Source organism: Hydrogenophaga defluvii (assembly GCF_042665235.1).
Taxonomy (GTDB): domain Bacteria; phylum Pseudomonadota; class Gammaproteobacteria; order Burkholderiales; family Burkholderiaceae_C; genus Hydrogenophaga; species Hydrogenophaga defluvii_A.
Window position 1 is genome coordinate 1 of sequence record NZ_JBHTBZ010000004.1, and the last position, 221629, is coordinate 221629.

Annotated in this window: 213 protein-coding genes, 1 tRNA gene and 7 pseudogenes (1 of these 221 cut by a window edge); 111 read left to right on the forward strand and 110 right to left on the reverse strand. The window is 65.5% G+C overall.

Features of this window, described 5'->3' with window-relative positions; translation table 11 throughout:
• The 5 genes and pseudogenes from ACFQU0_RS00580 to fdxA all read right to left on the reverse strand — a co-directional run.
• A pseudogene (locus ACFQU0_RS00580) lies at positions 1-82 on the reverse strand (electron transfer flavoprotein subunit beta/FixA family protein); the annotation flags it as partial.
• Positions 83-244: 162 nt separating this feature from the next.
• Entirely contained in the window at positions 245-1432 is a 1188-nt protein-coding gene (locus tag ACFQU0_RS00585) for an amidohydrolase family protein (protein WP_382197841.1), read from the reverse strand.
• Between the two features lie 29 nt (positions 1433-1461).
• On the reverse strand, positions 1462-2142 hold the full coding sequence (locus ACFQU0_RS00590) for a TetR/AcrR family transcriptional regulator (protein ID WP_382197844.1): 681 nt from the start codon (positions 2140-2142) through the stop codon (positions 1462-1464).
• Positions 2143-2173: 31 nt separating this feature from the next.
• Positions 2174-2947, reverse strand: a complete 774-nt coding sequence (locus ACFQU0_RS00595) for a ferredoxin--NADP reductase (protein WP_382197846.1) — start codon at positions 2945-2947, stop codon at positions 2174-2176.
• A gap of 21 nt (positions 2948-2968) precedes the next feature.
• A complete protein-coding gene (gene fdxA / locus ACFQU0_RS00600; protein WP_382197849.1) occupies positions 2969-3292 on the reverse strand; it encodes a ferredoxin FdxA in 324 nt (107 codons plus the stop codon).
• Positions 3293-3509: 217 nt separating this feature from the next.
• Between fdxA and ACFQU0_RS00605 the strand changes: the two genes are divergently transcribed.
• From ACFQU0_RS00605 to ACFQU0_RS00745, 29 genes are all read left to right on the forward strand, one after another.
• The gene (locus ACFQU0_RS00605; protein ID WP_382197852.1) at positions 3510-5123 is read left to right on the forward strand and encodes a 6-hydroxynicotinate reductase; all 1614 of its coding nucleotides are present in this window, start codon (positions 3510-3512) and stop codon (positions 5121-5123) included.
• A gap of 2 nt (positions 5124-5125) precedes the next feature.
• Positions 5126-6058 carry a UPF0280 family protein gene (locus tag ACFQU0_RS00610; protein ID WP_382197855.1) on the forward strand — a complete coding sequence of 311 codons (933 nt, stop codon included), beginning with the start codon at positions 5126-5128 and terminating at the stop codon, positions 6056-6058.
• A complete protein-coding gene (locus ACFQU0_RS00615; RefSeq protein ID WP_382197858.1) occupies positions 6055-6696 on the forward strand; it encodes an amino acid synthesis family protein in 642 nt (213 codons plus the stop codon). Before ACFQU0_RS00610 ends, ACFQU0_RS00615 begins: the two co-directional genes overlap by 4 nt.
• Positions 6697-6729: 33 nt before the next feature.
• The gene (locus ACFQU0_RS00620; protein WP_382197861.1) at positions 6730-7314 is read left to right on the forward strand and encodes an amino acid synthesis family protein; all 585 of its coding nucleotides are present in this window, start codon (positions 6730-6732) and stop codon (positions 7312-7314) included.
• Between the two features lie 56 nt (positions 7315-7370).
• Entirely contained in the window at positions 7371-8585 is a 1215-nt protein-coding gene (locus tag ACFQU0_RS00625) for an ABC transporter substrate-binding protein (protein ID WP_382197864.1), read from the forward strand.
• A gap of 61 nt (positions 8586-8646) precedes the next feature.
• Complete coding sequence (locus ACFQU0_RS00630; RefSeq protein WP_382197867.1) at positions 8647-10542, forward strand: ABC transporter permease; 1896 nt, start codon at positions 8647-8649, stop codon at positions 10540-10542.
• The gene (locus ACFQU0_RS00635; protein WP_382197870.1) at positions 10539-11333 is read left to right on the forward strand and encodes an ABC transporter ATP-binding protein; all 795 of its coding nucleotides are present in this window, start codon (positions 10539-10541) and stop codon (positions 11331-11333) included. Before ACFQU0_RS00630 ends, ACFQU0_RS00635 begins: the two co-directional genes overlap by 4 nt.
• Positions 11330-12079 (forward strand): ABC transporter ATP-binding protein, encoded by a 750-nt coding sequence (locus ACFQU0_RS00640; protein WP_382197873.1) that lies wholly within the window; start codon positions 11330-11332, stop codon positions 12077-12079. The genes ACFQU0_RS00635 and ACFQU0_RS00640 overlap by 4 nt, the downstream gene beginning before the upstream one ends.
• A gap of 33 nt (positions 12080-12112) precedes the next feature.
• Entirely contained in the window at positions 12113-12556 is a 444-nt protein-coding gene (locus tag ACFQU0_RS00645; protein ID WP_382197875.1) for a MarR family winged helix-turn-helix transcriptional regulator, read from the forward strand.
• 9 nt (positions 12557-12565) lie between these two features.
• A complete protein-coding gene (locus tag ACFQU0_RS00650; RefSeq protein ID WP_382197877.1) occupies positions 12566-13081 on the forward strand; it encodes a (2Fe-2S)-binding protein in 516 nt (171 codons plus the stop codon).
• Positions 13078-16734: a molybdopterin cofactor-binding domain-containing protein gene (locus tag ACFQU0_RS00655; RefSeq protein ID WP_382197879.1), complete on the forward strand. Its 3657-nt coding sequence runs from the start codon at positions 13078-13080 to the stop codon at positions 16732-16734. The genes ACFQU0_RS00650 and ACFQU0_RS00655 overlap by 4 nt, the downstream gene beginning before the upstream one ends.
• Before the next feature lie 22 nt (positions 16735-16756).
• Positions 16757-18187, forward strand: coding sequence for an aldehyde dehydrogenase family protein (locus ACFQU0_RS00660; protein ID WP_382197881.1), 1431 nt, complete (start codon positions 16757-16759; stop codon positions 18185-18187).
• 255 nt (positions 18188-18442) lie between these two features.
• Entirely contained in the window at positions 18443-18871 is a 429-nt protein-coding gene (mraZ, locus tag ACFQU0_RS00665) for a division/cell wall cluster transcriptional repressor MraZ (RefSeq protein WP_382197882.1), read from the forward strand.
• 9 nt (positions 18872-18880) lie between these two features.
• Entirely contained in the window at positions 18881-19804 is a 924-nt protein-coding gene (gene rsmH / locus ACFQU0_RS00670) for a 16S rRNA (cytosine(1402)-N(4))-methyltransferase RsmH (RefSeq protein WP_382197884.1), read from the forward strand.
• A gap of 37 nt (positions 19805-19841) precedes the next feature.
• On the forward strand, positions 19842-20147 hold the full coding sequence (ftsL, locus tag ACFQU0_RS00675) for a cell division protein FtsL (RefSeq protein ID WP_382197886.1): 306 nt from the start codon (positions 19842-19844) through the stop codon (positions 20145-20147).
• Positions 20144-21880 carry a peptidoglycan D,D-transpeptidase FtsI family protein gene (locus tag ACFQU0_RS00680; RefSeq protein WP_382197888.1) on the forward strand — a complete coding sequence of 579 codons (1737 nt, stop codon included), beginning with the start codon at positions 20144-20146 and terminating at the stop codon, positions 21878-21880. Before ftsL ends, ACFQU0_RS00680 begins: the two co-directional genes overlap by 4 nt.
• Positions 21880-23379 carry a UDP-N-acetylmuramoyl-L-alanyl-D-glutamate--2,6-diaminopimelate ligase gene (locus tag ACFQU0_RS00685; RefSeq protein ID WP_382197890.1) on the forward strand — a complete coding sequence of 500 codons (1500 nt, stop codon included), beginning with the start codon at positions 21880-21882 and terminating at the stop codon, positions 23377-23379. The genes ACFQU0_RS00680 and ACFQU0_RS00685 overlap by 1 nt, the downstream gene beginning before the upstream one ends.
• Entirely contained in the window at positions 23376-24779 is a 1404-nt protein-coding gene (locus tag ACFQU0_RS00690) for a UDP-N-acetylmuramoyl-tripeptide--D-alanyl-D-alanine ligase (RefSeq protein WP_382197892.1), read from the forward strand. Before ACFQU0_RS00685 ends, ACFQU0_RS00690 begins: the two co-directional genes overlap by 4 nt.
• Positions 24773-25951, forward strand: a complete 1179-nt coding sequence (mraY, locus tag ACFQU0_RS00695; RefSeq protein WP_382197894.1) for a phospho-N-acetylmuramoyl-pentapeptide-transferase — start codon at positions 24773-24775, stop codon at positions 25949-25951. The genes ACFQU0_RS00690 and mraY overlap by 7 nt, the downstream gene beginning before the upstream one ends.
• The gene (murD, locus tag ACFQU0_RS00700; RefSeq protein WP_382197896.1) at positions 25951-27540 is read left to right on the forward strand and encodes a UDP-N-acetylmuramoyl-L-alanine--D-glutamate ligase; all 1590 of its coding nucleotides are present in this window, start codon (positions 25951-25953) and stop codon (positions 27538-27540) included. The genes mraY and murD overlap by 1 nt, the downstream gene beginning before the upstream one ends.
• A gap of 5 nt (positions 27541-27545) precedes the next feature.
• Complete coding sequence (gene ftsW, locus ACFQU0_RS00705; RefSeq protein ID WP_382197898.1) at positions 27546-28796, forward strand: putative lipid II flippase FtsW; 1251 nt, start codon at positions 27546-27548, stop codon at positions 28794-28796.
• Positions 28793-29863 carry an undecaprenyldiphospho-muramoylpentapeptide beta-N-acetylglucosaminyltransferase gene (gene murG, locus ACFQU0_RS00710; protein WP_382197900.1) on the forward strand — a complete coding sequence of 357 codons (1071 nt, stop codon included), beginning with the start codon at positions 28793-28795 and terminating at the stop codon, positions 29861-29863. Before ftsW ends, murG begins: the two co-directional genes overlap by 4 nt.
• Positions 29860-31281, forward strand: a complete 1422-nt coding sequence (murC, locus tag ACFQU0_RS00715) for a UDP-N-acetylmuramate--L-alanine ligase (protein WP_382197902.1) — start codon at positions 29860-29862, stop codon at positions 31279-31281. The genes murG and murC overlap by 4 nt, the downstream gene beginning before the upstream one ends.
• The gene (locus ACFQU0_RS00720) at positions 31278-32219 is read left to right on the forward strand and encodes a D-alanine--D-alanine ligase (RefSeq protein WP_382197904.1); all 942 of its coding nucleotides are present in this window, start codon (positions 31278-31280) and stop codon (positions 32217-32219) included. The genes murC and ACFQU0_RS00720 overlap by 4 nt, the downstream gene beginning before the upstream one ends.
• A gap of 12 nt (positions 32220-32231) precedes the next feature.
• Complete coding sequence (locus ACFQU0_RS00725) at positions 32232-33083, forward strand: cell division protein FtsQ/DivIB (RefSeq protein WP_382197906.1); 852 nt, start codon at positions 32232-32234, stop codon at positions 33081-33083.
• A 14-nt stretch (positions 33084-33097) separates the two neighbouring features.
• A complete protein-coding gene (gene ftsA, locus ACFQU0_RS00730) occupies positions 33098-34327 on the forward strand; it encodes a cell division protein FtsA (protein ID WP_382197907.1) in 1230 nt (409 codons plus the stop codon).
• 146 nt (positions 34328-34473) lie between these two features.
• A complete protein-coding gene (gene ftsZ, locus ACFQU0_RS00735) occupies positions 34474-35700 on the forward strand; it encodes a cell division protein FtsZ (protein ID WP_382197909.1) in 1227 nt (408 codons plus the stop codon).
• Between the two features lie 436 nt (positions 35701-36136).
• Positions 36137-36601 (forward strand): type II toxin-antitoxin system Phd/YefM family antitoxin, encoded by a 465-nt coding sequence (locus tag ACFQU0_RS00740; protein WP_382197911.1) that lies wholly within the window; start codon positions 36137-36139, stop codon positions 36599-36601.
• On the forward strand, positions 36598-37176 hold the full coding sequence (locus ACFQU0_RS00745) for a DUF6036 family nucleotidyltransferase (protein WP_382197913.1): 579 nt from the start codon (positions 36598-36600) through the stop codon (positions 37174-37176). Before ACFQU0_RS00740 ends, ACFQU0_RS00745 begins: the two co-directional genes overlap by 4 nt.
• 10 nt (positions 37177-37186) lie before the next feature.
• Here ACFQU0_RS00745 and miaB read toward each other — a convergent pair whose 3' ends face one another.
• From miaB to ACFQU0_RS00775, 6 genes are all read right to left on the reverse strand, one after another.
• A complete protein-coding gene (gene miaB / locus ACFQU0_RS00750; protein ID WP_382197914.1) occupies positions 37187-38527 on the reverse strand; it encodes a tRNA (N6-isopentenyl adenosine(37)-C2)-methylthiotransferase MiaB in 1341 nt (446 codons plus the stop codon).
• A gap of 10 nt (positions 38528-38537) precedes the next feature.
• Complete coding sequence (locus tag ACFQU0_RS00755; protein ID WP_382197915.1) at positions 38538-38957, reverse strand: hypothetical protein; 420 nt, start codon at positions 38955-38957, stop codon at positions 38538-38540.
• 35 nt (positions 38958-38992) lie between these two features.
• Positions 38993-40543: a cryptochrome/photolyase family protein gene (locus ACFQU0_RS00760; RefSeq protein WP_382197917.1), complete on the reverse strand. Its 1551-nt coding sequence runs from the start codon at positions 40541-40543 to the stop codon at positions 38993-38995.
• A complete protein-coding gene (locus ACFQU0_RS00765; RefSeq protein WP_382197918.1) occupies positions 40540-40716 on the reverse strand; it encodes a DUF2256 domain-containing protein in 177 nt (58 codons plus the stop codon). The genes ACFQU0_RS00760 and ACFQU0_RS00765 overlap by 4 nt, the downstream gene beginning before the upstream one ends.
• Positions 40709-42280, reverse strand: a complete 1572-nt coding sequence (locus ACFQU0_RS00770; RefSeq protein WP_382197920.1) for a cryptochrome/deoxyribodipyrimidine photo-lyase family protein — start codon at positions 42278-42280, stop codon at positions 40709-40711. The genes ACFQU0_RS00765 and ACFQU0_RS00770 overlap by 8 nt, the downstream gene beginning before the upstream one ends.
• A 65-nt stretch (positions 42281-42345) precedes the next feature.
• Positions 42346-42612, reverse strand: coding sequence for a hypothetical protein (locus ACFQU0_RS00775; RefSeq protein WP_382197921.1), 267 nt, complete (start codon positions 42610-42612; stop codon positions 42346-42348).
• A gap of 100 nt (positions 42613-42712) precedes the next feature.
• Here ACFQU0_RS00775 and kefF point away from each other — a divergent pair, with 100 nt between their 5' ends.
• The 3 genes from kefF to rocF are packed head-to-tail and all read left to right on the forward strand — an operon-like array spanning position 42713 to position 46186.
• Positions 42713-43345, forward strand: a complete 633-nt coding sequence (gene kefF / locus ACFQU0_RS00780) for a glutathione-regulated potassium-efflux system oxidoreductase KefF (RefSeq protein WP_382197923.1) — start codon at positions 42713-42715, stop codon at positions 43343-43345.
• Positions 43342-45201 (forward strand): glutathione-regulated potassium-efflux system protein KefC, encoded by a 1860-nt coding sequence (gene kefC, locus ACFQU0_RS00785; protein WP_382197925.1) that lies wholly within the window; start codon positions 43342-43344, stop codon positions 45199-45201. The genes kefF and kefC overlap by 4 nt, the downstream gene beginning before the upstream one ends.
• Positions 45202-45244: 43 nt before the next feature.
• The gene (rocF, locus tag ACFQU0_RS00790; protein WP_382197926.1) at positions 45245-46186 is read left to right on the forward strand and encodes an arginase; all 942 of its coding nucleotides are present in this window, start codon (positions 45245-45247) and stop codon (positions 46184-46186) included.
• A gap of 79 nt (positions 46187-46265) precedes the next feature.
• Here rocF and ACFQU0_RS00795 read toward each other — a convergent pair whose 3' ends face one another.
• Positions 46266-46406: a hypothetical protein gene (locus ACFQU0_RS00795; protein ID WP_382197928.1), complete on the reverse strand. Its 141-nt coding sequence runs from the start codon at positions 46404-46406 to the stop codon at positions 46266-46268.
• Positions 46407-46490: 84 nt separating this feature from the next.
• On the opposite strand from ACFQU0_RS00795, the gene ACFQU0_RS00800 reads away from it, so the two are divergent.
• Together ACFQU0_RS00800 and ACFQU0_RS00805 are read left to right on the forward strand one after the other, a co-directional pair.
• Positions 46491-47735 carry a tetratricopeptide repeat protein gene (locus ACFQU0_RS00800; protein WP_382197929.1) on the forward strand — a complete coding sequence of 415 codons (1245 nt, stop codon included), beginning with the start codon at positions 46491-46493 and terminating at the stop codon, positions 47733-47735.
• Between the two features lie 13 nt (positions 47736-47748).
• Entirely contained in the window at positions 47749-48891 is a 1143-nt protein-coding gene (locus ACFQU0_RS00805; RefSeq protein WP_382197931.1) for a HupE/UreJ family protein, read from the forward strand.
• A gap of 13 nt (positions 48892-48904) precedes the next feature.
• Here the strand turns inward: ACFQU0_RS00805 and aliB are convergent, their stop codons facing one another.
• The 3 genes from aliB to badH all read right to left on the reverse strand — a co-directional run bounded on the left by aliB (position 48905) and on the right by badH (position 51775).
• Positions 48905-50059: a cyclohexanecarboxyl-CoA dehydrogenase gene (gene aliB, locus ACFQU0_RS00810; RefSeq protein ID WP_382197933.1), complete on the reverse strand. Its 1155-nt coding sequence runs from the start codon at positions 50057-50059 to the stop codon at positions 48905-48907.
• A gap of 11 nt (positions 50060-50070) precedes the next feature.
• Positions 50071-50853 (reverse strand): 2-ketocyclohexanecarboxyl-CoA hydrolase, encoded by a 783-nt coding sequence (gene badI / locus ACFQU0_RS00815; RefSeq protein WP_382197935.1) that lies wholly within the window; start codon positions 50851-50853, stop codon positions 50071-50073.
• 151 nt (positions 50854-51004) lie between these two features.
• On the reverse strand, positions 51005-51775 hold the full coding sequence (gene badH, locus ACFQU0_RS00820) for a 2-hydroxycyclohexanecarboxyl-CoA dehydrogenase (RefSeq protein ID WP_382197937.1): 771 nt from the start codon (positions 51773-51775) through the stop codon (positions 51005-51007).
• Positions 51776-51944: 169 nt separating this feature from the next.
• Here badH and ACFQU0_RS00825 point away from each other — a divergent pair, with 169 nt between their 5' ends.
• Positions 51945-52427, forward strand: coding sequence for a MarR family winged helix-turn-helix transcriptional regulator (locus ACFQU0_RS00825; protein ID WP_382198264.1), 483 nt, complete (start codon positions 51945-51947; stop codon positions 52425-52427).
• A gap of 38 nt (positions 52428-52465) precedes the next feature.
• Here ACFQU0_RS00825 and ACFQU0_RS00830 read toward each other — a convergent pair whose 3' ends face one another.
• From ACFQU0_RS00830 to ACFQU0_RS00865, 8 genes are all read right to left on the reverse strand, one after another.
• Positions 52466-53713, reverse strand: coding sequence for an ABC transporter substrate-binding protein (locus ACFQU0_RS00830; RefSeq protein ID WP_382197939.1), 1248 nt, complete (start codon positions 53711-53713; stop codon positions 52466-52468).
• A 76-nt stretch (positions 53714-53789) separates the two neighbouring features.
• Positions 53790-54596 carry an ABC transporter ATP-binding protein gene (locus tag ACFQU0_RS00835; protein WP_382197941.1) on the reverse strand — a complete coding sequence of 269 codons (807 nt, stop codon included), beginning with the start codon at positions 54594-54596 and terminating at the stop codon, positions 53790-53792.
• Between the two features lie 10 nt (positions 54597-54606).
• Positions 54607-55680 carry a branched-chain amino acid ABC transporter permease gene (locus tag ACFQU0_RS00840; RefSeq protein WP_382197943.1) on the reverse strand — a complete coding sequence of 358 codons (1074 nt, stop codon included), beginning with the start codon at positions 55678-55680 and terminating at the stop codon, positions 54607-54609.
• Positions 55681-55683: 3 nt separating this feature from the next.
• Positions 55684-56571 (reverse strand): branched-chain amino acid ABC transporter permease, encoded by an 888-nt coding sequence (locus tag ACFQU0_RS00845; RefSeq protein ID WP_382197945.1) that lies wholly within the window; start codon positions 56569-56571, stop codon positions 55684-55686.
• A gap of 3 nt (positions 56572-56574) precedes the next feature.
• A complete protein-coding gene (locus ACFQU0_RS00850) occupies positions 56575-58521 on the reverse strand; it encodes an AMP-dependent synthetase/ligase (RefSeq protein WP_382197946.1) in 1947 nt (648 codons plus the stop codon).
• Positions 58508-59308, reverse strand: a complete 801-nt coding sequence (locus tag ACFQU0_RS00855; protein ID WP_382197948.1) for an ABC transporter ATP-binding protein — start codon at positions 59306-59308, stop codon at positions 58508-58510. The genes ACFQU0_RS00850 and ACFQU0_RS00855 overlap by 14 nt, the downstream gene beginning before the upstream one ends.
• A 224-nt stretch (positions 59309-59532) precedes the next feature.
• Positions 59533-60063 (reverse strand): FlgO family outer membrane protein, encoded by a 531-nt coding sequence (locus ACFQU0_RS00860; protein ID WP_382197950.1) that lies wholly within the window; start codon positions 60061-60063, stop codon positions 59533-59535.
• The gene (locus tag ACFQU0_RS00865; protein WP_382197952.1) at positions 60060-60842 is read right to left on the reverse strand and encodes a hypothetical protein; all 783 of its coding nucleotides are present in this window, start codon (positions 60840-60842) and stop codon (positions 60060-60062) included. Before ACFQU0_RS00865 ends, ACFQU0_RS00860 begins: the two co-directional genes overlap by 4 nt.
• A 159-nt stretch (positions 60843-61001) precedes the next feature.
• Here ACFQU0_RS00865 and ACFQU0_RS00870 point away from each other — a divergent pair.
• Positions 61002-61949 (forward strand): annotated as a pseudogene (locus tag ACFQU0_RS00870) (IS5 family transposase).
• Between the two features lie 62 nt (positions 61950-62011).
• On the opposite strand, the gene ACFQU0_RS00875 reads toward ACFQU0_RS00870, so the two are convergent.
• Positions 62012-62335, reverse strand: a complete 324-nt coding sequence (locus tag ACFQU0_RS00875) for a thioesterase family protein (protein ID WP_382197954.1) — start codon at positions 62333-62335, stop codon at positions 62012-62014.
• Positions 62336-62621: 286 nt separating this feature from the next.
• Positions 62622-63143 carry a RadC family protein gene (gene radC / locus ACFQU0_RS00880; RefSeq protein ID WP_382197956.1) on the reverse strand — a complete coding sequence of 174 codons (522 nt, stop codon included), beginning with the start codon at positions 63141-63143 and terminating at the stop codon, positions 62622-62624.
• A 437-nt stretch (positions 63144-63580) separates the two neighbouring features.
• Here radC and ACFQU0_RS00885 point away from each other — a divergent pair, with 437 nt between their 5' ends.
• The 4 genes from ACFQU0_RS00885 to ACFQU0_RS00900 are packed head-to-tail and all read left to right on the forward strand — an operon-like array spanning position 63581 to position 66650.
• A complete protein-coding gene (locus ACFQU0_RS00885; protein ID WP_382197957.1) occupies positions 63581-64660 on the forward strand; it encodes a hypothetical protein in 1080 nt (359 codons plus the stop codon).
• Positions 64660-65562: an antitoxin gene (locus tag ACFQU0_RS00890; RefSeq protein ID WP_382197959.1), complete on the forward strand. Its 903-nt coding sequence runs from the start codon at positions 64660-64662 to the stop codon at positions 65560-65562. Before ACFQU0_RS00885 ends, ACFQU0_RS00890 begins: the two co-directional genes overlap by 1 nt.
• 54 nt (positions 65563-65616) lie before the next feature.
• Entirely contained in the window at positions 65617-66096 is a 480-nt protein-coding gene (locus ACFQU0_RS00895) for a hypothetical protein (RefSeq protein WP_382197961.1), read from the forward strand.
• Between the two features lie 17 nt (positions 66097-66113).
• Complete coding sequence (locus ACFQU0_RS00900) at positions 66114-66650, forward strand: hypothetical protein (RefSeq protein WP_382197963.1); 537 nt, start codon at positions 66114-66116, stop codon at positions 66648-66650.
• Between the two features lie 336 nt (positions 66651-66986).
• Here ACFQU0_RS00900 and gloA read toward each other — a convergent pair whose 3' ends face one another.
• The 3 genes from gloA to ACFQU0_RS00915 all read right to left on the reverse strand — a co-directional run bounded on the left by gloA (position 66987) and on the right by ACFQU0_RS00915 (position 68531).
• On the reverse strand, positions 66987-67442 hold the full coding sequence (gloA, locus tag ACFQU0_RS00905; RefSeq protein ID WP_382197964.1) for a lactoylglutathione lyase: 456 nt from the start codon (positions 67440-67442) through the stop codon (positions 66987-66989).
• A gap of 120 nt (positions 67443-67562) precedes the next feature.
• The gene (locus ACFQU0_RS00910) at positions 67563-68105 is read right to left on the reverse strand and encodes a PaaI family thioesterase (protein WP_382197966.1); all 543 of its coding nucleotides are present in this window, start codon (positions 68103-68105) and stop codon (positions 67563-67565) included.
• Between the two features lie 15 nt (positions 68106-68120).
• Entirely contained in the window at positions 68121-68531 is a 411-nt protein-coding gene (locus ACFQU0_RS00915) for a PaaI family thioesterase (protein ID WP_382197968.1), read from the reverse strand.
• Between the two features lie 66 nt (positions 68532-68597).
• On the opposite strand from ACFQU0_RS00915, the gene ACFQU0_RS00920 reads away from it, so the two are divergent.
• Entirely contained in the window at positions 68598-69044 is a 447-nt protein-coding gene (locus ACFQU0_RS00920; RefSeq protein ID WP_382197969.1) for a MarR family winged helix-turn-helix transcriptional regulator, read from the forward strand.
• Positions 69037-70251, forward strand: a complete 1215-nt coding sequence (locus tag ACFQU0_RS00925) for an MFS transporter (protein WP_382197971.1) — start codon at positions 69037-69039, stop codon at positions 70249-70251. The genes ACFQU0_RS00920 and ACFQU0_RS00925 overlap by 8 nt, the downstream gene beginning before the upstream one ends.
• Here the strand turns inward: ACFQU0_RS00925 and ACFQU0_RS00930 are convergent.
• The 3 genes from ACFQU0_RS00930 to ACFQU0_RS00940 form a co-directional block, all read right to left on the reverse strand.
• Positions 70239-71006 (reverse strand): SDR family NAD(P)-dependent oxidoreductase, encoded by a 768-nt coding sequence (locus ACFQU0_RS00930; RefSeq protein ID WP_382197973.1) that lies wholly within the window; start codon positions 71004-71006, stop codon positions 70239-70241. The two genes, ACFQU0_RS00925 and ACFQU0_RS00930, sit on opposite strands and share 13 nt — an antisense overlap.
• A 10-nt stretch (positions 71007-71016) precedes the next feature.
• Complete coding sequence (locus ACFQU0_RS00935) at positions 71017-72063, reverse strand: endonuclease/exonuclease/phosphatase family protein (protein WP_382197975.1); 1047 nt, start codon at positions 72061-72063, stop codon at positions 71017-71019.
• Between the two features lie 89 nt (positions 72064-72152).
• The gene (locus ACFQU0_RS00940; protein ID WP_382197977.1) at positions 72153-73859 is read right to left on the reverse strand and encodes a DEAD/DEAH box helicase; all 1707 of its coding nucleotides are present in this window, start codon (positions 73857-73859) and stop codon (positions 72153-72155) included.
• Positions 73860-74077: 218 nt separating this feature from the next.
• Between ACFQU0_RS00940 and ACFQU0_RS00945 the strand changes: the two genes are divergently transcribed.
• The 4 genes from ACFQU0_RS00945 (at position 74078) to ACFQU0_RS00960 (ending at position 77878) form a co-directional block, all read left to right on the forward strand.
• Positions 74078-74626, forward strand: a complete 549-nt coding sequence (locus tag ACFQU0_RS00945; protein ID WP_382197979.1) for a hypothetical protein — start codon at positions 74078-74080, stop codon at positions 74624-74626.
• A gap of 79 nt (positions 74627-74705) precedes the next feature.
• The gene (gene ettA, locus ACFQU0_RS00950; RefSeq protein WP_382197981.1) at positions 74706-76367 is read left to right on the forward strand and encodes an energy-dependent translational throttle protein EttA; all 1662 of its coding nucleotides are present in this window, start codon (positions 74706-74708) and stop codon (positions 76365-76367) included.
• Between the two features lie 117 nt (positions 76368-76484).
• Positions 76485-77039, forward strand: a complete 555-nt coding sequence (locus ACFQU0_RS00955; RefSeq protein WP_382197982.1) for a DUF1415 domain-containing protein — start codon at positions 76485-76487, stop codon at positions 77037-77039.
• A 131-nt stretch (positions 77040-77170) separates the two neighbouring features.
• Positions 77171-77878 carry a response regulator gene (locus ACFQU0_RS00960; protein ID WP_382197984.1) on the forward strand — a complete coding sequence of 236 codons (708 nt, stop codon included), beginning with the start codon at positions 77171-77173 and terminating at the stop codon, positions 77876-77878.
• A gap of 1 nt (position 77879) precedes the next feature.
• On the opposite strand, the gene ACFQU0_RS00965 is transcribed toward ACFQU0_RS00960, so the two are convergent.
• Complete coding sequence (locus ACFQU0_RS00965; RefSeq protein WP_382197985.1) at positions 77880-78362, reverse strand: YqaA family protein; 483 nt, start codon at positions 78360-78362, stop codon at positions 77880-77882.
• A gap of 128 nt (positions 78363-78490) precedes the next feature.
• Here ACFQU0_RS00965 and dusB point away from each other — a divergent pair, with 128 nt between their 5' ends.
• From dusB to purH, 3 genes are read left to right on the forward strand one after another with little or no spacing between them, the layout of a single operon-like run.
• Positions 78491-79495, forward strand: a complete 1005-nt coding sequence (gene dusB / locus ACFQU0_RS00970) for a tRNA dihydrouridine synthase DusB (protein WP_382197987.1) — start codon at positions 78491-78493, stop codon at positions 79493-79495.
• Positions 79492-79740, forward strand: coding sequence for a helix-turn-helix domain-containing protein (locus tag ACFQU0_RS00975; protein WP_382197989.1), 249 nt, complete (start codon positions 79492-79494; stop codon positions 79738-79740). The genes dusB and ACFQU0_RS00975 overlap by 4 nt, the downstream gene beginning before the upstream one ends.
• Positions 79741-79764: 24 nt before the next feature.
• Positions 79765-81342 (forward strand): bifunctional phosphoribosylaminoimidazolecarboxamide formyltransferase/IMP cyclohydrolase, encoded by a 1578-nt coding sequence (purH, locus tag ACFQU0_RS00980; protein WP_382197991.1) that lies wholly within the window; start codon positions 79765-79767, stop codon positions 81340-81342.
• Between the two features lie 289 nt (positions 81343-81631).
• Here purH and ACFQU0_RS00985 read toward each other — a convergent pair whose 3' ends face one another.
• Genes ACFQU0_RS00985 through ACFQU0_RS01000 form a run of 4 tightly spaced genes read right to left on the reverse strand, consistent with a single transcriptional unit; the run spans position 81632 to position 84314 of the window.
• Entirely contained in the window at positions 81632-82342 is a 711-nt protein-coding gene (locus ACFQU0_RS00985; RefSeq protein ID WP_382198266.1) for an SAM-dependent methyltransferase, read from the reverse strand.
• 41 nt (positions 82343-82383) lie between these two features.
• On the reverse strand, positions 82384-82965 hold the full coding sequence (locus ACFQU0_RS00990; protein ID WP_382197993.1) for a Maf family protein: 582 nt from the start codon (positions 82963-82965) through the stop codon (positions 82384-82386).
• Positions 82962-83750: an SDR family NAD(P)-dependent oxidoreductase gene (locus ACFQU0_RS00995; protein ID WP_382197995.1), complete on the reverse strand. Its 789-nt coding sequence runs from the start codon at positions 83748-83750 to the stop codon at positions 82962-82964. Before ACFQU0_RS00995 ends, ACFQU0_RS00990 begins: the two co-directional genes overlap by 4 nt.
• A 30-nt stretch (positions 83751-83780) precedes the next feature.
• The gene (locus ACFQU0_RS01000; RefSeq protein WP_382197997.1) at positions 83781-84314 is read right to left on the reverse strand and encodes a hypothetical protein; all 534 of its coding nucleotides are present in this window, start codon (positions 84312-84314) and stop codon (positions 83781-83783) included.
• A 152-nt stretch (positions 84315-84466) separates the two neighbouring features.
• Between ACFQU0_RS01000 and ACFQU0_RS01005 the strand changes: the two genes are divergently transcribed.
• Genes ACFQU0_RS01005 through ACFQU0_RS01025 form a run of 5 tightly spaced genes read left to right on the forward strand, consistent with a single transcriptional unit; the run spans position 84467 to position 88368 of the window.
• On the forward strand, positions 84467-85306 hold the full coding sequence (locus ACFQU0_RS01005; protein ID WP_382197999.1) for a TatD family hydrolase: 840 nt from the start codon (positions 84467-84469) through the stop codon (positions 85304-85306).
• A gap of 1 nt (position 85307) precedes the next feature.
• Entirely contained in the window at positions 85308-85799 is a 492-nt protein-coding gene (locus ACFQU0_RS01010) for a DNA-deoxyinosine glycosylase (protein WP_382198000.1), read from the forward strand.
• On the forward strand, positions 85799-86545 hold the full coding sequence (locus ACFQU0_RS01015) for a class I SAM-dependent methyltransferase (RefSeq protein ID WP_382198002.1): 747 nt from the start codon (positions 85799-85801) through the stop codon (positions 86543-86545). The genes ACFQU0_RS01010 and ACFQU0_RS01015 overlap by 1 nt, the downstream gene beginning before the upstream one ends.
• Positions 86546-86567: 22 nt before the next feature.
• The gene (locus ACFQU0_RS01020) at positions 86568-86870 is read left to right on the forward strand and encodes a tripartite tricarboxylate transporter TctB family protein (protein WP_382198004.1); all 303 of its coding nucleotides are present in this window, start codon (positions 86568-86570) and stop codon (positions 86868-86870) included.
• 10 nt (positions 86871-86880) lie between these two features.
• Positions 86881-88368, forward strand: a complete 1488-nt coding sequence (locus ACFQU0_RS01025; protein ID WP_382198006.1) for a tripartite tricarboxylate transporter permease — start codon at positions 86881-86883, stop codon at positions 88366-88368.
• An 8-nt stretch (positions 88369-88376) separates the two neighbouring features.
• Here ACFQU0_RS01025 and coq7 read toward each other — a convergent pair whose 3' ends face one another.
• Both coq7 and ACFQU0_RS01035 read right to left on the reverse strand, forming a co-directional pair.
• On the reverse strand, positions 88377-89030 hold the full coding sequence (gene coq7 / locus ACFQU0_RS01030; RefSeq protein ID WP_382198008.1) for a 2-polyprenyl-3-methyl-6-methoxy-1,4-benzoquinone monooxygenase: 654 nt from the start codon (positions 89028-89030) through the stop codon (positions 88377-88379).
• The gene (locus ACFQU0_RS01035; protein WP_382198010.1) at positions 89017-90369 is read right to left on the reverse strand and encodes a TAXI family TRAP transporter solute-binding subunit; all 1353 of its coding nucleotides are present in this window, start codon (positions 90367-90369) and stop codon (positions 89017-89019) included. Before ACFQU0_RS01035 ends, coq7 begins: the two co-directional genes overlap by 14 nt.
• Positions 90370-90409: 40 nt before the next feature.
• Between ACFQU0_RS01035 and ACFQU0_RS01040 the strand changes: the two genes are divergently transcribed.
• Together ACFQU0_RS01040 and ACFQU0_RS01045 are read left to right on the forward strand one after the other, a co-directional pair.
• The gene (locus ACFQU0_RS01040; protein WP_382198012.1) at positions 90410-91057 is read left to right on the forward strand and encodes a hypothetical protein; all 648 of its coding nucleotides are present in this window, start codon (positions 90410-90412) and stop codon (positions 91055-91057) included.
• Entirely contained in the window at positions 91058-91741 is a 684-nt protein-coding gene (locus ACFQU0_RS01045) for a lysozyme inhibitor LprI family protein (protein WP_382198014.1), read from the forward strand.
• Positions 91742-91770: 29 nt separating this feature from the next.
• On the opposite strand, the gene ACFQU0_RS01050 is transcribed toward ACFQU0_RS01045, so the two are convergent.
• From ACFQU0_RS01050 to ACFQU0_RS01075, 6 genes are all read right to left on the reverse strand, one after another.
• Complete coding sequence (locus ACFQU0_RS01050; RefSeq protein ID WP_382198016.1) at positions 91771-92082, reverse strand: copper-binding protein; 312 nt, start codon at positions 92080-92082, stop codon at positions 91771-91773.
• 17 nt (positions 92083-92099) lie between these two features.
• On the reverse strand, positions 92100-92567 hold the full coding sequence (locus ACFQU0_RS01055) for a DUF411 domain-containing protein (RefSeq protein ID WP_382198017.1): 468 nt from the start codon (positions 92565-92567) through the stop codon (positions 92100-92102).
• A gap of 2 nt (positions 92568-92569) precedes the next feature.
• A complete protein-coding gene (locus tag ACFQU0_RS01060; RefSeq protein WP_382198019.1) occupies positions 92570-93079 on the reverse strand; it encodes a cupredoxin domain-containing protein in 510 nt (169 codons plus the stop codon).
• A gap of 17 nt (positions 93080-93096) precedes the next feature.
• Positions 93097-94488, reverse strand: coding sequence for a multicopper oxidase family protein (locus ACFQU0_RS01065; protein WP_382198021.1), 1392 nt, complete (start codon positions 94486-94488; stop codon positions 93097-93099).
• Positions 94489-94490: 2 nt separating this feature from the next.
• Positions 94491-95756, reverse strand: a complete 1266-nt coding sequence (locus ACFQU0_RS01070; RefSeq protein WP_382198023.1) for a TolC family protein — start codon at positions 95754-95756, stop codon at positions 94491-94493.
• A 70-nt stretch (positions 95757-95826) separates the two neighbouring features.
• Positions 95827-96180 carry a hypothetical protein gene (locus ACFQU0_RS01075; protein WP_382198025.1) on the reverse strand — a complete coding sequence of 118 codons (354 nt, stop codon included), beginning with the start codon at positions 96178-96180 and terminating at the stop codon, positions 95827-95829.
• Between the two features lie 295 nt (positions 96181-96475).
• On the opposite strand from ACFQU0_RS01075, the gene ACFQU0_RS01080 reads away from it, so the two are divergent.
• A complete protein-coding gene (locus ACFQU0_RS01080; protein ID WP_382198027.1) occupies positions 96476-97036 on the forward strand; it encodes a GNAT family N-acetyltransferase in 561 nt (186 codons plus the stop codon).
• Between the two features lie 106 nt (positions 97037-97142).
• Here the strand turns inward: ACFQU0_RS01080 and ACFQU0_RS01085 are convergent, their stop codons facing one another.
• Positions 97143-97820, reverse strand: coding sequence for a cation efflux transmembrane domain-containing protein (locus ACFQU0_RS01085; protein ID WP_382198029.1), 678 nt, complete (start codon positions 97818-97820; stop codon positions 97143-97145).
• A 63-nt stretch (positions 97821-97883) separates the two neighbouring features.
• Here ACFQU0_RS01085 and ACFQU0_RS01090 point away from each other — a divergent pair, with 63 nt between their 5' ends.
• A complete protein-coding gene (locus ACFQU0_RS01090) occupies positions 97884-98357 on the forward strand; it encodes a Cd(II)/Pb(II)-responsive transcriptional regulator (protein WP_382198031.1) in 474 nt (157 codons plus the stop codon).
• A 3-nt stretch (positions 98358-98360) separates the two neighbouring features.
• On the opposite strand, the gene ACFQU0_RS01095 is transcribed toward ACFQU0_RS01090, so the two are convergent.
• From ACFQU0_RS01095 to ACFQU0_RS01120, 6 genes are all read right to left on the reverse strand, one after another.
• Positions 98361-98639 carry a hypothetical protein gene (locus ACFQU0_RS01095; RefSeq protein ID WP_382198033.1) on the reverse strand — a complete coding sequence of 93 codons (279 nt, stop codon included), beginning with the start codon at positions 98637-98639 and terminating at the stop codon, positions 98361-98363.
• On the reverse strand, positions 98636-99826 hold the full coding sequence (locus ACFQU0_RS01100) for an MFS transporter (protein WP_382198035.1): 1191 nt from the start codon (positions 99824-99826) through the stop codon (positions 98636-98638). The genes ACFQU0_RS01095 and ACFQU0_RS01100 overlap by 4 nt, the downstream gene beginning before the upstream one ends.
• A gap of 70 nt (positions 99827-99896) precedes the next feature.
• Positions 99897-100640: an amino acid ABC transporter ATP-binding protein gene (locus ACFQU0_RS01105; protein WP_382198037.1), complete on the reverse strand. Its 744-nt coding sequence runs from the start codon at positions 100638-100640 to the stop codon at positions 99897-99899.
• Between the two features lie 8 nt (positions 100641-100648).
• Entirely contained in the window at positions 100649-101758 is a 1110-nt protein-coding gene (locus tag ACFQU0_RS01110; RefSeq protein WP_382198039.1) for an amino acid ABC transporter permease, read from the reverse strand.
• A 13-nt stretch (positions 101759-101771) separates the two neighbouring features.
• A complete protein-coding gene (locus ACFQU0_RS01115) occupies positions 101772-102947 on the reverse strand; it encodes an amino acid ABC transporter permease (RefSeq protein ID WP_382198041.1) in 1176 nt (391 codons plus the stop codon).
• A 102-nt stretch (positions 102948-103049) separates the two neighbouring features.
• Complete coding sequence (locus ACFQU0_RS01120; protein ID WP_382198043.1) at positions 103050-104087, reverse strand: amino acid ABC transporter substrate-binding protein; 1038 nt, start codon at positions 104085-104087, stop codon at positions 103050-103052.
• 210 nt (positions 104088-104297) lie between these two features.
• Here ACFQU0_RS01120 and ACFQU0_RS01125 point away from each other — a divergent pair, with 210 nt between their 5' ends.
• Complete coding sequence (locus ACFQU0_RS01125; RefSeq protein WP_382198045.1) at positions 104298-104540, forward strand: hypothetical protein; 243 nt, start codon at positions 104298-104300, stop codon at positions 104538-104540.
• 15 nt (positions 104541-104555) lie between these two features.
• Here ACFQU0_RS01125 and ACFQU0_RS01130 read toward each other — a convergent pair whose 3' ends face one another.
• Positions 104556-105374 carry a DUF2189 domain-containing protein gene (locus ACFQU0_RS01130; protein ID WP_382198047.1) on the reverse strand — a complete coding sequence of 273 codons (819 nt, stop codon included), beginning with the start codon at positions 105372-105374 and terminating at the stop codon, positions 104556-104558.
• Positions 105375-105463: 89 nt separating this feature from the next.
• Between ACFQU0_RS01130 and ACFQU0_RS01135 the strand changes: the two genes are divergently transcribed.
• Positions 105464-106204, forward strand: coding sequence for a 2OG-Fe dioxygenase family protein (locus tag ACFQU0_RS01135; protein WP_382198048.1), 741 nt, complete (start codon positions 105464-105466; stop codon positions 106202-106204).
• 1 nt (position 106205) lies between these two features.
• Here the strand turns inward: ACFQU0_RS01135 and ACFQU0_RS01140 are convergent, their stop codons facing one another.
• The gene (locus ACFQU0_RS01140) at positions 106206-107189 is read right to left on the reverse strand and encodes a Bug family tripartite tricarboxylate transporter substrate binding protein (protein ID WP_382198050.1); all 984 of its coding nucleotides are present in this window, start codon (positions 107187-107189) and stop codon (positions 106206-106208) included.
• Between the two features lie 92 nt (positions 107190-107281).
• Positions 107282-108238 carry a cyanophycinase gene (locus tag ACFQU0_RS01145; RefSeq protein WP_382198052.1) on the reverse strand — a complete coding sequence of 319 codons (957 nt, stop codon included), beginning with the start codon at positions 108236-108238 and terminating at the stop codon, positions 107282-107284.
• Between the two features lie 74 nt (positions 108239-108312).
• On the opposite strand from ACFQU0_RS01145, the gene ACFQU0_RS01150 reads away from it, so the two are divergent.
• From ACFQU0_RS01150 to ACFQU0_RS01180, 7 genes and pseudogenes are all read left to right on the forward strand, one after another.
• A complete protein-coding gene (locus tag ACFQU0_RS01150) occupies positions 108313-109674 on the forward strand; it encodes a DUF3422 family protein (protein WP_382198054.1) in 1362 nt (453 codons plus the stop codon).
• 24 nt (positions 109675-109698) lie between these two features.
• Positions 109699-110142: a type II 3-dehydroquinate dehydratase gene (gene aroQ / locus ACFQU0_RS01155; protein ID WP_382198056.1), complete on the forward strand. Its 444-nt coding sequence runs from the start codon at positions 109699-109701 to the stop codon at positions 110140-110142.
• A gap of 269 nt (positions 110143-110411) precedes the next feature.
• Positions 110412-111731, forward strand: coding sequence for a tyrosine-type recombinase/integrase (locus ACFQU0_RS01160; protein WP_382198057.1), 1320 nt, complete (start codon positions 110412-110414; stop codon positions 111729-111731).
• 69 nt (positions 111732-111800) lie between these two features.
• Positions 111801-112076, forward strand: a complete 276-nt coding sequence (locus ACFQU0_RS01165; protein ID WP_382198059.1) for a type II toxin-antitoxin system RelE/ParE family toxin — start codon at positions 111801-111803, stop codon at positions 112074-112076.
• On the forward strand, positions 112073-112390 hold the full coding sequence (locus ACFQU0_RS01170) for a helix-turn-helix transcriptional regulator (protein ID WP_382198061.1): 318 nt from the start codon (positions 112073-112075) through the stop codon (positions 112388-112390). Before ACFQU0_RS01165 ends, ACFQU0_RS01170 begins: the two co-directional genes overlap by 4 nt.
• 99 nt (positions 112391-112489) lie before the next feature.
• On the forward strand, positions 112490-113452 hold the full coding sequence (locus ACFQU0_RS01175) for a hypothetical protein (protein WP_382198280.1): 963 nt from the start codon (positions 112490-112492) through the stop codon (positions 113450-113452).
• A pseudogene (locus ACFQU0_RS01180) lies at positions 113446-113847 on the forward strand (Y-family DNA polymerase); the annotation flags it as partial. The gene ACFQU0_RS01175 and the pseudogene ACFQU0_RS01180, both read left to right, overlap by 7 nt.
• Here ACFQU0_RS01180 and ACFQU0_RS01185 read toward each other — a convergent pair.
• A pseudogene (locus ACFQU0_RS01185) lies at positions 113845-114237 on the reverse strand (type I restriction enzyme endonuclease domain-containing protein); the annotation flags it as partial. The pseudogenes ACFQU0_RS01180 and ACFQU0_RS01185 overlap by 3 nt on opposite strands.
• Between ACFQU0_RS01185 and ACFQU0_RS01190 the strand changes: the two are divergent.
• The 5 genes and pseudogenes from ACFQU0_RS01190 to ACFQU0_RS01210 all read left to right on the forward strand — a co-directional run.
• Positions 114233-114526: pseudogene (locus ACFQU0_RS01190) on the forward strand (SDR family oxidoreductase); the annotation flags it as partial. The pseudogenes ACFQU0_RS01185 and ACFQU0_RS01190 sit on opposite strands and share 5 nt — an antisense overlap.
• Positions 114527-114536: 10 nt before the next feature.
• The gene (locus tag ACFQU0_RS01195) at positions 114537-115688 is read left to right on the forward strand and encodes an acyl-CoA dehydrogenase family protein (RefSeq protein ID WP_382198268.1); all 1152 of its coding nucleotides are present in this window, start codon (positions 114537-114539) and stop codon (positions 115686-115688) included.
• Entirely contained in the window at positions 115685-116743 is a 1059-nt protein-coding gene (locus ACFQU0_RS01200) for a CaiB/BaiF CoA transferase family protein (RefSeq protein ID WP_382198062.1), read from the forward strand. The genes ACFQU0_RS01195 and ACFQU0_RS01200 overlap by 4 nt, the downstream gene beginning before the upstream one ends.
• Positions 116736-117521: an ABC transporter ATP-binding protein gene (locus tag ACFQU0_RS01205; RefSeq protein ID WP_382198063.1), complete on the forward strand. Its 786-nt coding sequence runs from the start codon at positions 116736-116738 to the stop codon at positions 117519-117521. The genes ACFQU0_RS01200 and ACFQU0_RS01205 overlap by 8 nt, the downstream gene beginning before the upstream one ends.
• Positions 117518-118624, forward strand: a pseudogene (locus ACFQU0_RS01210) (AMP-binding protein); the annotation flags it as partial. The gene ACFQU0_RS01205 and the pseudogene ACFQU0_RS01210, both read left to right, overlap by 4 nt.
• A 397-nt stretch (positions 118625-119021) precedes the next feature.
• Here the strand turns inward: ACFQU0_RS01210 and ACFQU0_RS01215 are convergent.
• The 5 genes from ACFQU0_RS01215 to ACFQU0_RS01235 all read right to left on the reverse strand — a co-directional run bounded on the left by ACFQU0_RS01215 (position 119022) and on the right by ACFQU0_RS01235 (position 124965).
• Positions 119022-119097, reverse strand: a tRNA-Thr gene (locus ACFQU0_RS01215).
• A gap of 36 nt (positions 119098-119133) precedes the next feature.
• The gene (locus tag ACFQU0_RS01220; protein ID WP_382198065.1) at positions 119134-120150 is read right to left on the reverse strand and encodes a class 1 fructose-bisphosphatase; all 1017 of its coding nucleotides are present in this window, start codon (positions 120148-120150) and stop codon (positions 119134-119136) included.
• Between the two features lie 6 nt (positions 120151-120156).
• On the reverse strand, positions 120157-122865 hold the full coding sequence (gene pepN, locus ACFQU0_RS01225) for an aminopeptidase N (protein ID WP_382198067.1): 2709 nt from the start codon (positions 122863-122865) through the stop codon (positions 120157-120159).
• Between the two features lie 2 nt (positions 122866-122867).
• Positions 122868-123972, reverse strand: a protein-coding gene (prfB, locus tag ACFQU0_RS01230; RefSeq protein ID WP_382198069.1) for a peptide chain release factor 2 whose coding sequence is annotated in 2 segments (ribosomal slippage) — positions 122868-123890 and positions 123892-123972 — 1104 coding nt in all. Because the reading frame shifts where the segments join, the coding sequence is not laid out codon by codon here.
• Positions 123973-124059: 87 nt separating this feature from the next.
• Positions 124060-124965: an alpha/beta fold hydrolase gene (locus tag ACFQU0_RS01235; RefSeq protein WP_382198071.1), complete on the reverse strand. Its 906-nt coding sequence runs from the start codon at positions 124963-124965 to the stop codon at positions 124060-124062.
• Positions 124966-124990: 25 nt separating this feature from the next.
• Here ACFQU0_RS01235 and ACFQU0_RS01240 point away from each other — a divergent pair, with 25 nt between their 5' ends.
• Entirely contained in the window at positions 124991-126718 is a 1728-nt protein-coding gene (locus ACFQU0_RS01240; protein ID WP_382198072.1) for an acyl-CoA synthetase, read from the forward strand.
• Positions 126719-126981: 263 nt separating this feature from the next.
• On the opposite strand, the gene ACFQU0_RS01245 is transcribed toward ACFQU0_RS01240, so the two are convergent.
• Positions 126982-127902, reverse strand: a complete 921-nt coding sequence (locus ACFQU0_RS01245; protein ID WP_382198074.1) for a LysR family transcriptional regulator — start codon at positions 127900-127902, stop codon at positions 126982-126984.
• A 205-nt stretch (positions 127903-128107) separates the two neighbouring features.
• Between ACFQU0_RS01245 and ACFQU0_RS01250 the strand changes: the two genes are divergently transcribed.
• From ACFQU0_RS01250 to ACFQU0_RS01270, 5 genes are read left to right on the forward strand one after another with little or no spacing between them, the layout of a single operon-like run.
• A complete protein-coding gene (locus ACFQU0_RS01250) occupies positions 128108-129295 on the forward strand; it encodes an ABC transporter substrate-binding protein (RefSeq protein ID WP_382198076.1) in 1188 nt (395 codons plus the stop codon).
• 3 nt (positions 129296-129298) lie between these two features.
• Positions 129299-130312, forward strand: a complete 1014-nt coding sequence (locus ACFQU0_RS01255; RefSeq protein ID WP_382198078.1) for an ABC transporter ATP-binding protein — start codon at positions 129299-129301, stop codon at positions 130310-130312.
• On the forward strand, positions 130309-131262 hold the full coding sequence (locus tag ACFQU0_RS01260; RefSeq protein WP_382198080.1) for an ABC transporter permease: 954 nt from the start codon (positions 130309-130311) through the stop codon (positions 131260-131262). Before ACFQU0_RS01255 ends, ACFQU0_RS01260 begins: the two co-directional genes overlap by 4 nt.
• On the forward strand, positions 131252-132058 hold the full coding sequence (locus tag ACFQU0_RS01265; protein ID WP_382198082.1) for an ABC transporter permease: 807 nt from the start codon (positions 131252-131254) through the stop codon (positions 132056-132058). Before ACFQU0_RS01260 ends, ACFQU0_RS01265 begins: the two co-directional genes overlap by 11 nt.
• A gap of 11 nt (positions 132059-132069) precedes the next feature.
• Complete coding sequence (locus tag ACFQU0_RS01270; RefSeq protein WP_382198084.1) at positions 132070-133524, forward strand: gamma-aminobutyraldehyde dehydrogenase; 1455 nt, start codon at positions 132070-132072, stop codon at positions 133522-133524.
• Positions 133525-133545: 21 nt separating this feature from the next.
• Here the strand turns inward: ACFQU0_RS01270 and ruvC are convergent, their stop codons facing one another.
• The 7 genes from ruvC to ACFQU0_RS01305 are packed head-to-tail and all read right to left on the reverse strand — an operon-like array spanning position 133546 to position 140203.
• Positions 133546-134094, reverse strand: coding sequence for a crossover junction endodeoxyribonuclease RuvC (gene ruvC, locus ACFQU0_RS01275; protein ID WP_382198085.1), 549 nt, complete (start codon positions 134092-134094; stop codon positions 133546-133548).
• Positions 134091-135077 (reverse strand): phosphatidate cytidylyltransferase, encoded by a 987-nt coding sequence (locus ACFQU0_RS01280; RefSeq protein ID WP_382198087.1) that lies wholly within the window; start codon positions 135075-135077, stop codon positions 134091-134093. The genes ruvC and ACFQU0_RS01280 overlap by 4 nt, the downstream gene beginning before the upstream one ends.
• Before the next feature lie 2 nt (positions 135078-135079).
• Positions 135080-135706 carry a lysophospholipid acyltransferase family protein gene (locus ACFQU0_RS01285; protein WP_382198088.1) on the reverse strand — a complete coding sequence of 209 codons (627 nt, stop codon included), beginning with the start codon at positions 135704-135706 and terminating at the stop codon, positions 135080-135082.
• Positions 135707-135716: 10 nt separating this feature from the next.
• Positions 135717-136457, reverse strand: coding sequence for a monofunctional biosynthetic peptidoglycan transglycosylase (gene mtgA, locus ACFQU0_RS01290; RefSeq protein WP_382198090.1), 741 nt, complete (start codon positions 136455-136457; stop codon positions 135717-135719).
• Between the two features lies 1 nt (position 136458).
• Complete coding sequence (gene aroE, locus ACFQU0_RS01295) at positions 136459-137289, reverse strand: shikimate dehydrogenase (protein WP_382198092.1); 831 nt, start codon at positions 137287-137289, stop codon at positions 136459-136461.
• A gap of 5 nt (positions 137290-137294) precedes the next feature.
• Positions 137295-138149: an energy transducer TonB gene (locus tag ACFQU0_RS01300; RefSeq protein WP_382198093.1), complete on the reverse strand. Its 855-nt coding sequence runs from the start codon at positions 138147-138149 to the stop codon at positions 137295-137297.
• A complete protein-coding gene (locus tag ACFQU0_RS01305) occupies positions 138146-140203 on the reverse strand; it encodes a ribonuclease catalytic domain-containing protein (RefSeq protein WP_382198095.1) in 2058 nt (685 codons plus the stop codon). Before ACFQU0_RS01305 ends, ACFQU0_RS01300 begins: the two co-directional genes overlap by 4 nt.
• A gap of 86 nt (positions 140204-140289) precedes the next feature.
• Here ACFQU0_RS01305 and ACFQU0_RS01310 point away from each other — a divergent pair, with 86 nt between their 5' ends.
• Positions 140290-140769: a pyridoxamine 5'-phosphate oxidase family protein gene (locus ACFQU0_RS01310; RefSeq protein WP_382198097.1), complete on the forward strand. Its 480-nt coding sequence runs from the start codon at positions 140290-140292 to the stop codon at positions 140767-140769.
• 43 nt (positions 140770-140812) lie between these two features.
• Here the strand turns inward: ACFQU0_RS01310 and ACFQU0_RS01315 are convergent, their stop codons facing one another.
• From ACFQU0_RS01315 to ACFQU0_RS01330, 4 genes and pseudogenes are all read right to left on the reverse strand, one after another.
• Positions 140813-141097: a hypothetical protein gene (locus tag ACFQU0_RS01315; protein ID WP_382198099.1), complete on the reverse strand. Its 285-nt coding sequence runs from the start codon at positions 141095-141097 to the stop codon at positions 140813-140815.
• A pseudogene (locus ACFQU0_RS01320) lies at positions 141057-141230 on the reverse strand (DUF4160 domain-containing protein); the annotation flags it as partial. The pseudogene ACFQU0_RS01320 and the gene ACFQU0_RS01315, both read right to left, overlap by 41 nt.
• Positions 141231-141333: 103 nt before the next feature.
• Complete coding sequence (gene radA / locus ACFQU0_RS01325) at positions 141334-142719, reverse strand: DNA repair protein RadA (protein WP_382198101.1); 1386 nt, start codon at positions 142717-142719, stop codon at positions 141334-141336.
• 226 nt (positions 142720-142945) lie between these two features.
• A complete protein-coding gene (locus tag ACFQU0_RS01330) occupies positions 142946-143872 on the reverse strand; it encodes a DMT family transporter (RefSeq protein WP_382198270.1) in 927 nt (308 codons plus the stop codon).
• Positions 143873-144105: 233 nt separating this feature from the next.
• On the opposite strand from ACFQU0_RS01330, the gene ACFQU0_RS01335 reads away from it, so the two are divergent.
• Entirely contained in the window at positions 144106-145041 is a 936-nt protein-coding gene (locus tag ACFQU0_RS01335; protein WP_382198103.1) for a LysR family transcriptional regulator, read from the forward strand.
• Between the two features lie 41 nt (positions 145042-145082).
• On the opposite strand, the gene ACFQU0_RS01340 is transcribed toward ACFQU0_RS01335, so the two are convergent.
• Entirely contained in the window at positions 145083-145718 is a 636-nt protein-coding gene (locus tag ACFQU0_RS01340; RefSeq protein ID WP_382198105.1) for a YqiA/YcfP family alpha/beta fold hydrolase, read from the reverse strand.
• 22 nt (positions 145719-145740) lie between these two features.
• On the opposite strand from ACFQU0_RS01340, the gene rodA reads away from it, so the two are divergent.
• The 5 genes from rodA (at position 145741) to ACFQU0_RS01365 (ending at position 150032) form a co-directional block, all read left to right on the forward strand.
• Positions 145741-146898, forward strand: a complete 1158-nt coding sequence (gene rodA, locus ACFQU0_RS01345; protein WP_382198107.1) for a rod shape-determining protein RodA — start codon at positions 145741-145743, stop codon at positions 146896-146898.
• On the forward strand, positions 146895-147794 hold the full coding sequence (locus tag ACFQU0_RS01350) for an NAD(P)-dependent oxidoreductase (RefSeq protein WP_382198109.1): 900 nt from the start codon (positions 146895-146897) through the stop codon (positions 147792-147794). Before rodA ends, ACFQU0_RS01350 begins: the two co-directional genes overlap by 4 nt.
• A 44-nt stretch (positions 147795-147838) precedes the next feature.
• On the forward strand, positions 147839-149299 hold the full coding sequence (gene tldD, locus ACFQU0_RS01355; protein ID WP_382198111.1) for a metalloprotease TldD: 1461 nt from the start codon (positions 147839-147841) through the stop codon (positions 149297-149299).
• A 116-nt stretch (positions 149300-149415) separates the two neighbouring features.
• The gene (locus ACFQU0_RS01360; protein ID WP_382198272.1) at positions 149416-149691 is read left to right on the forward strand and encodes a type II toxin-antitoxin system Phd/YefM family antitoxin; all 276 of its coding nucleotides are present in this window, start codon (positions 149416-149418) and stop codon (positions 149689-149691) included.
• Positions 149691-150032: a type II toxin-antitoxin system RelE/ParE family toxin gene (locus ACFQU0_RS01365; protein ID WP_382198113.1), complete on the forward strand. Its 342-nt coding sequence runs from the start codon at positions 149691-149693 to the stop codon at positions 150030-150032. The genes ACFQU0_RS01360 and ACFQU0_RS01365 overlap by 1 nt, the downstream gene beginning before the upstream one ends.
• A gap of 328 nt (positions 150033-150360) precedes the next feature.
• On the opposite strand, the gene ACFQU0_RS01370 is transcribed toward ACFQU0_RS01365, so the two are convergent.
• A complete protein-coding gene (locus ACFQU0_RS01370) occupies positions 150361-151242 on the reverse strand; it encodes a patatin-like phospholipase family protein (RefSeq protein ID WP_382198115.1) in 882 nt (293 codons plus the stop codon).
• A gap of 387 nt (positions 151243-151629) precedes the next feature.
• Between ACFQU0_RS01370 and ACFQU0_RS01375 the strand changes: the two genes are divergently transcribed.
• Positions 151630-152754 carry a 3-deoxy-7-phosphoheptulonate synthase gene (locus ACFQU0_RS01375; RefSeq protein ID WP_382198117.1) on the forward strand — a complete coding sequence of 375 codons (1125 nt, stop codon included), beginning with the start codon at positions 151630-151632 and terminating at the stop codon, positions 152752-152754.
• Between the two features lie 96 nt (positions 152755-152850).
• Positions 152851-153171 (forward strand): hypothetical protein, encoded by a 321-nt coding sequence (locus ACFQU0_RS01380; protein WP_382198119.1) that lies wholly within the window; start codon positions 152851-152853, stop codon positions 153169-153171.
• Between the two features lie 89 nt (positions 153172-153260).
• Here the strand turns inward: ACFQU0_RS01380 and mpl are convergent, their stop codons facing one another.
• Together mpl and ACFQU0_RS01390 are read right to left on the reverse strand one after the other, a co-directional pair.
• Positions 153261-154760, reverse strand: a complete 1500-nt coding sequence (gene mpl, locus ACFQU0_RS01385) for a UDP-N-acetylmuramate:L-alanyl-gamma-D-glutamyl-meso-diaminopimelate ligase (protein WP_382198121.1) — start codon at positions 154758-154760, stop codon at positions 153261-153263.
• Positions 154761-154799: 39 nt separating this feature from the next.
• Entirely contained in the window at positions 154800-156431 is a 1632-nt protein-coding gene (locus ACFQU0_RS01390; RefSeq protein ID WP_382198122.1) for a long-chain-fatty-acid--CoA ligase, read from the reverse strand.
• Positions 156432-156500: 69 nt separating this feature from the next.
• Here ACFQU0_RS01390 and ACFQU0_RS01395 point away from each other — a divergent pair, with 69 nt between their 5' ends.
• Positions 156501-157100, forward strand: coding sequence for a hypothetical protein (locus tag ACFQU0_RS01395; protein WP_382198123.1), 600 nt, complete (start codon positions 156501-156503; stop codon positions 157098-157100).
• Between the two features lie 30 nt (positions 157101-157130).
• Positions 157131-157655, forward strand: coding sequence for a TlpA disulfide reductase family protein (locus ACFQU0_RS01400; protein WP_382198125.1), 525 nt, complete (start codon positions 157131-157133; stop codon positions 157653-157655).
• 21 nt (positions 157656-157676) lie between these two features.
• On the opposite strand, the gene ACFQU0_RS01405 is transcribed toward ACFQU0_RS01400, so the two are convergent.
• Together ACFQU0_RS01405 and ACFQU0_RS01410 are read right to left on the reverse strand one after the other, a co-directional pair.
• Positions 157677-160079, reverse strand: a complete 2403-nt coding sequence (locus tag ACFQU0_RS01405; RefSeq protein WP_382198127.1) for a sensor domain-containing protein — start codon at positions 160077-160079, stop codon at positions 157677-157679.
• Positions 160076-161359, reverse strand: coding sequence for an HD-GYP domain-containing protein (locus ACFQU0_RS01410; protein ID WP_382198129.1), 1284 nt, complete (start codon positions 161357-161359; stop codon positions 160076-160078). Before ACFQU0_RS01410 ends, ACFQU0_RS01405 begins: the two co-directional genes overlap by 4 nt.
• Before the next feature lie 93 nt (positions 161360-161452).
• Here ACFQU0_RS01410 and ACFQU0_RS01415 point away from each other — a divergent pair, with 93 nt between their 5' ends.
• Positions 161453-162643, forward strand: a complete 1191-nt coding sequence (locus tag ACFQU0_RS01415) for an HD-GYP domain-containing protein (RefSeq protein WP_382198131.1) — start codon at positions 161453-161455, stop codon at positions 162641-162643.
• 7 nt (positions 162644-162650) lie between these two features.
• Positions 162651-163556, forward strand: a complete 906-nt coding sequence (locus ACFQU0_RS01420) for a delta(1)-pyrroline-2-carboxylate reductase family protein (RefSeq protein WP_382198133.1) — start codon at positions 162651-162653, stop codon at positions 163554-163556.
• A 61-nt stretch (positions 163557-163617) separates the two neighbouring features.
• Here the strand turns inward: ACFQU0_RS01420 and pgi are convergent, their stop codons facing one another.
• The 9 genes from pgi to ACFQU0_RS01465 form a co-directional block, all read right to left on the reverse strand.
• Positions 163618-165204: a glucose-6-phosphate isomerase gene (pgi, locus tag ACFQU0_RS01425; protein ID WP_382198135.1), complete on the reverse strand. Its 1587-nt coding sequence runs from the start codon at positions 165202-165204 to the stop codon at positions 163618-163620.
• Positions 165205-165243: 39 nt separating this feature from the next.
• Positions 165244-165882 (reverse strand): bifunctional 4-hydroxy-2-oxoglutarate aldolase/2-dehydro-3-deoxy-phosphogluconate aldolase, encoded by a 639-nt coding sequence (locus tag ACFQU0_RS01430; protein WP_382198137.1) that lies wholly within the window; start codon positions 165880-165882, stop codon positions 165244-165246.
• A 33-nt stretch (positions 165883-165915) separates the two neighbouring features.
• Entirely contained in the window at positions 165916-167733 is a 1818-nt protein-coding gene (gene edd, locus ACFQU0_RS01435) for a phosphogluconate dehydratase (protein WP_382198139.1), read from the reverse strand.
• Positions 167734-167749: 16 nt separating this feature from the next.
• A complete protein-coding gene (gene pgl, locus ACFQU0_RS01440; RefSeq protein WP_382198141.1) occupies positions 167750-168457 on the reverse strand; it encodes a 6-phosphogluconolactonase in 708 nt (235 codons plus the stop codon).
• A 4-nt stretch (positions 168458-168461) separates the two neighbouring features.
• Positions 168462-169895 carry a glucose-6-phosphate dehydrogenase gene (gene zwf, locus ACFQU0_RS01445; RefSeq protein ID WP_382198274.1) on the reverse strand — a complete coding sequence of 478 codons (1434 nt, stop codon included), beginning with the start codon at positions 169893-169895 and terminating at the stop codon, positions 168462-168464.
• Positions 169896-169991: 96 nt separating this feature from the next.
• Positions 169992-173072 carry a bifunctional diguanylate cyclase/phosphodiesterase gene (locus ACFQU0_RS01450; protein ID WP_382198143.1) on the reverse strand — a complete coding sequence of 1027 codons (3081 nt, stop codon included), beginning with the start codon at positions 173070-173072 and terminating at the stop codon, positions 169992-169994.
• Positions 173073-173176: 104 nt separating this feature from the next.
• On the reverse strand, positions 173177-173653 hold the full coding sequence (locus ACFQU0_RS01455; protein ID WP_382198145.1) for an RNA-binding S4 domain-containing protein: 477 nt from the start codon (positions 173651-173653) through the stop codon (positions 173177-173179).
• Positions 173650-175086 carry a sensor histidine kinase gene (locus tag ACFQU0_RS01460; RefSeq protein WP_382198147.1) on the reverse strand — a complete coding sequence of 479 codons (1437 nt, stop codon included), beginning with the start codon at positions 175084-175086 and terminating at the stop codon, positions 173650-173652. The genes ACFQU0_RS01455 and ACFQU0_RS01460 overlap by 4 nt, the downstream gene beginning before the upstream one ends.
• Positions 175083-175766, reverse strand: a complete 684-nt coding sequence (locus ACFQU0_RS01465; RefSeq protein ID WP_382198149.1) for a response regulator transcription factor — start codon at positions 175764-175766, stop codon at positions 175083-175085. Before ACFQU0_RS01465 ends, ACFQU0_RS01460 begins: the two co-directional genes overlap by 4 nt.
• Before the next feature lie 127 nt (positions 175767-175893).
• Here ACFQU0_RS01465 and ACFQU0_RS01470 point away from each other — a divergent pair, with 127 nt between their 5' ends.
• From ACFQU0_RS01470 to ACFQU0_RS01480, 3 genes are read left to right on the forward strand one after another with little or no spacing between them, the layout of a single operon-like run.
• Complete coding sequence (locus ACFQU0_RS01470; protein WP_382198151.1) at positions 175894-176853, forward strand: Bug family tripartite tricarboxylate transporter substrate binding protein; 960 nt, start codon at positions 175894-175896, stop codon at positions 176851-176853.
• A gap of 17 nt (positions 176854-176870) precedes the next feature.
• Positions 176871-177395: a tripartite tricarboxylate transporter TctB family protein gene (locus ACFQU0_RS01475; RefSeq protein WP_382198153.1), complete on the forward strand. Its 525-nt coding sequence runs from the start codon at positions 176871-176873 to the stop codon at positions 177393-177395.
• 9 nt (positions 177396-177404) lie between these two features.
• Positions 177405-178889 (forward strand): tripartite tricarboxylate transporter permease, encoded by a 1485-nt coding sequence (locus ACFQU0_RS01480; RefSeq protein WP_382198155.1) that lies wholly within the window; start codon positions 177405-177407, stop codon positions 178887-178889.
• Between the two features lie 10 nt (positions 178890-178899).
• Here ACFQU0_RS01480 and ACFQU0_RS01485 read toward each other — a convergent pair whose 3' ends face one another.
• Positions 178900-179634: an ABC transporter substrate-binding protein gene (locus ACFQU0_RS01485; RefSeq protein WP_382198157.1), complete on the reverse strand. Its 735-nt coding sequence runs from the start codon at positions 179632-179634 to the stop codon at positions 178900-178902.
• A 61-nt stretch (positions 179635-179695) separates the two neighbouring features.
• On the opposite strand from ACFQU0_RS01485, the gene ACFQU0_RS01490 reads away from it, so the two are divergent.
• The 8 genes from ACFQU0_RS01490 (at position 179696) to ACFQU0_RS01525 (ending at position 189360) form a co-directional block, all read left to right on the forward strand.
• Complete coding sequence (locus tag ACFQU0_RS01490; protein WP_382198159.1) at positions 179696-181171, forward strand: sigma-54 interaction domain-containing protein; 1476 nt, start codon at positions 179696-179698, stop codon at positions 181169-181171.
• 181 nt (positions 181172-181352) lie between these two features.
• Entirely contained in the window at positions 181353-182543 is a 1191-nt protein-coding gene (locus tag ACFQU0_RS01495; RefSeq protein WP_382198161.1) for a substrate-binding domain-containing protein, read from the forward strand.
• Between the two features lie 128 nt (positions 182544-182671).
• Positions 182672-183433, forward strand: a complete 762-nt coding sequence (locus tag ACFQU0_RS01500) for an ABC transporter ATP-binding protein (RefSeq protein ID WP_382198163.1) — start codon at positions 182672-182674, stop codon at positions 183431-183433.
• Between the two features lie 80 nt (positions 183434-183513).
• On the forward strand, positions 183514-184254 hold the full coding sequence (locus tag ACFQU0_RS01505) for an ABC transporter ATP-binding protein (protein WP_382198165.1): 741 nt from the start codon (positions 183514-183516) through the stop codon (positions 184252-184254).
• Positions 184251-185231: a branched-chain amino acid ABC transporter permease gene (locus ACFQU0_RS01510; RefSeq protein ID WP_382198167.1), complete on the forward strand. Its 981-nt coding sequence runs from the start codon at positions 184251-184253 to the stop codon at positions 185229-185231. The genes ACFQU0_RS01505 and ACFQU0_RS01510 overlap by 4 nt, the downstream gene beginning before the upstream one ends.
• Positions 185232-185244: 13 nt before the next feature.
• Positions 185245-186321, forward strand: coding sequence for a branched-chain amino acid ABC transporter permease (locus tag ACFQU0_RS01515; protein WP_382198169.1), 1077 nt, complete (start codon positions 185245-185247; stop codon positions 186319-186321).
• A gap of 32 nt (positions 186322-186353) precedes the next feature.
• Positions 186354-188480, forward strand: coding sequence for a D-(-)-3-hydroxybutyrate oligomer hydrolase (locus tag ACFQU0_RS01520; protein ID WP_382198171.1), 2127 nt, complete (start codon positions 186354-186356; stop codon positions 188478-188480).
• Between the two features lie 37 nt (positions 188481-188517).
• Positions 188518-189360 (forward strand): alpha/beta fold hydrolase, encoded by an 843-nt coding sequence (locus ACFQU0_RS01525; RefSeq protein ID WP_382198173.1) that lies wholly within the window; start codon positions 188518-188520, stop codon positions 189358-189360.
• 106 nt (positions 189361-189466) lie between these two features.
• Here the strand turns inward: ACFQU0_RS01525 and ACFQU0_RS01530 are convergent, their stop codons facing one another.
• The 9 genes from ACFQU0_RS01530 to ACFQU0_RS01570 all read right to left on the reverse strand — a co-directional run bounded on the left by ACFQU0_RS01530 (position 189467) and on the right by ACFQU0_RS01570 (position 197892).
• Positions 189467-190075: a glutathione S-transferase gene (locus ACFQU0_RS01530; protein WP_382198175.1), complete on the reverse strand. Its 609-nt coding sequence runs from the start codon at positions 190073-190075 to the stop codon at positions 189467-189469.
• Positions 190076-190086: 11 nt separating this feature from the next.
• Positions 190087-191790: an FAD-dependent oxidoreductase gene (locus tag ACFQU0_RS01535; RefSeq protein WP_382198177.1), complete on the reverse strand. Its 1704-nt coding sequence runs from the start codon at positions 191788-191790 to the stop codon at positions 190087-190089.
• Positions 191787-192518, reverse strand: coding sequence for an SDR family NAD(P)-dependent oxidoreductase (locus tag ACFQU0_RS01540; RefSeq protein ID WP_382198179.1), 732 nt, complete (start codon positions 192516-192518; stop codon positions 191787-191789). Before ACFQU0_RS01540 ends, ACFQU0_RS01535 begins: the two co-directional genes overlap by 4 nt.
• 7 nt (positions 192519-192525) lie before the next feature.
• Positions 192526-193278, reverse strand: a complete 753-nt coding sequence (locus tag ACFQU0_RS01545) for an SDR family NAD(P)-dependent oxidoreductase (RefSeq protein ID WP_382198181.1) — start codon at positions 193276-193278, stop codon at positions 192526-192528.
• A 24-nt stretch (positions 193279-193302) separates the two neighbouring features.
• The gene (locus tag ACFQU0_RS01550) at positions 193303-194046 is read right to left on the reverse strand and encodes an SDR family NAD(P)-dependent oxidoreductase (protein ID WP_382198183.1); all 744 of its coding nucleotides are present in this window, start codon (positions 194044-194046) and stop codon (positions 193303-193305) included.
• A 63-nt stretch (positions 194047-194109) separates the two neighbouring features.
• Positions 194110-195234 carry a C4-dicarboxylate TRAP transporter substrate-binding protein gene (locus tag ACFQU0_RS01555; protein WP_382198184.1) on the reverse strand — a complete coding sequence of 375 codons (1125 nt, stop codon included), beginning with the start codon at positions 195232-195234 and terminating at the stop codon, positions 194110-194112.
• Positions 195235-195286: 52 nt separating this feature from the next.
• Entirely contained in the window at positions 195287-196597 is a 1311-nt protein-coding gene (locus ACFQU0_RS01560) for a TRAP transporter large permease (RefSeq protein WP_382198186.1), read from the reverse strand.
• Between the two features lie 13 nt (positions 196598-196610).
• Positions 196611-197117: a TRAP transporter small permease subunit gene (locus ACFQU0_RS01565; RefSeq protein ID WP_382198187.1), complete on the reverse strand. Its 507-nt coding sequence runs from the start codon at positions 197115-197117 to the stop codon at positions 196611-196613.
• Between the two features lies 1 nt (position 197118).
• Positions 197119-197892, reverse strand: coding sequence for an SDR family NAD(P)-dependent oxidoreductase (locus ACFQU0_RS01570; protein ID WP_382198188.1), 774 nt, complete (start codon positions 197890-197892; stop codon positions 197119-197121).
• Between the two features lie 163 nt (positions 197893-198055).
• Between ACFQU0_RS01570 and ACFQU0_RS01575 the strand changes: the two genes are divergently transcribed.
• Positions 198056-198742 (forward strand): GntR family transcriptional regulator, encoded by a 687-nt coding sequence (locus ACFQU0_RS01575; protein ID WP_382198190.1) that lies wholly within the window; start codon positions 198056-198058, stop codon positions 198740-198742.
• 90 nt (positions 198743-198832) lie between these two features.
• On the opposite strand, the gene hemH is transcribed toward ACFQU0_RS01575, so the two are convergent.
• Positions 198833-199924, reverse strand: a complete 1092-nt coding sequence (gene hemH / locus ACFQU0_RS01580; protein ID WP_382198192.1) for a ferrochelatase — start codon at positions 199922-199924, stop codon at positions 198833-198835.
• 18 nt (positions 199925-199942) lie between these two features.
• On the opposite strand from hemH, the gene ACFQU0_RS01585 reads away from it, so the two are divergent.
• The 3 genes from ACFQU0_RS01585 to ACFQU0_RS01595 are packed head-to-tail and all read left to right on the forward strand — an operon-like array spanning position 199943 to position 201773.
• A complete protein-coding gene (locus ACFQU0_RS01585) occupies positions 199943-200638 on the forward strand; it encodes an HAD family hydrolase (protein WP_382198194.1) in 696 nt (231 codons plus the stop codon).
• Positions 200639-200663: 25 nt separating this feature from the next.
• The gene (locus ACFQU0_RS01590) at positions 200664-201314 is read left to right on the forward strand and encodes a glutathione S-transferase family protein (protein WP_382198195.1); all 651 of its coding nucleotides are present in this window, start codon (positions 200664-200666) and stop codon (positions 201312-201314) included.
• Positions 201315-201347: 33 nt separating this feature from the next.
• Positions 201348-201773, forward strand: a complete 426-nt coding sequence (locus tag ACFQU0_RS01595) for an META domain-containing protein (RefSeq protein WP_382198197.1) — start codon at positions 201348-201350, stop codon at positions 201771-201773.
• A 7-nt stretch (positions 201774-201780) separates the two neighbouring features.
• On the opposite strand, the gene hpnE is transcribed toward ACFQU0_RS01595, so the two are convergent.
• The 10 genes from hpnE to hpnC form a co-directional block, all read right to left on the reverse strand.
• Entirely contained in the window at positions 201781-203079 is a 1299-nt protein-coding gene (hpnE, locus tag ACFQU0_RS01600; protein ID WP_382198199.1) for a hydroxysqualene dehydroxylase HpnE, read from the reverse strand.
• Positions 203076-203939, reverse strand: a complete 864-nt coding sequence (gene hpnD / locus ACFQU0_RS01605; RefSeq protein WP_382198201.1) for a presqualene diphosphate synthase HpnD — start codon at positions 203937-203939, stop codon at positions 203076-203078. The genes hpnE and hpnD overlap by 4 nt, the downstream gene beginning before the upstream one ends.
• Before the next feature lie 99 nt (positions 203940-204038).
• Complete coding sequence (locus ACFQU0_RS01610) at positions 204039-204650, reverse strand: chemotaxis protein CheC (RefSeq protein ID WP_382198203.1); 612 nt, start codon at positions 204648-204650, stop codon at positions 204039-204041.
• Positions 204651-204652: 2 nt separating this feature from the next.
• Positions 204653-205015, reverse strand: coding sequence for a response regulator (locus tag ACFQU0_RS01615; protein WP_382198205.1), 363 nt, complete (start codon positions 205013-205015; stop codon positions 204653-204655).
• Between the two features lie 38 nt (positions 205016-205053).
• A complete protein-coding gene (locus ACFQU0_RS01620) occupies positions 205054-206679 on the reverse strand; it encodes a sensor domain-containing diguanylate cyclase (RefSeq protein WP_382198207.1) in 1626 nt (541 codons plus the stop codon).
• On the reverse strand, positions 206657-207181 hold the full coding sequence (locus ACFQU0_RS01625; RefSeq protein ID WP_382198209.1) for a putative pterin-binding protein: 525 nt from the start codon (positions 207179-207181) through the stop codon (positions 206657-206659). Before ACFQU0_RS01625 ends, ACFQU0_RS01620 begins: the two co-directional genes overlap by 23 nt.
• Positions 207182-207324: 143 nt before the next feature.
• A complete protein-coding gene (locus tag ACFQU0_RS01630) occupies positions 207325-208857 on the reverse strand; it encodes a SpoVR family protein (RefSeq protein ID WP_382198210.1) in 1533 nt (510 codons plus the stop codon).
• Complete coding sequence (locus ACFQU0_RS01635; RefSeq protein WP_382198211.1) at positions 208854-210125, reverse strand: YeaH/YhbH family protein; 1272 nt, start codon at positions 210123-210125, stop codon at positions 208854-208856. Before ACFQU0_RS01635 ends, ACFQU0_RS01630 begins: the two co-directional genes overlap by 4 nt.
• Positions 210126-210152: 27 nt before the next feature.
• Positions 210153-212075 carry a PrkA family serine protein kinase gene (locus ACFQU0_RS01640; protein ID WP_382198213.1) on the reverse strand — a complete coding sequence of 641 codons (1923 nt, stop codon included), beginning with the start codon at positions 212073-212075 and terminating at the stop codon, positions 210153-210155.
• A 146-nt stretch (positions 212076-212221) separates the two neighbouring features.
• Positions 212222-213139, reverse strand: coding sequence for a squalene synthase HpnC (hpnC, locus tag ACFQU0_RS01645; RefSeq protein ID WP_382198215.1), 918 nt, complete (start codon positions 213137-213139; stop codon positions 212222-212224).
• A 123-nt stretch (positions 213140-213262) separates the two neighbouring features.
• Here hpnC and ACFQU0_RS01650 point away from each other — a divergent pair, with 123 nt between their 5' ends.
• Entirely contained in the window at positions 213263-214378 is a 1116-nt protein-coding gene (locus ACFQU0_RS01650) for an efflux RND transporter periplasmic adaptor subunit (protein WP_382198217.1), read from the forward strand.
• Between the two features lie 7 nt (positions 214379-214385).
• Positions 214386-217538, forward strand: coding sequence for an efflux RND transporter permease subunit (locus tag ACFQU0_RS01655; RefSeq protein ID WP_382198219.1), 3153 nt, complete (start codon positions 214386-214388; stop codon positions 217536-217538).
• Here the strand turns inward: ACFQU0_RS01655 and ACFQU0_RS01660 are convergent.
• Together ACFQU0_RS01660 and ACFQU0_RS01665 are read right to left on the reverse strand one after the other, a co-directional pair.
• Positions 217510-218043: a hypothetical protein gene (locus ACFQU0_RS01660; RefSeq protein WP_382198221.1), complete on the reverse strand. Its 534-nt coding sequence runs from the start codon at positions 218041-218043 to the stop codon at positions 217510-217512. The two genes, ACFQU0_RS01655 and ACFQU0_RS01660, sit on opposite strands and share 29 nt — an antisense overlap.
• An 11-nt stretch (positions 218044-218054) precedes the next feature.
• Positions 218055-218309, reverse strand: a complete 255-nt coding sequence (locus tag ACFQU0_RS01665) for a GlsB/YeaQ/YmgE family stress response membrane protein (RefSeq protein ID WP_382198223.1) — start codon at positions 218307-218309, stop codon at positions 218055-218057.
• A 150-nt stretch (positions 218310-218459) separates the two neighbouring features.
• Here ACFQU0_RS01665 and ACFQU0_RS01670 point away from each other — a divergent pair, with 150 nt between their 5' ends.
• From ACFQU0_RS01670 to ACFQU0_RS01680, 3 genes are all read left to right on the forward strand, one after another.
• Positions 218460-219317, forward strand: a complete 858-nt coding sequence (locus ACFQU0_RS01670; RefSeq protein ID WP_382198225.1) for a MurR/RpiR family transcriptional regulator — start codon at positions 218460-218462, stop codon at positions 219315-219317.
• On the forward strand, positions 219314-220681 hold the full coding sequence (locus ACFQU0_RS01675; protein WP_382198227.1) for an aspartate aminotransferase family protein: 1368 nt from the start codon (positions 219314-219316) through the stop codon (positions 220679-220681). The genes ACFQU0_RS01670 and ACFQU0_RS01675 overlap by 4 nt, the downstream gene beginning before the upstream one ends.
• A 221-nt stretch (positions 220682-220902) precedes the next feature.
• Positions 220903-221629 carry the 5' portion of a TAXI family TRAP transporter solute-binding subunit gene (locus ACFQU0_RS01680; protein ID WP_382198276.1) on the forward strand. 242 nt of this gene lie beyond the right edge of the window, so only the first 727 of its 969 coding nucleotides appear in the window; the start codon lies at positions 220903-220905; the stop codon falls past the right edge of the window.

The following is a 221629-nucleotide window of genomic DNA, read 5'->3' on the forward strand; positions in this document are numbered from 1 at the left end:
TGTCCACACCCGTGCCGTCCGACTTCACCCGGACCTTCACGTTGTAGTCCACCACGCGTTTGACGGGGACCAAGACTTTCATGGATTTTTCCTTTGGAATGGTGGTGTTGGGCTCCGTGCCACAGCAGCGCCGTCGCCCGATGCGATTCAAGCGGGAGACACCGCCGGGCCGGCTTTGCCGGACGGCTGGTGTCGCCCCTTGAGGGGGATGCGGCCACGCGCAGCGGGCAAGCAACGGGGTGGGTCAGAGCAGCATGGGGATTTCGGTGGCCGGTGGCGTGTTGCGGCTGCGGCCGCAGCGCACCAGGCCGTCGATCATGACCATCCCGATGCCTGGGATGTCGCCCAGTTGAACACTCTCCAGCAGGTCTTTCCCGGCCGTGTGTTGTGCTTTGTCCATGAAGACGAAGTCGGCGGCGCGGCCCACTTCGATGAGGCCACAGTTCAGGTTGCGGATGCGGGCGGTGTTGCCGGTGGCAAAACCGAACACCACCTCGGCTGGGATGCCTGCAAAGCTGGAAATGAGCGAAATGAGGCGCAGCATGCCCAGCGGCTGCACGCCTGAGCCGGCTGGACCGTCGGTGCCCAGGATGACGCGGTGGGGGCACTTGAGCTCAATGGCCGCGCGGGCGGCTTCGATGGCGATCTTTTCGTTGCCGTTGTGCACGATCTCGATGGCGCGCGAGGACTTTTCGCACAACTCACACACGTGTTTCCAGGGCAGGGCGGTGTGGCCGCCGTTGATGTGGCCGATCACGTCGGCGTCGGCCTCCAGGATCACGTCCTTGTCGATCAGGCCCGAGCCGGGGATGGACGGACCACCGGTGTGGATGGTGCTCTGGATGCCGTATTTGCGTGCCCAGGCCACCATTTGTTGCGCTTCTTCGCCGGCCTTGACGGAGCCCAGGCCCACCTCACCCAGCAGCTTGACGCCGGCGTCGGCCATGTCCTTGAAGTCCTGTTCCACCATGCCTTTTTCAATCACCGGCGCGCCGGCGATGACTTTGACGCCACCGGGGCGGAAGTTGTCAAAGGCGCGCTGCGCGGTGATGGCCAGGGCCTTGAGGCCCACGATGTCCTTGGGGCGGCCTGGCAAGTGCACCTCGCCGGCCGAGATCATGGTGGTGACGCCGCCGTTCATGGTCGATTCGATCCAGCCCAGCTGGTTCTGGCGCGGGGTCCAGTCGCCAAACACCGGGTGCACGTGGCTGTCGATCAGGCCGGGCGCCACGCAAGTGCGGCGGGCGTCGATGGTCTGGCGCGCGCCTTCGAGGTCGCAGTCTTTTTCCTTGCCAACGGCCACGATGAGGCCGTCCAACACCACGATGGTGTCGGCGCTCAGGATGGGGTTGTCGATGTCGCCCGAGAGCAGCAGGCCGATGTTCTTGATGACGACCTTGCCCGATTTTTCACTGCTTGCAGCTTCTGCCATGTGTCGCTCCGGTGTGGTGTTGAGGGGTTTCAGGGTTTGACGGTGCGCAGCACCGTGTCGATGACGAACTGTTGCCAATGCGCCATCGCATCGTGCTGTTCCAGCTTTTCGCCCAGGAAGGCGGACAGCGTGTAGCGGTTGGAGAGGTAGAAGTAGTTCAGGCCGGCGATCATGAGGTAGACGTCACGCGCCGACAGGCCACTGCGGAAGACCTTCTGCTGCACGCCACTGGCCAGCACCGACTCCAGGATTTGGATGGCGGGCGAGGAGTACTCACGCGCCCGGAGGGACTTGGAGATGTGCTTGCCCCGGTGCAGGTTCTCGTCGTTGAGCAGGGTGATGAAATCGGGGTTGCGGTGGTAGTAGTCCCAGATGAAACTCACCACCGCCACCAGCGCCTCCTCGGGCTGGTCGACATTGAGCTTGAGGCCTGCCTCGGCGTCGTTGAAGCGACGGTACAGGTCTTCGAGCACCGCGATGTACAGCCCCTCTTTGCTGCCAAAGTAGTAGTAGATCATCCGATCGTGCGACTTGGCGGCTTTGGAAATCTGGTCAATGCGCCCGCCCGAGAACCCGTGCTTGGCAAAAATGCGGGTGGCCGCGCGGAGGATGCTCTCCTGTGTTTCCTGGGCCGCCAGTTCGCGCACACCGGGCTTGCGCCCAGGAGCAGCGGGTTTGCGGGTGGTGGTGCGCGTGGCTGCGGTGCTCATGGGCGTTGGGGGCAGGGGCGAAAAGCGGTTTTCAGGATTCGGCGAAGGCGCGCTCGATCACGAAGTCGCCGGGGCGTGAGGTGTTGCCTTCGTTGAAGCCACGCGCCTCCAGCAGGTGCTTGAGGTCCTTGAGCATGCCTGGGCTGCCACAAATCATGGCGCGGTCGGTGGCTGGGTCCAGCGGCGGCAGGTCGAGGTCGGCAAACAGTTTGCCGGACTCGATCAGGTCGGGGATGCGGCCCACGTTGCGGAAGTCCTCGCGCGTCACGGTGGGGTAGTACAGCAGCTGGCTGGCGATCAGGTCGCCGAGAAACTCGTGGCTGGGCAGGTGGTCGAGGATGAGGTCGTGGTAGGCCAGTTCGTCCACCGTGCGCACGCCGTGCACCAGAATGACCTGCTCGAACTTCTCGTAGGTCTCGGGGTCGCGCACGATGCTCATGAACGGGGCTAGGCCGGTGCCGGTGGAGAGCAGGTACAGGCGTTTGCCCGGCAGCAGGTAGTCCACCACCAGGGTGCCGGTGGGCTTGCGTCCGACGATGACGGTGTCGCCCACCTGGATGTGCTGCAGGCGCGAGGTCAGCGGGCCTTCCTCGACCTTGATGCTGAGGAACTCCAGGTGGTCCTCGTAGTTGGGCGAGGCGATGCTGTAGGCGCGCAGCAGTGGCTTGTCATTGACGCGCAGGCCAATCATGGTGAAGTGGCCGTTGTTGAAGCGCAGGGCGGCGTCGCGGGTGGTGGTGAAGCTGAACAGGCGGTCGGTCCAGTGCTGGACACTGAGCACGCGTTCTTCGATGAATGCACTCATGGTGGTTCCTAAGGCGAAGGGTCAGTCTTTTAAGGTGTCGAATTTGTGGGTCCGGTCTTTCCACGCTTCTGCGTCGGGCAGCGGTGGCTTGCGCTTGGTGATCACTGGCCAGCCGGGTGCGCGCTCGGCGTTGATGGCAATGAAGTGCCGCTGATCGGCGGGCAGATCTTCTTCGGCATAGATCGCATTGACGGGGCACTCGGGGATACAGACCGCACAGTCTATGCATTCATCGGGGTCAATCACCAGGAAGTTCGGGCCTTCCTTGAAGCAGTCCACCGGGCACACATCCACACAGTCGGTGTACTTGCAGCGCACACAGGCATCGGTCACGACATGGGTCATACGAGCTCCTGAAGTGGCGGACGTTGCGCCGCCGATATTGGCATAAAGATTGCATGATGAGAAACTGGTTTAGGGTTTACTCCATGGACAGTAAGCAAAGACTACATGAAAATCTTAGTTAGTTGATGTAGGGTTTACTCCATGTACATGTAGTGTATGCTACATTAAATTTCAATCACGCTCAAGTTGAGCGTGCATTTTTGAGGCGAGCAACAGCATGACCGAGCACACCAGAACAGACGGACTGCCGGGGATGGATGAGCCCCAGGTGCTGGAGCGGGCTCGCCCGCGCAGCGAGCGGATGGCCGAGACCAAGATCGAGTGCAACGCCTGTCCGGTCTTGTGCCAGATCACGAATGGCCGCACCGGTGCGTGCGACCGTTATGCCAACCAGGATGGCGTGCTGATCCGTGTCGATCCGGTGGTGCTGTTGCGCAAGACGCTGGACGACAGTGGTGCCAAGCTGGTGCAGTTCGCCGGGCGTGTGGTGCAAAACGGTGCGCCCGATGCGCAGGACGTGTCCGAGGTGCCCGACTGGAATGGCGACCTGCTGCTGGCCGACGAGGTGTTTGTGACCGGTGTGGGCTCGTCCACCACCTACCCTGATTACAAGCCCGCACCCTTTATCGTCAGTTCCAAGGCGCAAGGCGTGGACATGGTGACCGTGGTCACCGAAGGCATCTTCAGCTACTGCAGCTTCAAAGTGAAGATAGACACCGATCGCTACCTGGGTCCCGAGCAAGCCAACGTGCGTTGCAAAGGCGAGGTGGTGGGGCACGTCACCACGGCGGAGTACGGCTCGCAGATGTTGTCGCTGGGCGGCGTGCACCACCTCACCGGTGGCAGCAAAAAAGAAGGCCGCGTCACGGTGGACATGATGGCCGCGCTGGGCAACAAGAAGGCGGTGGAGCTGACCATCGACGGTGGTGCTCAGATCGTGATCCAGGCCGGCAAGGCGCCCATTGTCAACGGCGTGGAAGAGCAGCGCATGCGCGTGGGCTGTGGCTCGGCCACGGTGGGCATCTTCGCCAAACAGTTGTACGGCAAGGTGGACGAGGTGGTGGTGGTGGACGACCACATCACCGGCGTGTTAACCGAACACCAGGCCGGCCGTTGCCTGGACATGCGGCCGTCTGGCATTGCCATGCGCGGGCGCAAGTCCACGCCCGGCCGCTACTTCCAGGTGGCCTTGCCCGGCACCGGCTGGGGCGGCACGTCGATCTCGGACCCGATGGAGGTGATCGAAGGTTGGGATGCCGATGTGGCCTGGCCCGGCCTGCGCCTGCTCATGACATCGACCACCGGCGAGCACGCCGCCTGGTACGTGCTGGACGACCAGCTGGTGCCGCGCGAGCAGCCCATGCCCGAAGCGGTGCAGGCCGTTGTGGACCGCATCGGCGAGAACTGCGAGCCGTCCATGACCACGGTGTTGTTCCTGGCCGGCGCCGGTGGCAGCCTGCGCGCAGGCGCCACCGAAAACCCGGTGCTGCTCACCCGCAGCATCAAGGACGCGCTGGTCAACGTGACCTGTGGCGGTGCACCGGCCTATGTGTGGCCGGGCGGTGGCATCACCGTCATGCTGGATGTGATGCGCATGCCCGACAACAGCTTTGGCACCGTGCCCACGCCGGCCATCATCGCCCCCATTGAATTCAGCATGCGTCTGGATCACTATGCAGCCCTGGGGGGGCACTTGGATGAGGTGCGCAGCCTGGAGGACGTGTTGCGCACTGGCGCGTGGCACAACGACGGCGCACCCACGCGCCGTCAATGGGTGCTCAACCACACCACCAACCCCTGGCCCCTGGGCCAGAAACCGCAGATCGGATGAATATGTTGGCGCAATGTCGGTCGCTCGGTGACGGGCGGCTCCACTTCCAGCACGGGCCGATGGACATCGTCCTCGGGGCCGAGGGTGATACCGCAGCGGTGCGGCAGGCGCACGCGCAGGCCTGGGAGCGCTTCCGTGGCCTCCTGCAGGAGTTGGTGGACGAGCTGCCGACGCTGCGCACCCCAGTGGACGGCGTTTGCACGCTGCGGGGCCCGGTGGCGCGCCGCATGTGGGCAGCGGCCGAGGTGCACCGTCCGGCTTTCGTCACGCCCATGGTGGCGGTGGCGGGCGCGGTGGCGCAGGAGCTGCTGCTGGCCTACGACCGCCCGGGCATCACCCGTGCGTGGGTCAACAACGGTGGCGATATCGCGCTGCACCTCACCCCGGGCACGTCGTTCCGCATTGGCCTGTACGCCCAGATCGAACGCCTGGCACGCCTGGACGCGGCGCATGGCTTGCAGGTGGACGGCGCCTTTGAAGTGGCCCACGGCAGTGCGGTGCGTGGCGTGGCCACCAGCGGTTGGCGCGGGCGCAGCTTCTCGCTCGGCATTGCCGACAGCGTGACGGTGTTGGCCGCCACGGCCGCCGAGGCCGATGCCGCCGCGTCCCTGATCGGCAACGCCGTCAATGTCGACGCCCCCGGCATCGCGCGTGTGCCGGCCAAGCATCTGAAGGACGACAGCGACCTGGGCGACATCCCCGTGACGCTGGACGTGCCCGAACTCACCCCCTGGCAGGTGGCCGAGGCCCTGAAGGCGGGCCGCGAACATGCCCTGGCCTTGCGTGCGGCCGGCCACATCCAGGCCTGCTTCATCACTTGCCAAGGCTGGACACTGTCCACCGAAACCAGCGGCACGGTGCCGCTGCCCCTCAACACATCGCACGAAACAAATGCGCCGGGCCAAGCCGCCCGCGTGCTGGAGCTTCACCCATGATCGAGATCCGAAGAACCCACACCCACGTCGAAGACATCTTTCACGAGTTTGGCCCGGTGGCGGCGCAGCCGCTGCGACGTGGCTTCATCGCCGCGGTGTTGACCAACCCTTTTGCGGGCCGGTACGAACCCAACATCCTGCCCATGATGGACGCGCTCAACGACGTGGGCACGCAGATGGCGCACCAGTTGCTGGCCGCCATGGGGGTGGACAGGGCGCAGATCGAAAGCTACGGCAAAGGTGCCATCGTGGGCGCGGCCGGCGAACACGAACACGGCGCTTTGTGGCATGTGCCCGGCGGTTACGCGATGCGCGAACTGCTGGGTTGGGGCGGCGACCGCGCGGCCTACATGGCCGGCAAGGGCGAAGACAAAACCGGCCAGCCGGGCAACGCCTTGTCCATCGTGCCTTCCACCAAAAAAGTGGGCCCGCCGGGCTGCACCCTGGACGTGCCCCTGACCCACATCAACGCCAGCTACGTGCGCAGCCACTTCGACGCCATCGAGGCGCGGGTGCCCGGTGCGCCACTGCCGGACGAGGTGGTCTACCTGCTGGCCATGGCCACCGGGCCGCGTGTGCACGCCCGTGTGGGCGGACTCAAAGCCGCCGACATCGCCAAATGGGATGGCCTGCGCTGAGGCCCTAGATCAATTGTTCTCACGAGGAAAACCATGACAGCCAAGATCAGAAAACTGCTTGTCCAGGTGGACGAGACCCGCATCGAAATGGGCCAGGCCATCAACCCGCCCACCCGCCGCGCCGTGGCCATGGCCGTGATCGAAAACCCCTGCGCCGGCCGCTACGAGCAGAACCTCGACGCGCTGATCGCCATTGGCGAAGAGTTGGGCGCGCTGCTGGGCGAGAAATGTGTGGCGGCGCTGGGCATTGCCCCAGGCGAGGCCGAAAGTTATGGCAAGGCCGCCATCGTGGGCGAGGCCGGCGAGCTGGAGCACGCCGCCGCCATCCTGCACCCCAAGCTGGGCGCGCCGTTGCGCAAGGCGGTGGAGAAGGGCGCTGCGCTGGTGCCGTCGAGCAAGAAGCGTGGCGGCCTGGGCACCGCCATCGACGTGCCACTGGGCCACAAGGACGCGGCCTTTGTGCGCAGCCACTTTGATGCCATCGAGGCGCGTGTGAGCGATGCGCCGCGCGCCAACGAGATCGTGGTGGCGGTGGCCGTCACCGACAGCGGACGCCCGCTGCCACGCATCGGCGGCCTGCAGGTCAGCGAGATCAAAGGCGAAGACGGTTTGAGGTGAGCGGCTGCGGCCCGATGCAAGCGTGAAAGTACTTTAACCCCCTGAAAGGAAAGACCATGTTCAAGTTGAATGCCCTGGCAAGAATTCGCCCGCTGATCGTGGGCGCGGCCGGCCTGTTGGTAGCGGTGGGCGCGCAGGCGCAGAGCGTGTTGAAAATCGGCGAGGTCAACAGCTACAAGGCGCAGCCCGCATTTCTGGAGCCCTACAAAAAAGGCATGCAGCTGGCGGTGGACGAGGTGAATGCGGCCGGCGGCGTGATGGGGCGCAAGGTCGAACTGATCACACGTGACGACAACGCCAACCCGGGTGACGCCGTGCGTGCCGCCGAAGAGCTGCTGTCGCGTGAACGGGTGGACGTGCTGACGGGGTCCTTCCTGTCGCACATCGGTCTGGCCCTGACCGACTTTGCCAAGCAGAAGAAGGTGTTTTTCCTGGCCGGTGAACCACTGACCGATAAGATCGTCTGGGACAACGGCAACCGCTACACCTTCCGCCTGCGCACCTCCACCTACATGCAGGTGGCCATGCTCATGCCCGACGTGACGGCGATGAAGAAAAAGCGCTGGGCCATCGTCTACCCCAACTACGAATACGGCCAATCGGCCGCCGCCAGCTTCAAGAAGCTGCTCAAGGCCGCACAGCCTGATGTCGAGTTTGTGGCCGAGCAGGCGCCGCCGCTGGGCAAGGTGGATGCCGGCAGCGTGGTGCAGGCCCTGGCCGACGCCAAGCCCGATGCCATCTTCAACGTGCTGTTCGGTGCCGACCTGGCCAAGTTCGTGCGCGAAGGCAACACCCGTGGCCTGTTCAAAGGCATGGAAGTGGCCAGCCTGCTGACCGGCGAGCCCGAGTACCTCGATCCCCTCAAGGACGAAGCGCCGGACGGCTGGGTGGTCACCGGCTACCCCTGGTACGCCATCAAGACGCCTGAGCACGAGGCCTTCCGCAGCGCCTACGAAGCCAAGTTCAAGGAGTACCCGCGCCTGGGATCGGTGGTCGGCTACTCGTCCATCAAGTCCATCATCGAAGGTGTGAAGAAGGCCGGATCGACCGACACCGAAAAGATTATCACGGCCTTCCGTGGTTTGAATGTGGTGACGCCGTTTGGCCCCATCGTGTTCCGTCCTGAAGACCACCAGTCCACCATGGGCGCCTACGTGGGCCGCACCAAAAACGAGGGTGGCAAGGGCGTGATGGTGAATTCGCGCTACATGGACGGCGCCAAGTTCCTGCCCTCGGCCGACGAGGTCAAAAAGATGCGTCCGGCGGACTGATTCCCCACATGAACAGAACGAGGCGCTGTATGTCTGACCTTTTGCAATCCACAGAGGTGGTATGAACTTCTCGGGCTTTGTTGTCCAGTTGCTCAATGGCCTGGCCGGCGCTTCGTCGCTGTTTCTGGTCGCGGCGGGCTTGTCACTGATTTTTGGTGTCACCCGTATCGTGAACTTTGCACACGGCTCCTTCTACATGGTGGGGGTCTACATTGCCTACGCGTTGGTGGACCGCCTGGACTGGCTGGGCTTCTGGTTCGCCGTGCCCATCGCGGCCCTCACCGTGGGTGTGTTGGGGGTGATCGTGGAGATGACGCTGTTGCGGCGCATCTACCGGGCGCCCGAGCTGTTCCAGCTGCTCGCCACCTTTGCCCTGGTGCTGGTCATCAAGGACGGGGTGTTGTGGCTGTTCGGCCCTGAGGAACTGCTGGGCCCACGTGCGCCAGGCATGACCGGCTCGGTGGAAATCCTGGGGCGCCAGTTCCCGGCCTACGACCTGTTCCTGATCGTGGTGGGCCCCATCGTGCTGGGCCTGCTGTGGGCGCTGCTGACCCGCACCCGCTGGGGCACGCTGGTGCGTGCGGCCACACAAGACCGCGAGATGGTGGGCGCCCTGGGCGTGAACCAGGCCTGGCTGTTCACGGCGGTGTTTGCCCTGGGCGCCATGCTGGCCGGCCTGGGCGGCGCGCTGCAGCTGCCACGCGAACCGGCCAACCTGGAGATGGACCTGCACATCATCGGCTCCGCTTTTGTGGTGGTGGTGGTGGGCGGCATGGGCTCCATCCCTGGTGCCTTTGTTGCGGCGCTTTTGATTTCTGAAATCAAAGCCATCTGCATTTGGCTGGGCCTGGTCAATGTGTTTGGCATTGAAATCTCTTTCTCCAAGCTCACGCTGGTGGCCGAGTTTGTGGTGATGGCCATCGTGCTCGTGGTGCGACCCTGGGGCCTGATGGGCAAACAGCAAGCCGCATCGCGGGCCATGGGTGAGGCCGAGATGCCCATCCGGCCTGCCGACAAGCTGTTCCTCACCGGCGTGGCCGTGTTGGCCCTGGCCCTGTTGGTGTTGCCGCCGGCCTCCAGCGGCTCGCCCTATGTGGTGGTGCTGGTGATCGACCTGCTGATCGCGGCCCTGTTTGCCGCCAGCCTGCACTTCATCATGGGGCCGGCCGGTATGCACTCCTTCGGTCATGCCGCGTACTTTGGCCTGGGCGCCTACGCGGCCGCGCTGGTGGTGCGCAAGCTGGGCCTGTCCATGGAAATGGCCTTGGTGCTGGCCCCCGTGGTGGCGGCCATAGGTGCCCTCATCGTGGGCTGGTTCAGCGTGCGGCTCTCAGGCGTGTACCTGGCCATGTTGACCCTGGCGTTCGCGCAAATCGTGTGGGCCGGTGTGTACCAGTGGGACGACTTCACCGGTGGCAGCAACGGTATGACCGGCGTGTGGCCGGCCGAGTGGCTGTCGGACAAGACCGCCTACTACTACCTCACCCTGGTGCTGGTGGCGGCGTCCTTGTGGGCCCTGCGCCGCATGTTGTTCTCGCCGTTTGGCTACGCGCTGCGCGCCGGACGCGATTCCTTCCTGCGTGCCGACGCCATCGGTTTGGACGTCAAGGCCATGCAGTGGGTGGCTTTTGTGATCGCGGGTGCGTTTGCTGGCGTTGCCGGGGCGCTGTTCGCCTTCTCCAAGGGCTGCATCTCGCCCGAGGCGCTGAACGTGAGCCGCTCGGTCGATGGCCTGGTGATGGTGCTGCTGGGCGGCATACAGACCCTGGCCGGCCCGGTGGTGGGTGCGGTCAGCTACACCTGGCTGCACGACGTCATGGCGCGCAGCACCGAATACTGGCGTGCCCTGCTGGGCGCGGTGATCCTGATCCTGGTGCTGCTGTTCCCGCAGGGCATTGCCGGCTTCTTCCGGCAGCTGCTGGACCTGCGCCGCGTACAAACGGAGGTGGCGCGATGAGCCTGCTGAAAGTCGAAAACCTGGGCAAGTCCTTTGGTGGTGTCAAGGCCGTCGACGGCATCAACTTCGAACTCAAGGCCGGCGAGCTGCTGGCCTTGATCGGGCCCAACGGCGCTGGCAAGTCCACCACCTTCAACATGGTCAACGGCCAACTCAAGGCCGACCGGGGTTCCATCACCCTGGCTGGCACCGAACTGGTGGGCCTGCAGCCGCGCGACATCTGGCGCCTGGGCGTGGGCCGCACCTTCCAGATCGCCGCCACCTTCTCCTCGCTCACCGTGGTGGAGAACGTGCAGATGGCCTTGCTGTCGCAAGACAAAAAGCTGTTTTCCTTGTGGTCGGCGGCGGCCAAACACCGCCGCAGCGATGCGCTGGATTTGCTCGACATGGTCGGCATGGCCTCGCAGGCCGACCGGCCCTGCAGCGTGTTGGCTTACGGCGATGTGAAGCGCGTGGAGTTGGCCATTGCCATGGCCAATGCCCCCAAGCTGCTGCTGATGGACGAGCCCACCGCCGGCATGGCACCCAAAGAGCGCAACGAGCTGATGGCCCTGACCAAGAAGCTGGTGACCGAACGCGGTGTGGCCGTGTTGTTCACCGAACACAGCATGGACGTGGTGTTCGCCTACGCCGACCGCATGGTGGTGCTGGCGCGCGGCCGCCTGATTGCCGAGGGCAAGCCCGACGTGATCCGTGACCACCCCAAGGTGCAGGAGGTGTATTTCGGTTCCGGCAAGACGTTCGAAAAATCCCAGGAAGCTGGCAAGGCGCCAGAGGAGCAAGCGGCATGACAGCCCCCCAGACACACAGCCCCGAGGTCTTGCTGGACGCACACGGTCTCAGGGCCTGGTACGGTGCGGCCCAAATCCTGTACGACATCAACCTGCAGGTGCGGCGTGGTGAGGTGGTGGCGTTGATGGGCCGCAACGGCGCCGGCAAGTCCACCACGCTCAAGACCCTCATGGGCCTGATGGACAAACACAAGGGCACGGTCAGCTTCATGGGCCACGACGTGTCGGACGCGCAGCCACACCAGATCGCCTCGTTGGGCATGGGTTTTGTGCCCGAAGACCGGCGTGTGTTCACCGACCTGACCGTGACCGAAAACCTGGAAGTGGGGCGCCAGCCGCCGCGCCGATGGCCCGACGGCAGCGATGCGCCGGTGTGGACGCCGCAAGACCTCTACAAGCTCTTCCCCAACCTGGGCGAGATGACCGACCGCCCCGGCGGCCGCATGAGCGGTGGCGAGCAGCAGATGTTGACCGTGGGCCGCACGCTCATGGGCAACCCCTTTCTGGTGCTGCTCGATGAACCTTCCGAAGGCGTGGCGCCGGTCATCGTCGAGCAGATGGCCCACATGATCCTGGAGCTCAAAACCAAGGGCGTGAGCATCCTCTTGTCGGAGCAGAACCTGCACTTCGCGGAACTGGTGTCTGATCGGGCCTACGTGCTCGAAAAAGGCCAGATCCGTTTCGAGGGCACGATAGAAGAACTGTCCCGCGCAGAGGACATCCGGCGTGCCTATTTGAGTGTCTGAGATCCTTTCTACCCCCCACGGAGCGAGACAAACATGAGCACCCCACAGACCCCGAACGACTACCGCGTGACCGACCAGGTCGGCCACCTGCTGCGCCGCGCCTACCAGCGCCACACGGCCATCTTCCAGTCGGTTGTGCCGGCCAACAAGCTCAGCGCCGCCCAGTTTGTGGTGTTGTGTGCGGTGCGCGACCACGCGGGTGCCACCATCGGCGACATCGTGCAGGCCACGGCCATGGACGAGCCGGCGGTGCGTGGCATCGTGGAGCGCTTGAAGTGGACCGACCTGGTGAGCGTGGCCCACGAACCGGGCGACAAGCGCCACGCCACCGTGACGCTGACGGCCCTCGGGCAAACCACGGTGGACGAGACCCTGCCCCACGCACAGCACATCTCCGAACTGACCTTTGGTGACCTGAGTGCGGACGAACGTCAGCAGTTGACGGCGCTGCTGCGCCGCATCAGCGGCACCGCTTAACGACCGCGCATGGCCGCTCTTTCCTCCCAAGACCAGCCCATCGCGCTCACCGTCAACGGCAGCACCCACCCGCTGACGGTGGGGGGCACCGCCACCCTGTTGCAGGTGCTGCGCAACGACCTGGGGCTCAACGGGCCCAAATACGGCTGTGGTCTCGGCCAGTGTGGCGCCTGCACCGTGCACGTGGACGGCGTGGCCGCACGGGCCTGCGTGATTCCGGCGGCCAAGGTGCAAGGCCGGGCCATCACCACGCTTGAAGGCCTGGGCGACCGCCTGCGGCCCCACGTGGTGCAGAACGCCTTCATCCAGGCCCAGGCCGCGCAGTGTGGCTACTGCCTCAACGGCATGATCATGACCACCGCCGCCCTGCTGGCCCACAACCCCCGGCCCAGCCCACAGTCCGTGCGCGATGCCCTCTCGGGCAACCTGTGCCGCTGTGGCACCCACATTGAAATCCTGGCCGCCGTGGAGCGTGCCGTGGCGGCGTTGTCGCCCATTCCGCCGTCCGAACCCACCAACGCATGAACCGAAGCGAACGCCTTTCCCGGCTGCGTGCGCGCAGCGATTTCCTGTCTGCCACCGGTGTGCTGCTGGTCACCCGTGACCCGCCACCGCCGCCCGCTCCGGCGCCCGGCCAACCCCCCATCGTGGCCGGCAACCCGGCCGAAGGGGTGGAGGTGTTGCTGTCGGTGTGGGACGACAGCACCGCCCTGGGCCTGCACGGCCACGTCGACCTGGGCACCGGCATCCGCACCGCGCTCGGCCAGATCGTGGCCGACGAGCTGGACCTCACCATGGACCAGGTGGACATGGTGCTCGGCGACACCGGCCGCGCGCCCAACCAGGGCCCCACCATCGCCAGCGCGTCCATCCAGATCCACGCCGTGCCCTTGCGCAAGGCGGCGGCCCAGGCGCGTGCCTGGCTGCTGGCCGAGGCCGCGCGTCAACTTGACTCGCCGGTGGAAAGCCTCACCGCCGACGGCGGGCAGGTGCGCGTGGCGGGCGATGCCACGCGAAGTGTGAGCTACGGTCAGTTGCTGCAGGGCCGGCGCATCGAACTGCGCCTGGACCTGGACAGCCCCGTCAAAGCGGTGGCCGACTACCGCGTGGTGGGCCAGCCGCAGCCGCGTGTGGACATCCCGACCAAGGCGTTTGGCGACGCGGTGTTTGTGCACGACATGCGCGTGCCCGGCATGTTGCACGGGCGCGTGGTGCGCCCGCCTTACGCGGGCGCCGACCATGGCGACTTCATCGGCAACACCCTCGAATCGGTGGACGAGCGCTCCATCGCCCACATCCCCGGCATCCGTGCGGTGGTGGTGATCCGCGACTTCGTGGGCATCGTCGCCGAGCGCGAGGAGCAGGCGGAGGCCGCCTGTGCCGCCCTGGTGGTGCGCTGGAAGCCCTGGCCGGGCATGGCGCCGCTGGGCGACCTGGCCCAGGCCCTGCGTGACAACCCGGCCCGCCCGCGCCAGTTGGTGGACGAGGGCGACGTCGGCCAGGCCCTGGCCGGTGCCAGCCAGGTGATGGAACGCACCTACGTGTGGCCCTACCAGATGCACGCCTCCATCGGCCCCTCGTGTGCCGTGGCCGACTGGTTGGGCGATGCGGGCACACCAGCGCTGCGCGTCTACGCGGGCACACAAAACCCGCACGTGCTGCGCGCCGACCTCTCGCGCCTGATGGGCGTGGGCGATGTGGCGGTGGACGTGGTCCGCATGGAGGCCGCCGGCTGCTACGGCCGCAACTGCGCCGACGACGTGGCGGCCGACGCCGCACTGCTCTCGCGTGCCGTCGGCGCGCCCGTGCGGGTGCAGCTCACGCGCGAGCAGGAGCACCTGTGGGAACCCAAGGGCGCGGCCCAGCTCATGGAGGTGCGCGGCGGCATCACCGCCGAGGGTGGCATCGCTGCCTACGACTTCCGCAGCGCCTACCCGTCCAACGCGGCCCCCACGCTCGCCTTGCTGCTCACGCGCACGGTGGAGCCGGCGGCCACCGCCTTCGAAATGGGCGACCGCACCGCCCGCCCGCCCTACGACATCGCCGATCTGCGCGTCACCGTCAACGACATGCCGCCCATCCTGCGAGCCTCGTGGCTGCGCGGGGTGTCGGCCATGCCCAACTCGTTTGCGCACGAGTCCTACATCGACGAACTGGCCGTGGCCGCCGGAGTCGATCCGGTCGAATACCGCCTGCGCTACCTCAAAGACCCACGCGCCAGCGAACTGCTGCAGGCTACCGCCCAGCGCGCCGGCTGGACACCCCACACCCAGCCCCAAGGGCAGGGCGCGACCGGCGACTGGTTGCACGGCCAGGGCGTGGCCTACGCGCGCTACGTGCACAGCAAGTGGCCCGGTTTTGGCGCCGCCTGGGCGGCCTGGGTGGCCGATGTGGACGTGAACCAGAAAACCGGCGAGGTCCACGTCAAGCGGGTGGTGGTGGGCCACGACGCGGGTCTCACCATCAACCCCGCTGGCGTCGAACACCAGATCCACGGCAACGTGTTGCAGACCACCAGCCGCGCGCTGAAAGAGCAGGTGCGGGTGGACCCCGACACCGGCGTGGTGGCCTCGCGCGAATGGGGCAGCTACCCCATCCTCAGTTTTCGCGAGGTGCCGGTGATCGAGGTCATGCAAATGCCTCGGCCCGACCAGCCGCCGCTGGGCGCGGGCGAGTCGGCCTCGGTGCCGGGCACGGCGGCCATCGCCAACGCCATCTTCGACGCCACTGGCGTGCGTTTCCGCCAACCCCCGTTCACCGCCGAGGTGGTGCGCGAAGCCTTGAACCCGCAGCGCCTGGACGCGCCCGCAGCCGCCGCACCGCCCCTGCCCGAGGTGCCGGCGGACGCGCCCTGGCCACGCCGGCGCAGTGCCTGGCAAAGTGGGTGGTTAAGGGCCGCCGCCTTGCTGGCCGGTGGGGTGGGCGTATTGCTGGGCCTGGCCGGTTGGCGCTCGGCCATCGCGCCCGTGGCGCCCAGCACCGCCGCGGTCTACACGGCCGAGACCATCGAAAAAGGCCGACAACTGGCCGCGCTGGGCAACTGCGCGCACTGCCACACGGTGGATGCGGGTAAACCCCTGGCCGGTGGCCTGGCCATGGACACGCCCTTTGGCACGGTCTACACCACCAACATCACACCCGATGTGACCACCGGCATTGGCGCCTGGTCCTTCAGCGCCTTCCAGCGCGCCATGCGCGAAGGCATCTCGCGCGATGGCCACCACCTGTACCCGGCCTTCCCGTACACGGCGTACACGCGCATGAGCGACGACGACCTCACCGCCCTGTACGCCTTCCTCATGAGCCAGAAGCCGGTGCGCGCCGAGGCGCCCGCCACGCAGCTGCAGTTCCCGTTCAGCGCGCGGCCCTTGCTCGCGGGCTGGAACGCGCTGTACCTGGAGGCGGGCCCGCGCAAAACCACCGAAACCACGCGCTCAGAGTTATGGCAACGTGGCGAGTACCTGGTCAACGGGGTGGGCCACTGCGGCGCCTGCCACACCGAGCGCAACGCCCTGGGCGCCGAGCGCGAGGGCATGGCCTTTTTGGGCGGTGCCATGGTCAAGGGTTGGGAGGCGCCCTCGCTCACGGCCCGCCACCCCGGCCCCGTGCCCTGGACCGAGGACGCCTTCTACAGCTACCTCAAACACGGCCACAGCCCACAACACGGCATGGCCGGCGGCCCCATGGCCGACGTGGTGCGCAACCTGCAGGACGTGCCCGAGGCCGACGTGCGTGCCATGGCCCACTACTTGGCCTCTTTCGGCCAGCCCACCACAGCGGCCCAGGCCGAACAGGCAGCCACCCAGGCCATCGCCACCGCAGCGGCGGGCGCGCCGGAACTGCAGGGCTCGGCACAACGCATGTTCGACCAGGCCTGTGCCGCCTGCCACCACGACGGCAACGGCCCGCGCCTGCTGGGCGTGAACGTGCCGCTGGCCCTCAACACCAACCTGCACAGCGCGCACCCCGACAACCTGCTGCGCAGCATCCTGGAGGGCGTGCAAGACCCGACCACGCGCGACATCGGCTTCATGCCCGCCTTCAAGGACGCGCTGGACGACCGCCAGCTGGTGGAGCTGGCCGGCTACATGCGCCAGCGTTTTGCGCCGCAACAGCCGGCCTGGACCGACCTGCCCGCTGCCGTCGCCCGTGCCCGCGCGGCCAGCGCCCGCCCCTGACTTTTTCTCAAGGACTTTGCCCATGCACCACAACCTCATCGCCGGCGAATGGCTGGCCGGCACCGGCTTGCGCCGCAACATCAACCCCTCCGACACCAGCGATCTGGTGGGCGAATACGCCCACGCCGACGCCGCCCAAACCGAACGCGCCATCCAGGCCGCGCGCCAGGCCTTTCCCGCGTGGTCGCGCGGGTCGGTGCAGGTGCGTGCCGACGCGCTGGAAAAAATCGCCGCCGAACTGCTGGCCCGCAAGGACGAGCTGGGCAACCTGCTGGCGCGCGAAGAAGGCAAGACCCTGCCCGAGGCCGTGGGCGAGGTGGCCCGCGCCGGCCAGATCTTCCGCTTCTTTGCCGGCGAGGTGGTGCGCGCCAGCGGCGAGCACCTGCCTTCGGTGCGCCCGGGCATTGAGGTGGACATCACGCGCGAGCCCATCGGGGTGGTGGGCATCATCACGCCCTGGAATTTCCCCATCGCCATCCCCGCGTGGAAGATTGCGCCGGCGCTGGCCTACGGCAACTGCGTGGTGTTCAAGCCGGCCGACCTCGTGCCCGGCAGCGCCTGGGCGTTGGCCGAAATCATCAGCCGCAGCGGCATCCCGCCCGGGGTGTTCAACCTCGTCATGGGGCCGGGCAGCCAGGTGGGGCAGACGCTGCTGAACCACGCGGACATCGACGCCATCAGCTTCACCGGTTCGGTGGACACGGGCCGGCGCGTGCTGGCCGCCACCGCGCCGCGTTTTGCCAAGGTGCAGCTGGAGATGGGCGGCAAGAACCCGCTGGTGGTGCTGGACGACGCCGACCTCGCGCGTGCCGTGGAATGTGCGGTGCAGGGCAGCTACTTCTCCACCGGCCAGCGTTGCACCGCGTCCAGCCGGCTCATCGTGCAGCGTGGCATTCTGCCGCGTTTCACCGAGGCGGTGGTCGAGCGCCTGAAGACGCTGAAGGTGGATGATGCGCGCGCACCCGGCACCGACATCGGCCCGGTGGTGGACGAGTCGCAGCTCGCGCAGGACCTGTCCTACATCCAGATCGGCCAGGACGAAGGCGCGCGACTGGCCTTTGGCGGGCGCGTGCTGGAACGCGCCACCCAGGGCTTTTATTTGGAGCCCGCGTTGTTCGTCGACGCCGAGCCCGGCATGCGCATCGCACGCGAGGAGATTTTTGGCCCGGTGGCCTGCATCGTGCCGGCCGACAACTTCGAGCACGCGCTGGCGCTGGCCAACGACACGGCCTTTGGCCTGTCGGCCGGCATCTGCACCAGCTCGCTCAATCACGCCACCCAGTTCAAGCGCGAGGCCCAGGCCGGCATGGTCATGGTCAACGCCGCCACCGCCGGTGTGGACTACCACGTGCCCTTTGGCGGCCGCAAAGGCAGCAGCTACGGCCCACGCGAACAGGGCCGTTACGCGGCCGAGTTCTTCACCACCGTGAAAACCGCGTACACCGCCGCCTGAAGCCGCTCCCGCCCACGTTCGGCACCCGGCCCGCGTCAGCGCGCCGGGTGTTCTTTTTGAAGCAACACATTCAGAGCCCTCGCTAAGTGCTTCATTTTTAATAAGTTTTGGCTTGTAAGTGGCTTTGCAAAACTTGTCTAAGTGCTTGATTTCATTGAAAAAATTTCCGACAAGTGGCTGGTGCTCCGTGGATTTCCTGATAAAGTGGGGAAAAGTGCAATTTAGTGGTGAAAAGTGTAGTTTTCAGGTAATCACGTGTTCCAAGGCGCCTCCTCCCTCAGTCTCGATGCCAAAGGCCGGTTGTCCGTGCCGACGCGGCATCGCGACGTGCTGAGCGCCACGGCCGCGGGCCAGTTGACCATCACCAAACACCCCCACGGCTGCCTCATGGTGTTCCCGCGTGGCGAGTGGGAGGTCTTCCGCGACCGCATCGCCGCCTTGCCCATGTCGGCCCAGTGGTGGAAGCGCATCTTCCTGGGCAACGCCATGGACGCTGAAATGGACGGTGCTGGCCGGGTGCTGATTTCGCCCGAACTGCGTGCCGCCGCCGGCCTCACCAAGGATGCTGTGCTGCTGGGCATGGGCAACCATTTCGAACTCTGGGATGCCGCCACCTACGCGGCCCAGGAGGCCGAGGCCATGCAGGGCGAGATGCCCGATGCCCTCAAGGACTTTTCTTTCTAAGGGCCGACGGTGCAAGACACATTCAGTCACCGCACCGTCCTGTTGAACGAGGCGGTTGACGCTCTCTCGGTTCAGCCGGATGGCCACTACATCGACGCCACCTTCGGTCGGGGCGGGCATTCGCGCCTCATTCTCTCGGGCCTGTCGCCCTTGGGCCGTCTGACTGTGTTCGACAAAGACCCGCAGGCGATTGCGGCCGCCAATGCCCTGGCCGATGTGGACGAGCGCATCAGCGTGCGCCACGAGGGCTTCAAACAACTGGGGGAGCTGGAGGCTGCCTCCGCTGACGGGGTCCTGATGGACCTCGGTGTCAGCTCCCCTCAGATCGACGACCCCACACGGGGTTTTTCTTTTCGCCACGACGGCCCCCTGGACATGCGCATGGACACCACGCGCGGCCAGAGTGTGTCTGAGTGGATTGCAACGGCCGATGTGGCCGAGATGGCGGAGGTGATACGTGAATACGGCGAAGAACGGTTTGCTCAACCGATTGCAAAGGCGATTGATCGTCGCCGACAGGAACGGGGCCCTCTTCGAACCACCGCCGAGTTGGCCGAAGTCGTGGCTGGCGCGGTCAAAACCCGCGAGCCGGGCAAGGACCCTGCAACGCGCACATTTCAGGCTTTTCGGATTTTCATCAACGCCGAGCTTGAAGAGTTGCAACAAGCGCTGACGGCGGCTTTGAAGGTCTTGCGCCCCAAGGGCCGTTTGGTGGTGATTTCATTTCACTCGCTGGAAGACCGCATCGTCAAACAGTTCATTGCCCAGCATTCGCGCGAGGTGTTCGACCGCCGCGCGCCCTTTGCCGCGCCCAAGCCCATGGCTTTGCGCAGCATCGGCCGCGTGATGCCTTCGGCCGAGGAGGTGGCCGAAAACGCGCGCTCGCGCAGTGCGGTGATGCGCGTGGCCGAGCGCACGGAGGTGATGGCATGAGCGCAGCACACGAAGTGGCAAGCGTGGGGGTGTATCCATGATCCGCTTGAACCTCGTTTTGTTGTTGGCTGTGCTGGTCAGTGCCTTCTATTTGGTGCACGTGCAGTACGACTCACGTCGCCTGTACACCGAGCTCGATCGCATGCGCGCCCAGGCCCAGCGGCTGGAGGCCGATCACGAGCAGCTGGTGGTGCAAAAACGCGCCCAGGCCACGCCGGGACGGGTGCAACAAATCGCCACCGCCCAGTTGCAGATGCGTCCGGCCAACCCGGCCATCACCGAATACGTCAAGGGTGCGCCACTCGCGCTGTCGCCCCAACCGTCTGCGGAGGCCCGCGAATGAGCCGCCGCAGCATCGCTTACAGCTCCAGCCCCCTGCTGGCCAGCAAAACGCCGGTGTGGCGCAGCAAGTTCATCGTCGCCGCGCTGGCGTTGGCGTTTGTGGGTCTGGCCGGGCGTGCCGCTTACGTGCAGGTCATTGGCAACGACTTCTTCCAGCGCCAGGGCGAAGTGCGCTTCACCCGCACGATTGAGTTGCCGGCCAACCGGGGTCGCATCCTCGACCGCAATGGCCTGATCCTTGCCACCAGCGTGGTGGCGCAAAGCGTGTGGGCCATCCCTGAGGATGTGGACAAAAACGACCCCAAGCTGCGCGATGTGGCCAAGCTGCTGGACTTGCCGTACGCTGATTTGAAGAAGCGCCTGTCCGACGAGAAGCGGACCTTTGTCTGGGTCAAGCGCCAGGTGGACGAGCCGCTGGCGCACAAGGTCAAGGCCTTGGGCGTCAAGGGCATCTACCTGCGCAAGGACTACAAGCGGCAGTACCCCGAAGGCGAAGCGGCTGCGCACGTGGTGGGTTTCACCAACGTGGAGGACCTGGGGCAGGAAGGTGTGGAGCTGACGTTTGACAAGCAGCTCGCCGGCAAGCCGGGCTCGCGCCGCGTCATCAAAGACCGGCTGGGCCGGGTGGTGGAAGACGTGCGCGATGTCATCGCGCCGGTGGACGGTCCCGACCTGCAGCTGTCCATCGACAGCAAGATCCAGTTTTTTGCCTACCAGAAGCTCAAGGACGCCATCACCCAGCACAAGGCCAAGGCCGGCAGTGTGGTGGTGATCGACACCGTGACCGGCGAGTTGCTGGCCTTGGCCAACTACCCGAGCTACGACCCCAACAAACGCCTCAACCTCAGCGGCGAGCAGTTGCGCAACCGCGCGCTGACCGACAGCTTTGAGCCAGGTTCGACCATGAAGCCCATCACCGTGGCCATGGCGCTGGAAGCCGGCCGCGTGACACCACAAACCATCATCGACACCGGTCCGGGCCGTCTGAGCATGGCCGGCGCCACCATCACCGACACCCACGCCTACGGCGCGCTCACCGTGGAGGGGGTGATTCAGAAGTCGAGCAACGTGGGCTCCACCAAAATTGCCCAGCGCCTGACGCCACAGGAAATGTGGACCACCTACACCGCGCTGGGTTTTGGTCAGAAGCCGCAGATCGATTTCCCGGGCGCGGTCAGTGGCCGGGTCCGTCCTTACAAGAGCTGGCGCCCCATCGAGCAGGCCACGATGTCCTACGGCTACGGCCTGTCGGCATCGCTGTTCCAGATGGCGCGGTCCTACACCGCCTTTGCGCACGACGGTCAGATCATCCCGGGCACCATGCTCAAGCGCCACGAGCCGGCGGTGGGCGTGCAGGTGTTTGCGCCGCAACACGCAGCCGCTGTGCGCAAGATGCTGCAGATGGCGGCCGGGCCCGGCGGCACCGGCCAGCGCGCACAGACCGTGGGGTATTCGGTCGGCGGCAAGTCGGGCACGGCGCACAAGCAGGTGGGCAAAGGCTACGCCAGCAACCGCTATCGGTCGTGGTTCACCGGCATGGCCCCCATCGACCAGCCGCGCATCGTGGTGGCGGTCATGATCGACGAGTCCAGCAACGGGCAGTACTACGGCGGCCTGGTGGCTGCACCCGTGTTCAGCGAGGTGGTGCAACAGACCCTTCGCCTGATGGGCGTGGCGCCCGATGTCGAGGTCAAGCCGCAGATCGTGGCAAAAACGGTGGAGGAGTCGTTTTGATGCGCCGCCTGCACAGCACCTCTGAGGCGGTGGCTTGGCTGCGCGAGCGCGGCTGCCGCCAACTGGTGGCGGACAGCCGCCGTGTGGGTGCGGGTGACGGTTTTGTGGCCTGGCCGGGTGCCGCCACCGATGGCCGGCGTTTTGTGCCCCAGGCGCTGGCGTCGGGTGCGGTGGCCTGTCTGGTGGAGCGCGACGGCGCTGACGACTTTGGTTTTGAGGATGAGGCCGTGGCCACGCTGCCTGGACTCAAGACCGCCTGCGCAGCGCTGGCGGCCCACTTCTACCAACAGCCCAGCCAAGCGCTGGACGTGGTGGCCTTCACCGGCACCAACGGCAAGACGTCGAGTGCCTGGTGGCTGGCCCAGTTGCTGCAGGGCGCTGGACGGCCTTGTGCTGTGGTGGGCACCTTGGGGGTGGGGCAGCCGGGTGGCGACTGGTTGTCCACCGGTCTCACCACCCCCGACCCCTTCATGTTCCACGCCGCCTTGCGCCAATTTGCCGACGACGGTGTGTTGGCGTGTGCGGTCGAGGCCTCGTCCATTGGCATCGCCGAAGGCCGGCTCGATGCCACCCGCGTGGCGGTGGCTGTGTTCACCAACTTCACCCAGGACCACCTCGACTACCACGGCGACATGGCCAGCTACTGGGCCGCCAAGCGTGCCCTGTTCGATTGGCCGGGTCTGCGCGCAGCGGTGGTGAACATCGACGACCCACAAGGCGCCGTGCTGGCGCGTGAACTGGCCCAACGCAGCGAGCTGGACCTGTGGACGGTCTCCATCCGCGACACATCGGCCCGCCTCTGTGTGACCGACCACGGCGTCACCCCCCACGGCATGGCCGGGGTGGTACGCGAGGCGGGCAACCCGACCCACACGCGGATCGAACTGCCGCTGGTGGGCCGCTACAACCTCAGCAACCTGGTGGGCGTGCTGGGCGCCGCGCGCGCGCTGGGGGTGGGGCTGGCGGACGCGCTGAGCGCGTGTCGTGCGCTCACACCGGTGCCCGGTCGCATGCAGACCGTGCCGGCGACCGCCGATGCCCCGCTGGTGCTGGTCGACTACGCCCACACGCCCGACGCGCTGGAGAAAGCGTTGCTCGCGCTGCAGCCCGTGGCCGGTGCGCGCCAGGGCCGCCTGTGGTGTGTGGTCGGCTGTGGCGGCGACCGCGATCCCATCAAGCGCCCGCTCATGGCCGCGATGGCCGAGCGCGAAGCCGATGTGGTGGTGTTCACCAGTGACAACCCGCGCAGCGAAGACCCGCAAGCCATCCTGGCGCAGATGGTGGCGGGTCTGTCGGACCGCGCGGCGGCACAGGTGGTGCCCGACCGCGCCCAGGCCATCGCCCTGGCCGTGAAGCAGGCGGGCCCGCAGGACGTGGTGCTGATCGCCGGCAAAGGCCACGAGGATTACCAGGAGATCCAGGGCGTGCGCCGCCCGTTCTCCGACGTGAATGCAGCCGCTGTGGCCTTGGCCACACGCCGCGCAGGGGCCAGCGTATGAAGACCCTGGCCCAACTGATGTGCGGCCTGCCGGGTGCCCGTGTGGTGGGCGACGCGGCCCACGCCGCCGTGTTGCGTGTGCACACCGACACCCGCAGCCTGCGTGCGGGTGACCTGTTTGTGGCTTTGCGCGGTGAACGTTTTGACGCCCACGACTTCTTGCCGCAGGTGGCCGCAGCCGGTGCGGTGGCCGCCATCGGTGAACAAGGTCTGTCCGGTGCCGGCTTGTGTGGTGTGGAGGTGCCCGACAGCCGTGCCGCCCTGGGTCAACTGGCCGCCGCGTGGCGCGCCCAGTTCGTGTTGCCCCTGATCGCGGTGACGGGCAGCAACGGCAAAACCACGGTCACGCAGATGCTGGCGTCGGTGCTGCGTGCTGCGGCGGGCGATGGCGCTTTCTCCACCGAGGGCAACTTCAACAACGACGTCGGTGTGCCGCTCACGCTGCTGCGCCTGCAGCCCAGGCACCGCCTGGCCGTGGTCGAGCTGGGCATGAACCACCCGGGCGAAATTGTGGGCCTGGCCCACATGGCCGCACCCACCGTGGCGCTGGTCAACAACGCACAGCGCGAACACCAGGAATTCATGGCCACGGTGGAAGCCGTGGCGCGCGAAAACGCCACCGTGTTCGAGGCCTTGCCGGCAGACGGCGTGGCGGTGTTCCCGGCCGATGACGACCACACCCCCTTGTGGCACGAGCTGGCCGAAGGTCGCCGTGTCATGACCTTCAGCGACTCCGAACGTGGTGCCGATGTGTGGGGCGAGGGCGAATGGCAAGGCGCCGCCTGGCAGTTGGTGGCGCAGACGCCGCAGGGCGAGTTGCGTTGCGCGCTGCGCATTCCGGGCCGCCACAACCTGCGCAATGCATTGGCCGTGATCGCCTGTGCGCTGGCGGCCGGTGTGCCGCTGGCGGCCGTGGCCCAGGGTTTGGCGGCGTTCGAGCCGGTCAATGGCCGTTCACGTTGCCTGCCGCTCACGCTCAACGGTCGCGCCGTCACCTTGGTGGACGACAGCTACAACGCCAACCCGGACTCGGTGCGTGCCGCCATCGAGGTGCTGGCCACCTTGCCCGCGCCCCGGCTGCTGGTGCTGGGCGACATGGGCGAGGTGGGCGAAGCGGGTCTGGCCTTCCACCTGGAAGTGCTGCGCCACGCGGCCGCTTTGAAGCTGGACCAGGTGCTGTGCACCGGCAACTGGTTTGCTCAAGCCGTGCCGGGTGTGGCGAGCGAGATGGGCACCACCCGTCTGGCGTTTTTCGATGATTTTGAGGCGCTGCAGCAAACCGTGCTGGCGTCGTCGGGTGGCGCGGGCAGCGTGCTGGTCAAGGGCTCGCGCTTCATGCGCATGGAGCGCGTGGCCCAGGCATTGCAGGACGCCGCCGCACAAGGGGACAAGACATGTTGATCCATCTCGCGCAATGGCTGCAGGGCCTGTCACCCGAATTCGGTTTTCTGCGGGTGTTCCAGTACATCACCTTTCGCGCCGTCATGGCCGCCATGACGGCCCTGCTGCTGGGCGTGGCCGCTGGCCCGATGTTCATCCGCCGCCTCACCGCGCTCAAGATCGGCCAGCCCATCCGGGGCTACGCCATGCAGACGCACCTGAGCAAGAGTGGCACGCCCACCATGGGCGGCGTGCTCATCCTGTTCTCGATTGCCGTGGCCACGCTGCTGTGGTTCGACCTGAGCAACCGCTTTGTCTGGATCGTGCTCATCGTGACCCTGGGCTTTGGTGCCATTGGCTGGGTGGACGACTGGCGCAAGGTGGTGCACAAAGACCCCGAAGGCATGCGCTCGCGCGAGAAGTACTTCTGGCAGTCGGTCATTGGCCTGGTGGCCGCTTTCTATTTGGTGTTCAGCATTTCCGAGAGCAGCAACAGCCGCGTGCTGGAGCTGTTTTTTGGCTGGGTGGCCTCTGGCTTCACGGTCGATCTGCCACCGCACTCGGGTCTGCTGCTGCCCTTCTTCAAGGAGGTCAGCTACCCGCTGGGTGTGGTCGGCTTCGTGCTCATGACCTACCTGGTCATCGTTGGCGCGAGCAACGCGGTCAACCTGACCGATGGCCTGGACGGCCTGGCCATCATGCCGGTGGTGATGGTGGGCTCGGCCCTGGGCGTGTTCGCCTATGTCACCGGCAGCTCGGTGTTCTCCAAGTACCTGCTGTTGCCACACATCCCCGGCGCGGGTGAATTGCTGATTTTCTGTGCCGCCATGGCCGGTGCCGGCTTGGCCTTTCTGTGGTTCAACACCCACCCGGCACAGGTTTTCATGGGCGACGTTGGCGCGTTGGCGTTGGGAGGCGCGTTGGGCACCATCGCCGTCATCGTGCGACAGGAAATTGTGCTCGCCATCATGGGCGGGATCTTCGTGGTCGAGGCCCTGTCGGTGATGTTGCAGGTGACCTGGTTCAAGTACACCAAACGCCGCTACGGCGAAGGGCGGCGCCTGTTCAAGATGGCGCCGCTGCACCACCACTTCGAGAAGTCCGGCTGGAAAGAAACCCAGGTGGTGGTCCGCTTCTGGATCATCACAATGCTGTTGTGCCTGGTCGGCCTGTCCACCCTGAAGCTGCGCTGATGCAAGAACAGATCCCGACCACCCCACCGGAGCCGGCGAACGCCGCCGTGCCCACCCTCGTGCCCGTGCTGCAAGGCCGCCGTGCGCTGGTGCTGGGCCTGGGCGCGTCGGGTCTGGCCATGGCGCGCTGGTGTGACCGGCTGGGTGCGGCCGTGACCGTCATCGACACGCGCGACGCGCCGCCGCAGGCCGAGGCCTTGCGCCAGGCTGTGCCGTCGGCCCTGTTGCTGAGTGGTGAGTTTGCGCCCGCACTGCTGGATGGTGCGCCTTATGCGCTGGTGGCACGCAGCCCCGGCCTGGCGCCAGCGCAATGGCAGCTTCTGGCCGATGCCGCCGCCGCGTTGGGTGTGCCGGTGTTGGGTGAACTTGATCTGTTTGTGATGGCCCTGAAGGCCATGGCCGCTGACGAGACCGCGCCCTACCGGCCGCAGGTATTGGCCATCACCGGCACCAACGGCAAGACCACGGTCACGTCCCTCACCGGCTTGTTGCTGGAGCGCGCGGGCTGGGACGTGGTGGTGGCCGGCAACATCGGGCCATCCATGCTGGAGCAGCTGGGCGAACGTCTGGACGCCGAGGCACTGCCGCAGGCCTGGGTGCTGGAGCTGTCCAGCTTCCAGCTCCACGGCGTGCGCGACTTCGAACCCACGGCGGCCACGGTGCTCAACATCACCCAGGACCACCTGGACTGGCATGGCGGCATGGACGCCTACGCCGCCGACAAGGCGCGCATCTTCGGCAGCGCCGGGCTGATGTTGCTGAACCGGCAGGACGAACGTGTGATGGCCCTGCGCCCGCAACCCATCACTCAGCGCGAAGGCAAGCTCACGCGCACCCTGCCAGCGCGCGCGCATGCCACCTTTGGCACCGACCAACCCACCCGGCCGGGCGATTGGGGCATTGAAGAGGTCAATGGCATGGCGTGGCTGGTGCGCGCCCTGGCTTTGGACGAAACCCGCAAGCCCAAGCGCGGCGAGTCGGCCGAGGTCGAGGTCTACATGCAGCGCTTGATGCCGGCCGAGGCACTGCGCATCCGGGGTCGCCACAACGCGTGCAACGCCCTGGCCGCCCTGGCGCTGGCCAGCGCCGCCGGCGCGCCGCTGGGCCCCATGCTGCATGGGCTGCGCGAATACCAGGGCGAGCCGCACCGGGTCGAGCCGGTGGCCATCATCCACGAGGTCGAATACTTTGATGACAGCAAGGGCACCAATGTGGGTGCCACGCTGGCCGCCATCAACGGCCTGGGCGCCGAACGCCGGCTGGTCGTCATCCTGGGGGGTGACGGCAAGGGGCAGGACTTCGCGCCGCTGGCCGAAGCGGCGGCCCGCCACGTGCGCGCGGTGGTGCTGATCGGCCGCGACGCCGGTCTGATCCGCGATGCGCTGGCCGCCACCGGCGTGCCTTTGTTCGATGCCGACACACTGGAAGCCGCCACCACCCTGGCCGCGCAACAGGCCCAGCCGGGCGACGCCGTGTTGCTCTCGCCGGCCTGCGCCAGCCTGGACATGTTCCGAAACTATGGCCATCGGGCCGAGGTGTTTGTGGCAGCGGTGCACGCCCTGGCCACGGAAGCGGGGGAGCTGCTGTGAGCTGGATGCAAGCCACCCTCCAAAAGCTGGGCCTGCGCGGCGGCGCAACGGAAGTCGTGGGCGAACTGCCCGTGCGTTTGCAGACCGGCAGCTACGACAGCACCCGCATGCGCCCGGTGGCGGTGGCCGGCTTCGACCAGCCGCTGGTGTGGGTGGTGGTTGCCTTGCTGGCGTGGGGCTTGGTGATGGTGTTCTCCGCCTCCATCGCCTTGCCCGATAACCCGCGTTTTGCCCGCTACGCGCACACCCATTTTGTGACGCGCCATGGGCTGTTCATCGCCATTGGGCTGGTGGCGGCGTTGGTGGCGTTTCAGTTGCCCCTGCGGGTGTGGGAGCGCCTGGCCCCCTGGCTGTTCATGGGGTCAATCGCCCTGCTGGTGGCGGTGTTGATCCCTGGCGTGGGTTCGGTGGTCAACGGCGCACGGCGCTGGATCTCGGTCGGTTTCATGAGCTTTCAGCCGTCCGAGTTGGCCAAGCTGGCGGTGCTGCTTTACGCATCAAGCTACATGGTGCGCAAGATGGACGTGAAGGAAGACTTCTTCAAGGCCGTCACCCCCATGGGCGTGGCGGTGGTGCTGGTGGGGGTTTTGCTGTTGGCCGAGCCCGACATGGGCGCCTTCATGGTGATCGTGGTGATCGCCATGGGCATCCTGTTCCTGGGCGGCGTCAACGCCCGCATGTTTTTTCTGATCGCGCTGTTGGTGGTGGGCGCGTTTGCGCTCATCGTGTTGTCCAGCGAATGGCGGCGCGAACGCATCTTCGCCTACCTCGATCCCTTCAGCGAGGACCACGCCCTGGGCAAGGGCTACCAGCTCTCGCACGCGCTGATCGCCATCGGCCGGGGCGAAATTTTTGGTGTTGGTCTGGGGGGCAGCGTGGAGAAACTGCACTGGCTGCCCGAGGCGCACACCGACTTCCTGCTCGCCGTCATCGGCGAGGAGTTTGGCCTCATCGGCGTGTTGACCCTGATCGCGCTGTTCATGTGGCTGACCCGCCGCATCATGGTGATTGGCCGCCAGGCCATCGCGTTGGACCAGGTGTTTGCCGGCCTGGTGGCGCAGGGCGTGGGGCTGTGGATGGGCTTCCAGGCCTTCATCAACATCGGCGTGAACCTGGGTGCTTTGCCCACCAAGGGGCTGACCCTGCCGCTCATGAGCTATGGCGGCTCGGCCATCTTGCTCAACCTGGTCGCGCTGGCCATCGTGCTCCGTGTGGACTACGAAAACAAGCAGCTGATGCGCGGGGGGCGGCCATGAGCAAGACAGCACTTGTGATGGCCGGCGGCACCGGCGGCCACATCTTCCCTGGCCTGGCCGTGGCTGAGGCCTTGCGCGAGCGCGGCTGGCGCGTGCACTGGTTGGGCGCGCCCGCCAGCATGGAGGCCCAACTGGTGCCGCCACGTGGCTTTGCCTTCGAGCCGATTGAATTTGGCGGCGTGCGCGGCAAGGGCGCTCTCACGCTGGCCTTGCTGCCACTGCGCCTGTTGCGCGCCTTCTGGCAGGCGCTGCAGGTGGTGCGCCGCGTGAAACCCGATGTGGTGGTGGGCCTGGGCGGCTACATCACCTTCCCGGGCGGCATGATGGCCGTGCTGGCTGGCAAGCCGCTGGTGCTGCACGAACAGAACTCGGTGGCCGGCATGGCCAACAAGGTGTTGGCCGGTGTGGCCGACCGTGTGTTCACCGCATTCCCCAAGGCCATGCCGAAAGGCATATGGGTGGGAAACCCGCTGCGTGTGGCCTTCACGCAGCAGGCCGCGCCGGCCCAGCGTTTTGCTGGGCGCAGCGGCCCGCTGAAGCTGCTGGTGGTGGGTGGCAGCCTGGGCGCACGCGCACTCAACGACATCGTGCCCAAGGCCCTGGCCCTCTTGCCCGAGGGGCAACGCCCGGTGGTGACCCACCAGAGTGGCGCCAAACAGATAGCCGAACTGCGCGCCAATTACGCGGCGGCGGGTGTGACTGCCGAACTGACGCCTTTCATCGACGACACGGCGACCGCGTTTGCCGAGGCCGACCTCATCGTTTGCCGCGCGGGTGCGAGCACCGTGACCGAAATCGCCGCCGTCGGTGCGGCCGCGTTGTTTGTGCCCTTCCCGGCGGCGGTGGACGACCACCAGACCACCAACGCCCGTTTCCTGGTGGACCAGGGCGGGGGTTGGCTGGTGCCACAAACCGAACTCACGCCACAAGGCCTGGCGAACACGCTGGCCAAGCTGGACCGGGCCGAACTGCTGGCGCGTGCCACGAAGGCCAAACAACTCGAAAAAACAACGGCGACCCGCGAAGTGGTGGGCGCCTGTGACGAACTGACAGGAGGGGGCGCATGAAACACGCGGTGCGTCATATTCATTTTGTGGGCATCGGTGGCTCGGGCATGAGCGGCATTGCCGAGGTGCTCTGCAATCTGGGCTACACCATTTCGGGCTCCGACCTCTCAGACAGCGCCACGCTGCGCCGCCTGGCAGGTTTGGGCATCGCCACCTTTGTGGGGCACGCAAAGGCCCACATCGCGGGTGCCGACGCGGTGGTCACCTCCACCGCCGTACAAAGCGACAACCCCGAGGTGATCGCTGCGCGCGAGAAAAAAATCCCGGTCGTGCCACGTGCGCTGATGCTGGCCGAACTGATGCGCCTGAAGCAGGGCATTGCGATCGCCGGCACACACGGCAAGACCACCACCACCAGCCTGGTGGCCAGCGTGTTGGCCGAGGCCGGCCTGGACCCCACGTTTGTGATCGGCGGGCGCCTCAACAGCGCGGGCGCCAACGCGCGGCTGGGCAGCGGCGACCACATCGTGGTCGAGGCCGACGAGTCCGATGCCTCCTTTCTCAACCTGCTGCCGGTGATGGCGGTCGTCACCAACATCGACGCCGACCACATGGAAACCTATGGGCACGACTTTGCTCGGCTCAAGCAGGCCTTTGTGGACTTCCTGCACCGCATGCCCTTCTATGGCGTGGCCATCTTGTGCACCGACGATCCTGCGGTGCGCGACATCGTGCAGCAGGTCTCCTGCCCGGTCACCAGCTACGGCTTCAACGAAGGCGCCGAGGTGCGTGCCGTGAACGTGCGCGCCGTGGGCGGGCAGATGCATTTCACGGTGCAGCGCCGCAACGGCGTGGTGTTGCCCGACCTCGACGTGGTGCTCAACCTGGCCGGTGAACACAACGTGAAGAACGCCCTGGCCGCCATCGCCGTGGCGGTGGAACTGAACGTGCCCGACGACGCGCTGTTGCGCGCGCTGGCCGGTTTCAAGGGCGTGGGCCGGCGCTTTCAGCGTTACGGCGAGGTGTCCACGGTGGACGGTGGCCAGTGCACGGTGATCGACGACTACGGCCACCACCCGGTGGAAATGGCGGCCACGCTGGCTGCTGCGCGCGGGGCTTTTCCGGGCCGGCGTCTGGTGCTGGCTTTTCAGCCGCACCGGTTCACCCGCACGCGCGATTGTTTCGAGGACTTCGTCAAGGTCATCGGTGCCGGTGCCGATGCGGTGCTGTTGGCCGAGGTGTACGCCGCGGGCGAGGCGCCCATCGTGGCCGCCGACGGCCGCAGCCTGGCCCGTGCGCTGCGCGTGGCGGGCAAGGTGGAGCCGGTGTTTGTGGACGACATCGCGGCCATGCCGCAGGTCATCCTGGACAACGCGCGCGATGGCGACGTGGTGTTGTGCATGGGCGCGGGTTCGATTGGTGCGGTGCCGGGCAAGGTGGTGGACATGGCAACTCAGGTGAGGGGTGCGGTCGCATGACGACACAACACAACATGGGCAAGGTGGCGGTGCTGATGGGCGGCCGTTCGGCCGAACGCGAGGTGTCGCTGATGTCGGGCGCAGGTGTGCTGCAGGCATTGCAAGAGCGCGGTGTGGACGCCCACGCCTTCGATCCCGCCGAGCGCGATCTGGCCGAACTCAAGCGCGAGGGCTTCAGCTGCTGCTTCATCGCCTTGCACGGTCGCTTCGGCGAAGACGGCACGGTGCAGGGCGCGCTGGAGTTGCTGGGCATTCCCTACACCGGCTCGGGCGTGTTGGCATCGAGCGTGGCCATGGACAAGGTGATGACCAAACGCATTTGGTCGGCCGTTGGCCTGCCCACGCCGGGCTGGCGCCAGGTGAGCAATGCCGCCGAAACGCGCGAGGCGTTTGCGGCCCTGGGCAGCCCCATGATCGTCAAGCCCGCGCGCGAAGGCTCCACCATTGGCCTGACCAAGGTGGTGGACGCAGCCGAATGTGAAGAGGCCTACCGCCTGGCCGCGCAGCACGACCCGCTGGTGCTGTGCGAGCAGTTCATTGCAGGCGACGAGGTGACCTGCCCGGTGCTGGGCACGGGTGATGTTGCCCGTGCGCTGCCCGTCATCCGCATCGTGGCACCCGACGGCAACTACGACTACCAGAACAAGTACTTCACCGACGACACGAAGTATCTGGTGCCCTGTGGCCTGCCCGAGGGCGAAGAGGTGCGCATCCAGGCGCTGGTGCTCGAGGCCTTCAAGACCCTGGGTTGCCGTGGCTGGGCGCGCGCCGACGTGATGATCGACGCCACCACCCGCAAGCCCTACCTGCTGGAGATCAACACCTCGCCCGGCATGACCGGGCACTCGCTGGTGCCCATGTCGGCCCGCGCTGCGGGCATCCCTTACCCCGACTTGTGTGTGCAGGTGCTGGCCGCCGCCACGCTGGACAACGCCTGAGCCGCGACGGTCATGAACCCCTCGATGGACACCCCCAACGACATCCGCCTGATGGCCCTGGCCACCCAGGGCTTGTTGGTGCTGTTCGTCCTCATGGGGCTGAGTGCCTTCGGCTTGTGGCTGGTGCGCCACCCCTCATGGCACGTGGCGGGCATCCAGGTGCATGGCGATGTCGCCCACCAAAATGCCGTGGCCTTGCGCGCCCACATCGCCAACCGCCTGAGTGGTTCCTTCCTGAGCCTGGACTTGCGCGAAGCACGGGCCTTGTTCGAGTCCGCGCCCTGGGTGCGGCAGGCGGTGGTGCAGCGTGAATTTCCCAACCGGCTCAAAGTCACGCTGACCGAGCACCAGGCCGTGGCGTGGTGGGGCGATGCCGGTGAGGACAAACTGGTCAACACCCATGGCGAGGTGTTTCAGGCCAACCCGGACAGCCTGGACAACGACGCACTGGTGGAGTTGGCCGGCCCGGACGACCAGGCGCCCCAGGTGCTGGCGCTGTACCGCGACCTCAGCAGTGTGTTCGGTCGCATCGAACTTGACATCAAGCGCCTCGAACTGAGCCCACGCGGCAGCTGGCGCGTGCGCCTGTCCAACCACGCACAGATCGAACTCGGGCGGGGCGAGCCCAGTGAACTCATGGCGCGCGCGACGCAGTTTGTCGCCACCGTCGGTCAGGTCACCACCCGCTACCAGCGCGCCATCGAATCGGCGGACCTGCGTTACCCCAATGGTTATGCGGTGCGGATGAAAGGTGTGTCCACCGTGGACGCCGCTACCGCCGCTAAAAACGCAGCCTTGGCGGCGGCCGCAGCCGCCCGCGCCGCGTCCCGACCCGCCCCGAAACCCACGCCCACCCACAGATAAAACGAACAGCAATCATGGCCAAGGAATACAAGGACCTCGTGGTCGGACTCGACATCGGCACCTCCAAGATCATGGTGGTGGTGGCCGAGGTGCAAGCCGGCGGCGTGCTCAAGCTCGCCGGCCTGGGCGTGGCGCCCAGCCACGGCCTCAAGCGGGGTGTGGTGGTCAACATCGATGCCACGGTGCAAAGCATCCAGCAGGCGCTGAAAGAGGCCGAACTGATGGCCGATTGCCGCATTGCCCGTGTCTACACCGGCATCACCGGCAGCCACATCCGCGGCATCAACAGCAGCGGCATGGTGGCCATCAAGGACAAGGAAGTGACGCCGGCCGATGTGGCCCGCGTGATCGAAACCGCCAAGGCCATCAACATCTCCACCGACCAGCGTCTGCTGCTGGTGGAGCCGCAGGAGTTCGTGATCGACGGCCAGGAGGTGAAAGAGCCCATCGGAATGAGTGGCATCCGTCTGGAGGCCAAGGTGCACATCGTGACCGGTGCCCAGAGTGCGGCCGAGAACATCATCAAGTGTGTGCGCCGCTGCGGGCTGGAGGTGGACCAGCTCATGCTCAACCCGCTGGCCTCCAGCCAGTCCATCCTGACCGATGACGAAAAGGAACTGGGCGTGGCCCTGGTGGACATCGGCGCCGGCACAACCGATGTGGCCATCTTCGCCGGTGGCGCCATCCGTCACACGGCGGTCATTCCCATCGCGGGCGACCTGATCACCAGCGACATCGCCATGGCCCTGCGCACGCCCACCAAGGACGCCGAGGACATCAAGGTGGAAAGCGGCTGCGCCAAGCAACTGCTGGCCGACCCCGAAACACAGGTGGAAGTGCCCGGCCTGGGCGATCGGGGACCGCGCCTGCTGAGCCGTCAGGCCCTGGCCGGTGTGATCGAGCCGCGTGTGGAAGAAATTTTTGCGCTGGTGCAACAGACCATGCGCGACTCGGGCTTTGAAGAGGTGCTGTCGTCGGGTGTGGTCATCACCGGTGGCAGCGCTGTCATGCCGGGCATGGTCGAGCTGGGCGAAGACATCTTTTTGAAGCCGGTGCGCCGGGGTGTGCCTAAGTACCACAGCGCCCTCTCGGACATGGTGGCGCAGACCCGCGCCGCCACGGTGATGGGCCTGCTCGAAGAGGCGCGGCTGGCGCGCCTGCGTGGCCACAAGGTGGCGCAAAAAACGGGGTCGGTGCACAGCGCATTCGGCCGTGTCAAAGACTGGTTCATGGGGACGTTCTGATGACCAAGCCCAAGCCCAAGTCCAACCTGGCACCGCGCCCGCACAAACGACGACCGAGCGAAACCGGGCCGCCTGGCTGAACCCGCAGCGGTTCACACAGACACAGATTCAATGGCAACTATCAGCAAGCATTCACGGAGAAAAACATGAGCATCGAAATGATTGAGGCAGAAGGGTTCAACCAAGGCACGCAGATCAAGGTGATTGGCGTCGGCGGTGGCGGCGGCAACGCGGTCGAGCACATGATCGGCTGCGGCGTGCAGGGCGTGGAGTTTGTTTGCGCCAACACCGACGCACAGGCGCTCTCGCGCACGGCGGCCCACCGCACCATCCAGCTGGGCACCACCGGTCTGGGCGCAGGCAGCAAGCCCGACAAGGGCCGCGAGGCCGCCGAGCTGGCCGAAGCCGACATCCGCGAAGCCATTGCCGGCTCGCACATGCTCTTCATCACCGCGGGCATGGGCGGTGGCACGGGCACCGGCGCCGCACCCGTGATCGCCCGCGTGGCGAAGGAAATGGGCATCCTCACCGTGGGCGTGATCACCAAGCCTTTCGACTTCGAAGGCCCCAAGCGCATGGCCAACGCCGATGCCGGCCTGGCCGAGCTGGAGCAGAACGTCGATTCGCTGATCGTGGTGCTCAACGAGAAGCTGCAAGAGGTGCTGGGTGACGACATCACCCAGGAAGAAGCCTTTGCCCACGCCAACGACGTGCTCAAGAACGCCGTCGGCGGCATTGCCGAAATCATCAACGTGCCCGGCCACGTGAACGTGGACTTTGAAGACGTGCGCACCGTGATGGGCGAGCCCGGCAAGGCCATGATGGGCACCGCCACCTCCAGCGGCCCCGACCGCGCCCGCATTGCGGCGGAGCAGGCCGTGGCCTGCCCGTTGCTCGAAGGGGTGGACCTCTCTGGCGCCAAGGGCGTGCTGGTGCTGATCTCGGCCTCCAAGGGCTCGCTCAAGCTGAGCGAATCCAAGCTGGCCATGACCACCATCCGCGCCTTTGCCTCGCCCGATGCGCACATCATCTACGGCACCGCCTACGACGAGAACCTGGGTGATGCCATCCGCGTGACCGTGGTGGCCACGGGCCTGAGCCGCCAGAACGCCCGCCGCCAGGCGCCGCCGCTGCAGGTGCTGCGCACCGGCACCGACAACGTGCCGTTTGCGGTGGGTGGTGGCGCCGCCAGCGCCATGGGTGGTTCGGTGTTGGGCGGTGGAGCTGCCCAGCAGAACGACTACAGCGGCATGGCCGTGCCCAGCGTGTGGCGCACCAACCGCACGCAGGCGGCGGCCAAGGTCGATGCCTTGTCGTCGGGTGGCATGGACGACTTTGAAATCCCCGCCTTCCTGCGCAAGCAGGCGGATTGACACGGACCACCCCCGTTTCTCGCTCACTTCGTGTAGCTCGAATCCCCCCTCAAGGGGGCGACACCAGCCGTCCGGCAGAGCCGGCCCGGCGGTGTCCCCGAACGGGCCGAGTTGGGGCGAAAAAAAACGGCGCTTCGTGCGCCGTTTTTATGGGCGGCGCGAACTCAGGCGGGTGCGTGTTCTTTCACCAGCACCTCGGCCCGTAGAGAATATTGCGGTCTTCAAGTACATGTTGGCGAGCACACATGATGCCTCGCGCTGAACCACAGGGTGCGCGACGGTGGGTCGTGTGCTGGGTGTTGGATCAGGGGTTTCTGGACCACGCCAAGACCGTCTCAAGGCGACTGTTATAGGCGTTTTTCGATGCAGGCCGGTTTTCCGGCAGACGGCATCTCAAATTTTGTCCAAAATGGACAAAATCTGCTAGATTGGGCCCATGCAACACATGACGTCCAGCCAGGCCAAGCAGAACTTCGGCGAGTTGCTCGACGCCGCTGCAAAAGGGCCGGTGGCGATTGAGCGGCACCGCAAGGTCAAGGCCATTGTGTGTTCGCCGGAGGCGTTTCACGCCCGGGCGAACAGCGACAGCCGTTTGGCAGAGCGCCGTGCGGCGCGCGCTGATCAGGCTCTGGTCGAAAAGGACCGCCTCATCAAACACCAGGCCCTGGCCATACAGCTTTTGTTGATGCCAGCGGCCGACAGCCAGGCCCTTGTCACACGCGCCCAGCAGGAGGTGACACGGTGGCGCCGAGAGCGTCTGTGCAGCCTGGACTACATCGAACGGTGGGAGGCGTTGCTCCAGCGTTCGGTCAATGAGCTTGCCCAGGCCATGGGGTCTGAAACCTTGGAGTGGGGTACCGCCTTGCGGCAGAACTCGCCCTGGCACGTGGTGATGGCGTGAACCGCAGCCACCTGTTCCGCTTGTTCGAGGCGGCCCATCGCCTCACTGGCCACCGCGACTACGTGGTGATCGGCAGCCTGTCCATCCTCGGCGCCGGGGACGAGCGTGACATCCCGGCTGACATGTCGATGTCCATCGACATCGACTGCTACACCAAGGCCGATCCGGGTCGCATTGCGGATGTGCGAAGTGCGCTCGGCGAAGGCTCAGAATTTCACAGAACCAACGGCTATTACCTCGACCCGGTGTCCCCCAGCTTGCCCAGCCTTCCCGATGGCTGGGAAGGCCGAATGAGTCACGTTGAGCAGGGCGGCATTCGCATCTGGTTTCTCGACCCCGATGACGCTGCCATATCCAAGTACGCACGCAGCCAGCCGAACGACTTGCGGTGGATTCGGGCCGGGTTGTTGTCTGGCCACATCTCGCTGCCAAGGGTGAAGTCCCGGTTGCCAGCGACGCTGTTTCTGGATGAGGACGAGGCCGCACGGGTGGCGACTCAGATCGAAGCCGACAGCCTTTGGTTCGACACCATCAAGGGGAACAGAGCCCACCGGCACAGGCAGATCAAACCTTGATCTTGGGTCTTCAAGCCGACAAGCCTTCCTTCACCAGCACCTCGGCCCGCAGGGAGTGGGGCAGGGCTTCGGTGATGCGCACGTCCACCATCTGGCCAATGAGGCGTGGCTGGCCTTTGAAGTTGACGATGCGGTTGCACTCGGTGCGGCCCATGAGTTCGCTGGCGTCTTTGCGGGACGGCCCTTCCACCAGCAGGCGCTGCACCGTGCCTTCGCGGCTGGCGCTGATGCGGCGAACGTTGTCCTCGATGACCGCCTGCAGGTGCTGCAGCCGCTTGAGCTTGACCTCGTGAGGTGTGTCGTCGGGCAGGTTGGCCGCCGGGGTGCCGGGGCGCGGGCTGAAGATGAAGCTGAAGGAGGCGTCAAAACCGACATCGTCGATGAGTTTCATCATCTTGGCGAAGTCCTCGTCCGTCTCGCCCGGGAAGCCGACGATGAAGTCGCTGGACAGTGACAGGTCGGGGCGGATGGCGCGCAGCTTGCGGATGGTGCTTTTGTATTCCATCGCGGTGTAGCCGCGTTTCATGGCCATCAGGATGCGGTCGCTGCCGTGTTGCACCGGCAGGTGCAGGTGGTTCACCAGTTTGGGGATCTTGCCGTAGGCTTCGATCAAACGCGGGGTGAATTCGTTGGGATGGCTGGTGGTGTAGCGGATGCGTTCGATGCCGGGGATGTCGGCCACGTATTCGAGCAACAGCGCAAAGTCGGCGATCTCGCTGGTCTCGCCCATCTTGCCCCGGTAGGCGTTGACGTTCTGACCCAGCAGCGTCACCTCCTTCACACCCTGGTCGGCCAGGCCGGCCACTTCCACCAGCACGTCCTCGAAGGGGCGGCTGACCTCTTCACCGCGCGTGTAGGGCACCACGCAGTAGCTGCAGTATTTGCTGCAGCCTTCCATGATGCTCACGAAAGCGCTGGCGCCGTCCACGCGCGCGGGCGGCAGGTGGTCGAACTTCTCGATCTCGGGGAAGCTGATGTCCACCTGCGGCCGGGCCAGCGAGGCGCGGGCGTTCAGCATCTCGGGCAGGCGGTGCAGCGTCTGCGGGCCGAACACCACGTCCACATAGGGCGCCCGCTTGATGATGGCTTCGCCCTCCTGGCTGGCGACACAGCCGCCCACACCGATCAGCACGCCTTTTTCCTTGAGGTGCTTGACACGTCCGAGGTCGGAAAACACCTTTTCCTGCGCCTTCTCGCGCACCGAGCAGGTGTTGAAGAGGATGAGATCGGCTTCTTCCACGTCCTGCGTGGGCTCATAGCCCTGGGCGGCGCCCAACACGTCGGCCATCTTGTCCGAGTCGTACTCGTTCATCTGGCAGCCGAAGGTTTTGATGAATACTTTTTTGGCCATTGTGCGTCCTTCAGCGGGTGTTCGGGGGGCTTTCGGCATCGCTGCCACTGCGGTAGTTGTGGATCACCATGTCGCTGGCGCCAGCACGCGGCTGGGCCTGTTCGAAGCCATTCAGAATCCACACCTCGTGCACCATGCCATTGCTTTCGCGCACGTAGTTGACCACCAGTTTTTCACCGATGAGGCTGTTGGCAAACACAATGGTGTTGTTGGTGTTGCGTATGCGAGCACCCGGTGACAGCCGCTCGGCCTTGCCGTTGATGCTGATGTCGGGCGGCGTGCCCACCACCATCAGGCCACGCAACGCGTGTTCAGGAAAGCCCCGGTGCTGGGCGAGGCCGATGGCAGGAAGAAGTGCAAAGGCGCAGGTCAGGGCCGCAGCAAGGGCCCGCCCACGCAAGCCCAGAGGGCGGCGTGCACAGCGGTTCATGGTATGTGTCCAGAGGCTGTTGAGGGGCGCCGATTTTACCCTGCCGCGCCCACATCCACCCGGTGTGCCTGTGCTGCCTGTCGGATCGCGGCGCGTTGGTCGCCGTCGAGCCGGTCCAGGTGTTTGAGTGCCATGCCCATGCGCGGGTTGTTCGCCAGCATCGCTTGGTGGTGCAGCAAAAAATCCCAGTACAGCGTGGTGTAGGGGCAGGCTTGTGCACCGGTGGACTGGGCCGGGTCAAAACGACAGCCTGGGCAGTGATTGCCCATGCGTTTGATGTACTGCCCACTGGCGGCGTAGGGTTTGCTCGCCATCAGGCCACCGTCGGCAAACTGGCTCATGCCCAGGGTGTTGGGCAGTTCCACCCACTCCACCGCATCCACATAGACGGCCAGATACCAGGCGTGCACCGCCTGCGGTTTCACGCCCAGCAGCAGGGTGTAGAGGCCGGTCACCATGAGCCGCTGGATGTGGTGGGCGTAGCCGTGGCGCAGGGTCTGGGTGAGGGCGTCGCGCAGACAGGCCATCTCGGTGTCACCGGTCCAGAAGAAGGCGGGCAGGGCAGCCTGCGCGTCCAGCGCGTTGCCGTCCAGGTAGCCCGGCATCTGCGTCCAGTAGATGCCGCGCACGTACTCGCGCCAGCCCAGGATCTGACGGATGAAACCTTCCACCGCAGTCAGGGGGGCGTGGCCGCTGCGCCAGGCAGCCTCGGCGGCGGCCACCACCTCGCGTGGGTTGAGCAGCTTGAGGTTGAGGGCCGCCGAGAGGTGCGAATGAAACAGCCAGACTTCGCCTTCCCACATCGCGTCCTGCCATTGGCCAAAATGGGGCAGGCGCTCGCGCACAAACGCGTCCAGCGACTGCAGCGCTTGCGTGCGCGTGACCGGCCAGCCGAAGTGGTCGAGCTGACCCGGATGGCTGGCAAAACGCTGGCGCACGAGCGCCATCACGTCCTGCGTGATGCCGTCGGGCTCAAACCGCGTGGGGTCGGGCAGCGTTGGTGGGCCGCCTTTGCCAAAGGCCGCGCGGTTGTCGGCGTCGAAGTTCCATTGACCGCCCGCGGGCTGGTCGCCTTCCATCAGCACGCCATGGCGGCGGCGCATCTCGCGGTACCAGAACTCCATGCGCAGTTGTTTGCGGCCTTGGGCGTGCGCGGTGAAGTCGCGCACGGTGCTGTAAAAGTGGCGGTCGTCGCGCAGGTCCAACGGCACGCCGCTGGCACGGGCCACCGCCCGCAAGGCCTGCAGCACGCGCCAGTCGCCCGGGGCCGTCAGCACCAGCGTCTGGGGTCGCAGTTCGTTGATGGCCAGCATCAGTTCTTCGGCCAGGCTGCCTCGGTTGTCGGGATCGTCCAGCGGGCGGTAGCGCATGGGCCAGCCGCGTGCTTGCACGTCCTGCGCAAAGTGGCGCATGGCACTCAGGAATAGGGTGGTGCGCTGCTGGGCCGACCACACGTGGGTCGATTCCTCGGCCACTTCGGCCATCCACACCCTGTCTTGCGACGCATCGAAGCCGTCGAAGGCGGATGAGGCTTCATCGAGCTGGTCGCCCAGCACCAGCACCAAGTGGCGCACGGCGGTGCTCATGTGGTTGGGCCTTTGCGGGCGCGGCAGGCTTCGCTGCAATAGCGGACCTCTTCCCAGTTCTTGGCCCAGGCTTTGCGCCAGGTCATGGTGCGGCCGCACATCACACAGGGTTTGCTGGGCAGGTGGGCTTTGTTGCCCTTGAAGTCGCGTTGGGGCTTGTTTCGCTCAGGCATCGGGGAACAGGCTCAGTTGGGGCGGCAACGGTGGCAAAGCCGGAGATGGTGGCGGCCGGGCCGTGCGGCGGCGGGTGGTGGGTTGCAGGCCACTGCGGCGTGAGCCGTGGCGCTGCTGGATCTGGTCGGCCTCTTGCTGCACTTCTGGATCGCGGCGCAGCGCGTAAAGGCGGTCTTTGGCCTGTTGGGCGGCCGCGCGTTCGTCCACCACGGGTGCTGGGTAGTCGCGGCCGATCACGCAGCCGCTGGCGCGCTGCGCTGCGCTGTCCATCAACCCAGGCTGGGCCAGGTGTTCCAGCGGCACATGGGCGAGCTCGGGCAGCCAGCGGCGGATGAATAGGCCTTGTGGATCGTGGTCCCGCGCCTGTTTGGTGGGCGAGTAGATGCGCAGGGTGTTGATCCCTGTGGTGCCACTTTGCATCTGCATCTGGCTCCAGTGGATGCCGGCTTCAAAGTCCAGAAACTGCCGCGCCAGGAACAGCCCGGTGGGGCGCCAGTGTTGCCACAGGTGGTAGGCGGCAAAACTCACCAGCAAGGCGCGCATGCGGAAGTTGAGCCACCCGGTGGCGGTGAGAGAGCGCATGCACGCATCCACCATGGGAAAACCGGTCTCGCCGCGTTGCCAGGCGGCCAACAGGGTGGGGTCGCTGCTGTTTTCGCGCAGGCCGTCGCAGTGGCGGGCAAAGTTCTGGAACTCGATGGCCGGCTCGTCCTCGAGCTTTTGCATGAAATGGCAGTGCCAGCGCAGCCGCCCGGCAAACCCACGCAGGTCGTGCGCGAGGTCGCGGTCGGGCGTGTGGGCGATCTGCGCTTCGGTGGCCTGGTGCACCTGGCGCAGCGACACCATGCCCCAGGCCAGGTGCGCGCTGAGGCGGCTGCAGCCGTCCTGGGCCGTGAGGGGGCTGGAGAGCGCGCGGCGGTAGCCCATGGCGCGGTGTTGCACAAAGCCTTGCAGCAGTTGCTGCGCGGTGGGTTCGCCCGCGGGCGGTGGTGTGTAGGCAGGTGGCGACAGGCCCAGGCTGGCCAGGCTCGGCAGGTCGTGCGCGGGCAGCGGGCCTGCGCCGGCCCAGCCGGTGGGTGTGGGGGCCTGGGGTGCGTTCATGCGCTGGTCCCAGCGCCCCCCCCAGCCACGGCGGTCGCGCAGGCGGCGCACCACGCCAGTCTGTGGCGTTTCCACCCAACACACGCCGAGGTGGCGACACCAGCGGGCCACGGCCTGGTCGCGCGCGTAGGTCCAGCCCGGCCCGGTTTCCTCGTGGCTCAGCAGGTGGGTGAAGCCGGTGTGTGCGTGCAGGCGCTGCAGCACGGCGGTGGCTTCGCCCACCTCCACCCACAGGGGCAGGCCTCGGGCGTGAAGTTGGGCACGCAGCTGGGCCACGCCGTCCAGCACAAAGGCCACATGAGCGCTGGCGCATTCGGGGCTGCTCAGCCAGGTCGGTTCGATGATGAACAGGCCGAGGCAGGACTCAAATTGCGCCGCCTGCGCCAGCGGGGCGTGGTCGCTCAGGCGCAGGTCGCGCTTGAACCAGACCAGAGCGCAGGTGGCTGGGGAAGCAGTGGACATGCCTGCAATCTAGCCGGGGCGGCAAGCCCTTGTAGCCCAGTCGGGTGGGGGGTTTTGGGCCTGGGTCAGTAGTCGGGCTGATCGTCCCAGAGGCCTTTGGGGTTGGGTTTCTCGGGCGAAGGGGGGAAGTCCCGGTCGTGTTGTTCCAACAGGCGCAGCATGGAGTCGTGCACGTCGTCCGGAAACCCCTTGCGCTGGCCGTTGCGGGTGTCTGCCATGAGCTTGGCCACGTAGCGCGCGAATTCGGGGTGGCCCCACAACAGGCGGATGTTTTTCCCGATGTGGGGAAAGGCGTTGTTGACCAGCCGGAAATGGGGGTTGTTTTCGATCATGGCCGTGGCTCCAGGGGCGGCGGGCCGGCGCCACCGCGAACGAGCCACGATCTTAGAGCCAGTTGACATTTTTGGGCGCCCCGATGCGCTATCGTGCGCCATGGACGCCGACACCCCATCCCCCCGCCCATCCATCTACGTGGTGGCTGCCCACCCGCACTGGCGCGATTCGCGCGTCACGCGCCGCCTGTTCGAAGCCACCCGGGCGCTGGACCACGTCGAGGTCACCGACCTCTACGCCAGCTACCCCGATTTCCACATCGATGTGGCGGCGGAACAGGCCCGCCTGTCTGCGGCGCAGCTGGTGGTGTGGCTGCACCCCATCCAGTGGTACGCCAGCCCGGCACTGCACAAGCTGTGGCTGGACGAGGTGTTCACCCACGGGTGGGCCTACGGGCGCAAGGGCCAGGCTCTGCGCGGCAAGGACGTCTGGCTGGTGACCAGCACGGGCGGCGCCGAATCGGCCTACCACCCCCAGGGCTACAACCGCTATTTTTTCGACGCTTTTCTGCCCCCTTACGAGCAGACGGCCGCCTTGTGTGGCCTGCGTTTTCTGCCGCCGCTGGTGCTGCACGGCGCGCACCAGGTGGATGAGCCGGGCCTGCGCGACCATGTGGACGTGTTCGTACAGCGTTTGCAAAGCTACCCGGACTGGCCCGAGATCGAGGACATGACCTGTCCGGGCTGTGAGGTGCCCGACCAGGACCGGCCGTCCACCGGGGGACAAGCATGAGCGCCGACGCTGCCAACGCAGTGGCCAGTGGCGACTGGCTCACCCCTGCACTGGTGTACCTCGGTGCGGCGGTGCTGGCCGTGCCGCTGGCCAAACGCCTGGGCTTTGGTGCCGTGCTGGGCTACCTGCTGGCCGGCGTCACCATCGGCCCCTGGGGCCTGGGCCTGATTGGCGATGCCGCGTCGGTGCTGGGTGTGGCCGAATTTGGGGTGGTGCTGATGCTGTTTCTGGTCGGACTGGAGCTGGAGCCGGCCAAGGTATGGCGCCTGCGCCAGCCCATTTTTGTCTGGGGCAGTGTGCAGATGGCGTCGTGCACCCTGGCCATTGCCGGGGTGGCCTGGTGGCTGGGCCTGAGCTGGCAGGCGGCGCTGGTGCTGGGGTTTGGCCTCTCGCTGTCGTCCACCGCCATCGCCTTGCAGGCCCTCGCTGAACGCCACCAGGCCCAGACCAGCACCGGCGAAACCACGGTGGCCTTGTCGCTGGCGCAAGACATCCAGTCCATCCCCATGCTGGCTTTGATGCCTGCACTGGCGGCCGGTGTGGTGGCCAGCGAGACCAGCGCGGGCACAGACGGCGGCGGCTGGCTGGCGGCCAAGGCCCTTGCGGTGGTGGTGGTCATTGTGTTTGGCGGCCGCTACCTGGTGCGCCCGCTGTTCCGCGCCATTGCCCGCAGCGACGTGCGCGAGGTCTTCACCGCCGCCGCGTTGCTGCTGGTCATTGGCGTGGCCTATCTCATGCGCTGGGTCGATCTGTCTATGGGCCTGGGCGCCTTCCTGGCCGGGGTGTTGCTGGCCAACAGCGAATACCGCCGCGCGCTCGAAACCGACCTGGAGCCTTTCAAAGGCCTGTTGCTCGGGCTGTTCTTCATTGCCGTGGGCATGTCCATCGACTTCGGCGTGTTGCTGGCGAAGCCACTGCAGGCGCTGGGCATCACCCTGGGGTTCATGGCGGTCAAGTTCGCCATCCTGCGGCCGCTGGCCGGGTCGGTGGGCATACCGCTGCCCCAGCGCAACCTGTTTGCCTTGCTCATCGCGCAAGGCAGCGAATTTGCCTTCGTGCTGTTTGGCGCGGCGGCCACCACCCGGCTGGTGCCCGCCGACACCGCTGCGTTGTGGATTGGTGCGGTGGCCTTGTCCATGTTGCTCACGCCGCTGCTCTTGTTGGTGGTGGATCGCATCGCGCGGCGCCACGCCGGTGCCAGCACCCGCCCGGCCCCCGACAGCTTCGACGTGCAGGACGCCCCCATCATTGTGGCCGGTATCGGGCGTTACGGGCAGATCGTCACCCGGGTGTTGCTGGCGGCCGGCCTCAAGCCCACCGTGCTCGACCACGATCCCGACCAGGTCGAGGCGTTGCGCCGTTTTGGATTCAAGAGCTTTTACGGAGACGCCAGCCGGCTGGACCTGCTGCGCAATGCGGGGGCCGACACCGCACGCGTGCTGGTGGTGGCGGTGGACGACCGCGACACCAGCCTGGCCATCGTGGACCTGGCGCGCCAGCACTTCCCCCAACTGCAACTGGTGGCGCGTGCGGTGGACGTGGGCCACTGGAATGCCTTGCGCGACCGGGGCGTCACCCTGATCGATCGCGAGCTGTTCGAGTCATCGCTGGCCAGCGCCCGCAAGGTGCTGGAGGCGGTGGGCCACACCGCGTTCGAAGCGCGCGAACTGGCCATGCGTTTCCGGCGCCACAACCTCGGCATGCTGGAACTCCAGTTCCCGCACCACGCCGATGTGGAGCGCCAGATTTCCGTGGCGCGCCAGGGCCGCGAGCAACTGGAGGCGCAGCTGGCGCAGGAGCGCGAGGAACGTGCGGCCCGCCGCCGAGGTGACAAGCCGGCCGATTGTGGCACCTGAGCCCAGCGGGCGCAGCGCAGGCAAAGGCGGCTATGCTTTTGCCATGGACACGCCACACGCCCCCACACCCATCACCGCCGAACTCATTGGTGCCCCCACCGACATCGGGGCCGGTGCGCGTGGCGCGTCCATGGGGCCTGAGGCGCTGCGGGTGGCGGGCCTGCAGCCGGCGCTTGAATCGCATGGCCTGAGGGTGCTGGATGTGGGCAACCTCAGTGGCCCCGGCAACCCCTGGTTGCCCCCCTTGAACGGCTACCGCCACCTGCCCGAGGTGGTGGCCTGGAACGCGGCGGTGTGTGATGCCGTCTACGCCGCGCTCGGGCGTGGGCACCTGCCCATCCTGCTGGGAGGCGACCATTGTCTGGGCGTGGGCAGCATCGCCGCCGTGGCCCGCCATTGCCGCGAACAGGGCCGCCCGTTGCGCGTGTTGTGGCTGGATGCCCACGCCGACTTCAACACCAGCGCCCTCACCCCCAGCGGCAACGTGCATGGCATGCCGGTGGCTTGCCTGTGTGGGTTGGGGCCGGCCGAGCTGGTGGGCATCGGTGGGCACACGCCGGCCCTGCGCCCCGATCAGGTTCGCCAGATTGGCATCCGCAGCGTGGACGAAGGCGAGAAGCGCCTGGTGCACGAACACGGGCTGGAGGTGTTCGACATGCGGTTCATCGACGAGGAAGGCATGCGCCGCACCATGGCGCGTGCACTCGAAGGCATGCCGGCCAACACCCACCTGCACGTGAGCTTCGATGTCGATTTTCTTGACCCCGAGATCGCCCCCGGTGTGGGCACCACCGTGCCCGGCGGCCCCACCTACCGCGAGGCGCAGTTGTGCATGGAAATGATTGCCGACAGCGGGCGACTGGGTTCGCTCGACATCGTGGAGCTCAACCCCGCGCTGGACGTGCGCAACAAGACCGCCGAGCTGGCGGTCGATCTGGTGGAGTCGCTGTTTGGCAAGAGCACCCTGATGCGCGCCGGGCGCTGACCTGGGTCACATGGGTTGGACGCGCCCACGAAAAAGGCTCCCGAAGGAGCCTCTGTGAGCTGGTTGCAGCGGTACCCGATCACTTCTTCTTGCATTCGGGCTTGTCGGCGTTTTCCTTCTTGGAGCAGTCTTCCATCTTGCCACCGCCGTGGCTGCCCGCCATTGAGGGCATGGATGCAAACATGAATGCAGAAGCGATGGCAGCGAGCACAAATTTCATGATTCACCTCAGTTGAGCAAATGTGCGTGAAACGACGCAGAATGCGCCGAACCCGATCAGCGCCCGCGCAGGATACCGCGACCCATGAAAGCCCAGAAGCCCCCGGCCGATCTCCTATTTCTCACTCAACTATTGCGCGGTGGCCTGCTGGTCGGCGCATTGGCGGCCTTGGTCGGTGGGCCGGCCGGGGCGCAAACCCGCTTCATGCCTGCCCCCAGCCAGGTGGTGCTGCCGGCGTCGGCGCACGCGTTGGGCGCGGCCAACGGCAGCCTGCGGGAGGCCGAACGCGATTGGCGCCGTGATCCCCAGGACATACAACTTGCGATTCGTTACGCGCGCACCGCGTTCCAGGTGGGGCTCAACGAGGGTGACCTGCGCTGGTTTGGCGCCGCCAAGGCCGCCATGTTGCCCTGGTGGAACGCCCCCGCGCTGTCGGCCGACGGGCACTTCGTGCGTGGCCTGGTGCGCCAGGGCTACCACGACTTCGCCGGCGGTCTGGCCGATTTCGACGCCGCCATCGCCCTCGACGGACAGCGCTCGGCGTTCTGGTCGTGGCGTTTCGTGATCCACCTGCTGGTCTCCGACATGGCTGCCGCCCGGCGGGACTGCGACACCATGGCGGCGCGTTTTGGGGCTGGCGAAGGCCAGGCCTGCGCTGCGGTGCTGATGTACCGCACCGGCCGCGCCGCCGATGGCGCTGCCCAGCTGGAGCAGGCCCTCCGGCGACCCGAGTTTCAGGACAGCGGTTCGCAGGACTGGTTGCGTTTCCACCTGGGCGAAGCCTGGCGGGCGGCGGGCCAGCCGGCGCGCGCCATCGCCGTGTGGGAGCAGCACCTGGCCCAGCAGCCGCGCGCCCACTCGGTGCGGCTGGCGCTGGTGGCGTTGTTGAACGAGCAGCGCCGGTTTGCCGACGCCAAACGCCTGGCCGCCGGCCCCCAGCCCAACGCCAGCCCGAGCGATGCCCTGCTGGTGCAGCAGCTGCTGGCCAGCCAGGGATTGGGCGATGGGGACACCGTCCGTCTGGCCGCCTTGGTGGACCAGCGTCTGGCCAGCCAAGCGGAGCGGGGTGAGGCGCTGATCGAGCGGCCGCGCATGATTTACCTGATCCGCTACGGACACGACGTGGGTGCCGGCCTGGCGCTGGCGGTCGACAACTGGCGCACCCAGAACGAGCCGCCCGACGCGGTGCTGCTGGCCGAGGCCGCACTCAAGCACCGTCAGCCCAAGGCGGCCCAGCCGGTGCTCGACTGGATGGCCCACACCGGCTACACCGAACCGGCGCTGGCGGCGCTGGCCCAACAGCTCAAGGCCGCGCTGGGCCGTTCCTGAAGGCCGCCCGATCATGCAAACGCTGATGCCGGCGCTGTGGCGCGGACTGTGGTGCCTTCTGCTGGTGCTGTGCGCTGGCGCAGCGTGGGCGCATTCCAGCAGCAACAGCTACCTGCTGCTGAGCGAGCGCGAGGGCGCCACCGTGCTGCGTGCCGACGTGCACCTGCGTGACATCGACCTGGTCTTCGATCTCGACGCCGACCGCGATGGGCAGGTGGTCTGGTCCGAGGTGGTGGCGCGCCAGGCGGAGGTGTTGCCCTGGCTGGCCCAGGGCCTGCGCGTGGGCACGGAGGCCACGGTCTGTGGGCTGGGCGTCATCGACACCCAGGCCAGTGAACGCGCGGACGGCATCTACCTCAGCACCGAATGGCGCCTGGCATGCCCTTCAGGCGTTGGCCCGCGCGGGCTTGGCCTGTCCTACCAGTTGCTGTTCGAGCGCGACAACCTGCACCGCGCCCTGTTGCGCATCGACCTGCCGCGAGTGCAGAGCAGCGCCATGCTCAGCCCCGAGCGGCCCACGGTGGCCTTGCCCACCGCCAACCCATCCACCGCCGAGGTGCTGGGCAGTTACGTCGTCGAAGGGGTGTGGCACATCTGGATCGGCATCGACCACATCCTGTTTCTGCTGAGCCTGCTGGTGCTGGCGCCGCTGGTGCCGGCGCGCCAATGGGTCACGCGCTGGGCGGCCGAACCGCGGCTGCGGCCGGCCTTCATGGAGGTGCTGGCGGTGGTCACCGCCTTCACGGTGGCGCATTCCATCACGCTGAGCCTGTCGGTGCTGGAGTGGGTGGAGCCGCCGGCCAGCTTCATCGAGCCGGTGATCGCGGTGTCGGTGGTGCTGGCCGCGCTCAACAACCTGCTGGGCTGGTGGTCGGTGCGGCGCTGGCGGCTGGCCTTTGTGTTCGGCCTCATCCACGGTTTTGGTTTTGCCAACGTGCTGCTCGACCTGGGCCTGCCGGCCAGCCAACTCGCCGTCGCGCTGGGCGGTTTCAACATCGGCGTCGAGCTGGGCCAGTTGGCCATCGTGGGCGTGTTTTTCCCGCTCGCCTGGTGGCTGCGCCACACCGCTTTCTACCGCTGGGTGGTGGTGGTCGGGGGGTCGCTGGTCATCGTACTGGTGGGCAGCGTGTGGACGGTGCAGCGGGTGCTGGGCTGACCGCCGCGAGGCCTCAGTTGGGCACGGCTTGGCGGCCCGCCCGGTCACGCGCCACGATGGTTTTCATGATCTGCGCCGTGCCGTCGCCGATCTGGAAACCCAGCACGTCGCGCAGGCGCTGCTCCATCACGCCGTGGTCGTAGCCGCCGTGGCCGAACATCAGCAGGCACTGGTGCACCACGTCGTAGGCCAGTTTGGGGCCCCACCATTTGCACATGGCCGCTTCGGAGGTGTGGGGCAGGCCCTGGTCTTTGAGCCACAAGGCTTGCAGGCACAGCAGGCGCGCGGCCACCACCTGGGTGTCGAAGTCGGCCAGCGGGTGCGACACGCCCTGGAAGGCCGACAGCGGTTTGCCAAAGGCTTCGCGCTGGGCCACGTAGGCCCAGGTTTCCTCCAGCGCCACGCGGGCCACCGCCAGCACCTGCAGGCCAATCAGCGCGCGACTGAAGTCAAAGCCCTGCATCACCTGCACAAAGCCCTTGTTCTCGTCGCCCAGGCGGTGGTTCATTGGCACGCGCACGTTCTCGAAGAACAGCGAGCCGCGTCCAATGGCGCGCTGGCCGTGGCAGTCGAAACGGCTGCGGGTGAGGCCTGGCACGTCGGTGGGCACCAGCAGCGCGGTCACGCCGTGGGCGCCCGAATCGATGCTGCCCGTTCGGCCGAACACCACAACCGCATCGGCCTGGTCGGCGGCGGAGATGGAGGTCTTTTCGCCGTTGATGACGTAGTCGTTGCTCACGCGTTCCACGCGCAGCCGCAGGTTAGCGGCGTCGGAGCCGCCGCGTGGTTCGGTCAGGGCAATGGCCAGCAGGGCTTCACCGGCGGTGAGCTTTTTCAGCCAGGGGCTGGCCACCTCGGGTTGGCCGTGGTCGCTGAGAATTTGGCCATTGAGCGAGGCCAGCAGGTTGATGTAGCTGATCGAGAGATCGGCGCGCGCAATTTCTTCGTGGATGACACCGGCGGCCAGGCAACCCAATCCCTGGCCGCCGTGGGCCTCGGCCAGTTCGGGTGCGATGAGGCCCATCGCACCCATTTCGCGCATCAGTTGCCGGTCCAACACGCGGGTCTGGTCGCGTTCCAGAAAACCAGGCGCCACGCGCTTGTCGGCAAAACGCCGCGTGTGGTCTGACAGGGCCTGCAGGTCGTCGTTGATGTAGGGGTTGCGCATGGCGGCGACACTCACTTCACGAACTTGCGGAACTCGGGTTTGCGCTTTTCCTGCAAGGCCTTCACGCCTTCGCGCGATTCGTCGGTGTCGTAGTAGAGCTTGAGTGCGTACATGCCCATGCCGGCGATGCCGGCCTGGTGGGCGGTGTCCATGTTGAAGCTGCGTTTGGCAATCGCCAGTGCCGTGGGGCTGCGTTCGCAGATTTCTTCGGCCCAGGCCTGCACCTCGGTGTCGAGTTCGTCGTGGGGCACACATTTGTTGGCCAGGCCCATGGCCACGGCTTCTTCGCCCGAGTAGCGTTTGTTCAGGTACCAGATCTCGCGCGCCTTTTTTTCGCCCACCACACGCGCCAGGAAGGCGGTGCCGTAGCCGGGATCGACCGAGCCCATCTTGGGGCCGACCTGACCGAAGATGGCCTTGTCGGAGCAAATGGTCAGGTCGCAAATGGTGGCCAGCACGTTGCCGCCGCCAATGGCGTACCCCTGCACGCGCGCGATGACGGGTTTGGGTACGTTGCGGATGGCGTCGTGCAGTTCTTCCATGGGCAGACCGATGGTGCCGCGGCCGTCGTAGTTGCCGTCGTGTGCCGACTGGTCACCGCCGGTGCAGAAGGCGCGCTCGCCCGCGCCGGCCAGCACGATGCAGCCAATGTGTTTGTCGTAGCCCGCCTTGTTGAAGGCCTTGATGAGTTCGTCGCAGGTGGTGCCCCGAAACGCGTTCATCTTCTCGGGGCGGTTGATGGTGATCCACGCCACGCCGTTGCGGTTCTCGTAGGTGATGTCCTGGAAGTCCATGGGTATCTCCTGGTTCAGTCGTGAGTTTGGTTGCCTGAAATGTCTTTCTCAGCAAACACCGCAGGGCCGGCTTTGCCGGACTGCTGGTGTTGCCCCCTGGAGGGGGGATGCGGCCACGCGAAGCGGGCAAGCGACGGGGGTGATCCTTGTTTCAGCCGTTCATGGTCAAGCCACCCGACACGCTGATCACCTGGCCGGTGACGTAGGCGGCGTCGTCGCTGGCAAAGAAGAGGATGGCGCCGGGCAGATCTTGCGGCTGGCCAATGCGGCCCAGCGGGATGGAGCGGCGGAAGGCCTCTTCCAGCTTCTCGGGGTTGCCGGCGCCCAGCTTGTAGTCGGCAAACAGCGCGGTGTCGGTGGGGCCGGGGCAGACCACGTTGACGGTGATGCCGTGGCGCGCATGTTCGCGCGCGATGGTCTTGGAGAAAGACACCAGCCCACCCTTGCAGGCGGCATACACCGCTTCGCCCGAGGAGCCCACACGCGCTGCGTCGGAGGCGATGTTGACGATGCGCCCCCCCTTGCCGGTGGCCACCATCAACGGCAGCACCGCGTGGTGCATGTGCAGCGCGCCCGTGAGGTTGATCGCAATCAGTTGGGCCCATTCGTCGGGCACGGTTTTGGTGAACGGCTTGAACACGTCCCAGCCGGCGTTGTTGACCAGGATGTCGATGCCGCCCCATTCGGTGGCGATGTGCTGCACGGCGGTGTCCACGGCGGCGCGGTCGGTGATGTCGCAGGCCAATGCGAGGGCGGTGCCGCCTTCGGCCAAGATCTGATCGGCGGTGCGCTGGGCGGCGGCGAGGTCGCGGTCGAGCACGGCCACGCGCGCACCCTCTTGCGCGAAGCGCCGGCAGGTGGCGCCACCGATGCCACCGCCGCCGCCTGTGACGGCGGCCACCTTGTTGTCGAGTCTGCCCATCGTGTGCTCCTTCAGGTCTGGGTTACAAAGCCAGTTGTGCGTTGGCGTTTGCTTGTGTAAATATGACAATATATGGTCTTATTATGGTCGATGGCATTTGTGCGAATCAAGGCCGTTCAGTTCGGTTTTAATAGAGGTAAACCCTATGGATAAAGCCCAGGATATGCGGATGGAGTTGGCGAATAGACTCTTTTTCAGACTCTATCAATGTGCAAATATGCTGCATAAAACAGGTTCGAGGGCCATTGAAGAGGAGGGCCTGACGACACAACAGTGGGCGGTGCTGGGCGCCTTGTCGCGGCCGCAGGTGGACGCCGGCATGAAGCTGGGAGACCTGGCCCGCTACCTGATGGTCAGCCGGCAGAACCTGGCCGGCGTGATTGGTCGCCTGGAAAAAGCCGGTCACCTGACCAGCGCCGCCGACCCCAGCGACCGCCGCTCGCGCCTGATCCAGATGACCGACAGCGGACGCGATGTGTGGCAACACTTTGCGCTGCCCAAGATCTACGACTACTACGATCAGGCGCTCAAGGATTTTTCAACCAACGACATCGTCCACACCGTCCACTACCTGCTCAAGATGTTGGACAACATGCAGGCGCTGGACGTGGGGGGCGAAGGCGACGGCGACAGCGAGGCGCAGGAGGAGTGAAGAGCGCCGCCCCCAGCGGGGCGGCGCGGGAGGGAGGTTCACTTGTTCGTTTTGGCGAACTCGGCGGACTCTTTTTTGACCACTTCCATGACCACATCGTTGTAGGCCGAGATCCAGTCGGACTGTGGCACCCACTTGGCGCCGTCCCACATCTCGATGCGGGTCTTGCCGCCGCCGCCGTGGTCTTGTGCGGTCACGGTCACGGGGGCCAGCAGGCCGTTGGCGTCGAAGTTGCGCAGGCTTTCCAGGCCAGCCTTGATCTTGGTGGGGGTCAAGGGGCGGCCACCGGCCTTGATGGCGTTGCGCACGCCCTCAAAAGCCACCGAGTACATGGCCAGACCGGTGTTGTAGTACACGTCCTGCAGGTTCTTGCGGTCGCCGTTGCCTTTGCCCTTGTCGTACAGGTCGGCAATGATCTGTTTGATCAGCGCGTGGTCCTGGCCGCCGGCCACGTTGGTGCCGCGTTTCATGCCCTTGGCGTCGGCCGCACCGATGTTGGCGATGTCCACCTCGTTGAACCAGTTCACGCTGATCAGCTTGTCCATCGGGATGCCGTTGCGTTTCATTTCGCGCGCGGCCACCACGTGCATGGCCGACAGGTTCCAGGTGATCACCCAGTCGGGGTTGAAGCGGCGGATCTGCGTCCACACGGCGGCCTGGTCGCGGCCGGGCATGGGGTTGGGGAAGAGGTTGAGCTCAAAACCTTCCTTCTCGGCCAGTGTCTTGAGGATGGCGATGGGCTCCTGGCCAAACGCGTAGTCGGGGTAGATGAAACCGACCTTGACACCCTTGAGGTTGCCCTTGCTCTGGTTCTTGATGTACTGAACGTTGTTGGCCATCTGGCCCCAGTAGGTCGGGCCGATGGGGAAGACCCACTTGAACACGTCGCCGTCAATGGCGTCGCCCCGGCCCACAAACGACTGCAGCAGGATGTTGCCGTCGGTCATGGCACGCGGCAGCACGGCCCGCGACACCGGCGTGGACAGCGTGTCGAAGATCATCACACCCTCGCGCTTGAGCTTCTCGTAGCACTCGATGCCACGCTGGGGTTCGTTGCCGTGGTCTTGCGCCACGATCTCGATGGGGCTGCCCTCCAGGCCACCCTTGGCGTTGAGGATGTCGGCGTAGTCCTTCACCGCCTGCACGATTTGTGGTGTGACGAAGGTGTAGGCCTTGCTCAGGTCGTAGCACAGGCCGAACTTGATGGGCGCTTGTTGCGCCGACGCGGTGGATGCGCCCAGCAGCAGGGCGACACCAGACAAGGTGGATAACAAAGCTCGTTTCATCGCATGTCTCCTGCGTACGAAAGGAAGGTTGTCCACATGGCACCAAGTACGCGCATGCCCGGGACGGTGGTCGGAATCAGCTCAGCCAACGTTTTCTGCGGCTGTAATGTTTGATGTCGTGGAAATTTTTGCCTTCGGCACCGCCCAGGTAGAACTCCTGGATGTCGGGGTTCTGCTTCATGGCCTCGGCGCTGTCGTGCATGACGATGCGGCCGTTCTCCAGCAGATAGCCGTGCGAGACCACTTCCAGTGCGGCAATTGCGTTCTGCTCCACCAACAGCACCGACAGGCCCTCCTGCTGGTTGATGCGCTTGACGATGTCGAAGATCTCGGCGACCAGAAACGGTGCCAGGCCCAGGCTGGGTTCGTCCAGCATCAGCAGCTTGGGTTGGGTCATGAGCGCGCGGCCAATGGCCAGCATCTGCTGTTCGCCGCCCGACAGAAAACCCGATTGCGCGGTGCGCCGCTGGTGCAGGCGTGGGAAGTAGGCGTACACCATGTCTCGGTGGCGGTTCATGTCGGCGCGCGAGCCACCCACCACGGCCGAGGCCGCCACCAGGTTCTCGTCTGGCGTGAGATGTTCGAACACGCGCCGGCCTTCCAGCACCTGCACGATGCCTCGCTTGACGCGCGCCTGCGGTGCCAGGCCGGCGATGTCTTGGCCCATGAAGCGGATGTCGCCGCGCGTGACCTCGCCGCGCTCGGGTTGAAGCAGGCCGCTGATGGATTTGAGCGTGGTGCTTTTGCCCGCGCCGTTGGCGCCCAGCAGGGCCACCATGCCACCTTGTGGCACCTCGACCGACACGCCCTTGATGGCCAGGGCCACGCGGTCGTAGATGACCTCGATGTTGTTCAGCGAGAGGATGGGGGAAGTCGTGCTCATGTCGCTCGCCTCATTTGCGTGCGTAGCCAAAGGGCCAGACCAGCAGGTAGTTGCGCAGGTTGCCGTACATCTTGCCCAGCCCCATGGGCTCGATCAGCAGCACCGCGATGATGGTGGCGCCGTAGACCATGTGTGGGATGTGGGCCAGTGTCTCGACGCCGATGTCCAGGCCGAACAGCTTGGCCAGCCAGGCCACAAAGGTGTTCATCTGCCCCGGCAGCAGCAGGATGAAAGCCGTGCCGAAGAAGCTGCCAATGATGCTGCCCAGGCCACCGACGATGACCATGGCCAGCAGCTCGATGGACACGTTGACCGCGAATTGCTCGGGCGTGACCGCCTTGTAGAAACCGAAGATCAGCAGGGCGCCACTCACACCACCGATGAAGGCCGAGGTGGCGAAGGCCACCAGCTTGAAGTAGAAGCTCTGCACACCGATGACGGCGGCCGCGAAGTCCTTCTCGCGCACGGCCACCAGGGCACGGCCCAGTGCGGTGCGACGCAGGTTGAGCATGAAGACGGTGACAAAAATCACCCACGCCAGCACCACGTAGTAAATCCCGGCTTCTGACGTGACCGCCTGGCCCAGCAGCTTCATGGGGGGCGACTGCAATGTGGCCGACACGCCGCCGCTGATGGCCGGCACGTGCGAGATCACCCAGTCCATGACGAACTGCATGGCCAGGGTGGACAGCGCCAGGTACAGGCCCTTGACGCGCAGCGCGGCAAACGCGAACACCACGCCCACCACGGCGGCGGTGAGGCCACCGAGCACCACCGCGATTTCCCACGGCACGCCATGGCGGGTGGCATGCACCGAGGCGTAGGCGCCTATGCCCATGATGGCCGCGTAGCCGAAGTGGAACTGACCGGCCCAGCCCAGGATGAGGTTGAGCCCCAACACGGCGGCCGTCCAGATGAGCCAGGGCTTGAGGTAGCTGGTGAGCACCAGGGAGCTGAACAGCCAGGGCGCGGCCAGCGCGATCAGCAGGATGGCGATGATGGCTTTGCGCTCAAAGGGGATGGGAAACAGCCCCCGGTCGCTGGCGTAGTGGGTGTGGAAGATGCCTGCCTGGCGGTACAACATCGCTCAGATCCTTTCGATGTCGTGGCGGCCAAAGAGGCCGTGGGGTCGAATCATGATGGTGAGGATGAGCACGGCGGCCACCACCAGTTCGCGCGTGCCGCCACCCAGCAGCGGGTCGAGCACACCCGAGGCCACGCTCTCCAGAATGCCCAGCAGCAGGCCGGCCAGGATGGCGCCGCCCAAGCTGTCCATGCCACCCAGCACCGCCACCGTGATGCCCTTGAGCAGCAGCATGGCAAGGGTCTGGTCGACGGTCTGTACGGACCCCCACAACACACCGGCCGTGGTGGCCACCACCGATGACAGTGCCCACGACAGCGCCACGCCGCGCTCCACCGAAATGCCCACCGACCAGGAGGCGGTGTAGTCGTCGGCGATGGCGCGCAGCACCACGCCGCGCCGGGTGCGGAAGAACAGCATGAAGGCGGTGAACAGCACCAGCGAGACCACGGCACCCACCACATAGGCTCGGTTGAGCAGCAGCGGGCCCAGGAACAGCGGTTCGTCGCTGATGCCGATCTGCATGGGCCGTCCGCTGCCGCCCCAGATCGTCATGGTGGTGGCGCGGATGAAGATGTCGATGCCCAGCGTCATCATCAGGATCATCACGATGGGCCGCCCGGCCAGGCGGCGCAGCGCCACCCGCTCGATGCCCATGCCCATGCCAAACATGCTGACCATGGCCAGCGGGATGGCGGCCCAGATGGGCAGGCCCAGCCCGTTGGCGAAGGCCAGCACCATGTAGGCGCCCAGCATGGTCAGGCCACCCTGCGCCAGGTTGGGCACCGAGGACGATTTGTAGATGAGCACGATGCCCATGGCCACCAGCGCGTACATCAGGCCGGCCAGGCCACCGTTGACCGCGAGTTCGAGGAGGTACATCAGGTCCATCGGTCAGGCTCCTACTGCTGTGACGGTCAGCAGCCGTTCGGTGACGCCGGTCTCGCCGGTCTCGTAGGTGATCTGCGCGCGCATGGTCACGTCCTTCTGACCGCTGTAGATGGCGTCGATGATGGGCGCGTAGCGTTCCTCCACCACGTTGCGGCGCAGTTTGCGGGTGCGGGTGATCTCGCCGTCGTCGGCGTCGAACTCCTTGTGCAGGCTCACAAAATGGCGCAGCTTCAGGCCTTCGGGCAGGGTTGTGTTGACGTGGCGCACCGCCTGCGCCAGCAGCTCAATCACCTCGGGTTTCTGCGACAGGTCGGCGTAGGAGATGTAGGAGATGCCACGCACCTCGGCCCAGTGGCCCACCGGCTCCTTGTCGATGCAGACGATGGCCGCGAGCGTCTCGCGGCCCTTGCCCAGCACCGCCACGTCTTTCACGAAGGGGCTGAACTTGAGGCGGTTCTCGATGTAGTTGGGGATGTAGCGTTCGTTGTGTGCGGTGTAGACCACCTCGGACAGCCGCCCCAGCACCACCAGCTGGCCGTCGGGCTCCAGGTAGCCTGCGTCACCCGTGTGCAGCCAGCCGTCTTCCAGTGTGTCGGCTGTCGCCTGCTCGTTGAGGTGGTAACCGGCGAACACGCTGCCCGAGCGGATCAGGATCTCGCCGCTGTCGCTGATCTTCACCTCCACCCCCGGCAGCGGCCGACCCACGGTGTGCAGGCGCACTTCGTCAGGTGCCTGCATGGCGTTGAACGCACTGCTTTCTGTCTGGCCGTAGAGCTGGCGCAGGCGCACACCCAGGGCGCGGTAGAACACAAAGGTGTCTTCGCCAATGGCCTCGCCACCGGTGAAGGCGTTGCGCAGCCGGCTCATGCCCAGCTGGTCCTTGATGGGGCCGGTCACCAACCACTCGCCCAGCGAGCGCAGCACTTGCTGCAACGGGGTGGGGGCCTGGCCCGCAAGCTTGCGTTTTTCGCAGGCGATGGCGTTGGCCATGAAAAAGTCGTAGAGCGTCTTCTTGAGCCAGGTCGAGTCTTCCATGCGCACCTGCACCTGGGTCAGCATGTTGTCCCAGCTGCGCGGCGCGGCCAGGTAGTAGGTGGGCGCGATTTCGCGCAGGTTGTGCAGGACGGTCTCGGGCCGCTCGGGGATGTTGATGGTGAAGTGCAGGCCCACGCCCGCGCCCATGGTGATGGCAAAGTCACCTACCCAGGCCATGGGCAGGTAGGCCAGGATGTTTTCGCCAAAGTCGAAGGATTCGGCCTGGAAGGCGTTGGCCACACCCGACAACACATTGAAGTGCGACAGCGCCACGCCCTTGGGTTTGCCGGTGGTGCCCGAGGAATGGATGAGCACCGCCGGGTCGTCCGGCTGTGCCAGATCGGTCAGGCGCTGGCCCAGGTCCTGCGCTTCGTTCAGGCGCGCGCCACCTGCCGCTTGCAGTGCCTCCCACGACACCAAGCCCGGCGCGGTGTATTTGGACAAACCGCGTGGGTTGTCGTAGACGATGTGCTGCAGCGGCGCGCCACGCTCGCGCAGGTCCAGTGCTTTGTCCACCTGCTCCTGGTCTTCCGCCAGCACAAACTGCACGTGCACGCTGTTGACCACGTGCAGGATTTCGTCGGGCGTGGCGTCGGGGTACACCGGGGTGGCAAAGCCGCCCAACATGCCCACCGCCAGCATGCCCAGGTAGAGGTGCGGCCGGTTGTCGCCCAGCACCAGCACGGTCTGGCCTTTCTGCAGGCCCAGAGCCTGCAGGCCAGCGGCGCAGCGCAGGGTTTTCTCAAAGGCTGTCTGCCAAGTGGTCTCTTGCCAGATGCCGCGGTCTTTTTCGCGAAAGGCCACCCCTTGTGGCATCACCCGGGCGTTGGCCGCCAGCAGGCGCGGCAGCGTGGTGCGTGGGTTCAGGTCCCAGGTATCGGACTGGCGGCCGGCGCTGCGCTCACTGGACGGCATGGGCACCTCCGAGGTAGGCCTTGATCACGCGCGGATCGGCAATCACGTCCTTGGGAATGCCGGTGTCGATCACCTCGCCGTAGCTCAGCACCATCATGCGGTCGCAAATGCCGGTGATGATGTCCATGTGGTGCTCGATCAGCATCACCGTCACGCCGCGCTCCTCGCGGGCGTCGAGGATGAAGCGCGCCATGTACTCTTTTTCTTCCTGGTTCATGCCGGCCATGGGTTCGTCCAGCACCAGAAAGCTGGGCTCGGCCACCAGCGCACGCGCCAGCTCCACCCGCTTTTTCAAACCGAGGGGGATGACGTCCACTGGCTCGTCGCGCACGTTTTCCAGCTGCATGAAGTCGATCACCTCTTCCACCACCTCGCGGTGGGCGATTTCCTCGGGCCGGGCCAGCCAGGGGTAGAGCGCGGTGCGGAACACACTCGGCTTCATGTGCACATGGCGGCCCAGCAAGATGTTGTCCAGCACCGTCATGCCGTTGAAGAGCGCCAGGTTCTGGAAGGTGCGGGCCACGCCACGGCGCGCCACTTTGTGGGGCGCCATGCCGGTGATGTTTTCGCCGTTGAGCAGGATCTGTCCCTTTTGTGGCGGAAAGAAACCGGTGATGGCGTTGGTCATGGTGGTCTTGCCGCTGCCGTTGGGGCCGACCAATCCAAAAATCTCGCCCTGGTGGATGTGCATGTTGACGCCCGTGACGGCCACCAGGCCGCCAAAGCGCCGCTCCACATCGCGGCATTCGAGCACCCGGGGGCGCTCGTCCGTGCTGTTGCTTGTCACCCGCATGTCTCCTAGTTCCGCCTCAGAGAGAGCTCTGGGCGCAATATGACAATATGCGGCTTATTAGATGGCGTTCACGCAGACGCTGCAAGGCGTTCTTTTGACATTTTTCTCATGGATTTCCCTAGAGAAAATCGGTCTTGTTCGCCTGCTGTGTTGCTTTTTGATTTGCTGCGCTGCAGCAATCAATGTGCAAATAGGTTGCTTAATTGCGTGGGTGTGCGTCAACGCATCAAGGCGCGGTTGCGCTCACTCAGGGGAAAGCTGTAGTCGTGGGCCGACATCACGGTGTTGCCTTCGGGTCGGATCAGCTTGAGGCTGACGTACACGGTGTCACCGCCGACGGTGTAGGTGCCCACCACCACCGCCTGCGCGTCGTGTTCCAGCGACAGGTCTTTGACTTCGCGTGAGAGCAGCAAGGCGCCGCTGTCTTGCGCCATGAAGATGTGCTGGCGCAGCTTCAGTTCCTTGACCAGCACGCCCCGGTTGGCCAGGCGCGCTGCCAGGTGCTCCGAGGCCAGCCGGCCCCAGCGCGAACTGCGCTCCAGGTCGTCCAGGTCCACCAGGGTGGCCATCAGCACGGGTTGGCGCGGGTCCAGGCGGGTGCCTTGCAGCAACGCGTCTGCCGCCTGGTAGTTGAGTTGGATGAGTGCGTCCCCGCTCACCGGCGTGGTGCAGGCGGCCAGCGCGCCTGCCAGGGGGACGCAGGCCGACAGGAACAGGCGGCGCAGCAGGGCACGACGCGGCCCCGTCATGGCGCCACCACCGTCCAGGTTTTGATCGGTGCGGGCGCAGGGGGCACGAGCGCTTCAGGTGGCGGCAGGTACAGCGCGCTGTCTTCGGCTTCGATGTAGTAGATGTCCGCCGTCGTGGCGGCCAGCCGGCCTTGCAGCGTCACCCGGGTGGTCACCAGCACCTCGGTGCGGGTGGGGCCACCCGCGGCCGACCCTTGCAGCGCCTGGCGCGAGGCGTCGCTGAGGGCGCCCAAGGCCAAGCCCGACAACACGCCGGTGGTGGCGGTCTGTGAATACACGACCCAGTCGCGAACCACCGCGACGCTGGCGGCCAGCTGGGTGCTGGCCAGGGGCGAGCCGTTGCCCACCCGGCTGGCATGGTCGATCACCTGCACATCCACGTCGATCTGCCCTTGCGGCTCGGCCTGTACCAGTGTCACGCCCAGGTTCACCAGCCGGTGCGTGAGCAAGGCGTGGAATGCCCGCTGGAAGGGCGCGGCGGGTGCTGGTGACAGGCGCAAGGTCTGGCCGACCAGGGTGTTGCCAGCCGAGGTGGTGGTTGTGTCGCCAGGTTGCGTGGGCACCTCACTGAGCCGGTTGGCAATGCGCTGCGCCACATCGGTGGCCAACACATCCCAGTGGTGGGCAGAGCGTGCCTTGGGCTGGCTGCTGGCCGGGTAGTTGTGCGCCAGCGGCACGTCCAGGTGTGTGCAGCCGCCCAGCAACGCGGTGGCAGCCAATGCCACGGACAGGCGGCGTCGCGGGAACAGGCTGAATGGCGGGAGGATCGGTGGGCGCATGGTGCGGGCGGAAGTGGGGCGAGGTTGCCCAGAATCTAACGCCGCACCCGCTCTGAGCAAAGCCGGAAATGGGGTGCCTTTGCCGCCCAGCTTGGGCGTTTGCCGTCCCAGCAGGCTTTGTTGCACAAACCCGCACTTGCGACCTGATAGGCTGCGCGCATGAGTGAAGCCAAGGGAGCCAAAGGTCGCTACAAGACCACCAACTGAGCAACGTACAACGCCGCGCTCAAGGCGCGGGGGTCGCTGACGATTTGGTTGGACAAAGACATGCAGTGGTACGCCCGTGCCAATGGTCGCAGGGGTCGACAGCGGGTCTTCTCTGACGCTGCCATCCAGTTTTGCCTGAGCGTCAAATGCCTGTTTGGCTTGGCCCTGCGCCAAAGCCTGGGCTTGGTCGAAAGCTTGCTGCGCTTGGCCTGCCTGGATTGGAAGATGCCGGACTTTAGTACCGTGTGCTGGCGCCAGAAGACACTGCGGGTGCAATTGCCCTATCGGTCCAGCACCACGGCGCTGGACCTGCTGGTGGACAGCACCGGCATCAAGTTACTGGGCGAAGGCGAATGGAAGCGCAAGAAACACGGGACTGAATACCGGCGCCAGTGGCGCAAGGTGCATCTGGGCATCGACGCGCACACGCTGGAGATTCGAGCCATCGAAGTGACAGAAAATAGTGTGGGAGACGCGCCGATGTTGCCCGAACTGCTGGGTCAGATACCCGCCGATGAAGCGTTGGCCAGTGTCAGCGGCGACGGCGCCTATGACACCAAGGCGTGCCACGCGGTGATTGCACAGAGAGGGGCACAAGCGGTGATTCCGCCGCGCAAGAACGCCCGGCCGTGGAGGGCGACCCTGGTGGGGGCGGCCTCGCGCAACGAAGCGCTCAACGCCTGTGGCCGGTTGGGACGGGCCATCTGGAAAAGGTGGAGCGGCTATCGCCGGCGCAGCTTGGTCGAAACCAAAATGCACTGTCTCAAACGCCTGGGTGAGCGGGTGATGGCACGTACATTTGAGCGCCAGGTGGTGGAACTGCATGTGCGTGTGGCCTTGCTCAACCGCTTCACGCAACTGGGCCGCCCGACAACGGTATTTGTGACCACCATGGCGTAGCTGCGTCCGGGGCTGGGGTCAACCCGTCCCGATTCGGGTTTGTGCAACAGAGCCGCTTGAATTCAGAAATTTGCGCTTCGCTGCCCCAGGCGTTCAACCCATCCTCGCAGCTTCAGGGTCGATCCGGGCGGGATCGGCCCCTTGTGCTCCAGCTCGATCGTCCGGCCCACCACGACATCCGAGTCAGCATCCACGTGCCGCTGCATCTCGCGGATGCAGATGGACTCCACCACGGCGACCAGATATCCGGTCGCCAGGCATTCGATCAGCCTCTGCGCATAGTCGCTTCCATGCGGGAGCCTGGAAAACAGCGCCCGGGCCGTCTGTTCGGGCGGCACGCTGTAGGTTTCTTCAAAGGATATTTCACTGATGCCTTGGTGGTTCATGGAACTGGGGAATGGGTTGACGACGTGCATTCGCTCTCCGAGACACCGCGTCAAATCGGGGTAACGGGAACAGCGTTCGATCCTCGTTCGGATGCATCGCGTCTTCAACCCAGTCAGGCGTTCTCCAGAGTAGCTGGCTCAATGCGGATGTCCGCGTGGGGCCGATGGAGGAAGCTCCACCGCCTCCGGCCTTGATGTCATGAAGTGCTCGTGCCACTGTGCGGCGGCACGCTGTTGGGCAGGAAACAAAAAACCGGGAGACCTTGCGGTTCCCGGTTGCGCGGGCTCAGATCAGCCCGCGCTCGGCGAAGGAAAGAATCGTCGGTCCGGCCACGATCAGGTGATCGATGACCCGAACGTCCACCAGCGACAGCGCGCTCTTGAGGGTCTGGGTCAGATGCTCATCAGCCCGCGAGGGCTCGGCCACACCCGACGGGTGGTTGTGGACCAGGACGATGGCCGCCGTGTTGTGTGCCATGGCTTCCTTGACCACCTCGCGCGGATAGACCGATGTCTGGGTTACGGTGCCGCGAAACATCTCCACGTACTCGATGACCCGGTGTTGCGCGTCCAGGTGGATCACCGCGAAGACCTCGTGCTCCAGCGTGCCCAGCTTGATGCGCAGGAAGTCTCGCACCGCCTGCGGCGACGACAGCATCTCGGTGCCGCGCAACTGGCCTTCCAGAACCCGCAGTGCGGCCTGCAGCACCTCAGCCGGCTCGGCCGGACGGTAGCTGCCCGCGACATCGCGAACGAGCAGGGAGGAATAGATGGAAGACGTGAACGACAGGGAAGACTGCTGCGACATGATCGGCTCCGGTTCGGAATCGGGCGGGATTGCCCGGAACCGGCCACCCACGCCGCAGCGCAAGCGGTCAGGGGTCGGAGGCGCAGCCAGAGACGGCCGCCAGGACGCCAGCGTGCAAGGCACGCGCAGCCCTTGACGGCGAGAACGGCGTGGTAGGTTGAAAGGGCACAGCAAGACCGCCACCCCCGCACACCACAACAGCCCCGGCAAGCGGAGCGCGCAGCGGCCAGGCCGCGGAGACGTCAGGGATCAAAGCCGGATGGCCGGGATTCGGCACGAAGCCCGGGGCGCAGCCCGTGAGCCCGGCGGCGGGACGCCGAGACGTCAGTGAACTTGCATCTTTGCTGAACAGTAAATATTGCTATTTTCTGGAAAATTCGATAGAGTGCGGAAATTCACTGTGCAGTAAACCGCCCAAAAGCATGCTTGAGCTGACCATGACCGAACACCAGTTGGTCTCGCGCCTCGTGGATGCGTTGCGCGAGCTACCCGACGTCCATGCGGATGTGGTGCGTGGGGAGCTTTCAGGCGGACGATCTGATCGGGGCCTGGATGCTGCGGTCGATCTGCACGTGGCTGGGAAGTCGCTGGCCGTGCTGGTCGAAGCCAAGAAGGCGGTCTACCCCCGCGATGTGCGCCAAGTGATCTGGCAGATCCGGGATGCCAGCCGCGCGTGGGCAGGCAACCATCCAGGCGAGGTCGTGTCAATGATTGCGGCGGAGTCGATCTCGCCCGGCGCCAAGGAACTCCTTAAGAGCGAGGGCGTGGGCTACTACGACAGTGGTGGAAGCCTCTACCTGCCCGCGCCAGGCATCTATCTCTACATCGACAAGCCTCCACCCAAGACGCTGGTCAAGTCGATCCGCTCTCTGTTTTCTGGCCGACGCGCCCAGGTGTTGCATGCGCTGCTTGTTCATCGCCAGACATGGTTCGGTGTCACCGAGCTGGCACAGTTTGCGCAGGTGTCTCCGGCCACCACATCTCAAGTGCTGACCGAGCTTGAACGCTTCGACTGGCTCGAAGCAAGAGGACAAGGGCCGAGCAAAGAGCGCCATCTCCGCGAACCTGCCGCCCTGCTCGATGCCTGGGTCAAGCAGGTGAAAGCTGATCGCGCACCTGCGCTGCGCAGGTATTACGTGCCGGCAACCAAGCCGGGCACGTTGCCAGTGCAGGTTGCCGCGGCTCTGGAAGGGCGAGGCGTCGAATACGCCATCAGCCATGAAGCTGCGGCGCAGCGGCTCGCACCCTTCCTGTCCAGCGTGTCCCAGGTGCGCCTGCGGTTGTTGTCCGGGCAGGGCACTGACTCTGCACTGAGCGACCTGGGTGCGCGCTTGGTCAACGAAGGGGCCAATCTGGCTGTGATCGAGACCAAGTCGGCAGGCGAACTGCTATTCCGCGAGCGCCTGGATGGATTGTGGCTGGCCAGTCCGATCCAGATCTACCTCGACCTGATTCGCGGCGAAGGCCGATCGAAGGAGATGGCCGAGCACTTCCGCAAAGAAAGGATCGGCTTCTGATGGCCAAACCTGCAACGCTCGATGGGTACAGTGACCAGTACACGGTGGACTGCGAGCGCGTCTTGGTGACTCTGCTGCGCGGGTTGGGGCCCTGGAAGGACTCGGTCTATCTGGTCGGCGGGCTCACGCCGCGATATCTTGTCCCGGCACGGCCGCCGGTCGTGCCCGCGCATGCTGGTACCCTGGATGTGGACATCGTCATCGACCTACAGATCCTGGCCGATACAGATGCGTACCACACGCTGGAGGACAACCTCAAGCGGATGGGCTTCGAACGTGCCGAAAACGCAGCCGGGAAGAAGCTCTCATGGCGCTGGCAGACCCGTACCGAGCACGGTGCGCTGATGGTGCTGGAGCTGTTGGCCGATGCGCCCGACATTGCTGGCGGCAAGGTTCAGCCGCTGCCGACCGAAGGCACGATCTCGGCGCTCAACATCCCGCACTCGTCGATCGTCTTCGACCTGTATCAGGTGACCGAAATCCAGGCCGAGTTGCTGGGCGGCAATGGCGTGGCTACCGAGACGATCAAGCACGCCAACCTCGTCAGCTTCACCTGTTTGAAGTCCTTCGCGTTCGACCAGCGCTTCGAGCGCAAGGACGCGCACGACCTGATCTATTGCCTGGAGCATGCCCCTGAAGGTGCGGCAGCAGTGGCCGAGGCGTTTCGCCAATCACTTGAAGGCAAGCACCGTGACGTAGTGAAAGCTGCTCTCAACATTTTGCAATCGCGCTTCGCGCGGGCCGGTGATGTCGAGGGCTATCGCAAGGACGGCCCCATAGCAACAGCCAAATTCGAGATTGGCGAGAGTGATGAGTCGGATCAGCGGGAGGCGAGGGCGCTGCGTCAGCGCGAGGTCAGTGACCTCGTTGAACAGCTTCTTGCACGAATTGAAAATCAATAAGGTACAGCATGCCAGTTCCAATAATCGACCTCTTTGCAGGGCCTGGAGGGCTTGGTGAGCTACATCGTCTCCACCGACAGCGACGTGAATGAGACGAACTTCGCCCTGATTGAGCGATCCTGGCGTGAAGGCTTCGGCGGCCGTGACCCGATGGACACAGGCAAGGGAGTGATCTTCCGCGACGTCGACACCGAGCGGATCGAGGACTTCCTGATCGCCTTTCAGGCGGACAGCCAGTTCGCCGATCGCAAGGCGGATATCGTCGCCTATCTGCGCACTCTCGCCGACCAGCATGCAGTCGGCGATGTGCTGCTGATCTCGCCGGGTACTGGAGACCGCAAGCCGCATAGGTTGAACGGCCAGTCCCGCGTTGTCGGTGATCGGCAAGGCTCCGCCTGGCGGCTGAACAAGGACCGCGTGGCCTCGCGCGGGGACGAGAAGCTGGGCCTTGCCGAGGAACAGAAAGCGGCGGCCGAGGCCGCGGCCGCGTCAGGAGACAACCCGGTTGCGGCCTCGGATACCGGGCCAACATAGTGGCCTACACGCTGTCCATGCTCAGCGAACTTGCGAAGCGAAGGAAGGCGCGCGTGGACTTCCCGGGTATATGGAATGCACAAGGCGTCAACGCCGTGCTTGAAAGCTCCATTGCGGTCGTGTCCAGAGTCGTGAACGAGGACATCATCAGGCCGCCGGCTGGTATCTCGAATATCTCCGAATGGTGCAAGAGGGAGGCCTGTTGGACGCGGATTCAGACGCGTATTGAAGATGTCGAGAAGCTGCTCCAACCCGAGTTCTACGATCAGCTTCAGTCGGTTGGCGATCAGGCGGCGGAGGTCAGATCTGCCAAGCAGACCCAGAAGGTCGACAACGGCATCGAGGCTCAGCGGCATGTGCTGGCTGTTCCCGCGGGTGAGTGGGCTCGTCTTCATCGGGCGCTGATCGAAAAGGAGCTTCTCACGCCGAAAGAGGTCGGAGTTCTCAGGATAGCCATGCAGATCCCCGCGAAGCTTCCCACCGAAAAGCAGTGTGCGATTCTTCTCGATGTCCTTGGCAGAGCGCGCGCGGAAGGCATCGTGGTTGAGAGGTAAGTTTTGGCGCGAGGTGCTCGACGGCGTAGTCCAAGAACATCAGCAACAACAGGTAGCGCTTGTCGCAGACGTAGGTCACGCACTTGTGCTGGGCCAGCACGACGCGCTGCAACTCTAGGAGCGGTCGGTGATAGGCGGGCCGGCGCGCGAGCGAATGGTACTTGAGTTCAGGTGCCTGTAGCTTGGGGAAATGCTCACGGATCAGGCGCGCGGCTTCCTCATCGCTGATCGCGATGGCCGTGGCCCCTTGAAAGCGCTGTTCCGGGTTCAGCAAATCGAACCCCGTGTAGCCACTCTCGTCGATACGGAAGCATTCCATTCAGATTCTTGCGTTGCTTATCTGCTACGCGCTGCGCAGTGGATCGGTGTTTTGGCGTCCGAATGGCGTCCGTCACCGTAAGTTATTGATTTTGTTTGTATTAATTCGATCTTGTAGCCATCCGGGTCCGTGACAAACGCGATGACCGTGCTGCCGCCTTTGACTGGGCCGGCCTCGCGGGTGACGTTGCCGCCAGCGGCCTTGATCTTCTCGCAGGCCGCGTAGGCGTCGGGCACACCCAGGGCGATGTGACCGTAGGCCGTGCCCAGGTCGTAGGACTCGACGCCCCAGTTGTAGGTCAGCTCGATTTCGGCCTGGCCAGGGTTGCCGCCCTCAAAGCCGAGGAAGGCCAGCGAGTACTTGTACTCGGGGTTTTCGGAGGTGCGCAGCAGTTGCATGCCCAGCACCTGGGTGTAGAAGTCGATGGAGCGCTGCAGGTTGCCGACGCGCAGCATGGTGTGGAGGAATTGCATAGGGTCGTTGTGGAAAATTCGGGTCCAACCGGGAGACACCGCAGAGCCGGCTTTGCCGGTCTGCTGGTGTCGCCCCCTTGAGGGGGTGACGCGCCGCCAGGCGCAGCGCGGGGGTGGGCCTTATTTTGCCGGGAAATCAAACACCAGGCAGGTGGTGGTGGCATGGGCGTAGAGCTTGCCGTCGGCGCCCACGATGCGGCCTTCGGCCGTGGCCAGCTGGCGGCCGCTGTGCACCACGGTGCCAATGGCGCGCAGGGGGCCGCTCTTGTGCGACGCCGCGCGCACGATGTTCACGCTGAGTTCGGCCGTGGTGTAGGCCTTGCCCACCGGCATGGTGGTGTGCACCGCGCAGCCCACGGCCGAGTCGAGCAGCGTGGCGTACCAGCCGCCGTGCACGCTGCCCAGCGGGTTGTAGTGCTTGAGCTGCGGTGTGCCCTGGAACACCGCGCGGCCTTCGCCCACCTCCACCAGGGTGAAGTCCATGGTGTCGGCGATGTGGGGGTAGGGCGCATGGCCGTCGAGCAGGGCTTGCATTTGCTGCAGGCCGGTTTTGCCCATCAGCTCATGTGGCTGCGCCAGGCCGGCGCCCGCGCCTTGGGTCATGCGGGTTTTGGCTGCCTCGTACTGGGCCATCCATTCGGCCAGGATGTGTTCGTGGTTCATGTCGTCTCCAGGAATTCACTTGGGGTACAGCACCATCTGGGTGCAGCGGAACAAGGCCAGCGTGCGGCCACTCTCGCGATGGGTCACCACCGCGTCCCACACCTGGGTGGTTTTGCCCAGGTGGGTTGCCTTGGCGGTGCAGTCCACCGTGCCGTCGCGGGTGGTGCCCAGGTGGTTGGACTTGAGTTCGATGGTGGTGAAGCCGGTGGCGCCCTCGGGCAGGTGGGCCATGCAGCCACAGCCGGCCGATGTGTCGGCCAGGGTGACGATGCTGCCCGCGTGCAGGTAGCCATTGGGCGCCATCAACAAGGGGCCGGCGCTCATCTCGGCACGCACCTCGCCCTGGCCGATGTGGGTGATGACCAGGCCCAGGTGCCCGGGCAAGTGGGGCGCGGCCATCTGGTTGAACTGTTCCGGTGTGCGCATGTGGTGTCCTTGCCAACGTGGTTGAAATTAAATTGTATATGCAATGGTTGTAGCTACAATCGAATCATGGCCACCTCGTCACCCCCTTTGGGCTGCACCAACTTCAAGCTGCGCCAGCTCACGCGCCGCGTGTCGCAGCACTACGACCACCACCTGGCGTTGGCCGGCCTCAAGACCACGCAGTACTCCCTGCTCAACCACATCGCCAAGCTGGGGCCGTTGACGCCGGGCGAACTGGCGCGGCGCATGACGCTGGACGCCTCAACGCTCACCCGCAACCTGCAGCCGCTGGTGGCGGCAGGCTGGGTGGTGGTGGGTGAGGGTGTGAACGCCCGCAGCCGCCTGCTGACCTTGACCGAGTCCGGGCGCGAGCTGCGCCAGACCGCGCAGCGGCACTGGAAAAACGCGCAACTCGAACTCAATGGGCTGCTGGGGCCGGCCATGGTGGCCGAGCTGCATGGCCTGCTCGATCAGGCGCTGGCTGCCTTTGATCCGGAGACCTCGGATGAATAAACCCGCAGCGCGCGTGTGGTGGTGGGTGTTGCTGGCCGCCGCCGGCACCTTTGCCCTGACCATGGGCACACGCCAGACCATGGGCTTTTTCCTGTCGCCCCTGAACACAGCCACGGGCCTGGGCCTGGCCAGCATCAGCCTGGCGTTTGCGTTTGGGCAGCTGTGGTGGGGCCTGACCCAACCTTTTGCGGGTGCCCTGGCCGATCGACTGGGCGCCGGTTGGGTGTTGTTTGCGGGCATCCTGCTGGTGGCCCTGGGCACGGTGCTCACACCGCTGATGACCAGCACGGGCGGGCTCATCTTCGCCATCGGCGTGCTGGCGGCGGGCGGTGCGGGCATGGCCGGCCCCTCGGTGCTGATGGCGGCCACCACCCGGCTCATCCCGCCCGAGCGGCGTGGCCTGGCCACCGGTGTGGTCAACGCGGGGGGCTCGTTCGGCCAGTTTCTGATGGCGCCCATTGCCGCTGCCCTCACGGCGGCCCTGGGCTGGGCCAACGCTTTGCAGGTGTTGGGTGTGCTGGTGTTGCTGGCCTTGCCGGCCGCGTGGGTGTTGCGTGGGTCGCCAGCGGGTGCGGCGCAAGCCACTCCGGCTCAGGCGCCGTTGCCAGTCCGCGAGGCGCTGTCACGCGCCTGGGCCGAGCCCAGCTACCGCTTGCTGATGGCGGGTTTTTTTGTCTGTGGTTTCCACGTCGCTTTCCTGGCCACCCACATGCCCGGCGTGGTGGCCGCTTGTGGCCTGCCCGCCGCAGTGGGCGCGTGGGCGTTGGGGGTGATCGGGCTGTTCAACATCATTGGCAGCCTGGCCATGGGCTGGGCCGTGGGCCGCTGGCGCATGAAGTCGCTGTTGTCACTCGTCTATGCCACGCGGGCGGTGGCGGTGCTGTTGTTTGTGTTGGCGCCGAAGACGGAAGCCGTGGTGCTGGTGTTTGCGGCGGTGATGGGCTTGAGTTTCCTGTCCACCGTGCCACCCACCGCCGGGCTGGTGGCCAAGTTTTTTGGCACCGGCAACATGGCCATGTTGTTTGGAGTGGTCATGGTGTCGCACCAGGTGGGCGGCTTCCTGGGCGCCTGGCTGGGTGGCCAGGTGTTCCAGTTCACGGGCAGCTACGACTGGGTCTGGTACGTGGACATTGTGCTGGCCGTGGGTGCGGCGCTGCTGCACCTGCCGATACGCGAAGCGCCGGTGCGCAGGGCTCAGACGGTGTAGTTCAGCGTCATGCGGCCGCCATCGGCCACCACAATTTCGCCCGTCACGTAGCTGGCCGCATCGCTGGCCAGCCAGCACACCACGTCTGCGATTTCGGCGGGTGTGCCCAAGCGTTTCATGGGTGTGCGGCTCATGATTTTTTGCTTGGCTTGCTCGCTGGTGAGCACCGCCTGAGCGGCCAGCTCGGTGGCAATGGTGCCGGGCGCCACGGCGTTCACACGCACCCCCTGTTCGGCCAGGGCCAGCGCCATGACGCGTGTGAGCTGGTTGATGCCGCCTTTGCTCACGTTGTAGCTGGCGATGGTGGGGATGGCCAGCGTTCCGTTGACCGAGCTCATGTTGACAATGCTGCCGCGCCCGGCGGCGGCCATCACACGGGCCACCGCCTGGCCCATCAGGAAGGCACCTTTGAGGTTGACACGCAACACGGCGTCGAAGTCGGCCTCGCTGACTTGCAGAAAATCGGCTGCCTTGAAGATGCCGGCGTTGTTGACCAGGATGTCGACGTGCCCGTGGGTTTGAACCACGGCGGCCACGGTGGCGTCGACCTGGGCCTTGTCGCCCACATCGCAGCGCAGGTAAGTCAGGCCCAGTTCGGCCGCCAGTGCCTGGCCATGGGTGTCGTCGATGTCCACGACGATGGGGTGGGCGCCTTCGCAGTGCAGGCGGCGCACGCAGGCTTCACCAATGCCCTGGGCGCCACCGGTGACGATGGCGACGCGGCCTTGCAGGCCAAAAGAAATCGTGTTGTTCATGGTGTGGATGTTAGGGCGCAGTGTGGCTGTCGGGCAATCGGACACGCAACACGGCGCGCACAAAACCGTGGTCGCTCCGGCTGCGGTCACGGCCTTCGTGCAGGTGGTCGTTGAAAACGTCCAGCCGCAACACGTCGCCCAGACTGTGGCGCTGGCCGGCCACAAATTCCTCGCTCACCAGCACCTGGTCCAGCACTTCCGGGAAGCCCAGGTGGATGTGCGAATACGCCACATCGCGGCGCAGTGCGGCACCCACTTGCACGTCCCAGGCGTTGTAGAGCGCGGTGTCGCGTGCGCCTTTGTCGTAGGCGGCGCTGGTGGTGGCGGCAATGAGCTGGGTGGTCACGCTGTGGGGGCCGTCGTTCAGGTCGCCCATCAAAATCAGAGGGGTGTGCGTGCGGTGGAGCAGCTCGACCGCCTTGAGACGCAAGGCCAGCGACTCGGCCGCACGCATCAGGAGCGAGCGCACGCTGGCCACGGCCGCCACGTTGGGGTCGTCGGGGTCTTCCAGCGGGCGGCCTTGGCCGTCCTGCAAAAACTTGGGCCGTTTGGATTTGAGGTGGGCGGTCAACACGTGCACACGCTGGCCGTGTTTCATCTCCAGCGTGGCCAGCAGCGGGGGGCGCTCAAAGCGGGCGTGGCGGCCCAGGCCGGGCACGTCCAGCGCGGCCTGGGCGGGGAAGTCGGTGATGGAGGTCACGGACTCGACCTTGAGCCGCGTGGCCAGGCCCACACGGGGGGTGCCCTGGGCGCCGTGCTGGCCGGGGCCGTTCTCGGCGCCCGGCACGCTCACATGGGTGTAGCGCAGGCCACTGCGGGCGATGGCGCCGCGCAGGGCCACCTCGTCCCACACTTCCTGCACGGCCAACACGTCGGCGTTCAGCGCCTTGAAACGGTCACCCAGCCAGTCCAGCTTGCGGCCGTGTTCGGCTTCGCTGTAGGGGTCTTGGCCGGCATAAAACGCACGGCCCGGTTGGGCCAGGTTGAGCACGTTGCAACTGGCCACGGTGAGTGTGGCCCAGCGTGGGGTGCCATTGGGATCGGTGGGCTGAGGCATGGGCGCAATGTAGCGCGGCGCGCCGAAACCTCCGAAGACGCCCATGAAAAAAGCGCCCGAAGGCGCTTTGTTTCTTGCTCAGTGGCTGTTCACTTGATGTGACCAAAACGGGTGCGCAGCGGATCGATGCCACCCTGACCACCACCACCCGAGCGACCACCACCGCCGCCAGGACGGCCACCACCACCACCGGGGCGGCCACGGCCACGGCCGCGTTCGCCCAGGGCGTCGATGCCGGTGCGCAGCGGGTCGGGCTGGCCACCGTTGCCACCACCGTGGGCACGGCCTTCGCCGGCATGGCGGCGCGGCTGCTGGTCGCCACGCGGGCCGCGCGGCGGCTGACCGTCAAAACGTGGGCCACGCGGGCCTTGGCCTTCGGGACGCGGACCACGCGGCGGCTGATCGCCACGGGCTTCGGAACGCGGGCCGTCGTTGCGGGCGCCCTGTGCGGGGCGGCCACGGCCACCGCCGTTGCCACCACGGCCACCGCCGGCGTTGCCGCCTTCAGCGGTTTTCTTTTCGCGCACGCGCTGCAGCATCTCGGTGCGTGCGGCCTTGGCGGCGGCGGCCATCACCTCGCGGCTCGGCGGCTTGCCGGCGCCACCCCAGATGGTCTGGCGGCCCATGGCGATGGGCTCGGCCTTCTCGCCTTCTTCGGGCATGAACTCCTGGAAGATCTGGACCGGGATTTGTTGCTTGGTGAACTTCTCGATCGCCATCATGAAACCTTCTTCGTCCAGGCTCACGAGGTTGACGGCTTCACCGCTGTTGCCCGCGCGGCCGGTGCGGCCGATGCGGTGCACGTAGTCTTCGCAGACGTTGGGGATTTCGTAGTTGACGACGTGCGGCAGCTCATCGATGTCGATGCCACGGGCCGCGATGTCGGTGGCCACCAGGGCGCGCAGGTCGCCGCTCTTGAACTCGGCCAGCGCCTGGGTGCGGGCGCCCTGGCTCTTGTTGCCGTGCAAGGCCATGGCCTTGATGCCGTTTTTGGTGAGGAATTCGGCCACGTTGTTGGCGCCGAACTTGGTGCGGGTGAACACCAGCACCTGGCTCCAGTTGTGCTGGTTGATGATGTGCGCCAGCAGCGCCTTTTTCTTGCCGCGACCCACGGGGTGGATGACCTGGGTGATGCGCTGCACGGTGGTGTTGCGCGGTGTCACCTGGATGTGCTGCGGGTCTTTGAGCAGGTTGCTGGCCAGGTCGCGGATCTCGTCGCTGAAGGTGGCCGAGAACAGCAGGCTTTGTTTGTCCTTGGGCACCAGGGCCAGGATTTTTTTCACGTCGTGGATGAAGCCCATGTCCAGCATGCGGTCGGCTTCGTCCAGTACCAGGATTTCCACGGTGGACAGGTCCAGGAAACCCTGGCCTTGCAGGTCGAGCAGGCGGCCCGGCGTGGCCACCAGGATGTCCACGCCACGTTTCATGGCGTTGATCTGCGGGTTCATGCCCACGCCACCGAAGACGACGGTGGAGGTCAGCGAGAGGTTTTTGCCGTAGACGCGCACCGATTCCTCGACTTGGGCGGCGAGTTCGCGGGTGGGGGTCAGCACCAGGGAACGGATGCCCACGCCGCCGAAGCGGTTCTTGGCCTTCGCGCCGACGCTGAGGCGTTGCAGCAGGGGCAGGGTGAAGGCGGCGGTTTTGCCGGTGCCGGTCTGGGCGCCAGCGAGCAGGTCGTGGCCAGCGAGCACGGCGGGAATGGCCTGTGCCTGAATGGGGGTGGGGGTTTCGTAGCCTTGCTCGCGCACGGCTTCAAGAATGGCCGGGGCCAGGTTCAGTTCGTCAAAGTTCATTTAAGAGGCGCCCATCCAGGGCGCTGGGTCATCGGCCGCATCAGGTGCCACGGGGTGGTGCCTGTTCAGTCGGGGCAGATGGATTCAGGGTCTGGCGCCATCACGCGAGCGGTTTGGGCTGGTGGTGTGCGCCCCGGCAGGGTGCCGGTGCCGGTCCAACTGAGATGACCGACAAGGTGTATTGTCTCACGAATACGCACATGCACAGGGACAGGCACATGACCAGCACCACATTTGGCTACGACAGAGCAGAGGACAGGCTCTGGATGTCGTTCGACGACGGCTCGCCCCGCCTGTGGTTCACACGCCGCATGGTGTCGCATTTGTTGGGGCCCATGCTGCAGTCTTTCGAGTCAACCGCGCCCGGCGGCCAGGGTGGCGCATCGGCGGCCGTGCGTGTGGCGCTGGAGCACGAATTGGCCATGAATGAGCTGATGCCGGGCGAGCAGGTCTTGCCCATCAAGATGGGGCTGGACACCAGCAGTGGCTCGCTGGAGGGCGAGCACCTGCTGTGCACCGGGTTGACCGCCACCTTCGGCGCCGACCAGTGCCGAATGCGCTTCAACACACCCGAGGGTGACCGGGGCGTACAAATGGGCCGCGTGGCGATGCACCGCTGGCTGCGTGGGTTGCACATGGTGGCGGGGCAAGCCGAATGGGCGCTGCCCGCGCCCGAATGGCTGACGCGCAGCTGGCTGCCCGACCCAGTGCGCGCGCTGTTGCTGGGGGCTGAGCCCCCGCCACCGGTGCCAGATCCGGGACCTTGAACGTGTTGCAAACGTCCTGCCTGCGATAATCACCGGTTGTTTGCCGCGCGAGCGTGGCCCCTTTTTTCCAGCGAACCCCATGGCCCAATACGTCTTTTCCATGAACCGGGTCGGCAAGATCGTGCCGCCCAAACGCCAGATCCTCAAGGACATCTCCTTGTCCTTCTTCCCCGGCGCCAAGATCGGCGTGCTGGGCACCAACGGTTCGGGCAAATCCACCCTGCTCAAGATCATGGCCGGTCTGGACAAGGAAATCGAGGGCGAAGCCATTCCCATGCCGGGCATCCGCATTGGCTACCTGCCGCAGGAGCCACAACTGGAGCCCGAGCAGACCGTGCGTGAAGCGGTGGAAAACAGCATGAGCGGCGTGCGCGCTGCGCAAAAGCGCCTGGAAGAGGTGTACGCCGCCTACGCCGAAGAAGACGCCGACTTCGACGCCCTGGCCGCCGAACAGGCGCAGCTGGAGGCCATCATCGCCACCGCCGGCACCGACAGCGAGCACCAGCTGGAAATTGCCGCCGATGCGTTGCGCCTGCCGCCCTGGGAGGCCAAGATTGGCCTGCTCTCCGGCGGTGAAAAACGCCGCGTGGCCTTGTGCTGCATGCTGCTGTCCAAACCCGACATGCTGCTGCTCGACGAACCCACCAACCACTTGGACGCCGAATCGGTGGAGTGGCTGGAGCATTTCCTGCAGCGTTTCCCTGGCACCGTGGTGGCCATCACCCACGACCGCTACTTCCTGGACAACGCGGCCGAGTGGATTCTCGAACTCGACCGCGGTCAGGGCATTCCGTACAAGGGCAACTACTCCACCTGGCTGGAGCAAAAAGAAGCCCGCCTGGAGCAGGAACAACGCACCGAAGACGCCCGCACCAAGGCCTTGAAGCAGGAGCTGGAATGGGTGCGCAAAAACGCCAAGGGCCGTCAGGCCAAGAGCAAGGCGCGTCTGGCCCGCTTTGAGGAACTGAGCGACGTTGAATACCAGAAGCGCAACGAGACCAACGAAATCTTCATCCCCGTGGCCGAGCGCCTGGGCAACGAGGTGATCGAGTTCAAGAACGTCTCCAAGAGTTTTGGCGACCGCGTGTTGATCGACAACCTCAGCTTCACCATTCCGGCAGGTGCCATCGTCGGCATCATCGGCCCCAACGGTGCCGGCAAGTCCACGCTGTTCAAGCTGATTTCCCGCAAGGAACAGCCGGACAGCGGCGAGGTGAAGATCGGCCAGACGGTGAAGATGGCTGTGGTGGATCAGAGCCGCGACGGCCTGGCGGGCGACAAGACCGTGTGGGAAGACATTTCCGGTGGGCTGGACATGATCACCGTGGGCAAGTTCCAGATGCCCAGCCGCGCTTACTGCGGTCGGTTCAACTTCTCCGGTGGTGACCAGCAAAAGCGTGTGGGCAGCCTCTCGGGCGGTGAGCGCGGGCGCCTGCACCTGGCCAAGACCCTGGCCGAAGGCGGCAACGTGCTGCTGCTGGACGAACCCTCCAACGACCTCGACGTCGAAACCCTGCGCGCGCTGGAAGACGCGCTGCTGGAATTCGCCGGCTGTGCCCTGGTCATCAGCCACGACCGCTGGTTCCTCGACCGCATCGCCACCCACATCCTGGCCGCCGAAGGCGACAGCCAGTGGGTGTTCTTCAACGGCAACTACCAAGAGTACGAAGCCGACAAGAAGAAGCGCCTGGGCGAAGAGGGCGCCAAGCCCAAGCGCTTCCGCTACAAGGCGCTGAAATAAGCCCTCCCCCGCGCCGCGCCTAGGGGCGCGTCACCCCCTCAAGGGGGCGATGCCGACGGACCGGCAGAGCCGGCTCCGTGGCATCCTGGGATCAGACATTTCGCTCCGGAGGGGTTGATGGAATCAGACGAACAGGTGTTGGCGGACACACGCCGCTGGATCGAAAAGGCGGTGATCGGGCTCAACCTGTGCCCGTTCGCCAAGGCGGTGTACGTGAAGAACCAGGTGCGCATCGTGGTCAGCCACGCGCGGCACCTGGATGCGTTTCTGGACGAGCTGGACCGGGAGTTGCTGTTGCTGCGCGACACGCCGGCCGAGCAGATCGACACCACGCTGCTGGTGCATCCCACGTTGTTCCCCGACTTCGAGGTTTTCAACGATTTCCTCAACGTGGTCGATGACGTGGTGGCCGAACACGAATTGGAAGGCGTCATCCAGGTGGCGCCGTTTCACCCCGCCTTTCAGTTTGAGGGCACCGCGCCCGATGACGTGACCAACAACACCAACCGCGCGCCTTACCCGACGCTGCACCTGCTGCGCGAAGACAGCGTGGAGCGGGCCGCCGAATCGGGCGACGACGCCGACACCATCGTCGAGCGCAACCAGCAGCGGCTGCGTGAATTGGGTGTGGCTGGCTGGCAGGCACTGCTGCAGCCCGAACGCGGCCAGTGATCGCCCGCATGCCCTTCGTCGGACGGCAAAGGATTTGTGATAAGCGTGTTGGCTGAATTTTAACTTTGACTTAAAATTGCTAAAACGCTCAAAATTGATTTGAGTATCTTTGTCAATGTCGAGGTTGATCCGTGAACAATCCAAGCCTGGTGCGGGCTGACGTGGCCTCCGCCTCAAATTACTACACCACGATCGAAGTGGCGAAGATGCTGGGCATGGCAGTGCGCTCGGTGCAACTGATGGTGGACCGGGGCGATCTGCAGGCCTGGAAAACGCCGGGTGGGCACCGCCGCATCTCGCGTGAGTCGCTGGAACGTTGGCTGCAAGGCAGCCGCAGCGGCGTGCGCGCCGAAGCGGCCGGGCGGCAAGAGGGCGAGGTGGGAGCCGGTCGCGAAAGCAGCCGCCGTCTTCGCATGGGCCAACGCCCGCCGCGCCTGCTGCTGATCGAGGATTCGACCCATTTCCAGAACCTGGTGGCCCTGTTGCTCAAGCAGAAGTTTCCCGGTCTGGAGGTGCATGTGGCCAGCGACGGCATCACCGGCCTGGCCTCGTTCGGGCAGCTGCAGCCCGACCTCTTGGTGGTGGACATCATGTTGCCCGGCATCGATGGCGCCAACCTCATCACCGGCTTGCGTTCGCATGCCTTGTTTGGCCAATGCAAGCTGATCGTGCTCACCGCCCTGGACGAAGCGCAGCGTGCCCCCTATGCCTTTGCGCTGGACCAGGTGCCCGTGGTGCACAAACCGCGCCTGGTGAACGACTTGCCCCCGCTCATCGAATCCTTGCTGGGTGCACGTGTGGCGGCCGCCACGCAGGTGGGCCGCGCCGACGAGGCCTGACTCAGAATTTCAGGCCGCCCGGAAACACCCACAGCAACCCTGCCGTCATTGTGACGTAGCGCAGGAATTTGCCCACCGCCATGTAGGCCAGGCAAGGCCAGAAGGGCATCTTCAGCCAGCCGGCCACCGCGCAGAGGGGGTCGCCCACGGCGGGCAGCCAACTCACCAGGCAGGCCTTGGGGCCAAAACGTTCCAGCCAGCGCAGGGCCTGCATCTCGGTGGGTTTGCCACGGGCCCGGTCCACCGCGCGGTGGGCACCCATCCCCATGGCCCAACTGATGGCGCCGCCCAGGGTGTTGCCCGCCGTGGCCACCAGCACCGCCGGCCAGAACAGCGTCGGGTTCAGCTTGACCAGGCCGAACACCACCGGTTCAGAACCCATGGGCAGCAGCGTGGCCGACAAGGTGGCCACCACAAACACCGTGCTGAGCCCGTACTGGGGCAGACTGAGGGCGGCCAGCAGGCCGTGCAACCACGCTTCCATGCGGGCCAGTATAGGGTTTCCGCTCAGCGGGATTTCAGTCCCTGAAACGCCGAAGGGCTACAATTCGTGCACAAATTTTCAGCACACAACCCTGGTTGCCCCGCGCATCAGGGTTGTTTTTTTCGCCCATGCACATCGGCCCCTACGCCCTCCCGAACCACCTGTTTGTTGCCCCCATGGCCGGGGTGACGGACCGGCCGTTCCGGCGTCTGTGCAAACAGCTGGGCGCCGGCTACGCGGTGAGCGAGATGGTGACCTCGCGGCCTGACCTGCAAAACAGCCTCAAGACCTCACGCCGCGCCAACCACGAGGGCGAGCAGGCGCCCATCGCGGTGCAGATCGCCGGCACCGACGCCGAGATGATGGCCGACGCCGCCCGCTACAACATGGACCGGGGCGCCCAGATCATCGACATCAACATGGGCTGCCCTGCCAAGAAGGTGTGCAACAAATGGGCCGGCTCGGCGTTGATGCAGGACGAAGCGTTGGCCCTGCAGATCGTTGAGGCGGTGGTGGCCGCGTGCGCGCCGAAGGGCGTGCCCGTGACGCTCAAGATGCGCACCGGCTGGTGCCAGACGGCCAAGAACGCGCCGTTGCTGGCGCGCGCGGCTGAAGGCGCCGGCATCGCGATGCTGACCGTGCACGGTCGCACGCGCGAGCAGGGCTATAAAGGTGTGGCCGAACACGACACCGTGGCCCATATCAAGAGCGTGTTGCGCATCCCGGTGGTGGCCAACGGCGACATCGATTCACCCGAAAAAGCGCGTGACGTGCTGGCCCAGACCGGGGCCGACGCCATCATGATCGGCCGTGCCGCCCAGGGCCGGCCCTGGCTGTTCCGCGAGATCGCTCACTTCCTGACCACTGGTGAGCACCTGCCGCCGCCCACCGCAGACGAACTGCAAGGCTGGCTGCTGGAACACCTGGAAGACCACTACGCCCTCTACGGCGAATACACCGGCGTGCGCACCGCGCGCAAGCACCTGGGCTGGTACGCTCGCTCGCTGCCCGGCGGCGAGGCGGCCACTGCGGCCCTGCGCGAGCGCATCAACGCCATCGAAAGCTGCGAAGCCCAATTGCGCTGCGTGCGCGAGCACTTCGCCCAACAACAAGAATGGAAATTGGCTGCATGAGCTCATCCTCCCCGAGCTTGCAGGACTGCGTCCGGCAAAGCGTCTCCGAATTTTTCAACGACCTTGACGGCACCGAGCCCGCCAACCTCTACGACATGTTGGTCGCGGCGGTGGAAAAACCGCTGCTGGAGGTGGTGATGGCCCAAGCCCAGAACAACCAGTCGCGCGCGGCCCAGTGGCTGGGCCTGAACCGCAACACCTTGCGCAAGAAGCTGGTTGAGCACCAGCTGATCGACCGCTCCTGATTTTTTGTCCTTTTGAGTCACCCCATGAAAGCACTTCTCTCGGTCTCCGACAAAACCGGCGTTCTCGAACTCGCCCAAGGCCTGCACGCGCTGGGTGTGCAATTGCTGTCCACCGGCGGCACCGCCAAGCTGCTGGCCGATGCGGGCTTGCCCGTGACCGAGGTGGCCGATCACACCGGCTTCCCCGAGATGCTGGACGGCCGTGTCAAGACCCTGCACCCCAAAATCCACGGTGGCCTGCTGGCCCGACGCGACCTGCCGGCGCACATGGCGTCGCTCAAGGAACACGGTATTGACACCATTGACCTGCTGGTGGTCAACCTCTACCCGTTTGAAGCCACGGTGGCCAAGCCCGGCTGCACGCTGGAAGACGCGATCGAGAACATCGACATCGGTGGCCCGGCCATGGTGCGCAGCGCCGCCAAGAACTGGCGGGACGTGGCCGTGCTGACCGACGCCGCGCAGTACGCCGGCGTGCTGGCCGAGTTGCAGGCCGGTGGCATCAGCAAAAAGACCAAGTTCGCGCTGTCGGTGGCCGCCTTCAACCGCATCGCCAACTACGATGCGGCCATCAGCAACCACCTCTCGGCCATCAACGAGGATGGCAGCCACGCTGCGTTTTCTGCCCAGGCCAACAGCAACATGGTCAAGCTGCAGGACCTGCGCTACGGCGAGAACCCGCACCAGAGCGCCGCTTTCTACCGCGACCTCTATCCCGCGCCCGGCTCACTGGTGAGCGCCAAGCAGCTGCAGGGCAAGGAACTCAGCTACAACAACATTGCCGACGCCGACGCCGCGTGGGAATGTGTCAAGAGCTTCGACGTGCCGGCCTGTGTCATCGTCAAACACGCCAACCCCTGTGGCGTAGCGGTGGCCGCCAACAGCGCCGACGCTTATGCCAAGGCCTTCCAGACCGACCCCACCAGCGCCTTCGGCGGCATCATCGCCTTCAACACGCCGGTGGACGGCGCCACCGCGCAGGCCGTGAGCAAGCAGTTTGTCGAGGTGCTGATGGCCCCGGCGTTCACGCCCGAGGCGCTGGCCGTGTTCCAGAGCAAGGTGAATGTGCGCGTGCTCGAAATTTCGCTGGCCGGCGTCAAGCGCGATGGCAAGACCGCGTGGGAGCGTGGCCAGAATTCACACGACGTCAAGCGCGTGGGTTCGGGCCTGCTGATCCAGACGGCGGATAACCACGAGCTGCAGCGCAGCGACCTCAAGGTCGTCACCAAAATCGCCCCCACCGAGCAGCAATTGGACGACCTGTTGTTTGCCTGGAAGGTGGCCAAGTTCGTCAAGAGCAACGCGATTGTGTTCTGCAAGGACGGCATGACCATGGGTGTGGGCGCCGGCCAGATGAGCCGCCTCGATTCGGCCCGCATTGCCAGCATCAAGGCTGGGCATGCCAACCTGTCGTTGGTCGGCACGGCGGTGGCGAGCGACGCCTTCTTCCCGTTCCGCGATGGGCTGGATGTGGTGGTGGACGCTGGTGCCACTTGTGTGGTGCAGCCGGGTGGTTCGATGCGCGACCAGGAAGTGATCGACGCGGCGAACGAGCGGGGTGTGGCGATGGTGTTTTCTGGGGTACGGCACTTCAGGCATTGATTGTTTCGCCTGTGTCTCTTCGCCCACGTGCTTGGGGCGACTGACTCCGCGACTGTCCCCCGCCGGCTGCGCCGGCTCCTCCTTGATGTCGCTGCGCCAGTCACCCCAACCACGAGGGCAGCCACCATGCAGGCACACCAACGGTGGTTAACCAACATCTCGTCAGATCGGGGTGGCGGGGTGCCCTGCGCAGCGGCATAAAGGGGGAGCCCCGCACAGCGGGGCGGAGGACAGCCGCGGAGCAGGGCGTCCCGTCTCCCCGATCCCGCGAGCAAGCCGCCAAAAAACCTCAGCACCCAAACAAAAACACCGCTGGCCCAGACAGTGGCAACGCGGGCGCTGACAGCCGCCACTGGCTCACCAGCGCGCTGTGCACACCAGCCGACGGCAGCGTGGCGTTGACCATCACCGCCAGCCGTGTGCTCGGCTGCAAACCCTGCACCAGGGCCTTGAGCAGCGCCTCGTTGCGGTAGGGCGTCTCGATGCAAATCTGCGTCTGCCCGGTTTTCATGGCCGTGGCTTCCAGCGCCCTCAGTTGCTTGAGGCGTTCCGTTGGCTCTTGCGGCAAATAGCCCACAAACGCAAAGTGCTGACCACTCAAACCACTCGCTGCCAGCGCCAGCATCAAGGAGATCGGCCCCACCAGCGGCACCACCCGCAGGCCCAGCGCGTGCGCGGCGCGCACCACCGAAGCGCCGGGGTCGGCAATGGCGGGCATGCCGGCTTCGCTCACCAGGCCCACGTCGTGGCCCTGCAGCGCAGGTGCGAGCAGCGGCTTGGCATCAAAACCGCCGGGGCCGTGGTCGCCCTTTTTGTGCACCTCGCGCGGCAGCTCCACGATGTGTTGGGCTTGCAGCGGCGTGGCCAGCGGGTGCAACTCGCCCACGCGCTTGAGGAAGGCGCGCGTGCTCTTGGCGTTTTCGGTGACCCAGTGTGTCAGCCCGGCGGCTTGTGTCAGCGTGTGCTCGGGCAGGGCAACGCCCAGCGGCACCGGCGCCATGCCAAAGTCCAGTGGCGTGGGCACGAGGTACAGGGCACCCGTCACAGCAGCTTCACTCCGGCGGCGCGCAACAGGCGGCAGGTGCGGATCAGCGGCAGGCCCACCAGCGCGGTCGGGTCGTCGTTGTCGATGCGTTCCAGCAGGGCAATGCCCAGCCCTTCGCTCTTGGCGCTGCCGGCGCAGTCGTAGGGCTGCTCTGCGCGCAGGTAGTGTTCGATCTCGTTGTCGCTCAGGTCGCGAAACACCACCTTCACCGCCGCCAGATCGGCCTGCTCGAAGCCGGTTTCGGCGCAGACCACGGCGAGGGCGGTTTGGAAGACCACGGTCTGGCCACGCATGGCGCGCAGCTGCTGGACCGCACGCTCATGGGTGCCCGGTTTGCCCAGCGGTGTGCCGGCCAGATCGGCCACCTGGTCGCTGCCGATCACCACCGCGTGCGGAAACTTTTGCGCCACCGCACGGGCCTTGGCCAGGGCCAGGCGGCGCGCGATCTGTTCTGGCGTTTCGCCGGGCATCGGGGTTTCGTCCACGTCGGGCGCGGCCTGCTCAAAAGCAAGCCCCAAGCGGCCCAGCAGTTCGGCGCGGTACTTGGATGTGGAGCCCAGGACGACCGGTCGGGTCATGCCGGGTCCCTCACATCGGCCACCACCTTGCTGCCGAAGTCGGGGCGCTCCAGGTAGGCCAGCACGCGCTCGGCCGCCGCCTCGGGCGAGGTGAGCTGGCCACGTTCCTTCATGCCGATGAAGTTGCCCAGGTCAGGGAAGGCGGCCGGGTCGCAGCTGCGCAACTGCACCTGCATGTCGGTGTCGATCACACCGGGCGCGAGCGAAACGATGCGCGCCCCGTGGGGCAACTGCGCTTCTTCCAGCGCCACACACTGCGAGTACATGTCCATGCCGGCTTTGGCTGTGCAGTAGGCGGCCTGCGAGGCCATGGCGCGGCGTCCCAGGCCGGAGGAGATGTTGAGCACTTTGCGCGGGCCCCGCCAGCCTTGTTGCACCCAGCGGCCGGTCACGCGCAGGAACACGCTGGTCAGCGCCAGGGGCGACTCCAGGCCCACGCGCAAGGCGTTGGCCAGATCGTTGGTGGCGATGCCGCCCAAGGGGCTGATGTGGGGAATCACCCCCGCGTTGTTGATCAGCGTGGCGCTGTCCAGTTCGCTGGCGTGCAGGCTGCCCAGCCAGCGCTCCAGGCGCTCGGCGGCCTCCTGGCTGTGGGCCAGGTCTTGCGACCACTGTTCCAGGTGCACGCCTTGCGCCTGTGCCAGCGAAGCGAGTTCGTCGTTGGTGCGGCGCGAGATGCACAGCAGGGTGTGGCCGGGCCGCAACAACTGGCGGGCCATGGCCAGACCCATGCCACGCGAGGCGCCGGTGAGGATAAACAGGTGGGGTGGGGTGGGCAGGTTCATGCCTGCCATTGTGCCCAAGCGGGGCGCGGATCAGCGCAGGCGGGGCAGTTCGACGAAACGCACAGCGGCGGGGCTGGCGGGCAGGAGGATGAAGTCCACCACCGGTTTCACGTCGGCGGTGCACACCATGCCCGGCGCCGCGCCAAGGTCTTGCACCTGGTATGCCACCACCCAGCCATCACCCGTGGCGGTGGTCTCACGCTCGGCGCTGGTGATGGTGATGCTGCCGCTGCAACCACCATACGAGGCCGTGACACCCACCAGCATGTGCTGTTTGAAGTCCACACCGGTCAAAGGCGGGGCAGCTTCTTCGCGCCACTGGATGGCGAGCCAGGTGGCCGCCCAGTCGCTGGTGTTGCGCACCACGTGCTGGCCGTCGTCACCGGTCCAGTCGCTCAGCGGCAGTTCGATGTGGTGCAGGGGCGCGGGCGCCGATGTGACGCTCATCCCTTCCAAGGCCTCAGGCGCGTCGCCACCGCCACCGCAGGCCGCGAGCAGGCTCGCCAGCCCCAACGCGACGGCGCCTCTTGTGATCTGCGCCACCACCTTTGCCCAAGCACCCATGAAATCGTCCTCCCTGCTTTCTTTGTGTGTTCGGTTGGGGTTGCCCCTCAACCGCGACGCGAAGCTTAAAAGAGCACTTTGTCAATTCAAAGCCCGAAAGGCTCAAGAAATGTCAATTCGGGCCGAAACCGGCCGGGCGGCACAATCCAGGCATGTGGACCGACACCCATTGCCATCTCGATGCGCCCGAGTTCGGTGGCGCCGCCACCGCCGAACGTGCAAAAGCCCGGGCGGCAGGTGTCGATTGGTGTGTGTATCCGGCGGTAGTGGCCGCTCACTTTGATGCGGTGCGCCAACTGGCCCACCTCACGGGCGACGCCTATGCGCTGGGCATCCATCCCCTGTATGTGCCCCAGGCAACCGAAGACGATTTGACACAGTTGGAGCGGGTGATTTCAGAATGGCGTGACGATCCGCGCCTGGTGGCGGTGGGCGAGATTGGCCTGGACCTGTTTGTGCCGGCGTTGTGCACGCCGGAGATGCGGGACCGCCAGACCCACTTCTACCGCGCGCAATTGCGCATCGCGCGCCGCCACGGCCTGCCGGTCATCCTGCATGTGCGCCGTTCGGCTGACCTCTTGCTCAAACACCTGCGGCAACTGCCGGTGATCGGTGGCATCGCCCACGCCTTCAATGGCAGCGACGTGCAGGCGCAGGCCTTTGTGGACAGGGGGTTCAAGCTGGGCTTTGGCGGCGCACTCACGTTCGACACCGCACGCCAGCTGCGCCACCTGGCCACCCACTTGCCGCTGCAGGCACTGGTGCTGGAGACCGACGCGCCCGACATCCCGCCGCAGTGGCTCTACACCCCGGCCGCTGAGCGCGCCGCAGGTGTGCCCCAGGGCCGCAACAGCCCGGCCGAATTGCCGCGCATCGGCGCCGTGCTGGCCGAGCTGCGCGGTTTGGCGCCCGAAGCCGTGGCCCGGGCCACCAGCGCCAACGCCTGCCAGGCCCTGCCCCGGCTGGCCACACTGGTCCAGGGAGGCCATTGACATGTTGCACGGTCTGCCCCCGGTGCTCAGCGACACGACCCGCTTGCTGGTGCTGGGCAGTTTTCCTGGCCGTGCATCACTGGAAACACAACGCTACTACGGCCATCCGCAGAACCATTTCTGGAAGATACTTGCCGCCATCTGGCAACAGCCCCTGACCGACATGCCCTACGCCCAACGAATTGACACATTGCACACACACGGGCTGGGCCTGTGGGACGTGTACGCCACCTGCGAACGCGAGGGCAGCCTGGACAGCGCCATTCGCAACGCCCAGCCCAACGATGTGAGCGGGCTGCGCGCACGTTGCCCGCAGTTGCAGGCCATCGCCCACAACGGCGGCGAGAGCTTCCGCCACGCGCGCCACACCCAGGCGCTGGGCCTGCCGGTGTACCGTTTGCCCTCCACCAGCCCCGCCAATGCGAGCTGGTCTTTTGAACGCAAGCTGGCCGCCTGGCGCGATGTGTTGCAGCGCCACGCGGTGGGGGGCTGATGGCTGCCATGGATTTGCCGGAAGTCAACTTCTCCGAGTTCGGTGAGGTGCGATACCTGCACCTGGGCACCGAGTGGGTGCAGGGCAGCATGCTGATCGACGCCCCCTTTGACATCGAGCTCGACTACGTGCAGCGCATGGAAGCCTGGCTGCTCTTCGTCGACCCCGACAGCGTGGGCAAGCGCCACGCCATGCAACTGGGCTTGGGGGCTGCGGCGCTGACCAAGTTCAGCTTCAAGAAGCTGCGCATGAAAACCACCGCCATTGAGCTCAATCCCCAGGTGCTGGCGGTGTGCCGCCAGTGGTTCAAGCTGCCGCCCGACAGCGCGCGCCTGCACGTGCGCCTGGCCGATGCAGGCAAGGAAATCCAGCGCGACGAGCACCGTGGCACGGTGGACGCGCTGCAAGTCGATCTGTACGACCACGAGGCTGCGGCACCGGTGCTTGATGACGAAGATTTCTACCGCCACTGCCGCCAGTTGCTGACCGACGAGGGCGCGATGACCGTCAACTTGTTCGGGCGTGACACCAGTTACGAGCAGTCGCTGGAGCGCATCTGCGCCGCCTTCGGCCCCGATGCGGTGTGGGCCTTCAAACCCACGCGCGAGGGCAACACCGTGGTGCTGGCCCTGCGCACGCCCCAGCAGCCCACGCGCATGCAGCTGCTGGCGCGGGCCGAGGCCATCCAGGCCCGCTGGGGCCTGCCAGCGGTCAAGTGGCTCAAACTGTTCAAGCCGGTGGCGTGAGCGCCTTGTCTTCTCGCCGCACATGATCAAAAACCGCCGCGACTTCTGGGCCGGGTTGCTGTTTGTGCTGCTGGGCGTGGCCTATGCCTGGGCCGCCAGCCTGCACGACATCGGTTGGGGCGCTGACATGGGGCCAGGTTTCTTTCCACTGGTGCTGGCCGCTTTGCTGACCTTGCTTGGCGCCACGCTGGTGTTCAAGTCGCTCACCCTGGAAGCGGATGGCGGCGGGCCGCTCGGCCCCATGGCCTGGGGCCCCTTGCTGGGTGTGCTGGGCGTGCTGGTCGTGTTGGGTGCCGGGGCCTGGTGGGCGGCGTGGCCGCGTTGAGTGTGTCCGCATGAGCTTCGATCTTCTGGACGCCTTCAGCCTGGGGCTCAGCGCGGCCTGGCAAGGCCAGCACATGCTGCTGCTCCTGGTCGGTTGCCTGATCGGGCTGGTGGTGGGGGCGCTACCGGGCTTGGGGCCCGCCAGTGCCATGGCCTTGTTGCTGCCCTTCACGGTGCATGTCTCGCCGCTGGCCGCGCTGATGCTGATGGCCGCCATCTACTACGGTGCGCAATACAGCGGCGCAGCCACGGCCATCTGGACCAACGTGCCGGGTGAATCGTCGGCCGCCATGACCTGCCACGATGGCCACCCTATGGCCTTGAGCGGACGTGGTCACCGCGCGCAGTGGTTCGCGCTCGGGGCTTCGTTTGTGGCGGGCAGCCTGGGCGTGGTGGCGCTGGCCCTGGCCTCGCCGCTGCTGGTGGTCTGGAGCTACCACTTCGGCCCGGTCGAATACGTGGCGCTGCTGGTCGTGGGCCTGCTGGGTGCGGCGGTGCTGGCCTCGGGCGGCATGGTGCGGGCGCTGGCCATGGTGTTGCTGGGCATGTTGTTTGGCCTGTCCGGCACCGATGGCCACACCGGCGACACACGTTTTGTGGGCAGCTGGCCCCAGTGGCGTGACGGGTTCGGTTTCGGCGCTTTGGCCCTGGGCCTGTTGGCGGTGGCGCCACTCATCACCCACCTGCAGCAGACGGTGACCATTTCGACGGCCTCCAGTGACACCGACGGTGACGCCTTGCCCAGTCGCTCCGATTGGCTGGCTGTGTTGCCCGCCTTGTGCCGTGGCTCTGGCCTGGGCCTGGTGCTGGGTGTGTTTCCTGGCGGGGGCGCGCTGTTGTCGTCGTGGGTGGCGTACGCGCTGGAGCGCAGCGTGTCGGCCCAGGCGCAGCCGCCCATGGGCCAAGGGCAACCGCGCGGCGTGGTGGCCCCCGAAGCCGCCAGCAGCGCCGGCGCACAGACCGCCTTTCTGCCCACCCTGGCATTGGGTTTGCCCGCCAACGCCGTGATGGCGGTGGTGCTGGGCGTGCTGGTGCTGCACCGCATCGAACCTGGCCCGCAGTTGATGGGCGTGCATCCCGAGCTGTTCTGGGGGCTGATCGTGTCGATGGGCCTGGGCAACCTGCTGCTTCTGGCGCTGTCGGTGCCCTTGCTCAGGGTGTGGCGGCCGCTGCTGCAATTGCCACACAAACATGGCTTGCCCGCGCTGTTGCTGTTGGTGGGCATGGTGTTGTATGCCCGTGAACACGGCACCTGGGCGGTGTGGACGGTGGCGGGGTTTGGCCTGTTGGGCCATGTGTTGCACCGCTTGCGCTGCGAGCCTTCGCTGCTGGTGTTGGGGTTTGTGTTGGGCCCATGGATCGAGGCCCACCTGCGACGCGCGTTGCTGTTGGCGCGGGGCGACTGGAGCGTGTTTGTGACACGCCCGGTGTCGGCCACACTGCTGGGCGTGGCCGTGTTGCTGCTGCTGGTGGTGGTGTTGCCGCGCCGAAAGGGCTGATTCAGAATTCAGACCCGGTGCGCCACCGTGGTCATCACCTTGGCGGCGGCTTTCATCGCCATTTTGACCGGGAAGGGCAGCTCCACCGCGCCGGCCTGCTGGGCCTCGCGGGCGTGGCGCACCTCGTCGTCCTTCATCTGCGCCACGATGGCGCGCGAGGCGTGGTCCTGCGGCGGCAGGCGGTCCATGTGGCTGGCCAGGTGGGCTTCGACCTGGCGCTCGGTTTCCACCACAAAACCCAGGCTCACACGTTCGCCCAGGCGACCCGCCAGCAGCCCGATGCCGAAGGCGCCGGCAAACCACAGCGGGTTGAGCAGCGAGGTGTGGGTGCCCAGCTCGTCAATGCGCGATTTGGTCCAGGCGAGGTGGTCGGTTTCGTCTTGGCCGGCGGCTTCGAAGTGGCGGGCCAGGCGTTCGTTGGCGGCGGCGTCGCCCGGGGCCAGGCGCGCGGCCAGGGCCTGCGCGGTGTACAGCGCCTGGGCACACACCTCGCCCACGTGGTTGACGCGCATCAGTGCACCGGCCAGCGCTTTGTCTTCGCCCTGCAGTTCCACGGTGCCGGCCTCGGGCACGGTGGGGCAGGGGCGGGCCGCCCGGTGTGGGGCAAACAGGGTGCGCAGGGCCGAGTCGGCAGCGGTCAGGCCGGCATCAACGAGGTTCATTCAGAGGCTCCGTCGGTAGGGGCTGTGGAGATTCAGAGGCGTGGCGCAGCAGCTTTTTGCGCACCACGTGGATGTGCTGCCGCAAAGTGTAAAGCTCGTCGGTGTAGGCCAGCGGCAGGGTGATTTTTTCGGCGCGTTGTTCCAGGGCGTCGAGTTCGTCCACCAGCCGCGCGATGTCGGCCGGCGCACGTTCGGCCCTTTCCTCGATGTCGCGCAGCTCGGCGTACCACACGAACACGCGGCGCCGGATGCGAAAGGCGTACAGCGGCGGTATCACGCGCGACAAGGGCAGTGCCAGCGCCAAGATGAGGCCCAGGCTCAACCACATGCGCTCGATCAGGTTGGCCAGCCAGAAGGGCAAGTAGCGCTGCAGCAGCGGCGGGCCGCCGCGGATGGCGCGTTCGGCTTCGGGCGCCAGTGGCACTTCGCCGTGTTCCAGGCTGGGGTAGTCGCGTGCGCGGTGAAACCAGCCGGGCGGGCTGTGCAGTTCCACCGCCGCCTGGGCCATCAGCTGACGCAGCGCGGGGTGGGTGTCGGCACGTGCGAGCAGGCTGGTGGTGGAGGCCACCAGCGGCACATCGTGGGCAGGTTGGTTGTGGGCCAGGTCCACCACGCCTTGAGGCAGGGTCACCGGGGTCAGAAAACCCAGGCGGCTGGCGTACGCCTGTGCCTGCGGAAAGGGCATCAGCGCCACGCCTGGGGTCTGCAGAAGCATTTGCACCATCATGGCTTCAGGTGCCGAGGCAAACACCAAGGCATCCACCTTACCGTCGAGAAAGGCCATGGTGCCCGGCGTCTGTTCCAGTTCGCGCAGCCGCACATCCTGTGGCGTCAGGCCGTTGGCTGCCAGCAGGCGGGTGAACAGGGCCGGCACACCGCTGCCCGGTGTGCCCACGCTGATGCGCCAGCCCTTGAGGTCGGGCAGGGTGGCGGGTTTGCCTTTGGCCTCACGGTAGAACAGCCACAGCGGTTCCACAAACAGGCTGCCCAGGCTCAGCAGGCTGTCCTGCTCGTCGGCCCCGATCTGACCGCTGCCGCCCTGCACAAAGGCCATGTCCACCGCCCCGTCGCGCAAGCGGTGCAGGTTGTCGGCGGCGCCCTCGCTGGCATGCAGTTGCACGGTGATGCCGTGGCGCGCCAGTGCCTGCGCGTAGGCTTGCCCAAATCGGTCGTAGGCGCCGTTCTCCGGCCCTGTGGCCAGCACCACTTTTTTGGGCGGATTGGGTTCCAGCCAGAGGTAGGCGGCCACCAGCAGGCCGATGACGACGAGCACCAGCGGGCCGGCAGAGACCAGCAACTCGCGCAGCGAGACCAGGGTGTAGCGCAGGGAACGTGTCACGGCGCCGACCTTAGCACGGCAGGCGTTGCACAATTCCGGCATGGCACCCCACTACCTCAACCTCGTCTTCAGCCGCTCGTGTGACGGCGACCACACCGCCCTGCAGCGCTGGTACAACGACCACATCGGCATCCTCTGGCAGTGCGATTCGTTGCAACGCGCCACGCTTTTCCGACGCGACACCGACGTGGCGCATGAAGCCGACTACATCTGCTGCTATGCCTTCCCGGACGAAGCCGGTTTTCTGAACTACGAACACGGTGACGCGCGCGAGGCGGCGCGCCTGGTCATCGTGAATGGGTGGGGCAAGGAGGGCATTGCCATCACCGCACGGCGGCAGTACCGGCGCGAGTGGTCGCGCCAGAACGCACTCGCCACCGGGGCGATCTACCACACGGTGTTGTGTCTGGCGCTTGGCGCAGGACCCTGGGATGGGGTCTCGCGCTGGCTGGTTGACCGCGTGCACACCCTGCTGGGACAGGGGGCGTCCGCGGTCACGCTGATGCGCGCGGTCGAGGCAAGCGATGCCGGTGGCGAGGTGGTGTTGTTTGTGGCCTCGGACCAGCCGCTGCCGGCCGAACTGGCTTGGCTGGACAACCGCGCCACCGATGTGTGGGGCCAACCACCGGCAAGTTTGGTGCTGAACTGGCGCTGGGCTGGGCGGGTGGTGGCGGACTGGACGCGCTGAATGAACACCGCCTTGGTGGCCGGACTGACCCTGGCCAGCGCCTGTCTGATCGCGCCGACCCTCCAGGCGGCGTCGTTCGATTGTGCGAAGGCCAGAACCGCGGTCGAAAAAACCATTTGTGGCTCGGCTGAAACCGCGCAGCTGGACGAGCACATGGGTCGCTACCACGCTGCTGCGCGCCGCGTGCTGTCGCACGCCGACAGTTGCCTGATGGCCGACCAGCGGGCCTGGTTGCGCGGGGTCAGGGACGCCTGCAAGAATGTGCAATGCCTGAACCAGACCTACCTGGAGCGCCTGGCGGTGTTGCACGCGCTGCAGCCAGGGGCAACCAGCCTGCGCCACATCAACCTGCCTCAGGTGCCGCCGTTGGTGTGGATCGTGCCACCAGCGGAGGACCAGGTCGCTGCCCCGAGGCACCTGGCCACACGCCCGCTGGTGGTCCGTGGCCAGCTGCTGGACGAGGTCAACACGGGCGACGGGTTTTTCCTGCGATCGGCGGCAGGCACCCGCTACCTGTTGCATGGCCTCATGTACCTGGAGCAGGCCAGCACAGACGCCTTGACCGCGCTGGCCCGCACGCCCGGTGTGGTGTACGAGGTGCGGGGGCGTTCCGAACGGGTCAGCTCCGATGTGCCGGGTTTTGCACCGGGCCAGTGTGCGTTCGTGTACCGCATGGTGCCTTGAGGCCAGCTGCGGGCACCACGCCAGCCACGTCAGTTCGCCGGTGGTTGCGGCTCCAGGCTCATCACCGTGTAGTTGCCGCCCACCTTGTCGGCGGTGAAGCGCACCTTGTCGCCGGCCTTGATGTGTTGCAGCCAGGACGGGTCCTTGACCTGGAACACCATGGTCATGGGTGGCATGTCCAGGTTCTTGATGTCGCCGTGGCGCAGGGTCACGGTGTTGGCGCGGGTGTCCACGCGGCGCACCTCGGCCTCGGCCTGGGGCAGCGCATCTTGCGCCCAGGCGGTGGTGGCCAGGGTGGCGAACAGGGCCGTGGAGACGGCGGTGGTGAGCCAGTGTTTCATGAGGTATCTCCGGTAGGTCAGGTTTTGTGGTGGCTTTGGAACACGCGTGTGCTGCCATCGCGCGCGACCAGCAGCACGTCGTAGGCGTCGCGCCGACCGCCGTATTCGGGGCCGTCCATCCCGGGTGACCCGATGGGCATGCCGGGCACGGCCAGGCCCAGGGCCTGGGGTTTGTCGCGCAGCATGCGCAGCACATCGGCGGCGGGCACATGGCCTTCGATCACGTAGCCGCCCACGCGCGCGGTGTGGCAGCTGCCCAGCTTATCGGGCATGCCCAGGCGCTTGCGTGCGGCCACGTTGCCCACGTCAAAAATCTCAACGGCAAAACCGTTGTCGCGCATGTGTTGCACCCACTCGCCGCAGCAGCCGCAGTCGGGGCTTTTCCACACCTGCAGCAGCGGGGCCTTGTCGGTGCGCGGGCTTTGGGCCAGGGCGGCGGTGCCCAGGGTGGCCAGGGTGGCGGCCAGCAGTTGTCGTCGTTGCATGTTTACTCCTTGTGGGCGGGGCGCACCCGCACGGTGCCCACCATGCCGGCCTGGTAGTGGCCGGCGATCAAGCAGGCGAACTTGAACTCGCCAGGGCGGTTGAAGGTCCAGACGATCTCGCCCCGCTGGCCCGGGTCGACGTGTGCCATGTAGGGTTCGTCGTGCTGCATGTTGGGAAACTTCACCATCAGCGCGGCGTGTTCGTCCAGCTCCTGCTGGGTGCCGATGACGAGTTCGTGCAGCAGCTTGCCTTGGTTGCGGATGGCCAGGCGCACGGTCTCCCCTTCGCGCACGTCGATCACATCGGGCCTGAAGCGCATGTCATCACCCATGGTGATGGTGATGGTGCGTCGGGCCTCCTGGGCATCGGCGGCGATGCCCCAGGGCTTTTGTTCCTTGACGACGGCGGCGGGTGCGTGGGCCTTGGGGCCGTGTGCCAGGGCCGTGCTGCCGAGTGTGTTCAGGGCGCCCAGGCCCAGGGCCAGCCCCAGGACAGCGGTGGGTGTGTTCATGAAAGGGCTCCTTGGGGTCAGTGGTGTTTGTGGTCGCCCGCGCCCGGCTTGCGCACGTTGACGGTGGCGGGTGTGGGCGCTTGGGGTGCAGCAGCTGCGGCCGGTGGGGCGCCTGTCCACTCAAAGGCCTGGGTGCCCGGCGGTTGCTGGAACCAGCCGGGGTCGCTGTGGTCGCCCGGCTTCTGTTCGCGCCGCACCTTGAGCGTGGTGAACATGCCGCCCATTTCGATCGGCCCGTAGGGGCCCTGGCCGGTCATCATGGGCAGGGTGTTGTCGGGCAGTTCCATTTGCATCTCGCCCATGTCGGCCATGCCCCGTTCGCCCATCACCATGTAATCGGGCGCGGCGCGTTGCAGCGGTCGCACCAGGCCCTGGTGGTTGACGCCGATCAGCGTGGGCACATCGTGGCCCATGGCGTTCATGGTGTGGTGGCTTTTGTGGCAGTGCATGGCCCAGTCGCCTTCTTCGTCGGCCACAAATTCGAGTTGCCGCATCTGGCCCACGGCCACGTCGGTGGTCACCTCGGGCCAGCGGCTGCCGGGCGGCGTGGGTCCACCGTCGGTGCCGGTCACCTCGAACTCGTGGCCGTGGATGTGGATGGGGTGGTTGGTCATGGTGAGGTTGCCCACGCGCACGCGCACCCGGTCGCCCAGGCGCACGTTGAGGCTGTCGATGCCGGGGAAGGCACGGCTGTTCCAGGTCCAGAGGTTGAAGTCCAGCATGGTGTTGATCTTGGGCACGCTCGCGCCGGGCTCGATGTCGAAGGCGTTGAGCAGGAAACAGAAGTCGCGCTGCACGTCGGCAATGTGCGGGTGCCGGGTTTTGGGGTGGGTGACCCAGAAACCCATCATGCCCATGGCCATCTGCACCATCTCATCGGCGTGGGGGTGGTACATGAAGGTGCCGGGGCGGCGCGCCTCGAACTCGTACACATAGGTTTTGCCCACCGGGATCTGCTTCTGGTTGAGCCCACCCACGCCGTCCATGCCATTGGGCAAGCGTTGGCCGTGCCAGTGGATGGTGGTGTGCTCGGGCAGCTTGTTGGTGACAAAGATGCGCACGCGATCGCCTTCGACCACCTCGATGGTGGGGCCGGGGCTTTGCCCGTTGTAGCCCCACAGGCGGGCCACCATGCCAGGGGCCATTTCGCGCTCCACCGGCTCGGCCACCAGGTGGAATTCCTTGACGCCGTTGTTCATGCGCCAGGGGCAGGTCCAGCCGTTCAAGGTGACGACTGGGTGGTAGGGCCGGCCGTTGGGTGGGGCCAGCGGCGCGGCGGTGGCGGCCGAGGTCTGGATCACCGGCTCGGGCAGCGCGGCCAGGGCCACACGCGAGACAGAGGCTGCTGCAACAGCGGTGAAGGCAGCGCCGCCCAGAAATGCGCGGCGGGGCAGGTGTGAGTTGCTCATGGTCAATGTCCGGGGCTGCGCTGTGCGCCGCCAGTGGGTGTGGCGCCGAGGCTGGGGCTGAGGGGAACGGCGTCGCCACCGGTCAGCAGGTGCTGCAGGCGGGTGTGGCTCAGCCAGAGGTCATGGCGGGCTTGTTGCAGGCGCTGCTGCGTGGCCATGTGTTCGCGCGCGCTGGCCAGCAAGTCCCAGGTGCTCTTGAGCATGCCGTTGTAGCGGCGCTGCATGTCGTCCAGCAGCTCGGTCTGCGCAGCCTGCCAGGCGCTCAGGCGCGCGATCTGGCTTTGGGCCATCTGCCACTGACGCCAGGCATTTTGTAGATCCAGACGCAGCGTGGCCTCCTGCGCATGCACGGCCAGGCTGGCGCCCAGCGCGCGTTCCTGTGCGTGGCTCCAACCCAGCGCGACCGGATTCAGGCCAGCGGTGGCCTGGCCTTGCGATACCGCCGCCTGCGCGGCCGTGGCCAGGTGTGCGCCCGCGGTGCCCAGTTGCTCCGGCGTGACAGCCTGCGTCAGGCGCTGGGCCTCCAGGCGGCTGGCCATCAGCTCGGGGCGCTGTGCCAGGGCTTGGTCAAACAGGGGCTGGGGTGCGGTGCCGTGGGCGCTGGCTGCGGCAGGTGTGGGCAGCGGCGCGGGCGCAGGCCATTGGTCGGGCAGGCGCCAGCGGGTGTCACCGTCGGCCACGCCCAGCCGCTGCCAGAGCTTGGCGCGGGCCACGGCGGCGGCGGCTAAGGCGTTGTCGCGGGCCATCTGGGCGTCGAGCGACAGGGTGTGTTCGCGCAACCACTGCGCGCGGCTCCAGGTGCCCACCTGGGCCATGCGCCGGCCCAGCTCTGCGCCGGTGGCGGTGACGTGGGCAGCCTCCTCGCTCAGGCGGGCAAGTTGCTCGGCCAACACCGCCTGGCCCCAGGCTTCGCGCACGTCGCGTTGCCATTCGAGCGCCGCAAGCCGCTGCTGGGCGGTTTCGGCGGGCGACTGGCCCGGCCGCACGAACAGGTCGGGGCGGCGCGCCAGGGCCTGGGCCAGTGCGGCGTCCAGCCGCAGTTCGGCGCGCACGTCGGGTGCTGCAGGGGCAGGAGCGGATTCGGCTTTGAGCAGATCGGTGTGGCCGCGCAGGTAGCGCCCCACCGCCTCATTGGCCTGGCGCCAGTCCAGTGGCTCGGCGCTGGGCAGCTCAGCGGCGCCGGGCGCGGCCATCGGCCACGCGCAGGACAGGGCCACGGCAACCAGACGCACGCGCCAGCGCGCCTGGTCGAAAAAAACAAACGACATGAAAGTCTCCAGAATGAACACACAGGCACGCGCAGGCGTGCCAACCCTTGCCCTGAGGCGGGCCAGGTGTTCAGGCTCTGGGGGGTTTGAGGTGGGGCGGGCCGTTGGCGCTCAAAGCGCTCCAGCCCAGGGTGCACGGCAGCGCCTCAGGCAGGGCAGGGGGTGCCCAGGTGGGCAGTGCCAGGCCGGCGAGGGGACCGTGGCAGACGCTGCAGTCGCCACAGGCGCCGCTGTGTTCGGACGTTGCCTGTGCGGCTGGGGCCTCCGACGGGGCATCGGCACCGTGGCAGGGGTGGGCGTCCTGCGCCACCACCATCGGCGCCTCATGTGGGGCCAGTGGTGCGTGCTGCACGGCCATGGCGTCGCCCGCCCACAGCCGCAGGGGCAGCAGGCAGATCATCAAAACCATCAGGCAACGGTGCATGGGAGGAATGATAGCGGCTGGCCCAATAAGTTCAGCGCAGGTACGCCTTTTCGGTGCTGAAGCTATAGTGAAGGCACCGAATCCGCTCGCGAGCCTGGTCCAGCAAGCGGGCGGAACGTCAAACAGGCGTGCCGGGTTTCATGGTGTTTTTATACCTGCGGTTTGACGCGGGGTATCGACCCAAAACCCAGGCCACAAGCCGCTTTCAGGAGGAAACCGTGTTCAGAATATCCCACACTGTCCGTTTTATTCCGCAGGATTTGCGGGATTCATTTCGTTAGACCGCAGGCAGCTTATGGTCGATTTTCCAGTGCTGGAGACATCCCGACTCACACTGCGTGAGGTTGTGGAATCGGATGCGGCGCATATTCTTCGGATTCATGGCGACGCCGAGCACATGAGATGGTTCGGCTCGGATCCGATTCGCGACCTTGACGGCGCCTCAAAGTTGGTCGCTCTGTTTGCCAGCTGGCGGAAAGAGCCGGTCTCCGGTGCACGCTGGGCCGTGACGTTGAGAGATCAGACAGGATTGATCGGCACATGCGGCCTGTTTCGCTGGAATCGAAACTGGAGGTCCTGCACCGTCGGTTACGAAATCGCTCCGGCGCATCAGGGCCGTGGGTACGTGAAAGAAGCGCTGAAAGCCATTCTCACCTGGGGTTTCCGAGAGATGCAGTTGAATCGAATCGAGGCGCAGGTACACCCTGACAACACGGCATCTCTGGCCTTGCTCGCGGCGCTCGGGTTTCTGCAAGAGGGGCGGCAGCGGGAAGCCGGGTACTGGGCGGACCGGCACCACGACCTCCTGCAGTACGCTCTGCTTAATGCGCAGTGGCGTACGGCGAATGTGGACTGAGCTTTTGCCGCAGTGGACGGTTTCACCCAGTTGATTGATTTGGATTGTGGCTCATCACCTGGTTCTCCCTGAACTGGGTCGGCGAGCAGTGGTCACCTGTTGTTCCTCAGTGCGCGTGCCCATGGCCGTCGGGTCGGGGCGGCAGTGGCACGCCGGTCAGCTCGGCGCGGGCTTGACGCACCACCTGCCAGCCGGCGCTCAGGGCCAGGGTGGCCATGACGGCGGCGACGGCCAGATCGGGCCAGGCGCTGCCGGTGCCGAACACGCCTGCGGCGGCCAGCATCACCGCCACGTTGGACAGGGCGTCGTTGCGGGTGCACAGCCAGACGCTGCGCATGTTGGCGTCGCCGCTGCGAAAGCGGTAGAGCAACACGGCCACGCCGGTGTTGGCCAGCAGGGCGATGAAGCCGACCACGCCCATGGTCAGGGGCTCAGGCACGGCCCCAATGTGCAAGACCCATCCGGCCTTGAGCAGCACAAACACGCCGTAGCCCAACATGCACACGCCCTTGAGCAAGGCGGCGCGGCTGCGCCAGCTCAGCGCCAGGCCCAGCACGGCCAGGGACAGCGCGTAGTTGGCGGCGTCGCCGGCAAAGTCCACGGCGTCGGCCAGCAGCGACACCGAATCGGCCTGCAAGCCGGCCCACAACTCGACCACAAACATGGCGGCATTGACCACCAGGGCGACCCACAGGGCACGCCGCCAGCGTGGGTCGTGGTTGTCGGGGGTGGTGTGGGCGGGGGTGTTGTTGGTGGCATCGATGTGGCAGGAGGTGCAGGCCATGGTGTGCAGGAAAAATGAAGGTGTGAGAGGATTGGAAACCTTCAAGTGGGTTGAAAGTCAAGCATGTCCGCCCCCGCACCAGCCAGCACCCCGGTTCACCGCATTGGCGAGACCGCCAAACGCTGCGGCGTGACCGCCGCCAACATCCGCTACTACGAAGCCCAGGGCCTGCTGCCTGCGCCGCCACGCAGTGACGGCGACTACCGGCTTTACAGCGAGGCCGATGTGCACCGTCTGCGCTTCATCCGCTTGTGCCGGGCGCTGGACATGTCGCTTGACGAGGTGCGCACCCTGGTGGGGCTGGACCTCAACAACAAGTCCGACTGTGCGACGGCGCGGTCGGCGCTGGATGCCCACTTGCAGCATGTGCGCGAGCGCCTGACCGAGTTGCGTTCGCTGGAGCGCGATTTGCGTGGACTGCGCGAGCGCTGCGATGGCTCGGACGACCAGTGCCACATCATTGAAGCCTTGCACCAGCGGGCCGATGAGAGCGCCGTGCCAGAAGGTGTGCCGCCGCTGCGGCGGCGCCACCTGTAACGGCTACCGCTCCAGTTGGGCCTGGGCTTTGTCCAGCCACATCTGCAGGCTGTCGAGCAAATCGACCTGGCTGAAGGAGCAGCTTTCTTCGGCGAACAGCGCCGACGATTCGAGCCGGTCCAGCAGACCCAGCAAGACCTCGCTGTACCGTGCTGGCAAGGCCCCGAGCAAAGCCTGCGACCGCCGTGCTTGTGCCGAAAAATCGTGCACGCGCAGGCTGCCACTGCGCAGGGCTTGCAGGCCAGCGCGCAGTGCGGTGAGTTCGGTGTGTGTTGTGCTCATGGTGTCACCCGTTGGGGTGCCAAGGGTTGGGGCGTTGGGGTGGTCAGCAGCACCAGCAAACCCAGGCCCGCAAACACCGCACCCAGCCACGGCAGTTGGTCAAAACCCAAGACGGGGCTGCCCAGCCCACCCACGGCAGCGCCCAGCGCGGTGCCGAAGTACAGCATGGACGTGTTGAGGCTCAGCAGCAGCGGCGCCTGGGGTGGCGAGACGCTGGCCAGGCGCGACTGCTGAGGTGCCATCATGCCGAAGCCACACACGCCCCAGGCCACCAGCGCCAGCAACAGCGGCAGGTACAGGCCCTTGGTCAGCGGCACCAGCAACATCATCATCAGCAGGCCGCTGAGCTGCACGCGCAGCGAGGGCAGGGCGCCGAAGCGGTCGGTGGCCCAGCCGCCCGACAAAGTGCCGGCCACACCCGCCAGCCCAAACACCACCAGGGTGCCCGAGAGCTGGGTCGGGCTCAGCGGCACCAACGACAGCAGCACCGGGCCGATATAGGCAAACACGCTGAAGATGGCGGTGAAGTAGAACAGTGTCATGGCCAGGGTGCGCAACACCTCGCCCCGGCGCAGCAAGGTGCCCAGCCCTTTGAAGCTGGAGCCCGGCGCGTTGACGTTGGCCGGCATCAAACGCCACACCAGCACCATCATCACCAGCAGCAGCACCAACACGCCCATTTGGGGCCAACGCCAGCCGTGGGCCAGGCCTATCCAGGCGCCCAGCGGCACGCCGATCACGTAGCTCAGGCTCATGCCGAGGAAGGTGGTGGACAAGGCCTTGCCGCGCTGCGCTGGCGGTACCAGGGCCACCGCAATGCCTGCGGCCAAGGGCGTAAACGAGGCCCCCGCTCCCATCAGCACACGGCCCAACAACAGGGTGCGCAAGTCGGTGGCCAGCACCGACACCAGCACGCCCAGCGCGAACGTGCCCAAGGTGGCCAACACCGCTGTGCGTCGCCGCCAGCGCCCGGCAAGCACCAGCAGCACCGGGGCCAGCAAGGCGGTGGCGAATGCATAGGCCGTCATGTTCTGGCCCACCGCCTGCACGGGCTGTTTCAGGTCGGCCGCCACCTGTTCCAGAATGCCGCCCAGACCAAAGGCGCCGGTGCCCAGCACCAGATTGCACAAAGCAAACAGGTACAGCAGGCCGGGCAGGCGGGAGGAGGCAGCGGGCTGGTCAGACATGAAAAACGGGCCGATGAATCGACCCGCGATCATGCCAGCAAGCCGCTCAGGCTGCAGTCAAACGGGCATCTCAGTGGCCCAGGATCTTGGACAGGAAGTCCTTGCTGCGTTCGTTCTGCGGGTTATTGAAGAACTCGTGCGGCGTGTTCTGCTCCACGATCTGGCCCTGGTCCATGAAGATCACGCGGTCGGCCACGGCCTTGGCAAAACCCATTTCGTGCGTGACACAAATCATGGTGATGCCCTGGTTGGCCAGCTCGATCATCACGTCCAGCACTTCCTTGATCATCTCGGGGTCCAGGGCCGAGGTGGGCTCATCGAACAGCATGATCTTGGGCGTCAGGCACAGCGCGCGCGCGATCGCCACACGCTGCTGCTGGCCACCCGAGAGCTGCAGTGGGTACTTGTCGGCCTGCTCGGCAATGCGCACCCGCTTGAGCTGCGCCATGGCACGTTCCTCGGCTTCCTTCTTGGGCAGCTTGCCCACCCACATGGGCGACAGTGTGAGGTTCTCCAGCACCGTGAGGTGGGGGAACAGGTTGAACTGCTGGAACACCATACCGACTTCCTTGCGCACCTGGTCGATGGCCTTGATGTCGTCGGTGAGTTCCACACCGTCCACCCTGAGCGTGCCTTGCTGGTGTTCTTCCAGGCGGTTGATGCAGCGGATGAGGGTGGACTTGCCCGAGCCAGAGGGCCCGCAGATGACAATGCGTTCGCCTTTGGTCACGCTCAGGTCGATGTCTCGCAACACGTGGAAGCTGTTGCCGTACCACTTGTTGACTTTTTCGAAGGTGATGATGGGGTCGCTCATGGCTGGCCTCAGCGGAGTTTGCTTTTGTTGACTTGTTTTTCCACCCACAGGCTGTAGCGCGACATGGCGAAGCAGAAGCCGAAGTAGATGAGGGCGATGAAAAGGTAGGCTTCGATCTTGAAAGGGCGCCAGTCGGCGTCGGAGTTCAGCGCCAGGCCCATGGCACCGGTCAGCTCGTAGAGGCTCACGATGGTGACCAGCGAGGTGTCTTTGAAGATGGAGATGAAGTTGTTCATGATGCCCGGCACCACCATGGCCAAGGCCTGTGGCAGCACGATCTTGCGCTGGGTCTGCCAATAGCTCAGGCCCAGCGTGGCGGCAGCCTCGATCTGCCCCTTGGGAATGGCTTGCAGGCCACCGCGAATCACCTCGGCCATGTAGGCCGCTGCAAACAGCGTGATGCCGGCCAGCACACGGATCAGCACATCGATGCTGACCCCTTGTGGCATGAACAGCGGGAACATGAACGAAGCCATGAACAACACCGAGATCAGCGGCACGCCCCGGATCAGTTCAATGTAGATGACACAAAAACTCCGGATGGCCGGCATGCGCGAGCGTTTGCCCAGCGCCACCAGCAAAGCGATGGGAAAGGCCATCACGATGGACAACGAGGACAGCAGGATGGTCAGTGGCAGGCCACCCCAGCGGTCGGTTTCCACCACGCTCAGGCCGAATTTGCCGCCGTACATCAGCGTGAACACCGTCACCAGCACCACCACCCACAGGGCAGCGAGCCAGCGGTGCCAGAACATGCGCATGCAGCTGGCCACCAGCAATCCCACCATCAGCGCAGTGGCCAGCACGGGGCGCCATTGTTCTTCGAAGGGGTAGCGGCCGAGCAGGATCAGACGGTATTTGGCCGTGATCACGCCCCAGCAAGCACCTGCGCCATCGGCGCGGCAGGCGTCAAAATCGGGCCGCCAGACGGCACTGAACAATGCCCAGTGAATCAGGGATGGCAGGTACCACAGCAGCAGGCCGCCGATGACGACCGTGGCCAGCGAAGTCCTGGCGTCGCTGAACAGGTTGGTACGCATCCAGGCCACCGGGCCATCGGTGCGGTTGGGCGCCGGTCGTGGCGGAATGGGAACAAAGCTTTGAGTGGGGGTGTTCATGGGTGTGCCACCTTCAACGTTCCTTGATCGCCGCACGGTCGTTGTACCAGTTCATCAGCAGCGATGTGGCCAGCGAGGTGGTGAGGTAGACCGCCATCACGATGGCAATACATTCCACCGCGCGGCCTGTCTGGTTGAGTGCTGTGTTCGCGATGGACACCACGTCGGGGTAACCGATGGCCACCGCGAGCGAGGAGTTTTTGGTGAGGTTGAGGTACTGGTTGGTCAGCGGCGGGATGATCACCCGCATGGCCTGCGGCAACATCACCAGCCGCATTTCCTGGCCCTTGTTCAGACCCAGTGCGGCCGAAGCTTCGGCTTGGCCACGTGGCACCGACTGAATACCGGCGCGCACCACCTCGGCCACGAAGGCGGCGGTGTAGACGGTCAGGCCCAGCAGCACGGCAATGAACTCGGGGGTCAGCGAGCCGCCGCCTTCGATGGCGAACTCACCTTCTTTGGGTACAGACATGGCAGTAGGTGCTCCACCCACAATCCAGCCCACCAGGCCGGCGCCAAGGATGACGGCCAGCGGTGCCCAGAAGATGCTCGGCGGCTTGCCAGTGGCTTCAAAGCGTCGGCGTGCCCAGCCCTGGTGCATCCACGCCAGGGCCACACCCGCCAACAGCCCAATGGCGGCCCACAGGTGACCAGGCGCCCAGTCGGGAATGGGGAAGTTGATGCCACTCTTGCTGAGGAAGAATGGACCTGCTTGCCAGGCTTCGTACGACGCGGGCAGCAGCTCGGTCAGCAGCAAGTACCACATCAGCAGTTGCAGCAGCACCGGCACGTTGCGGAAAAATTCCACATAGGCCGAGCACAGGCCGCGCACCAGCGCGTTGCGCGAAAACCGGCCCACGCCGATGAGGGTGCCGATCAGGGTGGTCAACACAATGCCGACCAGCGCCACACGCAAGGTGTTGGCCAGCCCCACCAGAAAGGCACGCCAGTAGGGCTCGGCGGAATCGAAGGGGAACAGGCTTTCGCCGATGTCGAAACCGGCGCTGGACTTGAGGAAGTCGAAGCCGCTCTGGATGCCACGCACACGCATGTTTTCCAGCGTGTTGTGGGCCAGTAACCACACCATCAACCCGATGGCGGCGACGGCGATGACCTGGTAGACCAGGCCCCGGAAGGCCTGGCTGCGCCAGGACCAGCGGTTGGTTTTGCTGGGTGGAGGTGCGCTCATGGGAACACTCAGACGCTGCCTGCGCGGCGGACCGCACAGGCAGGAGGGGCAAAGAAGGGGCACATGGTCAGATGCTCATGTGCCCAGGTCGGTCAAGATGGTTCAGCGAACCGGGAAGGCGTACTGCAGACCGCCCTTGGTCCACTGGTTGTTCAGGCCACGTGGCAGCGCCAGCGCCGACTTGGGGCCCACGTTGCGTTCGAAAATTTCACCGTAGTTGCCGGTGGCCTTGATGCCGCGCAGCAGCCATTCCTTGTCCAGACCCATGAGCTTGCCCGAGTCCTCGTTGCCGCCGCCCAGCAGGCGTTGCACCACCGGGTCGGTGCTGGTGGCCTTGAGCTGGTCGGCGTTGGCCGCAGTCACGCCGTACTCTTCGGCTTCGATCAGGCCGTACACCACCCACTTGGCGATGGTGAACCACTCGTCGTCACCGCGACGCACCATGGGGCCCAGGGGCTCCTTGGAAATCAGCTCGGGCAGGATCACGTGTTCTGCCGGGTCCTTGGCTTCCTTGTTGCGCACCGAGGCCAGGCCGGAGGCGTCGGTGGTGTAGGCGATGCAGCGGCCCGCGAAGTAGGCGCCCGTGGCGGCTTCCACCTTTTCGAACACCACCGGCTTGATGCCCAGGTTGTTGGCCTTGGCGTAGTCGGTCAGGTTCTTCTCGGTGGTGGTGCCGGATTGCACGCACACGGTCTGGCCCTTGAGTTGTTTGGCACTCTTGATCTTGCTCTTGACCGGCACCATGAAGCCTTGCCCGTCGTAGTAGGTGACGGCGGTTTGCACCAAGCCCAGCGAGGCGTCACGGGTCAGGGTGAAGGTGGTGTTGCGCGACAGGATGTCCACTTCGCCGGACTGCAGGGCGGTGAAGCGCTGCGCCGCGTTCAGCGGCACGTACTTGACCTTTTCCGCGTCGTTCAACACGGCTGCGGCGATGGCGCGGCAAATGTCCACGTCCAGGCCGGTCCACTTGCCGCTGGCGTCGGCGGCGGAGAAGCCCGCCAAGCCGGTGTTGACGCCACACACCACCTGGCCACGCGCCTTGATGGCATCCAGCGTTTTGCCGGCATGCGCGGGCAGGGCAGCCACAGAAGCAGCAAACGCAACAGCGGCGGTGGCGAAGTGCAGGGTCTTGAATTTCATGGATGGGCTCCAGTTTTTGAACATCAGGATGGGTATGGCCGGGCCGATGGCCTGCCAAGCGCGGAACTGTAACGTGGGGCAAAAGCAGGCAGCATCGGGGTTTACGCTGGCGCTTTATGCAAATGCCTCATGGGGTTTCACCTCGTGCGCCCAGCGGTAGATGCAGGTTCCATGCCACATGGGGTGCGTTCCGGCGCTAACATGGCCCCAATGCAACATCGTTCACAGTCCATCCACAGCCCAGGCGCCCAAAAGGGGCTGGCCCGGCTGTGGCAACCCCGCCGCACCTTGTTTTGGCTGATGGTGGCGGTCAACCTCTTGTCCACACTCTGGGGGTGGCTGTTGCGCAGCGACACGCTCAATACCTTGGGCATGGCGGTGGTTGGGGTGTTGGCGCTGAGCAACGCCCTGGCCGGCATGTGGCTGGCCTGGCGCTTGTTGCGCGGCGACTGAATCCGAGACTGGGGCTCAGGCCGGCCGGGGCACGATGTGCCGGTAGGCGTGCCAGGTGGCGTGCCCAATCACCGGGCCACTGACCAGCAGGCCCAGAAACGCCGGCAGCATGGACAGGCCGATCACGACCGTGATCAGCCCGCCCCACAACAGCATGACGCCGGGGTTTTGCAGGCTGGCCCGGATGCTGGTGAGGCCGGCCGAAATCGCGTCCACCTTCCGGTCCAGGATCATGGGAATGGAGATGACGCTGGTGACAAAAATCAGGCCCGCAAACACGGCGCCCACCACCACGTAGGTGATCAGGAAACTGATGTTCTCGGGTGCGATCAGGGCGGGCAGCAGCTTGTCGGTGCTGGGCATGGTGTTGAAGGTGACCGCGAACACCACCAGCGACGCGCGGCCCCACAACATCTCCAGAATCAACAGCACGCCCGCGAAGATGGCCATGGTGCCTCGGGTGGGGCGCCAGGCCACCAGCGATTCACCGAGGCGGGGCGCTTGGCCCTGTTCCAGTGCGCGGCTGGCGTGGTAGAGGCCCAGGCAAAGAAAGGGCCCCATCAACAGAAACCCCGCGCTCAGGGCCAGCACGTAGGCCGGTGCGGTGCGAAACACCCAGAGCAGCGCGTGGCCCATGACAAAAAAACACAGGCCATAAAACAGGCCCAGCTTGGGCGCTCGCTTGAAGTCGGCCCAGCCCAGCGCCAGCCAGCGCAGCGGATCGGTCGGGCGCAACGGGGTCAGGGGCAGCGAGAAGATGGACGGCCCCTGCTCTTCGGCCGGAGCCTGTGTGTTTGACGTGGTGGGCTGTTCAGGTTCGGTGACGGCGTTCATGGGGGCGTGCATGTGAGGCAGTGGCCTGAACATACCGCACGGGGTAGGCTTGTGGGACTGTGGTTTTCCCGCCCGCATACACTGCCGCCATGAGCGCCCATTTCCTTCCTCCGTGTGTGCCGTTTGACCGGCTTTTGCCCACCGTTCAACAACAGGGATACGCCGTGCTGGACGCGCGTTCCGTGCAGCAGTGGGCGGGCCTGTCGGCCCAGTCCCTGGCTGCGCTCCAGCCGGCCTGGGACGATCTGCCCAGCGATGCCTACCTCAAAGACGGTGGCCGCTACCGGTGCCGCCGCCACAGCTGTTTTGTGGTGGACGGGGAGAAGGTGGAACAGGCGCCCCACCGCGCCCACTGGCAGCCCGTGGCCTACAACGCCTTGCACGGCGGCATGCTGCGCTGGTTCGAACCCATGGACCCCACCGTGGTGGCCAATCCCACTTGGACGCAATTGCTGCGGCAGCTGGCGGCGGCAGCGTCCAGCCTGAAGGGCCAGCAGCCCTGGTACATCGAGTCGCACCTGTTCCGCATCGACACCACCGACGGCATTGGCCGGCCCACCCCCGAGGGCGCTCACCGCGATGGCGTGGACTTCGTGGCGGTGTTCATGGTCGGGCGCCACCGCATCAAGGGCGGTGAAAGCCGTGTGTTTGAAGCCCAGGGCCCCAATGGCCAGCGCTTCACGCTGACCGAATCCTGGTCGCTGCTGCTGCTGGACGACGAGCGCGTGATCCATGAGACCACGCCCATCCAGCCCGTGGACGGGCCGGATGGCTTGGGTTGGCGCGACACGCTGGTGATCACCCTGCGTGCCGGCGGCTTCCAAGAATGACTTACTGAGGGACGAAACCCGTTTCTTTGATGATGCGGGCCCACACCTTCGCGTAAGCGGCCTCCCGCGCGGCCAGCTGCTGGCTGCTGCTGAAGCCCACGCTCAGGCCCATGGCGGTCAGCTTGGCACGCACGTCCGGCTGTGCCAGCGTTTTCTGCAAGGCGGCGCCGAAGGCTTCGATGGTGGCGGGCGGTGTGCCAGCGGGCGCGAAGATGCCGTAGTAGGGCACGTCCTCGAAGCCGGCCAAGCCCAGCTCGGCAAAGGTGGGCACGTCGGGCAGGGCGGCCTGGCGTTTGTCACCCAGCACCGCCACCACGCGCAGCTTGCCGGCCTTGTGGTTTTCGATGAAATCGGGCACCGAGGCCACCCCGGCCGGGATCTGGTTGCCCAGCATGTCGGCCATCATGGGCGCGCTGCCACGGTAGGGTGCGGCCACCAGATCCAGCTTGTACTTGCCGCCAATGACCTTCACCAGGAACTCGGGCACCGATGCCGGCGCGGGCACGCCCACCGAGCCCTTGCCCTGCTGCTGCGTCCATGCCACGTACTCGTTGAAGCTCTTGGCCGGTGTGCCGCCCGAGACGGCGAAGGCGTTGACAAACGTGGCGAAGCCGGCCACCGGCACAAAGTCCTTGGCGGGCTCGTAGCCCGCGTTTTTCATGACCAGCGGCAGGATGGAGATGCTGTGGTCGTGCGAGAGGAAGAAGGTGGTGCCATCGGGCGCGGCGGCCTTGAGGGCCTGACCGGCGATCTGGCCACCGGCGCCGGGCTTGTTGTCCACCACCACGGTGGCGCCCAGTGCGTCCTTCAGGGGTTCGGCCAGGATGCGTGCGATGGCATCGGTGCCACCACCCGGCGGAAAACCCACCATGAGTTTGATGGTTTTGCCACTTTGGGCGTGGGCGAGGTTGCCCATCAACGTGGCGGCAACCAGGGTGGCACCCAGTGCGCAACGCAGCAGGGGCCGGCGGGACAGTCGGGACATGGGAGGACTCCTGAATAACGGCCGCGCAAGGTCGCGCGGACCCGGAACCTTACCGCAATTTGTCGGGCACAACGCGTGCGCCGCAAGGGTGGTCAGCCCCGAATCGGGCCGGGCGCCACCAGCAAGGCAACGGCTTCGCGCAGGTGGGGCGGCATGCGGCGCCAGCTTTCGCTGCCAGGCGACACGATGTAGCGCCGACCGGCCGGCAACAGGTTCAAGCGCACGCCCAACATTTCGAGGCGTTCGCGGCTTTCAACGTCGTCGTAGTTGCTGCGCAACTGGCGGCCGTCGAGCAGGGTCACGGCGCCACGGCCCACCACCTCAATGCCCACGCCACGCTCGATCACCAGCGCGGTGTCCTCGTCGATGCCCACGCCCAACATGTCGGGGCGCTGGGCCAGCACCGACAGCAGCCGACCCAGGCGGCCACGCTCGGAAAAATGCTGGTCGATGATTGCGCGCGACACGAAGCCCAGGCCCAGGTCCAGCTCGGCGGCTTCTTTTTCCGGCAGGCGGGGGGCATCGCCTTGCGCGAGCATGTGGCGCGACAACACAGCCGCGCCCGCGCTGGTGCCGGCAATGCAGCAGCCGCGCACATGAAACGCGGTGTGCAGGGCGCGGAAGGCCTCGGTCTCCCACAGCAGGGCCATCAGCCGGCTTTGATCGCCGCCAGAGATGAACAGACCATCGGTGTCGAGGATCTGGTCCACCACGGCGGTGCTGTTGGCGTGCTCCAGGGTGGGGATGTCGAGGTGGGCAGTGTGCTGCACCCCCAGCTCGGCGAACACGCCCTGGTAGGCCTGCCACACCCCTTGGGGGTCGGCGCTGGCGGCCGACAGCACGCGGATGCGGGCACCGGCCCCACCACACAGCTCCACAAAACGGCGCAGGACGACGCGGTCCTGCATGCGGTCTTCGGCGCCGCCAATGGGCATCAGCCGGCCCAGGCGGCGCGGGAGTGCGGGGGGTGTTGGGGTGGTTTGTGCCTGTGCGTGGGGCACCAGCGGGGCCAGGGCCGCCAGTTGCACCAGTTGTCGTCGTTGCAGCATCTTGGGTGGCTTGGTGAGAGTGTGTGCATTATCCCCGCGCGGTGTGAACGCCCGCAGCAAGCACAATGTCGGCTATGGCCGAATTCCCCCTCCCTGATGACTGCCCAACACCGGCGCGGCTGCTGCCGCCCGACGACACCCAGCGCGTGCTGCTGCACAACGAGGTGCATGCCCGACCGTCCGCCCGCATCCGCCTGCCCGCGTTGATCGTGTTCGTGGCCGTGCTCAATGAGGGGGTGAGCCGCGAGCAGGAGTGCGAGCACCTGCGCCGCCTGCCGGGGCAGGGCCATTTGCCGCTGGACAGCCTGCAAGGCAATTTTCTGCGCCTGCGTTTTGAGCAGCACACGCTCAAGTGGGAGCGGCACACCGAATTCACGCGCTACTCGTTGGTGCAGGCTTTGCCCGAAGAAGCTGGCCTGGGCGCGGCCGTGCCCGACCTGTTGCGTGGTCTGGCGGTGCCCGCTGAATGGCTGGCCAACATCCCGGGCCGCACCGTGGCGGCCATACAGCTGGCCATGGTGAACGCGGACTGGCCCGACGCCACGCCGGCCGCCCACGCGGCCTTGATGGCCCAGGCCCAGCGCTGGTTGGGGCGCGACAGCCTGGTGGCGTCGCAGCTGGGGGGGGGGCATTCGTGGGCCTTGACCGACTTTGCCCTGCGTGACGATGGCTTCGAGCGCATGTTGGTCATCGCGCCACCGGGCACCACCGAAACCCGGGCCGGACGCATTTCGCAACGCCTGCTGGAGCTTGAAACCTACCGCCTCATGGCCTTGCGTGGCTTGCCGGTGGCCAAGGCTTTGTCGCCCACGCTGGCCGATGCCGAGCGCCGACTGGCGGCCATCACCGCGCAGCTGGAAAACAAGAGCACGTCCGAGCAGGCGCTGCTGGACGAACTGGTGTCGGTGGCCGCCAGCGTGGAGCGCGCCACGGCCGAACACGCCTACCGTTTCGCCGCCACCCGCGCCTACGACACCCTGGTGTCCCAGCGCATTGCCGAGCTGCGTGAAAAAGCCATTCCAGGTACCCAGACCATCGGCGAGTTCATGCAGCGGCGCCTGTCACCCGCCATGGCCACCGTGGCGGCCACGGCGCAGCGCCTGGCCTCGCTGTCTGAGCGCATTTCACGCACCAGCGACCTCTTGCGCACCCGTGTGGACATCGTCACCGAGGCCCAGAACCAGCAACTGCTGGAAAAACTCACGCGTGGGCAGGAACTGCAGTTGCGCCTGCAAAGCACCGTCGAAGGCCTGTCCATCGCCGCCATCTCCTACTACGTGATCAGCCTGTTGCTCTACCTGGCCAAGGCCGGCAAGGCCGCCGGCCTGCCGCTGCACCCCGAGCTGGCCGCCGGCGCGCTGGTGCCGGTGGTGTTGTGGGCTGTGTGGCGCACCACCCAGCGCATCCACGCCAAATTGCACCGCGCCGATCATTGAACCGTTTTTGACCTCGGAGCACCCATGAACGTCCTCGTCCTGCACGGCATCAACCTCAACATGTTCGGCAAACGCGACTCCACGCAGTACGGCACCGCCACGCTGGCAGACATCGATGCACAACTGCTGGCCCTGGGCCAGGAACTGGGCGTGACTGTCGAAACCTTCCAGACCAACTTTGAGGGCGCCCTGTGCGAGCGCATCCACCAGGCCCATGCCGATCAGGTGGACGCGGTCGTCATCAACGCCGGCGCCTGGACCCACTACAGCTACGGTATCCGCGATGCACTGGCCATCCTGGCCTGCCCCATCGTGGAGGTGCACATGTCCAACGTGCACGCGCGCGAGCCCTTCCGCCACCATTCGGTCATCGCTGACATCGCCCAGGGCCAGATCGCCGGCTTTGGTGTGGACAGTTATTTGCTGGGCCTGCGCACGGCGGTCAACCACGCACGCAAGGCGAACTGAGCGCCTGGGATGCCCATGAAAAAAGCCCCCCGCCATGACAGCGAGGGGCTTTTTGATGTGGTGCCGGAGAGAGGAGTCGAACCCCCGACCTTCTCATTACGAATGAGTGAATAGGGGTGTTTGCCTATGTTGATCGGTATAGGTAGAATCTATAAAAATCAACAACATAGGCGGATTTCTTGGCTTTCTTGTGTTGATCTGGATTTGCCTTTTTTGGTCAAATTTGCCTACAGATTGCCTACAAGTAGTTGAGTTCCGGTGTCGGAAATATGGCAACAGGATCAAACCGAGTGCGATTGACGGCTGGCAGGGTTGATGCCTTCGCTTGCCCGCCTGACAGGGCACAGGCCTTTTTGTGGGACACCGAGGCGCCGGCCTTGATGCTTCGGGCCACCCCTTCGGGGCGCAAGACCTACGCCTTTGAAGGCAGGTTGAAAGGCGCCACCATCCGCGTGAACATCGGCACTGCTGCTGACTGGACGCTTGACAAGGCACGCAAGCGTGCCGCCGAGCTGAAGCAGATGATCGATAGTGGCACCGACCCCCGCGAGGTGGAGCGCCAGAAGGCTGCCGAAGCGGCCGCAGCAAAAGCAGAGCAGGCGGCCAAAGCGTTGACGGTGGGTGACCTCTGGCCGAGCTACATAGCCAACGGCAAGCCGAAGCGGCGCGAAGCATGGAAGCCGCGCTACCTGGCCGATCTGCAGAAGATGGCCGCCGCTGGTGGCGAAAAGAAAAAGCGCGGCACTGGCCTGACCCGGCCAGGCCCGATCTTCCCGCTGCTTGCCAAGCCGTTGGCTGAAATCAACGAGGACACGCTGAAGGTGTGGCACGACCGTGAGGCCAAAGCGGGCAAGCACCAGGCTGCTCGCGCGCTGATGATGTTCCGGGGCTTTTTGCGCTGGTGTGCCGGTCAGCGCGAGTACCGCGATTTGGTGGACTCTGATGCTGGTCGGGCGCCTGCCATCCTTGACACACTGCCAAGCATTGGCGAGAGCCGGCGCACCGATGCTCTGGAGTCGGCCCAGGTGGCGGGATGGTGGTCGGGAGTGATGCAGTTGGCCAACCCGGTGGCGTCGGCTTACCTGCGCACGTTGTTGCTGACCGGCGCACGACGCGAGGAGGTGGCTGCCCTCAAGTGGGAACACATCGATTTCCGGTGGTGCAAGGTCACGCTGGCGGACAAGGTGGGCGACACGCGCACCATCCCGCTGTCGGCCTACCTTGCGTGGCTGCTGGGCAGCCTGCCGCGCAAGAGCGAATATGTTTTCGCCAGCGTCAGCAAGTCCGGGCGCCTGACCGATCCGAGGTCAAGCCATCAGACAGCACTCAAGAGCGCGGGCATCGACCACTTGACCATCCACGGCCTGCGGCGTTCGTTTGCTCTTTTGGGTGAGGCGGCTGGCGCCCCTGCCGGTGCCATCGCCCAGGTGCAAGGGCACAGGCCCAGCGCCACGGCTGAGGGGTACAAGCCCCGGAGCATCGACGCCCTTCGCCCCTACGTCGAGCAAATCACCTCGCATGTGTTGAGCTTGGCTGGCGTGAAGTTTGAGCCCGTTGACGAGCCGGGTACGCTGCGCGTCGTCGCATAAATATTGCAAAAAGGCTATGATGTGAACCATTGGACGGTGACACTTCACGGGGCGGCCGAGGCTGAATTGATGGCACTTCCTGCCGACATGCGTGCCCGGTTTCTGCACATCGCGGAGTTGCTGGAGGAATTTGGCCCGCAGCGTGTTGGCCTGCCTCATGTTCGACCACTGGAAAGCAAGTTGTGGGAGATGCGCATGCAGGGTCGTGATGGCATTTCCCGCGCGGTGTACGCCGCCGTTCAAGGTCGCCGTCTGTTGGTGCTGCATGTCTTTGTCAAGAAGACGCAGGCCACCCCGCGCAGTGCCATTGAAACAGCCCTGAAACGCCTGGAGGCCCACAAATGAAGACGCTCAAGACACTCAAAGCCGAGCTGCTGGCCGACAGCAGAACACAGCAGGCTTATGACGATCTGGCCGACGAGTTCGACATGGCTCGGCAGTTGATCGAGGCGAGGACTCGCGCTGATCTGACGCAGACCGAAGTGGCGCTGCGGATGGGCACCACACAGAGCGTGATTGCACGCCTGGAGAGCGGCAAGCGCCCGCCATCCCTGCGTACCGTGCAGCGCTACGCCGAGGCCGTGGGTGGCCGCGTGGTGCTTCGTATCGAACCCATGGCGCCGGTCAAGCGTCGGCGCCAGCCTCAGGTCGTTGCCTGATTTCTTTTTTGCCCCAGCTAGGCCCGCGAACCGAAAAGCGGGTTTCCCTGACCCGCCTGCTGGGGCTTCTATTTTCGGGGTTGCACTGAGGGAGTGCACATGGACAAGTACGACAAATCCAACGCGCAGATGATCATCGACGGCTCTGGGTTGTTTGGGCCTGATGGAGCCTATTCCGGCCTGAGCTTTCTTCGCGTGGATGACCGTGGTGTATGGCCGGACAAGGATGGGTGCGCGGATGTCAGCTTCTGGCTGCCGGAGTACCTTTGGAAACCTTACTGGGAATTGGTTGATCACCCGGATGAGCCCAACGACCCGAATCAAGAGCCGGGGTTGCCCTTCCCATTCGATGAGTACCAGTTGGCCGCCTGGATGATGGGGGGCCTTGGCGGCCAAATCGCTGGACACTACGGCGACTGGGACGCCGGCCCCGACCAGGAAATGCTCGCACATCCTGATGCTCGAAAGGCGCGCCGGGGCGTGACCCGGGCGTTCGAGCTGGTTCGTGCGGCGATGTTGGTCGTCGGGTCGCCCCCTGTGGAAGTTCAGAGCCAGTGGCATCTTGCTGAAGATGAGTACGCCCGTGCACTTGGGGAAGCGAAGGCGAGAGAGGGTGACATAGACCGTGCTCGCGCGCTTCTGATTGGGCTTCGAGAGCAGGCGGACGCGCTGAAGGTTAAAAGTGAGGCGGCCATGGCGTTTTGGCGTCGTGCGATGGTTCGGCAGTTGCACGATGCCCGGCGAGCGACATGCGCGCGCCAGGCGCAGATAAACACGATACTCAGTGCGCAGGCCACCCCGGAATATCAGCGCGATGCTGCACATGCAGAGACTGTTCTGAAGCGGCTGGACAATGCCAACGCGACTTTGGCCATGATGACGGACGCGCTCGGCAATGCGCCCAAGACTGGCGACGTGGGCAAGATTCGCGAAGCACAGGCAGCAGTGGACGAGGCGCAGCAAGACGTTGAACGGGTGCAGGCAACCATTGAGCGGCTGCGGGGGGACGACCCTTTGATGGGGGAAGCGGCGTTTGTTGACGGTTTCGACTCAGAGACCTGACCAGAAGAGCCCACATCATCCGAGACCGCATCCTGCGCTGGACGGGCATCCCGTGCGGGATCGGGATCGCACCGACCAAGACGCTGGCCAAGCTGGCCAACTTCATCGCCAAGACGGCCGAGCGAAAGCCAGGGAGCTACCCCGAGCACCTGTCCCGGGTGTGCAACCTGGCGGTGCTGAGCCAAGGTGAGCTGGAAGCCATCCTGGGTGCCACCGACGTGGGTGAGGTCTGGGGTGTAGGGCCACGCATTGCCGCGCAGCTGCGAGAAGGCGGCATCAAGACGGTACTGGACCTGGCGCGCATGGACACGGCCGTGGTGAGAAGTCGCTGGAACGTGACCCTGGAGCGCACTGTGCGCGAGGTGCAGGGCATGCCGTGCATCGACCTGGACGATGTCCACCACTGCCTCGCTCACCACCGCCTGGCTGATGATCTGGCGGATGGCGACCTCGCGCTGCTCGTTGGTCTTCTTCTGGGTGCTGATGTCGCGCTTGGTCAAGATCACCTTGACCGCCTGCAGGAAGGCCACCTCGTCGCGCAGGGCCTTGGCCTCGTCAAGGGTGCAGCACAGGCTGAACGCCTTGCTCATGGCCAGGGCAGCATCGGCAAAGCGCTTCTTGCCGTCGCGCACTGGCTTGCCGTCCTTGCCCTTGGCGTCGGACACGATGCCCAGCACGTGGTTGGCCGCACCCGCCAGGGTCTTGTGCCCGCCGGTCTTGAACGCGCTGTAGTCGAACCCGTGCAGCATGGCGCGCAGCACGTCCAGCTTCTCCAGCAGGATGGCCAAAGAGTGGGGCCGCATGAACGTGACGGTCAACTGTGTGGCTTACGGCTTCATCAAGACACGTTTGACGGTTAGCGCTGACAGTGATGCCACCGAGAACATCGACGGTCGCGAGATCAAGGTGGGGGTGAACCCCGACCTGATGGCGGCCATGGAGCGGATGATCCCGCTGGGCCGTGGCGGCTCGCCCGACGAAGCTGCTGGTGCGGTCTATCTGCTGTGCATCCCCGAGTCCGATTACGTGAGCGGCCAGACGCTGATGTGCAGCGGCGGCTTGACGGGGATCTGACGCCATGAGCATGCTGCCCCAGCTTTACCGGCACGCCTGGATGGACGAGGAGATCGAGGCTTTCCGCGCACAGGCGCGCCGTTACATTGAACGTGAGATGGTGCCGCACTTGGACGGCTGGCGCCGCCAGGGCTTTATTCCGCGCGAGGTCTGGCGCGCCTTCGGAGAACTTGGCTTTCTGATGCCAGAGCTGGCCGAGGAATTCGGCGGTGCTGGGGCAAACCTGGCTTACCAGCTGGTGGTGCAAGACGAGTTGGCCCGAGCCGAGGTGCCCGCCAACTCGGCGGTGCACACCATCGCCGCACATTACATCGTCGACTACGGCACCGAAGAGCAGAAGCAGCGATGGCTGCCCAAGCTGGCCAGCGGCGAACTGCTGGCGGGCATCGCACTGACCGAGCCCGGTTGTGGCTCTGACTTGAAAGCGCTGCGCACCAAGGCCAGCAAAGATGGCGACCACTATGTGATCGACGGCGCCAAAACTTTCATCTCCAACGGCTACACCGCCAACTTGCTGGTGGTCGCCGTCCGCACAGGCGGGCCCGGTGCCAGCGGCGTGTCGCTGCTGGTCCTGGAAACCGAAGACCTCCCGGGTTTTCGCGTCGGCCGCCGCCTGGAGAAGCTGGGGCAGCACGCATCCGACACCGCTGAGTTGTTTTTTGACGGCGTGCGCGTGAGCGCGGACCGCCTGCTGGGCGAGCAGGAAGGCCAGGGCTTTCGCCAGTTGATGAGCCAGTTGCCTTTTGAGCGATTGATGCTGGCCGTTCCCGCCGCTGCAGTGATCGAACTGGCGGTCGCACTCACGGTCGAGTACACCCAGGGCCGAAAGGCATTTGGCCAGAGTGTGTTCGACTTCCAGAACACCCGATTCAAGCTAGCCGAATGCGCCACGCTGGCTCACGTGGTGCGCAGTTTTGTCAACGACTGCATCCAGCGCCTGCTGGACGGCACGCTCGACGATGAAGCCGCCTACATGGCGAAGTGGTGGTGTACCGAGCAGCAAGGCAAAGTGACCGATGAATGCCTGCAACTCTTCGGGGGTTACGGTTACATGGCCGAGTACCCGATCGCGAGGCTCTATGCAGACGCTCGCATTCAACGCATCTATGGCGGCACCACCGAGATCATGAAAGACCTGATCGCCCGGAGGCTGGGCGCATGAGCACAGCGCTGTCTTCACCGCTGAAGGGTGTGCGCATCGTCGAATTCGAAGGCATTGGCCCGGGTCCGTTGGCTGCGCGCATGCTGGCCGATATGGGTGCCGAGGTCACGGTGATCGCGCGCCCACAGCAAGGCGCCGTGACGGCGCAGCTGGGCGGCACCGGCGGGAACCCCATGCGGTCAGGCAAAGCCGTGGTGATTCTGGACTTGAAGCAAGACGCGGCCCGTGAGCAGGCGCTCGCCTTGGTGGCGAAGGCCGACGCACTGATTGAGGGCAATCGCCCCGGCGTGATGGAGCGACTGGGTCTGGGGCCGGCGGAGTGCGCAAGGGTCAATCCGCGCATCGTTTACGGCCGCATGACCGGTTGGGGTCAGAGCGGCCCGCTGGCTCAGGCTGCGGGGCATGATCTGAATTACGTCGCGCTCTCCGGGCTGCTGTCGCTCTCGGCGCACCGGGGCGACCGTCCCATCGTGCCGCCTACTGTGGTGGGCGACGCCAGCGGAGCGCTGGGTCTGGCTTTTGGCATGGTGTGTGCGATTCATCAAGCGCGCAGCAGCGGCCAAGGCTGTGTCGTGGACGCCGCCATTGTGGACATCGTCGCCATGCTCGGTGGCATTGTGCAGTGGGTTCGCAGCAGCGGCCAGATTGACGGTCCGCAACCAAGTCCGTTTCACGATTCGCCGTTCTACGACGTTTACCGCTGCTCTGACGAGGGTCACATCACCCTAGGTGCGTTGGAGCCTCAGTTCTACGCGCTGCTGATCGACAAGCTGGGCTTGCCTGACGTTGATCTGAAACAGCAGTTTGACCACCGCGCCTGGCCTGCGTTGAAGGCGCGACTGGTAGCGCTGTTCGCGAGCCAGCCACGTGCCCATTGGGAGGCGCTGCTAGAGGGTACCGATGTCTGCTTCGCGCCTGTCCTGAGTTTGGAGGAAGCGGCGCAGCACCCACACAACACGGCTAGGGGTACCTACCAGCGCACGCCCGAAGGCATTCTGAGCAGTGTGGCCGCTCCTCGTTTTCATCAATTACCCGGGGCCAAAACCCATGACTGAAGCGACGCGCCAACCGGCCATGCTGGAAGCACGTGGCATCACCCTCAAGTTCGGCGGTGTCACCGCCCTGGCCGACATCTCGGTGAACATCGGACAGCAGGAGCTGGTGGCGCTCATTGGCCCCAACGGTGCCGGAAAAAGTTCGCTGTTGAATGTGCTGTCAGGCTTCTATCGACCGAGCCAGGGCAGTGTGCGATTCGATGGTCTGGATATCGGGCACTTGCCGGTTCACCGTGTGGCCCAGACGGGCCTGGTGCGAACTTTTCAGGGCACCCACTTGTTACCGAATATGAGTGTGCTCGACAACATTCTGGTGGGGCGGTACATGCACATGAAGAGCACCCTGACCACCGCCTTCTTTTACTACCCCTTCGCACACCGGGAAGAGATCGCACAGCGGGCCATTGCCGAAGAGATCCTCGGGTTCCTTGAGCTGGAACACCTGCGCCACCAGAAGGTGGGGACACTGGGCTACGGCATGCGCAAGCGGGTCGATCTTGGGCGCGCGCTGGCAATGGAGCCGCGCATGTTGCTTCTGGACGAGCCCATGGCCGGAATGAACGGGGAAGAGAAGGAAGACCTTGCCCGTTTCATCCTGGATATCCGCGAATCGCGGCAAATTCCGGTGGTGCTGGTCGAGCACGACATGGGTGTGGTGATGGACATCGCCGACCGTGTAGTTGTTCTGAATTTCGGTCGCAAGATCGCCGACGCTTCGCCCGTCGCCGTGCAGCAAGACGAACACGTGATCTCGGCCTATCTGGGAGGAAAGGCATGAGTTCCCACACAACAAACCCGCCCCAAACACTTCCCCAGTGGCTGCTGCACAACGCGACAACGCGTCCGGCTGAAGTGGCACAGAGGCACAAGCTTGATGGCGTCTGGAAGGAATTCACCTGGGCCGATGTGCGAGACGAGGTGTGTGCGCTGGCGCTTGGCTTGCACGCGCGCGGCGTGCAGCGTGGCGAAACCGTGGTGCTGCTGAGTGAAAACCGGCCGCAACTCTATTGGGCGGAGTGGGCTGCGATGGCGGTCGGCGCCAAGGTCGTGGCCCTGTATCCGGACGCAGCAGAAGCTGAACTGGATTACGTGGTTGCGGACGCGCAGGCCGTCTGTGTGTTCGCAGAAGATCAGGAGCAAGTCGACAAAGTGCTGCCCGTGATGGAGAGGCACCGCGGCCTGCATACGATTGTGTGGTGGGAACCAGGGGGCCTCTGGTCTTACGAAAACGAAGGTTTGCTGGGCTGGGAGGCCTTCCGGGGGACTGCGACGCCAGCCGGCAGGACGTGGTTTGAGGAAGCGATCGCCCAGGGGCAAAGCAGTGACATTGCCGTGCTGTCCTACACATCGGGCACCACCGGGGCGCCGAAAGGCGTGATCACCACACACGCCTCACTGTTGCACAACGCCGATCTGATCGGCAGGACAGTGCAGGTGCCCGCGGGTTGCGAGTACCTGTCGTACATCCCTCTGTCGTGGGCCACCGAGCAATGGGTGGGTGTCACCCTTGGACTCATGGCGCCCATGCGGGTTAGCTTCGCAGAGCGGCCAGATCAGATTCAGGAGGCGATCCGGGAGCTGGCCTGCGAGATGGTGTTCTTCGGCCCGCGCCAGTGGGAAAGCTTGGCAGCACGTGTGCATGCGCGCATGCTGGATGCGGCCCCGTGGCGACAGAAAGTGGTCGATTGGGGCATTCGAATCGGTCGACTGGCCCGTGCAGACCAACTCGACACGCGCACACGTGCGTGGTGGGTGCGTGCGCTGCAGCCCCTGGCAGACCTGCTGGTGCTGAAGCCCTTGCGCGATCAGCTCGGTCTCAAGGGCGCCCGCATCGCTTTCACGGGTGGCGCTGCTGTGGCGCCCGACATCTTCCGCCTCTTTGCCTCCATGGGTGTGATGCTGCGCAACGTGTATGGCTGCAGTGAGTTTGTGGGCGCAGTCGGACGCAAGGTGGCTGGGCGCGCGAAGCCCTGGAGGTTTGCAGAGCCGGTACTGGAGCTCTTCATCGCTCAAGGTCTGGGCCAGCGTCCATGCCACGCCGGCCGTGCGCGCGTAGCTGGCGATTTCGCTGATGGTGGATTTGGAGATGCTGAGAGCGGCACCGATTTGGCGGGGGCTCAAAGTCCTACCGTCAGCAGCAGCTGTAGGCGCTTCTTGCTCATGGTGCTGCCGCACGATTCTTGTTCAACGCCTAGGAAAGCTCTTACATCCGCCGTTACATCGGCTCGGGCAAAGAAAAAGCCCAGCGGGTTAGGCTGGGCTAAGTCTTTGTTTTATATGGTGCCGGAGAGAGGAGTCGAACCCCCGACCTTCTCATTACGAATGAGCTGCTCTACCAACTGAGCTACACCGGCGTAGCCCGAGATTCTAGCAAATCCTGGGCGGGGGTTTCAGGCCGGCGAGGAGGGATCGAGGTGGTATCGGGTGACGCGCTCGACTTCGTTCTTCGAGCCTAAGATCACGCTCACGCGCTCGTGCAGCTTGGTGGGCTGGATGTCCAGGATGCGCTCGCGGCCATTGGTGGCGGCGCCACCGGCCTGTTCCACCAGCCAGCCCATGGGGTTGGCCTCGTACATCAGGCGCAGCTTGCCTGGCTTCTCGGGTTCGCGCTTGTCCCAGGGGTACATGAAGATGCCGCCGCGGGTGAGGATGCGGTGCACGTCGGCCACCATGGAGGCGATCCAGCGCATGTTGAAGTCTTTGCCGCGTGGGCCTTCCTTGCCGGCCAGGCATTCGTCCACGTAGCGCTTGACCGGGGCATCCCAGTGGCGCATGTTGCTCATGTTGATGGCGAATTCTTTGGTGTCGGCGGGTATCTGCACGTTTTCCTGCACCAGCACGAAGGAGCCTTGTTCCCGGTCGAGCGTGAACATGGCCACGCCGTCGCCCACGGTCAACACCAGGGTGGTTTGTGGGCCATAGACGCAGTAGCCGGCGGCCACCTGTTGCTTGCCCGCCTGCAGGAAGTCGCCTTCGTCCACACCCCGGTCACCTTCGGGCATTTTGAGCACGCTGAAGATGGTGCCGATGCTGACATTGACGTCGATGTTGGAGGAGCCGTCCAGGGGATCGAACAGCAGCAGGTATTCGCCTTGCGGGTAGCGGTTGGGCACCACGTAGATGCCTTCCATTTCCTCGCTGGCCATGGCCGCCAGGTGGCCGCCCCATTCGTTGGCTTCGATCAGCACCTCGTTGGCGATGATGTCCAGCTTCTTCTGCACTTCGCCCTGCACGTTTTCGCTGCTGGCCGTGCCCAGCACGTCGCCTAGAGCGCCTTTGTTGACGGAGTGGCTGATGTGTTTGCAGGCGCGGGCCACCACTTCCAACAGCAGGCGCAGCTGGGGCGGGATGCGCCCGTCCACGCGCTGTTGTTCAACGAGGTAGCGGGAGAGGGAGATGCGTTTCATGGCGTGTCAATCTTTCAGGGCGTGGGTCACGACTTCGCGCACGTCGTTGCTCAGGTCGGGCTTGGCGGCCACGCGGGCAATGGCTTCACGGGCGGCGCTGCGGTAGGGCTCGGCCAGCTTTTTCCAGCGGTCCAGCGCGCGTGCCAGGCGGGCGGCCACCTGGGGGTTGAAGCCGTCGATGTCCATCACGCGTTCGCTCCAGAACACGTAGCCACCGGCGTCGGCGCGGTGGAAGGCGGCCGGGTTGGCCTGGCAGAAGGTGGTGAGCACACTGCGCGCGCGGTTGGGGTTGCGCAGCTGGAAGTCGGGGTGCTGCATCAATTGGCGCACGGTGGGCAGGATGTTGCCACCACGGTCGGGCGCGCCGGCCTGCAGGGCAAACCACTTGTCCAGTGCCAGGGCCTCGTCTTTGAACAGCGCGTGGAAGCGCTGCAGCGCGGGCTTGGCCAGTTCGCTGCCGCTGACCACCATGGCCGACAAGGCATTGAAGCGGTCGGTCATGTTGCCAGCGTCCTTGAAGCGCTGGTAGGCCTTGCCCGGCCACACGGTGTTGCCGCTGTCGGCGGCGGCCAGGCACAGGTGCGTGAGCGCCAACCCCGCCAGGGCGCGGCGGCCGGCGCTGGTGCTGTCGGGCGAGTAAGCGCCGTTGCCCTCAAAGGCTTCGAAGGCCCAGGCCCAGTCGTCGAACAACTGGCGCGCCATCTGGGCGCGCATGGCTTCGCGCACGGCGTGCACGCGCTGCGGGTCCACCTCGGCCAGTTGCTCGGCGATGTAGGTTTCGGCCGGCAGGGTGAGCACCAAGTCTTTGAAGGCGGCATCCAGATCGGGGTGACGCAGCACCGCGCGCATGGCGGTGATGAAGGCCGGATTCAGTGGCTCGGTGGGCACCGGGCCGGGCTCGTTGATGGCCTTGAGCGCGCGGCGCAGGGCCAGGCGTTGTGCGGCTTCCCAGCGGTTGAAAGCGTCGGTGTCGTGGGCCAGCAGCACCAGCAACTCGGCGTCGGTGTACTCACATTCCAGCACCACCGGGGCGCTAAAAGCCCGCAGCAGCGAGGGCACAGGTTCGGCGTCGACGTTGATGAAGGTGAGCGTTTCGCTGGCCTGCGTCAGCACAAAGTTGCGCGTGCCGGCCTCGGCGTTGCTCCAGTGGGCCAGTTGCAGCGGCAGCTCGCGGCCTTCGTGACTGAGCAGCCCCAGGTTGACCGGAATCACAAAGGGTTCTTTGTGGTCTTGGCCAGGCGTGGTCGGGCAGCTTTGCGACAGGGTCAGCGTGTAGGTGCGCTCGGCGGCGTTGTAGGCGCCTTCGGCCTTCACGCGGGGCGTGCCGGCCTGGCTGTACCAGCGCTTGAACTGCGGCAGGTGGTTCGCGAGTTCGCTGCCGGGGTTGGCGTCGGCGATGGCTTGCGCGAAGTCGTCGCAGGTCACGGCCTGGCCATCAAAGCGCTCGAAGTACAGCTTCATGCCACGCGCAAAGCCATCACGGCCGACCAGCGTCTGCATCATGCGGACGACTTCGGCGCCCTTTTCGTAGATGGTGACGGTGTAGAAGTTGTTGATCTCGGCGTAGCTGTCGGGCCGCACCGGGTGGGCCATGGGGCCGGCGTCCTCGGGGAATTGCGCGGTGCGCAGCACCCGCACATCTTCAATGCGTTTGACCGCCCGCGCCGACGGGCTGGGGCACAGGTCCATGCTGAATTCCTGGTCGCGGAAGACGGTCAGGCCTTCTTTCAGGCTCAGCTGGAACCAGTCGCGGCAGGTGATGCGGTTGCCGGTCCAGTTGTGGAAGTACTCGTGACCCACCACGCTTTCGATGTTGGCGTAGTCGGTGTCGGTGGCCGTGGCGGGGTTGGCCAACACGTACTTGGTGTTGAAGATGTTCAGGCCCTTGTTCTCCATCGCGCCCATGTTGAAGTCGCTGGTGGCGACGATCATGAAACGCTCCAGATCCAGCGGCAGGCCGAAGCGGGCCTCGTCCCACACGACAGAGGCCATCAGCGAGTTCATCGCATGTTCGGTTTTGTCCAGGTCGCCAGGGCGCACGTAGACCTGCAGCAGGTGCTCGGCGCCATTGCGGGCGATCACTTTTTGTTCGCGGTGCACCAGCTTGCCGGCCACCAGGGCGAACAGGTAGCTGGGCTTTTTGTGCGGGTCCACCCATTTGGCAAAGTGGCGGCCATCTTCCAGGTCACCGCTGTCCACCAGGTTGCCGTTGCTCAGCAGCACGGGGTACAGGGTTTTGTCGGCCTTGAGGGTGACGGTGTAGGCCGACATCACGTCGGGCCGGTCCAGGAAGTAGGTGATGCGGCGAAAGCCCTCGGCCTCGCACTGCGTGAAGAAGGTGCCCTGGCTCACGTACAGGCCCATGAGCTGGGTGTTCTTGGCCGGATTGCAGGTCGTGAAGATTTCCAGGTCGAAGGGCTCGGTGCCCCCGTCGTCCAAGCCCGGCAGGTTCTCCAGCACCAGCTGGCCGCCGTCCATCTTGAACGAGCAGCCACCGCCGTTGACCATGACCCGCGCAAGGTTCAGGTCCTCGCCGTCCAGGCGCAGCGGCTGAGCCGGCACGTCCGGGTTGCGGCGCAGGCGCATGCGGTTGAGCACGCGGGTCTTGGCCGGGTCGAGGTCGAAGCTCAGGTCGACGCTGTCGATCCAGAACGCCGGGGCGGCGTAGTCTTCACGGCGCACCACGGTGGTGGGGCCTTCACGCAGAGAAGTCATGTTCAGACGCCTTGTTTCAGGGAAGCTTCGATGAAGGGGTCGAGGTCGCCGTCCAGCACCTTTTGTGTGGCGGAGATTTCGACGTTGGTGCGCAGGTCCTTGATGCGGCTGTTGTCCAGCACGTAGGAGCGGATCTGGTGGCCCCAGCCGACGTCGGTCTTGGTGTCTTCCAGCTTCTGCTGCTCTTCCATGCGCTTGCGCATTTCAAAGTCGTACAGGCGCGAGCGCAGGCGCTGCCACGCCACGTCGCGGTTGCTGTGCTGGCTGCGGCCATCCTGGCACTGCACCACGATGCCGGTGGGGATGTGCGTCAGGCGCACGGCCGAGTCGGTTTTGTTGATGTGCTGACCACCGGCGCCGCTGGCGCGGAAGGTGTCGGTGCGCACGTCGGCCGGGTTGATGTTGATCTCGATGGAGTCGTCGATCTCGGGGTAGACGAACAGCGAAGCGAACGAGGTGTGGCGCCCGCCCGAACTGTCAAAAGGCGACTTGCGCACCAGGCGGTGCACGCCGGTCTCGGTGCGCAGCAGGCCAAAGGCGTATTCGCCTTCCACTTTGATGGTGGCGCTCTTGATGCCGGCGGTGTCACCCGGGGTTTCTTCTTCCACCGTGGCCTTGAAGCCCTTGCGTTCGGCGTAGCGCAGGTACTGGCGAAGCAGCATGCTGGCCCAGTCGCAGGCCTCCGTGCCACCGGCGCCGGCCTGGATGTCGACAAAACAGTTCAACGGGTCGGCCGGGTTGTTGAACATCCGACGGAATTCGAGCTTTTCCACCTCGGCCTGCAGCTTGGCGCCTTCGGCCTCGATGGTGGCCACACCGGCCTCGTCGTCCTCAGCGGCGGACATCTCGAACAGCTCGGAGTTGTCGGCCAGTTCGCTGGTGAGTTGGTCCAGCACCAGCACCACACCTTCCAGTGAGCGTTTTTCCTTGCCCAGTTCCTGGGCGCGCTTGGGGTTGTCCCAGACGGTGGGGTCTTCCAGCGCGGCGTTGACTTCGTTGAGTTTCAGGGCCTTGGCATCGTAGTCAAAGATACCTCCGTAGCTCGACCACACGCGCGGTGAGGTCGGCCAGTTGGTTTTTGAGGCTGTTCAGGCGTTCGGCTTCCATGGGGGCAACTTTCGAGAGGGGATTCGGGGCGGCCTGACCACACGGTCCGGCGAAACCACCGATTTTCTCATGGCAGCCGCAGCGCCGTCAGCCCGCCAGAAAATCCTCGATCAGCGCAGCCACCGCGCCGGGCTGGTCGTGGTGCAGCATGTGGCCGGCGTCTGCCACCTCGGCGATGCGCACCTGGGGCACAGCCTGCAGCCGTTGGTGGTACTCGTCCAGGGTGTAGCGACCCTTCCACCAGACGTCGAAGTGTTTGTCGGTGGACTCCACCGCCAGCACCGGTGCGCTGATGCGCTGAAAAATGGCCTGAACTTCGTCCACCCGGTACAGCTGGGCGTTCACGATCTTGTGCGCGGCGTCACCCAGCACCGCCCAGCGCCCATCGGCCTGCGGCGCGGCCCAATGCCGAGCCAGCCATTCGGCCTTGTCGGCGCTCAGGCGTGGGTTGGTTTTCACGAGCCGCGCCGCCACGCCCGAGGCACCGTCGTAGGTGGTCAAGGCCAGGTCGCCGCGCGGCAGGCTTTTGAGCTGATCCATCCACTGCGCGTAGCGGCCGGGTGCCTGCGCGGGCCGTGTGGCCGGCATGCCAAAACCCTCCAGGTTGATCAGGCGGCGGATGCGTTCGGGCCGCACGCCCGCGTACATCATGGCCACGTTGCCGCCCATGCTGTGGCCCAGCAGGTCGATGGGTTGGTCGCCCGCCAGGTGGTCCACGATGTGGTCCAGGTCGGCCAGGTAGTCGGGAAACCAGTAATTGTCGGTGGGTGGGCCTTCCGTCAGGCCGTAGCCGCGCCAGTCGGGGGCGATGATCCAGCGCTCGGCTTGCAGCGCATCCACCACAAACTGGAACGAGGCAGACACGTCCATCCAGCCATGCACCAGCACCAGTGGCGGCACACCGGCTTGGGGTGTGCCCCAGTGGCGCAGGTGGTAGCGCATGTGCCTGAAGGGCACAAACTCGGAGCGGGAAGGGCGTTGGGCTTGGTACATTTTCACGATCTTACGGAGACACACCATGCCCCGCAGTCCAGGCCGAGACAACCCTGCCGATCACCACGCCCACCTTCACGCGAACTTCCGTTGGCAGGTGCCCGCGCAGTTCAACATGGCCGAGGTGTGCTGCCGCCGCTGGGCAGCCACACCCGCCTTGGGTCGCGAGACCGCGCTCATTGCCGAGGGCCCCAACGCCCCGGCCCGACACCACAGCCGCGCCGAGCTGGCCGAGGCCGCCAACCGCCTGTCCAACCTGTTGCGTGGGCTGGGCGTGCAACGTGGCGACCGCGTGGCCATCGTCTTGCCACAGCGTTTCGAAACCGCCGTGGCCTACATGGCGGTGTTACAGCTCGGTGCGGTGGGCATGCCCTTGTCGCAGCTCTTTGGCCCCGAGGCTTTGGCTTTTCGCCTGCAAGACAGCGAGGCCGTGGTGGCCATCTGTGACGAACTGACCTTAGCCAACGTGCTGTCGGTGCGCGCCGAATGCCCGGCTTTGAGGCAGGTGCTGGGTGTGGGTGCGGCCGGTGCTTCGGCCGACATCGATTGGGAAACGGCCCTGGCCAAGGTGCAAAGCCGCTTTGAATTGGTGCCCACCCTTGCCGACGACCCGGCCGTGCTCATCTACACCAGCGGCACCACCGGCAACCCCAAGGGGGCCTTGATCCCGCACCGCGCGTTGATTGGCAACCTCACGGGTTTTGTCTGCAGCCAGAACTGGTTCGGCTTCGACCCTTGGGACGCCAGTGTGCCAAGCCAGGCCGTGTTCTGGTCGCCCGCCGATTGGGCCTGGACAGGCGGCCTGATGGACGCCTTGTTGCCCAGCCTCTATTTCGGCCGGCCCATCGTCGGTTACAACGGCCGCTTCACCCCGGAGGTGGCGTTCGAACTGATGCAGCGCCACGGCGTGACGCACAGCTTTTTGTTCCCCACCGCGCTCAAGGCCATGATGAAGGCCGTGCCCAAGCCTCGGGGCCGCTACCGACTGAAGTTGCAGGCCCTGATGAGCGCAGGCGAAGCCGTGGGCGATGCGGTGTTTGCCTACTGCCGCGAGCAACTGGGCGTGACGGTCAACGAGATGTTTGGCCAGACCGAGATCAACTACATCGTGGGCAATTGCAGCCGCCTGTGGCCGGCCAAACCCGGCAGCATGGGCAAGGGCTACCCGGGCCACCGCGTGGCGGTGATCGACGACGACGGCAACGAATGCCCGGTGGGTGTGCCGGGCGATGTGGCGGTGCATCGCCTGGATGTGCACGGCCAGCCCGATCCCATCTTCTTTTTGGGCTACTGGAAAAACGAAGCCGCCACGCGCGCCAAATACACGGGTGATCCGGCCAGCAGCTGGTGCCGTACCGGCGACATGGCCACCCGCGACGCCGACGGCTACCTTTGGTACCAAGGCCGTGCCGACGACGTGTTCAAGTCGTCCGGCTACCGCATCGGGCCGAGCGAGATCGAGAACTGTCTGGTCAAACACCCTGCCGTGGCGAACGCGGCGGTGGTGCCCAAACCCGATGCGGAGCGGGGCGCCTTGGTGAAGGCCTATGTGGTGTTGGCCGCTGGGTTCGAGGGTTCTCCCGCCTTGGTGGCAGAGCTGCAACAGCATGTGAAGGGGCAGTTGGCGCCCTACGAATACCCTAAGGAAATCGAGTTCATCGACGCCTTGCCCATGACCACCACGGGCAAGGTGCAGCGGCGGGTGTTGCGGTTGAGGGAGGAGGAATTGGCGCGCGCTGGGTTGCGTTTGTAGACCTCGCGGGCTCGCGGTCGCGGGGTACGCTGCTCCGCGACTGTCCTCCGCCCCGCTGCGCGGGGCTCCCCCTTTATGTCGCTGCGCAGCGCACCCCGCACCCGCGAGCCGAAGTGCGGTTTGCATGCAAGCGTTCGCGTGCCTACAGGTGGGCGGTGACTGGGTGTCCGGCGCAGCGGCATAAAGGAGGAGGCCGAAGGCCGGGGGACAGCCGCGGAGCCGGATACCCGGTCGCCGCACACCGCCTCCGCCAAAAGGAAGCCTCAAGCCACAGGCCGCCGAGACCGCGACTGATCCCGAGCCACCTCGATGAACTCCAGCACCTCCGCGCGGGGTTGAGAACCACGCCGCCATACCAGCCCCACGTCAACGGTGGGCACCGCATCGCGCAGGGTGCGCACCTCCACGTGTTCGGCGTCCAGTGTCCAGGGTCGGTACAAAAAGTCGGGCAACACCGCCAGGCCCGCGCCCACACCCACCAGCGAACGCACCGCCTCCAGAGATGAGGTTTTGAGCACCGCGCGCGTCTTGAGCTGGTGGCGCGCCCACACGTTGCGCATCAGCACCTCGATGCGGTCGGCCTGCAGCACGATCTGGTCGTGCTCCGCGCATTCGGCCAGGCTCACCTCGGGCTGCGCAGCCAACGGGTGGTCGGCCGCCATCCACACGCGGTTGGGTGAGCGCGTCAGCGTTTCGGCCACCAGCGCTTGCGGCTCGCCCAACGCGTTGCTCACCATGATGGCGATGTCCAGTTCGCCGTTGATCAGCAGGTGTTCCAGAAAAGGCGGGGCGTCTTCCACCACATGCAGGTTCACCCCTGGGCAGGTGCGCTTGAAACGGGCAAACAATTCCGACAGGTAGTAGCCCGCCACCAGGCTGGTCACGCCCACGGCCAGGGTGCCGCCCAGCGGCTGGGCAGCTTGTTGCACGCCGCGTGTGGCGTCTGCCACGGCGCCAATCACCCGCCGCGCCTTGACCAGAAAACGGTGGCCCTCGGGCGTGAGCCGCATGCCCTTCGGGCTGCGCTCGAACAGTTGCAGGCCCAGCGCGTCCTCCAGCTCCAGCACACTTTTGGTGATGGCCGATTGCGCGATGTTGAGCATGCGCGACGCGGCGGCCACGGAGTCCGATTCGGCCACCGCCAGAAAGTAGCGGAACTGTTTGAGCGTGAGGTGGCGGTTCATCTTGGTGCGCCGGCGGTTTGAAATGCCCTGTTGCAGTGCAAAAACGATATGGGTAAACCCTAACTATCGATTTTTTAGATAGCTTACCGCAGGAATATTGAATTTTGAAAGTCGGTTGACTTTTCCTAGGATGCGTGCACTGACAACACGCCGGGTGGCGGGTTGCGGCAGTGCCAACTTCCTCCGATCGAAAGGTGACCGACACATGAAACCTGCACAACAACCCCTGGTCCGCGCTGTTGCCGGCGTGGTGGCCACCGCGTTCACGCTGGGCACGTTCGCGCCGCTGGCCCAGGCGCAGACCGCGCTCAAACAAATCGGCAAAGGCGAAGGCCAGGTCGACATCGTGGCTTGGCCAGGCTACATCGAGCGTGGCCAGACCGACAAGAACTTCGACTGGGTGACCGAGTTTGAGAAGAAGACCGGCTGCAAGGTCAACGTCAAGACCGCCGGCACCTCCGACGAAATGGTGGCGCTGATGAACGAAGGTGGCTTCGATTTGGTCACCGCGTCGGGCGATGCCTCCATGCGCCTGATCGCCGGCAAGCGGGTGCAGCCCATCAACGTGGACCTGATTCCCAGCTACAAAAACATCGACCCGCGCCTGCAGAAAGCGCCCTGGCACTATGCCAACAACACCCACTACGGTGTGCCCTACCAGTGGGGCTGGAACGTGCTGATGTACAACACCACCGTCTTCAAGGACAAGCCGCCCACCAGCTGGAACGTGGTGTTCGAAGAGATGAACCTGCCCGACGGCAAGAGCAACAAGGGCCGCGTCCAGGCCTTCGACGGCCCGATCTACATCGCCGACGCCGCGCTCTACCTGATGAAGAAAAACCCGGCGCTGGGCATCAAAGACCCCTACGAACTCAATGAGGCGCAGTACAAGGCCGCGCTCGAGCTGCTGCGCGGCCAGCGCAAGCTGGTGGGCAAGTACTGGCACGACGCCTTTGTGCAGATCGACGACTTCACCAACGAAGGGGTGGTGGCTTCGAGCAGCTGGCAGTTCATGGCCAACATCCTGAAGAGCAAGAACCGCCCGGTGGCCACCGTGGTGCCCGTGGAAGGCGCCACCGGCTGGGCCGACAGCACCATGATGCACGCCGAGGCCAAGAACCCCAACTGTGCCTACATGTGGATGGAGCATTCGCTCAACCCCAAGCTGCAGGGCGATCTGGCGGCCTGGTTCGGCTCGGTGCCTTCGGTGCCTGCCGCCTGCAAGGGCAACAAGCTGCTGGGAGACGACGGCTGCGCGCGCCAGGGCTACAACAGCTTCGAGCGCATCAGCTTCTGGAAGACGCCGACCACCAAGTGCACGACCCAGAACAACGCCTGTGTGCCGTACCACAAGTGGGTGTCCGACTACATCGCCGTTCTGGGCGGCCGCTGATCCATGACCGTCGCCGTTACCCTTGAAGCCGTTTCCTGCGTGTTCGGCAGCGGCGCACAGACCGTGCGCGCTGTGGAACACGTGGACCTCACCATCGAGGGCGGCGAGTTTTTCACCTTGCTGGGGCCTTCGGGCTCGGGCAAGACGACTTGTCTGCGCATGATTGGCGGCTTCACCCTGCCCACCTCGGGGCGCATCCTCATCGGTGGGCAGGACGTGTCGCAGCTGCCGCCCTATGCGCGGCCGGTGAACACCGTGTTCCAGGATTACGCGCTGTTCCCGCATATGAACATCCGCGACAACGTGGCCTACGGCCTCATGGTCAAGGGTGTGGACAAGGCCCAGCGCCTGCGCCGTGCCGACGACATGCTGGAGCTGGTGCGCCTGGGGGGCGTGGGCGACCGCCGCCCGGCCCAACTGTCTGGCGGTCAGCGCCAGCGGGTGGCGCTGGCGCGCGCGCTCATCAACGAGCCGCAGGTGCTGTTGCTCGACGAGCCTTTGGGCGCGCTGGATTTGAAGCTGCGCGAGCAGATGCAGACCGAGTTGAAGGCCTTGCAGCGCAAACTGGGCATCACCTTTTTGTTTATCACCCACGACCAGCACGAGGCGCTGTCGATGAGTGACCGCATTGGTGTGTTCAACCAGGGCCGGCTGGAACAGGTGGGCACACCGCAGGCCATCTACAACGCACCGGCCACACGTTTTGTGGCCGACTTTGTGGGCGCCGCCAACGTGTTCCAGGGCGAGCGCGCGCGCCAACTCGCTGGCGTGGACAGCGTGATGCTGCGGCCCGAACGCATTCAACTGGGCGCCGCCCACAGCGCACGCCTCAGCGGCCCAGTGCTGGACGTGCAGTATTTCGGCGCCTTCTCGCGCTTGCGCATGGACTGGGCGGGTGAGCCGGTGGTGGTGGACCTCAACCCGCTTCAACTCACGGTTGTGCCTGAAGCTGGCGACACGGTGCACCTGCACTGGAGCCAGGACGCTGTGCATGCGCTGCAGGGGGCGGCCGCATGAACACCATGACCTTGCCGGTGCCGATGGCAAGCACTGGCGGCCCGCTGCGCCGCCTGTCGGACCTGCTCTACACCCGCCGTGGCCTGGCCCTGGGGCTGCTGCTGGTGCCGCCGCTGCTGTGGTTTGGTGTGGTCTACCTGGGTTCGTTGTTTGCGCTGCTGGCCAACAGCTTTTTTGGACTGGACGAGTTCTCTGGTGTGGTGGACCGCACCCAGCTCACCCTCGTCAACTTCCGCGACATGCTGCAGCCCGCCAACGTGGACGTGGTGCTGCGCACCGTGGCCATGGCGCTGGCCGTCACCGTGGCCTGCACCGCCATCGCCTTTCCCATCGCTTACTACATGGCTCGCTACGCACGCGGGCCCCAAAAAGCGCTGCTCTACATCGCGGTCATGCTGCCCTTGTGGTCCAGCTACCTGGTGCGCCTGTACGCGTGGAAGCTGTTGCTGGCCAAGGAAGGCGCCATCAGCTGGGTGCTGGCCGAGCTGCACCTGAGCTGGCTGCTGGAGGCGCTGCTGGCCACGCCGGGCATTGGCGGCAACTCGCTGTCGTTTTCGCGCCTGGGCACCTTCATCGTCTTCGTCTACATGTGGTTGCCTTTCATGATCCTGCCCATCCAGGCGGCCATCGAACGCATCCCCGGCTCGCTGCTCGAAGCCTCAGGCGATCTTGGTGCCAAAGGCAGCACCACCTTCTGGAAAGTGATCTTTCCGCTCGCCATGCCAGGCATCGCCGCCGGTTCCATCTTCACCTTCTCGTTCACGCTGGGCGACTACATCATCCCGCAGGTCATCGGCGACTCCACCCTGTTCATCGGCCAGGTGGTCTACCGCCAACAGGGCGTGGCGGGCAACATCCCGTTTGCGGCGGCTTTTTCGCTGGTGCCCATTGTGGTGATCGGGGTCTACCTGTGGATTGCCAAGAAGCTGGGAGCATTCGATGCGCTCTGATCCCAACAAAGCCGGCTGGGGCCTCAAAGCCGCCACCTGGGCCGGCGTGCTGTTCCTGCACATCCCGCTGGCGCTCATCATCCTCTACGCCTTCAGCGCGGAGGACAAAAGCTACGTTTTCCCGCCACCGGGCCTGACCACGCAGTGGTTTGCCGCCGCCTGGGCGCGCGACGACGTGTGGGCCGCCATTGGCCTGTCCTTCCGCGTGGCGCTGATCGCCACCGGCATCGCCATGGTGCTGGGCACCCTGGCGGCGGCGGGGCTGGCGCGCACGCGCTTTTTTGGGCGCGATGCGGTGTCGCTGCTGCTCATCCTGCCCATCGCGCTGCCCGGCATCATCACCGGCATCGCGCTGCGCACGGCCTACCACACGATGGAGATCCCGTTCAGCTTCTGGACCATCGTCATCGGCCACGCCACCTTTTGTGTGGTGGTGGTCTACAACAACGCGGTGGCGCGGCTGCGGCGCACCTCGCCGTCGCTGATCGAGGCGTCGATGGACCTGGGTGCCGACACCTTCCAGACCATCCGCCACGTCATCCTGCCGCAGCTGGGCTCGGCCCTGCTGGCAGGTGGCCTGTTGGCCTTTGCGCTGAGCTTTGACGAGGTCATCGTCACCACCTTCACCGCCGGCCAGCAGACCACGCTGCCCATCTGGATGCTGCAGGAGCTGATCCGGCCGCGCCAGCGCCCGGTCACCAACGTGGTCGCGGTCGTGGTCATCGTGCTGACCTTCATCCCCATCCTGGCCGCGTACTACCTCACGCGGTCCGACGAACAACCCAGCAGCCGCTAAGGAGCATCACCATGGGCAAGACCCCCGATTTCCAGAACGCCATCCACACCGAGCTGTTCATCGACGGCCAGTTTGTGGCCGGTGAAGGCGAGGCCGAGCGTGTGCTCAACCCGGCCACCGGCGAAATCATCGCCAGCGTGCCCGAGGCCTCGTACGAGCAGATCCACCGCGCCGTGCTGGGCGCCAACCGCGCCTTTGAAAGCTGGAGCGACACCACGCCGGGCGAACGTTCGCGCCTGTTGCTCAAGATCGCCGACGCCATCGAGGCCCATGCCGAAGCCTTTGCGCGGCTCGAATCGCTCAACTGTGGCAAGCCCTATGTGCGGGCACTCGAAGACGAAATCCCGGCCATCGCCGACTGCTTCCGCTTTTTTGCAGGTGCCGCCCGCACCATGAACGGCCCGGTCGCGGGCGAGTACCTGGGCGGCCACACCAGCCTGATCCGGCGCGACCCTGTCGGCGTGATCGGATCGATTGCACCCTGGAACTACCCGTTGATGATGGCCGCCTGGAAGGCCGCGCCGGCCCTCGCCGCCGGCAATACCGTGGTGCTCAAGCCCAGCGAACAAACCCCGCTGACCGCGCTGCTGCTGGCACGTGTGGTGGCCGACATCCTGCCCAAAGGGGTGTTCAACGTGGTGTGTGGCCGTGGCCAGAGCGTGGGCCAGCCGCTGGTGGAGCACCCCATCGTGCGCATGGTGTCGCTCACCGGTGACGTGTCCACCGGCCGCAAAATTCTGCAGGCCGCCACCGGCACCCTGAAGCGCACCCACCTGGAGCTGGGTGGCAAGGCACCGGTCATCGTGTTCGACGACGCCGACGTGGACGCGGTGGTCGAAGGCGTGCGCACCTTCGGCTACTACAACGCCGGCCAGGACTGCACGGCCGCCTGCCGCATCTATGCGGGCGCCAAGGTCTACGACCGCCTGGTGGCCGACCTCAGCGCCGCCGTGAAAACCATCAAGCTCGGCACCCAGGACGAAGACGGTGTGGAGATGGGGCCGCTGATCACCGACCGCCAGCGCGACCGTGTGGCCAGCTTTGTGGAGCGTGCGCAGATGCTGGGTCACATGGAGGTGACGGCGGGCGGCAAGATGCGCCCAGGCAACGGCTTCTTCTACGAACCCACGGTGATTGCCGGCGCCCGCCAGGACGATGAAATTGTGCGCCGCGAGGTGTTTGGCCCGGTGGTGTCGGTCACGCGTTTCACCGACCCCGACGAAGCCATCACCTGGGCCAACGACTCCGACTACGGCCTGGCCTCATCGGTGTGGACGCAGGACGTGGGCCGCGCCATGCGGGTGGCGCGCAAACTGCAGTACGGCTGCACCTGGATCAACACCCACTTCATGCTGGTCAACGAAATGCCCCACGGCGGCCTCAAGTCCAGCGGCTACGGCAAGGACATGTCGATGTACGCACTGGAAGACTACACCGTGGCCCGCCACGTCATGGTCAAGCTCTGAGGCTGGGCGCGACGCGGCCGTTCAGTAACTGCGCCCACCCTTGTAGGCGGCGGTGGTGCGGGCCTGCAGGCTGGCCACTTTGTTGATGGCGTCCATGCTGCGGCCCACCTGGGCGTGGGTGATGCACAGGCCGAGGGCGTCGGCCGCGTCCTTGCCGGGCAGGCCGGGCAGTTGCAGCAGGCGCTTGACCATTTCCTGCACCTGCTCCTTCGCGGCCTTGCCGTGGCCGGTGACGGCCTTTTTGAGTTGCAGGGCGGTGTACTCGCGCACCTCCAGGCCGTTGGCCACCAGGGCGGTGAGGCAGCAGCCGCGCGCCTGGCCCAGCATCAGCGTGGCCTGAGGGTTGACGTTGACGAAGACAATTTCGCACACGGCGATCTGGGGTTGGTAGCGCTGCACCACCTCGCCGATGCCGTCGAACAAAATTTTGAGGCGGTGCGGCAGCAACACACCGTCGCCAGGGCTGGTGCGTATGGTGCCGCTGGCCACGTAGTGCAGGGCGGCGCCTTCGCTGTCCACCACGCCAAAGCCGGTGCAGGTCAGGCCGGGGTCGATGCCGAGGATTCTCATAGGTTGAAGTACCAGCGCACCGAGTGGAAGAACACCGGCGCGGCGAAACACAGGGCATCGAGCCGGTCGAGCAGCCCGCTGGCGCCCGTGACCGAACGCCCGCCGCCCCAGTGGGTGACACCCCGGTCGCGTTTGATGGCCTTCATCACCAGGTGCCCCAGGGAGCCCGAGGCACAGGCAATGAGTGCCATGCCCAGCGCCTGGCCCGGCACAAACGGTGTGAAGCCGGCCAGCAGCGCACCCAGCAGGCCGCCAGCCGCCAGGCCCGCTGCCCAGCTGCGCCAGTGGAAACTGGCACTGATGTCGGGCGCCACAGGGGCCTGCAGGCGGCGCGCCACCAGGTGCTGCACCAGCATGCAGGTTTGCACCACCAGCACCAGAAAAAACACCAGAAAGGCGTTGCGGCCGGCAAAACGCGGGAAGTTGAGCACCATCAGCGCCGGCACGTGGCTCAGGCCATACACACACACCATGATGCCCCATTGCAACTTGGCGTTGCGCTCCAGAAACCACTGTGGTTCGTTGCCCAGGGCGCTGACCACCGGCAGGGCCAGAAACACATACACCGGGATGAACACGGTGAACAGGTTGTAGTGCCCACGCCAGACCAGCAGGTACTGCAGCGGCAGCACCACAAAAAAGGCCAGCACCAGGCTGCGGTGGTCGCTGCGGCGAGTGGGCGAGAGGCTGATGAACTCGCGTAAGGCAAAAAACGACATCAGGCCGAACAGCACTGTGGCCACGCCGTCGCCGGCCGCCCAGCCGACCCAGAACACGGTGGCCATGATCCAGGACACCCGCAGCAAATTGCGGTCGTCGCGCCGACGCTGGTGTTGGCCATCGTCGAGCGCATCGTGTTGTCGGCGCTCGCGCAGCGACAGCAGCAACATGGCCACACTGGTGATGGTCAGCAAGCCAAACAGAAGCACGAACAGCAGGCCAATCTGTTCGTTGGTGCTGAGGTTGCGCAGGAAGCCGCTCATGCTCAGATGTCTCTCAGGGCCATGACGGCATCACGCGCGCGCGCTAGAAAGGCCGTGCGCGCCTCGCCGGGTTCGACGCAGATGGGCGCGCCAAACGTCACCGAACACAAGACCGGCACCGGCACCACCTCACCCTTGGGCATGACACGCTGGACGTTGTTGATCCAGGTGGGCACCAGCACCACATCGGGGAAACGTTGGGCCAGGTTGTACAGGCCCGACTTGAAGGCCTGCGGGTCTTCGTGGTGACCGCGGGTGCCTTCGGGAAACAGGATGATGGAGTCGCCCTGGGTCAGGGCTTCGATCAGAGGTTCCAGCGGGTCGGTCGCCTCACCATCGGGCCCCCCCTGCTTTTGGCGGTCCACGTAGATGGCGTTGAACACCTCGGTGGTAATCCAGCGTTTGAGGGGGCTGGTGGTCCAGTAGTCCTTGGCGGCAATCGGGCGGGTGATGCCACGCAGCTCCTTGGGCAGCGCGGCCCAGATCAGCACCAGGTCGGCGTGGCTCTGGTGGTTGGCAAAGTAGATGCGCTGTTCGGCCTTGGGCGGGCAGCCATACCAGCGCGCCTGGGCCCCGGTGAGCAGGCGGATGAAACCCAGCAGCAGCCAGCCAAACACACGCGCCATCATGGCTGTGCGCTCATGGGGCTTGCACCGCGCCCATGCGGGCGGCGATGGTGGCGGTGCGCCCGGCCAGGTAGGGCGAGCCGGGGCGGCTCTCGAAAAATTTGGGGCTGGGCAACATCACCGCCAGGCGCGCCGATTCGGTGGCGCTGAGCGACTTGGCGGTCTTGCGAAAGTAGCGCTGGGCAGCGGCGTCGGCGCCAAACACCCCTTCGCCCCATTCCACGCTGTTGAGGTAAATCTCCAGAATGCGGCGCTTGTCCAGCAGCAGTTCCAGCGCCAGCGTGAGCACAAATTCCTGGCCCTTGCGCAGCAGGTGCCGTTCGCCCGACAGCAGCAGGTTTTTGGCCAACTGCTGGGTGATGGTGGAGCCGCCCACGACTTTGGGTGGCTTGACCTTGCTCGGGTCTTTGGCTTTGGCGGCGCGTTTTTCGGCCAGCTCGGCGCGTTTGGCGTTTTTTTCCCAGGCCGTCTCGATGGCGTCCCAGTCCACACCCTTGTGGTTGGTGAAATCGGCGTCCTCAGACGCCATCACCGCGCGCTTGAGGTGGGGCGAGATGTCTTCATAGGGCACCCATTCCTGGCGCCACTTGGGCACGCCCTGCTGTGCCATCGCCAGCCGCCAGGCTTCTGAGCGCATGAAGGCGGTGCTTTGTGGATCAACCACCGCCATCAGCGCGATGCGCAGCACAAAAAACAGCTGCAGCGCCAGCAGCGCGGCCAGCAGCCAGCCCAGCCAATGCAGCACCGAGCGCATGTCAGTGCACCAGCGCCGCGCGGCGCTCGGCCAGCACCTGCGCGGCCGGCGGCATCACGCCGCGCCAGATGTAGAAAGCCTCGGCCGCCTGCTCCACCAGCATGCCCAGGCCGTCGCGCACGGTGGCGCCCTGGGCGCGCGTCCAATCGGCAAAGGGTTGCGACTTGGGGCCGTACATCATGTCCACCACCAGCGTGCCGGGGCGTATGGCACTGGCTGGCAGCGGTGGCTCAGCGCCTTGCAGGCTGGCAGCGGTGGCGTTGATCACCACGTCGAAGTGGCCCAACACGTCCATCAGGCCGCTGGCGAGCAGGTGTGCGCCGTGGCGTTTGGCCCAGTCGGCGTGGCGGTCTGTCACCTCTTGTGCCCGCGCCACGGTGCGGTTGCTCAGCACCAGCTCGGCCGGCCCTTCGCTGAGCAGCGGCCCGAGCACACCGGCACCCGCGCCGCCCGCGCCCACCAGCAACACGCGTGCGCCGTGCAACGCCACGCCGGCGTTGCGGGTGATGTCGCGCACCAGGCCAATGCCGTCGGTGTTGTCGCCGTGCACGCCGTCGGCCTCAAACCAGAAGGTGTTGCAGGCCTGCGCCAGCTCGGCCCGGGCGCTGCGGTGCTGCACCCAGTCAAAGGCGTCGAGCTTGAAGGGCACGGTCACGTTGCCGCCGCTGAGGCCACCGGCACGTGCGGCTTCAATGCCTGGGCGGAAGCCCCCCAGCGGCAGCTCAAGGCGCTCGTACGTCAGCCGCTGGCCGGTCAGCTCGGCAAAGCGGGTGTGGATGGCGGGGGATTGGCTGTGGGTCACCGGGTGACCCACGACGGCATAGCGGTCCATGGGGATCAGTTGCTCATCTGCTGCGTCTGCAGCGTTTCGTCTCGGGTGAAGCGGAAGCGCGACACCACCACGATCTGGTCGGCGCGCTGGCGCATGGCGGCATTGAAGCCGCCGAAAGACAGGCTTTTGACGATGGCCTCGGCACGCGCATCGAGCGCCTTCTGGCGCGAGCTTTCCACCACCTCGGTGGCCAGCACGCGGCCGTCAAAGTTGACGGTGATGACCATGGTGAGCTCGCCATAGAGTTTGCGCCCACCCACTTCGGGAAACTGGGTGGTGCCGCGGTCTTCGATCTTGCGCCGCAGTTCATCGTAGTACACCGCGTACACCGCCTCGCGCGTGGCCGGGCTGATGTAGCGCTTTTTGGGGCGCGCGTTTTCTTCGTTGATGCGGCGCTCGATTTCGGCCAGCACCTTCACCAGCGCCAGGCGGCGTTGCTCGCGCTCCTGCTCGTCGGGTGTGCGCTGGTTGTCGGGTGTTTCGTTGACGCGGTAGCTGGCGAGTTGTTTGCGAATCTGGGCCAGCATGCGGTTCTGCTGCTCCTTCATCGCCTCGATGCGCTTTTCTTCCTCCTCCACCGGGTCGCCCAGTCGTGCCTGAGCAGATGGAGGCAGGGGCGAGGTGGCGCGGCCGCGTTCGGCCTCGCCGCCGCCGGTGAGGTTGGCTTGCGCGATGGCCTGTGCCTTGTCGGGTTTGTCCTCGCTGCGGGCGTTGACCAGCACCACCTCCAGCGGCGTGTCCTGGAACACGCGGTTGAAGGCCTCGGGGTTGACGAAACGCACCGTCAACAGCGCCGCGTGCACGGCCACCGACACGCCCAGGGCGATCTGGAGGGGGCTGAACGCGGCGGGGGTTTTCACGAGGCCGGATTATCCGTGTCGGCGGCGGGCGCCGGAGCAGAAACTGGGGTGTCGGCCTCCATGTCGACAGCGATGGCCAGTGGGGCCGCCAGCTCGTCGTCGCCCTCGTCCTCGGCCAGGTCTTCCACCGGCTGGTCCAGGCGCTCGATGACGGTGCCGCCCACGTCCAGGGAAATCAGGTCCATCGCACCCAGGCGCACGCGCACGTGGGCACCACGCGGCAAGCCATCGGCACCCATCACCTGCAGCACCAGGGGCAGGGTGTCGGCGCGCACCAGACCGTCCTTCATCACGGTGGCGGTGAGTTCGGTGGTGCCGGTCTGCTGCAGGTGTTTCAGGGTCCAGTAGCGTTCCATGCCACCCTGGAACTGGTTGTAGGCGCTGTAGGCCCCGTCGAACGCGCTGATGATGGAGAACAGGTCGGCGTCCTTCGGTTTGAAGGGCGCAGCCAGTGCGGCAGTTTTGCCGTGGCGGGCGCAGGCGATGATCTGCCACTGGTTCACCAGGTCGGTGTAGCGGCGCAGGGGCGAGGTGCTCCACGCGTAGCACTTGACACCGATGCCCGCGTGCGGCTGGGCCTTGGTGCCCATGCGCACCTTCACACCGGGCGCCAGGCTGTGCTGGCTGCGGTAGATGCCGGGCACGCCGCAGTCGGCCAGCCACTGGCCCCAGGTGCTGTTGGCCACGATCATGGCCTCGGCCACCATCAGGTCCAGCGGGGCGCCGCGTTTGCGGGTGCTGATCAGCACCGTTTCGTCGCCCATCGGTTCGTCCCCGGCTTTGTCGGCCAGCTTGAAGCTGTAGTCGGGGCGGTTGAAGGTTTCGGGTTTGCCGCGCACCACCTCGCGCTGTGCCTTGAGGTGCTGGGCCAGGCGCCACAAAAACGCCAGTTGGGGTTGCAGGGCGGTCAGCTCGGGCGCGGCGGCGTTGTTGGCAACGCCTGCCAGCCATTCGGGGGTGATCAGGTCGTCCAGCTTGTCGTGGCGCAGGTTGTGTGCGATGGGCACGCGCTCCAGCTTGGTTTCGCTGGCGGTGAAGGCCAGCGTCGCTTCGTCGATGGTGACGTAGAGCGACACCGCCGGGCAGTCGCGCCCTTCATCGAGTGTATAAGCCTGCACCACCGCGTCGGGCAACATGGTGATCTTGTGGCCGGGCATGTAGACGGTGGACAGGCGCGCGCGGGCGACCTGGTCCAGCGGGCCACCGGGTGCGATGGCCAGGCCGGGTGCCGCGATGTGGATGCCCAGCGTGACCGTGCCTGTCCCGAGGCCCTGCACCGACAGCGCGTCGTCGATTTCCGTGGTGTGCGAGTCGTCGATGGAGAAAGCCTGCACGGCGGCCACCGGCAGCTCGCCTTCCACCGGCGGCGCCTGCAGCGCGGGAAAGCCCGTGCCGCGTGGGAAAAAGTCGAACAGGAAACGCTGCCAGTGGAACTGGTAGGCGCTGCTGATGGCGCCCACTTTTTCCAGCAAGGCCAGCGGCGCCAGGTGGGTCTGGCGCGTGGCCTCGGCCACGGCCTTGTATTCGGGCCCGTTTTTGTCGGGTTTGAACAGGATTTTGAACAGCTGCTCGCGCACCGGCGCCGGGCATTGGCCGGCAGCCAATTCAGCCGCCCAGGCGTCGATCTGCGCCTGCACCAACTTCTTCTTCTCAATCGCGGCCAGCGCCTGCTGCACGATCTCGGCCGATGCCTTCTTGAAGCGGCCCTTGCCGGCGCGGCGGAAGTAGTGCGGCACCTCGGACAACTTGAGCAGCGCGGCGACCTGTTGGTCCACCGTGGGCGGATCGCTGAAGTACACAGCCGCCAGGTCGGCAAAGCTGAATTCGTCCTCGGGTGCAAACTCCCAGGCCAGATCGGCCTCCATGCCATCGGCCAACGCCTGTGCGGACGCCAGCAGCGCGGCTGGCGCCGGCTTCTCAAATTTGAGGAGCGTGTTGGCGGCCTTGACTTTGACGCGTTTGCCCGAGTCCAGCTCCACCTGCAGCGAGCTTTCGGCTTCAGACAACACACGGCCGGTCAGGAACTTGCCGGCTTCTTCGAACAATGCAAACAAAAGGGGCTTTCGGGGTCGGTCTGGTGAGAGCCCAAGTTTACCGGGCGGCCCGGGTAGCATGCGGAGGCAGAAAAGAGGGAGCCTTTATGTTCAACGACGAAATCCGTGATTGCGTTCGACGCAGCGTGTTGTGTTGGCTTGCCACCGCAGACACGAACGGTCAGCCCAACGTGTCGCCCAAAGAGGTGTTTGCGCTGGTGGGCGACAACCGGTTGGTGATCGCGCACATTGCGTCGCCACGCAGTGTGGCCAATATCCGCCAGCAGCCCTTGGTGTGCGTCAGTTGCATCGATGTTTTCGAACAGCGAGGTGTCAAATTGGTTGGCAACGCCCGGGTGGTGGTGCCGACGGAGGCGGACTTTGCTGCGTTGGCGGAACCTCTGCTGGCTCAGACGCAAGACGTCTTTCCGATTCGTGCGGTCATCGAGGTCTGTGTCATCCGCGTCGAGCCGATCGTTGCGCCGAGCTATCGTATGGTGCCAGGCACCACGCGCGCCTCTCAAGAGGCGTCTGCGTTGCGAGCTTATGGTGTGGTGCGTGCCAGTCCAGGTCGGGAGTCACGCTGAAGTCTTGGACTTGACGCAGGGATCGCGCGGGCGCGGTATCGCCTCAGGCGGTTTCGCGCGCGGCTGTCAGTTCGTGCAGACGGGCCGCCGACAACTCCAAGCCATTGGGCCAGCACAGTGCGCCCGCATCAATGCAGCAGCGGCGAAAGTAGCTTGCTTCCCGCAGTGGCTCCAAGAGGGGACCCTGATGGGTGCGCAAATAGGGCTGCGCATCCCAGTGGCCCTGACTGTGGTCAGAGAACCAGAGTTCCACCTGAAAATCGGCACCACAGGCAAACTTCAACAGCTTAATCACGGTCTGCTCCTTGAATGCGCTGCAGGGGTTCAAACCGCTGTGCGCGTTGCCAATTTTCCTGCAGTTCGCTGTGGTGTGTCACACACCACTCCTGCACGATGGAGGCCACTTTTCGAGGCAGTTCACCCGCAGTGACAGTTCCTGTGTCGATCGCCACCAGCGCCTCGAATCCCTGGTATTAGACATGGATGTGCGGCGGCGGGTGGTCATCGTGCCATATGCGCACGATGATGCCAAAGAAGATAGACAAGGTGGGCATGGGCAGGATGCTACATCTGACGCACCACCTCCAGCGCGTCCTCAATCCGCTCCACCGCGTGGATGGTCATGCCGCTGAGGGCCGCCATCAAGGCCTTGTCGGTCGCCTTGGGCGCGTTGGCCTTGGGCACCACCGCCACCGAAAAGCCCAGCTTGGCGGCTTCTTTCAACCGCTCCTGCCCGCGCGGCGCGGGGCGAACCTCGCCGGCCAGGCCCACTTCGCCAAAGGCGATGAAGCCTTTGGGCAGGGCTTTGCCGCGCAGGCTGCTTGTGATGGCCAGCATCACCGCCAGGTCGGCGGCGGGTTCGGTGATGCGCACACCACCCACCGCGTTGACGAACACGTCCTGATCCATGCAGGCCACGCCGGCGTGGCGGTGCAGCACCGCCAACAGCATGGCCAGGCGGTCGCGGTCGAGGCCCACGCTCAGGCGCCGGGGTGAGGGGCCGCCGGTGTCCACCAGCGCCTGGATTTCCACCAGCATGGGCCGGGTGCCCTCCAGCGTCACCATCACACAGCTGCCCGGCACGGGTTCGGTGTGTTGGCTCAAGAAGATGGCGCTGGGGTTGCTCACGCCCTTGAGGCCTTTTTCGGTCATGGCGAAAACGCCGATCTCATTGACCGCGCCAAAGCGGTTTTTGATGGCGCGCACCAGGCGGAAGCTGCTGTGGGTGTCGCCCTCGAAATAGAGCACCGTGTCCACCATGTGCTCCAGCACGCGTGGGCCGGCGAGGGCGCCTTCCTTGGTCACGTGGCCCACCAGCACGATGGCGGTGCCGCTGGCCTTGGCGGCGCGGGTGAGGTGAGCGGCACATTCGCGCACCTGCGCAACCGAGCCGGGCGCTGAGGTGAGCTGGTCGGAGTAGACGGTCTGGATGGAGTCGATGACCGCGATGGCGGGTTTTTGCGCTTGCAGCGTGTGCAGGATTTTTTCGAGCTGGATCTCGGCCAGCACCTTGACCTGGCTTTGGTTCAGGCCCAGCCGGCGCGAACGCAGTGCCACCTGGGCGCCACTTTCTTCACCGGTGACGTAGAGCGTGCTCAAGCCGGCGCGTTGCAGGGCGTCCAGCGCCTGCAGCAGCAGGGTGGATTTGCCGATGCCCGGGTCGCCGCCGATGAGCACTACACCACCTTCCACGATGCCGCCACCCAGCACCCGGTCCAGTTCGTCCAGGCCGGTGGGACTGCGGTCGACGTCGCTGGCTTCGATCTCGGACAGCACCGCGATCTGCGCCGTGGGCGCGAGGGCGGCGAAGCGGTTTTTGGCCGGGGCGGCCGGTTCGGCCACCGATTCCACCAGGGTGTTCCAGGCGTTGCAGTGCGGGCACTTGCCCAGCCAGCGCGGGCTGCTGCCGCCACATTCGTTGCAGGTGTAGAGGGTCTTGTCTTTGGCCATAGCGACTTGATTGTCTGACATCGCCACGTACGAAGCGGTAGTACACGAAAGCCAAGACAAATTGCAAGGTGAAGCACACGCGCTCTGTGTGGTGGCGCAGTGCCTGCGACGGTCCGGGGTCTTGGGTGCCCAGCACAGCCCATGGCCCGCCGTTGTTGCTGGTGGCAGGGCTGTGGTTGATCGGGAGGCGCCTTTTTTTCCGGCGAGTATTGGACGTACAGTCCCGTCAAATCTTGGGCCGTGTGACCCACCAGGCCGAGGCCACGATCAGCAGGCCGCCGATCCAGCCCTGTAGCGTGAGGCGGTCGCCCAACCAAAGTGCGGCTATCAGTGCACCCCAAAGGGGTTCGCTGCCCATCAGCAGGGCCACCCGCGAGGGACTGGTGCGCGATGCTGCGTAGTTTTGCGCAACGAACGCCAGCAAGGTGCAGAGCAACACCAGAAAGGCCATTGCCCCCCAGAACGACGCGTTGGTTGGCAGCGGCACCCAAACCTGGCCATGCACTGCGATCATCAGCAGCGCCGAGCCCAACGTCATCACGTCCATCTGCACCGCAGTCATCGTCAGCGCCGGCAGGCCATGGCGCTGACCGTGGCGCCTTGTCAGGCAGACCATCACACCGCGCAAGAAGGCAGCCAGCACCATGAGCGCATCGCCTCCTGCCAGCGCCGACACACTGCCCCCATGCTGAAATGCCAGCAAGCCGGCGCCCAGCAGCGATAGCACCGCAGCGGCCAACACCGCAACCGTCGGCCGAACCTTGAGCAGCCACCATTCGCACAGCGGCGTGAATGCCACACACAGGCTGATCAGGAACGCCGCATTCGACGTGGTGGTGAGCGAAACCCCGAAAGTTTCGCAGACGAAGACAGCGAGCAGGTTGGCTCCCAGCAGTGAGGCCCCAGCCAGTGCCGACGGCCACGACGGCACCGCCAGCCCGCGCAGTGCGGGCAGAAGAAGCAGAAATGTCAGGCCGAATCGCAGCACCAGAAACTGCAGCACAGGCATGTGATCGGTTGCGATTTTGGCTGCGCTGTAGCTGCCGCCCCACACGATGGCGACCAGGAGCAGCAGCGCTTCGATGGGCCCCAGGAAGACGCGCGAGCGGATGGTAGAGGGAATGGCATCGTTCGCGAGCGTTCTGGCGTTCATGTCTGGACCCTGGTGAAGGCAATCACGAGCACATCCCGCCATGCAGGATGGCTTGCATTGATTGGGGCCAATGGGCTTCTCCTGCAAACGTCTCCTGGCATTCGTCATACCAGGGCAAAGTGATGAATAATTTTTTTGGCATGCCGTTCCTCCTGCATGTTGTTTGGACGGTGGATTGTTCGACGTGCCCCATCTGTTGACTAGACTGTTTGGCAGAACAGGAGTTGTGCCCGGTGAGAACAGTTGACTTTCTTGGGGTGATGCACGAGTTGGTCACGTTTGTCCGCGTGGCTGAGATGGGTAGTTTTTCTGCTGCTGCACGCCAACTGGGGGTGACGCCGTCTGCCATCAGCCGACAGGTGGCCAGGCTGGAGAAGGCCTTGGGCGTGTCATTGCTGCAACGGACCACGCGGCAACTTCGCATGACCGATGCTGGGCTGGAGGTGCTGGAACAAGGACGCGCCATGGTTGCCGCTCTGCAGGCGACGTTCCAAGTGGCTGAAGGACACGCCGGTATCCCTCGGGGGCTGGTTCGCGTGAGTGCGCCCAAGGCGTTTGCACGGCACGTCTTGCAGCCTCTTCTGCTGGACTTTATTCAACGTTACCCCGCAGTCGATGTGCACTTGTTGGTGGTGGACCGACGGGTTGATCCATTGCGGGAGGGTGTTGATTTGGTGATTCGCCTGACCGACGACCCGCCTCAGGGTTTGGTGGCGCGGGCGCTGCTGCCAGTGCGCCAGCTCTTGCTGGCCAGCCCGGCCTACCTGGACTCGCATTCGCCAGTGCGGGTGCCCGAGGACCTGATGGGGCACAGCTGCCTGGCGATCGGCGAACAGGAGCGTGACAGCCGTTGGCGCTTCGTGCGAGGCCAGGACGTTGTGTCTGTTGCGGTCTCTGGCCGCTACACAGTGAACCACAGCGAGATGCGCCTGACGGCGATTGAAGCGGGTCTCGGTGTGGGCTGCGTGCCCGACTTCGTCGCACGTGATGCGTTGGCCGCCGAACGGGTGGTGCGCGTGTTACCCGATTGGGCCTTCGACACCAACTACCAGGGCATGGCCTATTTGTTGTACGCCGGATCGCGCTACAAGGCGCCCAAGGTGAGGGTGTTGATCGACCACTTGGTGGCGGCATGGCGGCCAACCAACATCGGTGTTCAGCCTGGGTGACGGGGCGAGGGCGCCACACCGCCAGGTGATTGCATTTTTTGTCAATCAGCGACGGTCGGCACTTTTCGGACAATTTCAAGTTGCAGAAACTGCAGCACCTCACCCAGGTGCTGGTCGAAGTCGCTCAGGGCGTGGTCGCCGCCGGGCAGCAGTTTGATGTGCGCGCCCACACATCCGCCCACCATCTCGCGCCAGTCCAGCACCTCATCGCCCATAGCGATCAGCGCAAACGCGTCTTGCAGGGGCAAGGTGATGGCGTCCTGCTGGGTTTGAAGCTCGGCCACAAAGCCAGGTTCAAAGAAGAAGCGCTCCTCGGGGTTTTGCCAGGTGGTCTGCTCGCCGATGTATTTGGCCAGGTCGCGCGCGGGCTGGATGGCGGGGTTGAGCAGCGCCACGCGGCAGCCCAGTTGGGCGTGTATCCAGCGGGCATAAAACCCACCCAGCGAGGAGCCCACCACGGCCGCCCGGTCGTGTGGCCAGTTGCGGATGCCGTCCATCACCAGCGCCATGGCCGCAGCGGGTGAGGGCGGCAGCTGAGGGCACCACCAGGTTACGCCGGGGTGCTCCCGCGCCACACGTTCGGCCATCTGCCGCGCTTTGGCCGATTGGGGCGACGAACGGAAGCCGTGCAGGTAAAGCAGGTGGGTGGCGGTTGAGCGCGGTGTGGTGGCGGACATGGCGCGAGGATAATTCACGCCCATGGCCGTTGTTTTTGATAGACCTTCCCTGTGGCAGCGTGTGCTGCCGGTGTTTCAGGGGTTCGATTTGCCGCTGGCGTTGGCCGTGTCCCTGCTCGCGGGCATGGGCCTGCTGGTGATGTATTCCGTGGGTTTTGACCACGGCAGCCGTTTTGCCGACCACGGCCGCAACATGCTGATTGCCGTGGGCGTGCTGTTTTTTGTGGCCCAGGTGCCACCGCAGCGGCTGATGGCGTTGGCCTTGCCCTTGTACCTGGGGGGCGTGCTGCTGCTGCTGGGGGTGGAGCTGTTTGGCATCACGCGCAAAGGCGCCACGCGTTGGCTGGACATCCAGGTCACGGTCATCCAGCCCAGCGAGTTGATGAAAATTGCCATGCCGCTGATGCTGGGCTGGTGGTTTCAGCGCCGCGAAGGGCAGTTGCGCCCGCTGGATTTTCTGGCGGCCGGCGCCCTGTTGCTGGTGCCGGTGGCGTTGATCATCAAACAGCCCGACCTGGGCACTTCGCTGCTGGTGCTGGCCTCCGGGTTGTGGGTGATCTATTTTGCCGGTCTGAGCTGGAAACTCATCTTGCCGCCGGTGGTGCTGGGGGCGGTCGGCATCATCACGCTGGTGATCATGGGCGACGACTGGTGCCAGCCCGGCCTCGACTGGCAGGTTCTGCACGACTACCAGAAACAGCGCGTGTGCACCTTGCTTGACCCCACCAAAGACCCATTGGGCAAGGGTTTTCACATCATCCAGGGCATGATCGCCATTGGGTCCGGGGGGGTCTGGGGCAAGGGTTTCATGCAGGGCACACAAACCCACCTGGAGTTCATCCCTGAACGCACCACCGACTTCATCTTCGCCGGTCTCTCCGAAGAATTTGGCCTCGTCGGCGTCATCGGTCTGTTGCTGGCCTTTGTGTTTCTCATCTTTCGGGGCCTGGCCATTGCGATGGAGGCGCCCACCCTGTTCTCGCGCCTGGTGGGCGGCGCGGTCACGCTCAACTTCTTTGTTTACGCTTTTGTCAACATGGGCATGGTCAGCGGCATCCTGCCCGTGGTGGGCGTGCCGCTGCCTTTCATCAGCTACGGCGGCACGGCCATGGTCACGCTGGGCGCGGGTTTGGGCATCCTGATGTCGATTGCGCGTTCCAAGCGGCTGGTGCAAACATGAGTGCGGCGGTCCAGGTCGGCATCATTGGCGCGGGCAACATGGGTGGCGCCATGTTGGCCCGCCTGCGCGAGTGCGGCTGGCGCGTGGCCATGCACGACATCGACCCCGTGCGCTGCGACCACGCCCGTGCCGTGGGGGCCGAGGTCTGCGCGGATGCCGCCGCCGTGGCGGCCCGCCTGGGCGATGGCGGTGTGCTCATCGTTGCCGTGGTGGACGCTGCGCAGACCGAGGCCGTGCTGTTTGGTGCCGCAGGTGCCTTGCCCGCGCTGCGCCCGGGTGGCACCGTGATGTTGTGCCCCACCATCGCGCCTGAGGTGGTGGCGCATTGCGCCGCCCGCCTGAACGAGCGCGGTGTGGCCACGCTGGACGCACCCATGTCAGGTGGTCCGGCGCGGGCGCGCGATGGCAGCATGAGCCTCATGTTGGCTGGCCCGCAGGCCGTGCTGGCGCAACATGCTGACTTGCTGGCCGATGTGTCCTCGCGCCGTTTTGTCGTCAGCGAACGCCCTGGCGACGGCGCCCGCACCAAGCTGGTCAACAACCTGTTGGCCGGCATCAACCTCGTGGGCGCTGCCGAGGCCCTGGCCCTGGCCGAGCGCATGGGGCTGGCCCTGGGCACCACGCTGGATGTGATCGAACACAGCAGCGGCCAGAGCTGGATTGGCAGCGACCGCATGCGCCGCGCCATCGCGGGTGATCTGGCGCCCCGCGCCCACGTGACCCTGCTGGAAAAAGACACCGGTTTGGCCGTGGCCGCTGGTCGGGCGGTGGGGTTTGAAGGCCCGCTGGGTCAGCGCGCGGCTGCCGTGTTCCAGGCCGCCCATCAGGCGGGCATGGCGGAGCTGGACGATGCGGCCTTATTGCAGTGGCTGCGCAACCCCAAACCTGCCGCTTGACCCCTGTGCCGTTGCCGTCTTGTCGGCCTTCCTACAATCACCCCATGATCGCCCGCGAACCCACCCTGGCACGCATTGCCACCGCCCAATCCCTTTTGCTCGACCCGTTTGGTCTGGACGAGTCCCATTTGCGCAAGGCGCTGGGCGAAATCATGAGCCACGGCGTGGACGATGCCGACCTCTATTTTCAGTACACCCGCTCTGAGGGCTGGAGCCTGGAAGAGGGCATCGTCAAGACCGGCAGCTTCAGCATCGACCAAGGCGTGGGCGTGCGCGCCGTCAGCGGCGAAAAAACCGCGTTTGCCTACTCCGACGACCTGTCCTGGGCCGCCTTGCAGGACGCCGCTCATACCGTGCGCACCATCTCCCACCAGGGTCAGAATAAGAAGGCCAAGGTTGGCCCGCGCAAGGTGGCCAAGGCGCGCAGCCTCTACGCGCCCACCGACCCGATTGCTAGCCTCAACAGCACCGAAAAGGTGGCCCTGCTGGAAAAAGTGGAAAAAATGGCCAAGGCCAAAGACCCGCGCATCGTGCAGGTGATGGCCGGCCTGGCCAGCGAATACGACGTGGTGCTGGTGGCGCGCGCCGACGGCACCCTGGCCGCCGATGTGCGCCCGCTGGTGCGCCTGTCGGTCACCGTGATCGCGGAACATAACGGCCGTCGTGAAATGGGCTCCTCGGGCGGCGGTGGCCGTTTTGGGTTTGCCTACTTCGACGATGCCATGGCCCAGCGCTACGTGGACGAGGCCGTCGAATCGGCCCTGACCAACCTCGAATCGCGCCCCGCGCCCGCCGGTGAAATGACCGTGGTGCTCGGCCCGGGTTGGCCCGGCGTGTTGCTGCACGAGGCGGTGGGCCACGGGCTGGAAGGTGACTTCAACCGCAAGGGCAGCAGCGCCTTCAGTGGCCGCATCGGTCAGCGCGTGGCGGCCAAGGGCGTGACCGTGTTGGACGACGGCACCATTCAGGATCGGCGCGGCTCGCTCAACGTGGACGACGAAGGCCACGCCACACAGAAAAACGTGTTGATTGAGGACGGCATCCTGCGCGGCTACATCCAGGACAGCCTGAATGCCCGCCTGATGGGTGTGGCGCCCACGGGCAACGGCCGGCGCGAAAGCTACGCCCACCTGCCCATGCCCCGCATGACCAACACCTACATGCTGGGTGGCGACCGCGATCCGAAAGAAATCATCGCCAGCATCAAGCGCGGCCTCTACGCCACCAACTTTGGTGGTGGCCAGGTGGACATCACCAGCGGTAAATTCGTGTTCTCGGCCAGCCAGGCCTACTGGGTGGAAAACGGCCAGATCCAATACCCGGTCAAGGGCGCCACGCTGATCGGCAACGGCCCCGAGGCCATGAAAAAAGTCAGCATGATCGGCAACGACCTGGCGCTGGACAGCGGTGTGGGCACCTGTGGCAAAGAAGGCCAGAGCGTGCCGGTGGGTGTGGGCCAGCCCACGCTTCGCATTGATGGGTTGACGGTGGGTGGCACCGCCTGACGTTTGCAGCAGCTGTCAACGCTGTTGGGGCCTTGTCCGCCTGATGGTGGCCCCGTATCTTGTGATGAGACCATTAAAAGACTATATTAAGACCTCATCAAGTCTGAAGCATGGTCATGCGCTACTCATCACAAATCAAGCCCATCAGTTACCTCAAAGCCAACGCTGCCGAGGTTCTGACGCACCTCGCGGAGCAGCGTGAACCGATGGTCATCACCCAAAACGGTGAAGCCAAGGCTGTCCTGCAGGACGTGGCCTCGTTTGAAGAGACGCAGGAAACGCTGGCCTTGTTAAAAATGCTTGCGCTGGGAAATCAGGATGTGGCGGCCGACAAGGTCAAGCCTGTGGCAGACGTCGTTGCCCGCCTCCGCGCCAAGCGAACTTCAGCCTGATGGCAGGCGCATCTGCCACCTTTGAAGTCTTGCTCACCGAGGGTGCGGAGCAGGACTTGGAGGCCATCCACGACCACATCTGCCAATTCGACTGTGTCGCCAACGCCAACGATGTGTTGGATGCGGTGATGGACATGGTGGATAGCCTGTCGAAATTCCCGGAACGCGGTAGCTATCCGAAGGAACTGGTCGGCCTTGGTATCAAAGAATACCGCCAAACCTTCTTCAAGCCTTACCGTGTGATCTACCGTGTCAGAGGCAGACAAGTCATCATTTACTTGATTGCGGACGGACGACGTGACATGCAAACCGTGCTCGCTCGCCGCCTGCTGGGCACTTGAGGTGACTCGCAGGGATCCGCCACAGTGCTTACAAACTCGGGAGGCCCGTCGGCACATGGCCCACTCCACAGGGCTTCCAAGCACGCGACCCCTACGGCCGCCAGAGCCGGCACCTGCCCGCCAGTGGCCAGCCAAGCCGTGTGGGCCAACGCGAATACGTTCGGGACGTGCGGACCGCCTGATCGAAGTGCGCCAAGCAAGGCGGCAGGCATGGCAATCAGCGAAGACAAGCCGGTGATGATCGTGCCAGACATTGTGGGTTTCAGCCGAAGCTTGGCGGCGGCACGCGACTTTGCGGGCTGATCGTTGGTGGGGCGGCTTGATCGTTTCAGGTCCTGAGTCCATTCTTTTTTGATTTCAGCCACGCATGTGCGTCAGCCTGGCCAAGAGCAAAGGCTGAATCGACCGTCGCCCGATAGGTGCAGTCCCAGGTGGACACCGGGATTGGGCGGCTGGGTTGCCAATACCAGCGATGGTTTTGGAAAAAAATCGATGGTCTCTTCGGGTAATGCCGGGTCAGCAGCGTCAGTGAGTGCGTGTGGCGCGTTCCTGTCGGCAGTGGCGCGTTGTCCGTGTAACCACCGTCAAAGGCCGCATGGTGTCCCAGCAGTTGTGCTGGCATGATGGGTGGAGGTGCAGCGCTGGCTTTCAGCAGACGGTGTACATCTTCGATGGGCTGGCTGCCGTCAATCGGTAGAAATTCAAGGCGCAGCCCCAGCCAATGTGGCAAGCGTGGATGAAGTTTGTGTCGTACTTTGTTGTCTATGGCATAGGCCAGTGTTCCCATTCCGACACTCCCGGCCAGTCCCAGCAGGCGCGACGGTCTCGTGACCGCCACCAGTAACTTGGATGATTGCTCTGCCAAGCGCTGCAGGTTGTTTTGTGTGACGAATGCGGACAGCCAAGTCGGGTAGATGTGTTGGTGAGCAAACTCCATCCGAAGTGACAGCAGGCCGCGCCAACGAAAGTTGGCAGCGTTTCGTGCGTACAGCGCACGACAGGCATTGAGTGCTGTGGTTAAACCACCGGTTAGGGCTGCAGTCGCAATCGCGGCCCCTGCACTGGTGGCAATCAATTCACCAGGCAGTTCGTTGCCCTCGTCGAGCAGCGTGCTCAATATTCCAGCCTGCCACCAGCATCGATTGCCACCTCCGGCAAGCACCAAGGTGTCCGGCTCTCCTGGCCAGAATGGTATTTCCATCTTTTGCATTTTTCTCCCTATGCCCTACGGCAGATCACCTATTTTCTTTGTAATTCTGTCACGGCGATCTGTACGGCGATCTGTATGAACCGTTGTGCGATGGGCCCGTCCCCCACAGATTTGCCACGCGCGTGCTCTCTGTTGTGCGGGAGCGACGCGCTCCGATGGTGGCCTACATGCGTTGTGCTACATTGGCATCCCATGAAAGCCGCTTGCTTTTACTTTGCTTACTTTTGGATCTCACGCGTCACCGACGGCAGAGAGGCACAAGCGTAAGCAAACGCGCAAGGCCAGCAAAATCTGAAAAACCGTCGGGATCCCCGGCGGTTTTTTTTTGCGCCACGCGCACCCACCACCGTTCCATCCGTTTTCAACCACCTGTTCGAGGAGTCAGCCATGAATGCCAAAGCCCACAGCCCCAGCCCCGAGTCCTGGTATGCGGCCGTCGAAAAAACCAGCGAAACCGACGACAAACGCATCAAGGACGTGACTGTGCTGCCTCCTCCCGAACACCTGATCCGCTTTTTCCCCATCCGTGGCACGGCCGTCGAGTCGCTGATCACCCAGACCCGCAAGTCCATTCACAACATCCTGCACGGCAAGGACGACCGCCTGCTGGTCGTGATCGGCCCGTGCTCCATCCACGACCCGGCCGCCGCGCTCGACTACGCACGCCGCCTCAAGCCGCTGCGTGACAAGTACGCCGATTCGCTGGAAATCGTGATGCGTGTCTACTTCGAAAAGCCACGCACCACGGTGGGCTGGAAGGGCCTGATCAACGACCCCTACCTGGATGAAAGTTTCCGCATCGATGAAGGCCTGCGCATCGCGCGCCAGTTGCTCATCGAGATCAACCGCCTGGGGCTGCCGGCGGGCAGCGAGTTCCTCGATGTCATCTCGCCGCAGTACATCGGCGACCTGATCGCCTGGGGTGCCATCGGCGCACGCACGACCGAGAGCCAGGTGCACCGCGAGCTGGCCTCGGGCCTGTCGGCGCCGATTGGCTTCAAGAACGGCACCGACGGCAACATCAAAATCGCGACCGACGCCATCCAGGCCGCCGCGCGTGGCCACCACTTCCTGTCGGTGCATAAAAACGGCCAGGTGGCCATCGTGCAGACCAATGGCAACAAGGATTGCCACGTGATTTTGCGTGGTGGCAAGGTACCCAACTACGACGCTGCCAGTGTGGCCGCCGCCTGCAAGGAACTGGACGCCGCCAAACTGCCGGCCACGCTGATGGTGGATTGCAGCCACGCCAACAGCAGCAAGCAGCACGAGAAGCAGATGGACGTGGCGCGCGACATCGGGGCACAAATCGCCGGTGGTTCGCGCAGCGTTTTTGGGGTGATGGTGGAAAGCCACATCAACCCCGGCGCGCAAAAATTCACGCCCGGCAAGGACGACGTGAGCAAGCTGGCCTACGGCCAAAGCATCACCGACGCCTGCATCGACTGGGGTCAGTCCGAGCAGTTGCTCGAAGGTCTGGCGCAGTCGGTGCTGGCGCGCCGCGCGCGTTGACAAACGACCACCCGCATGCCCGAGGGGGTATGCGGGCGGGTGGGCTTGGCGGCACAATGTGCAGGCAGTTCAACACGTCATCAGGAGTTTGCGGCCATGCGTTGCCAAGTCACCGTCAGTTGGGGCGAACACACCCAGTACACCTTCGATCTGGAAGAAGTGCAGCCCATGCCCCACGAACTGGCGCGCCAGTGGCTGGACCAGCAGTTCACGGAAATGGAGTGCGAACCTTTGCGTCCCACAGGCAAGTTGCTGCTGGCCGACAAGGTGCTGGTGGTGGCCCAGGCCGCTGGCCAGAGCCGTTTTTCGCAAGAGGCCTACCGTCCGTGGGCCAACGCCTTTGCGCGCACCGTGAGTGCGGTGTTGGCCAAGCCGGTGGTGCGCATCGACGTGCCGTCGCTGTCTGTCAGCTACTGAATACGCCCCCCACGCTCCGCCGCTGCGCGGGTCGCTGCCCCCCAAAGGGGACGGGGTCACCTTGGGGCGCCCCGGCGGTGACCCGATGGTCAGCGGAAGCGGGTCGCGAGCGCATCCAGCAAACGCTGGTGCACACCACCAAAGCCACCGTTGCTCATGCACAGCAACTGGTCGCCCGGCTGCACCGCAGCCATCACCTGATCGACCAGCGTGGCGATGTCACCGGCCACCTGGGCACGCGTGCCCATAGGGGCCAGCGCCTCGGCTGCGTCCCAGCCCAGGCTGCCGCTGTGGCAAAACGCCAGGTCGGCCTGTTCCAGGCTCCAGGGCAACTGGCTTTTCATGGTGCCCAGCTTCATGGTGTTGCTGCGCGGTTCAAAAATGGCCAGGATGCGTGCCGCGCCCACCTGGCGGCGCAGGCCGTCCACCGTGGTGCGTATGGCCGTCGGGTGGTGGGCAAAGTCGTCGTAGACGGTGACGTTGGCCACCGTGCCACGCACTTCCATCCGGCGTTTGACGTTCTGGAACTGACCCAAGGCCTCGGCGGCCAGCGCGGGCGCTACCCCCACGTGTTCGGCTGCCGCGATGGCGGCCAGGGCGTTGAGCTGGTTGTGCACGCCGCCCAAGGCCCAGCGCACACGCGCCACTTCGCGCCCTGCTTGCAGCACGGCAAAGTCATTCGGCTCGCCTTCGGCAGAAAAGTCGCTCACCGCCGCGCCGAAGCTGCGTTGCTCGCTCCAGCAGCCTTGGTGCAACACCCGCGCCAGGCTTTCTTCCAGCCCGTTCCACACCACACGGCCTTGTGAGGGCACGGTGCGCACCAGGTGGTGGAACTGGCGCTCGATGTCGGCCAGGCTGTCGAAGATGTCGGCGTGGTCGAATTCGAGGTTGTTGAGCACGGCGGTGCGGGGGCGGTAGTGCACGAACTTGCTGCGTTTGTCGAAAAACGCGGTGTCGTACTCGTCCGCCTCGATGACGAAGAGAGGCTGGCAGGTTGGCAGCGCGTTCTGCGCAGGTAAAGGAGGAGCCGGCGCAGCCGGCGGGGGACACGGAGCAGAGCGCGCTGCCAACCCGCCAGCCTCGCCTGCCCCCTCGCTTGTGTTGTTGACGGCACCGCCCAAGCGCGCCGATACACCGAAATTCAAAGGCACGCCGCCGACCAGGAAGCCCGGTTTCAATCCTGCGTATGCCAGCACCCAAGCCAACATCGACGTGGTGGTGGTTTTGCCGTGCGTTCCCGCCACCGCCAGCACATGCCGGCCTTGCAGGATGTGTTCGCTCATCCATTGAGGGCCGCTGGTGTAGGGTGCGCCGGCGTCGAGGATGGCTTCCATCAACGGGAATTTCGGTGATCCGTCGGGCAGGCGTGCCCGGCTGACCACGTTGCCGATGACAAACATGTCGGGCTTGAGCGCCATCTGGTCAGCGCCAAACCCCTCGATCAAATCAATGCCCAGCGCGCGCAACTGGTCGCTCATGGGCGGGTAGACGCCGGCGTCGCAGCCGGTCACGGTGTGGCCCGCCTCGCGGGCCAGGGCCGCCACGCCACCCATGAAGGTGCCGCAGATGCCGAGGATGTGGATGTGCATGGCCGTGATTATCGCGGGCCGTGGCAACCCGACTTCGGCTCAGTTGGGGAACATCTGCCGCAGCTTGAGCTTCCAGAATTTGCCGGTGGAGGTGCGTGGCACCGCGGCTATGAACTCGTAGCGCTCGGGCAGTTGCCACTTGGCAAAGTGGTTTTGCAGCAGGTGGGCGTTGAGCGCGGCCGCCTCTGCCGTGTGGCCGGGCTTGATGACCACACAGGCCAGCGGGCGTTCGCTCCATTTTTCGTCGGGAATGGCGATCACGGCGGCTTCTGCCACGGCGGGATGGCCCATGAGGGCATTCTCCAGATCGACGGAGCTGATCCATTCGCCGCCCGATTTGATGAGGTCTTTGGTGCGGTCGGTGATGCGCAGAAAACCCAGCGTGTCCACCGAGGCCACGTCGCCGGTGCGCAGCCAGCCATCGGGGGTGAACTTCTCTTCGCTCACCGGCACCTCGTGGTAGCCGCCGGTGATGAAAGGGCCGCGCACCTGGATTTCACCGACGGCCTGCCCGTTCCAGGGCGCGTCCTGGCCGTCATCGCCTCGGATGCGCAGGTCCACCAAGGGCACAGGCACGCCGGCCATGGCGGCACGCCGGTAGCGCTCGACCTGGGGCGCGTTTCGCAACTCGGCCTTGGGGTAAGACACCGCCGCCAGTGGCGATGTTTCGGTCATGCCCCAGCCTTGCAACAACCAGATGCCATGCGCGTCGAAGGCGCGGATGAGTGATTCAGGCACCGCCGCCCCGCCCACCAGTGAGCGCATGCCCTGGGGCAGTTTCCAGCGGCCGTGTTGAGGGTGGGCCGGGTCTTGTGCGGCACTGTAGGCCTGGATCATCCCCATCCAGATGGTGGGCACGCCCAGCGACAGGGTTGGCGGCTCCAGCGTCATCAGGTCCAGCAGATCTTCAGGGTGCAGATGGGGCCCGGGGAAAACCAGTTTGGCCCCCGTCAGGATGGCTCCGTAAGGCGTGCCCCAGCAGTTGGCGTGGAACATGGGGGTGACGGGCAGCAGCACGTCGGAGCCTTTGAGGCCCCAGAAATCGCCCATGCAGGCCACCAGCGTGTGCAGGAGGGTGGACCGGTGCGAATACACCACCCCTTTGGGCCGGCCGGTGGTGCCCGAGGTGTAGCACATGGCCACGGGGTCGGTCTCGAGGTGGGGCGCCGGTACCCAGGCATCGGGGTCGGCGCTGCCCAGCCAGGCTTCGTAGTCGGTGAAGCCGGCGGGCACGCTGGTGCCTGAAAACGGGAACACGATCACGTGTTCGAAGGCGTGAAGGTGTTTGAATTGCCCGTACAAGGGCAACAACACGTCGTCCACGATGAGCACCCGGTCTTGCGCGTCGGCGGCGATCCAGCCGATTTCCTCGGGTGCCAGGCGCAGGTTCAGCGTGTGCATCACGCCACCGGCGGCGGGGATGCCGAAGTAGCACTCCAGGTGGGCGTGGTGGTTCCAGCACAGCGTGGCCACACGTTCGCCTTGTTGCAGGCCCAGGCCGGCCAGCGCTGCCGCCAGCGCTCGGGTGCGCCGGTGCCACTGGGCATAGCTGTGGCGCACCAGCGATTTGTCCGGCCGCCGCGAAACGATTTCCTGTGTGGGAAACAACGCGCCCGCCCGCTCCAGCACATGGTTGAGCGACAGGGGCACGTCCATCATGGTTGTCAACATCTTGCCTCCACTGTGGTTTTGGCCACTGTACGGAGCGCCCCGGCGTCGCGCAATGCACAATGTCGCGCAATGGACAGCAGCGTCAAACACGAGATCGCCGCCACCGCCGCCCGGCTGGTGGTGGAGGAGGGCCTGGAATACGGCCCGGCGAAGAAGCGCGCGGCCAAACAGCTGGGTATGCCGCAGCGAGGCGAACTCCCGGACAACCGGCTGCTTGAAGCGGCGGTGCGCGAATACCTCGACCTGTTTTGCGCTGACACACAACCCGGCGAGCTGCGCGCGCTGCGCGAACTGGCCCTGGTGTGGATGGAGCGCCTGGCCGAGTTCCGCCCCCACCTGGGCGGTGCGGTGTGGCACGGCACCGCCACACGGCTGAGCGACATCTACCTTCAGCTGTTCTGTGACGATCCGAAATCGGCCGAACTGGCTTTGATTGACAAGCGGGTGGACTACGAACCCCGCACCGTGACCGGCTTCAACGGCAAGCCGGTGGAAGCCCTGAGCTTCAACAGCCGCTGTGATGCGCTGGGTGAATACATCGGGGTGCACCTGCTGATCAACGACGCCGACGACCAACGCGGCGCCCTGCACCTGGACGATCAGGGGCGCAAACCGCGTGGCGATGCCGTGGCCGTGCGCGCTTTGTTGGCGTCTGGGGCGGGTGGTTGAACTTTTGCGCCGACCCGCATTCCTTCAGGTATGAACAAACGATCTCTCCTCACCGGTGGCGTGGCCGCACTGGCGGGCGCACTGGGTGCCGGCTGGGCGTGGTGGAAATTCCAACCGCACGCGCCAGCCGACGGCGCGGCCGAGCTGTGGTGGTCGCAGCAATTCGAAACCCCTGACGGAATGCCGTTGGCGGTGGCGCCGTGGCGTGGCAAACCTTTGTTGGTGAACTTCTGGGCCACTTGGTGCCCGCCCTGTGTGGAAGAGTTGCCGTTGCTCAACGCTTTTTACCGCGAGCAGCAGGCGCGCGGCTGGCAGGTGGTGGGTGTGGCCATCGACCAACCCAGCGCGGTGCGCCGGTTCACGCAGAAGCTGCCGCTGGCTTTTCCCGTCGCCATCGGCGGTTTGCAGGGCACCGAACTGAGCAAGGCCTTGGGCAACAGCAGTGGTGGTCTGCCGTTTTCGGTGGCCTTCAATTCGCGCGGTGGGGTGGCTGAACGCAAGCTGGGGCAGCTCAAGCCAGACGACTTGGCGCAGTGGGCGGGCGCCATCGCCTGATGCGCTGGTGGGGTCGTGGCCTCAGGCGTCCGACAGGCAGCGCCGCTCAAACTCCGTTGCGGGCAAGCCCGGTGCACTCAGAAAACCTTGGTACTGGTCGCAGCCCACCTGTGCCAGGAACGCCCGCTGCGCTTCGGTTTCCACGCCCTCGGCCACCACATCCAGCTTGAGCGCGTGTCCCATCTGCACCACCGCCGTCACGATGGCGCGGTCGCTGTCCTGTTCGTGTAACGACGCGATGAAGGAGCGGTCGATCTTGAGTTTGTGGATGGGAAACTGTTTGAGGTAGCCCAGGCTGGAGTAGCCGGTGCCAAAGTCGTCGAGCGACAGCTTGACACCGAGTGCCGCCAAGGCCTGAAGCCGCTCCAGCGCCTCGTCGGCATCGTGCACGAGGATGGACTCGGTCAGCTCCAGCTCCAGCAGGTGGTGTGGCAGGCCGCTGTCCCGCAGGGCTTCGGCCACCGTGTCCACGTAGTGGGCTTGCTGGAACTGCAGGGCCGACACGTTGACAGACACCCTGATCGCTTTGCCGGCGTTGGCCCACAGCGCGGCTTGACGGACCGCCTCCTGCATCACCCACAAACCGAGGTGGACGATGAAACCCGATTCTTCGGCCACCGGGATGAACACCGCAGGCGACACCTGGCCCAACTGCGGGTCGTGCCAGCGCAGCAGGGCTTCGCAGGCGCGCAGTTCGCCGCTGACCGTGTCCACCTGGGGCTGGTAGTGCAGGGCAAAGCGGCGCTCGGCCAGTGCTTCTCGCATGGCGTGGTCCATCTTCACACGCGCCAGCAGGTCCACGTTCATCTGCGGCTGGTAGAAGCGGAAGTTGCCTTTGCCACGTTCCTTCACCCGGTACATGGCGGTGTCGGCGTGTTTGATCAGCTCGTCCAGCGTGCGGCCGTCTTCGGGCTGCATGGCGATGCCCATGCTGCAGCTGACGCTGAAGTTCATGCCATCCAGCTCGATGGGCCGAGACAGCGCGTCCAGAATGCGCTGAGCCGTCACCTCCGCCGCCCGCGCGTCGGCCTCGTGCAGGTGAATCACAAACTCGTCGCCACCCAGGCGGCTGAGGGTGTCGGTCTGACGCAAGCAGCCTTTGAGGCGCTGCGCCACCTCGATCAGCACCCGGTCACCGAACAGGTGACCCAGCGAGTCGTTGATCTGTTTGAAGCGGTCGAGGTCGAGGAACAGGATGGCGAAACGGGTGCCTTCGCGTTGCGCCAGGTGCAAGGCGTGTTCCACCCGTTCGGTCAGCAGCAGGCGGTTGGGCAGGCCGGTCAGCGGGTCGCTGTAGGCGAGTTGCTCGATGCGTTGTTGTGCCGCGAGTTTTTCGGTCAGATCCTTGGCAAACACGACGATGTTGCGCGGGTTGCCGTGGTTGTCGCGCAGCATCACCCACGAGGCCAGGACGGCGAAGGCCGAACCGTCGGGGCGGCGGTGCCAAGCCTCGCCCTCCCAGAAGCCGTTGGCCATCAGCTTCTCATCGATCTGGGTGGTCAGCTCCGGGTCGTGTGGCGAAAAGAACAGGTCGCGCGAGGAGGTGCCCAGCAGGCTGTCGGTGGGGCACTCAAGCAGCCGGCCGGCTGAAGGGTTGACGACCAGGATGCGATAGGCCGGGTCGGTGACGAAGATGGCGTCCAGGCTGGACTCGAACACCTTGGCCGCCAGTTGCAACTGGTTTTCGGCCGCCAGGCGCTCGGTGATGTCGCGAAAGGAGTACACACGCCCGATGGGCCGGCCGCGGCCGTACTGGGGCAGCGTCACGCGCTCCAGCACACGCCCGGACCGCAGCACCAGCATGTCGTTGCCCTCCAGCAGGGGGGAGCGCGTGATCTGGCGCAGCCGCTGGCTGTAGTTTTCGCTGTCGGCCACCTGGCTGCCCAGGTGGGCGTGGATGGCGGCATCGTCGCGCTCCACCAGCAGCGGCTCGGGAATGTCCCACAGCTGCGCAAAATGTTGGTTGTAGCCCCGGATGGCGCCGTCGAGGTCGCACACCAGAATGCCGTCGGCAGTGGACTCCAGCGTGGCCCGCAGTTCGGCCACCAGCTTCTCCAGTTCCCCTTCCACGCGGCGCTGTTCGCTGTGGTCCAGGATGCCCACCACGTAGCACTGGTTGATGTCGTCCACCCGAACGCGGCTCACACGGCGCTCGATCTGGATGGCCTGCCCGTCGGCACGGCGCAGAAGGGTTTCCGACTGGATGTGGTCACTCTGGCCGGCGGCCACGTCTTCCCAGAAGAAAATGTCCTCGGGCGAGGCCGTCATTTCGATCACGGGGCGGCCGACCATGTCGTTCGGGTTCAGGCCCTGCAGCGAACACGCGGCCTGGTTCACGGCCACGATGCGCAGCGTGAGCGGGTCCACCACCCACACAGCCTCCAGCATGCCTTCGATCAGGGGTGCCCAGTCGATGGCTCTCATGCGTTGCTTGCCACCACGAGAGGGTCCACCGAACGCTCAAAAAAATAACAGATGCGCTGACGGGGCGAGAGGTAGTCGATGGTGGCCTTGGGCAGTTGCAGCGGGCGCACGCTGCGCTTGATGCCCAAGTCCTTGGCCTGCTCCAGGTCCAGGATCAGCGCCTCGTCCTTGGGGACCGAGGGCTCGTGCACGATGATGCGCGGGCGCAGGGGGCGCGAGGAGTTGACCGACACCACCATGGCGTAGCGCGCATCCACGAGCTGCACGACCGAGCCCGGCGGGTAGACACCCATCATGCGGATGAAGGCGCCCAGGGTGGTGGTGTCAAAGCGGGTCTTCATCTGCGCGAAGATCAGGGACAGCGCCTCGTGTGGCGTCAGCGCGCCCGACGGGTTGCCCGGGTTGCACAGGTTGTCGTAGCGGTTGACCAGGGCCAGTATTTTGGCCAGCGGGCCGATCTTGTCGCCCTTGAGGCCCAGGGGGAAACCGGTGCCATCTTCCATCTCGTGGTGTTGCGAGATGCCCAGCGCCGCGTTGGCGGACAGGGCCATCTGTTTGGCCAGCGTGACGCCGTGCCCCACGTGGCTCTGGTAGAGCTTGTGCTCCGCGGGTGTGAAGTGGTCTTCGCGGAAGCGCACCCGGTCGGGCAGGCGCGGTTTGCCCATGTCGTGCAGCATGGCGGCTGTGCCAAGGTCGTTCAATGCATCGGCCGAGAGGCCCATGGCCTTGCCCAACAACAGGCTCAGCACAGTGACATTGACCGAGTGCAGTGCCGCGCGGTCGCCCAGGCCTTCGGACAGCAGGCGGATCACCGCATCGCCGTCGCCGAGCATCTGCTGGACGAAGCCGCCCACCACGGTCTCGCAGCGCGCGCGGGCCGCTTGCGCGTTGTGGTCGAGTTCATCGATCAATTGGCGGTAGCCCCGTGCGGCTTCGGCAAACTGCTTTTCGCACAACAGCAGGCTCTGCTTCTGGGCTTGCAACTGCGCGCGGCGCGCCTGGCGTGCCTGCTCGGCCTCCTGGGCCGCCTGGGTGAGGGGGGCATTGGCGACCACTGGCGTGGGCGCGGGCGTGTCAGCTGCTGCCGGTGCGTCGCTTTTGTCTGCCGCGTAGCGCACGGTTTTCAGGCCCAGCGAGCGGATGGTATCGATCTGTTGCTGGCTGCTGATCTTGAAGCTGCTCAGCGGAAACGGGTGGTCCATCCAGCCCAGGTCCAGGTGCACAAACATGCCTATGCGCAGGTCGGCCACGGCGATCGACGTTGTGGGGCTGTCTTTCATGGCGTGGCGGATGGGTGTTGCAGTGCGGTGCTTTGTGCCATTATGTCTAAACTTCTTCACAGTTCTGCCGCCCCGTTCCCACTCTTCAAGCCAATGGCGTTCTACGTTCCCCTGCCCCTGGAAGGCCTTCAGCTCAACAAGCCCATCCCGGTCAACATCTGGGAGCCCAATGGCACGCTGTTGTTGCGAAAAGGCGAAATCATCGAGGGCGAGCGGCACCTGCAGAACCTGATGGCCCATTCGCCCGTCATCACCGAGACCGACTACCGGGCCTGGAGCTACAGCTACACCACCCAACTGGATCAGATGGTCCGGCGCAACAACACGCTGGATGAAATTGCCCAGGCAGGCCTGCCTTCCGAGGTGCCCACCAACACCGAACGCGAGACGTTGGACCCGGTGACCGACTGGCCCGATCTGCATGCTTCGCTGGCCACCCTGCTGCACCAGGGCGCGCAGGCGCAGGACTTTGTGACGCGCCTGACCCAGCTGGAAGCCAAGGCCCAGCGCCTCGTGGCCTACCGCCCCGACCACGCGCTGTTCATGCTGGTCACACTGTTGCAGGAACGCAACCTCAGCTACTGCGCTGCCCATGCCCTGCTGGTGGCGTCGGTCTGCCACCTGGTGGCACCTGCGGCCGGCGTGGACGAGGCGCAGCAGCCCTCCCTGTTCCGTGCCGCCATCACCATGAACCTGGGCATGGCCCGCCTGCAGGACGACCTGGCCCGCCAGTCCGCACCGCTGACCGTCGAACAGCAGCGTGAGGTGGCCGAACACCCGCAGCGCAGTGTGGCCCTGTTGCGCAGCATGGGCGTGGGCGACACGCTGTGGCTGCACCTGGTGGCCGAGCACCACGCGACGGCCGCCGAAACGGGCGACGCCGAGGCCGCTTTGGCGCTGCTGCGGCTGGCCGATGTCTACGTGGCCCGCATGACGCCACGTGGCGCCCGGCCCGCTTTGCCATCGCCTCAGGCCGCGCGCGGCGTCTACCTCAACGACAAGGGCGAGCCCACGCCACTGGGGGCGGCGTTCATACGCACGCTGGGCATCTACCCGCCCGGCAGTTTCGTGCGGTTGGCCAACGACGAAGTGGCCGTGGTGGTCAAACGTGGGCGGCGCGCCAACACACCGCTGGTGTCCAGCATCGTGGGGCGCCAGGGCATGCCCCTGGGTGAGCCAGCCCCCCGCGACACCATGGAACGGCAGTTCGAGGTCAAGGGCGCCGTGCCTTTCGACGAAGTCCGTGTGGTGCTCAACCCGGTGCGGCTGCTGAGCCGCACATGAAGCACCCATGAGCCCCGCCGACACCGCCGCTGGCCTGCCGTATGGCGCATTGGCCGATCAGATCGAAGCGCTGCTGCGCGACCCCACGGTGGTGGTGCCACCGCGCTTGGTGCAGCCGCTGGCGGGCGGCGGCAGCCTGTTCGTGATGCCTGCCACCGACGCGCGTGTCGCCATCACCAAACTCATCACCTTTGTGCCCGACAACGGCGCGCGTGACCTGCCCGCCATCCAGGGTGATATCGTGGTGTTTGATGCTCAGGATGGGCGCCGGCTCACCGTGCTCGACGGCCCCACCGTGACCGCACGGCGCACGGCGGCGGTGTCTTTGTTGGCCGCACGCCACTTGGCGCCGCGCACCGATGGCCCCTTGCTCATCGTGGGCGCTGGTGTGCAGGGGCTGGCCCACCTGGAGGCCTTTCACGAGGGGCTGGGCGTGCGCGAGGTTCTGGTGGCATCGCGCAGCCCCGCCAGCGCCGACATCCTGGTGCGCCATGCGCAGGCATTGGGGCTTCTGGCGCGGCGTGTGGACGATGCCGATGCCGCGTTGGCCGACTGCCCCCTGGTGGTCAGCGCCACGTCGGCGCAAGTGGTGGCGCTGCGCGGCTTGCCCCGCAACGATGCCTTTGTGGCTGCGGTGGGGGCGTTCACGCCGCGCATGGTGGAATGGGCGCCCGAGGTTTGCCGGCAGCTCGCCCACACCGGCACCTTGGTGGTGGACACACGGGACGCTGACCACGAAGCCGGCGATCTATTGCAGGCGGGTTTGGACGTGGGCCCATTGCCCAGTTTGGGCGACGTGGTGCGCGGCGCCAGTGGCGCGCGCAGCGGCCCGGTGTTCTTCAAGAGTTGTGGCTGGGCGGGTTGGGATCTGGCCGCCGCACGCTGTGTGGTGGACGCCGCGCGTCACCCCTGACCCGCCCCCTCTCCATGCCTGGTGACATCACCACCCACGCTGTTGCGTGGGGGTGGCGAGCTCAGGGATTTTCCATCTGTTTGGCCATGGTTTTGCCCAGTTCAACGCCCCATTGGTCGTAGGCATGCACGCCCCACAGCGCGGCCTGGCAAAACACCTTGTGTTCGTACAAGGCCACCATCGCGCCCAGCGTGTGGGGCGTGAGCGCTTCCAGCCACAGGCTGGAATTGGGCACGTTGCCACGGAAGGTGCGGTGGTTGAGCATCTCGGCGATGTGTGCATCGCCCAGGCCGGCGGCGCGCAGCTCGGTTTCGGTGGCGGCGGCGTCGCGCCCCAGGGCCAGGGCTTGCGCCTGGGCATGGAGGTTGAGCAGGGCCACCCGGTGGTGTTCGGCCGCCAGGGGCAGGGGCGTGTCCTCGGACTCGACGCCGATGAAGTCGACCGGCACCCGGTGCTGGCCCTGGTGCAGCAACTGGAAGTAGGCGTGCTGGCCTTCGATGCCCAGGCCGCCCCAGACGATGGGGCCGGTGGCGACTTCGACCGGTGAGCCGTCCACGTGGGTGCTTTTGCCGTTGGACTCCATGTCCAGCTGTTGCAGAAAACGCGCGAAGTGGAACATGCGGCTGGCATAGGCCGCGATCAGGTGGGTGGGGCAGCCCAGAAAGTTGCGATTCCACACGCCCAGCAGCGCCATCATCAGCGGCATGTTGCGGGCGGGGGCGGCGCGCCAGAAGTGTTTGTCCATGGCGTGGCCGCCGGCCAGGAACTCGCGGAAGCGGTCGGGACCGATGGCGATGGCCAGCGGCAAGCCGATGGCCGACCACACCGAGTAGCGCCCGCCCACCCAGTCCCAGAAACCGAAGGTGTTTTCTGCGGCGTAGCCCTGGCCTGCCGAGATTTGGGGCGAGGCGGTCACGGCGATGAGGTGGGGCACCTGTTGTGCTTCGGACACCAGACCGTGGTCGGCCAACCAGCGCTTGACCGAAGCCGCCAGCGTCATGGTCTCTTGGGTGGTGAAGGTTTTGCTCTGCACCACAAAGATGGTCTGGTCGGGGTTGAGCCAGCGCAAGATGCTGTGCAGTGACCAGGCGTCGGGGTTGGAGATGAAGTGCACCCGCACGTCGGGGTCGCAGTAGGCGTCCAGCGCCTGCACGGCCATGCGTGGCCCCAGGTCGGAGCCGCCGATGCCGATGTTGACCACGTTGGTGATGCGCCGGCCCCGGAAGCCGCGCCACTGCCCGTTGCGTATGCGTTCGGCCGCGCCCAGGAAACGCTCCAGCTCGGCCTGCACCAAGTCTGAAATGTGCTCACCCCAGGGCGGTTGCGCCATGTGTGAACCCCGCAGGGCCACGTGCAGGGCCGCGCGGTCTTCGGTGAGGTTGATGTGCTCGCCCCGCGCCTGGGCCTGGGCCTGGGCCAGCACACCCGATTCCTGCGCCAGGTCCAGCAGCGCAGCCAGCACCTCGGGCGTGACCTGTTGTCGGCTCGCGTCCAGCCGCAGGCCCGCCACCTCGAACTGCAGGCTGGCGTGGCGCGCGTTGTGCCCGCCCGCGAGCAGCTCGCGCAGGTGGGGCAAGGGCTGGGACGCCAGCTGTTGCAGATGCACCCAAGCGGCGCGCTGCTGGGGGGGGACGAAGGTGGGTGTCATGCGTGATGCAAACAAAAAAGTGTGCGTGGCCTGGTGTGTTCAGGCAATGGCCCGTACGGCTTCGGTGGCTTCGCGCGCCAGCCGGGTGATGTGTGCCCAATCACCTGCGGCCACGGCCGCTGCCGGCGTGAGCCAGGAGCCACCGACCATGGCCACGTTGGGCAGGGCCAGGAACTGCGCCATGTTGGCCAGCGACACGCCACCCGTGGGGCAGAAGCGCAGGTCGGGCAGCGGGCCGCCCCAGGCCTTGAGCACCTCCACGCCGCCGAGCTGTGCAGCCGGGAAACACTTCATCAGCGTGAAGCCGGCGTCGCGCATGGCCATGGCCTCGCTCGGCGAGCCCACACCGGGGATGAAGGGCAGGCGGGCTTGCAACACCGCGTCGATCAGCGCGGGCGTGCTGCCGGGCGAGAGCGCAAAACGCGCGCCCGCGTTCAACACCTGTGCGACCTCGCTGGCGCGTGTCACGGTGCCGGCGCCCACCTGCATGGCGGGCACGGCTTTGGCCACGGCCTCGATGGCGGCTAGGCCGGCGGCGCTGCGCAGGGTGATCTCGATCACGTCCACGCCGCCGGCCAGCAGGGCCTCGGCCATGGGCACGGCCTGGGCCGGGTCGGTGACCACCACCACGGGCACCACGCGGGATTGGAAGGGGGGCAGAGAAGCAGGTGTGTTCATGGGGTTACCGGAGTGTGCCAGTTGTGGGGCAGTTCAATCATTTCCGAAGAGGGCGGAGGCGCCGTTTTCGGCCAGGCCCGCCTGGCGGCGGAACAGGCCAAACAGCTCGCGCCCATGGCCGTGGCCGTTGGCGCTCAGGTTCACCTCGGGCAGCGGGCGCTCGGTCAGCTCGGCCTCGTCCACCAGCACGTCCAGGGTGCCGGTTTCACAGTCCAGCAGCACCATGTCGCCGTTGCGAACGCGGGCGATGTGGCCGCCACACACGGCTTCGGGCGTGACGTGGATGGCGGCGGGCACCTTGCCCGAGGCGCCCGACATGCGGCCATCGGTGACCAGCGCGACCTTGAAGCCCTTGTCCTGCTGGATGCCCAAAATCGGCGTCAGCTTGTGCAGCTCGGGCATGCCATTGGCCTGCGGGCCCTGGTGGCGCACGATGGCCACAAAGTCGCGTTCCAGCTGGCCCTGCTTGAACAGATCGCTCAAGGCCTGCTGACTGTCCACCACCACGGCGGGTGCCAACACGCGCTGGTGTTCGGGCTTGACGGCCGAGGTCTTGATCACCGCACGGCCCAGCTTGCCTTGCAGGCGCTTGAGGCCACCGTCGGGCGTGAAGGGCGCGCTCACCGGGCGCAGCACCGATGTGTCGCCGGAGGTGGCGGGCGCGGCGCGCCAGGCCAGCTGGCCCTGGTCCAGCCACGGTTCGGTGGCGTAGCGCTGCAGGCCTTCACCGAGGAGGGTGCTCACGTCCGCGTGCAGCAGACCCACCGACAACAGTTGCCCGATCAGGAAGCCCATGCCACCGGCGGCGTGGAAGTGGTTCACGTCGGCTTTGCCGTTGGGGTAGACCTTGGCCAGCAGCGGCACCACGCTGGAGAGCTCGGCAAAGTCGTCCCAGTCGATGCGTATGCCGGCGGCACGCGCCATGGCCACCAGGTGCAGCGTGTGGTTGGTGGAGCCGCCGGTGGCGAGCAGGCCGACGATGGCGTTGACGATGGTTTTTTCGGTGACGATCTGGCCCATGGCGGGCGCGCGCAGCGCGCAGGCCACCGCGTGTTCGGTGAGTGCCGTGCGCAGCGGTGTGCCAGGGTTGACGAAGGACGAACCGGGCAACTGCAGGCCCATGATCTCCATCAGCATCTGGTTGGAGTTGGCCGTGCCGTAGAAGGTGCAGGTGCCCGCGCCGTGGTAGGCGGCTTCTTCGGCCGCCAGCAGGGCGGCGCGGTCTACCAGGCCTTGGGCGTACTGCTGGCGCACCTTCGCTTTCTCGTCGTTGGACAGGCCCGAAGTCATGGGCCCGGCCGGCACCATGACCACCGGCAGGTGGCCGAATTGCAGCGCACCGATCACCAGGCCGGGCACGATCTTGTCGCAGATGCCCAGGCACAACACGCCATCGAACACGTTGTGCGAGAGCGCCACGGCTGTGGCCAGCGCGATCACGTCGCGCGAGAACAGCGACAGCTCCATGCCCTCGTAGCCTTGTGTCACGCCGTCGCACATGGCCGGCACGCCGCCGGCCACCTGGGCGGTGGCGCCCAGCGTGCGCGCGGTGGCGCGGATGTGTTCGGGGTAGTGCTCATACGGTTGGTGGGCCGAGAGCATGTCGTTGTAGGCGGTGACGATGCCGATGTTGGGCTGGCGCTCCTGGTGCAGCACCAGCTTGTCGTTGCCGGGCATGGCCGCGAAGGCATGGGCCATGTTGGCGCAGCCCATCCCGGCGCGGTACGGCCCGGGCTTGCGCAGCCCGGCCAGGGTGGTCAGGTAGGTCGCGCGGCTGTCGCGGCTGCGCTCGACGATGCGCTCGGTCACACGCTGCAGCGCGGGGTTCAGAGAAGGGGTGGTGTCAGCCATGGCGAACTTTCGGCATTCAGGGGGCCGTCCACACATGGACGGGTGAGGGAGAGCGGTGGATCACCAGCGAGATGGGCAGGTCGGCCGTGGGCGCCACACAGGCGCGTTGAAACACCGCCTGTTTGACCTGGCCTTGCAGCGGCAGCACCAGGCAGCGCGCGGCCAGCAGTGTGGGCAGGGTGAGCGTGAGGCGGGCGTGGGGGGCGGTGCCCGGACGTGTCCAGGCCACCGGGTCGGTGCTGCTCAGCGCCACCTCCAGGCCTGGCGCGTGGGGGAACAGCGACGCTGTGTGGCCATCTTCGCCCATGCCCAGCACGGCCACGTCCAGCGGCCAGGCCAAGGATTGCAGCCGCTGGTTGGCGGTGGCGGTGAGGGTGGGCAGATCGGTGTCGGCGTCGAAGTGGGGCAGGGCGTCGAAAAACGGCAGCCAGCGTGCGGCGGCAGCTTCGCCTTGCAGCAGGTGCTGGCGCACCAGGGCGCTGTTGCTGTCGGGGTGGTCGGGGGGCACGCAGCGTTCGTCCACCAGCAGCACCGTCACCTGCGCCCAGGGCAGCACCTGTTGGCTCAGTTGCTGGAACAGCGGCACCGGCGATGTGCCACCCGATACCGCGAGCAAGGCCTGGCCGCGCTCGGCCACGGCACTGCGCAGGCGCTGGGCGATGTCGGCCGCCAGCGTTTGCGCGAGGTTGGCCGCGTCTGGGCAGCGATGGAGCGCGATGTTCACGGTGTCACTGCGCCTCGAACCACACCGCGCCTTCGCGTGCCACCAGGGCCGAGGCGGCAGCCGGCCCCCAGCTGCCGGCGGGGTAAGTCTTTGGACGTTCGCCCAACTGCTGCCAGCCTTCGAGGATGGGGTCGGCCCAGCGCCAGGCGGCCTCCAGTTCGTCGCGGCGCATGAAGTGCGTCAGGCGGCCTTTGATGACGTCGATGAGCAGGCGCTCGTAGGCTTCGGCGCGGCGTTCGGTGAAGGCCGATTGCAGGTCGAGGTTGAGGAAGACCGGGCGCATCTTCATGCCCGAGCCCGGCTCCTTGGCCATCATCTGCAGCTGGATGGATTCTTCCGGCTGCAGCGTGATGATGAGGCGGTTGGGGTGGGCCTGTGAGGGTTCGCCGGCGAAGATGGAGAAAGGCGGCTCGGAAAACTCGATGATGATTTCCGACTGCCGTTTCAACATGCGTTTGCCGGTGCGCAAAAAGAAGGGCACGCCGGCCCAGCGGCTGTTGTGCACCTGGGCCTTGATGGCCACGAAGGTTTCGGTCTGGCTGCCGGCGGGCACGTCGGCCTCGTCCAGGTAGCCCTTGACCTGGGCGCCATCAACCACACCCGCCGTGTACTGGCCGCGCACCGTGTCGCGCAACACGTCGGCCAGCTCGAACTTGCGCAGCGAGCGCAAGACCTTGAGTTTTTCGTCGCGCACGTCGTCGGGGTCGAGCGAGATGGGCGCTTCCATGGCCACGATGCACAAGAGCTGCAGCAGGTGGTTTTGCACCATGTCGCGCATGGCGCCGGTGTGGTCGTAAAAGCCCGCCCGTGTGCCCACGCCCACGGTTTCTGACACGGTGATCTGCACGCTCTTGATGGTGGGCGCGCGCCAGAGGGGTTCGAAGATGGCGTTGCCAAAACGCAGCACCATGAGGTTTTGCACCGTCTCTTTGCCGAGGTAGTGGTCGATGCGGTAGATCTGCTTTTCGCTGAAGTGCCGCGCCACCGCTTCGTTGATGGCCTGTGCCGAGGGGAGGTCGTGGCCCAGGGGCTTTTCCAGCACCACGCGGGCGTTGGCGTCGATCAACTGGGCCTCGTCGAGGTGGCGGCAGATGTCGGTGAACAGGCTGGGTGCCGTGGCCAGGTAGAACACCTTGGTGGCGCCGCTGCGGCAGGCGGCGCGCAGTCGCTGGTAGCCGTCGGCCACCGTGGCGTCCAGGCTCACGAAGTCCAGCCGCGCCAGGAAGCTGGCCCAGGCGTCGCGGTCCAGGGCGTCGCCGCCCACATGGGAGCGCGAGGTCTTGTCCACGAAGGCCACGTAGTCGTCGCGTGTCCAGTTGTGCCGGCCCACACCGATGATGCGGCAGTCGTTGGGCAGGCGCTGGTGCAGGTGGGCCATGCAGAGCGCAGGCAGCAGCTTGCGCCAGGCCAGGTCGCCGGCACCGCCGAAGATGACCATGTCCAGTGGGGGAGTGGGGGCGGTGCTCACAGGCGGTTGTCTCTCGTTGTTAATGTAACTATGTTACCAAAAAACGGAGATGATGGCCGGCGTGAGTTACATCTGATCGCCTGGATCGGGTTCGGGGGCTGGTTCCGTTGGCGACACGGTGGCTTGCAGCCACAGCGCAAGTGGCGCTGGCCGGGCAAAGTGGTAGCCCTGCATGGCCTGGCAGCCACTGGCACACAGGAAGTCGGCCTGGGCTTGTGTTTCCACGCCTTCGGCCACCACCCGCAGTTTGAGGTGGCTGGCCATGGACAGGATGGCGCGCACGATGGCGGCGTTGCCGGCCCCTGTGGGCACATCGTGCACAAAACCTTTGTCGATCTTGAGTTCGTACAAGGGCAGCCGCTGCAGGTAGGTCATGCTGGAGTAGCCGGTGCCAAAGTCATCGATCGAGAAGCGTATGCCCATGGCCACCAGTTCGGCCATTCGGGCCACAGTGTCGTCCAGGTGGTCGATCAGCAAGCCCTCGGTCACCTCAAACACCAGCGCATCGGCGGGTGCGCCAGTCTCGGCCAGTGCCTGACGCACCTGCGGCACAAAATCATCGGCGCGGAATTGGCGCGGGCTGACGTTGACTGACAGGGTCTGTCGGATGCCAGCGGCGTGCAGGCGCTGCAAGCTCTGGCAGGCTTGCTGGAGCATCCAGTGACCGATGGGCACGATCAGACCATTGGCTTCAGCCACCGGGATGAAACTCAGCGGCGACACGAGACCGCGCTTGGGGTGGCGCCAGCGCAGCAGCAACTCCGCGCCACACGGCTGGCCGTCGGCGTCCACCTGCGGCTGCGCATGGACTTCGAACTGACCCAGCTGCAGCGCCACCTTGAGGTCTTGTTCGATGGCCAGGCGCTCCTCCACCTCGGCCTGCATCTCGACCTGGAAAAACGCGGTGCGGTTGCGACCGCTGCCTTTGGCGCGGTACATGGCGGTGTCGGCCTCGCGCAGCAGGTCGTCCACGGCGGTGCCGTGGCGTGGGAACAGCGTCAGCCCGATGCTGCCGGTGGTGGAGTAGTGCACGCCTTCGATGTCGTGCGGGCGGTCCAGCTCGGCGCGCACCTTTTCGGCCACCGCCATGGCGCCACGCGCGGCCTGGTCGGCGTGGGTGCCCAGGTCACTGATGAGCACCACAAATTCGTCGCCACCCAGGCGGGCCACGGTGTCCTCGCCACGCAGCATCACCGCCAGGCGTTGGGCCACCTGTTGCAAGAGCGCGTCGCCCACCGAATGGCCGCGCGCGTCGTTGATGTGTTTGAAGTGGTCCAGGTCCAGGAACATCAGCGCGCCGAACTGGCCGGTGCGTTGCGCCGAGGCCAGTGCGTGGGTGATGCGGTCCACCAGCATGCGCCGGTTCGGCAGGCCGGTCAGGGCGTCGAAGTAGGCCAGCCGGTGGGTGTGTTCTTCGGTGGCCTTGCGCTCGCTGATGTCGGAGATGAAGCCGTGCCACAACACACTGCCGTCGGGCAGGCGTTCGGGTATGGCGTCGCCCAGCCGCCAGCGCTGGCCCTGCAGCGGCAGCACCACACGGAATTCGTGGTGCCACGGCGAAAGCTGCTGGGTGGACAGGTCGATGGAGGCCTGGAACGCCTCGCGGTCTTCGGGATGCACACGCGCCATCAACAGATCGGCGTTTTCGGTCACATCGGCAGCGTGGTGTTCCCAGATGGACCAGATGCCATCGCTGGCAAACGGCATGCTGACGTGCCCGTCGGGGTGGCGCTGGAACTGGTAGAGCACACCGGGCACCCGGCGCGCCAGGTTGTTGAGCAGGTCCAGGCTTTGTTTGAGCTTGAGCGCCCATTGCTCGCGCTCGCTGATGTCACGGAACACGAAGCTGGCCATGGGCTGGCCGTCGTCGTCGGTGTAAAGCACCGAGCTGGCTTCGACATCGAAGCGTTCGCCGTTGGCGCGGTACATGGCCACCACACCGCGCGCGCCGCCGTTGCGTTCGCGCTCCTGAAGCAAGGGCACCAGGCGCGGGTCGTTCAGGTCCAGCAGGATGCCGCGCGGCAGCACACAGATGTCGGCAGCGCTGCGTCCCAGCATCTGGCAGGCGGCGGGGTTGGCCGACAACACGGCACCACCGGGGCGCGTCTGCAACATGCCGTCCAGGCTGCTGTTGAACAGCAGTTCGTAGTTGGCCTGGGTGGCGCGGCGTTCGCGTTCGACGCGCCGCGTTTCGCTCAGGTCGGTGTTGGTGCCCGACAGGCGCACCGCGTGGCCTTTGTCGTCGCGCAGGATGTGACCACGCGACAGCAGGGGCAGGTAGTGCCCATCTTTGTGTCGGATGCGGAACTCGACCTGGTACTGGCTGCCCCGGCCCAGGGCGGCAGCGCGGAACTGGGCGGCGGCGTGTGCGCGATCGTCCGGGTGGATCATCGCCTCCCAGTCGTTTTGGTCGGTCGGGCGGTCGTGGTCGTGGTAGCCCAGCATGGTCCAGCCGCGCTCCGAGTTGAAGCGCTCCCCGGTGCGCAGGTCCCAGTCCCACCAACCGTCGTTGGCGCCCTTGAGCACCAGCTCCAGCCGGGTTTCGCGTGCCTGCATCTGTTGCTGCAGCAGGACCAGTTGGCGGTGTTGTTCGGTCTTGGCTTGCAGCGCCTCCTGCAACAGCCGGTTGTGGCGCCGCAGTTCCAGCTGGGCCATCACCTGGTGCGACAACACCTGCAGCGCATCGCGCTCGCCAGCGCCAAACTGACGCGGTTGGGTGTCGATCACACACAGGGTGCCCAACGCCTGGCCGCCGGGGGTGAGCAGCGGTGCACCGGCATAGAAGCGGATGCCGGGCGCGTGGGTGACCAGCGGATTGGCCTCGAAACGCGGATCGCTGCGGGCGTCTTCCACCACCATCACGTCGGGACCCCGTATGGCGTGGGCACAAAAGGCCTGTTCGCGCGGGGTTTCGCAGAAGTCCACCCCTACCCGTGACATGAACCACTGGCGGTGTTCGTCCACCAGCGACACCAGCGCCACCGGCACGCGAAAGAGCTGAGCCGCCAGCCGGGTCAGTTCGTCGAGTGCCTGTTCGGGGGCGGTGTCGAGCACCCCGTAGGCGCGCAGCTCATCGAGCCGGACAACTTCGGGGTCGTCGGCCGACGGCAATGGGCTGGGGTGGTCGGGCGGGATGGGCAGAACCATTCGTGTCGGAGGGTGGGGCGAACGTGGGCCGCAATGTCAAGGTTCTGGGAATGAAATTTTAACAATCGAGGCGTGTCTCCCCACCCGCTGGGCAATGCCCCTGCTCACGACCGGGTGTCGTCCGGTGGCAGGCTGGCGCTCCAGCGCTCGTTCCAGTGGGGCGCGTGTTCGCCCGGGTGGCCGCGCAGCGCGTCGATGTCGCGGCGCTGGCGTTTGGTGGGGCGGCCTTGTGTCAGCGCCAAGGCGGGTTCCGGGGCCAGGCGCCGCTGCTCGGCCTGGGCCAGGCGTTGGGCCACCGACGCCTCGGTTTCGCTGTACAGCAAGGCCGCCTGGGGGGCCGGCCCCCGGGTGGCGCTCAAGCCCAGCACCTTGACCGTGCGCAGCACCGGGCCTTGTGCAATCTCCAGTTCGTCATCGGCGTGCACCTCCCGCGACGGCTTGGTGTGGGCGCCGTTGAGGCGGACACGGTGTTTTTCGATCGCCTCGACGGCGAGCGCGCGGGTTTTGAAAAATCGGGCCGCCCAGAGCCATTTGTCCAGGCGAAGGCGTTCGGTCGATGGGGGGTGGGCAGGTGGGTTCATGGGTGTGGCGCCAGGGGCAGGCGCACGGTGGCGTCCAAGCCCACCACCTGGCCATGGTGTTGGCGGTTGTCGAGCGCCATTTCGCCGCCCAGCGAGCGGGTGATTTCCTGGCAGATGGCCAGGCCCAGACCGCTGCCACCGGGCAGGGCGTGGGCGTGCTGGTGGCGGGCAAACGGCTCAAACAGGTGCGCGCGCAAAGTCGGGGGTATGCCCGGGCCGCTGTCGGCGATGGTCAGTGCCGCGGTGCGCTCGTCGCGCAGCAGGCGCACTTCGAGGGTGGCGCCAGGCGGGATGTGTTTGATGGCGTTGTGCAGCAGGTTGCGCACCAGCTCGCGCAAGGCCCATTCGTGGGCGCGCACCGGGGCGGGCTGGATGTCGAGTGCGAAGTCGAGCTGGCGCTCGGCGATCAGCGGTGCCAAGTCGAGCGCCACGGCGCGCACCGCCTCGGCCCAGTCCAGCACAGGCGCGTCGTCCTGTTGGCGCAACTGCTCCACCTTGGCCAGCGAGAGCATCTGGTTGGCCAGTTCGGTGGCGCGGTTGACGGTGTGTTCGATCTCGCCCAGCGCGGTCTGGGGCTCCACGTCGCCGCGCCGAGCGGACTGCACCTGGGTCTTGAGGACGGCCAGCGGCGTGCGCAGCTGGTGGGCGGTGTCGCGCACAAAACGCTTCTGGTGGTTCAGCAGGTGGGCCAGGCGGGCCATGTGCTGGTTGGTGGCCTCGATCAGCGGGCGCACCTCGCGCGGCGCCTGTTCGGCCTGCAGCGGCGTGAGGTCGCTGTCGCTGCGCGCGGCCAGCGCGGCGCTCAGGCGGCGCACCGGGCGCGTGGCGCGTTGCACCACCAGCACCACCACACCGGCAATCACCGCCAGCAGCAGCGCCTGCCGCCAGAGTGTGTCCACCAGCATCTGGCGCGCCAGCGTGTGGCGCAGTTCCAGGGTTTCGGCCACCTGGATGGTGACCATGCCCTGGCCACCCGGGCCGGCCACGGGCTGCAGCAACACCGCCACGCGCACGTTTTCGCCCCGGTACTCGCCGTCGTAGAAGTCCACCAACGCGGCGTACAGGCTTTTGGTCGGCAGGGTGCCGCTCCACAGGGGCAGGTCTTCAAAACCCGACACCATTTCGCCCTTGAAGCCGCTGACGCGGTAGTAGAGGCGGCTGCGGTTGTCGGCTTCGAACGGTTCGAGCGCCGAGTAGGGCAGCGTGGCGCGCACCCGCGCGCGGTCGCCCTCGCCCACCAATTCCAGCGTCTCGCCAATGGACTTGGCGGTGGCCAGCAGGGTGCGGTCGTAAGCCGTGTCGGCTGCACGCAGGGCCTGGCGGTAGAGCACCGTGCTGTTGAAGAGCACCAGCAGCAGCACCGGCACCAGAATGCCCAGCATGAGTTGGCTGCGCAGCGAGCGCGCCTGCCACCAACACGACACCACATTCATGCCGGCGCCTTGAGCAAATAGCCCAGCCCACGCAGCGTGACCAGTTGCACGCCGGTGTCGGCGAGTTTTTTGCGCAGGCGGTAGACCACCACTTCAATGGCTTCGTACTGCACATCGCTTTCGCCCGGAAACACCAGCTCAAACAGCTTCTCTTTGGTGATGGCTTGGCCCGGCCGGGCCAGCAGGGCGCGCAACAAGGCCAGCTCGCGCGGCGCCAGTTCCATGGGCTGGTTGTGGTGGTAGACGGCCCCGCTGCCGGTGTCCACATACAAACCGCCCACCCGTGCCGGCGGGGCCACCGGCTCGGCCACGCTGCCGCCGCCCGCGCGGCGCACCAGGGCACGCACGCGGGCCTCCAGCTCATCAAGGTCGAAAGGTTTGGCCAGGTAGTCGTCGGCACCGGTGTTCAGGCCCAGGATGCGGTCGCCCACGGTGCCACGCGCGGTGAGGATGATGACGGGTGTGCGCAGCCCGGCGGCACGCGCCTGCGCCAGCACCTCCAACCCGTCCTGACCGGGCAGGCTGAGGTCGAGCAGCACGGCGTCGGGCCGGGTGCTGCGCCACAGGGCCAGCGCCTGCAAGCCGTCGTCGCAGGTGGCCACCGCCATGCCCTGACGCTCCAGCGCCCGTTGCAAGGTGGCGCGCATCTGGGGGTTGTCTTCGACCAGCAACAGCTTCATGCGACAACCATACCAGCGCCGCCCGGACCGTTGGCCATCCTAGGGTTTTCACTGACGGTCTGGACAGTGGACTGACAGGCAGCGCCGCCACCATCACGCCTGTCCCAAACCACAACAGGAGACTTCCATGCGTCGCGACACCTTCCTCAAGTCCCTGGCCGCCCTGGCCGCCAGCGGTGCCCTGCCCATGCAAGCGTGGGCCGCTGCCAACGTGAAGATGATGATTCCCGCCAACCCCGGTGGTGGTTGGGACAGCACCGGCCGTGCGCTGGGCAAGGCCCTGCAGGATGCCGCCGTGGCCTCGTCGGTCACCTATGAAAACAAGGGTGGTGCGGCAGGCGCCATCGGCCTGGCGCAATTCTTCAACGCCAGCAAGGGCGACCCGAACGCCATGATGGTGATGGGCGCGGTCATGCTGGGCGGCATCATCACCGGCAAACCGCCGGTGTCCATCACCCAGGTCACGCCCATTGCACGCTTGACCACCGAATACAACGTGTTCGTGTTGCCCGAGAACTCGCCCTTCAAGACCATGGCCGACGTGATCGCGCAGATGAAGAAGGACCCTGGCAGCGTGAAGTGGGGCGGCGGTTCGCGTGGCTCCACCGAACACGTGGCCGCAGCGATGATCGCCCGCGAAGTGGGCGTGGATGCGGCCAAGATCAACTACGTCCCCTTCCGTGGCGGTGGTGAGGCCACGGCGGCCATCCTGGGCGGCAACGTCACCGTGGGCGGCAGCGGCTACAGCGAGTTTCAGCAGTACATCGAGGCCGGCAAGATGAAGGCCATCGGCGTGACTTCGGGCGCCCGCCTCAAGGGCATCAACGTGCCCACCCTGAAAGAGCAGGGCATCAACGTCGAAATCGGCAACTGGCGTGGTGTGTACGGCGCGGCCGGCATCACCCCGGCCCAGCGCGATGCGTTGACCGAGATGATCGTCAAGGCCACCAAGAGCAAGGCCTGGGCCGAAGCCATCGAGAAAAACGGCTGGACGCCTGCCCTGCTGACCGGCAAGGCTTTTGACGAGTTCGTGGACCGCGACTTCGCGAGCCTGCGTGCCGTCATGGTCAAGTCCGGCATGATCTGACACCCGAGGAGGCCAGCATGGGTGAAGCACCGAACCGCGTGGAGCAGGCGGCCCTGCCTGAAGTCCTGATCGGCGTGGGCGTCCTGGCGCTGGCCGCCTTTCTGGCCTGGGGTGCCACCGGCATCTCGGCCGAAGCGGGCTACGCCGGCGTGGGCCCCAACTTTTTGCCCTGGGTGGTGTCGGCTGCGCTGGCCGCCTGTGGCGTCTGGCTGTTGTGGGAGGCCCGCACCGGCGGCTTCCGCGACCGCGAGCCCCCCTCGGGCGCCGACAAGGGCGACTGGCCGGCCTTTGTGTGGGTGTCGGCCGGCATTCTGGCCAACGCTGCGCTGATCACCACCGTGGGCTTCATCCTCAGCTGTGCCCTGTGTTTTGTGCTGGCCGTGCGTGGTCTGCGCCTGGCCGAAGGCAAGGGTGGCGGTGGCTGGCGCCAGTCCGTCAAGGACGCCATGGTGGGGCTGCTGATTGCCGCGCCTGTGTACTGGCTGTTCACCAAAGTGTTGGCGGTCAACCTGCCCGGCCTCACCTCCACCGGCTGGCTCTGAAAGCACCCCATGGATACCTGGAACCTGCTGATGGGTGGCTTTGCCACCGCCGCCACGCCGATCAACCTGCTGTGGGCCTTTGTGGGCTGCGCATTGGGCACCGCCATTGGCGTGTTGCCCGGCCTCGGCCCGGCCGTCACCGTGGCCATGTTGTTGCCCATCACCTCGCAGGTGGAGCCCACCGCGTCGATGATCTTTTTCTGCGGCATCTACTACGGCGCCATGTATGGCGGCTCCACCACCTCCATTTTGCTCAACACCCCCGGTGAGACCGGCACGATGGTGACCGCGCTCGAAGGCTTCAAAATGGCCAAAAGCGGGCGCGCCGGTGCGGCCCTGGCCACCTCGGCCATCGGTTCCTTTGTGGCCGGCACCATCGCCACCATTCTGGTCACGCTGGCCGCGCCGCTGATGGCGTCGTTCGCCGTCAAGCTCGGGCCGCCCGAGTACTTCTGCCTCATGCTGCTGGCTTTCACCACCGTGAGCGCGGTGCTGGGCCAGAGCACGCTGCGTGGCCTCACATCCCTGTTCATCGGCCTGGCCATGGGTGTGGTGGGCATAGACCAGATCACCGGCCAGCTGCGTTACGCCGGTGGCGTGCCCGAACTCATGGACGGTGTGGAAGTGGTGCTGGTGGCCGTGGGCCTGTTTGCGGTGGCCGAGGCGCTCTACAACGCCTTGTACGAAGGCCGCAGCGTGAGCCAGATGAACAAGATGAACAAGGCCCACATGACACGCGCCGAGTGGAAACGCTCGTGGCCGGCGTGGATGCGTGGCACGGTCATCGGCTTTCCCTTCGGCACCATTCCGGCCGGTGGCACCGAGATCCCCACCTTTTTGAGCTACGCCACCGAACGCAAGCTGTCCAAACACAAGGAAGAGTTCGGCTCCACGGGCGCCATCGAAGGTGTGGCCGGCCCCGAGGCTGCCAACAACTCGGCCGTGACCGCCACCCTGGTGCCGCTGCTGACGCTGGGCATCCCCACCTCGGTGACGGCGGCCATTTTGCTCAACGCCTTTCAGAACTACGGCATCAACGCCGGGCCGCAGCTGTTCCAGACCTCGTCCACCCTGGTGTGGGCGCTGATCGCCTCGCTCTACATCGGCAACGTCATGCTGCTGGTGCTCAACCTGCCCATGGTGGGCCTGTGGGTCAAGCTGCTCAAAATTCCCAAGGCGCCGCTGTACGCCGGCATCCTGATTTTTGCCACGGTGGGTGTGTACGGCATGCGCCAGAGCGCGTTTGACCTCTACCTGATGTACGGACTGGCTCTGGTGGGCGTGTTGATGCGCCGCTACGACTTTCCCATCGCGCCGGTCATCGTTGGCCTCATCCTGGGCCCGCTGGCGGAAGCGCAGTTGCGCAACGCCTTGTCCATCGGTTCGGGCAGCTGGACGGTGTTTTTCGAACGCCCGATGTCGCTGACCCTGCTGGTGGTGGTGGCCCTGGTGCTGCTGACGCCGCGCCTGCTGGCCTGGCACCGCCGGGCTTGATCTGGTCGAGTCAGCCCTGCGCTGCGGCCGGTGCCACCGAGGCGCCCTGGATGCCGTGGCGCTTGAGTGCCTCGGCCACAAAACCCGAGGTCTTCATCTCCTCCACAAAGGCGGCCAGGTAGGCTGAAGCGTCGGGGCTGCGGCCTTTGGGGCACCCCATGGCCTGCTGGATGACCATGAAGCGCCCGGGCAGCAGGCGGTGGCCAGGAAAACGCGACAGCTCCGCTTCGATCTGTTGTTTGACGCCTGCGGCCACATCGGCCTGTGTCTGCACAAACACCTCCACCACCGCAGGCGATGAAGGAGCGCGCTCGATGGTCGCGTGTTGGAGTTCTCGGCTGAGGAACAGATCGTAGGCGCTGCCCTGGCCCACAACCACGCGTGTACCCACGCGGTCCACCTCGTCGTTGTGCTGCAAGGGTGAGTCCTGGCGCACCAGGTAGCTGCCTTCGATCAACACGTACGGCGCGGTGAAGGCAATGCCTTTGCCGCGTGCGGGGTCCACCGCAAAGAAGCCAAAGTCGGCTGCCTCGGCGGTGACGCAGTCCACCGACTGGGCGGCGGTGTGGAACGCCAGCAGGTCGAGTTCCAGGCCCATTCGGTGCGCGAGTTCGCGTGCGATGTCGATGGACACGCCAACGGGCTCGCCGGAGGTGGCGTCACGTTTGGCCAGGATGGGGTTGCCCAGGTTGATGGCGGCGCGCAGGCGGCCGGTGGGGGCGAGTGCGGTGGTGGTTGGGCTCATGGTCGGTGGTTTGGGCGATGGATGTTGGGGCCTGACCGGATTGTGCGATAGGCCCGCTACCATGCACGCCATGCCCACCGGACCCGCCCCCGACACCCGCCTGCCACGCGACGCCCAGAGCATCCTGGAGCTGGCCGCGCGCTCCATGTTCGATCTGTTCGCCAATGCCAGCGAGGGCATGATGCTGGTGGACCGCAACGCGCGGGTGGTGTGGATCAACGACCAGTACCGCCGTTTTCTGCCCGCCCTCGGGTACGAACGTGAGGAAGATTTTGTGGGCCACCCGGTCTCCAGCGTGGTGCAGAACACGCAAATGCACCAGGTGTTGTCCACCGGCAAACCCATCCTCATCGATTTGCTGACCAACAAGGCTGGCACGTTTGTCGTGAGCCGCATACCTTTGCGGGATGACGGCGGCGAGGTGATCGGTGTCCTCGGCATCGTGCTGTTCGACCACCCCGAAACCACGCTGCAGCCGCTGATCACCAAGTTCGCCCGGCTGGAGCAGGACCTGAGCGATGCCCGCCGCGAGCTGGCCAGCCAGCGCCGCAGCAAATACACCTTTGCCAGTTTTGTCGGCAGCAGCCCGGCGGCGCTCGACGTCAAACGCCAGGCGCGCCGCGCTGCCTCATCCCACAGCCCGGTGCTGTTGCTGGGTGAAACCGGCACCGGCAAAGAATTGTTGGCACACGCCATCCACGCCACATCGGAGCGGGCGGGGCGCGCCTTTGTGGGCATCAACATCGCGGCCGTGCCCGACACCTTGCTGGAGGCTGAGTTTTTTGGCGTGGCGCCCGGTGCCTACACCGGTGCCGACCGCAAGGGGCGCGACGGCAAGTTCAAGCTGGCCGATGGGGGCACCCTGTTCCTCGACGAGGTGGGCGACATGCCCCCCGCCGTGCAGGCCAAATTGCTGCGTGTGCTGCAGGAGGGGGAGGTGGAACCGCTGGGCTCCAACAAGCTGGTGCGGGTGGACGTGCGGGTGGTGGCCGCCACCTCGCGCGACCTGCCGCAACTGGTGCGCGAGGGCCGTTTCCGCGAAGACTTGTTCTACCGACTCAACGTCTTGCCCATCCGCCTGCCGCCCTTGCGCGAACGCCGCAGCGACATCCCGCAACTGGTGGAGGTGTTGTGCGAAGACATTGCCGCGCGCAGCGGTGGCGTGCTGATGGAGTTGGCGCCCGATGCCCTGGCGCTGCTGCAGGCGCAGGCCTGGCGCGGCAACATCCGCGAATTGCGCAACGTGTTGGAGCAGGTGGCTTTGCGCACCGACGACCACCACATCGATGCCGCCATGTTGGCCGGGGTGTTGCGAACGGATGGGCTGACGCCGCTGGCGGTGCCCGAGCCCGTGCCAGTTCCCGGTGTGGTCGCGGAAGATGGCTTGTTGCGTCCCCTGTCTGAGCAGGTGGCCGAACTGGAGCGCAGGGCCATGCGTGCCGCCCTGGCGCAAACCGGCGGCAACCGTGCGGCGGCGGCCCGTTTGTTGGGCATGTCGCGGGCCAGCTTTTACGACAAACTGGTCATGTCTGAATAACAGACACATGTCTGTTATTCAGACAATAAATGCTGGATGTGATGTCTGAAAATCAGGCATGTCTTGTGCCGCCGGAGAAAATACCGTTGTGAATCAATGGCTTGTTCACCTGGCATGGCTTGTGCAACAGAGAGCGCAGGTGGCGGCTGCCGTCGCCCATTCCCACACAACGGAGACACACATGATTCAGACCACCCGTCGCCTGGCCGTCGTTGCCCTGGCCTGCGCTTCCACCCTGGCATTCGCCCAGTCCAAGGAAATCCGCATCGCCCACGTCTACAGCAAGACCGGCCCGCTGGAAGCCTACGCCAAGCAGACCCACGTGGGCCTGATGATGGGTCTGGACTACGCCACCGGTGGCACGATGACTGTGGGCGGCAAAAAACTGGTGGTCATCGAAAAGGACGACCAGGGCAAGCCCGACCTGGGCAAGAGCCTGCTGGCCGCCGCCTACGGCGACGACAAGGCCGACATCGCCGTGGGCCCCACCGCCTCGCCCGTGGCCCTGGCCATGCTGCCGGTGGCCGAGGAATACCGCAAGATCCTGCTGGTTGAGCCCGCCGTGGCCGACTCCATCACCGGCGACAAGTGGAACAAGTACATCTTCCGCACCGGCCGCAACAGCTCGCAGGACGCGATTTCCAACGCCGTTGCACTGGACAAGCCCGAGAACACCATCGTCACCCTGGCGCAAGACAACGCTTTCGGTCGCGACGGTGTGAAGGCCTTCCGCGAAGCGGTCAAGAAGGGCAAGCTGGTGCACGAGGAGTACCTGCCCGCCGCCACCACCGACTTCACCGCCGGCCTGCAGCGCGTGGTCGACAAGCTCAAGGACGTGCCCGGCCGCAAGTTTGTGTGGGTGGTGTGGGCCGGCGCCAATTCGCCCTTCAGCAAGTTCGCCGAGTTGGAGTTGAAGAAGCGCTACAACATCGAGCTGGCCACCGGCGGCAACATCCTGCCCGCCATGACCGCCTACAAGCAGTTCCCGGGCATGGAAGGCGCGGCCTACTACTACTTCGGCATCCCCAAGAACCCGGTGAACGAAGCCATGGTGGCCCGTCACTACAAAGAGTTCAAGAGCCCGCCGGACTTCTTCACCGCCGGTGGCTTCAGCGCCGCCATGGCGCTGGTGACCGCGCTCAAGAAAACCAACGGCGACGCCAAGGCCTCGGCCCTGATCCCGGCCATGGAAGGCATGAGCTTCGACACGCCCAAGGGCAAGATGACCTTCCGCAAAGAAGACCACCAGGCCATGCAGAGCATGTACCACTTCAAGATCAAGGCCGACCCTGCGTTTGCCTGGGGCGTGCCGGAACTGGTGCGCGAGATCAAACCGGAAGAAATGAATGTGCCGATCAGGAACAAGCGCTGAGCGCTTGTCCCCCCGCGCCGCGCCCTAGGGGGCGCGTCACCCCCCAGAGGGGGGCAATGCCAGCAGACCGGCGGAGCCGGATCTGCGGCATTCCCGGTTAACACACGCGCTCCGGAAGCGCTCCTTCTATGCTTGAAACACGCGATCTCACGGTCCGCTTTGGCGGGCACGTGGCGGTGAATGCTGTGTCCTGCGCGTTTGCGCCGGGCACGCTGACCGCCATCGTTGGCCCCAACGGCGCGGGCAAGACGACCTACTTCAACCTGATCTCGGGGCAGATCAAGGTCTCAGCCGGCCGCGTGGCGCTGAACGGCCAGGACCTCACGCCGCTGGGCGCGGCAGCCCGTGCCCAGGCGGGCCTGGGGCGCGCGTTCCAGCTCACCAACCTGTTCCCGCAATTGAGTGTGCGCGAGAACGTGCGCCTGGCGGTGCAGGCCCGTGCGGGTGCGGGGCTCAACCTCTGGCGCATCTGGAGCGACCGGCGCGACCTGCTGGAAAAAACCGACCGCGTGCTCGAAGCCGTGGCCCTGGCCGACAAGCGCGATGCGCTGGCCGCCAGCCTGCCGCACGGCGACCAGCGCAAGCTGGAGGTGGGCATCCTGATGGCGCTGGAGCCGCAGGTGTTCATGTTCGACGAACCCACCGCCGGCATGAGCGTGGACGAGGTGCCGGTCATCCTCAACCTCATCCGTCAGCTCAAGAACGACAAGACCAAAACCATCCTGCTGGTGGAGCACAAGATGGATGTGGTGCGCGAGCTCTCGGACCGCATCATCGTGTTGCACAACGGCGAGCTGGTGGCCGATGGCGAACCCGAAACCGTGATCGCCTCGCCCGTGGTGCAACAAGCCTACCTGGGCATCAGCCCCGAAGAAAAGGAGGCTGTATGAACCCCCACACTCCACCGCTTCGCGGGTCGTTGCCCCCCGAGGGGGCTGATCCGGCTTGGGGCGGCCCAGCGCCGGATCGCATGAACACCAACAACCTGCTGACGCTCCAGGGAGTGCACACCCACATCGGGGCGTACCACATCCTGCACGGCGTGGACCTGCACGTGCCCGCCAACCAGCTCACCATGCTGCTGGGCCGCAACGGCGCGGGCAAGACCACCACGCTGCGCACCATCATGGGCCTGTGGCACGCCAGTCAGGGCCGCATCACGTTGGCTGGTCAGGACATCACCCAGCAGCACACGCCCGACATCTCGCGCAGCGGCGTGGCCTACGTGCCCGAGAACATGGGCATCTTCGCCGACCTCAGCGTGAAGGAAAACATGTTGCTGGCCGCACGCGGCGCGCGCTCCATCGACGACATCGACACGAAGCGGCTGGAGTGGATCTTCGATCTGTTCCCCGCGATGAAGAAGTTCTGGAACCACCCGGCGGGCAAGCTCTCGGGCGGGCAAAAGCAGATGCTGGCGGTGTCGCGTGCCATCGTCGAGCCGCGCCAGTTGCTGCTCATCGACGAGCCCAGCAAAGGCCTGGCGCCGGCCATCATCCAGAACATGATCGCCGCCTTCAAGGCGCTCAAAGAAGCACAAACCACCATCCTGCTGGTGGAGCAGAACTTCAACTTCGCACGCCAACTGGGCGACAGCGTGGCCGTGATGGACGACGGCCGCGTGGTGCACAGCGGCCGCATGGCCGAACTGGCCGAGGACGAGGCGCTGCAAAGCCGCCTGCTCGGCCTCTCGTTGAAAGCACATCAATGACAACCGATTTCGACTACAAGCCGCTGCTGCTGGTGCCGTTGCTGGCGCTCATCGCCTTGCCGCTCACGGGCAGCGCCTCCACCTGGCTCACGCTCACCGTGGCCGGCCTGGCCATGGGCATGATCGTGTTTGTCATCGCCTCCGGCCTCACCCTGGTGTTCGGCCTCATGGACGTGCTCAACTTCGGCCACGGCGTGTTCATCGCGCTGGGGGCTTTTGTGGCCACCTCGGTGTTCGCGGCCATGGGCACGTATGTGGAGGCCGACAGCTTCTGGCTCAACATGTTGGCCTTGTTGCCGGCCATGTTGGTGGCCATGGCGGTGGCGGGCGCGCTGGGTTATGTGTTCGAGCGTGTCATCGTCAAGCCGGTGTACGGCCAGCACCTCAAGCAGATCCTGATCACCATGGGCGGCATGATCATTGGCGAGGAGCTGATCAAGGTCATCTGGGGCCCACAACAAATTGCCATGCCGCTGCCGGTGTCCCTGCGCGGCGCCTTCATCTTCGGCGAGGCGGCGGTGGAAAAGTACCGCGTGCTGGCCGTGCTGGTGGGCCTGCTGGTCTTCCTCGCCATGGTCTGGACGCTCAACCGCACCAAGGTGGGCCTGCTGATCCGCGCTGGTGTGCAGGACCGCGAGATGGTCGAGTCCCTGGGCTACCGCATCGTGCGCCTGTTCATCGGTGTGTTTGTGGCGGGCAGCGCCTTGGCCGGTCTGGGTGGTGTGATGTGGGGCCTGTACCAGCAGACCGTCATCCCGCAGATGGGCGCGCAGGTCAACGTGCTCATCTTCATCGTCATCATCATCGGCGGCCTGGGCTCGACCACGGGCGCACTGATCGGCGCGCTGCTGGTGGGCCTGATGGCCAACTACACCGGTTTTCTCGCGCCCAAGGTGGCGCTGTTTTCCAACATCGCGCTGATGGTGGCCATCCTGTTGTGGCGCCCCCAGGGTGTGTACCCCGTTGCGAACCGTTGAAGAGAGGCCTCAGATGTTTTCAAGAATCCTCTCCCACGACCTGCCGCGCAGCCGCTGGCTTGCATTGATGTTGGTGGGTATCGTGCTGGGCCTGGCATTTGCGCCTTTTCTGTTCACCGGCGTCAAGTCCATCAACGTGGCGGCCAAGGTGCTGATTTTCATTTCGCTGGTGGTGAGCTTTGACCTGCTGCTGGGCTACACCGGCATCGTGAGTTTTGCCCACACCATGTTCTTCGGCATTGGCGCTTATGGCCTGGCGATTGCGCTCAATGCCATGGGCCCCACCTGGGGCGCCATCGCGCTGGGCACGGTGTCGGCGCTGGCCATCTCGCTGGTGTTGTCGCTGGTGATCGGGCTGTTCTCGCTGCGGGTGCGTGCCATCTTTTTCGCCATGATCACGCTGGCCGTGGCCTCGGCCTTTCTCACACTGGCCTCGCAGCTGTCGGACATCACCGGCGGTGAAGACGGCCTGAGCTTCAAGGTGCCCGAGCTGCTGACGCCCGGCTTCGCGCTGATGGAAGACGACTGGGAAGGGCCCTTTGGTGCGGTGGCCTTCAATGGTCGCTTCATCACCTACTACCTGCTGTTCGCGGTGGTCACGGGCATGTTCCTGGTGATGCTGCGCATCGTGAACTCGCCCTTTGGCCGCGTGCTGCAGGCGATCCGCGAGAACGATTTCCGCGCCGAGGCCCTGGGTTACCGCACCGTGGTCTACCGCACGCTCTCCAACGTGTTGGCGGCGTTGTTCGCCACCCTGGCGGGCTGCCTGCTCGCGCTCTGGCTGCGTTACAACGGGCCCGACACCTCGCTGTCTTTCGAGATCATGCTGGACATCCTGCTCATCGTTGTCATTGGCGGCATGGGCACGCTCTACGGCGCCATCCTGGGCAGCACCCTGTTCCTGCTGGCGCAAAGCTACTTGCAGGATTTGCTGCGCCTGGCCGGCAGCGCCACCGAGGGCCTGCCGCTGCTGCCTGCCTTGCTCACACCCGACCGCTGGCTGCTCTGGCTGGGCCTGCTGTTCGTGTTGTCGGTCTACTACTTCCCCACGGGCATCGTGGGGCGGCTGCGTGACCGCGCCAGGCGCTGAACCGTCCCCATTCACACAAGAGGTGACATCGGATGAACCAGAAAAAAACATGGGTCCGCATGGCCCCGGCCGCGCTGGCTTGGCTGGGCCTGAGCGCCTGCGGCGGAGGCGACACCGCCCTCAATGTGAAACCTGCCTGGCTGGGCCAGGTGGCTGCCGCCAGCCTGGACGGCAACAGCGATGACCTGTTGACCGCAGGCCTGGGTAAAAGTGGCCTGGCCGCGCCGCTGGCGCCTGCCTACGCCGACCCGCTGGCGCCCACGGCTGCCGAACTGCGCCGCACCGCCATCCACACCAACTACCGCGCGCTGGTGGACATGACCGAAGCCGGTGGTTACGGCGTGTTCTACGGCCCCAACGTGCGGGCGGATGGCACCGTCACCACCGACGAAGGCAAGATCGCCGGCCGCGAATACCACGCCTTTGCCGACGATGGCACCGGTCGCCTCAACGTGGGCCTGATGGTGCAGGTGCCTGCCAGCTTCAACCCGGCCAAGCCCTGCATCATCACCGCCACCGCCTCGGGGTCGCGCGGGGTGTACGGCGGCATTTCCACCGGCGAATGGGGCCTCAAGCGCGGCTGTGCCGTGGCCTACACCGACAAGGGCACGGGCGCGGGGCCGCACGACCTGCAGAACGACACCGTGCCGCTGATCGACGGCACGCGCAGCAGCGCCACCGCAGCCGGCAAAAACGCCGCGTTCAACGCCGGCCTGTCGGCCACCGAGCTGGCCGCCTTCAACACCGCCACGCCCAACCGCTTTGCCTTCAAGCACGCCCACTCCGGCCAGAACGTTGAAAAGGACTGGGGCCAGAGCACGCTCAAGGCGGTGGAGATGGCTTTTTATGTGCTGAACGAGCAACTCGGTGAGCGCGACCTGCTGGGCCAGCGCTTGCAGACCTTCCGCCCATCCAACACCCTGGTGATCGCGTCCAGCCTGTCCAACGGCGGTGGCGCCGCATTGGCCGCAGCCGAGCAGGACAGCAAGGGCCTGATCGATGGCGTGGCGGTGTCCGAGCCTGCCGTGGAGCTGCCCGCCAACCACGGCGTGACCGTGCAGCGCGGCAACACCCCGGTGGCCGTGGTGGGCAAACCGCTGGTGGACTTCACCACCTACGCCAACCTCTACCAGGCTTGTGCGTCGCTGGCGCCTTCGGTAGCAGGTGGCCCGTTCGCTGGCGCGTTTGCCGCCGGTTTTGCCAGTGCCGCTTTCCCGGTGGCCCCCAACCGCTGTGCGGCCCTGAAGGCCCAGGGCCTGCTGAGTGCCGACACCACCGCCGCCCAGGCCGAGGAGGCGCTGGGCAAGCTGCTGGCCTATGGCTGGGAGGCCGATGCCTCGGAGCTGCACCCGTCGCACGCGGCTTTTGAAGTGGCCCCAGCGGTGGCCACCACCTTTGCCAACGCCCACGCCCGCGCACGGGTCAGCGACAACCTGTGTGGCTTCAGCTACGCCGCCACGGCAGCGACCGGGGGTGTCACCACGCTGGCACCGGCCTCGCTGGCCGGTATGTTTGCCGTGGGCAACGGCGTGCCGCCCTCCACCGGCGTGAACCTGGTCAACAACAATGGCGCGTTTGGTCCGGCACGCGACTTCCTGTCCTTCAACGCACAAGGTGTGGCCGACTGGAACCTGGACGGTGCGCTGTGCCTGCGCAACCTTGTCACCGGCTCCGACGACTGGGCCAAGCGCCTGCAAGCCGGTGTGGACGAAGCGCGCCGCAATGGCAACCTGCGTGGCAAGCCGGCCATCATCGTGCACGGCCGCAACGACGCGCTGCTGCCCGTCAACCACACCTCGCGCCCCTATGTGGCGCTCAACCGCAAGGTGGAAGGCAGCGGCAGCCGGCTCAGCTACGTGGAGGTGACCAACGCCCAGCACTTCGACGGCTTCATTGGTCTGCCCACCGTGCTGCCGGGTTACGACAGCCGCTTTGTGCCGCTGCACGTCTACCTCAACCGCGCGCTGGACGCCATGTACGCCCACCTCGACAGCGGCGCGGCACTGCCCCCCAGCCAGGTGGTGCGCACCGTGCCACGCGGTGGCACGCCGGGTGCGGCGCCCGCGCTCACGCCCGCCAACCTGCCCGCCATCGCCACCCAGCCCGCTGTGGCCGACCGCATCGTGGTGGGCAGTGGCAGCGTGGCCGTGCCCGACTGAGCCCCACCGTTTCCCTACTTCTGAACAAGGCAGCCCCATGTCGCCCGAGTCTCGTTACCTGACCTGCGAAGGCCGCGAAATCCACTTCATGGAGTGGGGCGCGCAGCACACCGACACCGTGATCGCCTGGCACGGTCTGGCCCGCACCAGCCGCGACATGGACGAGCTGGCCGAGCACCTCAGCACCCGCTACCGGGTGATCTGCCCCGACACCATTGGCCGGGGCCTGAGCCAATGGAGCCCGCAGCCCGAGAAGGAATACAACCTGGCCTTCTACAGCCGCCTCGCGGTGGCTTTGGTGGACCAGCTCGGGCTGCAGCGCTTTCATTGGGTGGGCACGTCCATGGGCGGTGCCATTGGCCTGGTGTGCGCGGCCGGGCCGCTCAAGGGGCGCATCACGCGCCTGGTGCTCAACGACATCGGCCCCAAGCTGGCGGATGCCGCCATCCAGCGCATCCGCAGCTACGCCGGCAGCCCGCCCGCCTTTGACACGGTGGGCGAGTTGGAAGCCTATTTCCGCACCGTGTACAAGCCCTATGGCTGGCTGAGCGACGCGCAGTGGCGCCGCCTCACCGAAACCTCCACCCGCCGCCTGCCCGATGGCCGCGTCACCCCCCACTACGACCCGGCCATGGTGCAGCAGTTTGTGCACCACCCCACCGACTACGACCGCTGGGACGATTACGAGCGCATCGACGTGCCGGTGCTGTGCCTGCGCGGCGAAACGTCCGATCTGCTGCTGGCCGACACGGCCGACGCCATGCGCGAACGTGGCCCACGCGCGCTGGTGGTGACCGTGCCCGGTTGTGGGCATGCGCCGGCCCTCAACGTGCCGGACCAGCTGGACCTGGTGACGCGGTTTTTGGCCGGCACACACTGAGAGCCTGAGCGTTTTTCTCGGCCGGTCTGCGGCGGGTGTTGTATGCCGTCCGATGCCGGTGGGTGGACGCGCCGGTATTTGCTGTCTTGCGCGGCCAGCCGTGGTTTCAGCCTTGCAGGCTCCAGGTCATGCGCATTGCTGGCCGCTGGCTGTACGCCGCATACCAGGCGGCCACTTGTGGGGAGCGGTCGCGCCAGCCGATGTCGGGGAAACGCAGATCCAGGTACCACAGCGCACAACCCACCGCGATCGTGCCGATGTCGACCCTGTCGACAAGATTTTGCGGGGCAACGTCGAGCGCCGCCAGCGACGTGTGGACTTTGTCGAGTTGTGCGGTCTTCCAGTCGGCCCACTGGTATGGCTCGGGGCGGGCCACGTCTTCGTAGCGTGCCAGCAGGGCGGCGTCGAGCATGCCGTCCCCTAAGGATTGCAGCGTGAGAGTTGCCCAGCGTTGCGGACCGCTCGGAAACAAAGTGCCTTTGGCCAGGTCGTTGAGGTACTCGCAAATCACGCGGCTGTCGTACAACGACTGCCCGCTGTCTGTGAAGAGGGTTGGTACCTTGCCGAGCGGATTGACAGCAATGATCTCGCGGTCGCGGTTGACCGGGTGGGCGTTCGACGGAAGCAGCTGGATTCGATCGTTCAAGCCCAGTTCCATGCCAGCAACCAGGCATTTGCGAACGTAGGGCGAAAAGGGTGAAAAAAGAATCTTCATGGTGTTGTGTTTTAAGCAGGTTGACGGGCCAGGTGGCGCGCGGCGATCCAGCCAAAGGTCATGGCTGGTCCCAGGGTGATGCCGGGTGCCGGGTATTGCCCGCCCATCACCGAATGCATGTCGTTGCCGGCGGCGTACAGCCCGGTGATCGGCTGGCCTTGGGTGTCCAGTGCTTGAGCATTTTCATTGCAGCGGATACCCAGCGCGGTGCCTATGTCGCCGGCATACACCTTGACCGCATAGAACGGTCCCTGGTGCAGCGGCCCCAGGCACGGGTTCGGTCGGTGTTCGGCGTCACCGAGGTACTGGTTGTAGGCCGTGCTGCCCTTGCCAAAATCCTCGTCGTGACCGGTTTCGGCCCAGTGGTTGAAGCGCTCGGCCGATCGCGCCAGCGCCGCAGCCTCGATACCCAACTGACTGGCCAGTGCGGCCAGACTGTCGGCTTTGAAGAGATAGCCGGCGCGGACCAGGTGCTCCCGTGGGCGCCCGCCCGGCAACGCCAGCCCCAGGCCCCAGCGTTCCATGAAAGGGCTGTCGCAGAGTAGGAAGGCTGGAAAGGTTGGCACGGTCTTGTTCGAGCGGTACATGCCGTTGACAAACTCGTGGTACGAGGTCGATTCGTTGACGAAGCGTTCGCCCGCACCATTGACCGCCATCAGCCCCGGTTTGGCGCGATCCCATACCAGGTGCGGGTAGCGCAGTTCACTGCCATCAGGGCGTTTGAGAATCGACACGGGGGTCCAAAACGCTGGCGACACATGGCCGCTGCCCAGGGTGGCGCCCACCTCGCGAGCAAGCTGGATGCCGTCTCCGCTGTTGCCCTGCGGCACCATCGACCACGGGCCGGTGGGTTTCGGGTAGTGGGCCTGCCGCAAGCTGTCGTTCCAGGGAAAACCGCCCGTGGCCACCACCACGCCTCGCCGGGCATGGATCGACACAGGCTGGCCATCGCGGACCACGGTCACTCCGACCACACGGCCAGCCTCCAGGTGCAATTGACGCAACGGGGCATTGAGCCAATAGGGGACGCCTCGGTCGAGCGCGCTTTTGAACAGGCGCGCGGCCAATGCGTTGCCCAGCACCAACCGCGTGCCGCGGTGGTGACCTCGAAGCCGATCAGCAAAGTAGCGCAACACCAGCTTCATGCCTTCGCGCCAGGATTTGAAAGAGCGCGTGACCGCCAGCAGATGTTTGGCATCGGTCATGGTGATCATCATGCCGCCGAGCACCATGAACTCGGGCAGCGGGTCCCGCAGGTTGCGGAAGTGTTGGTCCAGTAGCCGGCCGTCGAACATCAGCGGGTCTAACGAACGGCCGCCCAACGCTGCGCCTTCCCGGTCCGGGTAGTAGTCGGGTGAATAGGTGCGGGCCGCAAGCTTGACCTCAGTGTGTGTCTCAAACCACGCGACCATCGCCGGCGCGGCGTCGAGAAACGCGTTCTGCATCGCCAGTGGCGCCGCCTCACCCACCACGTTGCGCATGTAGGTGCGCACCCGCTCGGCGGTGTCCGGATGGCCTACCTGCGCGGTCTGGGCGTTCAGCGGCGCCCACACCGCGCCACCAGAGACCGCCGTGGAGCCACCGACGCGATCGGTCTTCTCGACGACCAGCACTTTCAAGCCTTCTGCGGCGGCGGTGACGGCTGCTGAAAGACCGCCCGCACCCGACCCCACCACCACGACGTCGTATTCAGCGTCCCATGTTCGCGGCGTCATGAGGTGGTGCCTCCAAGCGATTTACCACCATCGACAAAAAGTACCTGTCCGGTGATGAAGCCGGTTTGCGGTGACACCAGAAAGGACACCGCCTGAGCGATGTCCTCTGGCCGACCGGCCTGCCCGGTCGGCTGCAGGGCCAGCTGTGCGGCGAGGCGCTCAGGCGTGAGCGCGCGCAGGATGGGCGTGTCGATCAGGCCGGGCGCGATGGCGTTGACCAGGATGCCACGGGGCGCCAGTTCCATGGCACTGGCGCGGGTGTAGCCCACCAGCGCCGCTTTGGACGCCACATAGTGTGGGTGGTTCTTCGCACCGAGGTAGGCGCGCGAGGCGATGTTGACGATGCGACCACCGTCCGGCATGGTGCGCACGCTCTCCTGCGTCAGCGTCGCTACCGCGATCAGGTTGACCTCGTAGGCGCGGCGGAAGTCGGCGTTGCTGACGTCCAAAAACTTGCGCTCGTCGAAGATGCCGGCGTTGTTGACCAGCGCGCTGATCGGACGCAGTCCACGCACCAGGGCACGCACGGCGGCCTCGTCGGTGAGGTCGACCACGTGGGCGGAAACGGTCAGTCCCTGGTCACGCAGGCGCGCGGACTCTTTTTGTGTCAACTCGGCGTTGCGGTCCACGAGCGCCACCTCGAAACCGTCGCGCGCCAGGCGTTCGACCGTGGCCAGGCCCATGCCGCTGGCGCCGCCCGTGACCAGGGCCAAAGGAAGTTGTGTCATGTTTGTCTCAAGCGGAAAGGAAACCACCGTCCACCGGCAACACCACGCCATTGACGTAGCTGGCCATGGCGGACGCCAGGAAAAGAATCGGGCCGACGACCTCGGCCGGCTCGCCCCCGCGTGCCATCGGCGCACGGTTCATGAACCAGTCGGTACCGCCCGGTGTGTCTAGCTGCGGGCGAACCATCTCGGTCAACATCAGACCAGGTGCCACCGCATTGACGCGCACCCCGTGCGGCGCCAGTTCGCGTGCACTCACCTGGGTGAAGGAGCGCACCGCGCCTTTGGACGCCACATAGGCCGGCGTTGAAATTCCGCTGGCGAACGATACGATGGACGCCAGGTTGACGATGTTGCCGCGTGTGCGCTTGAGTGCCGGAATGAAGGCGTGGGTGACGTTGAACACCCCGTCGAGGTTGACCCGCATGATGCGATCCCACAACTCGGGTGCCTGCGGATCGTCCAGCTTGCCACGGCCGGAGATACCGGCGTTGTTGACCAGCACGTCGATCGCGCCGATGCGCGCTTCGATGTCAAGTGCCCACGACGCCGTGGCTGTGCGGTCGGTCACATCCACCGCCTCGGCCCATGCCTGACCGCCGGCGGCAACGATGCGACCAGCTACCTCGGTGGCCCGTTCCAGTGAGATGTCGGCCACGATGACACGTGCACCTTCGCGTGCAAAGCCCTCGGCAATCGCCGAGCCCAGGCCACCGCCGGCACCTGTGATCAGGGCCAGCTTGTTGTGCAACAGATTCATGGTGTTAAGAAGAGAATGAATAAATCAGATGCTTGTGGCGCCGCCGAGTGAACGCCCACCGTCCACCAGCAGCGTTTGGCCGGTGATGAAGTCGGCTTCGGGTGCCGCCAGGAAAACCACAGTGCGGGCGATGTCGGCCGGTGTGCCCAGGCGCCCCAGAGGCTGTAGGGCGCGCAGCCCATCGAGGTTGGTGTCCGAACGCGCCTTGAGCATGTCCGTCTCGATCACGCCGGGCGCCACGGCATTGACCGTGATGCCCTGCGGCGCCAGTTCCAGCGCCATGGCGCGGGTCAGGCCCACCACTGCCGCCTTGGATGCGACGTAGTGCGGGTAATGACGCGCACCCAGCATGGCACGCGAGGCCAGGTTGACGATGCGCCCGCCCTGCGGCATGCGTCGCGCCACGGTGCGCGAGAGCGTGAACATGGCCACCGTGTTGACTTCGTACATGCGGCGGAAGTCCGCCGCATCAACTTCGAAAAACGGCTTGACCTCAAAGATGCCGGCGTTGTTCACCAGCACCGACAGCGCCGGTAAGCCACCTACCAGCGCAGCCACCGCATCTTCATCTGTGATGTCCAGCGTGTGCCCGTGGGCGGAAAAACCAGCATCGCGCAAGGCAAGTTCGGCAGTGCGCACGCCGGCCGCGTTGCGGTCGAGCAGGTGCACCACATGGCCGGCTTGAGCCAGCTGGCGGGCGATTTCCAGCCCTATGCCTGCGGCAGCGCCGGTGACCAGGGCGTGTGAAGCGAGGGGGGGTGTGGCCATGGGGATTTCAAGCCAAGCCGGCACGTCATTGGCGTGCCGGCTTGGGGCAGTTTCAGGTGAAGATCAGAGCCCGAACTTGGCCGGATCGAGCTTGCTGTAAAGGTTGTCGTGGAGCACCTTGTAGACCGCATCGTCGCTGTTGCGGTCCACGCCCTTGAGCAGGCCTTTCCACTTGGTTTCCAACTCGAGGTAGGCCTTGATCAGGTCGGTCGGGTCGGCGATCTTGCGCGATTCCATCGATGCCTTGGGCAGGTTGTCGATGGTCTGTTTGTTGTAGGTGGCCAGGCGCGCCTTCAGATCGGCTGACGGCTCCACCAGTTCGAGACCGCGCTTGCGTGCGCCGTCCAGCGCCTCCTGCACGCTCTTGTGATAGGCCACCTGGGCACGTGCGGTGGCTCGGGCCATGGTGTCGAGCAACATCTTGCGTTCGGAAGGCTTGAGGCCTTTCCAGAAGTCCGGGTTGTAGATGTAGTTGGCCCCCACCACCACGCCCATTGGCAGCAGGGTGACGGACTTGGCTACTTCCCAGAGCTTGGCGCCTTTGTCCAGCATGGACGGGTCGCTCATCGAGCAGTCAATGGAGCCGCGTTCGATGCCCGAATAGATGTCGGGCGAAGGGACCGACACCGGCACCGCGCCGATGGCTTTGACCCATTCTGACTGTGCGCCACCGGCGGTGCGGATCTTCAGTCCCTTGGTGTCGTCGAGTTTGCGGATCGCTTTGCCACAGATGAAGTTGTACACCGGGGTCGAATAACCACCACCGAACACGCCGCCATTCTTCTTCCACTCTGCTTGCAGCTTGGGGTGTGTCATGGCGAGTTCGGTGTAAGCGAAAGCCGCTGCGATGTCGTCGTCGGACACGAAAACCAGGTCATTGACGACGTTGTTCAGTGGGAATTCAGCTGGCGTGTAGGCGGGATAGACGATGCCGACCACTGCCACGCTGTCGCGGATGCCCTGCATGGTGGAGCGGGCCGGCACCAGTGAACCGTTGGAGTGCACCTCGAACTTTAGTGTGCCGTTGCTGGCCTTGGCCACGTCGGCCGCCCACTGCTGGTAGGTGACGTCGTTGAGGATGTGCACCGGTGCCATCCAGTTGGTGGCCATGTGGGCCTTTTGCGCCAGCGCGGCGCCCGAGACAGCGCACAGCGCGGCCAAGGCAATGACGTGTTTGACAGATTTCATGGTGTCTCCATTGGGTTGGGGTGAAAACGAAAGCGTTGATGACATGCCGGTGCTACTTGGCCAGCAGGTCGGGCAGCCACAGGCTGATAACAGGAAACGCGATCAGCAGGCCGAGGGTGACGAGGTCGGCCAGAATGAAACCGCCGACACCACGGAAGATGGTGCCGAGCTGGATGCGGTCACCTAGTGAGCTCTTGATCACATAGACGTTCATGCCCACCGGCGGTGTGCACAGCCCGATCTCCAGCAGTTTGATGACGATGATGCCGAACCAGACCAGATCGACGTTCATCTGATTCAGGATGGGCAGCAGCAGCGGCATGGTCAGCAGCATGATGGAGACGCTCTCCAGCACCGTGCCCAGCAAGAGGTAGATGGCGGCGATGGCCAGCATCATCACGATCTGGCTGTCGGTGACACCCATCAGCCATTGCGACATGCTGGCCGGCAACTGGCTGTAGGACATGAAGCGCGCGAAGATGGCTGCACCCACCACGATGATGAAGATGGCCGATGTGCCCTCGGCGGTGTCCACCACTGCCTGGCGGAAGGTATCGCGGTTGAGCGAACGCCGCCCAGCCGCGATGACACAGGCAATGGCCGCCCCGATCGCGCCTGCTTCGGTTGCAGTAAAGGCACCCGAGAAAATGCCACCGAGTACACCCACGATCAGCACCGGCAGTGGCCACACATCCTTAAGCGCAGTAAGTTTTTCTTCGCGGCTGTAGACCGTGTGATCACGCGGCGCCAGCTTCGGGTTGATCACCACCCGCAGGGTGATGTAGCCGATGAACATCAGTGCCGACAGGATGCCGGGCACCACACCGGCCATGAACAGGCGCGAGATCGACACGTCGGCCATGATGCCGAAGATGATCATCAGGATGGAGGGGGGAATCAGCGATCCCAGCGTGCCGGCCGAGGCCACGCAGCCCGTGGCCAGCGCCGGGTCGTACTTGGCCTTGAGCATCTCGGGCACCGAGATGCGCGAGAACGCCGCTGCAGTGGCCACGCTGGAGCCTGACGCCGAGGCAAAAAATGCGCTTGCCAGCACGTTGGCTGACGCCAGCGAGCCAGGCACCCGACCCAGGAAGATGCGGGCCGAGGCGAATAAGCCGTTGGTCAGGCCGGTGGCCGAGGCCACGTAGCCCATCAGCAGGAACATGGGTACGGCGGACAGGTTCCAGTCGCCAATGAGTTCGTAGGGGATGGTCTTGGCGATGCCGAAGGCCGCATTGGAGGACGTGATGGCAGCGATGCCGGCCATGCCGACGAGGCCCATCGCGATGCCGATGGGCACGCGCAGAAAGATGAGGACCAGCGCGATGCCGACGCCGATCAGGCCAATAAGGGTACGGTCCATGGTGTGTGCGGGTTCAGACGGTTTCGGCGTGACCGTGTTCGGCCTTGCCGCCGGTCAACAGGATGAGCAGGCGCAGGACGAGCGCCGCAGACGCGGCCAGCAAGCCCAGCGGAATGAGGAAACGGCTGGGCCACACCACAACCTTCCAAACACCGTCGATGTATTCGCGGTTCTCCAGCGCGGTCAGAGCGATCTTGACGCTCTGCCAGGCCAGAAAGGCATAGAAGACGATCGACAGCAGTGTGGCCAATACATCCAGCGGACGTTGCAAGCCCTGAGGCAGGCGGTCGTACAGCAACTCGACCACGATCGGCCGGTTGTGCACCTCTATGTAGGCCAGCGGCAGAAACACCGTGCCGATCATGTAGTAGGCCGCCACCACTTCGGCGGTGCCGGGAATCGGTTGCTTGAAAAAGTACTTCAGCACCACGTCCAGCGTCACGTGCACCATCATCAGCACCAGCGACAGGCCGGCAACGTAGGCCAGCACGCTGGCGAAATGATCAGAAAGTCGCTTCATGTCATTGCATCCGGTAGCCGCCGTTGACGTCGATGACGTTACCGGTGATGTAGGCAGCACCGGGCGACACCAGGTAGTCCACCGCTGCGGTCACGTCGTCCACCGTACCGATGCGGCCCAGCGGAATGTTTTGCGCCGCTGCGGCCAGCGCGCCGCTGCTGGTCACGGTGCTGCGCAACATTTCAGTGTCAATCAGGCCCGGGGCGATAACGTTGGATGTGATACCCAGGTGGGCGGCCTCGCGTGCGAAAGCCTTGGCGTACCCCATGACGGCCGCCTTGGCTCCGATGTAGGCAGCGCTAGAGCGGTAACCCCCGAGTTGCGCGGCCACCGAACCAAAAAACACCACCCGGCCATGGGGCACGGGTTTGGCCTCGCGGTGGCGCAGAAATTCGCGACTGCACAAAAAGGCACCGCGCGTGTTCACTGCATAACTGCGCTCCCAAATGTCCGTCGTCATGTCCTTGATCAGCGGGCGCTCGCCACCAGGCATGATCAGAAGGCCGGCGGCGCACACCAGCACGCCAACCGGACCAACCGAGGTCTCCAAATCGTTGAACAGGCCCACCACGGCGGCCTCGTTGGCCACATCCACGGCACGCGCTATGTGGTCTTTCCCGAGGTCGGTTGCCACCCCGGCAGCGTTTTCGCTGTCGATGTCGGCGACCACCACACGGAAGCCGTTTTGGGCCAGATGGATACATAAGGCCGCGCCGATGCCGCGGCCGCCTCCGGTGACCAGGGCTACTCGTCCCGCGTTCACTGCTGTGTTCATGTGCTGCTTCCAGGTCAAGGGCCACATCATGTGGCTGAGGTCGCAATCATGTATACATGAGACTCAATTTTTGATCAGTATTTACCCTGATATGGCTGAAATTTTGGCCTTCGTGTATACATGTTGGCTTATATTGGGGTGTCCAACTTCCTTGCTTGCCGACATGCAGACCCTGTCTCAGAACGTCACCGATACCTTGCGCGGCTGGATTCTTCACGGGCGTTTCAAACCCGGTGAGCGGATTGAGGAAATACCGATTTCGCTGGCCATAGGCGTGTCGCGAACGCCGGTCCGTGCGGCTCTGGCGACGTTGGCCAGCGAAGGTCTGATCGACCACCAGCCCAAGCGCGGCTATCTGGTCAAGGTGTTCGCGCTAGGTGACATCCTGGCTGCCTACGAGGTGCGCTCGGTACTTGAGGGTCTGGCCTGCCGGGCAGCCGCGCAGCACGGACTGGACGACTCACAGATCGTCACCCTGCGCAGCTGCCTGGTCGAAGGCGACCGCCTCCTGGGCAAGGGGCATCTTGATCCCGACGATCACGCCCCTTATCAGAAGGTCAATGTGGACCTCCACAACACGGTCATAGCGGCCGCGCGAAACCCCTGGCTGGGGCGCTTTGCCGAGCAGGCTCACAATATTCCCTACGCATCGGACCGCATTGTGTTGTGGGAGGACCATGCGTTGATCCTGCGTTCTCACGGCGACCATCACCGCATCGTGGACGCCATCATTGAGCGCGATGCGGCACGGGCCGAGTCCCTGATGCGTGAGCACGTCTACTACGCGGGTGTGATCCTCAAGAACAACTTTGAGCGCTTGTTGGCCCAGCATGGGCAAGCGGCGGAGTAGCGCCCGACTGCGGCAGCCACCTGTTCGTTTGGGCAGCAGCCCGCGCTGGATTGATTCAGACCCATTGCCGCCGACGAGGCCCGAAGCGCCTCAGCGCACCGCCCCCATGGCCTTGGCGCGCGCCAACGAATCGCGGGCAGCGGCTTCATCGGGCGCGGCCCGTGTGGGCCAACCCGCCAGATGCTGTTCGCTCAGGTCGGCCAGGGCGCGAATCCATTCGTTGCGGTCGTTCAGGCAAGGGATGTAGTTGAACTGCTCGCCACCGGCGTGCAGGAAGGCTTCGCGCGCTTCCATGTTGATTTCTTCCAGCGTTTCCAGGCAGTCGCTGGTGAAGCCGGGGCACATCACGTCCACGCGTTTCACACCCTGCTGGCCCAGCGCGATCAGCGTCGGTTCGGTGTAGGGCTCCAACCATTTGGCTTTGCCAAAACGCGACTGGAAGGTGACCACATACCGGTCTTTGGTCAGGCCCAGCGCCTCCGCCAGCAGGCGGCCGGTTTTGTGGCATTCGCAGTGGTAGGGGTCGCCCAGGTGCAGGGTGCGTTCGGGCACACCGTGGAAGCTCATCACCAGTTTTTCGGGCTGGCCGTGGGCCATCCAGTGGGCGCGCACCGAGGCGGCCAGCGCGGTGATGTAGCCGGGGTCGTCGTGGTAGCGGTTGACGAAGCGCAGCTCGGGCAGGTGGCGCACCCGTTTGCCCCAGTCGTACACGGCGTCCATCACGCTGGCGGTGGTGGTGCCGCTGTACTGCGGGTACATGGGCACGATGAGGATGCGGGTGGCGCCTTCGGCCTTGAGCGCGTCCAGCTGCGAGGCGATGGACGGGTTGCCGTAGCGCATGGCATAGCGCACCTCGACCTTGTGGCCTTTTTCGCCCAGGAAGCCGCGCAGCAGGGTGGTCTGTTTTTCGGTCCACACCTTCAGCGGTGAGCCCTCCGCAGTCCAGATGCTGGCGTATTTGGCGGCCGATTTGGCCGGCCGCACGCGCAGGATGATGCCGTGCAGGATCAGCCACCAGAGGGGCTTGGGGATTTCCACCACACGCGCATCGCCCAGGAACTCGGCGAGGTAGCGCCGCACGGCGGGTGCGGTGGCCTCGTCGGGCGTGCCCAGGTTGCACAACAGGATGGCGGTTTTGGCCGGCTGGCCATGGGTGTACGGGGGTTCGGGGCGGAATGGCATGCGGTATTCTCCCCGACCATGCTGAACCCATCGCGCATCAAGGCCATCACCCTGGACCTGGACGACACCTTGTGGCCCATCTGGCCCACCATCGCCCGCGCCGAAACCGCGCTGACCGACTGGCTGGCCGACCGGGCGCCCGCCACTGTAGGGCTGCTGGCCCAGCCCGAAGTCAAACGCCAGATACGCGCCGACACCGAAGCCCAGTTCGCCCACCTGGCACACGACCTGGGCGTCATCCGCCGCGAGGCCATCCGCCTGGCCTTGCAACGCGCAGGTGACGACCCGGCCCTGGCCGAGCCGGCGTTTGAGGTGTTTTTCGATGCGCGGCACCAGGTGGACTTGTTTGCCGACGCCTTGCCCGCGCTGGAGGCCCTGAGCGCCCGCTACCCGCTGGTGGCCCTGACCAATGGCAACGCCGACATTGGGCGCGTGGGCTTGGCTCGCTATTTCAAGGGCGCGCTGAGTGCACGCGAGTTTGGCGTGGGCAAGCCCGATCCGCGCATCTTCCATGCCGCCGCCGCCCTGGTGGGCACGGCACCTGAGGACACACTGCACGTGGGCGACGATGCCCACCTGGACGGCGTGGGTGGCCTGGGCGCTGGCATGCAGTTCGTGTGGGTCAACCGCGCGGGCCACGATTGGACACACGCTTCCTGCCAACCCCACCTCACCGTGGCCGACCTGCAAACCCTGGTCGATCGCCTCGTCTGACCTGACCTTCCACATCACACACACCATGAGCCTCACCATCCACGGCATCGTTGCCTCGCGTGCGGTGCGCCCGCTGTGGGCCGCCGCCGAACTGGGCCTGCCCCTTGAGCACCTGCCCACGCCCTACAAAGACGGCGCCACCCGCACGCCCGAATTTCTGGCCCTCAACCCCAACGGCCACATCCCCGTGCTGGTAGACCACCGGCCCGATGGCGATGTGGTGGTGTGGGAGTCCATGGCCTGCACCCTGTACGTGGCGCGCCACCACGGCGGGGGCGATGGCAGCGACATCGCGCCCGCCAGCGCCGCCGAAGACGCCGACGCCCTGCGTTGGAGCTTCTGGACGGTGACCGAACTGGAGAAGGACGCGCTGACGGTACTGATGCACCGCGTGGCCATGCCGGCCGATCAACGCAAGCCGGAGCTGGCCGAAGCGGCCGAAAAACGCCTGCATGTGCCGCTGCGGGTGCTGGAGCAGCACCTGCAACACCAGCAGGCGCGTGGCCAAAGCCACTTGGCGGCCGACCGTTTCACCGTGGCCGATCTGTGTGTGGCCAGCGTGCTCAACTGGGCGCGCGCCGCCGACCATGTGCTGACCAGCTACCCGCTGACCCACGCCTGGCTGCACGCCTGTGTGAGCCGGCCCGCTCTGGCGCAGCTGCGTGCCAAGGCTTGAACCACCTGAACGGACGGCAACCGGGAGACTGTGATGAAAACACTGAGCGTTGTGTTGGGCTTGTCTGCGGTGCTGGCTGGCTGTGGCCACCAGCCCCAATCCCTGCCCACCCTGGCCTCATTGCAGGCCTTGCCCGGCACCCAATGGGTGCCGGCCGACCCCGCGCTGGCCTTGTTGCCCCTGGGGCAGCGGCCTGAACTGCAGTTCGTCAGCCCCACGCAGGTGATCGGTCACAGCGGATGCAACCGGTTTGCCGGTGCCTTGCACCTGGGCGGCGGCGGCCTGCAAATGGGGCCGCTGGCGGGCACCCGCCGTGCCTGTACCGACGAATTGATGGTGGTCGAGAGCCGCGTGTTGCGCGCGCTGGATGCGACCCGGGGTGGGCGCCTGGAGCCCGGTCAATTGGTGTTGCTCGATGCCCGTGGCGCGGAACTGATGCGCTGGGTGCAGCGGCACTGAGCGCGCGTCAGTCGCTCCGGGCACCGGCCGCCAGGCCGCAGCGCACCGCACCTTCCAGCGTGGCCGGGTAGGGGCCTGCCACAAAATCGGCCACGGCCCACAGACCGTTTCCCATGTGGCTGGGAGGGCGTTGGAGCTGGGGTGTGCAGGCGAAGGTGGCGCGTTTTTCCACCACGGTCTGCAGCACGTTGAGCGGCCCCAGGCCCAGCGCCTGGGCTTGTGTGAGCACGTCTGCCTGCAGGCGTTCGCGGTCATTGCCGCTGGCGCTGACCACAAAAGCCAACAAACCTTTGGGCCCGCCCAACGCGGCTTTGTCGAACACAAACTGGGCCGGCGCGTTTGGCCCGTGGCGCAGGGCCAGCATGGCCGCACCTTGCGGCAGCGGCCGCTGTGCCAGGGCATAGACGGTGGCGATGGCCTCGAACCGCAGCGCCTGGGCCTGCGCTGTCCAGGCAGCAGCGGCGGGCAAGTGTTTTGCCACGGGTTCGAGCAGGCGCGCCGACGCCCCCGGCGGTGTGGCCAGGAGCACGCGGTCAAACGGCTCGCCGTCCACCAGCCAGCCAGATGCACTTGCCAGCAGCGTGCCCACGCGCCGGCCGGTGTGGACCTGTGCGCCGCGTGCCTGCAGCCAGCGTTGCGCCGGTTCGGGCAGCAATTGACCCAGGGGCACGCGTGGCAACAGCAAGGTGGCGCCGTTCCACGGGCCGTGGCCGGCGCCAAACAAGGCGTCTTTCAGTACCCGCAGAAACACCTGCGCACTGGCCTGGTGGGCGGCGGTGTTGAGGGCCGACACACACAGCGGCTCTATCAGGTCCTGGAACACCTGGGCGGGCAGGCGGGCGCACAACTGCGCCACCGTGAGCTGCGGATCGCAGTAAAAGCCGCCGAACTGCCAGCGCAGCGAAGCCGTGGTCAGCGACAGCTTCTCGCGCCAGCCCCAGCCGGGTGTGGTGGCGATGGCGGCCAGGGCATCGAGCGGCGCGGGCCAACGCGCGGCCCAAGTTGGCGTGCGCAGGCCTGTGCCGTCGGCGAAGGGCAGGGCCAGCGGCAGGGCGTGCAGCACCGTTTCGGGTGGTGCACCCAAACGCGCCATCAAACCCAGCGTGGCGGTGTAGGCGCCGATCAGGATGTGCTGGCCGTTGTCCACCGCCAGCGGCCCCGTGGGGGTGTCCAGCATGAGCGTGCGCGCGCGCCCGCCGAGGGTGCGTGCGGCCTCAAACAGGGTGACGTGTTGTCCGGCCCCGGTGGCCGCCACGGCTGCCGCCAGGCCCGCCCAGCCCGAACCGATCACCGCTGTTCTGGTCACAGCCGGCCCAGCGCTTGCACCTTCCAGGCGAGCCAGAACTTGCGCAAGGGCGTGAGTGAAACCCGTTGGGTCAGCACCAGCACCGGGTCGTTGGCAATCTCATGGAGCAGCGTGCGGTAGATGCTGGCCATCATCAAGCCGGGTTTCTGCGCGCGTTTGTCGGCGGCCGGCAACAAGGACAGGGCGAGGTCGTAGGTGGCCTGGGCGCGGTCGATCTGGAAACGCATCAGTGCCACAAAACGGGTCTCAAAGTCGGGTTCGACCGCCCCCTGGCCTCGCTTGATCAGCTCATGGGCCTTGACGTTGAATTGCTGCAACTCGTTGATGGGCAGGTAGATGCGACCGCGCATCGCGTCTTCGCCCACGTCGCGCACGATGTTGGTGAGCTGCAGCGCTCGACCCAGGGTGTGGGCGTAGGCGGTGGTTGCCTCCTGCGTCTGGCCAAAGATGCGTGCCGACACCTCACCCACGATGCCCGCCACCAGGTGGCAGTAGGTGCTGAGGTTGGCGAAGTCGAGGTAACGGCTTTGATCCAGGTCCATCTGGCAGCCATCGATCACCGCCAGCAGGTGGCGCGATTCGATGCCATAGATCCCCAGATGTGGCGCCAGCGCCCGCATGACAGGGTGTTGGGCCTGGCCGGCAAAGGTCCGCGCCACCTCGGCACGCCACCATTCGAGCTTGGTCTGTGCCACGCCCAGGTCGGTGGTTTCGTCCACCACGTCGTCAATCTGTCGGCAAAACGCGTAAAAGGCCGTGATGGCCGCGCGACGGGGTGCGGGCAGGAACAGAAAGGCGTAATAAAAGCTGCTGCCTGAGGCGGCAACCTGTTGTTGGACGGTTTGTTCTTCGGGGCTCATCGGCGGCGGCGGTTTGGGGGGAGTTTAAACACCGCACGTGCCCAGGGCCCACGTGAGGGGGTTCCGCCGTGCCGCTGTCCGCCTGCGGCTGCGGTGCGTCTACGCCACCGTGGTGGGGCGGCCCAGCATCTTGTCCAGGCACAGGCGCAGCGTTTCGAGCGAGGTGGTGTTGAGCACAAACACCACAAACCCCTCGATATCGCTGCTTTTGAGTTCAAAACGGATGTGCAGGAACACCACCAGGTGGTTCTGGATGCGGGTGCGCAAGATGCTGCGGCCGTCGCCAATGTTCACGTCGGGGGTGCCGAGGTCGAATTCGTTTTGCAGCAGATCGGACAGCGCGGCGATGCAGGCGTTGAGCATCACGTTGCCGATCTCGGTCATGGCATCGCGCTCCAGTCCCGAGAGTTGCTCCTCGGGCACCGACTGGCCGGCGACGATGCGCACGATCTCCAGGCTTTTTTCGCTTGGGAAAATCAGCAGAGCGTCGCCTTTGAACACGCCGTCAAACGGCTGGCGCACGGCATAAAGCCGGGGGTTAGCGGCATTGAGTTCCTGGGCCGCTTCGCTCACGGTGAGCAGGCTGACGTGGGGCACCGACAACAGCACCTCGTCACCCACCAGGCCACTCATGGCCGCAGCGGCTTTGCCCACGCCGATGTTGAAGATCTCGGACAGGGCGTCCAGTTGGTCGTCGTCGAGCTTCAACATGGTCAGACTCCTGCGCCTTCGGCGATGGCTTTGAGCGTTTCGGCCGTGATGGGTTTGGGCAAAAAGGGGATGCCGGCAGCCCGTGCACGCTCCTGGATGGCGGCCTGCACGTTGGCGCTGAGCAACACGATGTGGGCCTTGGGTTGCAAGGCGCGCAGCGCGATGGCGGCATCCAGGCCGTTGATGCCCTGCATGTTGTAGTCCATGGACACCACGTCCAGCGGTGTTTCGCGGGCAATGAGCAAGGCTTCGTCGCCGCTGGCCGCTTGCAGCACGTTCCAGTCGGGGTGGTGCTGGTCAACCAGACCTTTGAGGAGCATGCGCGACATGCGGCTGTCGTCGACGATGAGAAGTTGGATGGGCATAGAACAGACTCTGGGCAACAAGCCTAATTTAAACCAAGTTACAAATCCAGCATTTCCGGTAGGTATCGCACGGCGCGGTTGCGGCCTTCGGCCTTGGCGCGGTAGAGGGCCTGATCGGCCTGGGCCAGCAGTTGCGCCAGGGTTTGCGTCGGCGGCTGGAAGCTGGCAACGCCCAGCGAAGCGGTGAGGCGCAGGGTTTGTCGATCCGGCAACGGCAGGGTGATGGCCGAGATCGCCTGTCGGAGGCGCTCGCCGGTGTCCAGCGTGCCCTGCAGGTCGGCGTTGGGCAGCAACACGGCGAATTCTTCGCCACCCATGCGCCCCACCACATCCGCATCGCGCAGCACCGACTGGATGGACCGTGCCGTGGCGCGCAAGGCCTCGTCGCCGACTTGGTGGCCGTGGCGGTCGTTGACGGTCTTGAAATGGTCGATGTCGATCATCAGCGCGCCGCAGGCGTGGCGGTAACGGCGGCAGTGTTCGAGCAGCACTTCGGCCTTGTCGAGAAAAGCCCGCCGGTTGTTCAGGCCCGTCAGCGCGTCGGTGGTGGCCAGCAGGCGCAGTTCGTGCTCCAGCCCCTTGTGGATGCTGATGTCGAAACCCCAAATCAGGTGGCACAGGCGGCCTTCGACTTCGATGAGCTGGCCGGACAGCGAGCTCCAGTAGGGCGGCGTGGACGCGATTTGGGCCTCCACACCATCGATCTGGCCCGACTCGTCCAGTGCCTGGCGCAGCGCCTGGCCGGTCGCGGCATCGTGCAGCAGGTCTTGCAGACGCAAGGTCTGCGGCTGCTGGTGCATGCCCAGACGCTCCATCAGCCGGCGGTTGATGTAGTGGACCTGACCCCCTAGCGCATCGATCAGCGCAACGTCGCTGGGGCTGGCGTCCAGGATGAAGGTCAGCAGGTTGTGCGCTTCATCGATTTGTCGGGTGCGCTCGCGCACGCGGGTTTCCAGGAGCTGGTTGGCCTCATTGAGGGCCTGGGAGGTTTGGAGCGCGACCTCCCGGTCTTTGAGCGCCCGCCAGATGATGATGCCCGTGCCGACCAGCACCACGATCAAGGCTAGGCTCAGCAGTGTGAAGCTCAGCAGCAGACGCAGGCGTTGTCGGTCCGCTTCCAGTGTGCTGGCCAGGTGCACATCGGCCACCGCCTGGGCAATGGGCTCTCGAAACCGTTGCAACCCGGTGGCCACCTGACGCAGCGTGGCGGGGAGGTTGGCGTTGTTGGGCTGTTCCAGCTGCTTCGCGCTGGCGTCAACGGCGCGCGCCAGTTCATCGAGTGTGTTGGCCGTCTCGGGCAGGGTGTCCCGGAACTGGACATTGACCTTGGGTGCCGTGGGCGAGTGGTCGAGCACGCTGTACAACACCTCCAGGCGCAGCACCAGCTCGTCGATGCTGGTGTCGCCCGCGGCCGCTTCCTGTGCCAGCAGGCTCACCCGCGACAACTCGTTGTTCACGCTGGCGATGTACCACAGGTCGTTGTGCTGGCTGGGCCGTGAGAGCAAACGGGCCTGGTGTTGTGCCAGCCACAGCGCCGAGGCCGCCACCACGGCCATCAGGAGCACGACGCCCAGCACCCAGCGCAGCATGCGCAGGTGGCGTGTGCCCATCAGCTGTTGACCGGCAAACAGCTCCTGACCGCTAGGGGTTGACGCGGATTTCATGGACCTGCCAGATCGATCGGTTCAGGTAGTCCTGCGCGTCGAGCTCGGGGTGCTGATCAAAGGGGTAGATGAGGATGAGCGGCCCCTTGTCGCGCACGCTCAAGGGTTTGCCGTCCCGCCTTGACGCCAGCACGGGGTCGTAGCGCCGCAGGTCGCGCATGGGCACGGACACCGCGTAGTTGTTCAGCGCGATCAGCTGGACCTCGGCATCGGGGCCGGCCCCCAGCAGGCCTGCGATGTGGCTCAAGGGGACGCCGCTCCAGCGGTGGCGGCCACTCAATCCCAGGCTGGGCGGCAGCTGTGTCTCCAACGTCTTTTGGGGCATCTGGTCGAGCGCCTGGAGGTCGCAGGGGGCGGTGGCACTGCGCGAGGTGCGCAGCACCAGCACTGGCCGGCCCACGGGTTTGGGGCACAAGGTCTGGGCGTTCAGGGTCGGGTGGCAGGCCCATGCCCATGCGCCCACCAGGCCCAGAAACGACCTGCGTTGTTTGATGGTGTTCACCGCAATCCCAACTTGACGACTTTTTTGAAGGTGTGTGGGAACATGTCCCCAACAGGTTTTAAAAGTGTTTAACCGTTCAGATTAGCACAGGCGGCGGGGTGGTTTCGGTCCGATGGGCTTGCGCCGCAGGTGCGACCTTTGCCTCAGATGCGGTTGCGTTTCTCCCATTTGCGTTCGCGCACGTTGCTCACTGCGCCGTGTTCGTCCACGGTTTCCAGCCGCACGTCAAAGCCCCACAGGCGTGCCACGTGTTTGAGCACCTCGTCGGTCTGGTCGTTCAGCGGGCGGCGCTGGTAGGCGGTGTGGCGCAAGGTCAAGGCGCGGTCGCCCTGCAGGTCCACCGCCCACACCTGGATGTTGGGCTCGTTGTTGCCCAGGTTGTACTGGTCGGCCAGGCGCTGGCGGATATGGCGGTAGCCATTGGCGTCATGGATGGCCGAGATGGTGAGCTCGCTGTCCTGGTCGTCGTCGAGCACGGCAAACAGGTGGAAGTCGCGTATCAGCCTGGGCGAGAGGTACTGGGCGATGAAGCTTTCGTCCTTGAAGTTGCGCATCGCGAAGTCCAGCGTTTTGTGCCAGTCGCTGCCGGCGATGTCGGGGAACCACTCGCGGTCCTCTGCCTCGGGTTGTTCACAAATGCGGCGGATGTCGCGCATCATGGCAAAACCCAGCGCATAGGGGTTGATGCCCCGGTAGTAGGGGTGGCCCACGGGAGGCTGCATCACCACATTGGTGTGGCTTTGCAAAAACTCCATCATGAAGCCAGCGCCCACCACACCTTCGTCGAACAACTGGTTGAGGATGGTGTAGTGCCAAAACGTGGCCCAACCTTCGTTCATCACCTGCGTTTGGCGCTGGGGGTAGAAATACTGCGATATTTTGCGCACGATGCGAATGATTTCGCGTTGCCAGGGCTGCAGCAGCGGGGCGTATTTTTCGATGAAGTACAGCAGGTTTTCCTGTGGTTCGTCAGGGAAGCGCACTGGCGTGGCCTCGGCCTCAGCGTGGGCGCGCTGGGGCACGGTGCGCCACAGGTCGTTGACCTGGCTTTGCAGGTAGGCCTCACGTTCGCGCTGGCGCGCCAGTTCTTTCTCCAAGGACAGTTTGGCCGGGCGTTTGTAGCGGTCCACGCCATGGTTTTGCAGGGCATGGCACGAGTCGAGCAGCAACTCCACCGCCTCCAGGCCGTGGCGGGCCTCGCAGTCGGCGATGTATTTGCGGGCGAACACCATGTAGTCCACGATGGCTTCCGCATCGGTCCAGGTGCGGAACAGGTAGTTGCCCTTGAAAAACGAGTTGTGGCCGTAGGCCGCGTGCGCGATCACCAAGGCCTGCATGGTCAGGCTGTTTTCCTCCATCAGGTAGGCGATGCAGGGGTTGGAGTTGATGACGATCTCGTAGGCCAGCCCCATCTGCCCGCGTTTGTAGCTTTTTTCGGTGGCCAGAAAGTGTTTGCCGAAGGACCAGTGGTGGTAGGACACCGGCAGACCCACCGAGGCGTAGGCGTCCATCATCTGTTCGGCGGTGATGATTTCCAGCTGGTTGGGGTAGGTGTCGAGGCCGAAGCCTCGGGCAACACGTGCGATCTCCAGGTGGATCTTTTCGATCAGCTCGAAGGTCCACTCCGACTGGTCAGGCAGTCGGAAACGTGGTGGCAACGCGGTGGGTGCGTTCATTTCGGTTGTTTGCGAAACAGTTCGCGGAACACCGGAAAGATGTCTGCCGGCGAGACGATGCGCTGCTGCGCGAAGTTGGGGTGCATCTGAGCCACCTGTTCATAGGCGTGCCACAGGTTCTGGGGCGGGCCGTCGGTGATCTCGACGTAGGCGTAGTACTGCACAGCCGGCATGATGGTCTCGTGCAGCATTTTCAGGCACTGTTCGGAGTCGTTGTCCCAGTTGTCGCCGTCGGACGCCTGAGCCACGTAGACATTCCACTCGCTGCTGGCGTAGCGCTCGCGCACGATTTTGGTCAGCAGCGTGAGCGCAGATGACACCACCGTGCCGCCGGTTTCGCGCGAGTGGAAAAACTCGTGTTCGTCCACCTCGGCGGCCTGGGTGTGGTGGCGTATGAACACCACCTGCGTGTGTTCGTACATGCGCGACAGAAACAGGTAGAGCAGGATGAAAAAACGCTTGGCCATGTCCTTGCGTGCCTGGTCCATAGAGCCCGAGACATCGAGCAGGCAGAACATCACCGCTTGGGTGCTGGGCTTGGGCACCTTGATGCGGTTGCTGTAGCGCAGGTCGAAAGGATCGAGGTAGGGAATGGCCAGCAGCCGCGTGCGCAGGTGGTGGATTTCGCGACGCAGTGCCAGCACACGTTCGTCGTTGTCGTCCACCGGCGTGCCCAGCAAGCCGATCAGTTCGCGTTCGGCTTCAGCCAGCCGGCGCTGCGGGCGCCCGCCGATGGCGATGCGCCGACCCAAGGCGCCGCGCAGCGAGCGCAGCACATGGATGTTGGTCGGTGTGCCCGAGATGGTGTAGCCGGCCCGCTGCGACCGCCATTCACTGATGGAGGCGAGCTGCGTTTTCACCAAGTCTGGCAAGGCGAGGTCCTCAAAAAAACAGTCGAGGAATTCCTCTCGCGTGAGTTCGAAGATGAAGTCGTCCTCGCCGGTTTCGTCGCTGTTGCCGCCTTGGCCCTGCCCCTGACCGCCGGCACCACCAGCAGGCCTGGGTACCCGGTCGCCCTTGACGTATTTGCGGTTGCCGGGGCTGACCGTTTCCCACACACCGCCCCGGGTGTGACCAAAACTGGGCTCGCCCACGTCCTTGACCGGGATGGAAATTTTCTCGCCTTTCTCCATGTCGGTGATGGAGCGCTCCTTGATGGCGCGCGCCACCGCCTGCTGGACCTGGCCCTTGAAGCGGCGCAGGAACCGGTCGCGGTTGACCGCAGACTTGTTTTTTCCCTGCATGCGGCGGTCAATGAGGTAGACCACGTGGCCTCCCGTGTCAGGTGGGTGGGCTCAGGACGCTTTGCGCACGCGCAGATACCACTCGCACAGCAATCGAACCTGTTTGGGCGTGTAGCCCTTGTCCACCATGCGCGAGACAAACTCCTGGTGTTTGTTGGCGTCTTCGGCGCTGGCTTTGGCGTTGAAGCTGATGACCGGCAACAGCTCTTCGGTGTTGCTGAACATCTTTTTTTCGATCACGGTGCGCAGCTTTTCGTAGCTGGTCCACACCGGGTTCTTGCCGGCGTTCTGGGCGCGGGCCCGCAGCACGAAGTTGACGATTTCGTTGCGGAAATCCTTGGGGTTGGAGATGCCCGCCGGTTTTTCGATCTTTTCCAGCTCGGCGTTGAGCGCGTTGCGGTCAAAGCTCTCGCCGGTGTCTGGGTCGCGGAACTCCTGGTCCTGGATCCAGTAGTCGGCAAAGCTCACGTAGCGGTCGAAGATGTTCTGGCCGTATTCGCTGTAGCTCTCCAGGTAGGCGGTCTGGATTTCTTTGCCGATGAACTCGACGTAGTGCTGCGCGAGGTACTCCTTGAGGTAAGAGAGGTACTTTTGCTCGGTCTCCGGTGGAAACTGCTCGCGCTCGATCTGCTGCTCCAGCACATAGAGCAGGTGCACCGGGTTGGCGGCCACTTCGGTGTTGTCGAAGTTGAACACCCGAGAGAGGATCTTGAACGCAAAACGCGTGGACAGGCCGTTCATGCCCTCGTCCACCCCAGCGTAGTCCACGTACTCCTGGCGCGACTTGGCTTTGGGGTCGGTGTCCTTGAGGCTTTCGCCGTCGTAGACCTGCATCTTGCTGTAAATGCTGGAGTTCTCGGGTTCTTTCAGACGCGACAGCACCGAGAACTGCGCCATCATCTTGAGCGTGCCGGGGGCGCAAGGCGCTTGCGAGAGCGACGAGTTGCGCACCAGCTTCTCGTAAATCTTCACCTCTTCCGTCACCCGCAAGCAGTAGGGCACTTTGACGATGTAAATGCGGTCAAGAAAGGCTTCGTTGTTGCGGTTGTTGCGGAAGGCCTTCCACTCCGATTCGTTGGAGTGCGCCAGCACCACGCCATCGAAAGGGATGGCGCCAAAACCTTCCGTGCCCTTGTAGTTGCTTTCCTGCGTGGCCGTCAGCAAGGGGTGCAGCACCTTGATGGGGGCCTTGAACATCTCCACAAACTCCAGCAGACCCTGGTTGGCCAGACACAGGCCACCCGAGTAGCTGTAGGCGTCGGTATCGTCCTGCGCAAAGTCTTCGAGCTTGCGGATGTCGACCTTGCCCACAAGAGAAGAGATGTCCTGGTTGTTCTCGTCACCCGGTTCGGTTTTGGCGATGGCGATCTGCTTGAGCACCGAAGGGAAGCGTTTGACGACACGGAAGCGGTTGATGTCGCCGTTGAATTCCTGCAGGCGCTTGACGGCCCAGGGGCTGGGAATGCCACGCAGGTAACGCCGCGCGATGCCGTAGTCTTCTTCAAGGATGGTGCCGTCTTCGGCCTCGTTGAACAGGCCCAGCGGCGACTCGTTCACCGGCGAGCCCTTGAGACAATAGAAGGGCACCTTTTCCATCAAGGCCTTGAGCTTTTCAGCGATGGACGATTTGCCGCCGCCCACGGGGCCCAGCAAATAAAGGATTTGTTTGCGCTCTTCCAAGCCCTGGGCCGCGTGGCGGAAGTAGGACACCACCTGCTCAATGGCTTCCTCGGCACCATAGAAGTCGCGGAAGGCGGGGTAGATCTTCACCACCTTGTTGGCGAAGATGCGTGAGAGGCGGGGCTCGTGCCGCGTGTCGATGAGTTCGGGCTCACCGATGGCTTCGAGCATGCGTTCGGCAGCACTGGCATAGGCCAGGCGGTCGCGCTTGCAGAGTTCGAGGTACTCCTGCAGGGAATACTCTTCCTCGCGCGTCCGCTCGTAGCGGTTGCTGTAGTGGTCAAAGATGTTCATGCGAATCTCCCTTTGAACAGACCCACGGCACACAGTGGAGAGCACTGTGAATTCATCATACGCCCGCAAGCTGCGGGTGTGTGGTGTGTTTGTGCAAGTGTGGTGGTTGTGCACCGCACTGTGCTTCACACGCCGTTATGAGCCCGTCAGCGCGGCGAGAGTTCCATGTGTTTCATTCGAGCGGCACGCCACAGCAGTCGTGGCAAGTCCCAACTGCGCAGGCGCGGGCGGGTGTGCCAGGTGCGGTGTTGCAGCGCATCGGCCCGGTCAAGGATGAGCAGACCACCTTGCACCACCAGTCGCAGCTCCCAGCCAATGCGGCCCGGCAGTTGCAGGGCCAAGGGTGCGCCGGCCATCATCAGCGTGCGCGCCTGCTCGCACAGTTCGGCGATCAGGGATTGGGCGGCCGGGTCGCTGGCAACGGTTGGCCCAATCGCAGCCACGTTCACCCCATGCGCCAGCAACCGGTCGGTGGGCAGGTAGTGGCGCTGGCGTGGCAGGTCCACGCTCAGGTCTTGCCAGAAGTTGATGAGTTGCAGCGCGCTGCAAATCTGGTCGCTGCGCTGCAATGACACAGAATCTGTGACGCCATAGAGGTGCAGCAACAGCCGGCCCACCGGGTTGGCGGACAGCCGGCAGTAGTCCAGCAGTTCGGCCTGATCGCGGTAGCGGCGGCCAGCGGCCGTGTAGCGCACATCCTGCTCAAACGCGCTGATCAGGTCGTGCAGCAAGGGCAGCGGCAGCTGGTGTTGGGCGATCATGGCCGCAAGTGGGGCAAACACCGCGTGCCAGCGGTCACCGTGATACCCGTGAGCCGCAGCACAGGCGACCAGGGCGTGTCGGTAGTCTTGCAGCGCTTGCAGGCGTTGTTCGGCGGTGGCGTCGCCTTCATCGGCCATGTCGTCGGCGCAACGGGCAAAGTGGTAAATGGCCAGGATGGCGGGCCGCAAGGCTTTGGGGCACAGCCACGATGCCACGGGAAAATTCTCGTAGTGCTGTGTGCCCTGGTGTCCCAGGCCAGCCACCGCAGGACTTGTGGTTGTGGGGTGGTGCGGTCGGGACATGGCCGAAGATTGTCGTCTGTGTCGCGCCCGCCACGCTGGCTGCTCCAGCATTTTTCGCGGATTGACATTGTCTCGGACACGTTCTACATTTCTCGCTAATTACTAACCAGTCAGTCATTAATTATGAAGTCCGACTTTCTGACCGCTGTGGCGCGGTGTCTGCCCTGGCCCGTGTTGTTGCTGGGCCTGTCCGCCTGCAGCCCACCGCCCGCCGCCGAGGAGCCCATCCGCTCGGTCAAGTTGATGACCGTTCAGGCGGGCCACCTGGACGGTGGCAGCGAGTACGCCGGCGAGGTGCGGGCGCGCACCGAAACCCGGCTGGGCTTTCGCGTGGCCGGCAAGCTGAGCGAGCGGCCGGCGCAGGTGGGCCAGGCCGTCAAGCCAGGGCAATTGCTGGCACGTCTGGACGCGCAGGATTACGCGCTGGGCGTGCAGGCCGCCACCGCCGCACAGCAAGCCGCGCAAACCCAACGCGACCTGGCGGCAGCCGATCTGAAACGGTACGTGGAGTTGAAAAACCAGGGCTTCATCAGTGGTGCCGAGATCGAGCGGCGCGAGGCCAGCCTGCGCTCCGCTGAAGCCAGCCTGGCCCAGGCCAAAGCCCAGTTGGCTTTGCAGGGCAACCAGTCGGCCTACACGACGCTGCGGGCCGAGGTGGCCGGTGTGGTGGTGGCGGTGGAGGCGGAGCCCGGCCAGGTGCTCAGCGCTGGGGCACCGGTGCTTCGCCTGGCCCATGATGGCCCCCGCGACATGGTGTTTGCCGTGCCCGAGGACCGGGTGGCCGGCTTCAAACAAGGACAAACGGTGATGGTGCGGCTGTGGGCCGGCGGGCAGCCGGTGGCCGGCCAAGTGCGCGAGGTGGCGGCCAGTGCCGACACCGCCACCCGCACATTCCAAGTCAAGGTGGGCTTGCCCGCCACGGTGACCGCGCCGTTGGGTGCCACCGCCACGGCGGTGACGGGTACGCCGGCCAACCGTCCGGCACAGGCCATCAAACTGCCCACCAGCGCCCTGCGCCAGGCGGGTACGGGCAGCGCGGTGTGGTTGTGGGACGAGGCCAGTGGCACGGTCAAGTCGCAAGCGGTGCAGGTGGCGGGTGCCGATGGCAACGAGGCGGTGATTGCCGCTGGCCTCAAAGGTGGTGAGCAGGTGGTGGTGGCCGGCGTGCACGTGTTGACCGAAGGTCAAAAGGTGTTGCGCTATTCGGCCCATCCGGTGATGTCGCCCAGCACCAAGTGAGGACCGCATGAGCCAGACCGATGACCAAGCGGCGCCCGCCACCGCCGCGCGCCAGCGATTCAACCTGTCCGAATGGGCGCTCAACCACCAGCCGCTGATCCGCTACCTCATGGTGGTGCTGATGTTCCTGGGCTGTGCCGCCTACTTCCAGCTCGGGCAGGACGAAGACCCGCCGTTCACCTTCCGCGCCATGGTGGTGCGGGCCTATTGGCCCGGCGCCACGGCCCAGCAGGTGTCCGATCAGGTGACCGACAAGATCGAGAAAACCCTGCAAGAGGTGCCTTACACCGACATCATCCGCAGCTACTCCAAGCCGGGCGAAACGTTGATCATTTTCCAGATTGCCGACTCCTCGCCCGCCAGTGCGGTGCAGGGGACCTGGTACACCGTTCGCAAGAAGATCGGCGACATGGCCGGCACCTTGCCCCAGGGTGTGGTCGGTCCGTTCTTCAACGACGAGTTTGGCGACGTGTACGGCGTCATCTACGCTTTGCAGGGCGAGGGTTTCACACCGGTGGAGCTCAAGCGGTTTGCCGACCAGGCGCGCCAGAAGCTGCTTGACGTAAAGGATGTGGCCAAGGTCGAGCTGTTTGGCGTGCAGGACGAAAAGTTGTTCGTTGAAATCTCGCACAAGCGGCTGGCCACCCTGGGGCTGGACATGAACGCGGTGCTGGCCCAGTTGGGTCAACAAAACGCGGTGGCCCCGGCCGGCACCGTGCAGACCCCGCTTGACGTGGTGCAGGTGCGGGTGGCAGGTGCCTTCCATTCGGTGGACGAACTGCGCGCCATGCCCATACGCGCGGCCAGCGGCGCACAGCTGCGCCTGGGCGACATCGCCGAGGTGCGCCTGGGCCTGGTCGATCCGCCCACCACGCTGGTGCGGCACAACGGCAAGGACAGCATCGCGCTCGGCATTTCCATGGCGGCCGGCGGCGACATCATCGCCCTGGGCAAGGCCTTGCGTGTGGTGGCCAGCGACTTTGAAAAGACGCTGCCGGCGGGCTTGCAGTTGGTGCAAGTCCAAGACCAGCCCAAGGCGGTGGCCACTTCGGTGAATGAGTTCGTCAAGGTGCTGATCGAGGCGGTGGTCATCGTGTTGGCGGTCAGCCTGCTCAGCCTGGGCCTGCACCGCCGGCCTGGTGGGCGCGGCCTCAAGGCTTTCACCCTGGACGTGCGCCCCGGCCTGGTGGTGTTTGTCACCATCCCGCTGGTGCTGGCCATGACCTTTCTGGTCATGCAGTACTGGGGCATTGGCCTGCACAAAATTTCGCTTGGGTCACTCATCATCGCGCTGGGCCTGCTGGTGGACGACGCCATCATTGCCGTCGAGATGATGGTGCGCAAGTTGGAGGAAGGCTACAGCATGTTCCGCGCCGCCACCTTCACCTGGGACGCCACCGCCATGCCCATGTTGACCGGCACGCTCATCACGGCGGCCGGCTTCTTACCCATCGGCATCGCCAAGTCCAGCGTGGGCGAATACACCTTCGCCATCTTTGGCGTCACCGTGGTGGCGTTGGTGTTGTCGTGGATCGTGGCGGTGGTGTTTGTGCCTTACCTGGGCGTGGTGCTGCTCAAGGTCAAGGTGGGCCAGGTGGCGCACGATGAGGTGTTCGACGGCCCGTTCTACGTGCGTTTTCGCGCGGCGGTGGACTGGTGTGTGCAACACCGCTGGATCACCATTGGCGCCACCGTGTTGACCTTTGCCCTGGGCATTGTGGGCATGGGCAAGGTGCAGCAGCAGTTTTTCCCCGACTCCAGCCGGCCCGAAATCCTGGTTGATCTGTGGTTGCCGGAAGGCAGCCCGGTGCGCGCGACCGACGAGGTGGCGCGCCGGGCCGAGGCGCGGTTTGCCCAACTCAGTGGTGTCACCGCCGTGAGCACCTGGGTGGGTTCGGGCGTGCCGCGCTTTTATCTGCCGCTGGACCAGATCTTCCCGCAGACCAACGTCACCCAGATGATTTTGATGACGGACAGCCTGGCCAGCCGCGAGCGCCTGCGCAAAGAAATGCCGGCGCTGTTGGCACAGGAATTCCCCGAGGTGCGGGGCCGCGTCAAGCTGTTGCCCAATGGGCCGCCGGTGCCGTATCCGGTGCAGTTTCGTGTGATGGGGGCGGAACCTGCCGTGTTGCGCGGGCTGGCCGACGAGGTCAAGGCCGCCATGATGGCCAGCCCGCTCACGCGTGGCGTCAACGACAACTGGAACGAAGCCGTGAAGGTGATGCGCCTGGAGGTGGACCAGGACAAGGCGCGCGCCCTGGGCGTGAGCAGCCAGTCCATCGCGCAAGCGTCGCGCACCATCCTGACCGGCACCACGGTGGGCCAGTACCGCGACGGCGACAAGCTGATCGACATCGTGCTGCGCCAGCCGCTGGACGAGCGCGACGCCATCACCGACCTGGCCAACGCCTACCTGCCCACGGCCAGTGGCAAGAGCATTCCGCTGACGCAGATTGCCAAAGCCAGCTTCGCGTGGGAGCCCGGCGTGATGTGGCGCGAAAACCGCAGCTACGCCATCACCGTGCAAAGCGACGCGGTGGAGGGCGTGCAGGGCGCCACCGTGACCGAAGCCCTGTTGCCCACCCTGCGCCAGCTCGAAGCCAAGTGGCCGGCGGGCTACCACATCGAGGTGGCGGGTGCGGTGGCAGAGAGCAGCAAAGGCTCCAGCTCGATTGCCGCCGGCATGCCACTGATGCTGTTCATCATCTTCACGCTGTTGATGTTGCAGTTGCACAGCTTCAGTCGCGCCATGCTGGTGTTCCTGACCGGCCCGTTGGGCCTGGCGGGGGTGGCCGGTGCTTTGCTGTTGCTGGGGCGTCCGTTCGGGTTTGTGGCCCTGCTTGGTGTGATCGCCCTCATGGGCATGATCATGCGCAACTCGGTGATCCTGATCGACCAGATCGAGCAGGACCGCGCGGCCGGTGTGCCCACCTGGAACGCCATCGTGGAAGCGGCGGTGCGCCGCCTGCGGCCCATCGTGCTGACTGCGGCCGCCGCCGTGTTGGCCATGATCCCGCTGTCGCGCAGCGTGTTCTGGGGCCCGATGGCGGTGGCCATCATGGGTGGCCTCATCGTGGCCACGGTGTTGACCTTGCTGGCCTTGCCAGCGATGTACGCGGCTTGGTTCCGCGTCAAGCGGCCCGACGCGACGCCGGCTTGAGCGTGGGCTCAGTGGCTGGCGCGGGCAGCGCCAGCCCGGCCGACCGCACGACGTTCAGGCAGTCTTTGATGTGCTGCTCGCCCAGGTAGCGGATGGCGCTGTAGCCAATCAGCGCCGACACCGCCTGCCCGGCCAGCGGCACAAAACGTGCTGCCTGCTTGGCCGTCAGGCGCACACCCACCAGCTTGGCGGCGCGCAGCACCAGGTCTTGGGTGATGAACTTGCCCACCAGCACCGTGCCCACCTGGGCCACGGCTTTTTGCACCTTCTCGCGTTTGCTGGGGTCCAGCCGGTCCAGCTGTTCGGGCGTGAGGCCAAAGTGGGCATTGATGGCCGGGATCAGGCGCGAGAGCAGGGCGGCGTCCACCGCCCAGTCCAGGCCCGGCACGGGCACCGCGCTGGCCACACCGGCCACCAGGGCGCGCCGGTGCAGCAGTTGCCGGCACTGCCTCACCACGGCCAGCATGGCGGGGTCGCTGGCGGCCATTTGCAAGGTGCTGGGCATGGCGCGGGGCGTCAGTTGCCGCTGCCGGCCACGCGGGTGTAAACGAACAGCAACACGATGGCCCCGACGATGGAAGCGATCCAGCCGGCTGCCGCGCCGGGTGCGTACCAGCCCATGAACTGACCCGCGTAGGAGGCGGCGAAGGAGCCCGCCACACCCAGCAGCGAGGTCATGATCAGGCCGATGTTCTGCTTGCCTGGCAGCAGAAAACGCGCGATCCAGCCCACGATGAGGCCCACAAACAAAGTACCGATGATTTGACCCATGACATGCTCCCGCAGGTGTTGATATGGCGGCACTGTAGCGCAGCCGGGCACTTGAATCTTGGAAAAATGTCAGACCCGGCAGGGGCAAAGGGTTTGTTGTGAAACACTTGTTTCTCAAATAAAAATAAGAAATAATTGTTTCATATCACCATGCCATACCACGCGCTGACCCAACTGATCGACAGCCATTTCGAGGCATTGAGCCCGGAGTTGCAGCGCGCCGCGCGCTGGGTGCGCGAGCACCCGGCCGAATTGGGCTTGCAGTCCCTGCGGGCGTCGGCACGGGCGGCGGGTGTGGCGCCGGCCACGTTGTCGCGTCTGTCGCACGCGCTGGGCTTGGCCGATTTCGAGGCCATGCGCCGGCCGGTGGTGGAGGCATTGGCTCGGGGCGTGGGCAGCGGGCATGGCACGCCCGATGAAACCGCGCGTCCTTTGACCCAGGCGCAGTTGCGCAACGTGGCCTCCACCGCAGCGCGCAACCCGGTGGAGGTGGTGAATGCCGCTGCCGATTTGCTGTTGAGCGCGCGGCAACTGACGTTTCTGGGGCTGCGGGCCAGTTTTGGCATTGCCCACCACCTGCGTTACGCCTGCGACTGGTTGCGGCCAGGCACCCTGCTGGCCGGGGACGCGAGCGGTGCGCTGTTGGACCAGATCGCCCAGCTCACCGAAGCCGATGGTTTGGTGGTGGTGAGCCAGGCGCCCTACACCCGGCAGACGGTCGAGTGTGCACATGTGGCGCACGCAGCGGGTGTGCCCATCGTTGCCCTCACCGACAACCCGCTGTCGCCCCTGGCGCGGCTGGCGCGGCACACGCTGTTGTTTGACGCGGGGTCCCCGTCCTTCTTCCATTCCATGGCAGGCGCACAGGCGCTCGCCGAAACCCTGGTGGCCGCGGTGGCCGCGCGTGGCGGCGAACCGGTGGTGCGTCGCCTGGCCGAGGTGCAGGCGCGTCAGCATGCCCACAAAGCCTATTGGGAAAAACGCCCTTTGAAAGAAAGCTTCACATGAACACGCTGACAAATACCCTGACCCATGTCACGCAAGAAAACACCCACATCCTGCACCGGCAGTTGCGCAGCGGCCTGCCACTGGCGGTGGGCGGCGAAGGCGCCTGGCTGATCGGCGCCGATGGCAAGCGCTACCTGGACGGCTCGGGTGGCGCGGCCGTGTCCTGTCTGGGCCACGCCCACCCCGACGTGCTGGCCGCCATGCACGCCCAGATCGACCGGCTGGCCTACGCTCACACCAGTTTTTTCAGCACCGAGGTGGCCGAACAACTGGCCGACCAACTGGTGGCCACCGCGCCTGAGGGCATGAGCCATGTGTACTTCGTCAGTGGCGGTTCGGAGGCGGTGGAGGCGGCGCTGAAGATGGCACGCCAGTACTTTGTCGAAATCGGACAACCGCAGCGCCAACACTTCATCGCACGCCGCCAGAGCTACCACGGCAACACGCTGGGCGCGCTGGCCGTGGGCGGCAACGCCTGGCGGCGCGCGCAGTTCCAACCCCTGCTGATCGACGTCACCCACGTGGCGCCCTGTTATCCCTATCGCGACCAGCATCCCTCGGAAACGCCTGAACAGTACGGGCAACGCCTGGTGGGCGAGTTGTCCCAGGCCATCGACCAGCTGGGCGGTGAGAACGTGATCGCTTTTGTGGCCGAAACCGTGGGTGGCGCTACTGCCGGTGTGCTGACGCCGGTGCCCGGTTACTTCAAGGCGGTGCGCGAGCTGTGCGACCGCCATGGCATCCTGCTCATCCTCGACGAAGTGATGTGTGGCATGGGCCGCGCCGGCACGCTGCACGCCTGCGAGGCCGAAGGTGTTGTGCCCGATTTGTTGACCATTGCCAAAGGCCTGGGCGGCGGCTACCAGCCCATTGGCGCGGTGCTGGCCCACCGTCGGCTGGTGGACGCGTTCCGCCAGGGCAGCGGCCTGTTCCAGCATGGCCACACCTACCTGGGCCACGCCGTGGCCTGCGCCGCCGCGCTGGCGGTGCAACAGGTGATCGCACGCGAAGGCTTGCTCGACCGGGTGCAGGCGCTTGGCAGCTACCTCGAACAGCGCTTGCGCGCCGAACTGGGTCAGCACCCACACGTGGGCGACATCCGGGGACGCGGCTTGTTCTGGGGGGTGGAGCTGGTGGCCGACCGGGCCACTCAACAATGGTTTGACCCGGCGCGCAAACTGCATGCCAAGCTCAAGGCCGATGCCATGGCGCGTGGCATTCTGGTCTACCCCATGGGCGGCACGGTGGACGGCCAAGCCGGTGACCACGTGTTGCTGGCGCCGCCCTTCATCTGCAGCGAAGCGGAGATCGACTTCCTGGTGGCGCGTCTGGTCGAGTCCATACAAGCCGTCACGTCGATGTGAATATTCAAAGACCGTCAAACTTACATGGTGCTTTCACCAAGCCGGCTTGTCCGCTGGTCGGTGTACCATCGCCACCCGTGAAACAAGCCGGGTGCAGCGGGCACATCAACCGATGGGCGGCACTGTTCTTGCTGGTGGGGCACACAAGGCCCGGTCAGCAGATTCCCGGTCGGGCGAACCGCGCCCGCACACCTCAAACCAAGGAGATTCGCATGAAAAAGATGTTTCCCGCCGCCTTGGTGGCTGCCGCCGCAGCTGCCGCCAGTCTGGTGCCCATGGGCGCACAGGCGCAACAGAAGTTTGTGACCATCGGCACCGGCGGGGTCACGGGGGTGTACTACGCGGCAGGTGGCGCCATTTGCCGCCTGGTCAACAAGGACCGCGCGAAACACGGCATCCGCTGCTCGGTGGAGTCCACCGGCGGCTCGGTCTTCAACGTCAACACCATCAAGGCCGGTGAACTGGATTTCGGCTTCACCCAGTCCGACGTGCAATTCAACGCCGTCAAAGGTCTGAACCAGTTCAAGGACGGTGGTGCTGTTGGCGACCTGCGTGCCGCCTTTGCCGTGCACCCCGAGCCCTTCACCGTGCTGGCCCGCAAGGAAGCCAACGTCACCAAGTTCGAGGATTTCAAGGGCAAACGCTTCAACGTGGGCAACCCCGGCTCCGGCACCCGTTCTTCCATGGAAGAGATGTTGGGCGCCATGGGCTGGAAGCTGGCCGACTTCTCCTTGGCCTCTGAGCTGAAGGCCGACGAACACGGCCCGGCCCTGTGCGACGGCAAGATCGACGGCTTCTTCTACGGTGTGGGCCACCCCAGCGCCAACATCCAGGACCCGACCACGTCTTGCGGCGCCAAGCTGGTGTCGCTGACCGGCCCGGCTGTGGACAAGCTGGTGGCCGACAAGCCCTACTACGCCAAGGTCACCATCCCGGGCGGCCTGTACC

Excerpts from the sequence above, each read along its gene's own strand:
- ACFQU0_RS00585 (WP_382197841.1), bottom strand. The coding sequence starts at position 1,432 with ATGGCAGAAGCTGCAAGCAGTGAAAAATCGGGCAAGGTCGTCATCAAG.
- ACFQU0_RS00590 (WP_382197844.1), bottom strand. The coding sequence starts at position 2,142 with ATGAGCACCGCAGCCACGCGCACCACCACCCGCAAACCCGCTGCTCCT.
- ACFQU0_RS00595 (WP_382197846.1), bottom strand. The coding sequence starts at position 2,947 with ATGAGTGCATTCATCGAAGAACGCGTGCTCAGTGTCCAGCACTGGACC.
- fdxA (WP_382197849.1), bottom strand. The coding sequence starts at position 3,292 with ATGACCCATGTCGTGACCGATGCCTGTGTGCGCTGCAAGTACACCGAC.
- ACFQU0_RS00605 (WP_382197852.1), top strand. The coding sequence starts at position 3,510 with ATGACCGAGCACACCAGAACAGACGGACTGCCGGGGATGGATGAGCCC.
- ACFQU0_RS00610 (WP_382197855.1), top strand. The coding sequence starts at position 5,126 with ATGTTGGCGCAATGTCGGTCGCTCGGTGACGGGCGGCTCCACTTCCAG.
- ACFQU0_RS00615 (WP_382197858.1), top strand. The coding sequence starts at position 6,055 with ATGATCGAGATCCGAAGAACCCACACCCACGTCGAAGACATCTTTCAC.
- ACFQU0_RS00620 (WP_382197861.1), top strand. The coding sequence starts at position 6,730 with ATGACAGCCAAGATCAGAAAACTGCTTGTCCAGGTGGACGAGACCCGC.
- ACFQU0_RS00625 (WP_382197864.1), top strand. The coding sequence starts at position 7,371 with ATGTTCAAGTTGAATGCCCTGGCAAGAATTCGCCCGCTGATCGTGGGC.
- ACFQU0_RS00630 (WP_382197867.1), top strand. The coding sequence starts at position 8,647 with ATGAACTTCTCGGGCTTTGTTGTCCAGTTGCTCAATGGCCTGGCCGGC.
- ACFQU0_RS00635 (WP_382197870.1), top strand. The coding sequence starts at position 10,539 with ATGAGCCTGCTGAAAGTCGAAAACCTGGGCAAGTCCTTTGGTGGTGTC.
- ACFQU0_RS00640 (WP_382197873.1), top strand. The coding sequence starts at position 11,330 with ATGACAGCCCCCCAGACACACAGCCCCGAGGTCTTGCTGGACGCACAC.
- ACFQU0_RS00645 (WP_382197875.1), top strand. The coding sequence starts at position 12,113 with ATGAGCACCCCACAGACCCCGAACGACTACCGCGTGACCGACCAGGTC.
- ACFQU0_RS00650 (WP_382197877.1), top strand. The coding sequence starts at position 12,566 with ATGGCCGCTCTTTCCTCCCAAGACCAGCCCATCGCGCTCACCGTCAAC.
- ACFQU0_RS00655 (WP_382197879.1), top strand. The coding sequence starts at position 13,078 with ATGAACCGAAGCGAACGCCTTTCCCGGCTGCGTGCGCGCAGCGATTTC.
- ACFQU0_RS00660 (WP_382197881.1), top strand. The coding sequence starts at position 16,757 with ATGCACCACAACCTCATCGCCGGCGAATGGCTGGCCGGCACCGGCTTG.
- ftsL (WP_382197886.1), top strand. The coding sequence starts at position 19,842 with ATGATCCGCTTGAACCTCGTTTTGTTGTTGGCTGTGCTGGTCAGTGCC.
- ACFQU0_RS00680 (WP_382197888.1), top strand. The coding sequence starts at position 20,144 with ATGAGCCGCCGCAGCATCGCTTACAGCTCCAGCCCCCTGCTGGCCAGC.
- ACFQU0_RS00685 (WP_382197890.1), top strand. The coding sequence starts at position 21,880 with ATGCGCCGCCTGCACAGCACCTCTGAGGCGGTGGCTTGGCTGCGCGAG.
- ACFQU0_RS00690 (WP_382197892.1), top strand. The coding sequence starts at position 23,376 with ATGAAGACCCTGGCCCAACTGATGTGCGGCCTGCCGGGTGCCCGTGTG.
- mraY (WP_382197894.1), top strand. The coding sequence starts at position 24,773 with ATGTTGATCCATCTCGCGCAATGGCTGCAGGGCCTGTCACCCGAATTC.
- murD (WP_382197896.1), top strand. The coding sequence starts at position 25,951 with ATGCAAGAACAGATCCCGACCACCCCACCGGAGCCGGCGAACGCCGCC.
- ftsW (WP_382197898.1), top strand. The coding sequence starts at position 27,546 with ATGCAAGCCACCCTCCAAAAGCTGGGCCTGCGCGGCGGCGCAACGGAA.
- murG (WP_382197900.1), top strand. The coding sequence starts at position 28,793 with ATGAGCAAGACAGCACTTGTGATGGCCGGCGGCACCGGCGGCCACATC.
- murC (WP_382197902.1), top strand. The coding sequence starts at position 29,860 with ATGAAACACGCGGTGCGTCATATTCATTTTGTGGGCATCGGTGGCTCG.
- ACFQU0_RS00720 (WP_382197904.1), top strand. The coding sequence starts at position 31,278 with ATGACGACACAACACAACATGGGCAAGGTGGCGGTGCTGATGGGCGGC.
- ACFQU0_RS00725 (WP_382197906.1), top strand. The coding sequence starts at position 32,232 with ATGAACCCCTCGATGGACACCCCCAACGACATCCGCCTGATGGCCCTG.
- ftsA (WP_382197907.1), top strand. The coding sequence starts at position 33,098 with ATGGCCAAGGAATACAAGGACCTCGTGGTCGGACTCGACATCGGCACC.
- ftsZ (WP_382197909.1), top strand. The coding sequence starts at position 34,474 with ATGAGCATCGAAATGATTGAGGCAGAAGGGTTCAACCAAGGCACGCAG.
- ACFQU0_RS00740 (WP_382197911.1), top strand. The coding sequence starts at position 36,137 with ATGCAACACATGACGTCCAGCCAGGCCAAGCAGAACTTCGGCGAGTTG.
- miaB (WP_382197914.1), bottom strand. The coding sequence starts at position 38,527 with ATGGCCAAAAAAGTATTCATCAAAACCTTCGGCTGCCAGATGAACGAG.
- ACFQU0_RS00755 (WP_382197915.1), bottom strand. The coding sequence starts at position 38,957 with ATGAACCGCTGTGCACGCCGCCCTCTGGGCTTGCGTGGGCGGGCCCTT.
- ACFQU0_RS00760 (WP_382197917.1), bottom strand. The coding sequence starts at position 40,543 with ATGAGCACCGCCGTGCGCCACTTGGTGCTGGTGCTGGGCGACCAGCTC.
- ACFQU0_RS00765 (WP_382197918.1), bottom strand. The coding sequence starts at position 40,716 with ATGCCTGAGCGAAACAAGCCCCAACGCGACTTCAAGGGCAACAAAGCC.
- ACFQU0_RS00770 (WP_382197920.1), bottom strand. The coding sequence starts at position 42,280 with ATGTCCACTGCTTCCCCAGCCACCTGCGCTCTGGTCTGGTTCAAGCGC.
- ACFQU0_RS00775 (WP_382197921.1), bottom strand. The coding sequence starts at position 42,612 with ATGATCGAAAACAACCCCCATTTCCGGCTGGTCAACAACGCCTTTCCC.
- kefF (WP_382197923.1), top strand. The coding sequence starts at position 42,713 with ATGGACGCCGACACCCCATCCCCCCGCCCATCCATCTACGTGGTGGCT.
- kefC (WP_382197925.1), top strand. The coding sequence starts at position 43,342 with ATGAGCGCCGACGCTGCCAACGCAGTGGCCAGTGGCGACTGGCTCACC.
- rocF (WP_382197926.1), top strand. The coding sequence starts at position 45,245 with ATGGACACGCCACACGCCCCCACACCCATCACCGCCGAACTCATTGGT.
- ACFQU0_RS00795 (WP_382197928.1), bottom strand. The coding sequence starts at position 46,406 with ATGAAATTTGTGCTCGCTGCCATCGCTTCTGCATTCATGTTTGCATCC.
- ACFQU0_RS00800 (WP_382197929.1), top strand. The coding sequence starts at position 46,491 with ATGAAAGCCCAGAAGCCCCCGGCCGATCTCCTATTTCTCACTCAACTA.
- ACFQU0_RS00805 (WP_382197931.1), top strand. The coding sequence starts at position 47,749 with ATGCAAACGCTGATGCCGGCGCTGTGGCGCGGACTGTGGTGCCTTCTG.
- aliB (WP_382197933.1), bottom strand. The coding sequence starts at position 50,059 with ATGCGCAACCCCTACATCAACGACGACCTGCAGGCCCTGTCAGACCAC.
- badI (WP_382197935.1), bottom strand. The coding sequence starts at position 50,853 with ATGGACTTCCAGGACATCACCTACGAGAACCGCAACGGCGTGGCGTGG.
- badH (WP_382197937.1), bottom strand. The coding sequence starts at position 51,775 with ATGGGCAGACTCGACAACAAGGTGGCCGCCGTCACAGGCGGCGGCGGT.
- ACFQU0_RS00825 (WP_382198264.1), top strand. The coding sequence starts at position 51,945 with ATGGAGTTGGCGAATAGACTCTTTTTCAGACTCTATCAATGTGCAAAT.
- ACFQU0_RS00830 (WP_382197939.1), bottom strand. The coding sequence starts at position 53,713 with ATGAAACGAGCTTTGTTATCCACCTTGTCTGGTGTCGCCCTGCTGCTG.
- ACFQU0_RS00835 (WP_382197941.1), bottom strand. The coding sequence starts at position 54,596 with ATGAGCACGACTTCCCCCATCCTCTCGCTGAACAACATCGAGGTCATC.
- ACFQU0_RS00840 (WP_382197943.1), bottom strand. The coding sequence starts at position 55,680 with ATGTTGTACCGCCAGGCAGGCATCTTCCACACCCACTACGCCAGCGAC.
- ACFQU0_RS00845 (WP_382197945.1), bottom strand. The coding sequence starts at position 56,571 with ATGGACCTGATGTACCTCCTCGAACTCGCGGTCAACGGTGGCCTGGCC.
- ACFQU0_RS00850 (WP_382197946.1), bottom strand. The coding sequence starts at position 58,521 with ATGCCGTCCAGTGAGCGCAGCGCCGGCCGCCAGTCCGATACCTGGGAC.
- ACFQU0_RS00860 (WP_382197950.1), bottom strand. The coding sequence starts at position 60,063 with ATGACGGGGCCGCGTCGTGCCCTGCTGCGCCGCCTGTTCCTGTCGGCC.
- ACFQU0_RS00865 (WP_382197952.1), bottom strand. The coding sequence starts at position 60,842 with ATGCGCCCACCGATCCTCCCGCCATTCAGCCTGTTCCCGCGACGCCGC.
- ACFQU0_RS00875 (WP_382197954.1), bottom strand. The coding sequence starts at position 62,335 with ATGAACCACCAAGGCATCAGTGAAATATCCTTTGAAGAAACCTACAGC.
- radC (WP_382197956.1), bottom strand. The coding sequence starts at position 63,143 with ATGTCGCAGCAGTCTTCCCTGTCGTTCACGTCTTCCATCTATTCCTCC.
- ACFQU0_RS00885 (WP_382197957.1), top strand. The coding sequence starts at position 63,581 with ATGACCGAACACCAGTTGGTCTCGCGCCTCGTGGATGCGTTGCGCGAG.
- ACFQU0_RS00890 (WP_382197959.1), top strand. The coding sequence starts at position 64,660 with ATGGCCAAACCTGCAACGCTCGATGGGTACAGTGACCAGTACACGGTG.
- ACFQU0_RS00900 (WP_382197963.1), top strand. The coding sequence starts at position 66,114 with ATGCTCAGCGAACTTGCGAAGCGAAGGAAGGCGCGCGTGGACTTCCCG.
- gloA (WP_382197964.1), bottom strand. The coding sequence starts at position 67,442 with ATGCAATTCCTCCACACCATGCTGCGCGTCGGCAACCTGCAGCGCTCC.
- ACFQU0_RS00910 (WP_382197966.1), bottom strand. The coding sequence starts at position 68,105 with ATGAACCACGAACACATCCTGGCCGAATGGATGGCCCAGTACGAGGCA.
- ACFQU0_RS00915 (WP_382197968.1), bottom strand. The coding sequence starts at position 68,531 with ATGCGCACACCGGAACAGTTCAACCAGATGGCCGCGCCCCACTTGCCC.
- ACFQU0_RS00920 (WP_382197969.1), top strand. The coding sequence starts at position 68,598 with ATGGCCACCTCGTCACCCCCTTTGGGCTGCACCAACTTCAAGCTGCGC.
- ACFQU0_RS00925 (WP_382197971.1), top strand. The coding sequence starts at position 69,037 with ATGAATAAACCCGCAGCGCGCGTGTGGTGGTGGGTGTTGCTGGCCGCC.
- ACFQU0_RS00930 (WP_382197973.1), bottom strand. The coding sequence starts at position 71,006 with ATGAACAACACGATTTCTTTTGGCCTGCAAGGCCGCGTCGCCATCGTC.
- ACFQU0_RS00935 (WP_382197975.1), bottom strand. The coding sequence starts at position 72,063 with ATGCCTCAGCCCACCGATCCCAATGGCACCCCACGCTGGGCCACACTC.
- ACFQU0_RS00940 (WP_382197977.1), bottom strand. The coding sequence starts at position 73,859 with ATGAACTTTGACGAACTGAACCTGGCCCCGGCCATTCTTGAAGCCGTG.
- ACFQU0_RS00945 (WP_382197979.1), top strand. The coding sequence starts at position 74,078 with ATGACCAGCACCACATTTGGCTACGACAGAGCAGAGGACAGGCTCTGG.
- ettA (WP_382197981.1), top strand. The coding sequence starts at position 74,706 with ATGGCCCAATACGTCTTTTCCATGAACCGGGTCGGCAAGATCGTGCCG.
- ACFQU0_RS00955 (WP_382197982.1), top strand. The coding sequence starts at position 76,485 with ATGGAATCAGACGAACAGGTGTTGGCGGACACACGCCGCTGGATCGAA.
- ACFQU0_RS00965 (WP_382197985.1), bottom strand. The coding sequence starts at position 78,362 with ATGGAAGCGTGGTTGCACGGCCTGCTGGCCGCCCTCAGTCTGCCCCAG.
- dusB (WP_382197987.1), top strand. The coding sequence starts at position 78,491 with ATGCACATCGGCCCCTACGCCCTCCCGAACCACCTGTTTGTTGCCCCC.
- ACFQU0_RS00975 (WP_382197989.1), top strand. The coding sequence starts at position 79,492 with ATGAGCTCATCCTCCCCGAGCTTGCAGGACTGCGTCCGGCAAAGCGTC.
- purH (WP_382197991.1), top strand. The coding sequence starts at position 79,765 with ATGAAAGCACTTCTCTCGGTCTCCGACAAAACCGGCGTTCTCGAACTC.
- ACFQU0_RS00985 (WP_382198266.1), bottom strand. The coding sequence starts at position 82,342 with ATGGCGCCGGTGCCGCTGGGCGTTGCCCTGCCCGAGCACACGCTGACA.
- ACFQU0_RS00990 (WP_382197993.1), bottom strand. The coding sequence starts at position 82,965 with ATGACCCGACCGGTCGTCCTGGGCTCCACATCCAAGTACCGCGCCGAA.
- ACFQU0_RS00995 (WP_382197995.1), bottom strand. The coding sequence starts at position 83,750 with ATGAACCTGCCCACCCCACCCCACCTGTTTATCCTCACCGGCGCCTCG.
- ACFQU0_RS01000 (WP_382197997.1), bottom strand. The coding sequence starts at position 84,314 with ATGGGTGCTTGGGCAAAGGTGGTGGCGCAGATCACAAGAGGCGCCGTC.
- ACFQU0_RS01005 (WP_382197999.1), top strand. The coding sequence starts at position 84,467 with ATGTGGACCGACACCCATTGCCATCTCGATGCGCCCGAGTTCGGTGGC.
- ACFQU0_RS01010 (WP_382198000.1), top strand. The coding sequence starts at position 85,308 with ATGTTGCACGGTCTGCCCCCGGTGCTCAGCGACACGACCCGCTTGCTG.
- ACFQU0_RS01015 (WP_382198002.1), top strand. The coding sequence starts at position 85,799 with ATGGCTGCCATGGATTTGCCGGAAGTCAACTTCTCCGAGTTCGGTGAG.
- ACFQU0_RS01020 (WP_382198004.1), top strand. The coding sequence starts at position 86,568 with ATGATCAAAAACCGCCGCGACTTCTGGGCCGGGTTGCTGTTTGTGCTG.
- ACFQU0_RS01025 (WP_382198006.1), top strand. The coding sequence starts at position 86,881 with ATGAGCTTCGATCTTCTGGACGCCTTCAGCCTGGGGCTCAGCGCGGCC.
- coq7 (WP_382198008.1), bottom strand. The coding sequence starts at position 89,030 with ATGAACCTCGTTGATGCCGGCCTGACCGCTGCCGACTCGGCCCTGCGC.
- ACFQU0_RS01040 (WP_382198012.1), top strand. The coding sequence starts at position 90,410 with ATGGCACCCCACTACCTCAACCTCGTCTTCAGCCGCTCGTGTGACGGC.
- ACFQU0_RS01045 (WP_382198014.1), top strand. The coding sequence starts at position 91,058 with ATGAACACCGCCTTGGTGGCCGGACTGACCCTGGCCAGCGCCTGTCTG.
- ACFQU0_RS01050 (WP_382198016.1), bottom strand. The coding sequence starts at position 92,082 with ATGAAACACTGGCTCACCACCGCCGTCTCCACGGCCCTGTTCGCCACC.
- ACFQU0_RS01055 (WP_382198017.1), bottom strand. The coding sequence starts at position 92,567 with ATGCAACGACGACAACTGCTGGCCGCCACCCTGGCCACCCTGGGCACC.
- ACFQU0_RS01060 (WP_382198019.1), bottom strand. The coding sequence starts at position 93,079 with ATGAACACACCCACCGCTGTCCTGGGGCTGGCCCTGGGCCTGGGCGCC.
- ACFQU0_RS01065 (WP_382198021.1), bottom strand. The coding sequence starts at position 94,488 with ATGAGCAACTCACACCTGCCCCGCCGCGCATTTCTGGGCGGCGCTGCC.
- ACFQU0_RS01070 (WP_382198023.1), bottom strand. The coding sequence starts at position 95,756 with ATGTCGTTTGTTTTTTTCGACCAGGCGCGCTGGCGCGTGCGTCTGGTT.
- ACFQU0_RS01075 (WP_382198025.1), bottom strand. The coding sequence starts at position 96,180 with ATGCACCGTTGCCTGATGGTTTTGATGATCTGCCTGCTGCCCCTGCGG.
- ACFQU0_RS01080 (WP_382198027.1), top strand. The coding sequence starts at position 96,476 with ATGGTCGATTTTCCAGTGCTGGAGACATCCCGACTCACACTGCGTGAG.
- ACFQU0_RS01085 (WP_382198029.1), bottom strand. The coding sequence starts at position 97,820 with ATGGCCTGCACCTCCTGCCACATCGATGCCACCAACAACACCCCCGCC.
- ACFQU0_RS01090 (WP_382198031.1), top strand. The coding sequence starts at position 97,884 with ATGTCCGCCCCCGCACCAGCCAGCACCCCGGTTCACCGCATTGGCGAG.
- ACFQU0_RS01095 (WP_382198033.1), bottom strand. The coding sequence starts at position 98,639 with ATGAGCACAACACACACCGAACTCACCGCACTGCGCGCTGGCCTGCAA.
- ACFQU0_RS01100 (WP_382198035.1), bottom strand. The coding sequence starts at position 99,826 with ATGTCTGACCAGCCCGCTGCCTCCTCCCGCCTGCCCGGCCTGCTGTAC.
- ACFQU0_RS01105 (WP_382198037.1), bottom strand. The coding sequence starts at position 100,640 with ATGAGCGACCCCATCATCACCTTCGAAAAAGTCAACAAGTGGTACGGC.
- ACFQU0_RS01110 (WP_382198039.1), bottom strand. The coding sequence starts at position 101,758 with ATGAACACCCCCACTCAAAGCTTTGTTCCCATTCCGCCACGACCGGCG.
- ACFQU0_RS01115 (WP_382198041.1), bottom strand. The coding sequence starts at position 102,947 with ATGAGCGCACCTCCACCCAGCAAAACCAACCGCTGGTCCTGGCGCAGC.
- ACFQU0_RS01120 (WP_382198043.1), bottom strand. The coding sequence starts at position 104,087 with ATGAAATTCAAGACCCTGCACTTCGCCACCGCCGCTGTTGCGTTTGCT.
- ACFQU0_RS01125 (WP_382198045.1), top strand. The coding sequence starts at position 104,298 with ATGCAACATCGTTCACAGTCCATCCACAGCCCAGGCGCCCAAAAGGGG.
- ACFQU0_RS01130 (WP_382198047.1), bottom strand. The coding sequence starts at position 105,374 with ATGAACGCCGTCACCGAACCTGAACAGCCCACCACGTCAAACACACAG.
- ACFQU0_RS01135 (WP_382198048.1), top strand. The coding sequence starts at position 105,464 with ATGAGCGCCCATTTCCTTCCTCCGTGTGTGCCGTTTGACCGGCTTTTG.
- ACFQU0_RS01140 (WP_382198050.1), bottom strand. The coding sequence starts at position 107,189 with ATGTCCCGACTGTCCCGCCGGCCCCTGCTGCGTTGCGCACTGGGTGCC.
- ACFQU0_RS01145 (WP_382198052.1), bottom strand. The coding sequence starts at position 108,238 with ATGCTGCAACGACGACAACTGGTGCAACTGGCGGCCCTGGCCCCGCTG.
- ACFQU0_RS01150 (WP_382198054.1), top strand. The coding sequence starts at position 108,313 with ATGGCCGAATTCCCCCTCCCTGATGACTGCCCAACACCGGCGCGGCTG.
- aroQ (WP_382198056.1), top strand. The coding sequence starts at position 109,699 with ATGAACGTCCTCGTCCTGCACGGCATCAACCTCAACATGTTCGGCAAA.
- ACFQU0_RS01160 (WP_382198057.1), top strand. The coding sequence starts at position 110,412 with ATGGCAACAGGATCAAACCGAGTGCGATTGACGGCTGGCAGGGTTGAT.
- ACFQU0_RS01165 (WP_382198059.1), top strand. The coding sequence starts at position 111,801 with ATGGCACTTCCTGCCGACATGCGTGCCCGGTTTCTGCACATCGCGGAG.
- ACFQU0_RS01170 (WP_382198061.1), top strand. The coding sequence starts at position 112,073 with ATGAAGACGCTCAAGACACTCAAAGCCGAGCTGCTGGCCGACAGCAGA.
- ACFQU0_RS01175 (WP_382198280.1), top strand. The coding sequence starts at position 112,490 with ATGGACAAGTACGACAAATCCAACGCGCAGATGATCATCGACGGCTCT.
- ACFQU0_RS01195 (WP_382198268.1), top strand. The coding sequence starts at position 114,537 with ATGCTGCCCCAGCTTTACCGGCACGCCTGGATGGACGAGGAGATCGAG.
- ACFQU0_RS01200 (WP_382198062.1), top strand. The coding sequence starts at position 115,685 with ATGAGCACAGCGCTGTCTTCACCGCTGAAGGGTGTGCGCATCGTCGAA.
- ACFQU0_RS01205 (WP_382198063.1), top strand. The coding sequence starts at position 116,736 with ATGACTGAAGCGACGCGCCAACCGGCCATGCTGGAAGCACGTGGCATC.
- ACFQU0_RS01220 (WP_382198065.1), bottom strand. The coding sequence starts at position 120,150 with ATGAAACGCATCTCCCTCTCCCGCTACCTCGTTGAACAACAGCGCGTG.
- pepN (WP_382198067.1), bottom strand. The coding sequence starts at position 122,865 with ATGACTTCTCTGCGTGAAGGCCCCACCACCGTGGTGCGCCGTGAAGAC.
- ACFQU0_RS01235 (WP_382198071.1), bottom strand. The coding sequence starts at position 124,965 with ATGTACCAAGCCCAACGCCCTTCCCGCTCCGAGTTTGTGCCCTTCAGG.
- ACFQU0_RS01240 (WP_382198072.1), top strand. The coding sequence starts at position 124,991 with ATGCCCCGCAGTCCAGGCCGAGACAACCCTGCCGATCACCACGCCCAC.
- ACFQU0_RS01245 (WP_382198074.1), bottom strand. The coding sequence starts at position 127,902 with ATGAACCGCCACCTCACGCTCAAACAGTTCCGCTACTTTCTGGCGGTG.
- ACFQU0_RS01250 (WP_382198076.1), top strand. The coding sequence starts at position 128,108 with ATGAAACCTGCACAACAACCCCTGGTCCGCGCTGTTGCCGGCGTGGTG.
- ACFQU0_RS01255 (WP_382198078.1), top strand. The coding sequence starts at position 129,299 with ATGACCGTCGCCGTTACCCTTGAAGCCGTTTCCTGCGTGTTCGGCAGC.
- ACFQU0_RS01260 (WP_382198080.1), top strand. The coding sequence starts at position 130,309 with ATGAACACCATGACCTTGCCGGTGCCGATGGCAAGCACTGGCGGCCCG.
- ACFQU0_RS01265 (WP_382198082.1), top strand. The coding sequence starts at position 131,252 with ATGCGCTCTGATCCCAACAAAGCCGGCTGGGGCCTCAAAGCCGCCACC.
- ACFQU0_RS01270 (WP_382198084.1), top strand. The coding sequence starts at position 132,070 with ATGGGCAAGACCCCCGATTTCCAGAACGCCATCCACACCGAGCTGTTC.
- ruvC (WP_382198085.1), bottom strand. The coding sequence starts at position 134,094 with ATGAGAATCCTCGGCATCGACCCCGGCCTGACCTGCACCGGCTTTGGC.
- ACFQU0_RS01280 (WP_382198087.1), bottom strand. The coding sequence starts at position 135,077 with ATGAGCGGCTTCCTGCGCAACCTCAGCACCAACGAACAGATTGGCCTG.
- ACFQU0_RS01285 (WP_382198088.1), bottom strand. The coding sequence starts at position 135,706 with ATGATGGCGCGTGTGTTTGGCTGGCTGCTGCTGGGTTTCATCCGCCTG.
- mtgA (WP_382198090.1), bottom strand. The coding sequence starts at position 136,457 with ATGCGCTCGGTGCTGCATTGGCTGGGCTGGCTGCTGGCCGCGCTGCTG.
- aroE (WP_382198092.1), bottom strand. The coding sequence starts at position 137,289 with ATGGACCGCTATGCCGTCGTGGGTCACCCGGTGACCCACAGCCAATCC.
- ACFQU0_RS01310 (WP_382198097.1), top strand. The coding sequence starts at position 140,290 with ATGTTCAACGACGAAATCCGTGATTGCGTTCGACGCAGCGTGTTGTGT.
- radA (WP_382198101.1), bottom strand. The coding sequence starts at position 142,719 with ATGGCCAAAGACAAGACCCTCTACACCTGCAACGAATGTGGCGGCAGC.
- ACFQU0_RS01330 (WP_382198270.1), bottom strand. The coding sequence starts at position 143,872 with ATGAACGCCAGAACGCTCGCGAACGATGCCATTCCCTCTACCATCCGC.
- ACFQU0_RS01340 (WP_382198105.1), bottom strand. The coding sequence starts at position 145,718 with ATGTCCGCCACCACACCGCGCTCAACCGCCACCCACCTGCTTTACCTG.
- rodA (WP_382198107.1), top strand. The coding sequence starts at position 145,741 with ATGGCCGTTGTTTTTGATAGACCTTCCCTGTGGCAGCGTGTGCTGCCG.
- ACFQU0_RS01350 (WP_382198109.1), top strand. The coding sequence starts at position 146,895 with ATGAGTGCGGCGGTCCAGGTCGGCATCATTGGCGCGGGCAACATGGGT.
- tldD (WP_382198111.1), top strand. The coding sequence starts at position 147,839 with ATGATCGCCCGCGAACCCACCCTGGCACGCATTGCCACCGCCCAATCC.
- ACFQU0_RS01360 (WP_382198272.1), top strand. The coding sequence starts at position 149,416 with ATGCGCTACTCATCACAAATCAAGCCCATCAGTTACCTCAAAGCCAAC.
- ACFQU0_RS01365 (WP_382198113.1), top strand. The coding sequence starts at position 149,691 with ATGGCAGGCGCATCTGCCACCTTTGAAGTCTTGCTCACCGAGGGTGCG.
- ACFQU0_RS01370 (WP_382198115.1), bottom strand. The coding sequence starts at position 151,242 with ATGCAAAAGATGGAAATACCATTCTGGCCAGGAGAGCCGGACACCTTG.
- ACFQU0_RS01375 (WP_382198117.1), top strand. The coding sequence starts at position 151,630 with ATGAATGCCAAAGCCCACAGCCCCAGCCCCGAGTCCTGGTATGCGGCC.
- ACFQU0_RS01380 (WP_382198119.1), top strand. The coding sequence starts at position 152,851 with ATGCGTTGCCAAGTCACCGTCAGTTGGGGCGAACACACCCAGTACACC.
- mpl (WP_382198121.1), bottom strand. The coding sequence starts at position 154,760 with ATGCACATCCACATCCTCGGCATCTGCGGCACCTTCATGGGTGGCGTG.
- ACFQU0_RS01390 (WP_382198122.1), bottom strand. The coding sequence starts at position 156,431 with ATGTTGACAACCATGATGGACGTGCCCCTGTCGCTCAACCATGTGCTG.
- ACFQU0_RS01395 (WP_382198123.1), top strand. The coding sequence starts at position 156,501 with ATGGACAGCAGCGTCAAACACGAGATCGCCGCCACCGCCGCCCGGCTG.
- ACFQU0_RS01400 (WP_382198125.1), top strand. The coding sequence starts at position 157,131 with ATGAACAAACGATCTCTCCTCACCGGTGGCGTGGCCGCACTGGCGGGC.
- ACFQU0_RS01405 (WP_382198127.1), bottom strand. The coding sequence starts at position 160,079 with ATGAGAGCCATCGACTGGGCACCCCTGATCGAAGGCATGCTGGAGGCT.
- ACFQU0_RS01410 (WP_382198129.1), bottom strand. The coding sequence starts at position 161,359 with ATGAAAGACAGCCCCACAACGTCGATCGCCGTGGCCGACCTGCGCATA.
- ACFQU0_RS01415 (WP_382198131.1), top strand. The coding sequence starts at position 161,453 with ATGGCGTTCTACGTTCCCCTGCCCCTGGAAGGCCTTCAGCTCAACAAG.
- ACFQU0_RS01420 (WP_382198133.1), top strand. The coding sequence starts at position 162,651 with ATGAGCCCCGCCGACACCGCCGCTGGCCTGCCGTATGGCGCATTGGCC.
- pgi (WP_382198135.1), bottom strand. The coding sequence starts at position 165,204 with ATGACACCCACCTTCGTCCCCCCCCAGCAGCGCGCCGCTTGGGTGCAT.
- ACFQU0_RS01430 (WP_382198137.1), bottom strand. The coding sequence starts at position 165,882 with ATGAACACACCTGCTTCTCTGCCCCCCTTCCAATCCCGCGTGGTGCCC.
- edd (WP_382198139.1), bottom strand. The coding sequence starts at position 167,733 with ATGGCTGACACCACCCCTTCTCTGAACCCCGCGCTGCAGCGTGTGACC.
- zwf (WP_382198274.1), bottom strand. The coding sequence starts at position 169,895 with ATGGTCATCTTCGGCGGTGCCGGCGACCTGGCCTGGCGCAAGCTGCTG.
- ACFQU0_RS01450 (WP_382198143.1), bottom strand. The coding sequence starts at position 173,072 with ATGGTTCTGCCCATCCCGCCCGACCACCCCAGCCCATTGCCGTCGGCC.
- ACFQU0_RS01455 (WP_382198145.1), bottom strand. The coding sequence starts at position 173,653 with ATGAACCCACCTGCCCACCCCCCATCGACCGAACGCCTTCGCCTGGAC.
- ACFQU0_RS01460 (WP_382198147.1), bottom strand. The coding sequence starts at position 175,086 with ATGAATGTGGTGTCGTGTTGGTGGCAGGCGCGCTCGCTGCGCAGCCAA.
- ACFQU0_RS01465 (WP_382198149.1), bottom strand. The coding sequence starts at position 175,766 with ATGAAGCTGTTGCTGGTCGAAGACAACCCCCAGATGCGCGCCACCTTG.
- ACFQU0_RS01470 (WP_382198151.1), top strand. The coding sequence starts at position 175,894 with ATGCGTCGCGACACCTTCCTCAAGTCCCTGGCCGCCCTGGCCGCCAGC.
- ACFQU0_RS01475 (WP_382198153.1), top strand. The coding sequence starts at position 176,871 with ATGGGTGAAGCACCGAACCGCGTGGAGCAGGCGGCCCTGCCTGAAGTC.
- ACFQU0_RS01480 (WP_382198155.1), top strand. The coding sequence starts at position 177,405 with ATGGATACCTGGAACCTGCTGATGGGTGGCTTTGCCACCGCCGCCACG.
- ACFQU0_RS01485 (WP_382198157.1), bottom strand. The coding sequence starts at position 179,634 with ATGAGCCCAACCACCACCGCACTCGCCCCCACCGGCCGCCTGCGCGCC.
- ACFQU0_RS01490 (WP_382198159.1), top strand. The coding sequence starts at position 179,696 with ATGCACGCCATGCCCACCGGACCCGCCCCCGACACCCGCCTGCCACGC.
- ACFQU0_RS01495 (WP_382198161.1), top strand. The coding sequence starts at position 181,353 with ATGATTCAGACCACCCGTCGCCTGGCCGTCGTTGCCCTGGCCTGCGCT.
- ACFQU0_RS01500 (WP_382198163.1), top strand. The coding sequence starts at position 182,672 with ATGCTTGAAACACGCGATCTCACGGTCCGCTTTGGCGGGCACGTGGCG.
- ACFQU0_RS01505 (WP_382198165.1), top strand. The coding sequence starts at position 183,514 with ATGAACACCAACAACCTGCTGACGCTCCAGGGAGTGCACACCCACATC.
- ACFQU0_RS01510 (WP_382198167.1), top strand. The coding sequence starts at position 184,251 with ATGACAACCGATTTCGACTACAAGCCGCTGCTGCTGGTGCCGTTGCTG.
- ACFQU0_RS01515 (WP_382198169.1), top strand. The coding sequence starts at position 185,245 with ATGTTTTCAAGAATCCTCTCCCACGACCTGCCGCGCAGCCGCTGGCTT.
- ACFQU0_RS01520 (WP_382198171.1), top strand. The coding sequence starts at position 186,354 with ATGAACCAGAAAAAAACATGGGTCCGCATGGCCCCGGCCGCGCTGGCT.
- ACFQU0_RS01525 (WP_382198173.1), top strand. The coding sequence starts at position 188,518 with ATGTCGCCCGAGTCTCGTTACCTGACCTGCGAAGGCCGCGAAATCCAC.
- ACFQU0_RS01530 (WP_382198175.1), bottom strand. The coding sequence starts at position 190,075 with ATGAAGATTCTTTTTTCACCCTTTTCGCCCTACGTTCGCAAATGCCTG.
- ACFQU0_RS01535 (WP_382198177.1), bottom strand. The coding sequence starts at position 191,790 with ATGACGCCGCGAACATGGGACGCTGAATACGACGTCGTGGTGGTGGGG.
- ACFQU0_RS01540 (WP_382198179.1), bottom strand. The coding sequence starts at position 192,518 with ATGACACAACTTCCTTTGGCCCTGGTCACGGGCGGCGCCAGCGGCATG.
- ACFQU0_RS01545 (WP_382198181.1), bottom strand. The coding sequence starts at position 193,278 with ATGAATCTGTTGCACAACAAGCTGGCCCTGATCACAGGTGCCGGCGGT.
- ACFQU0_RS01550 (WP_382198183.1), bottom strand. The coding sequence starts at position 194,046 with ATGGCCACACCCCCCCTCGCTTCACACGCCCTGGTCACCGGCGCTGCC.
- ACFQU0_RS01555 (WP_382198184.1), bottom strand. The coding sequence starts at position 195,234 with ATGAAATCTGTCAAACACGTCATTGCCTTGGCCGCGCTGTGCGCTGTC.
- ACFQU0_RS01560 (WP_382198186.1), bottom strand. The coding sequence starts at position 196,597 with ATGGACCGTACCCTTATTGGCCTGATCGGCGTCGGCATCGCGCTGGTC.
- ACFQU0_RS01565 (WP_382198187.1), bottom strand. The coding sequence starts at position 197,117 with ATGAAGCGACTTTCTGATCATTTCGCCAGCGTGCTGGCCTACGTTGCC.
- ACFQU0_RS01570 (WP_382198188.1), bottom strand. The coding sequence starts at position 197,892 with ATGAACACAGCAGTGAACGCGGGACGAGTAGCCCTGGTCACCGGAGGC.
- ACFQU0_RS01575 (WP_382198190.1), top strand. The coding sequence starts at position 198,056 with ATGCAGACCCTGTCTCAGAACGTCACCGATACCTTGCGCGGCTGGATT.
- hemH (WP_382198192.1), bottom strand. The coding sequence starts at position 199,924 with ATGCCATTCCGCCCCGAACCCCCGTACACCCATGGCCAGCCGGCCAAA.
- ACFQU0_RS01585 (WP_382198194.1), top strand. The coding sequence starts at position 199,943 with ATGCTGAACCCATCGCGCATCAAGGCCATCACCCTGGACCTGGACGAC.
- ACFQU0_RS01590 (WP_382198195.1), top strand. The coding sequence starts at position 200,664 with ATGAGCCTCACCATCCACGGCATCGTTGCCTCGCGTGCGGTGCGCCCG.
- ACFQU0_RS01595 (WP_382198197.1), top strand. The coding sequence starts at position 201,348 with ATGAAAACACTGAGCGTTGTGTTGGGCTTGTCTGCGGTGCTGGCTGGC.
- hpnD (WP_382198201.1), bottom strand. The coding sequence starts at position 203,939 with ATGAGCCCCGAAGAACAAACCGTCCAACAACAGGTTGCCGCCTCAGGC.
- ACFQU0_RS01610 (WP_382198203.1), bottom strand. The coding sequence starts at position 204,650 with ATGTTGAAGCTCGACGACGACCAACTGGACGCCCTGTCCGAGATCTTC.
- ACFQU0_RS01615 (WP_382198205.1), bottom strand. The coding sequence starts at position 205,015 with ATGCCCATCCAACTTCTCATCGTCGACGACAGCCGCATGTCGCGCATG.
- ACFQU0_RS01620 (WP_382198207.1), bottom strand. The coding sequence starts at position 206,679 with ATGAAATCCGCGTCAACCCCTAGCGGTCAGGAGCTGTTTGCCGGTCAA.
- ACFQU0_RS01630 (WP_382198210.1), bottom strand. The coding sequence starts at position 208,857 with ATGAACGCACCCACCGCGTTGCCACCACGTTTCCGACTGCCTGACCAG.
- ACFQU0_RS01640 (WP_382198213.1), bottom strand. The coding sequence starts at position 212,075 with ATGAACATCTTTGACCACTACAGCAACCGCTACGAGCGGACGCGCGAG.
- hpnC (WP_382198215.1), bottom strand. The coding sequence starts at position 213,139 with ATGTCCCGACCGCACCACCCCACAACCACAAGTCCTGCGGTGGCTGGC.
- ACFQU0_RS01650 (WP_382198217.1), top strand. The coding sequence starts at position 213,263 with ATGAAGTCCGACTTTCTGACCGCTGTGGCGCGGTGTCTGCCCTGGCCC.
- ACFQU0_RS01655 (WP_382198219.1), top strand. The coding sequence starts at position 214,386 with ATGAGCCAGACCGATGACCAAGCGGCGCCCGCCACCGCCGCGCGCCAG.
- ACFQU0_RS01660 (WP_382198221.1), bottom strand. The coding sequence starts at position 218,043 with ATGCCCAGCACCTTGCAAATGGCCGCCAGCGACCCCGCCATGCTGGCC.
- ACFQU0_RS01665 (WP_382198223.1), bottom strand. The coding sequence starts at position 218,309 with ATGGGTCAAATCATCGGTACTTTGTTTGTGGGCCTCATCGTGGGCTGG.
- ACFQU0_RS01670 (WP_382198225.1), top strand. The coding sequence starts at position 218,460 with ATGCCATACCACGCGCTGACCCAACTGATCGACAGCCATTTCGAGGCA.
- ACFQU0_RS01675 (WP_382198227.1), top strand. The coding sequence starts at position 219,314 with ATGAACACGCTGACAAATACCCTGACCCATGTCACGCAAGAAAACACC.